This is a genomic window from Paenibacillus sp. XY044 (genome assembly GCF_002257645.1).
Classification (GTDB): domain Bacteria; phylum Bacillota; class Bacilli; order Paenibacillales; family Paenibacillaceae; genus Paenibacillus_AQ.
The window spans coordinates 460,700-691,385 of sequence record NZ_NQMO01000001.1 but is presented as its reverse complement, the minus strand read 5'-3'; the positions used below and the strand labels follow the sequence as shown (position 1 = coordinate 691,385).

The 230,686-nt window shown below is 43.1% G+C and carries 250 protein-coding genes, 2 tRNA genes and 2 pseudogenes (2 of these 254 cut by a window edge); 62 read left to right on the top strand and 192 right to left on the bottom strand.

Annotated features, from left to right (window positions below; all coding sequences use genetic code 11):
- From CJP46_RS03420 to CJP46_RS03285, 28 genes are all read right to left on the bottom strand, one after another.
- Positions 1-189 carry the 5' portion of an iron-containing alcohol dehydrogenase gene (locus CJP46_RS03420; RefSeq protein ID WP_094594187.1) on the bottom strand. 1,002 nt of this gene lie to the left of the window's left edge, so only the first 189 of its 1,191 coding nucleotides appear in the window; its start codon is at positions 187-189; its stop codon lies off the left edge, out of view.
- Between the two features lie 4 nt (positions 190-193).
- Positions 194-1,084 carry a 4-hydroxy-tetrahydrodipicolinate synthase gene (gene dapA, locus CJP46_RS03415; protein ID WP_094594186.1) on the bottom strand — a complete coding sequence of 297 codons (891 nt, stop codon included), beginning with the start codon at positions 1,082-1,084 and terminating at the stop codon, positions 194-196.
- 49 nt (positions 1,085-1,133) lie between these two features.
- Entirely contained in the window at positions 1,134-3,257 is a 2,124-nt protein-coding gene (locus CJP46_RS03410) for a hypothetical protein (RefSeq protein WP_094594185.1), read from the bottom strand.
- Between the two features lie 42 nt (positions 3,258-3,299).
- Positions 3,300-4,793, bottom strand: coding sequence for a DUF5605 domain-containing protein (locus tag CJP46_RS03405; protein WP_094594184.1), 1,494 nt, complete (start codon positions 4,791-4,793; stop codon positions 3,300-3,302).
- Between the two features lie 38 nt (positions 4,794-4,831).
- Positions 4,832-6,253 (bottom strand): DUF5060 domain-containing protein, encoded by a 1,422-nt coding sequence (locus CJP46_RS03400; protein WP_094594183.1) that lies wholly within the window; start codon positions 6,251-6,253, stop codon positions 4,832-4,834.
- Positions 6,254-6,281: 28 nt separating this feature from the next.
- Positions 6,282-7,235, bottom strand: coding sequence for a carbohydrate ABC transporter permease (locus CJP46_RS03395; protein ID WP_094594182.1), 954 nt, complete (start codon positions 7,233-7,235; stop codon positions 6,282-6,284).
- A 12-nt stretch (positions 7,236-7,247) separates the two neighbouring features.
- Positions 7,248-8,114, bottom strand: coding sequence for a carbohydrate ABC transporter permease (locus CJP46_RS03390; protein WP_094594181.1), 867 nt, complete (start codon positions 8,112-8,114; stop codon positions 7,248-7,250).
- Complete coding sequence (locus CJP46_RS03385; RefSeq protein ID WP_094594180.1) at positions 8,111-10,387, bottom strand: DUF5696 domain-containing protein; 2,277 nt, start codon at positions 10,385-10,387, stop codon at positions 8,111-8,113. Before CJP46_RS03385 ends, CJP46_RS03390 begins: the two co-directional genes overlap by 4 nt.
- Positions 10,384-12,531: a YIP1 family protein gene (locus CJP46_RS03380; protein WP_094594179.1), complete on the bottom strand. Its 2,148-nt coding sequence runs from the start codon at positions 12,529-12,531 to the stop codon at positions 10,384-10,386. The genes CJP46_RS03385 and CJP46_RS03380 overlap by 4 nt, the downstream gene beginning before the upstream one ends.
- Positions 12,532-12,549: 18 nt before the next feature.
- Positions 12,550-13,446, bottom strand: a complete 897-nt coding sequence (locus CJP46_RS03375; protein WP_094594178.1) for a carbohydrate ABC transporter permease — start codon at positions 13,444-13,446, stop codon at positions 12,550-12,552.
- Between the two features lie 2 nt (positions 13,447-13,448).
- Positions 13,449-14,429 carry a carbohydrate ABC transporter permease gene (locus CJP46_RS03370; protein ID WP_094594177.1) on the bottom strand — a complete coding sequence of 327 codons (981 nt, stop codon included), beginning with the start codon at positions 14,427-14,429 and terminating at the stop codon, positions 13,449-13,451.
- Positions 14,416-17,394 (bottom strand): extracellular solute-binding protein, encoded by a 2,979-nt coding sequence (locus CJP46_RS03365; protein WP_094594176.1) that lies wholly within the window; start codon positions 17,392-17,394, stop codon positions 14,416-14,418. Before CJP46_RS03365 ends, CJP46_RS03370 begins: the two co-directional genes overlap by 14 nt.
- Positions 17,395-17,419: 25 nt before the next feature.
- Entirely contained in the window at positions 17,420-18,541 is a 1,122-nt protein-coding gene (locus CJP46_RS03360; protein ID WP_094594175.1) for an ABC transporter ATP-binding protein, read from the bottom strand.
- 17 nt (positions 18,542-18,558) lie between these two features.
- Positions 18,559-20,049, bottom strand: coding sequence for a DUF5605 domain-containing protein (locus tag CJP46_RS03355; RefSeq protein ID WP_094594174.1), 1,491 nt, complete (start codon positions 20,047-20,049; stop codon positions 18,559-18,561).
- Positions 20,050-20,283: 234 nt separating this feature from the next.
- The gene (locus CJP46_RS03350) at positions 20,284-21,186 is read right to left on the bottom strand and encodes an AraC family transcriptional regulator (RefSeq protein ID WP_094594173.1); all 903 of its coding nucleotides are present in this window, start codon (positions 21,184-21,186) and stop codon (positions 20,284-20,286) included.
- A 98-nt stretch (positions 21,187-21,284) separates the two neighbouring features.
- Complete coding sequence (locus CJP46_RS03345) at positions 21,285-22,400, bottom strand: sialidase family protein (RefSeq protein WP_094594172.1); 1,116 nt, start codon at positions 22,398-22,400, stop codon at positions 21,285-21,287.
- Positions 22,401-22,443: 43 nt separating this feature from the next.
- The gene (locus CJP46_RS03340) at positions 22,444-24,579 is read right to left on the bottom strand and encodes an MGH1-like glycoside hydrolase domain-containing protein (RefSeq protein ID WP_094594171.1); all 2,136 of its coding nucleotides are present in this window, start codon (positions 24,577-24,579) and stop codon (positions 22,444-22,446) included.
- 217 nt (positions 24,580-24,796) lie between these two features.
- Positions 24,797-26,107, bottom strand: coding sequence for an ABC transporter substrate-binding protein (locus CJP46_RS03335; RefSeq protein ID WP_256992167.1), 1,311 nt, complete (start codon positions 26,105-26,107; stop codon positions 24,797-24,799).
- A 235-nt stretch (positions 26,108-26,342) separates the two neighbouring features.
- Positions 26,343-29,075 carry a hypothetical protein gene (locus tag CJP46_RS03330; RefSeq protein ID WP_094594169.1) on the bottom strand — a complete coding sequence of 911 codons (2,733 nt, stop codon included), beginning with the start codon at positions 29,073-29,075 and terminating at the stop codon, positions 26,343-26,345.
- Between the two features lie 31 nt (positions 29,076-29,106).
- A complete protein-coding gene (locus CJP46_RS03325) occupies positions 29,107-30,534 on the bottom strand; it encodes a glycoside hydrolase family 28 protein (protein WP_094594168.1) in 1,428 nt (475 codons plus the stop codon).
- The gene (locus CJP46_RS03320) at positions 30,516-32,348 is read right to left on the bottom strand and encodes a hypothetical protein (protein ID WP_094594167.1); all 1,833 of its coding nucleotides are present in this window, start codon (positions 32,346-32,348) and stop codon (positions 30,516-30,518) included. The genes CJP46_RS03325 and CJP46_RS03320 overlap by 19 nt, the downstream gene beginning before the upstream one ends.
- 111 nt (positions 32,349-32,459) lie before the next feature.
- Positions 32,460-34,115 carry a hypothetical protein gene (locus CJP46_RS03315; RefSeq protein WP_094594166.1) on the bottom strand — a complete coding sequence of 552 codons (1,656 nt, stop codon included), beginning with the start codon at positions 34,113-34,115 and terminating at the stop codon, positions 32,460-32,462.
- Positions 34,108-36,360 (bottom strand): glycosyl hydrolase family 95 catalytic domain-containing protein, encoded by a 2,253-nt coding sequence (locus CJP46_RS03310; RefSeq protein ID WP_094594165.1) that lies wholly within the window; start codon positions 36,358-36,360, stop codon positions 34,108-34,110. The genes CJP46_RS03315 and CJP46_RS03310 overlap by 8 nt, the downstream gene beginning before the upstream one ends.
- Before the next feature lie 26 nt (positions 36,361-36,386).
- Positions 36,387-37,712 (bottom strand): alpha-L-fucosidase, encoded by a 1,326-nt coding sequence (locus CJP46_RS03305; RefSeq protein WP_256992166.1) that lies wholly within the window; start codon positions 37,710-37,712, stop codon positions 36,387-36,389.
- A 15-nt stretch (positions 37,713-37,727) separates the two neighbouring features.
- Entirely contained in the window at positions 37,728-40,865 is a 3,138-nt protein-coding gene (locus CJP46_RS03300) for a glycosyl hydrolase 2 galactose-binding domain-containing protein (protein WP_256992165.1), read from the bottom strand.
- 248 nt (positions 40,866-41,113) lie between these two features.
- On the bottom strand, positions 41,114-46,579 hold the full coding sequence (locus CJP46_RS03295; protein ID WP_094594164.1) for a HAMP domain-containing protein: 5,466 nt from the start codon (positions 46,577-46,579) through the stop codon (positions 41,114-41,116).
- Positions 46,580-46,799: 220 nt separating this feature from the next.
- Positions 46,800-48,236 carry a DHA2 family efflux MFS transporter permease subunit gene (locus tag CJP46_RS03290; RefSeq protein ID WP_094594163.1) on the bottom strand — a complete coding sequence of 479 codons (1,437 nt, stop codon included), beginning with the start codon at positions 48,234-48,236 and terminating at the stop codon, positions 46,800-46,802.
- Positions 48,237-48,457: 221 nt separating this feature from the next.
- Positions 48,458-50,002, bottom strand: a complete 1,545-nt coding sequence (locus tag CJP46_RS03285) for an MDR family MFS transporter (RefSeq protein WP_094594162.1) — start codon at positions 50,000-50,002, stop codon at positions 48,458-48,460.
- 173 nt (positions 50,003-50,175) lie between these two features.
- Between CJP46_RS03285 and CJP46_RS03280 the strand changes: the two genes are divergently transcribed.
- Positions 50,176-50,613 carry a MarR family winged helix-turn-helix transcriptional regulator gene (locus tag CJP46_RS03280; RefSeq protein ID WP_094595040.1) on the top strand — a complete coding sequence of 146 codons (438 nt, stop codon included), beginning with the start codon at positions 50,176-50,178 and terminating at the stop codon, positions 50,611-50,613.
- Positions 50,614-50,690: 77 nt separating this feature from the next.
- On the opposite strand, the gene CJP46_RS03275 is transcribed toward CJP46_RS03280, so the two are convergent.
- Entirely contained in the window at positions 50,691-51,290 is a 600-nt protein-coding gene (locus CJP46_RS03275; protein ID WP_094594161.1) for a nitroreductase family protein, read from the bottom strand.
- A 197-nt stretch (positions 51,291-51,487) separates the two neighbouring features.
- Positions 51,488-52,510: a UDP-N-acetylmuramate dehydrogenase gene (locus CJP46_RS03270; protein ID WP_256992163.1), complete on the bottom strand. Its 1,023-nt coding sequence runs from the start codon at positions 52,508-52,510 to the stop codon at positions 51,488-51,490.
- 211 nt (positions 52,511-52,721) lie between these two features.
- Between CJP46_RS03270 and CJP46_RS03265 the strand changes: the two genes are divergently transcribed.
- From CJP46_RS03265 to CJP46_RS03245, 5 genes are all read left to right on the top strand, one after another.
- On the top strand, positions 52,722-53,819 hold the full coding sequence (locus CJP46_RS03265; RefSeq protein WP_094594160.1) for a GerAB/ArcD/ProY family transporter: 1,098 nt from the start codon (positions 52,722-52,724) through the stop codon (positions 53,817-53,819).
- A complete protein-coding gene (locus CJP46_RS03260) occupies positions 53,809-55,293 on the top strand; it encodes a spore germination protein (RefSeq protein WP_094594159.1) in 1,485 nt (494 codons plus the stop codon). The genes CJP46_RS03265 and CJP46_RS03260 overlap by 11 nt, the downstream gene beginning before the upstream one ends.
- 3 nt (positions 55,294-55,296) lie before the next feature.
- On the top strand, positions 55,297-56,439 hold the full coding sequence (locus CJP46_RS03255; RefSeq protein WP_094594158.1) for a Ger(x)C family spore germination protein: 1,143 nt from the start codon (positions 55,297-55,299) through the stop codon (positions 56,437-56,439).
- A gap of 177 nt (positions 56,440-56,616) precedes the next feature.
- On the top strand, positions 56,617-57,285 hold the full coding sequence (locus CJP46_RS03250; protein ID WP_094594157.1) for a futalosine hydrolase: 669 nt from the start codon (positions 56,617-56,619) through the stop codon (positions 57,283-57,285).
- On the top strand, positions 57,282-58,118 hold the full coding sequence (locus CJP46_RS03245; protein ID WP_094594156.1) for a 1,4-dihydroxy-6-naphtoate synthase: 837 nt from the start codon (positions 57,282-57,284) through the stop codon (positions 58,116-58,118). Before CJP46_RS03250 ends, CJP46_RS03245 begins: the two co-directional genes overlap by 4 nt.
- A 193-nt stretch (positions 58,119-58,311) precedes the next feature.
- Here the strand turns inward: CJP46_RS03245 and CJP46_RS03240 are convergent, their stop codons facing one another.
- The 9 genes from CJP46_RS03240 to CJP46_RS03200 all read right to left on the bottom strand — a co-directional run bounded on the left by CJP46_RS03240 (position 58,312) and on the right by CJP46_RS03200 (position 71,153).
- Entirely contained in the window at positions 58,312-60,630 is a 2,319-nt protein-coding gene (locus tag CJP46_RS03240; RefSeq protein ID WP_094594155.1) for a glycoside hydrolase family 3 N-terminal domain-containing protein, read from the bottom strand.
- Between the two features lie 29 nt (positions 60,631-60,659).
- Positions 60,660-62,249 (bottom strand): response regulator transcription factor, encoded by a 1,590-nt coding sequence (locus tag CJP46_RS03235; protein ID WP_179281014.1) that lies wholly within the window; start codon positions 62,247-62,249, stop codon positions 60,660-60,662.
- Complete coding sequence (locus CJP46_RS03230) at positions 62,239-64,047, bottom strand: cache domain-containing sensor histidine kinase (protein WP_094594153.1); 1,809 nt, start codon at positions 64,045-64,047, stop codon at positions 62,239-62,241. Before CJP46_RS03230 ends, CJP46_RS03235 begins: the two co-directional genes overlap by 11 nt.
- Positions 64,048-64,077: 30 nt before the next feature.
- Positions 64,078-64,908, bottom strand: a complete 831-nt coding sequence (locus tag CJP46_RS03225; RefSeq protein ID WP_094594152.1) for a carbohydrate ABC transporter permease — start codon at positions 64,906-64,908, stop codon at positions 64,078-64,080.
- 17 nt (positions 64,909-64,925) lie between these two features.
- Positions 64,926-65,801 carry a carbohydrate ABC transporter permease gene (locus CJP46_RS03220; RefSeq protein ID WP_094594151.1) on the bottom strand — a complete coding sequence of 292 codons (876 nt, stop codon included), beginning with the start codon at positions 65,799-65,801 and terminating at the stop codon, positions 64,926-64,928.
- A gap of 120 nt (positions 65,802-65,921) precedes the next feature.
- Positions 65,922-67,226: an extracellular solute-binding protein gene (locus CJP46_RS03215; RefSeq protein ID WP_094594150.1), complete on the bottom strand. Its 1,305-nt coding sequence runs from the start codon at positions 67,224-67,226 to the stop codon at positions 65,922-65,924.
- A 51-nt stretch (positions 67,227-67,277) separates the two neighbouring features.
- Positions 67,278-68,297, bottom strand: coding sequence for a glycoside hydrolase family 130 protein (locus tag CJP46_RS03210; RefSeq protein ID WP_094594149.1), 1,020 nt, complete (start codon positions 68,295-68,297; stop codon positions 67,278-67,280).
- Positions 68,298-68,578: 281 nt separating this feature from the next.
- The gene (locus CJP46_RS03205; RefSeq protein WP_094594148.1) at positions 68,579-69,982 is read right to left on the bottom strand and encodes an NAD-dependent malic enzyme; all 1,404 of its coding nucleotides are present in this window, start codon (positions 69,980-69,982) and stop codon (positions 68,579-68,581) included.
- A gap of 286 nt (positions 69,983-70,268) precedes the next feature.
- Positions 70,269-71,153: a GNAT family N-acetyltransferase gene (locus CJP46_RS03200; protein ID WP_179281013.1), complete on the bottom strand. Its 885-nt coding sequence runs from the start codon at positions 71,151-71,153 to the stop codon at positions 70,269-70,271.
- 334 nt (positions 71,154-71,487) lie between these two features.
- On the opposite strand from CJP46_RS03200, the gene CJP46_RS03195 reads away from it, so the two are divergent.
- Together CJP46_RS03195 and CJP46_RS03190 are read left to right on the top strand one after the other, a co-directional pair.
- Complete coding sequence (locus CJP46_RS03195) at positions 71,488-73,602, top strand: acyltransferase family protein (RefSeq protein WP_094594146.1); 2,115 nt, start codon at positions 71,488-71,490, stop codon at positions 73,600-73,602.
- A 236-nt stretch (positions 73,603-73,838) separates the two neighbouring features.
- Positions 73,839-74,765 carry an aldo/keto reductase gene (locus tag CJP46_RS03190; protein WP_094594145.1) on the top strand — a complete coding sequence of 309 codons (927 nt, stop codon included), beginning with the start codon at positions 73,839-73,841 and terminating at the stop codon, positions 74,763-74,765.
- 150 nt (positions 74,766-74,915) lie between these two features.
- Here the strand turns inward: CJP46_RS03190 and CJP46_RS03185 are convergent, their stop codons facing one another.
- The 4 genes from CJP46_RS03185 to CJP46_RS03170 form a co-directional block, all read right to left on the bottom strand.
- Entirely contained in the window at positions 74,916-75,842 is a 927-nt protein-coding gene (locus tag CJP46_RS03185) for a D-alanine--D-alanine ligase (protein ID WP_094594144.1), read from the bottom strand.
- Positions 75,836-77,293 (bottom strand): MocR-like pyridoxine biosynthesis transcription factor PdxR, encoded by a 1,458-nt coding sequence (gene pdxR / locus CJP46_RS03180; RefSeq protein ID WP_094594143.1) that lies wholly within the window; start codon positions 77,291-77,293, stop codon positions 75,836-75,838. Before pdxR ends, CJP46_RS03185 begins: the two co-directional genes overlap by 7 nt.
- 310 nt (positions 77,294-77,603) lie before the next feature.
- Complete coding sequence (locus tag CJP46_RS03175; protein ID WP_094594142.1) at positions 77,604-78,053, bottom strand: OsmC family protein; 450 nt, start codon at positions 78,051-78,053, stop codon at positions 77,604-77,606.
- On the bottom strand, positions 78,050-78,997 hold the full coding sequence (locus CJP46_RS03170; protein ID WP_094594141.1) for a radical SAM/SPASM domain-containing protein: 948 nt from the start codon (positions 78,995-78,997) through the stop codon (positions 78,050-78,052). The genes CJP46_RS03175 and CJP46_RS03170 overlap by 4 nt, the downstream gene beginning before the upstream one ends.
- A 213-nt stretch (positions 78,998-79,210) precedes the next feature.
- Here CJP46_RS03170 and CJP46_RS03165 point away from each other — a divergent pair, with 213 nt between their 5' ends.
- The 3 genes from CJP46_RS03165 (at position 79,211) to CJP46_RS03155 (ending at position 83,078) form a co-directional block, all read left to right on the top strand.
- Positions 79,211-80,041, top strand: a complete 831-nt coding sequence (locus CJP46_RS03165; RefSeq protein ID WP_256992162.1) for a protein-glutamine gamma-glutamyltransferase — start codon at positions 79,211-79,213, stop codon at positions 80,039-80,041.
- 208 nt (positions 80,042-80,249) lie between these two features.
- Positions 80,250-81,614, top strand: coding sequence for a guanine deaminase (gene guaD / locus CJP46_RS03160; protein ID WP_094594139.1), 1,365 nt, complete (start codon positions 80,250-80,252; stop codon positions 81,612-81,614).
- Positions 81,615-81,713: 99 nt separating this feature from the next.
- Complete coding sequence (locus CJP46_RS03155; RefSeq protein ID WP_373557951.1) at positions 81,714-83,078, top strand: uracil-xanthine permease family protein; 1,365 nt, start codon at positions 81,714-81,716, stop codon at positions 83,076-83,078.
- Positions 83,079-83,232: 154 nt separating this feature from the next.
- On the opposite strand, the gene CJP46_RS03150 is transcribed toward CJP46_RS03155, so the two are convergent.
- Positions 83,233-83,727, bottom strand: a complete 495-nt coding sequence (locus CJP46_RS03150; RefSeq protein WP_179281012.1) for a DUF1259 domain-containing protein — start codon at positions 83,725-83,727, stop codon at positions 83,233-83,235.
- 160 nt (positions 83,728-83,887) lie between these two features.
- Here CJP46_RS03150 and CJP46_RS03145 point away from each other — a divergent pair, with 160 nt between their 5' ends.
- Positions 83,888-85,138: a methyl-accepting chemotaxis protein gene (locus tag CJP46_RS03145; RefSeq protein WP_094594137.1), complete on the top strand. Its 1,251-nt coding sequence runs from the start codon at positions 83,888-83,890 to the stop codon at positions 85,136-85,138.
- A 139-nt stretch (positions 85,139-85,277) separates the two neighbouring features.
- Here CJP46_RS03145 and CJP46_RS03140 read toward each other — a convergent pair whose 3' ends face one another.
- Complete coding sequence (locus CJP46_RS03140; RefSeq protein ID WP_094594136.1) at positions 85,278-87,047, bottom strand: SgrR family transcriptional regulator; 1,770 nt, start codon at positions 87,045-87,047, stop codon at positions 85,278-85,280.
- Between the two features lie 155 nt (positions 87,048-87,202).
- On the opposite strand from CJP46_RS03140, the gene CJP46_RS03135 reads away from it, so the two are divergent.
- Entirely contained in the window at positions 87,203-87,403 is a 201-nt protein-coding gene (locus CJP46_RS03135) for a hypothetical protein (protein WP_094594135.1), read from the top strand.
- Between the two features lie 113 nt (positions 87,404-87,516).
- Here CJP46_RS03135 and CJP46_RS03130 read toward each other — a convergent pair whose 3' ends face one another.
- From CJP46_RS03130 to CJP46_RS02845, 66 genes and pseudogenes are all read right to left on the bottom strand, one after another.
- Positions 87,517-88,998 carry a sensor histidine kinase gene (locus tag CJP46_RS03130; protein ID WP_094594134.1) on the bottom strand — a complete coding sequence of 494 codons (1,482 nt, stop codon included), beginning with the start codon at positions 88,996-88,998 and terminating at the stop codon, positions 87,517-87,519.
- Entirely contained in the window at positions 88,977-89,672 is a 696-nt protein-coding gene (locus CJP46_RS03125; RefSeq protein ID WP_094594133.1) for a response regulator transcription factor, read from the bottom strand. Before CJP46_RS03125 ends, CJP46_RS03130 begins: the two co-directional genes overlap by 22 nt.
- A 24-nt stretch (positions 89,673-89,696) precedes the next feature.
- On the bottom strand, positions 89,697-90,467 hold the full coding sequence (locus tag CJP46_RS03120) for an ABC transporter permease (protein ID WP_094594132.1): 771 nt from the start codon (positions 90,465-90,467) through the stop codon (positions 89,697-89,699).
- A 12-nt stretch (positions 90,468-90,479) separates the two neighbouring features.
- Entirely contained in the window at positions 90,480-91,325 is an 846-nt protein-coding gene (locus tag CJP46_RS03115) for an ABC transporter permease (protein ID WP_094594131.1), read from the bottom strand.
- Positions 91,322-92,059 (bottom strand): ABC transporter ATP-binding protein, encoded by a 738-nt coding sequence (locus CJP46_RS03110; RefSeq protein ID WP_094594130.1) that lies wholly within the window; start codon positions 92,057-92,059, stop codon positions 91,322-91,324. Before CJP46_RS03110 ends, CJP46_RS03115 begins: the two co-directional genes overlap by 4 nt.
- 211 nt (positions 92,060-92,270) lie before the next feature.
- Positions 92,271-93,170, bottom strand: a pseudogene (locus CJP46_RS03105) (CobW family GTP-binding protein); the annotation flags it as partial.
- 21 nt (positions 93,171-93,191) lie between these two features.
- Positions 93,192-94,781 carry a recombinase family protein gene (locus CJP46_RS03100; RefSeq protein WP_179281011.1) on the bottom strand — a complete coding sequence of 530 codons (1,590 nt, stop codon included), beginning with the start codon at positions 94,779-94,781 and terminating at the stop codon, positions 93,192-93,194.
- 274 nt (positions 94,782-95,055) lie between these two features.
- Positions 95,056-95,583, bottom strand: coding sequence for a crossover junction endodeoxyribonuclease RuvC (locus CJP46_RS03095; protein ID WP_094594128.1), 528 nt, complete (start codon positions 95,581-95,583; stop codon positions 95,056-95,058).
- Positions 95,584-95,587: 4 nt separating this feature from the next.
- Positions 95,588-95,818, bottom strand: coding sequence for a hypothetical protein (locus tag CJP46_RS36075; protein ID WP_143812914.1), 231 nt, complete (start codon positions 95,816-95,818; stop codon positions 95,588-95,590).
- On the bottom strand, positions 95,805-95,930 hold the full coding sequence (locus tag CJP46_RS36955) for a hypothetical protein (protein WP_256992161.1): 126 nt from the start codon (positions 95,928-95,930) through the stop codon (positions 95,805-95,807). Before CJP46_RS36955 ends, CJP46_RS36075 begins: the two co-directional genes overlap by 14 nt.
- A complete protein-coding gene (gene dnaE / locus CJP46_RS03090) occupies positions 95,917-99,093 on the bottom strand; it encodes a DNA polymerase III subunit alpha (protein WP_179281010.1) in 3,177 nt (1,058 codons plus the stop codon). The genes CJP46_RS36955 and dnaE overlap by 14 nt, the downstream gene beginning before the upstream one ends.
- Positions 99,086-100,063, bottom strand: a complete 978-nt coding sequence (locus CJP46_RS36830) for an HNH endonuclease (protein ID WP_256992248.1) — start codon at positions 100,061-100,063, stop codon at positions 99,086-99,088. The genes dnaE and CJP46_RS36830 overlap by 8 nt, the downstream gene beginning before the upstream one ends.
- A gap of 238 nt (positions 100,064-100,301) precedes the next feature.
- The gene (locus CJP46_RS03080) at positions 100,302-100,676 is read right to left on the bottom strand and encodes a tRNA-specific adenosine deaminase (protein ID WP_094594126.1); all 375 of its coding nucleotides are present in this window, start codon (positions 100,674-100,676) and stop codon (positions 100,302-100,304) included.
- Between the two features lie 48 nt (positions 100,677-100,724).
- Positions 100,725-101,006, bottom strand: a complete 282-nt coding sequence (locus CJP46_RS03075) for a hypothetical protein (RefSeq protein WP_094594125.1) — start codon at positions 101,004-101,006, stop codon at positions 100,725-100,727.
- Entirely contained in the window at positions 100,997-101,944 is a 948-nt protein-coding gene (locus tag CJP46_RS03070) for a ParM/StbA family protein (RefSeq protein WP_094594124.1), read from the bottom strand. Before CJP46_RS03070 ends, CJP46_RS03075 begins: the two co-directional genes overlap by 10 nt.
- A 114-nt stretch (positions 101,945-102,058) precedes the next feature.
- Positions 102,059-102,541 carry an IDEAL domain-containing protein gene (locus tag CJP46_RS03065; protein ID WP_094594123.1) on the bottom strand — a complete coding sequence of 161 codons (483 nt, stop codon included), beginning with the start codon at positions 102,539-102,541 and terminating at the stop codon, positions 102,059-102,061.
- Between the two features lie 27 nt (positions 102,542-102,568).
- Positions 102,569-102,799, bottom strand: coding sequence for a hypothetical protein (locus tag CJP46_RS03060; RefSeq protein WP_094594122.1), 231 nt, complete (start codon positions 102,797-102,799; stop codon positions 102,569-102,571).
- Between the two features lie 34 nt (positions 102,800-102,833).
- On the bottom strand, positions 102,834-103,166 hold the full coding sequence (locus CJP46_RS03055) for an aminoacyl-tRNA hydrolase (protein WP_256992160.1): 333 nt from the start codon (positions 103,164-103,166) through the stop codon (positions 102,834-102,836).
- A gap of 35 nt (positions 103,167-103,201) precedes the next feature.
- A complete protein-coding gene (locus CJP46_RS03050; protein ID WP_094594120.1) occupies positions 103,202-103,444 on the bottom strand; it encodes a hypothetical protein in 243 nt (80 codons plus the stop codon).
- Between the two features lie 381 nt (positions 103,445-103,825).
- Positions 103,826-104,113: a hypothetical protein gene (locus CJP46_RS03045; protein WP_094594119.1), complete on the bottom strand. Its 288-nt coding sequence runs from the start codon at positions 104,111-104,113 to the stop codon at positions 103,826-103,828.
- Positions 104,114-104,203: 90 nt separating this feature from the next.
- The gene (locus tag CJP46_RS36450) at positions 104,204-104,341 is read right to left on the bottom strand and encodes a hypothetical protein (protein WP_179281009.1); all 138 of its coding nucleotides are present in this window, start codon (positions 104,339-104,341) and stop codon (positions 104,204-104,206) included.
- A complete protein-coding gene (locus tag CJP46_RS03040; RefSeq protein WP_094594118.1) occupies positions 104,338-104,547 on the bottom strand; it encodes a hypothetical protein in 210 nt (69 codons plus the stop codon). The genes CJP46_RS36450 and CJP46_RS03040 overlap by 4 nt, the downstream gene beginning before the upstream one ends.
- A 2-nt stretch (positions 104,548-104,549) precedes the next feature.
- The gene (locus tag CJP46_RS03035; protein WP_094594117.1) at positions 104,550-104,816 is read right to left on the bottom strand and encodes a hypothetical protein; all 267 of its coding nucleotides are present in this window, start codon (positions 104,814-104,816) and stop codon (positions 104,550-104,552) included.
- The gene (locus CJP46_RS03030) at positions 104,806-105,138 is read right to left on the bottom strand and encodes a hypothetical protein (protein ID WP_094594116.1); all 333 of its coding nucleotides are present in this window, start codon (positions 105,136-105,138) and stop codon (positions 104,806-104,808) included. Before CJP46_RS03030 ends, CJP46_RS03035 begins: the two co-directional genes overlap by 11 nt.
- Positions 105,131-105,439, bottom strand: coding sequence for a hypothetical protein (locus CJP46_RS03025; RefSeq protein ID WP_094594115.1), 309 nt, complete (start codon positions 105,437-105,439; stop codon positions 105,131-105,133). Before CJP46_RS03025 ends, CJP46_RS03030 begins: the two co-directional genes overlap by 8 nt.
- A 94-nt stretch (positions 105,440-105,533) precedes the next feature.
- Positions 105,534-105,935 (bottom strand): hypothetical protein, encoded by a 402-nt coding sequence (locus tag CJP46_RS03020; RefSeq protein ID WP_094594114.1) that lies wholly within the window; start codon positions 105,933-105,935, stop codon positions 105,534-105,536.
- On the bottom strand, positions 105,932-106,219 hold the full coding sequence (locus tag CJP46_RS03015) for a hypothetical protein (RefSeq protein WP_094594113.1): 288 nt from the start codon (positions 106,217-106,219) through the stop codon (positions 105,932-105,934). The genes CJP46_RS03020 and CJP46_RS03015 overlap by 4 nt, the downstream gene beginning before the upstream one ends.
- A 409-nt stretch (positions 106,220-106,628) precedes the next feature.
- Positions 106,629-106,913 carry a CPBP family intramembrane glutamic endopeptidase gene (locus CJP46_RS37480; RefSeq protein WP_373557967.1) on the bottom strand — a complete coding sequence of 95 codons (285 nt, stop codon included), beginning with the start codon at positions 106,911-106,913 and terminating at the stop codon, positions 106,629-106,631.
- Between the two features lie 319 nt (positions 106,914-107,232).
- The gene (gene thyX / locus CJP46_RS03000) at positions 107,233-107,925 is read right to left on the bottom strand and encodes an FAD-dependent thymidylate synthase (protein WP_094594110.1); all 693 of its coding nucleotides are present in this window, start codon (positions 107,923-107,925) and stop codon (positions 107,233-107,235) included.
- 9 nt (positions 107,926-107,934) lie between these two features.
- Complete coding sequence (locus CJP46_RS02995; RefSeq protein ID WP_094594109.1) at positions 107,935-108,507, bottom strand: HNH endonuclease; 573 nt, start codon at positions 108,505-108,507, stop codon at positions 107,935-107,937.
- 2 nt (positions 108,508-108,509) lie between these two features.
- The gene (locus CJP46_RS02990) at positions 108,510-108,965 is read right to left on the bottom strand and encodes a dUTP diphosphatase (protein WP_094595036.1); all 456 of its coding nucleotides are present in this window, start codon (positions 108,963-108,965) and stop codon (positions 108,510-108,512) included.
- 364 nt (positions 108,966-109,329) lie between these two features.
- Positions 109,330-110,304 carry a class 1b ribonucleoside-diphosphate reductase subunit beta gene (nrdF, locus tag CJP46_RS02985; protein WP_094595035.1) on the bottom strand — a complete coding sequence of 325 codons (975 nt, stop codon included), beginning with the start codon at positions 110,302-110,304 and terminating at the stop codon, positions 109,330-109,332.
- A gap of 20 nt (positions 110,305-110,324) precedes the next feature.
- The gene (locus CJP46_RS02980; protein WP_094594108.1) at positions 110,325-113,576 is read right to left on the bottom strand and encodes a ribonucleotide reductase N-terminal alpha domain-containing protein; all 3,252 of its coding nucleotides are present in this window, start codon (positions 113,574-113,576) and stop codon (positions 110,325-110,327) included.
- The gene (gene nrdI, locus CJP46_RS02975; protein WP_094594107.1) at positions 113,566-113,919 is read right to left on the bottom strand and encodes a class Ib ribonucleoside-diphosphate reductase assembly flavoprotein NrdI; all 354 of its coding nucleotides are present in this window, start codon (positions 113,917-113,919) and stop codon (positions 113,566-113,568) included. Before nrdI ends, CJP46_RS02980 begins: the two co-directional genes overlap by 11 nt.
- Positions 113,920-113,942: 23 nt before the next feature.
- Positions 113,943-114,203, bottom strand: a complete 261-nt coding sequence (locus CJP46_RS02970) for a hypothetical protein (protein WP_094595034.1) — start codon at positions 114,201-114,203, stop codon at positions 113,943-113,945.
- A 320-nt stretch (positions 114,204-114,523) separates the two neighbouring features.
- Positions 114,524-114,706 carry a hypothetical protein gene (locus CJP46_RS02965; protein WP_094594106.1) on the bottom strand — a complete coding sequence of 61 codons (183 nt, stop codon included), beginning with the start codon at positions 114,704-114,706 and terminating at the stop codon, positions 114,524-114,526.
- A 40-nt stretch (positions 114,707-114,746) separates the two neighbouring features.
- Positions 114,747-115,157 (bottom strand): hypothetical protein, encoded by a 411-nt coding sequence (locus CJP46_RS02960; RefSeq protein WP_094594105.1) that lies wholly within the window; start codon positions 115,155-115,157, stop codon positions 114,747-114,749.
- Positions 115,157-115,876, bottom strand: a complete 720-nt coding sequence (locus CJP46_RS36950; RefSeq protein WP_256992158.1) for a hypothetical protein — start codon at positions 115,874-115,876, stop codon at positions 115,157-115,159. Before CJP46_RS36950 ends, CJP46_RS02960 begins: the two co-directional genes overlap by 1 nt.
- 392 nt (positions 115,877-116,268) lie before the next feature.
- Complete coding sequence (locus tag CJP46_RS02950; RefSeq protein WP_094594103.1) at positions 116,269-116,559, bottom strand: hypothetical protein; 291 nt, start codon at positions 116,557-116,559, stop codon at positions 116,269-116,271.
- Positions 116,560-116,780: 221 nt separating this feature from the next.
- Complete coding sequence (locus tag CJP46_RS02940) at positions 116,781-116,981, bottom strand: hypothetical protein (RefSeq protein ID WP_094594101.1); 201 nt, start codon at positions 116,979-116,981, stop codon at positions 116,781-116,783.
- Entirely contained in the window at positions 116,981-117,157 is a 177-nt protein-coding gene (locus tag CJP46_RS36445) for a hypothetical protein (protein WP_179281008.1), read from the bottom strand. The genes CJP46_RS02940 and CJP46_RS36445 overlap by 1 nt, the downstream gene beginning before the upstream one ends.
- A 297-nt stretch (positions 117,158-117,454) precedes the next feature.
- On the bottom strand, positions 117,455-117,646 hold the full coding sequence (locus CJP46_RS02935) for a hypothetical protein (protein ID WP_094594100.1): 192 nt from the start codon (positions 117,644-117,646) through the stop codon (positions 117,455-117,457).
- Positions 117,647-117,972: 326 nt separating this feature from the next.
- Positions 117,973-118,146, bottom strand: coding sequence for a hypothetical protein (locus CJP46_RS36440; protein WP_179281007.1), 174 nt, complete (start codon positions 118,144-118,146; stop codon positions 117,973-117,975).
- 42 nt (positions 118,147-118,188) lie between these two features.
- Entirely contained in the window at positions 118,189-118,434 is a 246-nt protein-coding gene (locus CJP46_RS02925; RefSeq protein ID WP_094594098.1) for a hypothetical protein, read from the bottom strand.
- 43 nt (positions 118,435-118,477) lie between these two features.
- Positions 118,478-118,753, bottom strand: coding sequence for a hypothetical protein (locus tag CJP46_RS02920; RefSeq protein ID WP_094594097.1), 276 nt, complete (start codon positions 118,751-118,753; stop codon positions 118,478-118,480).
- Positions 118,754-118,792: 39 nt separating this feature from the next.
- The gene (locus tag CJP46_RS02915) at positions 118,793-119,011 is read right to left on the bottom strand and encodes a hypothetical protein (RefSeq protein WP_094594096.1); all 219 of its coding nucleotides are present in this window, start codon (positions 119,009-119,011) and stop codon (positions 118,793-118,795) included.
- A gap of 386 nt (positions 119,012-119,397) precedes the next feature.
- Positions 119,398-121,053: a DHH family phosphoesterase gene (locus CJP46_RS02910; protein WP_094594095.1), complete on the bottom strand. Its 1,656-nt coding sequence runs from the start codon at positions 121,051-121,053 to the stop codon at positions 119,398-119,400.
- Between the two features lie 201 nt (positions 121,054-121,254).
- Positions 121,255-122,052, bottom strand: coding sequence for a hypothetical protein (locus tag CJP46_RS02905; protein WP_094594094.1), 798 nt, complete (start codon positions 122,050-122,052; stop codon positions 121,255-121,257).
- Positions 122,053-122,088: 36 nt separating this feature from the next.
- Positions 122,089-122,316, bottom strand: coding sequence for a hypothetical protein (locus CJP46_RS02900; RefSeq protein ID WP_094594093.1), 228 nt, complete (start codon positions 122,314-122,316; stop codon positions 122,089-122,091).
- An 80-nt stretch (positions 122,317-122,396) separates the two neighbouring features.
- Positions 122,397-122,675 (bottom strand): hypothetical protein, encoded by a 279-nt coding sequence (locus CJP46_RS02895; RefSeq protein WP_094594092.1) that lies wholly within the window; start codon positions 122,673-122,675, stop codon positions 122,397-122,399.
- Between the two features lie 31 nt (positions 122,676-122,706).
- Positions 122,707-122,994: a DUF6440 family protein gene (locus CJP46_RS02890; protein WP_094594091.1), complete on the bottom strand. Its 288-nt coding sequence runs from the start codon at positions 122,992-122,994 to the stop codon at positions 122,707-122,709.
- Positions 122,995-123,424: 430 nt separating this feature from the next.
- Positions 123,425-124,498, bottom strand: a complete 1,074-nt coding sequence (locus CJP46_RS02885) for a DNA primase (protein ID WP_094594090.1) — start codon at positions 124,496-124,498, stop codon at positions 123,425-123,427.
- 22 nt (positions 124,499-124,520) lie between these two features.
- A complete protein-coding gene (locus CJP46_RS02880; RefSeq protein ID WP_256992157.1) occupies positions 124,521-125,975 on the bottom strand; it encodes a replication protein in 1,455 nt (484 codons plus the stop codon).
- 48 nt (positions 125,976-126,023) lie between these two features.
- On the bottom strand, positions 126,024-126,536 hold the full coding sequence (locus tag CJP46_RS02875; protein WP_094594088.1) for a hypothetical protein: 513 nt from the start codon (positions 126,534-126,536) through the stop codon (positions 126,024-126,026).
- 74 nt (positions 126,537-126,610) lie between these two features.
- A complete protein-coding gene (locus CJP46_RS02870; protein WP_094594087.1) occupies positions 126,611-127,438 on the bottom strand; it encodes an ATP-dependent DNA ligase in 828 nt (275 codons plus the stop codon).
- Positions 127,439-127,520: 82 nt separating this feature from the next.
- Positions 127,521-127,691, bottom strand: a complete 171-nt coding sequence (locus CJP46_RS36435; protein ID WP_179281006.1) for a hypothetical protein — start codon at positions 127,689-127,691, stop codon at positions 127,521-127,523.
- Between the two features lie 23 nt (positions 127,692-127,714).
- Complete coding sequence (locus CJP46_RS02865) at positions 127,715-127,939, bottom strand: hypothetical protein (protein ID WP_094594086.1); 225 nt, start codon at positions 127,937-127,939, stop codon at positions 127,715-127,717.
- A 29-nt stretch (positions 127,940-127,968) separates the two neighbouring features.
- On the bottom strand, positions 127,969-128,292 hold the full coding sequence (locus CJP46_RS36070) for a hypothetical protein (RefSeq protein WP_143812912.1): 324 nt from the start codon (positions 128,290-128,292) through the stop codon (positions 127,969-127,971).
- Positions 128,293-128,411: 119 nt separating this feature from the next.
- Entirely contained in the window at positions 128,412-128,588 is a 177-nt protein-coding gene (locus tag CJP46_RS36430) for a hypothetical protein (RefSeq protein WP_179281005.1), read from the bottom strand.
- 37 nt (positions 128,589-128,625) lie between these two features.
- Positions 128,626-128,910, bottom strand: a complete 285-nt coding sequence (locus CJP46_RS02860; RefSeq protein WP_094594085.1) for a hypothetical protein — start codon at positions 128,908-128,910, stop codon at positions 128,626-128,628.
- A 38-nt stretch (positions 128,911-128,948) separates the two neighbouring features.
- Positions 128,949-129,134 (bottom strand): hypothetical protein, encoded by a 186-nt coding sequence (locus tag CJP46_RS02855; RefSeq protein ID WP_094594084.1) that lies wholly within the window; start codon positions 129,132-129,134, stop codon positions 128,949-128,951.
- 44 nt (positions 129,135-129,178) lie between these two features.
- Positions 129,179-129,520, bottom strand: a complete 342-nt coding sequence (locus CJP46_RS02850) for a hypothetical protein (RefSeq protein ID WP_094594083.1) — start codon at positions 129,518-129,520, stop codon at positions 129,179-129,181.
- Positions 129,521-129,598: 78 nt separating this feature from the next.
- Positions 129,599-129,775, bottom strand: coding sequence for a hypothetical protein (locus tag CJP46_RS36425; RefSeq protein ID WP_179281004.1), 177 nt, complete (start codon positions 129,773-129,775; stop codon positions 129,599-129,601).
- A 33-nt stretch (positions 129,776-129,808) separates the two neighbouring features.
- Complete coding sequence (locus tag CJP46_RS36420) at positions 129,809-129,967, bottom strand: hypothetical protein (protein ID WP_179281003.1); 159 nt, start codon at positions 129,965-129,967, stop codon at positions 129,809-129,811.
- Between the two features lie 34 nt (positions 129,968-130,001).
- Positions 130,002-130,175, bottom strand: coding sequence for a hypothetical protein (locus tag CJP46_RS36415; RefSeq protein WP_179281002.1), 174 nt, complete (start codon positions 130,173-130,175; stop codon positions 130,002-130,004).
- Between the two features lie 36 nt (positions 130,176-130,211).
- A complete protein-coding gene (locus CJP46_RS02845) occupies positions 130,212-130,613 on the bottom strand; it encodes a hypothetical protein (RefSeq protein WP_094594082.1) in 402 nt (133 codons plus the stop codon).
- Between the two features lie 611 nt (positions 130,614-131,224).
- On the opposite strand from CJP46_RS02845, the gene CJP46_RS02835 reads away from it, so the two are divergent.
- The 6 genes from CJP46_RS02835 (at position 131,225) to CJP46_RS02815 (ending at position 136,027) form a co-directional block, all read left to right on the top strand.
- Positions 131,225-131,509 (top strand): hypothetical protein, encoded by a 285-nt coding sequence (locus CJP46_RS02835; protein ID WP_094594080.1) that lies wholly within the window; start codon positions 131,225-131,227, stop codon positions 131,507-131,509.
- Positions 131,509-132,588, top strand: coding sequence for an FtsZ/tubulin family protein (locus CJP46_RS02830; RefSeq protein ID WP_094594079.1), 1,080 nt, complete (start codon positions 131,509-131,511; stop codon positions 132,586-132,588). Before CJP46_RS02835 ends, CJP46_RS02830 begins: the two co-directional genes overlap by 1 nt.
- 15 nt (positions 132,589-132,603) lie before the next feature.
- Positions 132,604-132,771, top strand: a complete 168-nt coding sequence (locus CJP46_RS36410; protein WP_179281001.1) for a hypothetical protein — start codon at positions 132,604-132,606, stop codon at positions 132,769-132,771.
- A gap of 166 nt (positions 132,772-132,937) precedes the next feature.
- Positions 132,938-133,339, top strand: coding sequence for a hypothetical protein (locus CJP46_RS02825; RefSeq protein WP_094594078.1), 402 nt, complete (start codon positions 132,938-132,940; stop codon positions 133,337-133,339).
- Positions 133,340-133,353: 14 nt separating this feature from the next.
- Positions 133,354-133,653 carry a hypothetical protein gene (locus tag CJP46_RS02820; protein WP_094594077.1) on the top strand — a complete coding sequence of 100 codons (300 nt, stop codon included), beginning with the start codon at positions 133,354-133,356 and terminating at the stop codon, positions 133,651-133,653.
- Complete coding sequence (locus CJP46_RS02815) at positions 133,643-136,027, top strand: type IV secretory system conjugative DNA transfer family protein (RefSeq protein ID WP_094594076.1); 2,385 nt, start codon at positions 133,643-133,645, stop codon at positions 136,025-136,027. Before CJP46_RS02820 ends, CJP46_RS02815 begins: the two co-directional genes overlap by 11 nt.
- Here the strand turns inward: CJP46_RS02815 and CJP46_RS02810 are convergent.
- The 27 genes from CJP46_RS02810 to CJP46_RS02680 form a co-directional block, all read right to left on the bottom strand.
- Positions 136,017-136,403: a YhjD family protein gene (locus tag CJP46_RS02810; RefSeq protein ID WP_094594075.1), complete on the bottom strand. Its 387-nt coding sequence runs from the start codon at positions 136,401-136,403 to the stop codon at positions 136,017-136,019. The two genes, CJP46_RS02815 and CJP46_RS02810, sit on opposite strands and share 11 nt — an antisense overlap.
- Entirely contained in the window at positions 136,400-136,735 is a 336-nt protein-coding gene (locus CJP46_RS02805) for a YolD-like family protein (protein ID WP_094594074.1), read from the bottom strand. Before CJP46_RS02805 ends, CJP46_RS02810 begins: the two co-directional genes overlap by 4 nt.
- Entirely contained in the window at positions 136,732-137,976 is a 1,245-nt protein-coding gene (locus CJP46_RS02800; RefSeq protein WP_094594073.1) for a DNA polymerase IV, read from the bottom strand. Before CJP46_RS02800 ends, CJP46_RS02805 begins: the two co-directional genes overlap by 4 nt.
- A gap of 368 nt (positions 137,977-138,344) precedes the next feature.
- Positions 138,345-138,647, bottom strand: coding sequence for a hypothetical protein (locus CJP46_RS02795; protein WP_094594072.1), 303 nt, complete (start codon positions 138,645-138,647; stop codon positions 138,345-138,347).
- 150 nt (positions 138,648-138,797) lie between these two features.
- Positions 138,798-139,097, bottom strand: a complete 300-nt coding sequence (locus CJP46_RS02790; RefSeq protein WP_094594071.1) for a hypothetical protein — start codon at positions 139,095-139,097, stop codon at positions 138,798-138,800.
- A gap of 33 nt (positions 139,098-139,130) precedes the next feature.
- Positions 139,131-139,598: a hypothetical protein gene (locus CJP46_RS02785; protein ID WP_094594070.1), complete on the bottom strand. Its 468-nt coding sequence runs from the start codon at positions 139,596-139,598 to the stop codon at positions 139,131-139,133.
- A 9-nt stretch (positions 139,599-139,607) separates the two neighbouring features.
- Positions 139,608-139,802, bottom strand: coding sequence for a hypothetical protein (locus tag CJP46_RS02780; protein WP_094594069.1), 195 nt, complete (start codon positions 139,800-139,802; stop codon positions 139,608-139,610).
- Positions 139,803-139,821: 19 nt separating this feature from the next.
- Positions 139,822-140,130 carry a hypothetical protein gene (locus CJP46_RS02775; RefSeq protein ID WP_094594068.1) on the bottom strand — a complete coding sequence of 103 codons (309 nt, stop codon included), beginning with the start codon at positions 140,128-140,130 and terminating at the stop codon, positions 139,822-139,824.
- Between the two features lie 39 nt (positions 140,131-140,169).
- Positions 140,170-140,451: a hypothetical protein gene (locus CJP46_RS02770; RefSeq protein ID WP_094594067.1), complete on the bottom strand. Its 282-nt coding sequence runs from the start codon at positions 140,449-140,451 to the stop codon at positions 140,170-140,172.
- Between the two features lie 282 nt (positions 140,452-140,733).
- On the bottom strand, positions 140,734-140,919 hold the full coding sequence (locus CJP46_RS02760; RefSeq protein WP_094594065.1) for a hypothetical protein: 186 nt from the start codon (positions 140,917-140,919) through the stop codon (positions 140,734-140,736).
- Positions 140,913-141,314, bottom strand: coding sequence for a hypothetical protein (locus CJP46_RS02755; protein WP_094594064.1), 402 nt, complete (start codon positions 141,312-141,314; stop codon positions 140,913-140,915). Before CJP46_RS02755 ends, CJP46_RS02760 begins: the two co-directional genes overlap by 7 nt.
- Positions 141,311-141,535, bottom strand: a complete 225-nt coding sequence (locus CJP46_RS02750) for a hypothetical protein (RefSeq protein WP_094594063.1) — start codon at positions 141,533-141,535, stop codon at positions 141,311-141,313. The genes CJP46_RS02755 and CJP46_RS02750 overlap by 4 nt, the downstream gene beginning before the upstream one ends.
- A 257-nt stretch (positions 141,536-141,792) precedes the next feature.
- On the bottom strand, positions 141,793-142,221 hold the full coding sequence (locus CJP46_RS02745) for a hypothetical protein (protein WP_094594062.1): 429 nt from the start codon (positions 142,219-142,221) through the stop codon (positions 141,793-141,795).
- 33 nt (positions 142,222-142,254) lie between these two features.
- Entirely contained in the window at positions 142,255-142,449 is a 195-nt protein-coding gene (locus CJP46_RS02740) for a hypothetical protein (protein WP_094594061.1), read from the bottom strand.
- Between the two features lie 36 nt (positions 142,450-142,485).
- Positions 142,486-142,704 carry a hypothetical protein gene (locus CJP46_RS02735; protein WP_094594060.1) on the bottom strand — a complete coding sequence of 73 codons (219 nt, stop codon included), beginning with the start codon at positions 142,702-142,704 and terminating at the stop codon, positions 142,486-142,488.
- 256 nt (positions 142,705-142,960) lie between these two features.
- A complete protein-coding gene (locus CJP46_RS02730) occupies positions 142,961-143,467 on the bottom strand; it encodes a siphovirus Gp157 family protein (RefSeq protein WP_094594059.1) in 507 nt (168 codons plus the stop codon).
- 45 nt (positions 143,468-143,512) lie between these two features.
- The gene (locus tag CJP46_RS02725) at positions 143,513-144,373 is read right to left on the bottom strand and encodes a hypothetical protein (RefSeq protein ID WP_179281000.1); all 861 of its coding nucleotides are present in this window, start codon (positions 144,371-144,373) and stop codon (positions 143,513-143,515) included.
- Positions 144,374-144,634: 261 nt separating this feature from the next.
- The gene (locus tag CJP46_RS02720; RefSeq protein WP_094594057.1) at positions 144,635-144,868 is read right to left on the bottom strand and encodes a hypothetical protein; all 234 of its coding nucleotides are present in this window, start codon (positions 144,866-144,868) and stop codon (positions 144,635-144,637) included.
- A gap of 11 nt (positions 144,869-144,879) precedes the next feature.
- On the bottom strand, positions 144,880-145,542 hold the full coding sequence (locus tag CJP46_RS02715; RefSeq protein WP_143812910.1) for an HNH endonuclease: 663 nt from the start codon (positions 145,540-145,542) through the stop codon (positions 144,880-144,882).
- 25 nt (positions 145,543-145,567) lie between these two features.
- Positions 145,568-145,828, bottom strand: coding sequence for a hypothetical protein (locus CJP46_RS02710; protein ID WP_094594055.1), 261 nt, complete (start codon positions 145,826-145,828; stop codon positions 145,568-145,570).
- Positions 145,829-145,879: 51 nt separating this feature from the next.
- The gene (locus CJP46_RS36065; protein ID WP_179280999.1) at positions 145,880-146,047 is read right to left on the bottom strand and encodes a hypothetical protein; all 168 of its coding nucleotides are present in this window, start codon (positions 146,045-146,047) and stop codon (positions 145,880-145,882) included.
- A 17-nt stretch (positions 146,048-146,064) separates the two neighbouring features.
- A complete protein-coding gene (locus CJP46_RS02705) occupies positions 146,065-146,274 on the bottom strand; it encodes a hypothetical protein (protein ID WP_094594054.1) in 210 nt (69 codons plus the stop codon).
- A gap of 320 nt (positions 146,275-146,594) precedes the next feature.
- Positions 146,595-147,170: a hypothetical protein gene (locus tag CJP46_RS02700; protein ID WP_094594053.1), complete on the bottom strand. Its 576-nt coding sequence runs from the start codon at positions 147,168-147,170 to the stop codon at positions 146,595-146,597.
- Positions 147,171-147,400: 230 nt separating this feature from the next.
- Positions 147,401-147,988 carry a hypothetical protein gene (locus CJP46_RS02690; protein WP_094594051.1) on the bottom strand — a complete coding sequence of 196 codons (588 nt, stop codon included), beginning with the start codon at positions 147,986-147,988 and terminating at the stop codon, positions 147,401-147,403.
- A gap of 20 nt (positions 147,989-148,008) precedes the next feature.
- Entirely contained in the window at positions 148,009-148,278 is a 270-nt protein-coding gene (locus CJP46_RS02685) for a hypothetical protein (RefSeq protein ID WP_094594050.1), read from the bottom strand.
- Between the two features lie 361 nt (positions 148,279-148,639).
- A complete protein-coding gene (locus CJP46_RS36405; RefSeq protein WP_179280998.1) occupies positions 148,640-148,786 on the bottom strand; it encodes a hypothetical protein in 147 nt (48 codons plus the stop codon).
- Between the two features lie 36 nt (positions 148,787-148,822).
- The gene (locus tag CJP46_RS02680) at positions 148,823-149,245 is read right to left on the bottom strand and encodes an HNH endonuclease (RefSeq protein ID WP_094594049.1); all 423 of its coding nucleotides are present in this window, start codon (positions 149,243-149,245) and stop codon (positions 148,823-148,825) included.
- A gap of 305 nt (positions 149,246-149,550) precedes the next feature.
- Here CJP46_RS02680 and CJP46_RS02675 point away from each other — a divergent pair, with 305 nt between their 5' ends.
- Positions 149,551-149,880 carry a hypothetical protein gene (locus CJP46_RS02675; protein ID WP_094594048.1) on the top strand — a complete coding sequence of 110 codons (330 nt, stop codon included), beginning with the start codon at positions 149,551-149,553 and terminating at the stop codon, positions 149,878-149,880.
- Positions 149,881-149,921: 41 nt separating this feature from the next.
- On the opposite strand, the gene CJP46_RS02670 is transcribed toward CJP46_RS02675, so the two are convergent.
- The 19 genes from CJP46_RS02670 to CJP46_RS02575 all read right to left on the bottom strand — a co-directional run bounded on the left by CJP46_RS02670 (position 149,922) and on the right by CJP46_RS02575 (position 161,465).
- Complete coding sequence (locus tag CJP46_RS02670; protein WP_094594047.1) at positions 149,922-150,188, bottom strand: hypothetical protein; 267 nt, start codon at positions 150,186-150,188, stop codon at positions 149,922-149,924.
- Positions 150,189-150,192: 4 nt separating this feature from the next.
- On the bottom strand, positions 150,193-150,381 hold the full coding sequence (locus CJP46_RS02665) for a hypothetical protein (protein WP_094594046.1): 189 nt from the start codon (positions 150,379-150,381) through the stop codon (positions 150,193-150,195).
- Between the two features lie 32 nt (positions 150,382-150,413).
- Complete coding sequence (locus CJP46_RS02660) at positions 150,414-150,665, bottom strand: hypothetical protein (protein ID WP_256992156.1); 252 nt, start codon at positions 150,663-150,665, stop codon at positions 150,414-150,416.
- Between the two features lie 409 nt (positions 150,666-151,074).
- The gene (locus CJP46_RS36400) at positions 151,075-151,245 is read right to left on the bottom strand and encodes a hypothetical protein (protein WP_179280997.1); all 171 of its coding nucleotides are present in this window, start codon (positions 151,243-151,245) and stop codon (positions 151,075-151,077) included.
- Between the two features lie 148 nt (positions 151,246-151,393).
- Entirely contained in the window at positions 151,394-151,930 is a 537-nt protein-coding gene (locus CJP46_RS02645; RefSeq protein ID WP_094594043.1) for a 5' nucleotidase, NT5C type, read from the bottom strand.
- Positions 151,923-152,210 carry a nucleotide modification associated domain-containing protein gene (locus CJP46_RS02640; RefSeq protein WP_094594042.1) on the bottom strand — a complete coding sequence of 96 codons (288 nt, stop codon included), beginning with the start codon at positions 152,208-152,210 and terminating at the stop codon, positions 151,923-151,925. Before CJP46_RS02640 ends, CJP46_RS02645 begins: the two co-directional genes overlap by 8 nt.
- The gene (locus CJP46_RS02635) at positions 152,207-152,743 is read right to left on the bottom strand and encodes a 3D domain-containing protein (protein ID WP_094594041.1); all 537 of its coding nucleotides are present in this window, start codon (positions 152,741-152,743) and stop codon (positions 152,207-152,209) included. Before CJP46_RS02635 ends, CJP46_RS02640 begins: the two co-directional genes overlap by 4 nt.
- Positions 152,744-152,836: 93 nt before the next feature.
- Entirely contained in the window at positions 152,837-153,973 is a 1,137-nt protein-coding gene (locus CJP46_RS02630) for an AAA family ATPase (protein ID WP_094594040.1), read from the bottom strand.
- Between the two features lie 84 nt (positions 153,974-154,057).
- Complete coding sequence (locus CJP46_RS02625) at positions 154,058-155,197, bottom strand: hypothetical protein (RefSeq protein ID WP_094594039.1); 1,140 nt, start codon at positions 155,195-155,197, stop codon at positions 154,058-154,060.
- Between the two features lie 164 nt (positions 155,198-155,361).
- Positions 155,362-155,435: transfer RNA gene (locus CJP46_RS02620), tRNA-Arg, on the bottom strand.
- 1 nt (position 155,436) lies between these two features.
- Positions 155,437-155,515 (bottom strand) — tRNA-Ile (locus tag CJP46_RS36395).
- A 171-nt stretch (positions 155,516-155,686) separates the two neighbouring features.
- Positions 155,687-156,067, bottom strand: a complete 381-nt coding sequence (locus CJP46_RS02615) for a hypothetical protein (protein WP_094594038.1) — start codon at positions 156,065-156,067, stop codon at positions 155,687-155,689.
- A gap of 323 nt (positions 156,068-156,390) precedes the next feature.
- A complete protein-coding gene (locus tag CJP46_RS02610) occupies positions 156,391-156,771 on the bottom strand; it encodes a LytTR family transcriptional regulator DNA-binding domain-containing protein (RefSeq protein ID WP_094594037.1) in 381 nt (126 codons plus the stop codon).
- Positions 156,772-156,856: 85 nt separating this feature from the next.
- Positions 156,857-156,982: a cyclic lactone autoinducer peptide gene (locus CJP46_RS02605; protein ID WP_094594036.1), complete on the bottom strand. Its 126-nt coding sequence runs from the start codon at positions 156,980-156,982 to the stop codon at positions 156,857-156,859.
- A complete protein-coding gene (locus tag CJP46_RS02600) occupies positions 156,979-157,521 on the bottom strand; it encodes an accessory gene regulator ArgB-like protein (protein ID WP_094594035.1) in 543 nt (180 codons plus the stop codon). Before CJP46_RS02600 ends, CJP46_RS02605 begins: the two co-directional genes overlap by 4 nt.
- On the bottom strand, positions 157,514-158,164 hold the full coding sequence (locus CJP46_RS02595; RefSeq protein WP_094594034.1) for a hypothetical protein: 651 nt from the start codon (positions 158,162-158,164) through the stop codon (positions 157,514-157,516). The genes CJP46_RS02600 and CJP46_RS02595 overlap by 8 nt, the downstream gene beginning before the upstream one ends.
- Positions 158,165-158,275: 111 nt before the next feature.
- The gene (locus tag CJP46_RS02590; protein ID WP_094594033.1) at positions 158,276-159,286 is read right to left on the bottom strand and encodes a tyrosine-type recombinase/integrase; all 1,011 of its coding nucleotides are present in this window, start codon (positions 159,284-159,286) and stop codon (positions 158,276-158,278) included.
- Positions 159,287-159,308: 22 nt separating this feature from the next.
- On the bottom strand, positions 159,309-160,607 hold the full coding sequence (locus CJP46_RS02585) for a DNA sulfur modification protein DndB (protein WP_094594032.1): 1,299 nt from the start codon (positions 160,605-160,607) through the stop codon (positions 159,309-159,311).
- 678 nt (positions 160,608-161,285) lie between these two features.
- The gene (locus tag CJP46_RS02575) at positions 161,286-161,465 is read right to left on the bottom strand and encodes a hypothetical protein (RefSeq protein WP_094594030.1); all 180 of its coding nucleotides are present in this window, start codon (positions 161,463-161,465) and stop codon (positions 161,286-161,288) included.
- 197 nt (positions 161,466-161,662) lie between these two features.
- On the opposite strand from CJP46_RS02575, the gene CJP46_RS02570 reads away from it, so the two are divergent.
- Entirely contained in the window at positions 161,663-161,872 is a 210-nt protein-coding gene (locus tag CJP46_RS02570; RefSeq protein WP_094594029.1) for a helix-turn-helix domain-containing protein, read from the top strand.
- A gap of 106 nt (positions 161,873-161,978) precedes the next feature.
- Here CJP46_RS02570 and CJP46_RS02565 read toward each other — a convergent pair whose 3' ends face one another.
- Entirely contained in the window at positions 161,979-162,368 is a 390-nt protein-coding gene (locus CJP46_RS02565) for a type II toxin-antitoxin system PemK/MazF family toxin (RefSeq protein WP_094594028.1), read from the bottom strand.
- A 240-nt stretch (positions 162,369-162,608) separates the two neighbouring features.
- On the opposite strand from CJP46_RS02565, the gene CJP46_RS02560 reads away from it, so the two are divergent.
- Complete coding sequence (locus CJP46_RS02560) at positions 162,609-163,109, top strand: RsfA family transcriptional regulator (protein ID WP_179280996.1); 501 nt, start codon at positions 162,609-162,611, stop codon at positions 163,107-163,109.
- 53 nt (positions 163,110-163,162) lie between these two features.
- Here CJP46_RS02560 and CJP46_RS02555 read toward each other — a convergent pair whose 3' ends face one another.
- From CJP46_RS02555 to CJP46_RS02430, 24 genes are all read right to left on the bottom strand, one after another.
- Complete coding sequence (locus tag CJP46_RS02555; protein ID WP_094594026.1) at positions 163,163-163,405, bottom strand: hypothetical protein; 243 nt, start codon at positions 163,403-163,405, stop codon at positions 163,163-163,165.
- 64 nt (positions 163,406-163,469) lie between these two features.
- The gene (locus tag CJP46_RS02550) at positions 163,470-163,730 is read right to left on the bottom strand and encodes a hypothetical protein (RefSeq protein WP_094594025.1); all 261 of its coding nucleotides are present in this window, start codon (positions 163,728-163,730) and stop codon (positions 163,470-163,472) included.
- 229 nt (positions 163,731-163,959) lie between these two features.
- Complete coding sequence (locus CJP46_RS02545; RefSeq protein WP_094594024.1) at positions 163,960-164,211, bottom strand: YolD-like family protein; 252 nt, start codon at positions 164,209-164,211, stop codon at positions 163,960-163,962.
- 400 nt (positions 164,212-164,611) lie between these two features.
- Positions 164,612-164,791 carry a hypothetical protein gene (locus CJP46_RS02540; RefSeq protein WP_094594023.1) on the bottom strand — a complete coding sequence of 60 codons (180 nt, stop codon included), beginning with the start codon at positions 164,789-164,791 and terminating at the stop codon, positions 164,612-164,614.
- Positions 164,792-165,191: 400 nt separating this feature from the next.
- Positions 165,192-165,434 (bottom strand): hypothetical protein, encoded by a 243-nt coding sequence (locus tag CJP46_RS02535; RefSeq protein WP_094594022.1) that lies wholly within the window; start codon positions 165,432-165,434, stop codon positions 165,192-165,194.
- A 30-nt stretch (positions 165,435-165,464) separates the two neighbouring features.
- Complete coding sequence (locus tag CJP46_RS02530) at positions 165,465-165,653, bottom strand: hypothetical protein (RefSeq protein WP_094594021.1); 189 nt, start codon at positions 165,651-165,653, stop codon at positions 165,465-165,467.
- Positions 165,654-165,882: 229 nt separating this feature from the next.
- Positions 165,883-166,401 carry a DUF262 domain-containing protein gene (locus tag CJP46_RS02525; RefSeq protein WP_094594020.1) on the bottom strand — a complete coding sequence of 173 codons (519 nt, stop codon included), beginning with the start codon at positions 166,399-166,401 and terminating at the stop codon, positions 165,883-165,885.
- Between the two features lie 30 nt (positions 166,402-166,431).
- Positions 166,432-166,809: a hypothetical protein gene (locus CJP46_RS02520; RefSeq protein ID WP_094594019.1), complete on the bottom strand. Its 378-nt coding sequence runs from the start codon at positions 166,807-166,809 to the stop codon at positions 166,432-166,434.
- A gap of 37 nt (positions 166,810-166,846) precedes the next feature.
- The gene (locus CJP46_RS02515; protein ID WP_094594018.1) at positions 166,847-167,062 is read right to left on the bottom strand and encodes a hypothetical protein; all 216 of its coding nucleotides are present in this window, start codon (positions 167,060-167,062) and stop codon (positions 166,847-166,849) included.
- 276 nt (positions 167,063-167,338) lie between these two features.
- On the bottom strand, positions 167,339-167,578 hold the full coding sequence (locus CJP46_RS02510; protein WP_094594017.1) for a hypothetical protein: 240 nt from the start codon (positions 167,576-167,578) through the stop codon (positions 167,339-167,341).
- A gap of 167 nt (positions 167,579-167,745) precedes the next feature.
- Entirely contained in the window at positions 167,746-168,249 is a 504-nt protein-coding gene (locus tag CJP46_RS02505) for a hypothetical protein (protein ID WP_094594016.1), read from the bottom strand.
- A gap of 89 nt (positions 168,250-168,338) precedes the next feature.
- On the bottom strand, positions 168,339-169,124 hold the full coding sequence (locus CJP46_RS02500) for a hypothetical protein (RefSeq protein ID WP_256992155.1): 786 nt from the start codon (positions 169,122-169,124) through the stop codon (positions 168,339-168,341).
- An 860-nt stretch (positions 169,125-169,984) separates the two neighbouring features.
- Positions 169,985-170,173: a hypothetical protein gene (locus CJP46_RS02490; protein ID WP_094594013.1), complete on the bottom strand. Its 189-nt coding sequence runs from the start codon at positions 170,171-170,173 to the stop codon at positions 169,985-169,987.
- 20 nt (positions 170,174-170,193) lie between these two features.
- The gene (locus CJP46_RS02485; RefSeq protein ID WP_094594012.1) at positions 170,194-170,388 is read right to left on the bottom strand and encodes a hypothetical protein; all 195 of its coding nucleotides are present in this window, start codon (positions 170,386-170,388) and stop codon (positions 170,194-170,196) included.
- 326 nt (positions 170,389-170,714) lie between these two features.
- Entirely contained in the window at positions 170,715-170,978 is a 264-nt protein-coding gene (locus CJP46_RS02475; protein WP_094594010.1) for a hypothetical protein, read from the bottom strand.
- A gap of 56 nt (positions 170,979-171,034) precedes the next feature.
- The gene (locus CJP46_RS02470; RefSeq protein WP_094594009.1) at positions 171,035-171,436 is read right to left on the bottom strand and encodes a hypothetical protein; all 402 of its coding nucleotides are present in this window, start codon (positions 171,434-171,436) and stop codon (positions 171,035-171,037) included.
- 50 nt (positions 171,437-171,486) lie between these two features.
- On the bottom strand, positions 171,487-171,675 hold the full coding sequence (locus CJP46_RS02465) for a hypothetical protein (protein ID WP_094594008.1): 189 nt from the start codon (positions 171,673-171,675) through the stop codon (positions 171,487-171,489).
- Between the two features lie 124 nt (positions 171,676-171,799).
- A complete protein-coding gene (locus CJP46_RS02460) occupies positions 171,800-171,994 on the bottom strand; it encodes a hypothetical protein (protein WP_094594007.1) in 195 nt (64 codons plus the stop codon).
- Positions 171,995-172,055: 61 nt separating this feature from the next.
- Entirely contained in the window at positions 172,056-172,283 is a 228-nt protein-coding gene (locus CJP46_RS02455) for a hypothetical protein (protein WP_094594006.1), read from the bottom strand.
- An 84-nt stretch (positions 172,284-172,367) separates the two neighbouring features.
- Complete coding sequence (locus tag CJP46_RS02450) at positions 172,368-174,689, bottom strand: DNA methyltransferase family protein (protein WP_094594005.1); 2,322 nt, start codon at positions 174,687-174,689, stop codon at positions 172,368-172,370.
- Between the two features lie 92 nt (positions 174,690-174,781).
- Positions 174,782-175,429: a hypothetical protein gene (locus CJP46_RS02445; protein ID WP_094594004.1), complete on the bottom strand. Its 648-nt coding sequence runs from the start codon at positions 175,427-175,429 to the stop codon at positions 174,782-174,784.
- Positions 175,430-175,552: 123 nt separating this feature from the next.
- A complete protein-coding gene (locus CJP46_RS02440) occupies positions 175,553-175,978 on the bottom strand; it encodes a YgiT-type zinc finger protein (RefSeq protein ID WP_094594003.1) in 426 nt (141 codons plus the stop codon).
- A 69-nt stretch (positions 175,979-176,047) separates the two neighbouring features.
- Positions 176,048-176,998: a GIY-YIG nuclease family protein gene (locus CJP46_RS02435; protein ID WP_094594002.1), complete on the bottom strand. Its 951-nt coding sequence runs from the start codon at positions 176,996-176,998 to the stop codon at positions 176,048-176,050.
- Between the two features lie 30 nt (positions 176,999-177,028).
- The gene (locus CJP46_RS02430; RefSeq protein WP_094594001.1) at positions 177,029-177,955 is read right to left on the bottom strand and encodes a GIY-YIG nuclease family protein; all 927 of its coding nucleotides are present in this window, start codon (positions 177,953-177,955) and stop codon (positions 177,029-177,031) included.
- 1,046 nt (positions 177,956-179,001) lie between these two features.
- Between CJP46_RS02430 and CJP46_RS02425 the strand changes: the two genes are divergently transcribed.
- On the top strand, positions 179,002-179,685 hold the full coding sequence (locus tag CJP46_RS02425; RefSeq protein WP_094594000.1) for an SOS response-associated peptidase: 684 nt from the start codon (positions 179,002-179,004) through the stop codon (positions 179,683-179,685).
- Between the two features lie 687 nt (positions 179,686-180,372).
- On the opposite strand, the gene CJP46_RS02420 is transcribed toward CJP46_RS02425, so the two are convergent.
- Genes CJP46_RS02420 through CJP46_RS02410 form a run of 3 tightly spaced genes read right to left on the bottom strand, consistent with a single transcriptional unit; the run spans position 180,373 to position 183,075 of the window.
- Positions 180,373-180,999, bottom strand: a complete 627-nt coding sequence (locus CJP46_RS02420; RefSeq protein ID WP_094593999.1) for a hypothetical protein — start codon at positions 180,997-180,999, stop codon at positions 180,373-180,375.
- Positions 180,992-182,038 carry an ATP-binding domain-containing protein gene (locus tag CJP46_RS02415; RefSeq protein WP_094593998.1) on the bottom strand — a complete coding sequence of 349 codons (1,047 nt, stop codon included), beginning with the start codon at positions 182,036-182,038 and terminating at the stop codon, positions 180,992-180,994. The genes CJP46_RS02420 and CJP46_RS02415 overlap by 8 nt, the downstream gene beginning before the upstream one ends.
- Positions 182,035-183,075 carry a tyrosine-type recombinase/integrase gene (locus tag CJP46_RS02410; RefSeq protein ID WP_094593997.1) on the bottom strand — a complete coding sequence of 347 codons (1,041 nt, stop codon included), beginning with the start codon at positions 183,073-183,075 and terminating at the stop codon, positions 182,035-182,037. The genes CJP46_RS02415 and CJP46_RS02410 overlap by 4 nt, the downstream gene beginning before the upstream one ends.
- Before the next feature lie 209 nt (positions 183,076-183,284).
- Here CJP46_RS02410 and CJP46_RS02405 point away from each other — a divergent pair, with 209 nt between their 5' ends.
- The 39 genes from CJP46_RS02405 to CJP46_RS02215 all read left to right on the top strand — a co-directional run bounded on the left by CJP46_RS02405 (position 183,285) and on the right by CJP46_RS02215 (position 224,816).
- On the top strand, positions 183,285-183,518 hold the full coding sequence (locus CJP46_RS02405) for a hypothetical protein (protein WP_094593996.1): 234 nt from the start codon (positions 183,285-183,287) through the stop codon (positions 183,516-183,518).
- Between the two features lie 26 nt (positions 183,519-183,544).
- The gene (locus CJP46_RS02400; protein ID WP_179280995.1) at positions 183,545-186,151 is read left to right on the top strand and encodes a hypothetical protein; all 2,607 of its coding nucleotides are present in this window, start codon (positions 183,545-183,547) and stop codon (positions 186,149-186,151) included.
- Positions 186,152-186,421: 270 nt separating this feature from the next.
- Entirely contained in the window at positions 186,422-186,700 is a 279-nt protein-coding gene (locus CJP46_RS02395; protein ID WP_094593995.1) for an HU family DNA-binding protein, read from the top strand.
- Positions 186,701-186,858: 158 nt separating this feature from the next.
- Positions 186,859-188,175, top strand: coding sequence for a PhoH family protein (locus tag CJP46_RS02390; protein WP_094593994.1), 1,317 nt, complete (start codon positions 186,859-186,861; stop codon positions 188,173-188,175).
- A gap of 30 nt (positions 188,176-188,205) precedes the next feature.
- A complete protein-coding gene (locus tag CJP46_RS02385; RefSeq protein ID WP_094593993.1) occupies positions 188,206-188,400 on the top strand; it encodes a YonK family protein in 195 nt (64 codons plus the stop codon).
- Positions 188,401-188,411: 11 nt separating this feature from the next.
- A complete protein-coding gene (locus CJP46_RS02380; protein WP_094593992.1) occupies positions 188,412-189,587 on the top strand; it encodes a metallophosphoesterase family protein in 1,176 nt (391 codons plus the stop codon).
- Positions 189,588-189,602: 15 nt separating this feature from the next.
- The gene (locus tag CJP46_RS02375; RefSeq protein WP_094593991.1) at positions 189,603-189,947 is read left to right on the top strand and encodes a hypothetical protein; all 345 of its coding nucleotides are present in this window, start codon (positions 189,603-189,605) and stop codon (positions 189,945-189,947) included.
- Positions 189,948-190,132: 185 nt separating this feature from the next.
- Positions 190,133-191,044, top strand: coding sequence for a hypothetical protein (locus CJP46_RS02370; protein WP_094593990.1), 912 nt, complete (start codon positions 190,133-190,135; stop codon positions 191,042-191,044).
- Positions 191,031-192,785, top strand: coding sequence for a hypothetical protein (locus CJP46_RS02365; protein WP_094593989.1), 1,755 nt, complete (start codon positions 191,031-191,033; stop codon positions 192,783-192,785). Before CJP46_RS02370 ends, CJP46_RS02365 begins: the two co-directional genes overlap by 14 nt.
- Before the next feature lie 13 nt (positions 192,786-192,798).
- Entirely contained in the window at positions 192,799-194,277 is a 1,479-nt protein-coding gene (locus CJP46_RS02360) for a hypothetical protein (RefSeq protein WP_094593988.1), read from the top strand.
- Positions 194,278-194,291: 14 nt separating this feature from the next.
- Positions 194,292-195,902 carry a hypothetical protein gene (locus CJP46_RS02355; RefSeq protein WP_094593987.1) on the top strand — a complete coding sequence of 537 codons (1,611 nt, stop codon included), beginning with the start codon at positions 194,292-194,294 and terminating at the stop codon, positions 195,900-195,902.
- A gap of 89 nt (positions 195,903-195,991) precedes the next feature.
- Entirely contained in the window at positions 195,992-196,462 is a 471-nt protein-coding gene (locus tag CJP46_RS02350) for a hypothetical protein (protein ID WP_094593986.1), read from the top strand.
- Positions 196,463-196,500: 38 nt separating this feature from the next.
- Positions 196,501-197,484 (top strand): hypothetical protein, encoded by a 984-nt coding sequence (locus tag CJP46_RS02345; protein ID WP_094593985.1) that lies wholly within the window; start codon positions 196,501-196,503, stop codon positions 197,482-197,484.
- Positions 197,485-197,545: 61 nt separating this feature from the next.
- Positions 197,546-198,064 (top strand): hypothetical protein, encoded by a 519-nt coding sequence (locus CJP46_RS02340; RefSeq protein WP_143812907.1) that lies wholly within the window; start codon positions 197,546-197,548, stop codon positions 198,062-198,064.
- A 14-nt stretch (positions 198,065-198,078) separates the two neighbouring features.
- Positions 198,079-198,495, top strand: a complete 417-nt coding sequence (locus tag CJP46_RS02335; protein WP_094593983.1) for a hypothetical protein — start codon at positions 198,079-198,081, stop codon at positions 198,493-198,495.
- Complete coding sequence (locus CJP46_RS02330; RefSeq protein WP_094593982.1) at positions 198,492-199,682, top strand: Ig-like domain-containing protein; 1,191 nt, start codon at positions 198,492-198,494, stop codon at positions 199,680-199,682. Before CJP46_RS02335 ends, CJP46_RS02330 begins: the two co-directional genes overlap by 4 nt.
- A gap of 13 nt (positions 199,683-199,695) precedes the next feature.
- Positions 199,696-200,163, top strand: a complete 468-nt coding sequence (locus CJP46_RS02325; RefSeq protein ID WP_094593981.1) for a hypothetical protein — start codon at positions 199,696-199,698, stop codon at positions 200,161-200,163.
- A 4-nt stretch (positions 200,164-200,167) separates the two neighbouring features.
- Positions 200,168-200,887, top strand: a complete 720-nt coding sequence (locus CJP46_RS02320; RefSeq protein ID WP_094593980.1) for a hypothetical protein — start codon at positions 200,168-200,170, stop codon at positions 200,885-200,887.
- A gap of 16 nt (positions 200,888-200,903) precedes the next feature.
- Positions 200,904-201,701 (top strand): hypothetical protein, encoded by a 798-nt coding sequence (locus CJP46_RS02315; RefSeq protein ID WP_094593979.1) that lies wholly within the window; start codon positions 200,904-200,906, stop codon positions 201,699-201,701.
- Between the two features lie 148 nt (positions 201,702-201,849).
- Positions 201,850-202,317 (top strand): hypothetical protein, encoded by a 468-nt coding sequence (locus tag CJP46_RS02310; protein WP_094593978.1) that lies wholly within the window; start codon positions 201,850-201,852, stop codon positions 202,315-202,317.
- Positions 202,310-202,744: a hypothetical protein gene (locus tag CJP46_RS02305; protein ID WP_094593977.1), complete on the top strand. Its 435-nt coding sequence runs from the start codon at positions 202,310-202,312 to the stop codon at positions 202,742-202,744. Before CJP46_RS02310 ends, CJP46_RS02305 begins: the two co-directional genes overlap by 8 nt.
- Entirely contained in the window at positions 202,741-203,784 is a 1,044-nt protein-coding gene (locus tag CJP46_RS02300) for a homing endonuclease associated repeat-containing protein (protein WP_306431035.1), read from the top strand. Before CJP46_RS02305 ends, CJP46_RS02300 begins: the two co-directional genes overlap by 4 nt.
- A gap of 2 nt (positions 203,785-203,786) precedes the next feature.
- Positions 203,787-204,809 (top strand): tyrosine-type recombinase/integrase, encoded by a 1,023-nt coding sequence (locus tag CJP46_RS02295; protein ID WP_094593975.1) that lies wholly within the window; start codon positions 203,787-203,789, stop codon positions 204,807-204,809.
- Between the two features lie 2 nt (positions 204,810-204,811).
- The gene (locus tag CJP46_RS02290) at positions 204,812-205,003 is read left to right on the top strand and encodes a hypothetical protein (RefSeq protein ID WP_094593974.1); all 192 of its coding nucleotides are present in this window, start codon (positions 204,812-204,814) and stop codon (positions 205,001-205,003) included.
- Between the two features lie 164 nt (positions 205,004-205,167).
- On the top strand, positions 205,168-205,446 hold the full coding sequence (locus CJP46_RS02285) for a hypothetical protein (RefSeq protein WP_094593973.1): 279 nt from the start codon (positions 205,168-205,170) through the stop codon (positions 205,444-205,446).
- Between the two features lie 6 nt (positions 205,447-205,452).
- Entirely contained in the window at positions 205,453-207,471 is a 2,019-nt protein-coding gene (locus CJP46_RS02280; RefSeq protein ID WP_094593972.1) for a glycosyl hydrolase family 28-related protein, read from the top strand.
- Between the two features lie 77 nt (positions 207,472-207,548).
- Positions 207,549-209,003: an O-antigen ligase family protein gene (locus tag CJP46_RS02275; protein ID WP_094593971.1), complete on the top strand. Its 1,455-nt coding sequence runs from the start codon at positions 207,549-207,551 to the stop codon at positions 209,001-209,003.
- Positions 209,004-209,206: 203 nt separating this feature from the next.
- Positions 209,207-209,704, top strand: coding sequence for a hypothetical protein (locus CJP46_RS02270; protein WP_094593970.1), 498 nt, complete (start codon positions 209,207-209,209; stop codon positions 209,702-209,704).
- 185 nt (positions 209,705-209,889) lie between these two features.
- Positions 209,890-216,852 carry a phage tail tape measure protein gene (locus tag CJP46_RS37355; RefSeq protein ID WP_094593969.1) on the top strand — a complete coding sequence of 2,321 codons (6,963 nt, stop codon included), beginning with the start codon at positions 209,890-209,892 and terminating at the stop codon, positions 216,850-216,852.
- Between the two features lie 48 nt (positions 216,853-216,900).
- On the top strand, positions 216,901-217,767 hold the full coding sequence (locus CJP46_RS02260; protein ID WP_094593968.1) for a hypothetical protein: 867 nt from the start codon (positions 216,901-216,903) through the stop codon (positions 217,765-217,767).
- Positions 217,767-218,957 carry a hypothetical protein gene (locus CJP46_RS02255; RefSeq protein WP_094593967.1) on the top strand — a complete coding sequence of 397 codons (1,191 nt, stop codon included), beginning with the start codon at positions 217,767-217,769 and terminating at the stop codon, positions 218,955-218,957. The genes CJP46_RS02260 and CJP46_RS02255 overlap by 1 nt, the downstream gene beginning before the upstream one ends.
- Entirely contained in the window at positions 218,958-219,239 is a 282-nt protein-coding gene (locus CJP46_RS02250) for a hypothetical protein (RefSeq protein WP_094593966.1), read from the top strand.
- 12 nt (positions 219,240-219,251) lie between these two features.
- Entirely contained in the window at positions 219,252-220,259 is a 1,008-nt protein-coding gene (locus tag CJP46_RS02245) for a hypothetical protein (RefSeq protein WP_094593965.1), read from the top strand.
- 44 nt (positions 220,260-220,303) lie between these two features.
- Positions 220,304-221,098: a hypothetical protein gene (locus tag CJP46_RS36060; RefSeq protein WP_143812906.1), complete on the top strand. Its 795-nt coding sequence runs from the start codon at positions 220,304-220,306 to the stop codon at positions 221,096-221,098.
- Complete coding sequence (locus CJP46_RS02235) at positions 221,098-222,417, top strand: tail fiber protein (RefSeq protein ID WP_094593963.1); 1,320 nt, start codon at positions 221,098-221,100, stop codon at positions 222,415-222,417. Before CJP46_RS36060 ends, CJP46_RS02235 begins: the two co-directional genes overlap by 1 nt.
- 21 nt (positions 222,418-222,438) lie before the next feature.
- Positions 222,439-222,678 carry a hypothetical protein gene (locus CJP46_RS02230; RefSeq protein ID WP_094593962.1) on the top strand — a complete coding sequence of 80 codons (240 nt, stop codon included), beginning with the start codon at positions 222,439-222,441 and terminating at the stop codon, positions 222,676-222,678.
- A 205-nt stretch (positions 222,679-222,883) separates the two neighbouring features.
- Complete coding sequence (locus CJP46_RS02225; protein WP_094593961.1) at positions 222,884-223,327, top strand: phage holin family protein; 444 nt, start codon at positions 222,884-222,886, stop codon at positions 223,325-223,327.
- Between the two features lie 141 nt (positions 223,328-223,468).
- Entirely contained in the window at positions 223,469-224,401 is a 933-nt protein-coding gene (locus tag CJP46_RS02220) for a peptidoglycan recognition protein family protein (RefSeq protein ID WP_094593960.1), read from the top strand.
- A gap of 28 nt (positions 224,402-224,429) precedes the next feature.
- Entirely contained in the window at positions 224,430-224,816 is a 387-nt protein-coding gene (locus tag CJP46_RS02215; RefSeq protein WP_094593959.1) for a hypothetical protein, read from the top strand.
- Positions 224,817-224,911: 95 nt separating this feature from the next.
- Here CJP46_RS02215 and CJP46_RS02210 read toward each other — a convergent pair.
- The 7 genes and pseudogenes from CJP46_RS02210 to CJP46_RS02180 form a co-directional block, all read right to left on the bottom strand.
- Positions 224,912-225,238 (bottom strand): annotated as a pseudogene (locus CJP46_RS02210) (GTP-binding protein); the annotation flags it as partial.
- A gap of 25 nt (positions 225,239-225,263) precedes the next feature.
- The gene (locus CJP46_RS02205) at positions 225,264-226,307 is read right to left on the bottom strand and encodes a metal ABC transporter solute-binding protein, Zn/Mn family (RefSeq protein WP_094593958.1); all 1,044 of its coding nucleotides are present in this window, start codon (positions 226,305-226,307) and stop codon (positions 225,264-225,266) included.
- Positions 226,304-227,206 carry a metal ABC transporter permease gene (locus tag CJP46_RS02200; RefSeq protein WP_094593957.1) on the bottom strand — a complete coding sequence of 301 codons (903 nt, stop codon included), beginning with the start codon at positions 227,204-227,206 and terminating at the stop codon, positions 226,304-226,306. Before CJP46_RS02200 ends, CJP46_RS02205 begins: the two co-directional genes overlap by 4 nt.
- Positions 227,143-227,850, bottom strand: a complete 708-nt coding sequence (locus tag CJP46_RS02195) for a metal ABC transporter ATP-binding protein (protein WP_094593956.1) — start codon at positions 227,848-227,850, stop codon at positions 227,143-227,145. Before CJP46_RS02195 ends, CJP46_RS02200 begins: the two co-directional genes overlap by 64 nt.
- Positions 227,851-228,262: 412 nt before the next feature.
- A complete protein-coding gene (locus CJP46_RS02190) occupies positions 228,263-229,189 on the bottom strand; it encodes a DMT family transporter (RefSeq protein ID WP_094593955.1) in 927 nt (308 codons plus the stop codon).
- 80 nt (positions 229,190-229,269) lie between these two features.
- Positions 229,270-229,752, bottom strand: coding sequence for a hypothetical protein (locus CJP46_RS02185; RefSeq protein WP_094593954.1), 483 nt, complete (start codon positions 229,750-229,752; stop codon positions 229,270-229,272).
- Positions 229,753-229,851: 99 nt separating this feature from the next.
- Positions 229,852-230,686 carry the 3' portion of an MBL fold metallo-hydrolase gene (locus CJP46_RS02180; RefSeq protein WP_094593953.1) on the bottom strand. Its footprint extends 35 nt past the window's final position, so only the last 835 of its 870 coding nucleotides appear in the window; its start codon lies beyond the right edge, outside the window; it ends in the stop codon at positions 229,852-229,854.

Here is a 230,686-nt window from a genome sequence, read left to right as displayed (position 1 = left end):
AGCGGCGATGTCCGAGTGCCGAAGCTGCTCCCGAAGCCTATCCGCAGTCCCGTTCCTCCTGAGGCTTTGCGTCGTGATGATCAGCGCACGCTTGATCGGACCGAGATGCTTCCGGATTTGCTCTGCGACGGAATGGAACGTTCCGGCCCCGGCCAGAATGGATCCGGCCGTCTGAAAAAGAACCGCCATAACCTTACCTCCCCTTCACGAAGCCCGCCTCGCTCAAAACTTGGGCAATCGTATTTCGCACCGCTTCGCTAACGGGCTGCACAGGCAGGCGCGGCGAACCAACCTCGACTCCGAGCTGGTTCATTACTTCCTTCAGGCCCGCGGGGATCGTCCCGAACTGCATCAGCTTGCGGACGACCGCGATGTCGGCCTGGGCCTTTGCAGCCTCAGCGGTCCGGCCGGCCAGCCAATCGTTGTAGACGGAGACGACCTTTTCCGGTGCGATATTCGCGGATGCGGCAATGGCGCCGGATCCGCCCGCCATTAGAACCGATAAGATGAAGGAGTCCGTGCCCGCAAGGACGGAAAAATCGTGATCCGTCTGTTGAATAAGCTGAAGCATATGCTCGAAATTACCGCTCGAATCCTTCACGCCAACGATATTGGGTATTTGCGACAGCGATGCAACCGTACCCGCTTCCAGCATGACGCCTGTGCGTGCCGGGATGTTGTAGAGAACGACCGGCAGATCAGTGGATCCCGCCGCCGCCGCAAAATGCTCATAGATCTCCGACGGATTCACCGGGACAAAGTAAGGCGTAATGATGGATAATACGTCTGCTCCCGCCTCCTCCAATTTCCGCGACAACGAAACAGTCTCCGCTGTCGTCACAGCGCCAGATCCGGCATAGAGCGGGACCTTGCCGGCAATTTCATCTGCCGCGATGCGCACCAGTTCAACCTTTTCGTCATCGCTCATCGCGAAAAACTCGCCGTTGGTCCCGAGAACGAATATTCCGTGGACCCCAGCCTGCAGCAAGCGGCGGATCATTTGACGGACAATTTTTTCATGCAGGCGCCCGTCGTCATCGAACGGGGTCACCATGGCAGGAATAACGCCTTGCGGTTTAATCATTTGGATTCACTCCCCTAAACGCCGCCGGATCCCGGCTTACGCGAGATACTCAGCGATAATTAATGCTTCCTTTGACCTCTTCTTCCTCCATCGACATGGCCGCACGAAAACGAAGGGCATGATGAAGCACCTCCGAAATGACCCATGACGGATTCCAGGTATTGGAGCGCCCTCGCCCCTGAAAATTGGATTGAAAAAATCCTTCCGCCTGTTCTCCAACGATAGTAAATCCCCATTCCCCCGGCTTGGTGCAAATGCCTTGGCCAAGGGCGTCAAAGATCATCCGGCCCAGCCTTACGTACATTTCATTTTTAATGAGGAGTCCGAATCGCCACAGCTCATACGTCGGAAAGAAGACGTCGAGATGATGATTCTGCACACTCACCCCAGGCCAGCCCACGGCATTGAATCCCCGCTCCCTGAACGCCGTCCCTTGGTCATAAGCCGGATTCCACATATACACGTAAGTAAGAATCCAGTCTGCCGCGACGACTGCCCATGCCCGGTATTCAGCTTCACCTGTGAGACGGAACAGCTCGTAGGCCGCGATGAAGAAAAACATCCCCGCCTCCTTGTCCTCGCATCTTGCATCCAGCGTAGACCGCGCAAATGGCCGCTCAAAGGTTCTGGCATGCAGCTCATAATAGCGTTCCATGGAGGATGTCGAGATATCAAGGTAGGCGCTTTCACCCGTTACCTGGTACACTTTCAGTAATGCGATGACACACGGAATGCCGGCTGCCGTAATTTCCGTCTCCGCTGCATGGCCATTCAAGCGCCAGGTCGCCGGAAAGATACCTGAGGACGTTGTGGCTTTAAGTAAGAAATCCGCAGATTGTTTCAGCTCAGCCGTCCATTCGTCAGGCACCGCTTCGCCCCTGCTGCGAAATAGCAAAATAATGTCCGCCAAGTCGCTCACCGTTTCTCCAAAAGCGCGGCTTGAGACGACCGGCTCCTGCTGCCGGTGGAAATGGTCCCACCGGCAGTCCGCCAGATGGTACGAGCTGCTTCGAAGTCCTGGCACGGCTGTACCGCTTCCTTGTAGATAAAAGTTCACTGCTTTTTTGCATCGCAGGACGCGATCGGAATCCTGCTCGTCGAATCCGACTAACGCATCGCACCATGCCAGCTTCAAGCACTGTCCCGTCCAGCCGTACATATAATGCAGCCCATGCTTCGATACGAGTCCGAATGAATTCCGGTCATTGAACTTCACATAACCGGCAGCATGCTCCGTCTCCCTCCAGCGGTCATCCATCGCCTGTGTCTTCAATCTGATCAACTCTTCAAGCGAATGCGGGGCTGCGCCTCTCGGATCGTACAGCCGAACGGCGCGATGAACGACTTGCGAGAAAGCGCGGCCCGGCACCTGCTGTGGACCCCATTCCAACACATAATGTTTGGTCAGGGAGAAACCCGGGGGGAAATCGGTATAGCCGCCGGCATAAGGTCCCGTCAAGCTTTTGCTCACATACACGATATCCTTTTCGCCATTGAACATCAGCACGCCGCTCATGGCCGCCAGCGAAATATTCCCGTTTCGCCTGTAAGCACCAAGCGAGCCGTAATGGACGGTGCCGTCTTCCGATTCAATATAAGAGGGCAGCGAGAACAAGGTCAACGATCTTTGATGATGGTGATCCTCTTCCCATTCCACGTTCACGCAAGGAATCGGCAGCCGATGCTCTTCGCAAATGAATCCTTGGCCTTCTCCTACTCCGAGGCGAGGCACGTGCCTAGCCGGATCGGCAGACGGATTGTTATTGTAGATCATATGTGGAATGGTCACATTTTCCTTGCCGCTGGTGACAAGCTCCCATTCCAGCCCCACGGCAGCGTCTTTCAAAGTTACGTCTCCAGGGTTTTCCCATGTCACATTCACCCGGAGCAGTCCTTCCGCATCGAAGCTCAGCTCGATCGCAAGGTGCAGTTCCCCGCAATCCGCCTCCACGAGCAGCATATCGTCATGGCACTCGATCCGCGAAGAATTAAGCCTTATCCGATCGGCGCGCCATGGACGACCTTGAGAGCTCACCGCCATATGGCTTAACGAATCGCTAAAATAAGGTTTGGCGTCACCCCCGCAGGACAGCTGCCAATAAATGTCGTTGTCCGACTGCCGCAGCTCAACGATTCGATTGCCGGCACGATTTGCCAGCCGGAATGTCTTCATTCCGCCACGCTCCTTCCCTATCGTCTCTACATCCGAATGGGATCAATCCCCGTCTCCTACGGCCAGCAGCGGCTCTGTATCCTGCTCTTCGAATGTGCCGGTTACCGAACCATCGCTAATCCTTAGCAGACGAATTGCATAGTACAGCTTACCCGGCAGCTTGATCACGAACCGTTCTTGAAAGGTCTGGTCCAGCCTGGCGAGCTTCATGTTCCAGGTATCGATCAGGTCCGCTGTGAATTCGCCGCTTGGCATCGCGAACAAGCGTGACGTGCAGCGATGCGCGCCAAAATACGACAGAGCGTATTCGCCTTGCCGCTCAATCGTCGATACGTCATGACGCATTCTGTTGTACGACAGGAAGTCCGGTGCATCGGAGAGCAGTTTGCGCAAAAAAGCGATGCGCGGCCAGCTCTCCCCTTGCAGCTCGCCGCCATGAATGGACCAGCACGTTTCCCCGGAGCCGATGAGTGATTCTCCATGGGTCACATATCCGCCGCGGGTCAGGCCTTCCCAAATCCGGTACACCAGCTCTTCCGGCGTCAGCGCGTTTTCTTTTCCCGGTCCGGTTCCTTCAAAGCCGCAGTGGTCAAGGATGACCGGTTTTTCATATTGCAGCGTAAAGCTTGAAGCAATCGTCACTTCCTCATGACGAAGACTGATATGGGTCAGCCACGGAACACCCCAATCATAAGCGGCAGGTGCACCGTGAATCGTGCGTAAATGCTGGCCGTAATCGCATTCGCTAACGATTTGAAAAGCGCGTCGCCAATCTTTATCCCGTCCCGGCGTGCCGTCTCCCAAATCCGCTATCGTCCACCATACGTTGTGATAAGCGGCCAAACGCGACACGACATAGCGGATATAACGGTCTTCCTGCACCGGCGTCAGCTGAACTTCCGCTTCGTCTGCCGGGAAGAGCGTAAGTTCCGCCTCGATCCCATGCTGTGCCAGCGCCTGCAGGCATTCCTCCACTCTGGAGAAATAAGCGGGGTCATAGCGATCGAAGTCGAGCTTGCCGCCTTCTCCAGCCGCGAACGGCGAGAAGACGGATTCGCACGGCCCTCTGTATTCCGCATTCGGCATCAAGCTCATACGCGCTTTATTGAAAGCCGAGGTTTGCAGCGTACGGATCGTCTTGGCACGGCTTGCGTCGTTCTGGATATGCCATGCCGACAGTTCCGTACCAAACGGCGTATATGTCGTTCCATCCGCATAAGCGAAATGCGTCGCGCCGGCCACGCGTACCGGTCCATGCACGCCGGTATCCGCCGGCAGGCAAAGTAACTCCCCCTTCAATCCGCCATTAGGGAGCGAGGGACCATCCAAATGGAACGACCACTCCCCTTCTTCGTCCGGCATGAAGCGGACAATCAACAACTCGTTCCCGTCGTAGAAGCCGTCCGCATGAAACTGCCGTTCTCCCTTCTCAAAAACAGCGCGGAGCCCTGCTTCCGCGTACAATGCTTCATCCGGATCGCACGGCAGCCGCAGTTCAAACACTTCCCAACGTTTTACCGTATCTTCGTATTGCATCAATCGTTTTCCACTCCTCTCTCATATAGTGCGACCGCTCATACGGCTTGAAGGCGCAAGGCGGTATAAGGCTGCGCCGGCAGCGACACCTCGGTCTGTCCCGAATACGTGCCTGTTACTTTTGATACCGACATGTTCCAAATATCAATGAGCTCGATCCGGTATTGCCGGTCGGAAGGCATCGGCAGCTTATAGGACGAGAAGCGGTATTTGCCCAAATAAATCAGCGCATAGGAGCCTTCCTCACGCGCACCCATCCAATCCTCAGGTCCTTCCTCCATCAGCTGGCGCAGGAAACGGATGCGTTCGGGACTTTCCCCGTACAGCCGTCCTCCACGCGATATCCAGGCGCCCTTAGGCTTATTTTCGAAGCACTCGCCGTGCGCAACGAAACCGCCTCTCGTCATTCCTTCCCAGTACCGGTCCATCAGTTCGAGACCTGTAATATTCCCCCAGCGTTTAGCGACGTTGCCCTCATAGGATATTTCGTCGATGACGACCGGTTTGTACGCCTTGGCCAGCAGCTCTGTCGTCGCGCCCGCATCCCAATGCTGAATGCTTTGATGCGTGAGCCACGATTTGGTGAAATCGTACACGGTAGCATGCTCATACATCTTTGTTCCGTTATGAATCGAACGAAGATGCTGGTAAGGATCTATGCGCTGCACATATTGGATCAGCCGGTCCCAATCCTCCACCGTCTTCATCCGGTTGAAATCGTATTCGTTCGATAATGACCACCACACATTGCGAAACGCACCGAGACGAGCGATGACATAGCGCAAGTAATAGAAATCCTGCTCATTCGACAAGCTGTTAAAGCCCCATCCTCCCTCTTTATCGTAAGGGTGGAACAGAATGAGGTCCGCTTCGACGCCGATCTGCATCAGCTCACGTATGCAATGTTCCAGATGGGCGAAGAAAGCCGGGTTAAACCGGGTCGTGTCCGCGTCTTCGGGACATGTGCCCTCATAAGCCACTGCGCCCGGGCGCATATCCCGCGTGGGTAGCAGACACATTCGCACCTTATTGAACGGCGACTTCCGGAGTTCCTCAATCGTTAACCTCTCATGCTCCTCGTTCCCTGTATGGGTCCAGTGGTAGCATGTCGTTCCAAACGGAAGGAAAGGCGTTCCGTCCTCGTATTCGAATAAGCAGCCTTTGTGGACGCGGACCGGTCCATGATTGTCCGTCGAAGCTTTTTTACATACAAAGCTGCCTGATAGACCGTCAAGCTCCACGGCGCTGCTCTTCGTGGTGAAGCGCCAAGTCCCTTCCCGGTCCGGCATGAAGCGGATTCGGTAAAGCCCCGCCCCGTCATAGAACCCGTTTACTGCAATCCGGTCATTCCGGTAATGAAATTCCGCCGACAGATCCACATCTTGAAATGGATTCCCATCCGCAGGCCCTTTTAATGTCATTTCAAACATTCCCCAACGTTCGACTTCTTGCATCTCCATGAACTTACTCCCCCCTCTATATACATCGCTATTCGACCAGTCCAGTCCGCTCGACCCCTTCAACGAACCAGCGCTGCGTGAACATATACAGCACGAGCGGCGGCATCACGGATAGAAATGACCTCGCCATTTCAAGCGACTGCGCGAATATTTTCCCTTCTTCGGTCGACGCGGCCGTCGCCGCCTTCGCCAGTGCGATCGACAGCGGCACATCCTGCATCTTGAACAAGAACATCATCGGGAAATAGCTGTCGTTCCAATTCCATACGAAGGAGAACAAGAACACAACGACAATGGCCGGTGTCGCAATCGGCAGCATCACCTTAAAGAAAACACGGTATATGCTTGCACCGTCGATTTTCGCGGCTTCCTCCAGCTCCTTCGGGAGAACGGAAAAAAATTGACGGTAAATAATCACATACAGCGCGCCCTTCAATCCATGCCCAAACAGCGTGGGGATGATCATCGGGAAATAGGTGTCAACCCAGCCTACTTCCCGGTACATCAGAATCAACGGCAGCACGGTGACCTGCGGCGGAATAATGAATGTGAAGATCAGGCATGCGAACCAAAACTTCTTAAACGGAAATTTCAATCTCGCGAATGCATAACCCGCCATGGCGCAGGCGATAAGCTGAATGAGCGAAGCTGCGAGGGACAGGCTGGCGCTGACCCCGAACGAAACCGGGTAGTTCAGCGACGTCCATGCTTCTTTCAGATGTCCCCAATAGATCGTCTTCGGTATCCAATTTACGGTCGGATCCAGTAAGTCGCTCAGTCCTTTGACCATGGTGGAGATCATATAAAAAATAGGGTTCAGATACAGGTACGCCGTTTCGATCAGCACAATATAAATGAACAGACGGAAGATCAGCCCCTTGTCGGCTTCCCGTCCGAACAACAGGATCCGAATACGCTCGCCGAGTCCGTATAATCCGGAGCGCATATGCTGCCTCCTCAGGACTTCTATCACTTTCTCCATCTTGGTTTCCCCCTACCTCGTAAATGTCGTGCCTCGAGACGCTTTTCCCAGCACCAGGAATACAAGCCCCAAGAACAGCAAGATGATGATGAAATAAACCCAGATCAACGCACTCGTAGGTCCATACTGCGTCGGATTGACACTCGCGATGATCGGATTCCCGGGGAACGTAAACAAGTCTACGACCGTGTATACCGTATTCAATAGCACAAACGGCATCATCGCCGGCAGTGTTATTTTCCAGAATACCTCCCATGGATTGGCTCCATCAATGCGCGCGGCCTCGTAAACCGATGACGAGATCGTCTGCCGTCCCGCAAGAAACAACAGAATTTGAACGCCGGAATACCACAGGATCAGGATGAAGGAATTCAGGACGGTGACGATGGGTGTTGACCAAGAGCCAGGCAAGTATTGCGTGAGCGCCGTCGAAATGGAATATTTCTCGAGGAACCCAAGCTCCCCTCTGCCCTGGCTTAGGAAACGCTGAATGACGTTGCCCGAAGAAAATATAACCGGGAGAAAAAAGATGGCCCGGAATAAGCCTCTTCCGAAAAACTTTTGGTTCAGCATAATCGCAATCATGAACGAGAATATGACGATGATTGGAATCATGAACAATACTTGTCGCAAAAACGGAAGCAGCTGATCGTAAAAGACGCCGCCGTCTTGGAACAAAATATTCGAATAATATTTCCATCCGACGAATTCGGTAAAAATACCGTTCCCGGTAATGCGTACGCTGTGAAAGCTCATATACAGCGAGTAGCAGAGAGGAAACGAAACGAATAACAGGAACCCGATGATCCAAGGCAAGATGAGCAATATTCCTTCATAACGCTGGGTGAAAACGCTCTTTATACGAATCCAGCCGCTCATGGCTCCTCACCTCCTTTCACGACGATAAAATCATTTCCTGGAATCTGCCGGCCGTCAACTGTCACTTGCGCATCGTTGTAGTTCACGATGATTTTCTGCCCATTCGCATATACAGTCTCCTTCACATTGGAGGCAACCGTCCGATTACTCGTGATGAACTGGTCCTGGACATCCCTGAGCGCTTCGCTAAATCGCTTGTACTCTTGCAGGATCGAAGGTTCCCACTCGTCAAAATTCAGACTGTACTGCCAAACCGAGTATGCCCGCTTCATCGTCTCCGTCTTGGCATGCATCACGCCGAACGTCGGAGCCGCCCCATATTCGATGCTGCGCAGGAAGTCTTTCTGATACTCGTCTCTTGCATTCCCCCAGTTCATCGTATATGGCACCAGACCATGCAGCACCATTTGCGCAAACGGCACGGCTTCATCCAAAAATAGATCGTAAGAGTAGTCCCCCGGAATGAACCGAACCGCATTGGTCTTCTGAAGAGCATAGGCATTGCCGCCCATCGTGGTCACGGTGGAAAACTTCGACTTGACCGTATTGATAAATTCCTGCTGCAGTTTCGCGGCCTCGCTGCGGCTTGCAGCATATTTCCGGTTGTAGTCGCTGTCCAGGTTCGAGCCCGTGCCGGCGATCGCCAGTCCATCGACTCCCAAAGCCTTGAACGAATCGATCCGGCTCTTGATTCTGTCCAGCGAAACCGCTGCACTGACCAAAGCGATCTGATCATTCGCCTCGCGGCGGTTAAACTTCAGTATTCCTCCCGACTGATCCTGCATCGCTTCTCTTTTCGGGTTAAAATCGCCGCCGTCCGTATTCATGGAATAATTCGTCTCAAGAAGAAGCGTGTCTCCTTTGGACTTCGTGTACTCGGCCAAACTTTTCATCCCCGCATTGCCGCCCAGATGCTTATCGACCTGCGTTCCGAACCCGAACCGGCTGACCCCTCCGGTCTGCCATCCTTGATAGGTAGCCACGATAAGCGGTATGCCCTGCGAATGCAGGCGATCCAGGATCGATTGCGCCTCATCCGTCGTCGTTCCGGGAATATACTTGCTCTGAAGGAAGCCCTTCTGCGAATCGCCGCCAATGATATCGAGAAATAACGGGAGCGGCGATCCGGCTGTCTGAAGCTGCTTCATATTTTGCTCTTCCATTAAATATTGGCGGTACTTTGCGGCCATGCCGGAGTAGTCGCTCGCTGATTCGGGAAGAACGTAATAACGGACCACCCGATCCTCACCCAACCTGGCTTTGCTGTACGTATTAAAACCTGTCGTGTGGTCGACCGAAGTCGGTTGGAAATACTGCATGCGATATTCCTGTTCAATCGTAGCCCAGGCGTATTTGCTGTATACGCCTGATTGCGCCGCATAAATATCGCCGTATTCTGCGCCTTGATCCGCAACGGCCAGGAAAGCGCTGCTGCCCGACTTGATGCCGTAGATCGGCATCGTGACTGGATTGCGATTCGTAAAAATCGGGGTGTACGCGCTATCCGGTCCGTATATAGGTTCACGGTACACGCTGCGGTCATTCGTGATATTCTCCTTCAGGTTATAGATTGCGCCTGAACCATCCGGCAGCAGAATATAACCCTCCTGCCCGCGGGGCTGGGAAGCGCCGAGAAAAGGATAGGTCTTTAAGCTGAGCAGCTGGTCCTTCCCCTCGGCAATGCCCGAATCGATGACCTTTGTTACTACGTAATCGTCCTTAATCGTGACTTCGACCGGAATGATTAAATGGAGCGAAGGGAGTGCGAAAGTTACCGCGAATCCGTTCTCGACCGGTTTCCAGCTCGTAATGCCGCCTTTTTGCGACAGCAAGCTGCTTACCAAGATTTCGGTCTGTTTTGTCGTATCGACCGTCTCCATCATGATTGGCGAGAGAAGATTGCTGCGCCAATTGCCGCTAATGGTCTCATACTGCCAATCGTCCGGATTCGGGTATGACCGCAGCTCATGTCCGTCCCTTTTATCACGGACTTTGAAATGTCCGGTATGCTTATCCGCATACAGGACAAGCGTGCCGGTTTCTGCTACCTGCACAAAGTCGGCATCATTCGGCAAATCGCCGCTTGTGCTGACTGCCGGTTGCAAGTCAGCAGGAATGTCAGCCTGTGCAGCCTGCGCTTGTTCGGCCGCACCTGATGTACCGCTGACGGAATGCGTCCATATGTAAATGCCGGCCGCCGCCGCAATCAGAACGCAAACGGCTGCGGGAAGCAGCTTGGTCAGCTTGAAGTCTCGCTCTTTTGCCCTCGTCAACGCACCGACACCTCCTGAACGACCGAATAGATGAAGCTGCGCAGCTCTGTAGTAAGACCGAACAGGATGAAGCACAGCACTCCGATAATGACCATCGTACCGACGGTGTACAGTAAATTAACGGCCGTCTCGCCAACGGTATAGTTTTGAATCGACATCACCTTCCAGATGAGCAGCAAAAACACCCACACGTACATCCCCTGGTGAAGAAATTGATAGATGGATTCTTCGCTTAACGACATGCCGTTCGATATGAGCGTCAATGGCAGGCCTATGACGATAAACGGCATAAGCGCATAAGAGCTGCCGATAAATACGTCCTTAAACCGGCCTTCCCCGCGCATAATGCTGCTGACCAAATAGTTGGAAACCACCCATCCGACCCATACCAAGAAAAACTGCAGAAAAACGGTCATTGCACTCAGCGCCTTGATCGCTTCGTCGTTAAAGGAAAAGCTCGTATAGGATCGGATTACAGCATAAGAGATATAGGCAAGCACAAGGACGACGCAAGCGCTCAAGTAGCTGCCTTTATGTTCGTGCCGGAGCGCAGAGAAGCCGTCAACCGGATGCCGCAAAACATAGAATGTATGCCTTAATTGCCCTACAAACCGTGAGGTCAGCCGAACACGCGACAGCTTCAACCGACTCAGTGCCGGATAGCGTTTGGCAGCAATCCTATACAGGATGTACAGCACAACGACGCCGATCAAGATGTTCATAAAGAGGCCGAATCGATCCTGAAGCCACTGCAGACGGATTTGCCAGAACGCATTGGAGTACCCTTTTTGTATCCCTGCCTGAAGGTATAGCTTCTTGGCTTCCGGATAATCTCCGCGGGCATACGCCGCCTGGGCGAGCCCAATGACAGCCGGCGTATAATACGCGTTCAGATGCAGCACTTCGCGCCAGGCGGGCTCGGCATCCTTATATCTTCCGTCGATGGTCAGATTGTTCGCTTTATAGACGAGCGCACCGAATTCCGTTTGGCGGAACTTCTGAATCAGGTTTGCATTGTTGTCCAGAATATAAATCTGATTCTGTGAATTGATGTCGATCGCCGCCGGGCTCTTCACGATGCCAAGCTGAGTGGTGTTCGGACTTGCGTCACCAGACCAGAAAAACAGCAGGTTGCCGAACGTGTCATATTGGCTGACCACCTTCGATTCGCTGTCGATGACGGAGAAATTCCCGAGCTGGTCAACCGCGATATCGGTTAAGTTCGGGACCTGGCTCTTAGCTGCAAACCGAATTTCGCCGAATGTATCATTGCCTGTTCCCGTTGAGTTATCGGAAGCGAGAAAATCTTTGCCAGCGTAATTCAGCTTCTTCACTTGCGAGCTCTTTAGCTGTTCACCAAACGAGACGGTGTACACAAAGCCGCGTTCGTCAATGTTTACATTGTTGATTGCGGGAGGCAGCTTGCTGATTTGCTTCTCGTACATTGCTTTCGTATAAATTTTTCGCTTAATGGAGTCCAGGAGCGTGAACGGCGCCTTGTTCGCAGCAAAGAATCGGACGAATCCGCCATCAGGGTCGAGCTGAAGGAGCCCGTTATAGCTGCCCAGCGATACGATGTATAAATATCCCCGCTTATCTACAGCGACCTTAATCGGTTCAAAACGGTATCCCCCTGGAATGAACCGCGATTTCGGAAGCGTGTATTCCTTCAGCAGCTTCCCCTCGGGACTCAGCATCACGATTCGTGCATTGCCGGTATCGGCCACATAAATATTGCCCTTCCCGTCCACGTACAGTCCTTTCGGACTCGACAGCGGCTTTTCCGGGAGTGTCGGGAGTACCCGATCAAACGTCCCGTCCTGCTGAAAGACGACGATCCGGTTGTTTCCCGTATCGGCGACGTATATGACATCCTGCGAATCAACGAACAGATCGCCGGGCTGTGCAAGAGGCGACAGCACCTGCTTGTGCGGATCGTCCGGATCGGGGATGAAAATATCCCTGCCCAACACTTGCTCTGGCGCGAATGCAGCCTGCGTCCATACCAGTGAATCCGTATCGCTTTTATAATTTGTTGCATAAGGATAATCGGCGGATGCAACCGCCGGATAACCGACCCATACGAGGCACACGGCCAAAAAGCCCCACAGGAGACGGATCATTTTCAACTTTACCGGCTTCATAAGTTCTCCTCCCGTGATTCATTTAATGCCGGAATGGGCCATCGTTGCGATAACCTTGCTCTGGAATATAAGGAATATAATCAAGTTCGGTATAAACATGAACAGCGCCGCTGCCGCAACAGCCCCCTGTCTTGCCACGCTGTTAGCCATATTCGCCGTCAATGTCGAAACAAAATACGGGAATGTCTTCATCTCTTCGTTCTGCATAAATAACGTGGATGATTCGACGTTACCCCAAGCGGTCTGGAACGAGATAATGCCGATGGTGGCGACAGCCGGCATGATGACAGGCACGACGATTCGCAGAAACACCGTGAACTCGCGGGCACCGTCCATTCGTGCCGATTCGAGCAGATCGTCCGGAATTTGATCAACGAATTGCTTCATGAGAAAGACGGCGACCGGTACGGCGACCATGGGCAGGACGTGACCCCAATACGTGTTCATAATGCCTAAATGGCTGACGACGAGATACCGCGGAATCGTTACGGTCTCCGGCGCGAACAGCATGGTGAGCATGATCGTCGCGAACACGAGCTGGGAACCGGGAAACTTATGCTTCGACAGCGGATACGCACATAATGCGCTGACCAGAGTTACCACAACAACGCTCAGCACGGCTACTACCAAGCTGTTAAAGATGTAGCGCGTAACCGGCACGACTTGTTCCGATGAAATATTGAACAGCTCGATAAAGTTCTGCAGCGACGGTTGGCGCGCCCATATGGTCGGCGGATAAACGAACAATTCGTCGTACGGTTTGAACGCGTGGTTGAATATATACACGAGCGGCAGCAGCATGAAGGCGCTCAGCAGTACGAGCAGCAAGGAAATCAGCAGCTCAAACCGGCTTAATCTGAACAACCTGGATCGTCTTCTGAAACGGAACCGCTTTCGAGTGAAAGGGATCGTCATCTTTATTCATCCCCCTTCGAACCGAACAACCGCCAGCAGAACTTATTGGATAAATACATCAGCAGCAGCAGGAATACGGACAATGCGCTTGCATAGCCAAGCTCGAAGCGAATAAAGCCGTAATCGTCAATCTGGTTCATAATGAGATGGCCCGAGTACTGCGGCGTCGGATTCATACCGGATAGCTGCGTCCCGATGCCGCCGGCCTTGAACGTGCCAACAATCGCCATGACGGCGCCGAACAGCATCTGCGGCTTCATCGACGGAATCGTAATGTACCAGATTTCTTCCAATCTGGATTTAATGCCATCCAGCTTTCCGGCTTCATACAGCTCCGGATTCACGTTCAAAATCCCCGCCAGCATGGCTAGAAAGCCGATTCCCATACTGGACCACAGCGTGACGACGATCATCGATGTCATGAGATGGTCCTTGCTCGTTACCCACAAGATCGGCTCTTTAATGAATCCCCATTCCAGCAGGAAACTGTTTAAATAACCGATGCGGTCACCGCTTAATAGAGGCAGCCAAACAATCGTCATCGCGATCCCGCCCATGAGCGAGGGCGAATACATCGCGAGCGCGAACCATTTGCGCCATACACCGGGAAGGATGGAAATGAGCCATGCCAGCAGAAAAGAAGCAATGTAACCGAGCGGCCCTGCAATAATGGCGAATTTGAACGTATTAGGCAATGCATACTGCAAGAACAGCAAATCGCCCGAAATCATGTATCGGAAGTTTGCCCAGCCGATGAAGCGCGGCGGCTCGAGCGAGTTGTAAGACGTAAAGCTGAGCAGCAGCGCGCATACGACCGGGACAAGGATAAATAGCGTAAAGCAAATCATAAACGGCGCGATGAATAAGTATGACAACCGATAACGCCAAATCTCTTTCATTAAAAGAGCCAGCTTCCCCTTCGTGCGGACTGTGGTACCCGGGGCGTAACCGCGGTTTATTACCTGAGTATCACTTTTGGACATATGGATCCACCCCTTCCCACGGTTTGTTCACTTCAGGCAATTCCTGCTTGCGTAAAACTTTCCCTTGACTGTCCGTAATGCCGAATTCCTGCATCTTCCTCTGCATTTCCCTCTCAATTTCTCCGATGGCCATTTCGAGCGAGCTCCGGTAATTCATCCCGTCCACTACGGTTCGGTTCCAAGCGTTCTGCAGCTCCCGCTCCAGGAAGTAACTGCCCGGTACGTTCGGAATTTCCTTATACCAACGCCATTGCTCGAGGATCGCGTTCAAATCGTCCTGTCTCCATGGAAGATGGACAAACGCTTCAATGTTGGATGTGTTCCAACGGAAAGTAAGTCCGTTCAGCGTCTCCAGATCCGAACCGTACGCTTCCTGCGTATCGGCCGATGTCCACCACTTAAGAAACTCCCAGCTCTCGCTTGCTTTCTTCGTGCGTTTGAAAATGACGGCGGCCTGCTCCATCCCGCCCATCCATCTGGCGACTTCTCCATCCTGCTGCTGAACGCCCGGAACCGGGGCAATTCCCCAATACCCGTTCAACTCGGGCGCAGCCACCATTAATTGGATGTACATGCTGAAATCGGCGATCCCGATCGGTACGGTGCCGCTGCGGAACGACTGATAAAAGCTGGCGACCTGCTGCGGAACGGCGTACACATTGTAGAGATCGGTCCATTCCTTGAATGCCTTATAGCCGGCTTCCGTGCCTATGCCCGTTTGCAAGCCATCCTGCGTGAAATATTCCGCTCCATTCTGGTAAAAGAACGGCGTATGCGGGACCGTCATCATATTCAAATTGTTCTGCTGCAAAATCGGCAGCATATTGTAGACATCCTCCCACGTATTTGGAACCTTGAGCCCCAACTTGGCCAGAATGTCCTTGCGGTAATAAAGCATCGAGAAGCTTTGGGTCTCGGGCACTCCGTAATAACCATTGTCGTAAAAGAACGGCAGCCAGGTCCCCGGTGCAAAGCGCTGATGCATCGTATTGAAATCAGGGAATTTCGAGAGATCATACAACCCGTTGCGAATGGCGTAATCGTATGGAAGCTCCTGCGGCAATCCGAGTGCGATATCCGGCGATATATCCGCTGCATTCATCAGGACCAGCAGGTTCGTATCCGGCAGCAAGTTAATCTTCACCTTGATCCCCGTCTTCGCCGTGAAATCCGCATCCGCAAGCTCCTGCAATGCATTGATGTAGTCGCGTCCGCGCAGCATCCAGACGTTCAGCACGTCGTCATCCATATCGCCAAGCTTATCCTTGGATTGAAAGGAGTAGAAGAAATTGACGAACGAGCCTTCCACCTTTTCGAAGAACGTCGATTCCATCCGCGGGTACGGTTGATCCGCCGGTACGACATAAAGGCGGTCCAGTCCGAGCGGCTGGCTCTTTAACTGCTGCAGCAGGTCGGCCACTTTACCCTGGATCGTAATGAAGTTGTCGATTTGATAGGGGATTTGGTTCGAGTCAGACAGCATCGACCGGATATCCTTGAGCGAGGTAAGCAGTCCTTGCGTTACATCGCTCTTCCTGCCGTTCACCTCAACCAGTTGCTGCTGGACGCGCTCCAAAGTATCTGCGGTTTGGTCCAGGTCCGTCGTGAAACCGGGCAAGTCCTGGTCCATTTTCCAAGTCCGATTCTCATCGTCAGAGCCCCCGGTTAAAGCCTTAAGGTCCTCGCCAAGGGCCATGAGCTTGCTCACGATATTCTCGAGATCATCGATCATCGGCTTGACGGGTGCCTGCGTCACCTGCATGGAAATCGTGTTGGTCCCTTTTTTCAAATTGAAAAAATACGGCTGTTCTTGATCATCCGACAGCTCGATCCCTTGCCAACCGGACGCGTATGGAAACCGGTACGTCTCCATTTCGGTGAACGGAATTTGGCCGTTGACGCGAATGGTCCGGAAGGAAGAACGGTTGGACGAGAAATTTTGTTTGGCGCGAAGGCCGATCTTATAGTACCCGCTTTCCGGAACCTCAAATGTCCAGCTGAGTTCACCGTTACCGGAGGACCAGCGGGAGCCGTCGATGGTGTTATACCGGATTTTGCCGCGTTTATAGGGCGTGCTCTCGATCTCGCTGTCGTATTTAAAAGAAATCGAGGAATCGCTTTTCCAATCGGCCTTTTCCGCTTCAATGACGATCGGCTCTGCCCCTGCGCTGCTTGCGCCTGCTTCCGCATAGGACTTGCTTACGGCTGCATAATCCTGGATTGGTTCGGATCCCGCCAGTTCAATCGCCGAAACGGCCAAAGGCTCATTGCTTGCCAGGCGGAGCGTATGCTTACCGGGCTGCAAGTACCATTCCAGCGGTTCGACGTAGGCGCCGCCGGAATCGCGGAGCGAAGCAGTCATCCAGCCGCTGATATCCTCGGCTACCGGCCGAATTTGGTCGCCCTGTGCATCAAGGGACAGCTTGTCGGGATCTTTCCATCTCCGGTCCAGCGATATGGATTTGGATTCAATGAAATCATTCTTCCCGTCCAAAGTGACATTCAGCAAAATCGGCCGTTTCCGGTTGTCATCCGTGACGGGGCGGTAAGTCATATGGATTTCGTACAGTCCGGCTTGCGCCACGTTCATCTCGTATTCGATCCATTCGCTGCTTTGCACGCGCCAATCCAGAACGCCCGTTTTGCCGTCTACGGTGCCGATCTGAACATGGGCCCCCTCCGAGGTGCGCGCATAATCGGTAACCGGCACAACGATGCTGCCGTCATGATCGCTGGACGCTCCGGACTGCTTCCATTCCGCAAGCTTTTCATGAAAATAAGGTTCATCGGAATTGTCAGCGTTTACAGAAACCGGTTCCTGATTATCCGCTGCATACGAACTCTGCTCCTGGTTGGAAGGCTGCCCTCCTCCCCCATTCTCCGCAAGCCCCGCCGAAGCCGGCAGCAATGCGAGAATCATGGCCAGACCGATCACTGAAAACCGTTTCTTAAATGCCCTTAGCATGAACCGTCTCTCCCTTTCGCAAATATCATACGTACATCAGGTTTTCCGTTGTATCCTTATCGAAATAAAGCGCTTTCGACATATCTAGAGAGACGGCAATGGGCTCATCGTCTTTAAAATCCGATCCGGTCAACGTTCGAACGATGAAGGAGGAATCGGTACCGATATCCAGGTATAGATATGTATCTGCGCCCATTAGCTCCGAAAGCTTCAAGGTACCCCGAATTTGGGATTGAGGATGACGTTTGATCATCTCCGGATCCGCGTAAGTGTTCTCACAGCGGATTCCAAGGATGACTTTGCGGTTCACTTTGCCATGCTTCCGCAGCATTTCGGCATGATGGTCCGCTATGGTCAGATATGCCCGCTTCGTCTTCAGCTGGAGCTTCTCCCCCTGTTCCTCAACCGTCCCCTCGATAAAGTTGATCGGCGGCGTTCCGATAAAGCCCGCTACAAACATATTTTTCGGGTTGCTGTAAATCACGCGCGGGCTGTCAACCTGCTGAATGAGGCCATCTTTCATGACAACAATCCGGTTCCCCATCGTCATCGCTTCCACCTGATCGTGCGTCACATATACCGTTGTGACACCCAGCTGTTTATGCAGCCGAATAATTTCCGTACGCATTTGCACTCTAAGCTTGGCATCCAGGTTGGATAACGGTTCATCCATTAGGAAAACGCTCGGTTTCCTGACGATTGCCCTACCGAGCGCAACCCGCTGGCGCTGGCCGCCCGATAATGCCTTCGGCTTGCGTTCCAAATACTGTTCGATCTCCAGCGTGCGGGAGGCCGACTTCACGGATTGGTCGATCTCATGCTTCGCCTCCTTGCGCAGACGCAAACCGAACGCAATATTTTCATACACGTTCATGTTTGGATAAAGCGCATAGTTCTGGAAAACCATGGCGATATCCCGATCCTTCGGCGGCAGGTGATTCACGAGCTTATCCCCGATGTACAGTTCCCCTGAAGTGATGTCCTCGAGCCCGGCAATCATGCGCAGCGTCGTTGATTTACCGCAGCCGGACTGCCCAACCATCACCAGAAACTCGCCATCCTCGATCTCTAGGTTAAAATCTTTTACGGCGTACATCTTTTCTTTGCCAAACCGTTTATCCACATTTTTTAGTACAATGCGCCCCATGGCGGCACCTCCGAACCTTAATGTATGAATCCCGCTTCAGGATCCAGCAAGCGTATCCGTAACGCCAAATACGGCTTCCCGGGAAGCGGAATGGTGCAAGCTCCCGAATACGTTCCTTCCAGCCGCTCGATCGTCATTTTCCGCGTGTCAATGACTTCTGCCTTGTACTCGTTCCCTTCCGGCAGATCCATCGGAAACAACGCAGGACGATGAACTCCGAAATATAATAAGTAATAACGGCCCTCAGAGCCCAGTGCCGGCACATCTTTCACCGTGTCCAGGACAACCAGCTTCTGCGGAGTGTCTTCAAGGATCTGGCGGAGGAATCGGATGCGCTCCGGACTCGTCCCGTGCAGCTGCCCGCCATGCGACCACCAAATGATATCGTCTTTATGCAAATAGGTTTCGCCGTGTCCGACATAAGCCCCGCGAACCATTCCTTCCCAGAAGCGGTGCGTCATTTCCTCGCCGGAAATGTTGCCCCAGCGGCGGGGAATGTCCCCTTCATAGCAGCATTCGTCAATGACGACTGGCTTGTGGAATTGGCGCCGGATCGAATCCGTGGCGGTAAGATCCCAATGCTGCAGACTCACATGATCGACCCATGCCTTCGAATGATCGTACAGCTTAAGCGATGTCGGATCGTACATTTTCGTTCCGTTATGAATGGAGCGAAGATGCTGATAGGGGTCATGCTGCCGGATCATTTGAAAGAACCGGTCCCAGTCCTCCATCCGTTTCTCCCGCATGAAGTCGTATTCGTTCGCGAGGGACCACCACACGTTGCGGTAGGCCGACAGCCGGGCGATGACGTACCGGAGATAAGCTTCGTCAACCTCCGGGCTCATGCGGTCGAATCCCCAATGCCCCTTGTCATACGGGTGAAACAGAATGATATCCGCTTCTATTCCCAAATCTCCCAGCTGCTCGATCCTGCGCTCAAGCTTCCGGAAGAATCGCGGTTCAAACCGGTCAAGATCAAAACCAAGCTCTTTCGAACCCGCAAACGGGAACAGCTCCGGTTCGGTGGTATTAAACGTATACCTCTTTGGAAATACACACATGCGGATTTTGTTGAAAGGTGACGTTTTGAGCACGCCCAGCGTTTCATCCTGTACCGATTCGCTCTGGTGAATCCAAGCGTAACAGGTCGTTCCGAAGGGCATATACGGCGTACCGTCTTCATATTCGAAATGATCCTGAGATACGACCCGAACCATCCCGTGGTTGCCGCTGCCGGGATCCGTGCAGTCGAACTCCCCGGTTATTCCGTCCATCGAGGGCATGTTGCTTTTTGTCGAGAACACCCATCTGCCGACGGAATCCGGCATAAATCTGATTTTGTATACGCCGTCCCCGTCATAGAAACCATCTGCCTTGACTACCCGGTCGCCGTTCCGGAATACGGCCAGCAGCCAGACGTCGCGATATGGATTTCCGATTGCTTCGCTGGAATGAATCGCGGTTTCATATACAGCCCAGCGCTCCACCGCATTGTCTGTTATCATGCTTCTCTCCTCCCGTATGACCGGCCGACCACGTCAAGAGAACCGCCGGAAGTAAATTTTCCTCATTATACAATGCGAATTTTACAGTTTTATAGGGGATTAAAGTCGATTCTATAGGGGGATGCAAGCGCTCACATAGGGATTCCTCTTTTCAGCTTCCCAAAGTCCACAAACAAAAAAAAGATCGTCCCCTCGCAAATCATCAGGGTGGACGATCTTCCTTACGAATCATGCTCATATGACTCTTTGTTCCGACGCCCCGAATGAAAGCTCTTCGTTATCTTGTGAGCTTTTTCGGTACTGCCTCGGTGTCACGCCGGTTTTCCTGCGAAATAACGAATGGAAAAATTTCATATCCTGGTAACCCACTTGATTGGCGGCTTCCTGTATCGACAGCTCAGTCGATTTGAGCAGTTCGCAGCATCGCTGTATCCGGAAATTTTGCAGATACTGCATGAAAGTTACGCCTGACGTTTTCTTGAATAACCGTTGAAAATGGCTCGGGCTCATGAACGATCGCTCTGCCACTTGCTGTACCGTGATGTTCATCGCAAAGTGATCATGAATATACAGGATGGCATCATCCATATTATTGGACGGTGTCGACACAAGGCTGCCGTCGCACTCGTAGCGCTGCAGCATGGCCAGTACCTGAATAAGCTGTCCCATCATGAGATATTCGTAACAGGGGCTCTTGTTGATAAACTCCCTGTACATGCTGAGAATCATGTTGAGGAACTTGTCAAACTTGTCTTGGTATTGAAGCCACTTGACGGAAGCGGGCGGCGTTTCATATAAAAATCTGTACAGCATCGAAGCCTCGCCGATCACGGACCGCAGCTGCTTCAATAGTTCGACCTTAAAGATGCAGTTGTAAATGACAAGCTGCTTATCCCGGGAAGAAGGCCGAAATACATGCGACGTTCCAATCGGAATCACGAACAGATCCCCTCGTTTAATCGGAATCATTTGATCCTCGATATAGTGAAAGCCGCTCCCCTCTTCGACAAAACTAATTTCGATGAAATCGTGGGTATGCTGCGAGAGTGAAAATGATTCAATTTCACGGTTGATAAAAATATCGATTTCAGGTTGAAAAAACTTGTCACCACTCAGTTCGGTTACGCGCCAGTCCATATTATCACCCCGGTTAAGTGTGTAGATGGAGTTAAGAAATTTCCCGTGCCATCGCACAGTGATAAATGAAGCGTTTACAAATCAAGAAGAATCAAGAATCACAACTCTTCTTCAATGGAGTTATAGTTTAACAGCTCCCTGCCGTTTTCCTTCACCCAATCTTCTGTGAATCGAACATACTTGATCGCCTTTCGTAAGTAAGAATATGCCGCATGGATCGAGCCGTCCTCGCTCTGCATTATGCTGGGGTACGAATAACCGATTTGTGATTCCCGATACTCGAGATCGGAAACCTGAATATTTTTGATATAAGGCCATGTGGCTCCTCCGTCTTCCGAAATCGCAACGGTCAGCGGCGTCCGCAGCGGCTTTTTTCGCCATTCGCCTTTACTCTGCACAAAGCGGCATTGGTCTCTCTCCATCGTAGAATCGTTGAAGATCAGCGCTAAGTGCCCGTTCGATAGCTTCGTCATTTGAACGGAAGAATTATTGTTGGGCAGTGCCGTTCGGGCGGCTGGACTCCAGGTTCTGCCGAAATCGGACGAAACTGTGCTGTAGATCCGATCGGCTTCTCGGCTGCGGTAGACGGCGAACAACGTCCCGTCTTGGCGCTCAACGACGCTCATCTGGACGCGGTGCAGGCTGCCATCAATTTCGAATTCCTGCCAAGTCGCTCCCTGATCGCTGGATATGAGGACGACGCTGTAATGCCCGCCCGATTTGCAATAATAGCATGGCAGCAGCCATTCTCCGTTGCTCATGGCCAGGATCGGATGACGAAGGAATAGGCCGGGGCCTTCATGCAGAATAAACGGCTCGCCCCAGGTGTGGCCCCGATCATCCGAAATCCGGACGACGACTCTCGAGGTCCGTTGATTATGCGGCTCGGTCGATGTGTGCATAAGCCAGAGTTTTCCATCCGGCGCCTGGAATACTAACGGATTTTGTTCGGAACGCTCCGGGTCTGAAGCGACTTCAATCGGTTCCTCCCAACGGTTTCCCCCGGCAGGAAGCCTTGCCAGCAGCACATTCGTATCGGGATTGCCCTCGCCGCTCCCCGAGAACCAGACGCACAGCAAATCGCCATTGTCCAGCTCCAGCAAATTGGCCGAATGACTATCCGGCACATAGCGAATCGGCAGATACGCCTCCGTTATTTGCGGATCCTGCTCGGATTGACTCAGCATCCCGTTAAATCTTTCGGTTGCATTCATAAGACCTCTCCCCTTTTCTTATAATACAAGTTCAAACATCCTCTTATGGAATAGAAATGGTTTGGATAGATGTCAACCGGTCCCGCTTACAGACCAGTTTGTCATTCACATACAATCTGTAGCCCGCTTCGATGCCGTCTGGGTATCTGCTTAGTCCCGGCTTGCCGTATGTAATCCGAATGTCTTGCCCCGCCGCCTTCACCCGATCCAGCTCGAAATAATCCAGGCCGATATCAAGCGGTTCAAGACTCAGCCGGTCAGCCGAAAGGGATAGCCCCGCGACATGGCTGATGATCAGATCAATATAATAAGAATGGTTGTATTCCTGCTCATCGCTAAGCGGTTCGCCCGTCTGGCTGTTATAATGCTCTACAAGGCATGGCCGCGATAAATCGCGGTTCTGGAAATGCAGGAAAGAATATTCCCTTAATCCTTTCGCGAATTCGTCGTCATACGCATGATCTTCCCGCTTGCTCTCTCGGGCAAGCGCATCAAGGGCGATGGCGTTCGTATAAGGCCAGGTGGGTCCGTTCCACATGCACCCGTTGCGGCCTTTGACAAATCGGCCGAACCAGCCGCCCTCCCTGGCGTAAGCGGGACTGTCTGCGGACACGCTCGGATACCGGCATGTTGTAGCAAATTCGTCCGGGTTCAACAGATGCGTGGCAAGCCGGTCATGCCTGCTGTCCAGCATACCCGCCCATGCAGGGTAAAAACCGACGATATTTTTGACGAAGGCCTTTTCGTCCGTCTGATAATGCAGGTCGTAAAAAAAGGCTGTAGCTTCATCCCACATTTTCGCCAAGACATCGTTCTTGACCCTCTCGGCCAGTTGAAAAAATTTCGCCGAATCCGCATCGCCAACCATTTCACAAAGCCGGGCAACGCCCATGATATTCATGTAATGATAGACGGTCCGGTCTACCCGCTTCACATGGGTGTATGTCTCCGGATCTTTCGGGTCCCCCGGATAGTTATGAAAATACCAATAGCTCGGCTGGTATTCCTTGCCTGTCCGGGTGTGGCGATATTCTGTCATTAAGCTGTCCGACTCATTACCGTATACTTCCTGCCAGCTTGACACCTGTGCCTTGAGGCCTGGAAGCGCCTCCAAAATTGCCGTTGTATCCCGGTGAACGAGAAATAAATTGTAGGCGGCCCACCCGATATAATTGGCAAAAGAATGCATGCGTTCATCCACCGTTAAGCAGATGTACATGCCGTTCTCCGCCGGTGCATCCTGCATATTGCGCAGGGCTCCCATGCTCGCGGACGGATCGTGATGCCACTTGGCGTCGGTCATATGAAGCGGAACGGACAGATTGATCAGCTTGCTGAACTCCCATCCGCCTTTTGAAAACGGGCGTTTGCCCTTCTTGTGCGACCGCCCTTCGTAAAACAACGGATGCTGAAGCAATCCATACCGTGGATCCGCCAAATTATGACGAAGCAGAAACCAACGGTACGCCCAGGTTTTGTTGAGCAACGGGTCATTGCACTTAAATCGCGGCGCCCCGTCGAACCATGCCTCAAATGCTTTTCGCTGCTCGGACGAGGCCTTTGCTACGTCAGCCGTGTATTTCCTGATCGCTTGGGCTGCACGATCCATTAAGGTGTCCATCGGATCCTGCGAACGGATTCCCGCGCTTAGGGCTACAATAAATGTTTTGGATTCTCCAGGAGCAACCTTCATTCCTTCATTTAATAACTGAGAATCGCTCGATGCGATGCATGCATCGATATCGAAGGAATAAAATGGAATATCAAACCCGCCCTGCAAGCATTCGGCACCGGCCGCAGCAAATCCCGAAGGCGCCTCCAGATGCAGCGATATCTCTTGATCAGATCGGTTTGTCCAGCTTTGACACGAGACGGCGCAATCATCCCAAGTTATGAATTTCGTTTCCTCAAAACGGAGCCAATCGTCGGCGTACGTTATCCGAAGCTGGCTGGGATACCATTCGGATCTTGCCGTGTCCATATTGTAGGACTGTCCATTCATTGAAATACGGAATAACAGCGGGATATTGACTTTGTGAATGAAGTCGAACCTGCCTACGAAACCTGGGACTGCCTCAACGTAATCCGCCCAGAGACGCGCGCCCGTGGAACCCAGCAACAGGCCTCCCGGAACCGTGCGCAGCGTCTTCTTCCCCGCCTTCAGTTCATTGTCGATCATACGTAACGCACCTCCTGTCATTTGCCTGCTGCCCCATGGCATTAGCATATTGCTGTAGTGAAGATAGTTCATTGGGTTTAGCGGGAGGATTTATAGGGCAATCGAATCATATTTCGATTCTCGGCCGTGGTGTATTTACCGTAATCCCCTATTTTCTTAGTCATTCTCAGCAGAAAGTCCGCCCCCGTCAGCGAGTGGGGGAGGACTTTAGCTTTATTTATTGCTTTGCAATTTGTTCTTGAATTAATTTATCCGAATTCTCTTGGGCTTGCCTTAATGCTGTGTTGACATCGAGTTGATTTCTTACAATTTTAGGAATCGCGTCCAGTTGAAACGCATCCTCAATGACAAGTTCATCATATTCCGTCATAGGTCTCGAAGGAGCCGGTTTGCCATGATACAGGGCTTGAATATTTTTAGTTTTAGCGAACTCGTAATCAGCAAATGCTGCATCGCGTACGGATTGTGTAAGAAGTGGAGTAATCATGCCCCGCTTCGATATAATGGTCTGATACTCTTCGGAAGTCAAATATTTCAATATTTCTGCGGCAGCGTCCTGCTGTTTGGATGTCGCCGAGATGCCGATGTAAGTTGCATATGTCTGCGTATTTAATCCAGGGTATTCCTTGAATTCCGGAACGGATGCGATATCCCAATCCGGTGGAAGCGAATCATCAGAATTCATCCAGCCGGATGTATACACATACATGGCGATGACGGAATCTTTCATGAAGTCCTCATGGGAATAAAATTTCTCAAGCGCACGCTGCTGTACTCCCGGGTCCCTTGAAAGCTTATAAAAGATGTTATCGAAAATGAATTTCCACTGGTCGTTATCGACCGTTGCCTTATTCGTCTCGGGATCAACAAACCCGGCAGAGTTTTGAGCAACCCGTAAATAATGCTTTGGAGATAACCATAATCCCATATATTGCTTGCCATCTTCATTCCGGGTTATTTTCTTGGAAAGATCAATCGCTTCGTCCCAAGTCATGCCGTCTTTCGGATATGGAACGCCGAATTTATCAAAGATGCTTTTGTTATAATACATGACAAATTTATTGTCACTGACCGGTAACAAATACGTTTTTTGATCAATCGTCACCGGATCCAGGTAAGCCGGTTCAATCGTATCCACCGGGATGTTATGCGACTTAATTAATGGATTCAGATCGAGAGCCATATTAGCTGGAATATAATCTTCACGCAGCTCGCCTGCAGACGATAAATACATATCAATTTGCGTGCCTGACGCGATGACTTGCTCCAATCTGCGGTCATCCGTTTGATTAATGTAGGTGATTTTGATGTTAGGGAATTTTTTCATAATATACTGTCCGTAGCGGTCCTCAAAATCCTTCTGCGATGCAAGACCAAACCAGGTCAGGTCGGCTGTGATCTCATCCGGATTATTTGTACTGGCCGTCCCTTCGGTATTCGCATCCGCAGGTTTGGTGGTTTGCGACTCTTCGGCATTGGAATCGGCCCCTTTGCTCGTACATGCTGCCAGAACGGATAACAGCATCATGGCGGATAGCACCGTCGTCATCATCTTACGTACCATAAGATTTATTTCCTCCCTTTGAGTTGACCCTGAATTCCCTTGTAAGCGCTGTCTATTCTGCTGAAAAATACAGCTTCGTCCCCCTTTCCGCGTATGGGTTGAATTATCTTTGGCTGTTGCTAATTATAGTTAGGAAAGTGGGAAGAATCTTAGGGCGAAGCAACCTTCCCTATAGGGGGATTCAACAAACTTCAAATATCTATGGCGTGACCCGTTCCTCTGTTGCTTCATACAGCCAATCGAGCAGAACTCTGTCGTTATTTCGCGGATTGAATTCCCGATCCGACAGCTTTTGATTGGTCTCTACGATACCCGCGATGATGAAGGCGCCTCTGCCGAAACGGAGGGTATGCCTTCCTGCCGCATAAGGCAGGGCATGAATATTAACAGACGGATAGGCGAACAACCGTAGACCTTTGCGCAGTACGGGTCCCAGCTCCGTCCGCTGGATTTCTTCGATTTCCTGCTCGGTTGGTTTTAGCCACGGATCGTCCTGGGAATGAAAGTATCCAAGCAGGATCAACGCAGGGTTTTGCAGCTCGATGTCCAAACTCATTTCTTCGTGCGCGGCCTGCATCTGGCTGAACCGGATTCCCGTCAAACCGGACAGTTCTTCCGCGCAGTAGATAATGGGAATATTTCCATCCTTGAATACGCGGGCCCCATTCTCAATCCGGAACAGTTCGGCATGCTCACTGTGCAAAGTAAATTGGGATTGGCGATAACGCTCATATGGAGGCGACGCACTAAGCAGTTCAGTGGGCAGTTGACCCGCGCGTAATTCGCTGATTCTCCGGCGGAACACGTCCAGCTCGCGTTCATACAGCGGCAAGCAATCCTTCCAGTGGTTGAAGGCTTTGCCGTCTCGAAATGGCACTTTGCGAAACCTCGTTTGCATCCCGCCGGCAAACCAATATTTACTTTCGGTGATCTCAGTCAGCCTGCAGTACTCCGCGACGCTTCTCTCGACCCATTCGGCCGCTTCTTCCAACAGCTCAACCTTGATCGTATACCTTCCTCCAACCATATGCTTATACATCAAAACGAGCATGGCGGCTCTTACCTTGCATGTGTACACGCCCGTCATCGCCCGGATCGCTTCGACATCGCTGGCGAATCGTTCGAATTCAGCTTTACTTTTCAGCACGGAATTTCTGGCCAGGTTCACGGCGTTAAAGGCCTCTTCGGAAGAACGCTCCACCTCTTTGACGATATCGAGCGGGGTCTCCCCTATATGAGGCAGGCCAGCCAAATCCTTCAGCACGTATTCTTCCAAACGTTCCCCAGGAGGAGCGTGCGACTTCCACAGCTCTGACCAAGGTACGTACCGGTCCGGATTCGTCAGCTGGCTCATCGTCATCCCCAGACTCATCGTTTGACGGTTGCCCTGCGTGATGCCGAAGCGTCGAAGCAGCATCGGCGCACACTTCCCGGAAGCTTCATACGCATCAAGGATTCGTTCGCCGGCCTCCCTGCTGCCATACTTGTGCTCCAGGCGGGCAATCCAATGCTGCCTCTCGGCTCTTACATCCCTATCCGGATTCCAGGCATACCTGAGCCATGCTTCAAACCAGATCCAGTCCCGCTCCATCTGTTTCAACCGGATATCCGTCCGGTCAGGCGCATACGGCCAGCCCCAGTAGGACAACGGGTAAAATTGGAGGGATGAGGCGTTCAGCCGGTAATGAACGGCTTGGACACACCGCTGAATAAACGATGGCGCCCCCCAGCGAAAAGGCTCCAGATTGGTTACTGAATGGATCGTAGCGACATGCTCGTTGGCCTGCGAGCCAAGCCGCTGATGGACCTTCTGTGCGGCGCCGCGCGGCGTCCAAGTCGTGAGTGATTCTCCGTTATACTTCATTTCGGAATGCAGACCCGGATACAGGGGAGCGGCAGCTTCCATAACCTTCTCGATCTCAATGCCGTGCGAGCGGACAATGACCGGAGGCGGCTCTGCGGCCGAAGACTGGCGCACTCCGTCCATAATTCCAGGCAGAATCGTCTCGCAAAGCCACTCCGCCCCGTACATTTCCCCCTTCAGTTGTTCACCGAGACACACCATCAGCCCTACCGTAGGAAAGGCCAGCACAAATTCGGACAGCAGCCGCTTGTAGTAGTGGCTCGTCGCCGGTGTGGGCTGAATCTGCTTGTACGCGAGCCCATGCTTATCAGCAAACTTATGGGGAATATGGATACTGTAGAATGACAAAAAGACCCGAATGCCGCGCTTGTCGGCCTCTTCTGTCAACCATCTGAGCATACCGGCATTCCGCTCCAGCTGTAATTTGGTCACTTCAAGCGCCTCTGGCTCTTCCGGCAGATCGATTAACGAGGAGAACGGATTGGCGTTCCACAAAAATAGCACATTGCCCCGATGCTCAAGCAGCATGTTTAAATAGTCCAACCACATCGCTTTATCGTACAGCCAGGGAAAGCGGTCAGCCGTCCACGGATATTCAAACGGCTCGCGTCCAGACTCGACCTCCTGCTTCTGGATGCCGATCGCGGGTCCGCGCCAAACCAAACGGGGAGCATCTCCGTACGCCAGCTCGCGCGGAAGTGAGCCTTGTTCTCTGACGATTCTCGACAGTTCCTGGCATCCGTATAATGCACCGCTCTCATTTCCTCCGGACACGACTGTCAGCTGCCCTGGACAGGAGCACAGATAGAACGCTTCCAAGGCCGGGTCTTCTTTGTGGTATAGCAACACCTCTTGCTCCTCAAGTCCCGCGAGCAGCTCGGAGTGAGTCCGGCAACCGACGTATATTCTGCTTCCTTCCGTTTCCCTGTAACGGTCCCAAGTCCAGCCCCCTGGACGTTCTACTACGCTGTACCCGCATGCCTCAAGCGCTGTCTTCAGCATGCCCACTCCATGCTTTATACGAGGCGCCACATCCATATCGTAGCCTATCGTGATCATTTCCAGCATGCGTCTTCCTCCAGTCCATGTGGCGTAACGATTATTCTGCAATGATGACCTTCTCAGCATCATCCACTGTAAATGGTTCTCCTTGCTCAGGGATGACCGTCGTGTGTCGGAACACAATATTTTCAGCATTTTCGCAGGTTGCTCCGGTTCGGGCTGTTAACAGCACATTTTCGAAGAGGATGTTTTGGACCGGCATTTCAGGCAGACCTTTGATGAGCACAGCTTTGCCGGCTCCGACGCAGGTTGTATCGCGGATCGTAACATCGCGGAACACCGGCGTCTCATCCGAGACGGGGACCGCCTCCTCCGTGTTGTTCTTTCCCGAATAATACGAACTGAAAATAATCGCTTCCTTGCCGATATCTTTCATCCGGACATTGCGGATGTAAATTTTCTCCACCGTCCCTCCGCGACCTCTTGTACTTTTGAAGCGGAGCCCCGCGTCGGTGCCGATGAATACGCAGTCCGTCAAATAAACATGACGGACGCCGCCCGACATTTCGCTGCCAACGACGAAGCCTCCATGCCCGTGAAACACTTGGCAGCTTCGGATCGTAACGAATTCCGTAGGTGTTCCGAGGTCCCGTCCGTCCGCATCCTTGCCTGACTTGATGCAGATCGCGTCATCCCCTACGTCGAAGATCGAATCGTAAATGTCCACAAACCGGCAAGAGTCGAGATCCAGTCCATCGCCATTCTGCGAATTCCACGGATTGCGGATCGATACATTCCGAATCGTTACGTGCTCACATAACCAGGGGTGCACATTCCAAGCTGCTGAATTTCGAAAGGTCGGGCCATCGAGCAATACTTTTCGGCAGCGATCCAGCTGCAGGAGCGTTGGCCGCAAATGATCGCGGGCAGGCTGAAAAGCCGACGGATCCTGAACATCGTTTGCGATCAAGCTCTTGACAAGACTTGCGCCCTTTAAAGACATCTCCGTCGGCCACCAGGTCCCCCCCTCGACATAACCGCCGGAGTTCAGCAGCTTCTGCCACCCGGCTTCCGTCAACTTCATCCGTTTTACCGGTCGCCAGGCTTCTCCAGATCCGTCAAACACGCCTTGTCCCGTAATCGCGACATTCTCCAGATCAGCGCCGTAAATCGCGGATATGCAGCGAACGGTGCGCAGTCCTTCATAACTTGTAATAATCAGCGGGTAATCATCGCGATTGCTGCTGAAAATCACGAGCGCACCGGATTCGGTATCCAGCCGTATATGGCTCTGAAGGCGAATGGGCCCGGTCTGCCAAATACCCGCAGGTATGCGGACCGTCCCTCCCCCTTGTGATGCACAAGCCTCAATCGCTGCATGGATGGATGACGTATTGTCAAACCGCCCGTCGCCAACCGCGCCGAAATCAACAATATTGAACTCTTTGTCCGGAATATCGGGCAATTCCACTGTAGGCATATCGAACGGCAAGTCTTTTTCTTCCGTTAGCTTTGTCGCTGCCATGAATCGGCATCTCCTTTCAACGGGTTCATTTGCATTTCGTTAATATAATAATGAACGGCTGGAACCGGTTCGTCCGGATGCACCACATCCTCGGTCACCAGCGGTGTCTCAACGTTCGGTTCCCGCCGGGCCGGACCGGTTCTGAGCGTGAGCCTTTCGAGCGTATAAGCAGGCATGGAAAACGAATACGCTTTCGCAGCGTCACGATCGTTCACTTTCACAGTGTAGCGCTGGCCCCCCGTATCAAAACGAATGGCCATGTCGTACCAGATACCGGACTCATACGGCTGCAGCGTTATCCATGTACCTGCTTGAAGTACCTGCAGCATACCGCCGGATGCTAACCGCAAACGTATCGCCGCCGAGCTTTTGGCATCGCACAGTTCGATATCCAATTGTCCTTGATCCGATTGCTTCGCCATCAGCCTTATCCTCACCTCGCCTGCAGCGCATTCAGGAAATACGCGCTCCGCCTTTGCATAATCGTAAGGATCTGCATCGCGAAGCTCCAGGCTCCGGTCGCTCACGGAAGGAACGGGGGAAACGGAAACGCTGGCCCACTGCGGGCTGTAAATATTCCAATCCGGCACCCTGTCCTCTTCCTTCAAGCCATTAAACGTGTCATGGACGGGCTCGCTAACCTTGTAACGTATCGGAACGGGAATTTCGCTCACCCATATGTCCTCTTTGTTCGAGCTGTACGTTACCCACATGCTGCCGCCCGGGGGCGTATCCCCTGCTTCAATGCCGCGGGTATAGCTCATGCCATAATTTTTATGATTTCCATAAAACCGCCGCGGGGGGACTTCTCCGTTGACGACGAGCATCTCATCGTATTTCAGGCCGTCATCGCTCGTAACCGCTGCAAGCGGCCAGCGATGATTCCCGACCGGCGATGGGTTGTATAATAGCGCGTACCTGGCGTCCGAGGTGCGTTCGCCCCATACTTTTCCGCCTGACATGATCAGGGTCTCCGCGCGGCTCTGCGTTGCCCACGATTGTCCTTCGTCCTCCGATACCGCATGGACCGAATGCTTCCACAATCCCATGATTTTTCCATCAGGCAGCCTGTAAGAATTGAAGGCGGTTCCGCTTTTCACGGCATAAAAGTCATCGGGACTGCGGTCTTCCTCCCACCATTGCAGCGTTGCTATGCGGTCTGCAAGCAGCTCCTCGCAGGCCTCGATTAAACCTTCATCTCCGGAAGCGGTGAACAGGGGGTACCGCACCTTCTGCTCCGTCCATCCGGCATGCCGGTTCAAGCGGATAAAATAAATCGGTCCGAAGCTCCCGTCGTCCATAATTTCCCTGACTACACGGCCAATGCCCCTGCCGTTGTTCGGGCTGATGCTCGGAAGCGGGCAAAAACCATAAAAGGCCAATGCCAGCAAACGTCCATTGGAAGAAGCGTAGAAGCCCATTCTTTGGTGCATGACACTGTACGTTCCTTCCGGAATCCGTTCGCCGTCCGGATATGCAAACGCCTCGTCCAGCCGGTAAGGAGGAAACAGGACGACGGGAGCCGACCAATGCCAGCCATTCTCGGAAGTAGTCAGTAGCGTTTGACCTGGCGGTACATGCTCATGTACAGGGCAGCTTAAGTATTCGAGAAAAAATTGACCCTTCCAAAAAGCCAGCATCGGGGCATGGTTATACGTCCACCCCGTTCCGTCCGAAAGCTCGGGCCGTGTTCGATTGGCCCTGACGGCCTGCCTGCTGCGGACACCAATCACCGGGCGCAGCTGCCCGTGGTGATAATCCGTATTAGCGGTCACGCCGCCCACATATCGAATATGGTTTTCCAGTTGCTCCATGCTAGATCTCCTTTGTCGTTCACCTGACAATAACTTTACACGTTCTCGCCGATTCGTTTATAGGTTAAACCCGCTGTTTTTATAGGGGGAACAGCAGCATTCGGGAAGCCATTAAAGGTGAAACAGCTCGACCTCGAGCGTCCGCCCGGTGGGATCCCCTTTATAGAAACGGACTTCATGATCGCCAAAGCGCAGCCTCCAGCAGTCATCAGCCCCCAGGTGAGGAGCGGCCGCTTCGCGTGCCTCCGCGCTTAAGAAGTCGTCCGTCACAACCCAAGCTCCCCCGCTCGGGTACAACTTGCTTTCTTGCCAAGCCTTAGGCGCAAGCCATGACATGATGACAACGACGGAGCCTTCCTCCGCCCGGCGTCTGATCGCCGCCGCGGTCTCTTCGGATAGACGCGAGCCCGCCGCGAGAATCAGCTTAGGCTGCCCGAGCTGCTCGTAGCGCACCCGTTCATCGAAAACGATTACGTTATTCGTAGGGTTGAACAGCGTATGCATCGCCGTCTGCGGCAGGTCTGGACAGCCGGATTGCAGAGGGTAGCTGTCGGCGGCAGTTTGCCGCTTCAGCTTATGCCTCGGGAAGTCATAACCCGGAATATGCATGCAGCTGCCGTGCGCCGGAATGGTTCCGTGACTTAGCAGATGCCATGCGGCGAATACGCTCTTCGTCGATTCCGCCGCTTCGTCGGTCCGGCGGCCGAACAATCTGGCGTTCTGGCCGTAATTGCTGTCATCCGCGTGAATCAGGATCGTATCGGGAGTGACATCGGCATGCGACCAACTCAGCGGCTGGGCCGGAACATATTCGCGGATGAACTGCTGCCATACCTCTCCGAATTCCGTCCGTACGAAGCGCTGATCCCGGAAATGAAGAAGCGCGTCTACGTTCTCCGCAAATAAATGCGTAGGGGCCATTAGATAACCCATTCGCAGCGCCGACGCGAATTCCTCGGGCGAATGGCCCGGGAACCCGGAGAGCCGGGTAAACCAATGACCGATGTCCGGTCCCCACAAATCCGCGCAAATCCACATCGGCCGCTTGTACTGCTTGGCAGCCCCAAGCGCAGTGCCCAGCTGCAGCGCCTGAAATGACTCCTTCATAATCTTTGGGCATACTGCCATGCCGCCGCTTGCATGCACGTGGAACATAACCGGAAACACATGCTCTGCAATAAGAGGAATATCCGCCTGGGTGGATCCGCTGCTACTGGCCAGCTCCATGACGCGGGTGACCCGGTCATGAACGGCATTCGCAACCACGGCGGCCGCTTCCTTCAACTCATGCCCGTCCGCTGCCCCCCAGTGCGGATGCCATCCGTCTTTCCGGTATTGCGCCGCATTAATCTGCAAATGTTCCGGCTCATCATATAGCAGTCCGATCAATCTTCCGCTCACTGCCGCCTCTGTAACTGCCTCATCCGGCACATCCCACCGGTTCGTTCCATCCACCCATGGGCCGTTGATGTTGCCGTACTCGTTCCCAAGACAAACGTCCATGCCGGATCTCTTCATTTCTTCCAGCATGTCATTGAAGCCTTCCATGCCTGGCAGCACATGATGAACGTAGAAGTCAGCACCCAGGTTTTGCATCGCGGAGACGAACGACTTGCCGGATGGCGTTTCGTCCTGGGAGGGATACACCGCCCCGGTTCCCGTCCGCATCACGCGGTCAGACGCATCTCCCGCCCAAGGATCCTGCCATGCTACCACAGGACCCTGAATGCCGAATCTCGTGCTGCTTGCTGAAGCTCGATTACCCATTAGCTGCGATTCCTCCATTCTCCGCATTTTCAAGGACAATGCTTTCTCCGCCCCGGAGCTCCAGTACAATGACGTCCTCCTCCGTCCAAATCAGCTGACCGTCCTTGCGAATCGCGGCCCTCCCCCCGAAAGGGTTGGCGAGCCGAAGCGTTTCGTCCCGCTCGCTGAACACTGTAACCGTCAGCACCTTTCCGGAACGCTTGACGCCTGAGAGCAGGAAGGCGCCCTCGGTCCGGATCCCCGAGAAGGATGCATCTTTGAAGCGCCCCGGCAAGCCGCTGAACACGCGGATCAGTCCCCTGACGCAGCTCACATACATTTCCAGGATGGCGCCGGCTGCGGCAATCGACGCCTCTACCTGCATGACGTCGCCACCCGTGAATTCGCTGAAGCCTCTATAATTGGCATTATGTCTAGTCGCGAAACTAGGCATCATATACACATCTTTCAGCAGCCGAAGAGACAAGAGAGCCATGTCGGGGGAACCCAGCCGGTTGTGCAGGATCGATGCCCAAGGCATCGACCAGCCCGACCAGCGCCCCATCCCTTTATCGACCCATGACCTGTAAGCATTCATCACCGCTTCTTTCTGCGCGGGATCTTCCATATCCAGCGTATCGAAAGGGAAGATGCCGGCTAAATGCGAGTGATGCCTGTGCGATTCGGACAGCGGCTGACCTTCCCACAAGTACAGCTCAAGCCCAGGCTTTGTGCTGAACTCCTGGAATTGCCTTGGGCCGGCCGTGTAAGGCGGGAGCTTCTCATAGATATCCGCTGCCAGCGCCGCAGCTTTCGGATCGATGCCGTACTTCTCTTCAAGCTCAAGCAGCTTTTCGCATAAGAAGCGAACATTGACAAGGAAAAAGGTTGAATTCCGGGCAAGCCCTCTCGGCGACGAACCACCGAATTCGGGAGAAACGCTTACCGGAAGCGAGTATTGATCGCCATCCCGCTCCATCATCTCGATAAAAACGCGGAGCGCTCTCACCATGAAGGGATATACCTCATCCCGCATGAACGCCTCATCGCCGGCATACCGGGCATACTGCCACATCATTTGGGCGATCCATGAAGTATTGGCTTGATCGATCGTTCCGGTCCACATGCCGCCGACGGGATGACCCCGATCATCAACCGAATGACCCAGCATGTACCCATCTTCTATACCTACGAATCGCTTCGCGTTCTGGGCCAATATCGGCTTCCAGCCATCGATCATCGTGAACAGCGGCAGGAGGCAGTCCAGCAGATTCGCACCATATGCAGGCCACAAGCACTGCTGAACGTTAATATTAAAATGATAATCGCAGCTCCACGGCGGGTTCCGGAATTCTTCCACCCACGGGCCTTGCAGCGTCGGCGCCATTTTGCCGGGCATGGAGCTGCCCAGCATCCGGTAGATGCCCAAGTAATACATCCGCTCCATTTCTTCGTCGGGCAAACATATATCCGCAGCTTTGCGCCATAATGACCGCCAATGCGCCCGTGTTCCTGCCGTTATGCCGTCATAACCCGCGGCAGGCCGAGAATAGGCATCCAAGATCGCGCGCGTCTTGCCTACCGCTTCTTCCGGATCGGCACCGTATTCCGCGGCGATGGCAAACATACCCTCACGCTGCCTCAGCAGCACCGCGCACGACGGATCCTCCGGCAGCTCCTGCACCCATCCGTCTTCCACGGACACGGGCGCAGCAATTCCGAAGTCATCGAAGTAGGCCTTCGTCCGCGCGAACGAATAGGACGGTACGGGATTTACGGCCTCCACGAGACCGGCAGGGGCAGAGAACAGCAGTGCGGGCTGATCGATCGCGACGGTGAGGCGGATGAGATGCTCACTTCCTTCATCATGACAGACCAACCGCACTTCCCCTTCATTTAACAGCAGGGAGGCGGATTGAATGCGGGCTCCCGGTTTCAGCTTCACTTCGATACGACCCATCGCAAGCCGCGTCGGCCGTTTCTCCTTGCCATTCATCATCATGGTCGGAAAAAGTCCGCGCGCGCTTTCGAAGTCGCCGCCCGTAAGCAGCGCTTTTAAATGATCGTAGGTGCAATCATCCCGCCACACGGTGCCTCCGCGATGATCCCAATAATCGGCACGGTTCACCGTCAGCATCAACGTCTGCTCTTGAAACCAGACCAGCGCTCCGAACACGCCGTTCGAGAGCGGTATTCCATCATGGCAATAGGCTGTGTCCAATGTCCACGGCACTTCGTAGGATATGTCGACTTGATCAGCCATCATAGGACCGTCCCCTTTCTTCACTGGATCTAGGCAAAAGCTCCCGGTTTGAGAAACAGCTCGATGACCGGAACGGCTGCATTCGGCTTCTTCACCGGGATGCTCAGCGTTACGGTGTCCGCATCCCTTCCTTCGCTTAACGCCCCGGCAGCCATCGAGCTTGCCTTAGCGCCCTGCTTCATTTTGATCTCCGATGCGTCGTTCAGCAGCTGTGCGTATTCGATCTTGCCGGCCAGTCCGCTCACATGAATCGACTTGAACGGCCAGCTAAACATGTGCAAATACAGACGATTCGTCCTCGGATTGTAAGTAAAACGGCAATCGTCCGGTGCTTTTACGCCTTCGGGAGCGGCGGTGCAGCCATAGATCGAACGACTGTGCCGCTTCATCCATTCGCCGATGCCCTGCAAGCGCTCCAAGGCGCGCTCATCAAGCTCTCCCCGTCCCGTCGGTCCAACGTTCAGCAGCAAATTGCCGCCTTTGCCAACGCTATCGATCAGCATCTTGATCAGCATATCGACGCTCTTCCACGATTCCTCGTCGCGGTAATACCCCCAGGAGCCGCTAAACGTATGGCAAGCCTCCCAGACCACGGGACGTCCGCCGACCTTGACCCATTCTTTAGGCATATATTGCTCCGGCGTCGTAATATCACCGGAAACTTCCAACCGGTCGTTCAGCAGGATGTTCGGCTGCAGCTCCCGAACCATGTTTACAAATTTCTCGCTCTGCCATTCGTTTTTCCCTTTGCCGGGGAAACCTTCTTCCGGCGGAATGGAGAAGTCCAGGAACAACAGGTCGATCGGTCCGTAGCCCGTAAGAAGCTCCCTCGTCTGACCGAACATATAATCGACATAACGCTGAAACTGGCGCTTGCCGTCCTGCTGGATAAACTCCGGATTGTAGCGCAGCGGGTGCTTCACATCGACGGTATAATCCGGATGCTGCCAATCGAGCAGCGAATAATACAGGCCTGTTTTCATATCGCGCTTCCGGAAAGCATCCACCATGGGCCGAAGCAAATCACGCCCTGCCGGGGAATGGACCGCTGTATAGTCCGTCAGCTTGGAGTCCCATAAACAGAAGCCTTCATGATGCTTGGTCGTAATGACGAAATACTTCATTCCGGCATTTGCGGCGGCCTCTGCCCATAGTTCAGGGTCGTACAGGTCCGGGTCGAACCGTTTGAAATATTTATCGTACTGCTCGGTTGTCATAAATTCGCGCGATTTAAGCCACTCGTGGCGGGCACCGAGCGAATACAATCCCCAATGAATAAACAAGCCGAACCGGTCATGCGTAAACCATTCTGTTCTCTCGTTCTGTTGAATCAAAGGATTAGTCAAATTAGTCAATTTTGTTTCCTCCTATTACAGCTCTTTATTTGGATTCGATGGCCTATACTGGGTACGGCTCTCATGCGTATTGATTACCGGGAGCTGCCTCCTGCCGAGGACAAGATCCTGCATAAGTAAATCAAGCGGTGGGTTACAGCCGATTTGTCCTTCCAGCCGCAGTCCCAGCATGATAAACTCCCCGGCACCGAGCTGTACGGAGCCTACGACGGGCACTCGTCTTTTGCCTGTTCCCGCAGAAACCGAGCCCTGCTTCGGTTTCGCGTAGGTATATAGAAGCGGCTCGACCGATTCCGACTGCCATGCGCAGCGTGAAAGCGCGTCCATCCGATCGGACGTTTGGTTATAGAAATATTGAAAATCGCGGGGCATAAACGACTTGAGCCGCAGCGTATTTGCATCAAAAGCAAGGGTATATAAGCTGCTCACCTTCGTCTGCTGCACCATGTTATCGCCAATTGGCCAGTCGGTCTGCCCTTCTTCATCAGGAAGAATGACCGCTCTTGCACCTGCTCTGATCGAAGCCGCAATTTGCGGTTCATGCTGAAGGTAGGCGTCGAGAGATGACATCACAATGACATCAAACGGGCGGCCAGATTCGTAGTTTCTGCTGTCTGCCCCCATTGCCGTGATCAAAGCCTCCGCGGTCGTTCCAAGGGTGACGATGGCGGGATCGGCCGCATCTTTTGCTGCCTGCTCGTTCCTTGCAAATACCTCTATGCTAAAGCGCTCGCTGTTTAGGTGATCACCGTCCTGGTTATACATCGAGATATCGGCATGGAAAGCTCTCCGTCCATCGACCTTCGGCATGCGGAGCTGCACGGTGCCGACACAAGCCGACGCGGCGCCCCCGATTTCAGCGTTCAGCTCATAAGAAGCAAAGTCACGGTCATCATCCCGCAGCGTCACAACGAGCCTCAGCCCTTCATAGTCGCAAGGCGTATCGTTAAGCAGCCAAGCCTCCAGCTCAATGAGCTCGCCAGCATACGCGCGCCAGCGGTCTCCCCGTAAATGGACGCGCAGCGGCGTGAGGCTGTCGCGATATGCGAAGTAGCCGGGCTTCGGCACCCTGTCTGCTCCTACAAGTGATTTCATCCAACCCGATGGCCAGGCATCGATGAGGAGATGAATGGCGGACTGCACAATGAGATCGGAGCGTCGGCGGATGGCATCCGTCATTAGGGTGGTGACCAAGGCTTGGTACTTGTGGCTGCTCTCGATCCAATCTTCAATCCGTTCCTCTTCCGGATACCAGTCCCCATGCAGCGAGTAGGTTTGGCTGTCCACAATCGCATCCGGCATCCAAACATCATCCAGCCGCTTGGGCAGCCATGCCTTCGGGTAGCGCTGCTGCATCAGGGCAAGATGGTCCAACCCTTCCGAGCCATACTCACCAAACCCGGTCTTCCAGCCTTTTTTGATTGGCGGGAGTCCGCCCTTATACAGCTCCCCGAACGAAATCATATGATTCGTATACCACATCGTATAGCAGTGAACATCGGACAAACCGGCCTCGGTCGGCGGATCGTAATCCCCCTCGGCATTTTTTATGACACGATCGGGATTTTCAATGGTTATGGCATTCCTTGCGGAGACAAAGAAAGCTTCAAGCTCATCCCGGTACAAATGCCGATGGCCTTTTCCCCGTTTGGCCGGGCGGGACGGCTCATTGATTAGCGATGCCATGATGACGCTCGGATGGCTGCGGACCAGACGCTCCATCTCGCCGGCTTGACGCACCGCCTCACTGAATTTGCTTCTGCGTATGTAGCTGAACGCCGGCAAATCGCACTGGTTCATCATGCCAAGCCGATCCATGGCGTCATAGATTTCCTCCTGCACGGGGCGCTGCGTTATCCGGTAGAAGTTCATATTCGCGAGCTTGGCGATCAGAATGTCGTCGATCAGCTGTTCTTCGTTTCCCTGCATGACGCACTGCTGCAGATGCCCCATTTCATTCGCCCCGCGCAGCATCACCTTTCGGCCGTTCAGCCGCAGCGACCCTTTAAGCTCTTCCGACTCATCCAACCGGAAGGATCTCATGCCAAAACAGCGGTCCTTAACGTCCAGCAGCTGTCCTTCGTGCCTGAGACTTACCCGCACCCGGTACAAACATGGGTCATCCGGTTCCCATAAGCGGGCTGATTCGAAGTCAATCTTGTATCGGTAATTGTTGCTCCCCGGACCTGTGTAATGAATCGGAAAGCATATGTCCGGGAGCCCCGTTCCTTCGAAATTGTCTGCATAAACGTCAATCGTCAGCTCTGCCCCTTCGATCAATCCGGCCGTTGTATTCGTTACATCGATCCACGCCTCGAATGAGCCGTTTTCAGGATCCGGCCTGACAAAAATATCATCCACGAACAGCTCGGACCGTTCCTCCAAATACACACGGTTGTAGATCCCCGCTCCTGGCGGGCAATGATGCCAGCCATACACCGGGTCGTCCCAACCGGGACCCGTGGCGGCATACATTTTGTCGCCGTCAAGCCGCGTACCGCCCACTCCCATCATCGGATAATCATTTTTCACTTCGATCACGAGCACATTCGTCGCTTCGAGCAAGGGAGTAATATCGAACTCAAACGGCGCAAACAGCCCCTCGTGCATTCCGACGCATTTGCCGTTCACGTAAACGGCCGCCTCATAGTCGACGCCCTTAAACACAAGGTACACCCGGCGATTGGTCTGCGGCGTCGGATAGCTGAATGTTGTCCGGTAGTAACCGGTCCATTTCCCCTCTTCCTTCGTCGGTCCGCGGAAATCGGGAATGGAAATATGCTCCCATTCTCCTTCACCCTGCAGCACCCGCGAAAATTCACCGTGACGTTCATCGGCGTACCGAAAATCAAAACTCGTCAATTCTTGGCTGGGACGTATATAGACAGAGGACGGCGACAGGCTTTGTAAGTAGGGACGATATTGCTTACGAAGCCTGTTCAACTCCTCTTCAAACCATTTCAAGCGCTCATCGAAGCCCTTCACCGCATAGGGTTCAGCGGCTGACTCACTGCTGCGGAACAACTTCTGCGCCCACACTCTCGGTTTAATTTCTTCCATGCCGTCTTTTGCCAAAGGATGCTCGCGAAACGCTATTTCTGCAAAAGGGTTCATGGTCTGCGGCCTGCCCGTTTCCGTTTCTGAAGAAGACAATCAGATATCCTCCTTTTTCCATAATGCAACTTTTTTTGATAATCGTAGCACCCCGTTTATAGGCGCACAATCCGGCAACCCTGCATATTCATAGGTCATTTCAACCATACGGCGATCGATTGGGCTTGATCTGAATCAAATCCGTTCAATTCGGCCGCATCAAAAAACCCACAAGAGATCACTTTTCATCAAAGTGTCTTTCTTGTGGGTTGCTGTTTTATCTAATTCAATTGTCGACTGGCTTCCAATTATTCTTCCTGATCGGGCCCGGCTTCCTCCTCGGGGGCCGTCGTTCCGAGCCAGCTGCGGATCATCGACAACAGCTGCGCGCTGTTCACCGGCTTAGTGATGTAATCGGATGCCCCGGCTTCCAGGCACTCCTCCCGGTCGCCTTTCATCGCCTTGGCGGTCAGGGCGATAATCGGGAGATCCTTGAACTGCGGCTTGCTGCGGATCGCCCGCGTCGTTTCGTAGCCGTCCATGACCGGCATCATGATGTCCATCAGCACGATTTCGATATCCGGAGTCTGGTCCAGGATTTGAATGGCCTCGTGTCCGTTTTCCGCAGGGACGACCATCATCTGATGACGCTCCAGGATGGTGGTCAAGGCAAAGATATTGCGAATATCGTCGTCCACCACCAGCACCTTTTTATACTGAATCATTTCGTCGGATTGGTACAGCTTGCGAACAAGCTCACCGGATTGGTCAGGGAGGTCACCAGGCTTGCGGTGAAGGAACAGGCTCGTCTCGTCGATCATCTGGGCCGGCGTCTTGACCTCTTTCATGACCGCGGATTTGGCCAGCTCCTCCAGCTCCTCCTCCTGCTCATGATTCCATTTGATGCTCCGGTTCAAAACCAAAGGCAGGTACTTGTTCTTCGGATTTTTCTGCATTTCCCGGACGAACTGCACAATATTCATATCCTCCAAGTCGTTATCCGCAAGCACGCAGTCGAAATGCTCCTTCTTCAAGAACTCCAGCGCTTCCCGGGCCGTCTGCGCCATGACGATCCGCATGTCCTCGCTGCCCAGCAGCACCGCCCATTCCTGGCAGCGCTCTTCATGCCTTGCGGTCAGCAGCAAGCTGCGGCTTCGTTCGGCGGCAAACCGGCTCAGCTGATCCAGCGCCTTCTCGAGGTCTTCGTTGGAGACCGGCTTGCAGGCATACTCATAGACACCCTTGCGAAGCAGCTCAATTTCATCCTCTTCGACGGTAATGACACAGACCGGAATGTGACGGGTTGCCAAATCGTTCTTCAAGTGCTCAATGACCATCCAGCCGTCCATGTCGCCGAGACGCAGATCGAGCGTAATCGCCTCCGGCTGGTATTTTCTCGCCAGCTCAAGCGCGCCGGCCCCTTTCGTTGTAATGACGGCCTTGATGTTCTTCCGGTGCAGCAGTTCCAGCAGGATTTCATTAAACTTCACGTCATCTTCTATGATGAGAAAGACGCGATCTCCCGGCTCGATCCGCTCCCGGTCGTCGTTCACGGCATCCGCCTTGCGGCTGAAGGTCAGCTTCTGCTCCGGCGGTGTTACGTCGATGACTTCCGGCACATATTTCGGAACATCCTCCTGCGGCGCCATTTCGGTATCAACCGGCAAGTAGAAGCTGAAGATACTGCCTTTGCCCACAACGCTGTAGAGCGTCAGCTCCCCGCCCAGCAAATGGGCAATCTCGCGGGAAATGGCCAGTCCGAGTCCCGTGCCGCCATACACCCGGTTTGTGCTGCCGTCCGCCTGCTGGAACGCCTCGAAAATGATCTGCTGCTTGTCCTCCGGAATCCCGATCCCGGTGTCGCTAACCGAGAAGCACAGCACGAGCGGTGCTTGATTCAGCGCTTCGTTATCCGTGTTCCAGCCTTCGGCCGCCCGCCGCAGGGTCAATGTGACCTTGCCCTCCTCCGTAAACTTGAAGGCGTTGGACAGGAGATTTTTGAGCACCTGCTGCAGCCGCTTCTGATCGGTAATTACGGCATCCGGCACGTTCGGATCCAGCTTGATGCCGAACTCGAGCAGGCTGCTATCCACCATCGGCCGGAATGACCGGTCAAGGCTGTCCGTCAGCGCCTTGAGGGACACTTCGCTGTAATCCGGCGTAACGGTACCCGATTCAATCTTGGATAGATCCAGGATGTCATTGATCAAGTTCAAGAGCTCCAGGCCGGAGTCTTGAATCGTCTTGGCAAATTTGACCTGATGCTCGCTGAGGTTCGCATCCGGGTTGTCCGCAAGCTGCTCGGCAAGAAGAAGCAGGGAATTGAGCGGCGTTCTTAATTCATGCGACATGTTCGCCAAAAATTCCGATTTGTAGCGCGAGGTCAGCGCGAGCTGCTCTGCCTTTTCCTCCAGGAACTGCTTCGCAACCTCGACCTCCTGGTTTTTGCTCTCGACCTCGGCCTTTTGCAGAACGAGCAGCTTCGCCTTATCCTCCAGCTCCTCATTCGTATGCTGAAGCTCAAGCTGCTGCTTCTGCAGCTCCTCCGTCAGAGACTGCGACTGCATGAGCAGTTCTTCTGTCCGGCGGTTTGCCTGCATCGTGTTGACGACGATGCCGATCGATTCGGTCAGCTGATCCAGGAAAGCCAGGTCGATATCGGTAAACGCCCGGAAGGAAGCCAGCTCCAGCACCCCAAGCACATGCTCCTCGAATATAATCGGCAGCAGCACGATGTTCAGCGGAGCGGCTTCGCCGAGTCCTGAAGAAATCATGACGTAATCATGAGGCACATTCGTCAGCAGGATACGCTGCTTCTCCACGAGGCACTGGCCGACCAGCCCTTCGCCCGCACGGAAGCGATTCGACAGGTGCTTCCGGTTCTGGTAAGCGTAGCTGGCAAACAGCGTCAGTACCGGGTCGCCGTTCTCCGGCTCGTTGATGTAGAAGACGCCATGCTGAATCGACACAAGCGGCGCCAGCTCCGTCAGAATCATGCGGCTAATAGCGTACAAATCTCGTTGTCCCTGCAGCAGTCGCGAGAACTTCGCAAGGTTCGTCTTCAGCCAATCCTGCTCGGTATTGATGCGGGTTGTCTCTTTCAGGTTCCCGATCATTTCGTTGACATTGTCCTTCAGCGCTGCGACCTCGCCGGCCGCAGCGATATCGATCGTCCGGGACAGATCCCCCTTGGCCACCGCCGTGGCTACGTTGGTAATCGCGCGAACCTGCGTAGTCAGCGTGCTCGCCATGTAGTTAACATTGTCGGTCAGATCACGCCACGTACCCGCGGCTCCCGGTACGCTTGCCTGACCTCCCAGCTTTCCTTCCGCGCCGACCTCGCGGGCGACGGTAATCACCTGGTCGGCAAACGTGCCCAGCGTCTCGGTCATGTTGTTGATCGTATCGGCCAGTTCGGCGATTTCGCCCTTGGCGTCGACGTTCAGCTTCTGCTTCAGGTTCCCGTTCGCGACGGCGGTAACGACCTTGGCGATTCCGCGCACCTGATCCGTCAAGTTGTTCGCCATAATGTTGACGTTGTCGGTCAAATCCTTCCAGATGCCGCCGACCCCGCTTACCTGCGCCTGTCCGCCCAGCTTTCCGTCCGTTCCGACTTCGCGGGCGACGCGCGTAACCTCAGAAGCAAACGAGTTCAGCTGGTCCACCATCGTATTGACCGTATTTTTCAGTTCCAGCAGCTCGCCGCTCACGTCGACCGTAATTTTTTTGGACAGATCCCCGTTTGCGACGGCTGTCGTCACACCAGCAATATTCCGCATCTGGATCGTCAGGTTGCGGGTCATTTCATTCACCGTGTCGGTCAGGTCCTTCCAGGTGCCCGACACATCCTTGACGTTCGCTTGCGCGCCAAGCTTGCCTTCCGTTCCGACCTCGCTGGCCACTCGCGTCACTTCCGACGCGAAATTGCTGAGCTGGTCCACCATCGTGTTCATCGTATTTTTCAGCTCGAGCAGCTCGCCCTTGACGTCGACCGTCATTTTCTTGGACAAATCGCCCTTCGCTACCGCCGTCGTCACTTCGGCGATGTTCCGCACCTGGTTCGTCAGGTTACGGGCCATATTGTTGACGCCTTCGGTCAAATCTTTCCACGTGCCGCCGACGCCCCGGACCTCGGCCTGTCCGCCGAGCTTCCCTTCCGTGCCGACCTCGCGGGCGACGCGCGTCACTTCGGACGCAAACGTACTGAGCTGATCCACCATCGTGTTGATCGTATTTTTCAGCTCGAGAATTTCGCCCTGCACGTCCGCGGTGATCTTCTTCGAGAGGTCCCCGTTCGCCACCGCCGTCGTCACGACGGCGATATTGCGCACTTGGTTCGTCAGGTTCGAGGCCATGTAGTTGACGTTCTCGGTCAAATCACGCCATGTTCCCGCCACGCCTTTCACCTGCGCCTGACCGCCCAGCATACCCAGCGTTCCGACCTCGCGGGCAACGCGGGTTACCTCGGACGCAAACGTGCTAAGCTGATCCACCATCGTGTTGATCGTATTTTTCAGCTCAAGAATTTCACCTTTGGCATTGACCGTGATGTGCTTGGACAGGTCGCCCTTCGCCACCGCCGTCGTCACTTCGGCGATATTGCGCACCTGGTTAGTCAGATTGCTCGCCATGGAGTTGACGCTTTCGGTCAAATCGCGCCATGTTCCCGCTACGCCGCTGACCTCCGCCTGTCCGCCCAATATGCCCTCGGTGCCGACTTCGCGGGCGATCTTCGTCACCTCGGAAGCGAACATGGACAGCTGGTCCACCATCGTATTGATCGTATTTTTCAGTTCGAGAATTTCACCCTGCACGTTCGCGGTAATTTTTTTCGATAAATCACCGTTGGCAACGGCTGTGGTCACAACCGCGATGTTGCGGACCTGATCCGTCAAATTCGAAGCCATATCGTTGACGCTTTCCGTCAGGTCCCTCCACGTACCGGACACGCCCTTGACGTTGGCCTGCCCGCCAAGCTTCCCTTCCGTGCCGACTTCGCGGGCCATTCGGGTCACCTCGGACGCAAAGGTCGACAGCTGATCCACCATCGTATTAATCGTATTTTTCAATTCCAAAATTTCGCCGCTGGCATTGACCGTGATCTGCTTGGTTAGATCCCCCTTCGCCACCGCCGTCGTCACTTCGGCGATGCTGCGGACTTGGCTCGTCAGATTGGCCGCCATTCCGTTCACGCTGTCGGTCAGATCCTTCCAAGTTCCCGAAACGCCTTCGACATCGGCTTGACCGCCCAAAATGCCTTCGGTCCCTACCTCTTTGGCTACGCGGGTCACTTCGGAAGCAAACTTGCTCAGCTGGTTGACCATCTTGTTGATGTTGTTGGCGGACTTTTTGAACTCTCCGGTCAGCGGCCGGCCTTCAAACTCCAGATCCACTTTTTGCCTCAAATCTCCCTGGGCAACCGCGTTGATCACGCGCACCATCTCGCTGGTCGGCTGAATGAGATCGCTGACAAGACCGTTCAGCGACTCGACGGCCGCCTCCCATGATCCGCCGGTATTTTTATGGGAAAACCTGCGCGACAGCTTACCCTCTTTGCCGACGACTCTGGACACAGTATCGATCTCGGTCACGAGGCTTTCCTGCATTTCCATGATCTCATTAAAGGTGTCTGCGATTTTTCCGGCGATGCCCGTTTGATCGTATGGCATGCGGTATGTAAAATCTCCCTTTTTAAAAGCCATTAGCGCATCGAGCAGTTCTTTGGACTGAACCTGGCTCTCTTGCGAATCCGGTTTCAAATGCTGATCCGACATGGTCAAATCCCTCTCTCGACATAATTTTACACCGTTCACTGCAGATAAACATGATCTCTCTATTATTCTACTATGCCGATTAAAATCTGTCATTTTTCTGCCAGTTAAAAGATATAAAATTACACGAAAGCACAAAAAAACCGTCCGAAAAGCCGGACGGCCCGTTGTGCGCAATTATTTTCAACAACAAGATGCAGAACCGAATCCGGTGAGCTTGGATTCAGGCAGCCGGAGCTGCCGGAACCGGCTTCTTCCTCCGCAGCAGAAAAGACATCGGGATTGCCACGGCGACAATGACGGTTGCAACGACAAACACGTCGTCCACGCCCCAGGTGAATGCCTTCTCTTTCACCATCTCGGTTACTTTACCGGCGGCCTGCAAGTGAACCGCAGTCCGGCTGGCCAATATGGAGCTGAAAATGCCGATGGCGAATGAACCCATCCCCTGCTTGATCCAATTGTTGATCGATGAAGCATGGCCCGTCTCCTCCCTCGGCACGGCGCTCATTCCCGAATTGGTTACGGTCAGGTTGGCAAAGGCGATGCCCACATACCGAAAAGCCATCCAGAATGCAATATAGAAGCGTGTGGTGGATACCGTCAGGCTGCTCAGCATCAGCGTGGCAATAAACATCAGGATTACACCGACCATGCACAGCCATACCGGGCCGATTCGCGCATACAGTCTGCCGGATATCGGAGCGCAAATTACCATCATCAGCGAGCCGGGCAGCATGACCAGTCCCGCCTGCATCGGTGACACCTCAAGCACAGTCTGCAGAAATATCGGAACCAGAAAAGTACCGGAATACAGGGAGATGGAGATGATCGCCTGCAGGACGATGCTGTACGTAAAGCGCCGGATACGAAATACCCTAAGGTGCAGCAGCGGTTCCTTGACCTTCAACTCCCAGCCGATGAAAAACGCCAGCATGGCGGCACCGGCGATCAGCAGCGCTACGGTCTTCAAGGAGCCCCAGCCCCAGGTGCTGCCTTCGCTGAATGCGACAAGCAGTGAAGTGCTGCTGCCGATGACCGTAATGAAGCCTACGACATCGAACGACTGCTTCTTGCTGAGCTTGTAATAAGGAATCCGCCGCACAGCGACGAGAATGGCGGTGACGCCGATCGGCAGGTTGATGAGAAACAGCGCGTGCCAATTAAAGTACTGCACAAGGAGCCCGCCTAACGTAGGGCCGATGGCCGGGCCGAGCATCGCCGCAACGCTCCACAGGCTGAGCGCGAAGGCCTGCTTCTCCTTCCCGATCACCTGGTAAATGATCGTCATCGTGGCCGGCATAATGAGCCCGCTGAACAATCCCTGCATAATGCGGAAGAAAATCAGGCTTTCGATGTTCCAGGCCGCCAGGCACAAAGCGGAACAAATCGTAAATCCGCTCAGCGAGATCAAGTAGACTCTCTTGTAACTAAGTTGGTCTCCAAGAAATCCAAGCACCGGGGCGATAATGCCCGTCGCCAGCATGAAGCCGGTTACCATCCACTGCACGGTCTGAAGCTGGGAGCTGAATTCCTGCATAAAATCCGGCAGTGCAATGTTGATCGTGGTCGTGCTAAGTGAAGCCAAAAAGTTCCCGAAAAAAATCGCAAAGATGACCGACCAAAAGGATGTGGCGGTTCGGGGTGTGCTGCTATCCATGATTTCCCTCCATTATCGTATCCCTCTGGAAGGCCTGTAACCGAGCGGCCAAAAGAACCCTCGGCGAACAACAAGACCGGGGCCGAAATTCGTTATGGAAAGCATACCCCGAGATAACGTTAACGTCAACGTAAAATACCCAATTTATTCACATTTTATTGCCTTCAATCAGCAAGGGCTGCCCGTGGGAACGGGCAGCCCTTGCATTTTTTCAACCGGATTTATACCGTATTCTGCGGTTTTACCGATGCGGATTTTTGATTCTTGCCGAGGGTGACTCTGGCATTTCCCATGCAGGCCACTACGACCGCAGCGATGGCGATCGGAACCAGCGCGAACAAGAATACGCTGGAAATGGAATGGGACATGGCGTCCACGATGTTCTTCAGCACGTCCGCCGGAATTTTGGCACGGTTGGCCGATTGGAAAATCTCCTGCGGATTGCCGACATTAGCCATGGCCGAATTGGCCCCGCCGCCCATGCCCTTGAAATTTTCGGCAAGCCGGTTCGTGAACAAATTGTTCTGAATCGTGCCAAAAATCGTGATCCCCATCGTCATGCCGAGCGACCGCAGAAACTGGTTGGTCGAGTTCGCCGTACCGCGGAAGCGCGGTTCCAGGTTATGCTGGGACGCCGTTGGCAGCAGCGAGAACGAGAAGCCCATGCCGAAGCCGACGATGATCATGAAGATCGTCAGATAAATCCGGGCGGTATCGGGAGTCAGCGTGCTGAGTAAATACATGCCGCCTAAATAGAAAATAACCGAAATGATCATGAGGTTCCGGTAACTCGTCTTGGTGGAGAATATCCCGCCGATGGCGCTTCCCGCCACCGATCCCAGCATCATTGGGGTCAGGATCAATCCGGCGTTGGTTGCCGAGCCGCCATATACCGCCTGCACGAAGATCGGGATATATACCGTCATGATAATGAAGGTTCCGCCGTACAAAAACGCAAGCAGCTGCGAAGTCGCAAACAGCCGGCGTTTAAACAGGAAGAACGGCAAAATCGGCTCCTTCGCCTTCAGTTCCACGAAGAAGAAGATGATGAAAAACACCGCAAAGCTGGCAAACAGCGCAATAATCGGCGCGGAATCCCATGCATACTCCTTGCCGCCCAGCTCCAATGCGAACATCAGGCTAATGACGGCGATAACGAGCGTCGAGGCGCCCCACCAGTCGATTTTTTGCTTATTATGGGAAGGGGACTCTTTGTAGCTGCGCAAAATGAAGATCAGGGACACGATGCCGATCGGCACGTTGATGTAGAATACCCACTCCCAGCCGGCGTATTCGGTAATATACGCGCCGAGCAGCGGCCCCACCACGCTGGCCGATCCGAACACGGCCCCGAGCAGGCCGGTCATTTTGCCCCGGTTCTCCGGCGGAAAAATATCGAAAATAATCGTAAACGCGATCGGCAGAAGCGCGCCTCCCCCGATCCCCTGAATCGCCCGGTACAAGCTCAGCTGTTCAATCGTCTGTGCAAAGCCGCACAGTGCGGATCCCAGCAAAAACACAGTTAAGCCAAACACGAAAAACCGTTTCCTTCCGTACATGTCCGACAGCTTGCCGAAGATCGGCATGCCGGCCATCGTCGTCACCATGTAGGCCGAGGTGACCCAGACAAACTTGTCCAGGCCGCCAAGATCGGATACGATCGTCCCCATGGCCGTGGCGACAATGGTATTGTCAATGGCAGACATAAAAATGGCCAGCAGCAGTCCGGCCACGACCATTTTAATGTTGCTTTTCGTCGCTTCCATTTGTTATCTCCTTTACAATGTGTTGTCGCTTCCGATAAAATGAAACCTAGTCATTATCTCGGAATTCAAATATCTCGATCATCAAGATATTCAGATTCTAAGAGGAGGTCTTCCTTTTGTCAAGTCAAAATGCAGAGGGCATTACTTCACCTGAAGAACGGTTGGCTTCGCAAATGAGAAAGCTGGGAACCAGGACCGTCCTGTACCAGCAGCATGTCGCCAGTTCCCTTGGTTTATCCAACACCGATTTAAAATCCGTAGATATATTGTGGGAAACCGGTCCCATCACGGCCGGAGAACTCTCCAAAATCACCGGCCTCTCCACCGGTACGATCACCGCCCTGATCGACCGTCTGGAGAAAGCGGGTTACGTCCGGAGAGAGCAGGATCCATCCGACAGGCGTCGCGTCATTATCGTTCCCGACTACTTTGCCAGAGACGAGGTACGAGAAACCTTCAGGCCTCTGCACGATTCCGTGGTCCGGCTCGGCTCAACCTATACGGCTGAGCAGATCGAGCTGCTGATAGACTTTGCAGCCAAGGCCAGCGGCATCATGGAGGAGCAGATTCGCACCCTTGGCGGCGGACGTTCCAAATCGCCCCAGGAGTAGCAGGGCAAAGCAAAGAAGCACCTCACGCATAAGCTGTGAGGTGCTTCTTTAGTTCTTAAGTATAAAGTCCGTACTGATTATTTGAATACTTTAACACGGTCTTCAAGCGGCTTGAATTCTTTCTCGCCCGGCTGTACTGTCGGTTTGCCGAAAGGCATTTGAGCGATCAGCTTCCAGTTCGCAGGAATGTTCCATTCAGCGGCAACCTTCTGGTCGATCAACGGGTTGTAGTGCTGCAGGCTGGCGCCAAGTCCTTCAGCTTCAAGTGCGGTCCAGGTGACCAATTGGTGCATCGCCGAAGTATGGTGGGACCATACAGGGAAGTTGTCTGCATAAGAAGGGAAGCTTGCTTGCAGTCCTTCAATGACTTCATAATCTTCGAAGAACAGGATTGTGCCGTATCCGGCGCGGAAAGCAGCCATTTTCTCAGCAGTTGGAGCAAAGCTGTCAGCCGGAACGACTGCCTTCAGCACGTTTTCCGTCACATTCCACAGCTTGTCATGCTGTTCGCCAAGAAGAACGACGATGCGTGTGCTTTGGGAGTTGAAAGAAGACGGCGTGTATTTCACCGCATCGTTTACGATCTCCTGGATCTTTTCGTCGGAGATTACCTGTTCCTTGCTAATTCCATATATGGAACGTCTGTTCTTGAGTGCATCAATAAACTGTTTAGACATTTTTATATCTTCCTCCTTTTTGTTACTTACTTACTTTTTTAGTATACATACGACCTTGTCCGAACACAATACCCGGATCCAAAGTTTTCACTCTGAATTACCACCCTGGGCGCGAGCGAAACACAAATAACCCGCCAATGGCGGGCCAAGGCGGGTTACGGTCACGAAACGTTCACATTTTATCGATCTGTAAAAGACTATCCGACGACGACGACCTCCGGTTCCGGTACGAAGCCGAATGCCTTGTCGACGCCTTCCATGATCACATTCATCAAATATTTAATGTGCTCGGCTGTCGCATGGTCTGTGTTGATGATCATGTTGCCGTGGAAAGGGGAGATCATGGCGCCGCCGTATGCCTTCCCTTTCAATTCGAGCTGATCGACCAATGCGCCCACGGGAACGCCGTAATCGTAATTGTTTTTAAATACAGATCCACAGGATGGATATTCGAAATGGCGTTTGCCGTTCCGGTACTCCTCAATCTGTGTCATCGGGGCGGGCAAATGGATTCCCCGGCTTTGGAGCGCCTTCGCCTCTTCGGCCATATACGAATAGAACGAGGACAGAGACGACATCCCCTCTTTGTCCTTCCAGCGGCTGAGCAGGCGGTTCGCCCGCTCCGGATCCATTTGCTCCGGTACGGCCAGCATATCCGCTCCCAATATGAGCCACGGATTCATCTGGAATATGGATTGCTTATAGCCATACTTGCACTGGCTGACATCAATCGATTGGACCGATAAGGCAGGATCCTCAAGATCCACATAATACACCGTTTTGATAATGTCGCTGATCTGCTTGTGGTTGTACTTGGCGTTCATGTAAATGCCAGCCCCCAAGCCGCCCGGCAGCAAATAAGTAAACTCGTAGCCCGGAATGTCATACATCAGGCCTGCGATCGACAGCATGGACATCGGCGTCCCTGAGGAAATAAACCATTTGCTCGGGGTGATCTCCCAATAAACCAGCCTTTTCAGGGAAATGTACAGCGTATCCTTACGCGGATTGTCGGGAAACAGAAGATTGGAGCCCATCCCGCAGAAAAAATAGTCCAGCCCGTGGGTTCTGCATCCCTGCAGCAGCGTGATCAGCTCTTCAGCCGTTTCGGGCATGGCGAAGAAATTCGCATCTCCGCCGATTTGATAGGACGAGTGGTTCGCAAGCGGTTCATTCCGCAAGCACAGGTTTTCAAATGTCATCCGGTTATTAATCATCATGGCAAATTCTCACTTTCAACTTTCTTGTCTTCGCACGTTCCCTGGATCGGGAATCGGTGCCTCAAAAGAAGCCCTCCTAAAGATACAGACCTATCTATTCTAATATATCGTCACTCTTCGCGCCATGTGTCATTTTAATTAAAGGAAGTATCGGGGTGAACCTCCCGGTTAATAATGGATCTAGATCCATCCTTTACCTGGAGGTGACTGTATGAAAGTACTTAAAGCGCGCTTGTCGCAAGGCTTCATGATCATCCTGCTGTCCGTCGGGATGATGAACCATGTGTTTATCATTCCGTTTCTGTTGCAGGGCTCGGGCAGGGACTCTTGGATCTCGGTTACCTTGTCCATTCTGCCGCTGATGGTGGTAACGGGTATGACGTATTTTGTGGCCAAACGAATGGGAAACCGCTCCATTCACGAATGGCTGAGTCAGGAGTACGGCCTTGTGGCCGCCGTTCTTCTGCGCATCGTCATGAGCTTATTTTTATACATGATTTGCTTTTATACGTTGTTTGATACGACCACTTGGGCCAAAATCACCTTTTTGACCGAAACGCCGATATCCATAACAACCATTGTCCTGCTGCTTCTATGCCTATATGCCGCGATCATGGGCTTTAAACCCATTGCCATCTCCGCCGGCCTCCTCCTGCCGTTCGTCGTTCTTCTGGGCTTTTTTATCATGACGGTCAATTTTCAAACCAAGGATTACAGCCAGCTGCTGCCTGTTCTGTCCAAAGGCTGGGGGCCTGTGTTTTACGGCTTGGCCCATTCATGTGCAGGATCCTTTGAAATTATCATGTACCTGTTTATCCAGCCCAAATTGGCGAAGACTGCGAAGGCCTGGCAGCTATACGTCCTTGCCTTGGCCCTGACGGGACTGACCATGGGGCCGCTGATCGGCGCCATCACGATCTTTGATCCTTATGAGGCAGCAAGGCAAATGTATCCGGCGTATGAGGAGTGGCGCGTGGCCACCATTGGAAAATATATCGCTCAAACCGACTTTTTCTCCATATATCAATGGCTGTCGGGAGCCTTCATCCGGATTTCTCTAGCCCTGTATTTTATCGTTGATGTTTGGAACATTAAAGAAAAGCTACCGCGAATTGTCGCATACGTTACCGCTGCTGGCTTGATTCTCCTCATATGCTTGACCGGACTGAACGATACGAATTTCCTGAAAATTTTAAAAAGTTATTATTTCCCTTTTTCTGCCGCCTTCTTGGGGGCCTTGATCCTCATTTTATTTGCTTTGGCTCTCATTTCATCCGGAAAGAAAGGAAGAGAACACCATGACAACTAGCACAGAGCAGCCTCAAGTCAGCCTGGAAGACATCGATATCCCGTTCCTTCAAAAGTATTATGAGCCATGCGGCGATGTCGTCCTTCATCCCTTTTATGTAGGGGAAGGAGACCTGAAGCAGTCCATCCTTCTGATTTATTGCGAAGGTATGACGGACGAGGTCCAAATCAACCAGTTTGTCCTCCCCAGGCTGGAACAAATGTACAAGGAAACGGGTTTCGGCAGCAGAGACAGCATCCGGACTTATCAATCGCTGCCGCTGAAGGAATTGAAGACCCAAAATTTACTGTCCGAGCTCGATACCCAGGTGTTCCAGGGAATGCTGATTCTGTATTTCCAGCACATGAACGCCTTTTACCAATTGAATGTCAGCAGCACGCCATCCCGGACCCCGGAGGAGTCTTCCACGGAATCTTCCATCAAGGGACCCCAGGACGGATTTACCGAGAATTTGAGTATGAACCTCGCACTTATTCGCAAACGCCTTCGGACACAGTCGCTTTGCGTAGAAAAATTCGTCCTCTCCGAGCGGGGCCACACCCAAATCGCGTTGATGTACATCCGGGATATCATTAACCCGGATATCGTTGATGAAATCAGGAAGAAGATTCAAAGTTTCAACGGGGATGCGATCATCGGCACCACACAAATCGAAAACCTCATTCAGGGGTCGGTCAAAAGCGTGTTTCCGCTGACCGATTATGTCGGCAGACCGGATTATGTCGCATCCAGCCTTTTGGCCGGCCGGTTCGTGATTATGTTCGACGGTTCCCCAATGGGAATTATCGCTCCCATCACACTCTTCAGTCTGATCAAATCGCCGGAAGACTCCAATATGCCCTTTCACATCGTCTCGGTGCAAAGGTTTTTGCGGATTTCGGGTCTCTTCATGGCTATGTTCCTGCCTGGATTTTACGTGGCGCTGACCACCTTCAACATCGAGCAGGTTCCGACTCCGCTGCTGGCAACGATTATGAATTCCAGAAACGGACTGCCATTCTCGATTCCGCTGGAATGCTTTTTGATGCTGTTCCTGTTCCAGGTTTTCCATGAAGCGGGCACCCGCCTCCCCAAATCGATCGGCCAGACCGTAACGGTGGTAGGGGGGCTCATTGTCGGCGATGCTGCCATCCGGGCCGGAATTACGTCTCCGACGATGGTTGTGACGGTGGCCGTGACGATTATCGCCACCTTTACGTTGGTCAATCAAATTCTTTCGGGGACGACGGCCATCATTAGGCTGTATGTTCTCCTGTTTTCTTCTTGCCTGGGCATGTTCGGATTTTTTATCGCGATGTTCTCCGTCCTGCTCCACCTGGCCACGCTGGAAAACTTCGGGGTTCCTTATCTGGCTCCCGCTTCCCCCTATATCGCCAGGGATTTCTGGGAAGGACTGTTCCGAAAGCCGATCAAGCTGTTCAAGTACCGTCCGCGGATGCTGCGGACGCAGGACGATACGCGCAAGGGAGATTAACGAATGAAAGCCATCATCGTTGTTCTGGTCTGTTCCCTACTGTTGACCGGCTGTTGGGACTTGAAGGCAGTACAGGATATGAATATCGTGACGGCGCTCGGCATCGATTATGAAAAGGACCATTATGTCGTATACGTCAAGCTGACCGATTTCTCCGCCGTTGGGACTAAGGAAGGCGGCGGGGATTCCAAGCCCGCATCTACATGGGTCGGGATCGGCGAAGGCTCCACCGTGTTATTGGCCATCAACGATATTTACAGGTCCGCCCAGCATCATACGCTATGGACGCACGTTAAAGCGATCGTAATTACGAAATCCGCGCTGGGAAAGCTGGAGGATATTTTCGACAGCCTCCTGCGTTCCAGAGAGCTGCGGTATACAGCCTGGGTGTACGGAACCGACAAACCGATCACGTCGATTTTCACGGCAGATACGACACTGAATCAGTCTCCTCTGGTGCTGGAAATGTTTGAGCCTAAGGAGACCTATAAACAGCGATCCGCGATCCTGCCGATTCAGCTGCAAAAATTAGTTAACAGCATCCGGGAGCCTGCAACCAGCGTGCTGCTTCCGGTCCTGTCCGTAACGGACCGGAAATGGGTGGCTAACCAAAAGGATAAAACGCCCACCATGATGGAGCTCACCGGCGTGTTTGTCATCAACAAAGGAGCGAACGAGGGATGGGTCGCGGAGGAGGACATGATGGGCGCCAGACTGATCCGGTACAGCCATATGTTAAGATATCCGCTCAGCCTTCCCGGACAAAGCGGCCGGAACAATACGTTGAATTTGTCGGGGCCGCATACGAAAATCTCAATAGACCCGGATACTTCAGACAGCTTAAACTTGAATATCAACCTTACAGTCAATGCCACTGTGTTAGAAACGCATACCCAGGCCGGGATTTCGGAACATTTGATGGAGCAGGAGGCCCAGTCGATCCTGAAAAAGGACATCATGAAGGAGTTTAACGATGCGAAAAATAAAAATATCGACTTGTTCGGCTTCGAGGAGTGGATATACCGCCACCACTATGATAGCTGGAAACGAAACGTCTCCCCGGGTCCGATCCTTCCCAAAATAGAAATTAAGGACGTGAACGTAAAAGTCATCATTAAGCATTCCAACACCTATATCACCGGATGAATGCATGGTACTCGATACCCCTGCGCCTGAAAAAAGGCATGGGGGTTTCTTCGTTTTTATCGGATAACGGCCAGACTCCCTGCCTCCCTCCACTTTACACACGCCTCCGATCAGGATAAGGTTATATATTGAAGCTGCATATACGGCCTGAAAACTATACGATAAGAAGGTACGCCCATGAATTCACCAACAAACAATCACTCCCGGGTGCTGATCATGACGGCCGTCGAGGCCGAGCGGGAGGCGGTTCTTCGCGGACTCGGGAGCCCGGATTTCATCGACGTCGAGCTGGCCGGCGTCGGGCCGGCTTCCGCTGCCGCCCGCACGGCTCGCGTTCTGTCCGGCAATGAATACGGCCTGGTCATCAGCGCCGGCATCGGCGGCGGGTTTACGGATCGGGCCGGCATCGGCTCGATCGTCATTGCCGATCAGCTCATCGCGGCTGATCTCGGCGCGGAGACGCCGGACGGCTTTCTCAGCGTGGACGAGCTCGGGTTCGGCAGTTCGCGCTTCGAGCCGGATCTCCCGCTCGTCCGCCGCCTCGAGGAAGCCATGGCTTCCGCCGGACTGGCGGTTCGCAGCGGCACGGTCCTGACGGTCACGACCGGGACCGGCTCGGCGCAAAGCGCCGCCGAGTTAAGGCAGCGGTACGAGGGCGCCGCCGCGGAAGCGATGGAAGGCTTCGGCGTTGCCGAGGCCGCCCGGCTGTTCGGACTCCCTTGCCTTGAAATCCGTACGATATCGAATGCAATCGGTCCCCGTGACCGTTCCGCCTGGCGGATGAAAGAAGCTTTCGAAGCACTTGAAGCAGCAAGCTCAATCTTAGTGGAGGTATTGAAACGATGAAAATTGCATTTTCCCCTTGCCCTAACGACACTTTTGTTTTCCATGCTGTGGCACACGGCCGCATTCCCGGCGCGCCGGAGCTGGAAGTGACCTATGCGGATATTGATATTACGAATAACCTGGCATCGAACCCGGGCAGCGACCTGGACGTGCTTAAAATCTCTTATGCCGCCCTGCCATGGGTCCTGGACGAGTACGCCCTCATTCCTTGCGGCGGCGCTTTAGGACGCGGCTGCGGCCCGCTGGTACTGACCAAAGGCGGCCAAGCCGATCCGTCGGAACTCAGCGGACGCCGGGTTGCCGTACCGAGCGAAAAATCGACCGCCTACCTGCTCTTCCGACTGTGGGCCGCCCAGAACGTGCCTGGTGGTATTGGCGAAATCGTGGTGATGCCGTTTGACCAAATCATGCCTGCCGTCCGCGACGGCTTGATTGACGCAGGTCTGGTCATTCACGAAGCCAGATTTACGTATCCGTCCTACGGACTATCCTTGATGACGGATCTCGGAAGCTGGTGGGAAAGCGACACCGGTCTGCCGATTCCGCTGGGCGCGATCATCGCCAAGCGTTCCCTCGACTTGGCCGCGATCGAAAACTGGATCCGTGAGTCCGTCGAATATGCCTGGGCCCATCCTGAAGCTTCCCGGGAATATGTGCTGAGCCATGCCCAGGAGCTTGATCCTGACGTCGCCCAGCAGCATATTGATCTGTACGTCAACGACTTTACTCGCAATCTCGGAGACGACGGATACGCCGCGATCACTTCGCTGCTGACCCGGGCGGCCGGCGAAGGCTTGGTCCCTCCGATCGATCCGGAAGCGCTGCGTAAATAAGCGGATCCCTAATGGTATTGTAAAAGTAATGCCGCTTAACTTCTGAAGGGATCATCATCTCGCTTCTTTTGTGATCGAATGCTCCCTTAAAGCGGCACACCTATGGATTAAATCATGCAGCATAAAACCCGCCTTCTGGAAGGCGGGTTTTATCTTGTGTCAGACTAATTCGGTTACAACAAGTGGGTTTCTTTTAAGGGACAATCCATAAATCCGTTTCGGATGTATCCATGGAATTCCCTCCGACCAAGATCCGGACCCGGCAGGGCTGTGCCCTAAACTGCATGTCCTGATTCCAGAACGCCAGCTCCTCGTGGCCAAGTTTGAAAACGACGGTCTGCTGCTCCCCAGATGCCAATTCGATCTTCCGGAATCCCTTAAGTTCGGCGATCCTCCGGCTAATGCCAGATTCCCGCACCCGAATATATAATTGGACCGTTTCGGCGCCGCTGAGCGGCCCGGCATTAACAATCCCGACTGTTACGGTCACCTGTTCTCCAGCTTCCAACTCGTTCACCTTGATCCGGTCGGTGGAAAGGGCCACATCCCCGTATTCAAAAGTCGTGTAGCTAAGTCCATAACCGAAAGGATATAGAGGAGATGAAGGCATATCAACGTAATGACGAGGTCTTCCCGGGTCCTTCTGATTATAGTAAACGGGCAGCTGAGCCACGGAACGGGGCATGGAGACCGGCAGTTTTCCGCTTGGATTTACCTTCCCGAACAGAATCTCCCCAATGGCCTGTCCCCCTTCCGTTCCAGGATACCACCCGCATAATATCGCATCGCAGTGCGCCTCAATGCCGGTTAATGCATGAGGGCGGCCTTGAATCATGACAGCAACGATCGGTACGCCCGTAGCAGCGATAGACTCAACCAGCCGTTCCTGAACACCGCCAAGAGAAAGACTGGCTAAATCTACGCCTTCGCCGCAGTCCATTTCGGAGGGGCTTCCTTCTCCCACGATGGCTTCACCATTGCTGTCAAAGACCCCGTTAAACTGACGGGCGCTGCTTCCACCGAGCACCAACACCGCCACATCCGCGTCCTGGGCGGCAGCAACAGCTTCCGTAAAGCCTGCTGTCGATCCGTCCCGGATTCCACAGCCAAGCGCAAAGACCACTTCGACCCCTTCCGGTGCGCACGTTCGAATGCCTTGTAGAACGGTCGTCCCTTTCCCTTCCCGCTGCACGCTCGTATAATCTCCCAATTGGTTGTACAAGCGATCGGCGTTTGGACCGATGACTGCGATTTTCCGCTTCTCCCCTTTCGGGATGTCCAGCGGCAGCAGCTGATTCGAATTTTTAAGCAGGACGATGGACTCCCGTGCCAGCTGAAGATTGGTTTCCCGCGCTGCAGGAGCACCTACGGCCGAAATGGCCAGAGTCTCATCTGCATATGGGCGGTCAAAAAGGCCGAGCCGGAACTTGAGGCGAAGTACGCGGCTTACTGCACGATCGATGGATTGCTCGGAGATCAACCCCTGGCCCACCGCCTTTTCCAAAGTGGAAAACGCAGTGTCCCATAAGCTTAAATCAACGCCTGCGGACAAAGCGAGGGCGGCAGCAGATTCATGGCTCCCCGTCAGCGCTACAAGCCTGTCCACGGCGACGCCGTCCGCCATCACGATCCCTTCGAATCCCCATTCATCCCGAAGGATGCCCGTTAAAAGGGTATGATTGGCATGACAGGGAATCCCGTCGATTTCATTATAGGCTGCCATGAAGCCCGCTGCTCCCGTCTTTGCCCCCGCCATGGCGCCAGGCAGGTGAATCTCTCGCAGCTCCCGTTCGCCGATCGCCGCAGGCCCGGCGTTCCGCCCGCCTTGCGCGGCCCCTTGGGCACAGAGATGCTTGAGCACAACAGCCACTTTGTCTGAACCCGCCAGCATTTCGGGCGTAGTGCCCTGCATTCCCCGTACCGCCGCTTCCGTAAACCGCGCAGCCAAATAAGGATCCTCACTGAAACATTCTTCGGAACGACCCCAGCGCGGGTCATGCAATATATCAAGAGCCGATACAAGCCCAATGTGGGCTCCCTTGCTCCGGATCTCCGCCGCGATGTATGAACTGGCGCGCTGCATCAGTTCCGGATTCCAGGTGGCGCCTACGCCCAAGTTGACAGGAAACAGCGTTCCGTCCAACGCTTGATGCCCATGAGGGCACTCCTCTGTCAGCATTACCGGTATCCCCAGCCGCGTATTTTCGACGACATAACGCTGAACCTTGTTGGCGGCTTCCGCGCTTTTCTCTGTCGGGATTCCGTTTCCATAATGTACGCCGGACCAAGGATCGCTGCGGAACAATCCGTACAGCGCACCCATTCCTCCGCCGCGAGCGACCTCCTCTTTAAAAGCATCGGTCAGTGTGATCTCTTCGCCCGTCCGGACATAAGCGTCCCAACCATACATCCGCTGGTTCAGCTGTCCGATCTTTTCCTGCAGGGTCATCCTTGCGATCAAATCCTGGACCCTTTCCTCAATCGAATAACCGGGCTGCCTGTATTTCTCCATCCTCAAGTCCCCTCTCGATATCTCCTGCGCTACTCTCCCTCGGCCTTTTTACCGGCCATCAGCCCGCGGTATTCCTTAGGAGTCATTCCCGTATACGTCTTGAACACGGATACGAAATATTTATACTCATTGTACCCCGCCTGGTCCGCAATCTCGAATACTTTATCATGGGTCGTTGCAAGGAGCTTTTTAGCATGGTTAATCCGTTTCTCGTTCATATACTCGGTGAAGCCCTTGCCCGTACTCTGCTTAAATATATAACTGAAATGGCTTGGCGTGATTTTCAGCCAGGAGGCAACCTCAGAAGCCTTTAAATCCATTCTGAATTGATCATCCATATATCTCTTCGCTTTCTCTACAATCCAGTAGGACTTATCCAGCCCGCTTACGTTGACTTGGCGCTGCAGTTCCAGCATCTCGTCCAGCATTAGCTTTTGAAGAGAATCGTACGAATTGTAAATATACAAGTCGGCAGACGCCTTGATCCCGGCATCCATATCCGGCATACCGCTCCGGCGCAGCTGCTGGCGCAGCAGTGCCCACAATTCCTCATAAATATGGAGGATATCCTCCAGTAATAGTCCAGCTTGCCGAAATACGGCAAACATGTCGGCGATATATGCACCCAGTTCCTCAGGATCTTGTTTAAAAAGCCTGCTGACCAGCTCCCGGACATCCGTCACCGTGTCATAGTTTGGAATCACCCTCTTCATTTCCATGGCTTCACGGTATTCAGGAAGCAGCAATTGCTGTTCTTCCAGAACATAATACGGAAGCAGGCCGACCGCTGCCGTGCAAGCGGATGCAGCACTCTCAAGCGTGTTGAAAGGTGCTGAGATGCCGAAGTAAACGGTACCCATTTCTTCAAGGCATGCAATCATTTCGCTTAGCAGTTCATCCCAATTCGGACGCTCCTGAGGGGGCTTCATCACGATCAGCGAAATCATCAGATTCTCGCTCTTCATGACGGATGCCGATTCCAGGCAATGATCATCGTCAAACGGACGGTGAATCGCCTTCATCCACCGGTTTTGGAGCGCTTCCAATTCATCTGATGCCGTTCTGCCAAACCGGTCATGATAATCGGCGATCTGCGAAGCCACAATACGATATTCCGTCCCTTGCAGGCAGGCGGGAACTTTGCCGGATGCGAAACCGTTTCTGACAAGACCTGCAAACCAAAGCCTCGCTTCCTGCAGTCCAATATCCTCCTGTCGGTCGACACGGCTGACAACTCCCTTCACGACGGCTGTCAGTTCATCGATATCCACCGGCTTAAGCAAATAATCCGTCACACCAAGCCGCATCGCCTGGCGCGCGTAATCAAAATCCTCATAGCCGCTGACCAGGATCATACACACCTCCGGATATTGGACCTTCAACCGTTCCGCAAGCTGCAGCCCATCCATGCCGTCCATGCGGATATCCGAGAGGACGAGATCGACGCCGCCGCATTCTGCGATTCGCTGCAGCGCCTCTCTGCCATCTTCCGCTTCCCCGACAACTTCGACACCAAAATCCACCCAATCGATCGTATGATGAAGTCCTTCGCGGATCACAGCTTCATCATCGACGATAAGCATCCTAATTTTTCTGGACTGTTCCGAGTTAACCGTCATTTTCGTCCACCGCCAGGCCAAGCCGTGTGTCAGCATCCGGAATCCGCAGCCGCACCCAAGTTCCGTCCATAGAAGTCTGAACGATTTGCAGCCCGAATCCTTCACCGAAATAGATTGAAAGTCTATCGTGTATGTTCATCATGGCGCCCTCCCTGTTGACGTCTGCCCCCGCATGTTCTAACGAGGCCTGAACAGCTTCTTTACGTTCTGGCTCCATTCCCGATCCATTGTCAACGACATCTATCCAGATTTCGCCGGTGTTCTTGTAGCATCTCACACGCACGATATGCCGTGGCTTGTTCTTGTCCAACCCATGTTTGATAAAGTTTTCCACCAAGGGCTGAATGGTCGCTTTCAGTATCGCCGCCTGCTCGATACCGGCTTCCATGAACAGCGCATACTGAAGCTTTTCACCAAGGCGATGCTGCTGCAAATACAAATATGACCGCACAAACTCCATTTCTTTGTAGAGAGACGTCTCGTAGTTCCCATTGTCGATGCTGCTGCGAAAAAACTTCGAGAGCATCTCAATCAGTTGACTCGATTTCGACGCTTTTTCCATTCTAGCCGTCCAGCGGATCATATCGAGCGTATTATACAAAAAATGGGGGTCCATCTGGTTCTGCATCAGCTTCAGTTCCGACTCCCGCTGACGGAGCTCGAGCTTATATTTATGCTCAATCAATTCCTTGATCGTGACCACCATTTCATTGAATTTTCGATTGAGCTCGGAAATCTCATCTCGGGAATTGACCGGAACCCGAGCGTTATAATCGCCGTAGGTCACGCGGTTGGTCTCCTTTTTCAGCCGGAGAATCGGGCGGATAATCGTATAATGAAACCCGATGAGAGCCGTGAGTCCGAGAAGTTGTATCACAGTGATAATGAAGAGCATCAATATTTTAACGCTCCGGAATTCCTGATTGACCTTCACTTCCGGAATCATCGAGATGATCGTCCAACCCGTATTTTCGATCCGGTTATAAAGCGTCAGATACCGCTTGTCCTCTATTTTCGCCGTAATAAAGCCGTCTCTGCTGTTTTCAAGCGCATTCTTCAGCGCATCGTCCGGTACATATGCCTCCGGCAATTGATGCTTCGATTCCATAATCGTCTGCCCCTGATCCCCAACGATGAACACGCTCCCGCTGCCCTCCTCGAAAATCCCTTTTTCCAGAAGCTCCACGATGCTCGCCTCATCCAGACGAATGATCAAGCTGCCCAGAGGATTAGTAATTTCGCTGTACGAGTTCAGCAAACGAAACAAGGACAGCACGCGGACACGTCCGTTCCATCCGCTGTTCAGCTCATACCCTCCCGTCCAGACGATTCCTCCCTTCCGCTGCCTGGCCAGCTCCATCCACCGCGCCTCGTCCCCGTAGAACGGTTCTCCCATCCCGATGAAACTCCCGTTCAATCCGGAAATTTCAATCGAACGGATGTAGCTCTTCGACATCAGCTGGAACGTCAGGAAGTCTTCGATCTTCCGCTTGAGATCCGTCTTTTGATCGCTCGTGAGCGGAGGGCTGCTTCTAAGAAAAGTCCTCATATCCGGGCTGAGAATCAAATAATTGGCAATGTCCTTCACCATCGCGGTCTGTTCTTCCAGCTGATTCGACACATTGTCCAAATTGCGTTTGGTCGAGTTAATAAAGCGTTCTTCCAGGATCTGATTAAATTTATGCTGAACGACGACGCCAACCCCAAGGGTCGGCAAAATGACGAAAAGCAAAAATATGACAAGCGCCTTCTTTTTCAAGCTGAAATTGCCTAGATGCCTTTTGAAGCTTGTCTTCATGCGATCTTCTCCTTCAGGCTGCCCTGCGTATCACCCTTTGACCGCCCCTGCCGTCATACCGTTTACCAGCTGCTTCTGCAGCAGCAGATAAAATATAATAATCGGGATCAAGGCAATCGTGAGCGCAGCCATCTGCAGTGTCATACTGGCCGTTTCGATACCGGCAAAGTTGGAAAGACCCAGAGGCAGTGTCTTTAGGGAACCCGAAGTTATGAGTACAAGGGCAAACAAATATTCGTTCCAATTATAAATGAAATTTAAAATAACGACCGTAGCCAGGGCTGGTCTTGTGATCGGCAGGAGTATAGACCAGAAAATGCGATAAATCCCTGCACCGTCCATGACCCCCGATTCTTCCAGATCCTTCGGAAATCCCCGCATGAAACCTTCCAGGATAAACACGGTCAAAGAAAGATGGAACGCTGTATACGGCAGAATCAACGCTAATCGTGTATCCAGCAAATGCACCTTTTGCATGATCAGAAAGATCGGAATGAGTGTCGCATGAATAGGCACCAGCATGCCTAACAGGAACAATCCGTACACGGTCCCCCGCAGCTTAAACGTAAACCGCGACAAAAAATAGGCGGCGAGCGAACCGAGCAGTACCGTGACGGCTAACGACACGAAGGTAATGATGATGCTGTTCAAAAAGTACGTGTTCATATTGGCCACTTTCCAGGCTCCGGCGTAGTTGGAAAACTGCAAATGCGTCGGGAGCGAAAATGGACTTCTGGAATATTCCTGCTCATCCTTAAACGAATTGACAACCATCCAAAATAGCGGAACTATATTTATAATAGCGAACAGACTCAAAAAAGTGTATGCAAATATGTGGAACAGTTTGGACTTTCTGACCAAGGGAAAACCTCCTTTCTTTAAGCGTTTTTTTCTCTTCCAAGGCGGTTTAGCAGACTAATGACGATCAAACTGAACAGAAGAATCAATATCGAAACCGCACTCCCGTATCCGTAGCGCATATTCATAAAGGCACTATTGTACATGTAAATCGTCATGACCTCGGTCTGATGGGCAGGGCCGCCTCCAGTCATGATTTGTATAAGATCAAATACACGGAAAGAGTTGCTGATGCTGTACACAACGCCTACCATAATCGTCCCGCGGATCATAGGAATCGTAATGCGCAGCGCACGTTTTAGACCGGTCGCCCCATCCAGTTCGGCCGCTTCGTTGACCTCGTCCGGAATGTTTTGCAATGCCGCCAGAAAGATGACCATATATAGTCCGCAGTTTTGCCAAATGTAGGCGATGCTGATGGACAGCATTGACCATTTGGAATCGCCCAGCCAATTCTGCTTCCAACTCTCCGCGCCGAATAATCCGAGCACATTGTTCAGCATTCCATATTCCGTGTTGTACACCATGCCCCAGATCATGGACACCATAACCGAAGAAATAACGACGGGCATAAAACCTATCGTCCGGAACAATCCGGAACCTTTGATCTTGCGGTTGAGCAGAAGGGCGAGCAAAAGTCCCAGCGGGATCTGGCCAGCCAGCCCCGTCACCATGATGATGATGTTATTTTTGACCGACAGCCAAAAAATGTCGTCTTTCAATATGTCCAAGTAGTTATCCAAGCCGACAAAGCTCATGGAGCCGATGCCGTTCCAATCCATTAGCGAGTAGTACAGCGACAACCCGATCGGAACGATGGCGATTCCCAGGTAAATGAGAAGCGCAGGAAACAAGCCGAGAAAGATGGCAAGCTTCGTCCCTTTTAAGGTGTGCATATGCGGTTCCTCCTTTTCTTCACCCCACTCATGCGACCCTGATGAAAGGAAGAAAACCCGGGGGCCCAGGTTTCCTTCAACATTTTCATTTCATGTACGGACAGGTTCGCAGGTGCCTTGCTATTTCATGTTATCGAAGGCTTCCTGGACATCCTTGGCTACCTGCTCCGGAGTCCCATGGCCAACGGTCAGCGCCTGAAGACCGTTTTGCATGACGTCGACCACCTGCGTCGGAATCACGCTGTCGAATACCGGAGCGGTTCCCTTGCTGGTGAGTTCCATCATTTCTTTCAAATACTTACTAGCATCTGCGGGAATATCCACTTTTGCAGGAACAACGACCCCGCTTGTAATGAGTTGTTTATACAAATCCTCGTTCACGAAAAACTTCAGAAACTCTTCGGCGGCCTGCTGCTTTTTCTCGTCCAATCCGCTTTTGATCCCGATGCCGTATTGAACGACTCCGGCGCTCTTGGCCGGATCTCCTTTTCCGCCGGCTACTTTCGGGAACAGCGCTATGCCGAACTTGTCCCCTTCATCGTTTTGGATGCGAATGCGGCCGTCAACGGTCGAAGAGGAAATATGCATCGCCGCTTTTCCCTGGATAAAGTAATCCTGTGCCTGCACCGTATCCATATTGTTAGCGTCGGTATTAAACGCTTTCAGTTTGCTGAGTTCATCAATCACGGAGATCGCCTTGACGAAATCCGGGTCGGTAAATTTGGCTTCCTTGTTCATCACTTTCGTCAAAAAGTCGCTGCCCGTAAACCGGTCGCCGATGATGGACAGGTAGGAGGATTGCAGCGGCCACTGCTCCTTATTTCCTAAAGAAATCGGCGTAATTCCCGCTTCCTTCAGTTTTTTCACCGCATCGATGAATTTTTCATAGGTATCCGGGAACTGGTTGTAGCCCACTTTGGCTAACATCTCTTTGTTATAGTAGATAATATCCACGAAAGTCTGCTTGGTAGGAATGGCATACTGCTGGTCACCGACCTTAAAGCCGGCCAGTGCGCTTTCGGGTAGAATGGCATTCCATTGATCCATCATGTCATTGATCGGTGCCAGCAGTTTACCATCCACAAGCGGGGCCAGATCCGCCCCTGGCCATAACACGTTAACGTCGGCCAAATTGTTGCCTGCAGCGAGGGTACGCAGCTTCGTCTTGTATTGGGCAGAAGGCACGCCGTCTTGCTTAATGATGATATCGGGATGCTGTTTCTCGAATTCTTCGATCCGCTTCTTATACACATCATTGTCCACGTTTGGCGATGTCCAAGGATGCATCATAGTCAGCGTCACTTTCCCGTTCTTGGCATCTGCTCCGCCGTCCGCCTGATTATTACCGCAAGCGGCAGTAAACATCGTAATGACGGCAACCAATCCTGTCATCAGCCATTTCAATCGATTCCGTGATTTATTCATACCTTTCTCCTTCTTTTCATAAAAATAGTATTTCCGAGTATCCAAGCCGGCTTACACTAAAGTTTCCTTCAGAATATGCTGAACCAGGTCATTCAGCGGAACGGTAGCCAGCGCAATCGCCGTATCCGTCACGCCATAATAAATATAGAGAAGTCCGTCTTTCACCACATTGCCGGTCGGGAAAATGACATTCGGAATTTGGTAGCCAAATTTCTCGTAATACGTTTCCGGCTCCATAATATAATCCGTCGTCCGGGCGATGACTTTCTCGGGGTGTTCCAAGTCCAGAAGCATCGCTCCGACGCGGTACACCGTATCCTCGTCCACCCCATGGTAGAGGACCAGCCAGCCGTGATCCGTACGTACCGGAGGGGTGGAACCGCCGATTTTTTTAGACTCCCACGCCGGATTTTCGGCTTTGGCGAGAAGTACCAGCTCATCCCAATGGATGAGGTCCTCCGAGCTCGTGATCCACATTGCGGCTTTCTCCGTACCATAAGCTTCACCGACATATTCTTCAGGACGCCGGAGAAGATAGTATTTCCCGTTTATTTTTTCGGGGAACAAAATATTGTCGCGGTCATTGATATCCAGCGGCGTCGTATCCGACACAAACTCCCAGTCCAAGAGATTGTCCGACTTGAGTATGGAGGAACGGGTGAGCCAGTGCCCCTCCTCCTCGCCCCACCCGTCCGGATAAGATGGAATAGAACGCTCAGGTACACCTGAACCGGTCGGATAATAGCTCATCGCGCATGGGCGCAGCGCGTAATTCAAATAGTACGTGCCCTCAATCTTGACAATCCGTGGGTCCTGCACGCTCCCGTAAGGAAAACCGAGCATGTCCGGTGTGACAATCGGTTCATCCTTGACATGTGTGAAATGGACGCCGTCCTCACTTTCGAGAAGCCCCAGCACGTTTTTGCACGGAGTCAGGGATTCCGCCGTCCGTTCAATCATGTAAAACTTCCCGTTATCAATGATCACCGCAGGATTGAATACGGTTACTTTTCTCCAATCATATATTCCCGGAACGACGATCGGATTTTCCGGATGTCTTGTGATCTTCATGGGTAAAGCCTCCTTGTAAGCCCTTTATTTTCTCGTCACGGTTATTATAGCCCCCGGCATAAACACAAAATATCCCATAAACTTTCGAAAACATCCGAATAATGCAGATCGTTTTACAGAAGCACCATCGGCATCATGTTCGGAAGAAATTTTCCTAACACTTCAGCTTCCATGTGGTGTCCGTTCTAAATTGCGGACAGCAAATAAAAACCGCCCCTTGCTTCGATGTCCGGGTGACATCGTTTTGCAAGGGGCGGTTCTTCTATTTTTGTATGCAGGAGCTATCTGAAGTCCTTCGGGATTCTCCGCGCAACCCCGGTCAGGATGGCCGCCTGGATCACCGCTTTGCGGATTTCGATCACGACCTGCTCGTTAAAAATACTCGGGATGATGTACAGCTCGTTCAATTCCCCGCCGGAGACGACCGAAGCGATCGCCCGCGCCGCCGCCAACTTCATCGGTTCGTTGATGCAGCGGGCCCGGCAGTCAAGCGCTCCACGGAACAGGCCCGGAAAGACAAGCACGTTGTTGATCTGGTTCGGATAATCGCTGCGTCCGGTCGCATAAACCCGGGAATGCGGGATCGCTTCCTCCGGGGACACCTCCGGATGGGGATTCGCCATCGCAAAAACGATCGGATCCGGGCCCATGCCGCGGATGTCCTCCCCGTTCAGAAGATTGCCGCGCGACACGCCGATGAACACGTCGGCCCCTTTGATGACCTCTTTAAGCGAGCCTTCGTTCGCCTCCACCTGTGGCTGGTCTGCCAGCCACTGCCACATCGGGTGGCCGTATGTACCACCCCTGACGATTGCACCTTCCCGGTCAACGGGAACCAGCTTGGTTACGCCGGCGCTGAGCAGCATTTTGCAGATGGATACGCCTGCGGCACCGATGCCGTTCACGACGACCCGGATATTTTCCATCCGTTTGTTGACCACCTTCAGCGCGTTCAAGAGACCGGCGATGACGACCACAGCCGTACCGTGCTGGTCATCGTGGAATATCGGCATGTCCAGCTCCTGCGCCAGCCGGGTCTCGATTTCGAAGCAGCGCGGGGAGCTGATGTCCTCCAGATTGATGCCGCCGAAAATCGGGCTGATGGCTTTGATCGTCCGGATAATTTCCTCTGTGTCCGTGGTGTCCAGGCAGATCGGAAACGCATCGACGCCGGCAAGCTGCTTGAACAGCATTGCCTTGCCTTCCATCACGGGAGCGGCCGCATGCGGACCGATATCCCCAAGTCCGAGTACAGCTGTGCCATCCGTGATGACCGCTACCGTATTGCGTTTAATCGTGAGCGAATAAGCCTTATCCTGGTCTTCGTGGATCGCGGTGCACACCTTGGCCACGCCCGGCGTATACACACGCGATAAGTCGTCCCGGTTTTTGATCGGAAGCGTAGGCTGAACCTTGATTTTGCCTCCCAAGTGAACGAGAAAGGTCCGGTCAGACACGTTGATCAGCTTGATGCCGTCATGCCGCTTCAGCGAATCAACGACGAGATCCTCCTGCGTGTCTGCCACTTCAACGGTAATATCCCGAACAGAAGATTCTTTACCGGGGCGGATGACGTCGATGGAGGTAATATCCCCTCCCGATTTGCTGATCGCAGCCGCGACATCCCCAAAAGTCACCTTCCCGTGATCCAACTCAACCCTTAGAATAATACTTGTACTCGCCATGATGCATCCTCCTGATTCAAGGTATAAAAGTAATCACCTGTGCTGTAAAAGCCGTTTGTCCCAAGCCCGATGATCCGGATGTAACCGATTCCAATTTCGACATAAGTTGATCCATTTGATCCATGTTCAGGCCAAATGCTCGTCCGGTTTCGGTAAAGCATCGAAAACCGCCCGCAACATATCTTAACAATAACAGCGAAACTGCACAAGCATGAGCCGTATAACGGAGTTCAGGAGTGCCTCACCCTCCGGCGCAGCTCTGGCCCGTTTACGAACGCTTGAGCCGTTATACGCTGCGTTTCATATGTACCTGGCTGACCGATATGCCAAAACCGGCATCCTTCAGCACGCCCGTCAGCATCGTTTCGGATCCGGGAAGATTTACGGTGCGCAGGGTCAATCCAAGGCTGGACGGACCAAACACTCCGCTTAGGAGACCCTTCATCAGCGGCAAGGCTCCTTCGCTTTGCTCGCCTAGAACCTTGCATTGATACAGCGATGTGGAGGTATGTGCCCCATTACTATCAAAGCCCCTTTTATACAGCGCGTAACCGGCAGGCTGGCCTTCCGGATCAAAGGCGATCAGCGATTCGCCGTTCACGATGCTCTCCCATTGCGTCTGCCAGGGCTGGTTATTGACCGGCAGGTGCAGCCTTTGGATATCTTGCGGAACGCCCTGCCGATATTCGTGCTCTCCGGAACCGCCGCCGGCCAGCGATTCATCTTTTAGGCTTTTGCATTCATAGAAGTAGAGCTCGTCAATGACTTCATACCCCATCCGTTCGTACAGCGAAATCGCCGGCTTGTTGTCACTCAGCGCTTCCAGCAGGGCAACTTCCGCACCTTCCGCTTTGTACAGCTCGAGGCTGGCTTGGATCAGCAGTTTACCGATACCTTTGCCCCGAAATGCCGGGATGATCCCCGTTCCCCCGTTCCAGGCTGTTTTCACGCCGTCATTCATCCGCAGACCGTTCATGACAAAACCGACGGGAACGCCGTCCACGCAGCCGACGATCGAATGCGCAAGCGACAATCCTTGATCCACACTTCTCTTGAGGAGCATGTCCATGCTCATCGTTATGGGGACCGAATACCCCTTAAACCCTTCGTTCCAAAGATCCGTAAGCTCGACAGGCGAAAATTCGCTCATTCTTCTCATGATTACATTCATTTCATTCATTCCCCACTTTCTGCAGATCTAACGACATAGAATGAACTAAAGAAATGAATGTTATAGGCCGTATAAAAGGGCGTTAATAACAGGAAGTTCAGTACAAAGCTTTAGTTCAATCTATATCCATAATGAATAAAATGTGAAATGAACGCAATCATTTTGTAACTTTCCCTCAGGTGCCCTATGGTAAAGTATGACTTGGAAAACTTATGTTTTCCCGATCATCATTATCTGGAGGCAGCTAAAGAATGCGCACATACATCCCAAGAAGCTCATACCTAACCGTTAACAACAGCGCTGCTCGCCTGCCTGGAAAGCCGGGTAAGCCGCTATGATTCATCTCTCGCCGAACGAAAAAAGATATATGCCGGGACTGGACGGACTCCGGACCCTGGCTGTTTTCGCTGTCATTTTATATCATCTGAACGCCAACTGGGCGCCGGGAGGACTGCTCGGCGTCAGCATATTTTTCGTCCTGTCCGGATATTTGATCACCGATCTGCTTACCGCCGAATGGCGAAGGAACGGAACGCTGGACCTGAAGCAGTTTTGGATCAGACGGTGCCGGAGGCTGCTCCCCGCCATGATCGTCATGCTCGCCGCGGTGACCGCCTGGGTGACGCTGGCGCGGCCAGCCACGATGCCCGTTTTAAAGGGCGACGCGATCTCGTCCCTCTTTTACGTAAACAATTGGTATCTAATCTACCACCAGGTTTCGTACTTCGAAAAATTCGGTCCGGTGTCACCGCTCGGACATCTGTGGTCGTTATCCGTTGAGGAGCAGTTTTACGTGCTGTGGCCGCTGCTTCTGCTGATCGGATTGAAGCTTGCCCCGCGGCGGGGAAAAATGTTTCTGTTCATGCTCTCGGCCGCCGTGGTGTCCGCCGTGGCGATGCTGATCATTTACGATCCCGGGACGGATCCCAGCCGGGTTTATTACGGGACGGATACCCGGGCGTTTTCGCTCCTGATCGGCGCCGCGCTCAGCATCATTTGGCCCAGCCGCAAGCTGCGCCCCCGGATCGACCGGTTCTCAAGGCGCTTTCTGGACGGGGTCGGCCTGCTCAGCTTGGCGGCGATTCTGGTCATGATCTGGACCACCAATGAATACGACGCATTTCTGTATCCAGGCGGCTTAGTCCTCCTGTCGCTGGCCGCGGCCGCCGCCGTGGCCGTGCTCGCCCATCCGGCAAGCCGGGTTGGCCGCTTGATTGGCTGCAAGCCGCTGCGATGGCTCGGCGTTCGCTCCTACGGCATATACATATGGCATTATCCAGTAATCATTTTATCCACAACGAACGGAGCCGAAGACACAAGCGTCCTGAAAGCCGTATTTCAGGTTGCTGCCAGCATAACGCTTGCTGCGCTGTCGTACAGTTTGATCGAAGAGCCGATCCGCAGAGGGTTGTTGGGAAAACTGTGGAAGAAGCTGCGTTCCGGCAAACTTGGGATGGACCAAATTCCGCTTAAGGGCTGGATCACCGGGGCTACCGTGCTGCTGCTGGTCATTGTTTCATGCACGGGGATCGCCCGGACACCTGCGGTAGCTTCCACCGTTCAGGCGCTCGGCACGGCCGCGTCGGGGGCTGACAGCAACGGCCCGGCGTCCCACGAGGTTTCCGCTGCCGGAAGCGGCACAGGAAACGCGGATGCCGCGGACCCCGGCCAGCAAACAGCAAGCGGCGGTGATCGTCATGACGCTGGCTCGACGGAGACTTCCACCGGCGGTTCGGCCGACTCGGAAACGCCCCCTGCAGCTCAGGGCCAGCAGTCTGCGGATGACGCGGCTTTGGGCACCGGTCAGGCCGAAGCCCCACCTTCCGCTGGCGTCAAAGACCCACCGGCCGCAAATCCGGTAGGCACGGCCGGTACGCCTACCGTCAAGACCGGCGAGACGGGAGGAAGTTCGGGCAAGGCGTCCGGGCATGAGTCTGGCGCTCCCGCAAAAGGAACGGACGCCCCTCCTCCGGTCAAGCGAAATTTGGCGGTGAGTGCCATCGGCGACTCCATTCTGCTGGACGCCGCTCCTTATTTGCAGCAGTACTTGCCAGGCATAGTCGTCGATGCCAAAATCGGCCGGCAGATGTCGGAAGCGCCGGACATCGTGGAGCGGCTCCGAACGGAAGGCAAGCTCGGCGACTACGTGGTCATCGAACTCGGAACCAACGGTGCTTTCAGCTCCAAGCAGCTCTCCGGGCTACTCGACTCGCTGAAGGATGTCCGGCAGGTCGTGCTCGTGAACACCCGGGTGCCGAGAAACTGGGAAAGCACCGTCAACTCGGCTCTTCGAAAGGCAGCAGACGCCCATGATAATACGACTCTGCTCGATTGGTACAAGGCGAGCAGCGGACAGTCCTTCTTTACGCCCGACGGGGTCCATCTCAAGACGGACGGAGCCAAGCTGCTGGCATCGCTGATCAGCGGCGCCGTCGGCAAAGGGAAATAACCGGGTACATGAAGCGTTGTTATAGGACTTATATATGATTGCTAATCCTTTTTCTTTATCCGGCATGCATGGCAGCACATCAGCCGGGAACGGAAGCCATCCGTTCCCGGCTTTTTCGAGTCCAGGCACATCCCTGGTGTGCCCCCGCTTAACTGTGCATATTGAATCAACAGTTCAACATTTGATATGATGATGAAGGATTTACATTCATGAAATTAGAGAAGAGAGGGATAACCATGGCTACGATTCGTTTAGGCAAAAGCGATCTGCACATTCATCCGATTGGTCTTGGAGCCAACGCCGTCGGCGGGCATAATCTGTATCCGAATCTGAACGAAGAGACAGGCAGGGACGTAGTCCGTACCGCCCTTGACCTCGGCGTGAATTTCCTGGATACCGCGTTCATTTACGGTCCCGGCCGTTCCGAAGAGCTGATCGGCGAGGTGCTGAAGGAGAAAGGCAGAACGAACGCCGTCGTCGCGACCAAAGGCGCCCACAAGTTTGTGGATGGCAAAGTCGTGATGGACAATTCGCCAGCCTTTTTGCAGCAGTCGGTCGAAGACAGTCTAAGACGCCTGCAGACAGATTACATCGACTTGTTCTACATTCATTTTCCGGACGAGCAGACACCGAAGGCCGAAGCCGTTGGAGTGCTGCAGAAGCTGAAGGAACAGGGTAAAATCCGGGCCATCGGCGTATCGAATTTCAGCATCGATCAGCTGAAAGAGGCGAACGCCAACGGCTATGTGGACGTGCTCCAATCCGAATACAACCTCTTTGCAAGGTGCGCGGAGAAGGAACTGCTTCCGTTCTGCGAATCCAATCGCATCTCGTTTGTCCCTTATTTCCCGCTGGCTTCCGGCCTGCTTGGCGGTAAATATACGAAAGATACCACCTTCAGCGACTTGCGCGCGAACATCCCGCTCTTTCAAGGCGATGCATTCACCCGTAACTTGGACAAGGTGGAACAGCTGCGGCCGATCGCTTTGCAGAAGAACGCCGAAGTGGCCCATGTGGTTCTTGCCTGGTACCTGAAGCAGCCGGCCATCGACGCCCTGATTCCGGGAGCGAAAAGACCGGAACAGGTGGAGAACAACCTGAAGACGCTGGACGTCCAATTAACGGATGCCGAGGTCGAAGAGATCAGCAGCATCTTCAAATAATCCGCATAGCCACTGGGTGTATTGACCGATTCGGTAAGAACCTGCCGGCTCACTCATCCTTGCGGCTTAAGCGATGTTCTAACCAAAAAAGGAGCTATCTTTTCAGGCTGATCATGCCCAAAAAGCAGCTCCTTTGCTTTTACCAATCGCTTACACCACGAGGCCGTATTCCCGCCGGCGTTCAGCCAAAGACCCCTCAATGATCCGGTCCAGCAATCCGGAGAAAGAAATGCCCGCCGCTTGCGCGCTCTTGGGCAGCAGACTGGTCCGCGTCATGCCGGGCAGCGTGTTGACCTCCATTACATAAGGAATGCCCTGGTGGAGCATGATATCCACCCTCGCGTATACGCTGCATTTCAGCGCCCGGCAGCTGAGCTCAGCGGCACGTCTGACGCGTTCGGCGGTCTCTGGATCCAGGCTGGCGACGACTTCTTCGCTCTCGCCTTCTTCGTATTTGGAAGTGTAATCGAAAAACTCCCCGTTCGGCTTGATCGACAGGACCGGAAGGTACTCGCCATTAAGCAGGCTGCACGTGATTTCTTCACCCTCGATGTACTGCTCGAGGATCACTTCATCGTCCCATTGGAAAGCGCGCTCCACCGCTTCCCGCAAGCTCTGCTTATCCCGCGCCAGTGTGACCCCGACGCTGGAACCGCCGCTGTTCGGCTTGACGACAAGCGGATAGACCGGTTCCGGGGCAAGCACAACGTCCAGTTCATCCGGACTCGTCAGCAGTATCCAGTCGGGCGTCTCTACACCCTCGAAACGGAGCATCTTCTTCGCCATATTTTTGTCCATGCACAGGCTGCTCGCCAGAACGCCGCTGCCGGTGTATGGAACACCGAGCGTCTCCAGCGTTCCTTGAATCGTTCCGTCTTCCCCATATTTGCCGTGCAGGGCGATGACGGCCATGTCGATGCCGGCCAGCTGCTGCGGCAAATCCCGTTTCCTCGCGATTTCGATCGGCCGGACTTCGTATTTGGCAGGGTCCAAATGTGAGATAATCTCCCTGCCGGTCATCAGCGACACCTCCCGTTCGGAGGAATCTCCGCCCATAATCACGCCTACTCTTAACATCCATTCTCCTCCATTCGCCTTTGGACTGCCTTCCCGATGACTTGGATGCCGTGCACAAGATCCTCATCGCTCACCCGCGAAAAACCGATCCGCAGCGTTCCCTCGCCCCGGCCGTCCGTGTAAAAAACGTCTCCTGCGGTAAACACCACGCCTTGTTCATAACAATCCCGCAGGATATCCCTTGAGCGGATGCCGTCCTGCAGCTCCAGGAACAGATGGAGCCCGCCGGTTCCGGTTAACCGCTTGTGCGGAATATACTTGCGGCAGCACTCTACTGCCAGCTCATGCTTATGCTTATATTCGGATTTTGCCCGTTTCAGATACTTCTCAAAATTGCCGTTGTGAAAATATTGATACAGCACCGCCTGATCCAGCGTGGAGGTGTGGATGTTTCTCGCCCGCTTGACGCTGACCAGCGCATCGATCAGGTCCCTGTCCGCAGCGATCCAGCCGATGCGGATGCCCGGAAACAATATTTTGGAAAAGCTTCCGAGGTAGATCACGCTGTTTCCTTCACCGCCGAATGCCGCCAGCGGCGCCATGTGCGAGCCCGAATAACGCAGCTCTTCATTAAAACCGTCCTCGATCAATGGAATATGATGCTTTGCCAGCAGGCGCAGTACCTCGACCCGCTTCTCGGCCGACATCACGATACCGGTCGGATTGTGGTACGACGGGGTGAGGAACGCCAGACCGAAAGAGTTTTCGGACAGCGCCTTCTCCAGCTCTCCGATATCGATTCCGTCCTGTTCCATGCCGATCCCGGTGATATCGTATCCTTGGAGCCGGGATATTTTAATGGCTGTATGATGGGTCGGATTTTCGCACAGGATATGCTTCTGCTTCACGTTCAGCGAGGACAGGATCATATCATAGGCTTCCGTGAACCCGTTCGTGATCAGAATATCTTTACCGTCCATGTCGACGCCTTTCGTTTCCATATAACCCGTCAGATACTCGATCAGCGGTTTGTATCCTTTGGCATAGCCGTAATTGAGCAAAATTTCGCCTTCGATCGCCATCCGGTCCAGAAAAGCGCGCTTCACATTGGCCAGGTCGAAGAGCTTCTCGTCGGGGGCGATGCTCGCGAAGTTTATCATCCCCTTCTCCCCGCGCAAGTCGCGCTTCATCAAATCCAGGTCATTGGCCGCCTGTGCCACCGGGCTCAAATGCTGCTGCCAATCGACATGCCAGGAAGGTACCGAGGCGATGCCCACTTTGGACACAAAGGTCCCCTTCGAGCGGACGGTATAGATGTACCCTTCCTCCTCGAGCTCGGTGTATACCGCCACCAGCGTGTTGCGGCTGATGTTCAGCATCGTGCTGAGCTCCCGCGTCGAGGGCAGCTTCTGGTCCACCCTACCTTTGCCCTTGGTGATCCATTGCTTCAAATATTCTTTGACCTGCACCGTCAACGGCCGGCCTTCTGTAATTTTAAAATCCGTAAACATAACGTATTCCCCCCGTACCTATCTTCACACAAACCGATGCCTGACAAAAGATCCACCGGACGCCGATTTCCGGCAATGTGTGGTCTAGTCTGTCCGGCAAGCGATCGTGCCGGCTCTTGCCGAACGCTTCGGCTTTCTTCCTTCAGCATGCCCGAAACCCTGAGGCAGACTCCGTTCGCTTCCTGTTCAATGGTGTGTGCGCGCATTCCGAAGTTTCCCAAGCAAACAGAAAGACCGCCGGGCTGCTTGCCCATGCGGTCTCTTCAAACGTTTAGCGGTTTGGCCTCCGCCTCTCCAAGGCTTGCCGCGGTTAGTCCGTCACGGTTTCGATACGCGGATCGGTCGCGAGGGCCACATTGCCGGATACCGCCCGGGAAATCATGCAGGAGCCTTCCGCTTTATGCGCCAGCTTGTCCGCCGTCTCCAAATCTTTGGCCGTCGCTCCGCGCTCCAGCACGATATGCGGCTTGTGCGTAATGCTGACATACGTAAAAATGTTGTCCGTCACGTCCACGATGCCTTCCGACTCGAGCGAAAGTTCGTGAACCGGAAGGTGCGAACGCTCCATCATCGCTGCCAGCGTGATTAAGTAGCAGGTAGCAGCGGCACCGAGCAGCATCTCGTCGGGATTCGTCCCTACGCCCGGCCCTCCCATCTCTTTCGGGATGGAAATTTGCGTACGGAGATTGCCTGCTTCGATCTGTCCGTCGCTGTCCCGGCCGCCGTTCCAGCCGGCCTTTAACACGAACGAATGTTTCACAGTCCAGTCGCCTCCTGTAATTCAGAGCGGGCGGGCTGCGGTTCATCAGAAGCGATGCCGTTCGCTTTATAGTTAAAGCGCTGGCGGTAGCCGCATTTTCTGCACAGCTCCTCCACGACTTCACGCCGGGAAAAACCGTCGACGATCCGGTTCGCCCGCTCGCTTTCGATAATTTCGGAAAAAGGGGTGTTGTGAATGTTGCCGAGATTAATGACACCTTCCCCGTCAAGGCAGCAGGGGATCACCGTTCCATCAACCAGGACGCCCGCCTGATTGCGCAGTCCGTGGCAGAAGCCTCTGCTCAGGTCCTCCTCCTCGCTCAGGTCCGGCCATTTAAATTCATGATCCATATTGATGTAGATCCGGTCCGCAATTTTAATGCCTTTGCCGGGAACGATCTTCTCCTCGATTTTATAATCCAGGTTAAACTCGTTCTCAATGTACTCGAGCATTTCGCGATTCCGGCTGCGCTCCAAATTCGTCGCGTTGTTCGGGTCAAGATTCCACAACCGCAGGGATACGATCATGCTCGATTGGGATACCGCCTCTTTAACAAAGGACAGCACTTTGGAAATATATCCATTTTTGTCTTGGGATCCGACATGCCCGTCAAAGCTGTGCAGGGAAAAGTTCATTTGCCGCAGCGCCGGCTTGTTCAGCAGCTTGCGGCCCGCTTTATGCAGCAGCGTGCCGTTGGACGTGATGTTCACTTTAAAGCCCTTCTCATGGGCAATATCCAGCAGCTGGTCAATATGCGGATGAAGTAGCGGTTCGCCTTTGACATGAAAATAAATATATTCCGTGTGGGGTCTGATCTCATCCAGAGTATGCGTAAATTGTTCGATCGTAATATAATTGGTCGCCCGGTGCGTCGGCGGACAGAACGTACAAGCCAGATTGCATTTGCTCGTCAGCTCGACGTAAAACTTTTTGAATTTTTTCATGATGGATGCTCCAGTCTGATCCTTAAAAGTTACCTTCTCCACCTATTATATTAGATCATCCTTCCGAAGCAAACGTAAACCGTATTTTGACAAAGGACAGCTTATATCACTGTGATCTGACAATCGGGGTTATTTCCGGGCCCGGCCTGCTCATATGCTGATATATGCGCGGGCTTTTTCGATCTCTAATAAACGCAGGGAGGGATGAACGGGGTGATTACGATTGGAAATGGCGGGGAAACGGTGAACCCGTCAGGATGGCCGGATATGTGGAGGCAAATTTACGACAGGAAGATGAGGAGCACGACCGTGTACCATTACGAATCGCCGGCCCACTTGGTCTTTGAGCTTAGGCTCCGCGAAGCGATCGTCAGAGCAGCAGCCGACTTGAATCGGAGCGGGGTTCAGTTTGAAACCTTCAAAAATTCCCACTGCAACGAAGCGTACTGGTACCTCAACCGGCGCGGCGGTTTCGAGCTCAAACCCCATGTTACGCCCGCCCAGGGGATCCGCGACATCTTCGTGAACGGCTGGGCATACGGCTTCGAGTGCGCGACGGGGATCGTGATCGTGATGTACAAGGGCGTGCTCGACACCATTCGGGAAGAGGACTTCAACCGTCTGTTCGCGAATCTGCTCCTGTACGACTGGCATTACGACAGCGACCTGGGCTTGATTGAAAAAACGGGTTCCCGGGATTCCTACCTGGGCGACGTCCGATATTTTAAAAATCCGGATGTCAACCCCGAACGGATCGAGTGGCAAGGTGAAAACACGATCCAAATGGACGACGACCTGTACTACGGTCATGGAGTCGGCATCGTCACTTCAGGCGAAATCATCAGCACGCTTAACCGGTACCGTATACCCGGCAGCAGCCGCTCCGCCTACTTGACCGACCAGATTATCCATCCGGATTTTCTGTATTTGTCGGGATTCGCCGCGGGCGGGCCTTCATCCCCCGCCAATTGGCAGCAGCAGCCTTACAGGGAGAACGGCATCACCGCTTCCCGGATCGGCAGCAGGATCTATCTTCGTTATTAAAGCTGCAGCGCCACGGCCCTTGGACTACCCTGGGTGAGCACTAAGTCTAGACTTTTTTCATGCAGACTTTTGTAAAAATAGTTAACCGCCTTCCCAGGGAGGCGGTTTTCCGTCTCGATAAACATTCGCCTTTCTGTATAGACTAATCCATTTTCAACGCATATAATAACAAATAACTCTTTAAAAAACGAACATTAAGGCGGTAATCATGAGTAAATATAAGCAATTGTTTCGAGGAACGACATTTTCTAGCAAATCCTCCAAAGAAATTGAAATTTTGAAAGACCATCTGTTCTGCATCAATTCTGATGGAATGATCGAAAAAATCGTAGCGCCCGAGGATGCCGATTATCCCCTTTTGCTGGACGCTTATCAAGGAAAGGACAACTTCCAACAGCTAGCCGATGGCCAGTATGTTCTGCCCGGATTCGTCGATCTGCACGTTCATGCGCCGCAATGGGCCCAATCCGGAACGGCGTTGGACATTCCGCTCTATGATTGGCTCAATACCTATACGTTCCCGTTGGAATCCAAGTTCTCGGATCTCGATTTTGCGCTTGAGGTTTATGACGATTTGGTCCGGACCCTGCTCGCCAACGGCACGACGACCGCCCTTTATTTTGCCACCGTACATAAAGAAGCCAGTTTATTGCTAGCCCGGATTTGCGCCGAAAAAGGCCAACGCGGACTCGTCGGGAAAGTCGTCATGGACGACCCGGAGCAAAACCCCGAAAACTATCGCGACGAGGACACCCTCACGGCACTTGCAGACACGGAACAATTTATTCTCGCCGTAAAAGAATTGTCCACAACTACGAAACAAGGCGTATTCCCCGTCGTAACGCCAAGGTTTATTCCAAGCTGCACGGATGAAGCGTTACAAGGGTTGGGAGCGCTGGCGGAAAAATACGACGCATACGTGCAATCGCATTGCAGCGAAAGCGACTGGGCGCATGGTTACGTTCGGGATCGGTTTCGGAAAAACGATGCCTTTGCCCTGCATGATTTCGGGCTGCTGCGCGACAAGTCCGTCATGGCCCACTGCAATTTCCTGAGCGACGATGACGCGGATTTATTCGCCGAAACGGGAACGGCTGTCGCTCACTGCCCGATATCTAACGCCTATTTTGCCAACAGCGTCATTCCCGTCGCCCATCTCCACGAAAAAGGCGTAGAGATCGGCCTCGGGACCGACATTTCCGGAGGTTTCTCTCCAAGCCTGTTCGATAACGTCAGACAAGCCGTCATGTCTTCCAGGATGCTGGAAGATGGAGTGAACCCTGCCCTTCCTGCCAAAGACCGCGGTGTGCCGGGATCACGCATTACGGTCAATGAGGCGTTTTACCTGGCTACGGCCGGAGGAGGCGAGAGCTTAAGCTTGCCGATCGGCCGCATTCAAGAAAACTACGCCTGGGATGTACAGATCATCGATACCAAGCTGCCATCGGCCAGACTGCCGATCTTTGATCAAAATGAAGATTTACATGACGTGTTCCAAAAAATCATGTACCTGACCCGGCCCGAAAACATCCGCGAAGTTTGGGTACAGGGCGAAAAAGTCCATTCACGTTAAAAGCAGAAGAAGACCCGTGCATTGATTGACGTTCTTTTGACTAAAACAAACCACGATTCGCAGGAATCAATCCAAAAAAAATTCGAGGTGTACTCCAGAGTGAAAACACAAGCAGCGACGCAAGCAGCGGTGCAAGCAGAAATTCAAGAACAAGTTCCTCAATTGACCGTTTCACCTGACGACAAAATTTCGGTCGGCAAATCGATTATTCTTGGCTTACAGCACGTCGTAGCCATGGACGTCTATGTCGTGCCATTCCTGATCGCGATGCTGATCGGTTTATCCTCCGGCCAGTCCGGCGCTTTGATTCAAGCGACCTTTATTGCGGCCGGTCTGGCTACGATCGTTCAAACGTATTTTTGCATGAAGCTGCCTGTCGCCCAAGGCCCTTCCTATGTTCCGCTTGGTGCCATCGTCAGCATTTATGCCGCCAGCGGCGGCGGGCAGTTAGGCTGGAATTCCGTGCTGGGCGCCGGCTTGATCGGCGCGGTTTTAGTCATTATTTTGGGCTTCACCGGCATTTTCAATAAAATCGTAAAATCGTTTATTCCGCCGATCGTTGGCGGCACGATCATTTTCATCGTCGGTCTTTCGTTATTGCCTGTGGCTATCCGGGATAATATCTACGGTGCCACAGATGCGACCATCAACCAAAACGTGCTGTTGGCCCTCATATCGGGCGCCGTACTCATCATTTTTGTCATTCTGGGCTCTTTGTTCCGCAATAAAGGCTCCATCTTCCGTATCATTTCGGTCATGGTCGCGTTAGTCGTCGGATGTATTTCCGCGAATTTTATGGGCGTGCTTCATTTCTCTGCGGTGAACGATGCCAAATGGTTCAGCATGCCGCAGCTGCCTTTTGCTGATTTCGGCTTTTCATTCAACCTTTCAGCGATTATTACCATGGTCATTATCTATTTCGTCCTGTTAGCCGAAACGACGGGCACATGGTTTGCCGTCAGCAACGTCATCGATAAACCGTTAACCGATAAAAACCTAAACCGGGGTGTCATCGGGGAAGGCATCAGCTGTCTTATCGCTTCTTTGCTCGGGTCGACGCCGGTTACAGGGTACTCCACCAATGCAGGGATCATTTCCATTACCGGCATTGCGAGCCGCCGCGTCTTCCTTGCCGTAGGCGTATGGTTTGTCATCTTCGGCTGCTCGGGTAAACTCGCCGCCTTGATTTCTTCGATTCCAACGGCCGTCATCGGCGGTGTCTTCACCATCGTCTGCGGCATCATTGCCATTAACGGCGTGCAGGTGATGAAGAACGTCAAAATCGCGGAAAAAGAAATGTACATCATCGCGATCCCTATGATCCTGACCTTGGCTCTCGTCATGATCCCGCAAGATTTCTTGCATTCGCTGCCAACGTTCGTGCAATATTTGTTGGGCTCCCCTATTTTGGCTGCATCCATTGCGGCGATTGTGCTGAATAAGGTGCTGCCGGGCGGGAAGTAAGGCGTAGAAACGAGAACGATGTTTTGGGAATATCCGTCCTGCAATCCTCAAATAAACACAAAACAGGGCTGACTTGAAAGCGCCAATGGCAGCTTTCAGGTCAGCCCTGTTTCATGTCCTATGTCGCTTTATTCTTCTCTTTAAGGCGAAATGTTTATCTTCCATCATTCGCGGCCGGGTGCTTCGCCGCCTCCATCGCATGGTAAACCGTATGACCGAGGGAAGCGAGGTCACCTTCCGCCTGAAAATGAAGGTACAGCACATCCGGCTCCTGCTCCATCCAATGGTTGTGCACGGCCGAGATGTTGATCTTTCCTTTGCGGAGGGCGTCGATGACCGGGTTGACTTCGTCCTCCAGCAGAGCGAATTCACCGGTTACCGCTCCGTTTGCCCCTTTGGGATCCGTATGCTCAAACGTAGCGCCTAGGGCAAGGTCCATCAGCTCCGGCGAAAGAGGACGGCCCATGAGCGACACGTTCAGGTCGCTTCGTTTGATATGAACGTTGCAGACGTTTCCTTCCTGCTGGACATTTGATTTGAACAGACTCTTCTCGATTTTGCAAACATCGGCTGGCTTTGCCGATACAGCTCCTGCCGGAGCAGCCGCTGCCGCCAGAACCATCATCCAAATTATCAACACTATACGCATACGGGTGTCAACCTCCTGACAGATCATTTTGTTTTATTATGGCTTCCTGGAACCTCTTTCATGTGATGAATCGACAAAAATATTCATATATAGACCTTTTGCTCATATGGATGCTATAATATGGTAAAATTAGCTCAATTTGAAGGAGGTCTATTTTCCTATGTCTTGGTTGAAGAATCTTCCTCTGTCCCAGCGGGTCCTGGCCGGATGTTACTTGGTGGCCGCATTGTTCGCTATTCCCGCCCTGATTATTTTCATTCTGATCGGGCAAATCCTGATCGGCGCGGCGTTCGTCGTCATCTTTGCCGCATTGACTTACCCTTTAGCCCGCTACATCGAGAAAACGCTTACATCTTCATTTGACAGCATCGCTAACGCCACCGCCGGCATTGCCAAAGGCGATTTTACGAACCGTGTTGATGAATCGGGCTCTATGGGCGATGTCAGCCGCTCATTTAACAGCATGGTGGACAAGCTGAAGAAAATTTTGAACGATGCGTCAAGCATCACTCGCCAGGTAATGGATACCAGCCGCGGCATCGCAGATAAAAATCAGGAGCTCAAAACCGTCATGGCGACGGTCGCCACCTCCGCCAACGAGCTGGCTGTCGGCGCAAACGAAATTTCTTCTGATGTCGCCGGCATGACTGAATCGATCCAGGCGATCGAGCTCAAAGTCGGCAACTATGCGGCCTCTACCAAAGAAATGAAGCAGCAGTCCGAAATTACCTTCAACCTCGTGGAGAAGGGGCGCCAGTCCGTGGAGAAGCAGGCGGAAGGGATGCGCCAAAACGTCGAAGCGACCGAAAATGTGGCCAAAACGATTGACACGCTGTCCAAAAATGCCCATGGCATCACGAAGATCACCAAGACGATTTCCGAACTTGCCGAACAGACCAACCTCTTGTCCTTGAACGCTTCGATTGAGGCGGCGCGAGCCGGCGAACATGGGCTCGGCTTTGCCGTGGTAGCTCAGGAAGTCCGCAAGCTCGCCGAGGAATCGACCACGTCCACGCAGGAAGTATTCAGCCTCGTCAGAAGCATTGAGCAGAGCATTCACCAGGCGATCGACAACATTAAAATCAACGAGGATGTGGTGCAGCAGCAGAATGAACGGATTCGCGAGGCCGAGCAAATCTTTGCCCACATCGTCGAAAGCGTACAATACATAACCGAGCAAATTACCGCATTCTCGAATGAAAGCGATTCGATGCTGGAAAGCGCCCGTAAAATATCGGCGGCCATCCAGAACATTTCGGCGATTACCGAACAGTCCTCCGCCGGCACGGAGCAGGTGTCCGCAGCCATGAATGAGCAGATGAAGTCGATCGAGGCCGTCGTCGACGAAACCGAAACGATGAGACAGGCTGTATTCCAGCTGCAAAAGACGATCCAGATTTTTAAATTCTAATCAGCTTATACAATAATAAAGCAGGCATGCCTAGGGGACTCATCCCATGGGCATGCCTGCTTTGTCATGAAGAACTAAAACTTGCGTCTTACGAAACCTTTATTTCTTGTGGGCGAACCCTCGCATACGCAGCCTTCCGTCATGCCTGTTCCAGCCACACGTCCTTGAAGTCAATCCACCCGAGCTGATTCAGGCTGACGCCGCGCACCGAGGGGTGTAAATAGGTACTCAGCCTCCGGTGGTGCAAAAAAATGACCGTCGCCTCATCGCGGAGATGTTCCTCGATCTCCTTCAGGAACATCCGCCGCTGGTCCGTGGTTTCGGCTGCCACGGCCGCATCGATCCGGCCCGTAATCCATTCCATCCGCTCACCGTCAAGATACGTCTGCATGACGCAATCGCGGTGCGCATAGGCTTCGATCTCGCAGACCTCGTCTTCCGGGAACACCAGGCCGGAGATGACCAAATCCGATTCCGGCCACTGGTCATAATCCAGGGTCTCGGTTTGGATTCCCCAGGCAGCCAGCCGGTTTACGACCCACATCCCGTCTTCCCCATATTTTTGGTGGAATGCAAAGCGGAGGACCTCTCCGTTATATCCCGATTCATCCAGCGCCCTCCGGACGCGATCGGGACGCATCGGCTCCACCGCGTGGGAACGGCTCGCATCCGGGCGGAATCCGAAAGCCGGCAGCGCCCGTTCGCCGCCCAGCTCCGCTACCATCTCTCCGGGATGAAGGATCATCCGCACGGCTCGCCGGAACGCCTCCGACTGCTGCACCCCTTCGTGCGAAACGTTCCAGGTCAGCAGCGTACAGCCTTGGCACAACTTCTCGATCTCCTGCCAGCTTTCCTCCGGCGTATGCCGGTCCATGCGCATCGTGTCCAGGCTGTGGTGGACCTTGGCCATCCCGTCTATTTCTGTGCTGCAGTCTTCCGGCATGATCACGATGTCCACGCCGTCCAGATACGGTCTCCCCTGAAAATAGGCGTCGAACGCCGCCATCTCGATCCGTCCGCTGGTCCAGGTGACCAGCCGGAACGGCCCGGTTCCGAGCGGGTGGCCCCAATAGCTGTCCTCATCCAAGCCTGCGAAGCCATAGGGCAGAATTGAAGCCGCCGCCGAGCACATGAACCGGTCAAAAATCCGGTTGGGCTGGTTCAGCTTGACCCGCAGCACCCGCGGGCCGATCGTTTCAACGCACTCCACGCCGCGCATCAGCCAGTTGTTGGCCGTCCCGGCCTGAAGCCGCTCGAGCGTATACTGAACATCGCGTGAGGTCAGCTCCTGACCGTTATGAAAACGGACTCCCTTGCGCAGATAAAACGTCCACTCCGTGGCACTGTCATTGGATGACCAAGTATGAGCGATCATCGGTGCAATGGTGCCGGTCTGTTCTTCAAACCTCAGCAGCCTGTCGAAAATTTGCCGGATCAAATGCGAATCGAACGAGTACATCAAATCGGCGGGGTCCAGCGTTTGCGGTGACTTCAGTACCGGAAAGATCAGCGTATCGTCAAGGCCGCCTTCTTCCCCTTTTTTGTAGCCGAAGTGATTATCAAGCCATTCGAGAAATTTCGGTTTGGCGAACGTTCCGTTTCCAAATCCGCCGATCAGGTCGAAAGCGCGTTTGTAATCGCCCTGCTCCACGAGATGCTGGGAGTACTCGATCAAATAGGCTTCCTTGTCAGCTTTGAATACGATCCTTGACCGGTTTCCCCGGCCCAGCCCGGGCAGCCACTCGATCAAATGCTCACTTTCCAGTTTTCTTAAAATCAGCTTGGCGTTGCGGGTGGTGCAATACAGCGCATCGGCCAGCTCATACAGCGTGACTTCGACGGGCACCCCAAGCTCGGTTCCGACGCCAAAGCGTTCATGCAGCAGCAAATACCTTTCGTCTAACAGCATGCTAACCCCTCCTTACTCTCACGTTCCAATAAAAGAGGAAATCCTTTTGCGCAAGTATACACTTTTTATCCCCTTTTGAATAGATCATAATGGCATTAGACAGAGAAAAGACAGATAAATCCAACACCGGAACATTTATTCGAGGAGGAGATCACATGCTGGAACATCATTATGTACAGGAAAAATTGATGGAATACCGACATGCGCAGCATCGGCGCAGACATGCCGGCGTATCAGAAACCCAAGAATCGAGCGAACGTCATCATTCCGACAATCCGAAAAAAAGCACGCCCTGGTTGCTTGCCATCACTTGGAGCCTGCTAAGACGAAAAAAGGGGAAACATCCCTTCGCATAAACATCGGTTACGAGATCTCAATCCACCGTATCGACGATTGACCCGCCGCTAACAAATCAAAAGACAGGATGAACGCATCCTGTTTTTGCCGGCGCCTTACTACCGCTTCCCGGTCATTGCTCCGATTCTCGGTTGTTCAAGTCCGTCCGTACCGTAAACGCAATGCACGCCCCGCCTTCCGGCCGGTTGGAAGCCTCGATGACTCCCCCATGTTTATCGCAAATGACGCGGGCCGTATACAGCCCGAGTCCGGTTTGCCCCTTGTCACCTTTGTAAAACTTTCGGAACAAATGCGGGATGTCCGCTTCGTCGAAACCGGGCCCCGTGTCGCAGATTTCGTACCGGATGTCCTTCTCCCGGATCTTGAGCGATACGATGAGACTCCCCCTCTCCGGAACATACCGCAGACTGTTCGTGATCACGTTATCCAGAACCTGTCCGACTCTCTGGACGTCCATATAAACGGAACACGGCTCAGGTCGCTCATCGGTCACCGTATATTCCAGCTGGACATGCTTTCCTGCGCATAAATACCGGATCTCCCGTTCTTTGGCGCCTGCGAACTCCGCGACATCCGTTTCTTTCACGTACAGCGGAAAATATTCCATATCCTTCTCGGAAGCCACCTGAATATCCTGAATCAGCCGGTTAACCCGCTGGATGTTGCCCTCCACCACGCGGAGACGCTCTTCCAGCTTGTCGCGCGAAATCACTCCGGCGGTATCCGTCAGCATTTCGACGTTTCCCTGAATAATCGTCATCGGCGTCCGGAGGTCGTGAGCGATGGCGTCCATCATATCCCGGCGCTCCTGCTCGAGCTTCCATTCCCTGAGCAGGGAGTCTTTCAGCGCGGCGCGCATCTTTTCAAAGGAATCGGTGAGCAGCCCCAGTTCATTGGCCGCCTTGTATGTGATCGTAAAATCAAGATCCTGCCTGCGGATCCGCTCGGAAGCATCGATGAGTTCGTGAACCGGTCGGCTGATCCGCCTTCCGAACCTGGCCGCAAATATGTAGGTAAAGAGCGCAATGTAAATAAAAGGGGCTGCAAGAAAGCAAATATTCAGGGCAAATTTGAGAATATCCGCTGCCCCTGGACCGCCGTTTGAAGTCACCTCAAGCTTGTACTCCAGCGCGATGGCGCCGCGAAGCTCGCCGGAAGACGAAGTCACGGGCACGATTTTTGTAATAACGCCGCCGAACCCGACGCTGCGATTCCGTGAAAAAGTGGTATTCAAGTGTTGGACCAAATCCCCTTTTTTCTCAAAGACCGGCCCAGTTAACGTTCCGTACAATGCCTTGCCTTCGGTGTCCATCACCTGGTACTGGATCCCTTCACCCGGAATCTTCACCTCCAGTTTCGGCTGGTTGGCCGGATCCAGCACCGCATCTCCCAAGCTGCGCGAGTATGTGGCAATCGCCGGAATTTTCTGTTCGTAATGATTGGCCGGATTGAACCAGCGGCTGCTTGTAAGCCACCAAAAACCTAGAATATAGGTTATCGCTGTCAGCACTAAACTGAGCACCATAATCAGAATGAAGGTATAGATTAGCTGTTTCTTAATGGAGAGCCGTTCTATAAAGCTGACTTTTCCCATTTATAGCCGACCCCCCAAACCGTGCTGATATAAGGGGTATCCGGATCCGTACCGCCCAGCTTCGCCCGGATTTTCTTCACATGCTCCGTTACCGTGCTGGCATCCCCCATCGCCTCAAGCCCCCACACTTTGTCATAGATTTGCTCCTTGGAAAAGACCTGGCCGGGGTGAAGCGCCAGCAGCTCGATGATATCGAATTCCTTGGCTGTCAGCGGAATCCCGATCTGCTTGTAAGCAATGCTCCGCCCGTTAAGATCGATTTGCATTAACCCGTACCGCAAAGTGGACCGTTCCGCCTGCTGACCGGCAGCGCGGCGGCTTCCCCGAAGATGGGCCGCAACGCGCGCCTTCAGCTCCCGGATGCTGAACGGCTTCGTAATATAGTCATCACCGCCGATGGACAGCCCTTGGATCCGGTCCGCTTCGGCCTGCCTCGCGCTGACGAACAGAATCGGACAGCCCACCTCCTCGCGGATCATTTGGCACAGCTCGAAACCGTTGACATGCGGCATCATGACATCCAGAATGATCAGATCCGGCCGGTCCTGGATCCGGTCCAGCGCTTCACGGCCGTCTGCGGCGGTCGTTACTTCATAGCCTTCCATCATTAGCGCCTGCTCCAGCAGGGCGGCAATTTCGGCTTCGTCATCCACGATCAGTATTTTGTCGCTCATTCCATGTACCTCTTTCTTCTCTCTCTATTTGGTCCAGCCTCTCCGCTGCCATATTCCCATTGTAACGGCAATGCCGGATCCAAGACACATCAGAAGCGGTAAATAAAAAGGATTATGGTACATTCCGGCCGTCAATTTAAAGACCGTATCCATCCCCATCAGCAGAAACCCGAGCGAATCGGAGACATACAGCGCGCCGACCGCGGCCGCTATCCACCCCAAATAACTAAGCACGACGCCAGGCAGCAGCGTGCAGATCAGGCTGGTCAAACTCAGCTGCGCCAGCAGGATCAGATAAAAGAGGCCGTAAGACGTCAAGCAGTAGAAAAACGCACCGACTGGCCCGTAGCGGTGTTCCGGATTCAAAAACACCACGGTATCCGCACCGGGCAGGAAGGCATAGCCGAAGGCTTCGCCGACGGCAAACGTAACAAGCGTGAACAGCAGCAGCAGCACCGCCAGGTTCAGCCATTTGGCCAGAAACAGCTTGGCGAAGGATACAGGACGAATCAACACCATCCGCAGCTGTCCGGTTGTGTACTCTCCGTTCATACTGTCTATGATCAGCATCGGTCCGATAATGAGCACGAGGAAGAACGATACCTCTTTTAATAGAAACAAGGCGAAATTCTCGGTCCCAAGCGGTACGGTCGATACGTTATCGAACGCCCCCAGTTTCTGCATGTTCAAAAAAAAGCAGTCAAATCCCACGATGAAAACAAAGATTAGCAGACTGATGAGCGTCTTCTTCCGTTTCCACATCCGTTCCCAGTCGCTTCGCATCAAAGCAAACATAGTATAACCTCCTTACATCCACCGGTCCGATTTTGAAAAAACAAGCAGCGACCCTACCCCGAAGACCGCGGCGTATAGAGCGCATACGAGCAGTGCGGCCAAGGCGACGGCACCCGAATTTACAGCCTGCGCCTGCCCAAGCATGACAGCGATCCCGCTGTACTGAATTTCGGTCAATGACAAATACTTGAGCATAGCCGGCATCCCCAGCCCGCCGACCCGATTGGCCAGCTGATAGATCAGCGGGAACCCGAGCGAGCACAGCAGAAACCCGAGCCCTAAGCCTACGGCCCCGGTCGTCGTCCTTGAAATCACGGCCGCCGCCATGAAGACGCTCCCGAGTGCCAGCACGGTCATAAACGCAATTGCGTAATACATCAGGGTATAGCCGAGCATCCCCGAGACGCGGACGGTATGATCATAGTAAAACAGCTGCATGTAGTCGTGAGACTTGAAGAACAACAGCCCGGCGACCCCTGAGAATAGCAGGTATACGGTAAAATACAGCGCCATCACCGCCGTATGGGCGAGCCACTTAGCGCGCAGCAGCTGCCCTGCCGTGAACGAACGTAGCATGACCATCCGGATCTGCCCGCTGCGGTATTCCTCCGTGACGGAAAGCGTGAGCAATACCAGGGAAATCACGTTGAACACGACGATCAGCTGCTCGATCAGGGCCATCACCGGAAAATTCCCCGCCCAGGTGTACTCGGGGCTCGCGGGCGGTGTCCCCAAATTATGGCCGGCATAATATTTGGCGGTTGCCGCGACGACGGCGGGCATGGCGATCAGGAACAGCCAGGTGATTTTCCGCTTCCACATCCGTTCCCATTCGCTCAGAAACAAGGATCTGCTCATGACGTCATCATCTCCACAAAATGCTCTTCGATCCCCTTAGTCCCTGCCGCCTCCTGCCACTCGCGGCTCGTGCCTTCCCAGACCAGCCTGCCTTCCTTAATGATGACGAAGCGGCTGCAAATTCGCTGCAGCTCGTCCAGCAGGTGGCTCGAAACCAAAAAAGTAATCCCTCGTTCCTGATTCAGCCGCTGAATCAACTGGCGCAGCTCGCGGATACCCATCGGGTCAAGGCCGTTCGCCGGTTCGTCCAGAATGATCAGCCGCGGATCCCCGAGCAGCGCCTGCGCGATGCCAAGCCGCTGCTTCATGCCGAGCGAGTAAGTTTTCACTTTGTCTTGGCCGCGTTCGCTCAGTCCTACAATCGACAGCGCCTCCTCGACGCGTGCTTTGCGTTCCGTCCCCGGCACATTCGGATGCAGCCTGGCCAAGTTCAGCAGGTTGTCCCTGCCCGACATGTAAGGGAAAAAGATCGGTGATTCCACAATCGCCCCGACACGGGACAGCGCTTTGACCCGCTCGCGCCCCACATCGGTTCCGTCAATGCGGATGCTCCCGCCCCCCGGTTTAATCAATCCTGTCATCATTCGGATCAGCGTCGTTTTCCCGGCACCGTTCGGGCCGACAAAACCGCATACGTCCCCGGCCTGTATGGAAAATGACACTTGGTCCACCAAGGTGCGCGACCCTGCTTTTTTCGATACGTTCAATACGTCCAGTACGTTCATCTCGTTCATATGATCTCCTCCTGCCAAGAAGTATAGGAGGCAATTCTAAAGAATTTATAACGTCCGTCAAATCCGTTTCAGAGCAGGGCACCCCATTGAGCGGATTCAAACGCAAGGCGGATACGTCCTGTCGCTATAGGTGTGACCGACGTTCCTTACGGTTCACGCGAAAAAGCCGCCCGAATGAACCCTATTCGGACGGCTAAGCACTATACGTATATTATTGGATTTCGATCCAAGGCAGCGGATTGGAAAACTCGGACCAGTTCATTTCCATCTCTCCGCCGGTAAGCAGGCACTCATCCAACCGGCGGGTGATGTCATCCCGGTCCATGCCGATCCCGATCAGCACGATCTCGTTCAACCGGTCACCCCAGGCCTCATCCCATCTGCGCCGGAGATCGGGCTCGCTTGCCAGCCATTCGCGCTGCTCTGCTTCCGGAAGCGAAGCAACCCAATAGCCCGCCGGGCCGAATTGAATCGACGGCCCGGCCTGGCTGATGCTTGCCGCCATGTCGCCGCGGACAGCCAGCCAGACCAATCCCTTAGCGCGGACGATTTCCTCCGGCCAATCCGACAGCAGCGCGGCAAGCCGCTCCGGATGAAACGGGGCGCGCCGGCTGTATACGAAGGAGCCGATGCCGTATTCCTCCGTTTCAGGAGTATGATGTTCGCGCTCCAGTTCCTGAATCCAGCCGGAAGACTGGCTCGCCGCATCAAAATCGAACAGGCCCGTGTTCATGATTTCCCCCGGCGCTACCTCCCCGTTCACGGTACGGATGATTTTGGCCGTAGGCTGAAGTTTACGGATCAATCCCTCCAGCTGTTGTAACGCTCCTTCCTCCACCAGATCGCATTTATTCAGCAGCAGCACGTCGCAGGTTTCGATCTGATCGATGAGCAGATCGGCCACATCGCGGTCATCCTCCTCCCCTGCGCCTTCCTTCCGGTCCAGAAGCGTTTCCCCCGAGGCAAAATCATGCCAGAAGCGATGCGCGTCGACCACGGTGACCATGCAATCCAGCCGCGCATATTTCGTCAGGTCGATCCCGGAGGCCTCGTCCTGGTAATGAAACGTTTGTGCGACGGGGATCGGCTCCCATAGATAATCACTGTAGATAAAAAATATATGTACTCAACCCTATAATTCGAAGTTATACTCAATATCAATCTTTATCGATTCTGTATCTTCAGAGATAAGTGTGACGCTTTTAACCAAATCAATTAGTAAAACTCTTTTTTCTTCTTTGTCCATCTTGTCATAATCCGTTACTTTTTCAAGAGCTTTTTTTGCTCTCAGGAAATTCTCATTCTTGCTGTTTTCTTTTCCTTCTGATTCATTAACCACTACAGTTTTCTCAAGTTTTGATGTAAGTTCATCAAGTTCAACTGAATACTTCTGATTCATTTTATTGAACTGAAGGTCTGTAATATCGCCGTTCAGATTCTTTTCTAATAGCAAGTCAACTTTCTTCGTAAGCTCAGTTATTCTTAATCTAATTTTCTCCTGATCGTTTTTCTTATTTTTCAATCTATCTTCAATCTTCGAATACTTATCTTCCATAAACTGCTTTAGTATATCAGGATTTGAGTGCAAACTCTTTAAATTTTCTAATACTACTTTCTCCAACTGTCCCTCTTCTATTCTATGATTGCTACAAAAATTCTTTCCGTATTTCGTATATTTAACACAGTAATAGTATGACTGCCGGGGAGCCTTCTTATTGATCTTCATCTTTTTTAGAGTCAATCCTGATCCACACACTCCACATTTCCCTATTCCTGCAAACAAGGAAAAATTGCGTTTAATTCCCCGATTACTGGATTTCGTTTTCAGCATTCGCTGCACACTGTCGTACAATTCTCTATCAATAATTGCTGGATGAGCATCGTCTGCAATAACCCAATCCTGTTTCTTATTCTTAGTCAATCCTTTCCATGAATCCCTCTTGTCCATCTTCAATTTGTGATTTTTCTTAAATAAGTTCTCTCTACTACTACGTTGATTATAAATAATATCTCCCGCATAAGTTCTATTGTTTAAAGCATAAGTGACTGTATCGTGTTTCCATGTGTTCACAGGGGCGAGGTAAACCTTTTTTTCATTATTTTCACCATTCAAAATGAGTGTTATCGTTCTTACACCATATCCTTGAGAGTATAGTTCGAAAATGTATCTAATAACTTCCGCTTCGTGTTCAACTATTTCTAGTTTTTTCGAATCATCGTTGCGTCGATAACCAAATGGTGGCTTACCGTGAGTCCACACTCCTTTTCTAGCGCTCTCCATTTGCTGAAACTTTACTCGATCCGCAGTTTTCTTAGATTCCATCTCTGCAAACATCAGGTACATAGTTATTCTCGAAGTGTCTAACTTTCCTGTACCTGTTCTTTGTTCTCTTGAGTCAAAATTCTCCTCAATTGTGATGACTCTTATCCCATATCTGTCCAACAATTTTATTAATGCTAAACCTTTCTCAGTATCTCTATAAAACCTACTTATCCCCTTCATAATGACACATTGATACTTCCCATTTATCGCATCATCAATCAGTTCTTTTACTTCTGGTCGATTATTATCGTCAGTACCAGTCCCAGTGTCAGTTTTAATATCAACAATTTCCAAACCAAACTCTTTAGATTTATATTTACATAAATCAATTTGGTTTTGTAGAGTTTCTTTCTGTCCTAGATTATTTGTTGATTTTCTAGCATAAATACACGTTTTCATGATTCTCTCCTTTACAAAAATATCAATGGCCATACTAATATTATAATTAGTTTTGACCATTGATTCCAGTCGATTAACTATTTAATTCTTGGAGCATTTTACTATGTATGTAATCAGATAACTTAAACTCGCCTAGAAAGATCACCTTTACAACTTCAACTTTCTTTTCGTGTGTCTTTAACTGATTATCTGGTTTCGTAATATTTAATATATTGCTATTTTTGTTTTCGATATCAATCACCTCTGTATATCAATACTCCCTTCACAATTTGTCCTATTCCTCTTTTGATGCTTTCTCTTTTGCTTTTTTCTTTTTAATCTCAACTTTGTTCCACTTGATCAAATCATTTTTAATGAGATAAGTTAATGCTATGGCGAACGAGTCAGATTCATCTTCATTGCTAAAATTAATATCTGGATAAACCTTATGTATTGTTTCTTGTACGTACTTCTTTGTTGCGTCTCCACGACAGATAGCTTCTTTTACTGTTTTGGGAGGATAATATATTTGCTCATAATTGTGAAAGAGTTTATTTATCACGCCATGAACTCTATATATCACTTGTGTACTTGTATTAAACCTGCTAAATCCGCGTTCAATTGCAACGACTGAGGGAGCATATTTCTTGCCAATCTTAATAATTTCATCTTCTATGTATTTTAGTTTTTGTCCATGTGTGGCGTTCTTCCTGAAATGTGATGTCGAAATGCTAGCTACTAATACAGGAAGCACAGATTCTAAATCGAATATTGTTAATCCTGTGCACTCCATACTTAAATCAAAGGCATATAGGTGAGTCAATAAATCATTCCTTATCTAAATAAATTGTTCTTGCTTCTACTGCTTTTTTCAAACATGAATAATCATCATGAACGACCATTCCGTAGACATCTAAAACCTCACCATCATCAACTTCTTGATTGGTTACAATCTTTCTGCACCCCGAACAAGTTGAGTATTCCATCACTTCCTTTTCTTGTGGATCAGGGAATCGTTTTTGGTAGTATGGATTTTCAAATCTATCAAGACTGCCCATTTTCTTCGTCCTTTTTGAGCTGCTGATACGTATAAATTAAATATTCAATATAATCTGAATCCGAGATATTCTTTCCTAATATTTTTTCAATTTGCTTTTTACTTAATTCCATTTAAAGTCTCCTTGTCGCTGTATTTTGTGTAACCTGTTATCCATACATCTGTTTGATCAGTTGGTTTAAAACCGCCCTTGCCGTCAGGTACTTGCCTCTGTTTCTTTATGAAGCTATCAATCCTAATCAAATCGCCCTTATTAATTTTCAAAGAATTATCTTTTACGTTAAATGTTTTCTTGTCCATCTTAAATATTCGTTCTTGTCCGGTTTTTAGGTTGTATAGTGTTAATTTGGGAGAATACTTGGTATCCAATTCAGTAAGAACACACCATCCAGGAGAGACATGAGGATATTTAATATCGGCATAACCTAACATCTCCTTGTGAAACATCACTTCGTCATTTGGCAATGTATCAGGAATAGAGTCTTCTTTTCTGATCTTATGCTCATATTCAATCAAACTCTCTAACCTTTGCAGTTTTGACTTTAAGTTTTTACCGTATTTTATCTTTCCTTCAGAGAACTCTTCATGTAGTTTAAGAAGGAGACTGCTATTACCGAACTCGGAAAAAAAGTTGAGTCTGATTAGAATCTTTAACTGTTTTGAATTTACCGATGTTTTTTCTGTTACATCGGCTAGCAAGGACATGAAATCACTATATTTATTTTTGCTTAATTGGAGCAGCTCGTTTGCAATATTAGCATTAAGGAACTTTATAGATTCTAATCCTTTGTAAATCATATTATCAGTTTCGTTATAAGAATAAGATGATCCAGATTTACCAAACTTGATTGGCGATATTTCAATTCCTCTTGTCTTTGCATATTCAATTATCTGACCTGTCTTCTCGATGTCGTCCTTATTTATATTCAGCATTACCGTTAAGAAGGCCAACGGATAATAATAGCGTAAGTATCCATTTCCGTAACCGATATGAGAATAAGGATTCGAATGGTTATCAGAAAATCCATAGCGCTGGGCATCATCAATAACTTGCAAAAATGGTTCAAGTACTGAAATGGCAGCTTCTTCAGTCTCTTGATATTCTTTTATCATTTTATTAATAAATCTTTTTCGAATCTCTGGCAAAAACTTTTCAGTGCCTTCTTTTTTTGACAATCCCCGCCTTACACTATCGCTTTCAGCCATTGAGAAATCGCAGAACTCAACCAGGAAATTCATGATTTGTTCTTGATAAACGAGATATCCGATTGTATTTTCCAAGAACTTATTTAGTGCAGAGTGACCGTGATCTTTAAATATTCCGTTTGCCAACGCCTGTCTATATGAGTCACCTGATGGTCGGATTGCACCATTTCCAATTGAAAATAACTCAATGTAACTAAAGTTCGGGTGTTGCTGTTTGATTTTATGTATTGTTTCAGGACTCAACAGGTCTTTGAGGTAGGCTTGAGCGCTAACGCTTTCCCATTGAAATATCCCTAAGCCCGATTCTCTAATTGAGTTCCAAACATTCTCATCATTAACGTCCATGTTGTCTGGAACCAATCTATCAATTCCTGCTAGTTTACACGTTTCGTTAATGATTTCGATGTTATCAAGTCCAAGGATATCAAGCTTTACATAGTTTAATCCATCTAGCTCTTTCATATTGATTTGACTAACAGGATATTTACTCTCCTTGGTGAAGCACAACCCAATATTATCGTCCAAGCTAATTGGCGATACAACATATCCAGATGGGTGAGAACCAATACTCATTATTACTCCCTGTACCAAATCCACATATTTGAATAGTTCTGGGTACTGTTCTCTATACCGACGATCTACGGTATCCTTCTTTTTCTCATCTTTGAATACGGATTTTGCTATCTCATCGACTAAGGATAATTCCATACCTAAAGCTCGCCCAACTTCTCTAATGGCTCCTTTTAGTGCGATAGTGTTAAATGTGATTATCTCAGAAAAATGAATCCCTGGTATTGATGCTACATAATCAATAACATCCTGTCTTTTACTTGGTGGCCAATCCAGATCAATATCAGCTAGAGAGATGCGTTCTGGATTAAGGAATCTGAAGAAGTTCAATTTGTGCTTAATACTGTCCATTTCAGTGATCTTCAACAGGTACGCAATTAAACTTCCGTTTACCGATCCCCTACCATATCCTTGATATATTCCGTTGCTATGTGCCCAATCAACAACATCTTTCTGCAGCAGCATGTAGTCTATTGCACCTACGGCTTTATATGTATCAAACTCTTCACGTATTCTCTTGAAATACTCTTGTCGCTTCTCAGTTTGGAATTTATTAATTCCATGCTCTTTTACACCGATATTAATTTTTTCTTTAAACACCTTCTCTGAATCTTCGTGAATCTTAGGATATTTAGCTGACTTATCTAAAGTGAACTCTTCAACCATATTCGCCATTACATTGGTGTTGTAAATAGCCTCCAGATAAGCGCTTCGTGGGATTGCACTTTGCTCTTCAAACATTCTCACTAGTTCGGGATAAGTTTTAAATGTTAAATCAAAAGAATCTTCGTCTCCATACGTAGCACCCTTTGCCTTCATAAGTATCTTTCTTGCCTCTGCCTGATCTCTATTCAAAGCATGAGTGTCAGTGCCAGCAATCAAAGGAATACCTGTCTCCTTAGATAGTTCGTATAGATGTTGGTTGAATAATTTTTGTTCTGGGTGTGAGTGATACTGAATTTCAAAAAACATACGATGCTTATTTTTCACAAAGAAATCCATAAACATGTTTAGCATCTGCTTATTATCATTTTTTAGTGCTCTCCATAATGGCGAAGCAAGACAGGCTGAGGTCATAATTATGTTATCTGAAGTATTGAATAGTTCCTCAAACGTTACGCGAGGATTATAGTAATAATGACCATCAAGCTTATCATTCGAAATGGATGTTAGTTTGTTTAACTCCTTGACCCCATCCCAATTTTTTGCAATAAGCATATAGTGATAATTATCTCTTATTAAACCACGCTCTCTATCATTGTGTTCGGTAAGATAAACTTCGTTCGCATGTATGTATTTTAATCCTTTGGATTCAACTGTTTTCTTCTTGTTAACCCAGTTGAAGATATTCCCATGTTCCGAGAAGCAGATAGCAGTCATCTCGTTTTTTTCGGCGGCATTAATATATTCTTCAAATTTAGTTATTGAGTCCATAGACATTGAACTCGATGGATTACTTGCATCGGAGTGCAGATGGTATAAGACGTAGTTATCACTCATCGTATAATACCCCATATTCTTCGAATAGATGTTTTTGTGGTGGATGTTCTGGATAGTATTCCTTTTCAGCTAATAATCTCGCTACAACTGCATCGCAATAGTCCTTTTTATAACCTAACTCTATACGCTTTCCCTGGTAGTTAATATAAATTCGCCAACAGTTTGCATGTTTGTTGAAAGATACTCCCGTAACGCCACTTGTATTATTGGTACGCAAACCTGCATTTACAGCATTCAATGATTTATCGGCAATTCTCAAGTTCTCTTTCCGATTATCTAGCGTGTCTCTATTTATATGATCAACAATCTCTCCTTTCTCTACATCCATGATTAACCTTTGCATCATCACTGACTTTGTGCCTCCATTTCCATTGCCAGTAGAAGCATAACCCCATGTATCAAGATACCATTTATATTTTGAAAGATGCTCCACATCTTCTAAATCTATTTTTACCCTTCCTTTTTCAATGTGCTTAGAATTATACAAAATCACTTCTGCATATGTATCATATTTAACGATATCATTCGAATCGAAAACAGTCCTTTCGAAAATCTTTCCATAATTCCAAACTTGATCATAGTGTCTTCTGCAAAGCATCTTATCTAACTCGCTGCAATAAATAGCATCTTCCTTATTGCACACCTCGCAAATCCTATCTCTATCACGGTGGCTTTTATTTGCATCAACTATGCTACCAGTCGCTCTTACTTGGTGATAATGCTTTCGACACAATAAAAAACCATTATAGTTCCCATTTAATCCACATTGCCTTACGTCAAATCCGTCTTTGCAAATATCGCAGATCCTTTCATCATTTCTTCGTGAACGCATATTATCAGTTATTTTGCCATTTCTATAAATTTGCTGACGATGTTTATGACATATATTCATTCCTAAATACTTTTCGTTCCTAGATTTCTTAACAAAGCTCACTCTTTCACCGGAACCGCAAATCTCACATAGCTTCACTATCAATGTTTACTCCTTTCATAATAGTTATCTGTATAAAATTAAATGCCATCAAACAACTCTCCAACACTTCTTACCCAAATTAATGTATAAGAAATGATAACCACAATCCGTGAACCATCTAAATTGAAATGGTTTTGTTCGCAGCACAATCAAATTCCAACCTTGAAACTCATCACTACCTCCGCAATCTACATAGTATTTAGTGAATAACTCTAAATTCAATTAACCACCTCCTCTAAATAGTTAACTCCTCATATTCACCATTCGGCATCGAATAGTATACTGCTTTCAAATCAAACTTTTTCATGTATTCCTGACACTTTGGACAGGGTTTTGAGGTGATCATATTGTTTGCCTTACTCCAACCTGCTACATACATAATTGATCCCTTTATTTGCTTCTCAGAGAGTTTGCAAAGTGCATCCAATTCAGCATGAACTCCCTTGTTTTCGTACAATGGGTCAATTAGACAACCGGCCTTATTTGAGTTGACTCCTACAGCAATAACTCTGCCTCCCTTGATTATCGTCGCTGCAAGTCGGTAATTATCGATACGATTCTTCCTAGCTTTCTTAAGACAAAATGCAATGAACTTTTTATGTCGACTCACTTTAACCTCCTTATATAGTTATATTTATGTATTAAAGTAGGCAAATGCCTACTTTAAAATAAACTCATCTAACTTCGCCTCTAAATCTTCATCAGTTACCTCAATTTCTTCTAATTCAACTAATTCTTCCTCTTCTACTTTACCAATATCCTTCATGATTTCACTACCAAGTAATTGCGGTTCTCTTCCTTGATGACCAAATAAAAACTGTCTTAAGGCTTCTCTTATAATATCGCTTTGATCATAATATATAGGTATTTTGCTCATTGCTTCTTGCAGATCTTTGTCTTTATGTTTTCGTAATCGTGCTCTCAAGATTTTCATTTCCATAACCGAACACCTACATTTTCATAGCCTCTTATTTGTGCTAGTTGATCAAAGAGAATTTTGTTGGGTAGGTTAATTTGTTCAAATACATTATGGGCTGCACCTCCTCCAATCAGATGATAATCAAAATTAATATTCAGGCTTTCGACTTCATTTTGAATCTGTTTTGATAAAGGTTTAAAGGCTTTTTGAATTAATGGTCTGATATCATACCCCTCATACTTTCCCTCTATAACGCAGGCATCCATTTCATAAATTGATGGAGACTTGCCCACTACTTTTTGGAGATATGTCTGAAGGAGTCTATATGCCTTTTCAACACCTAATATAATGCTAGTTGACTCCTTCATAATTTCCATCTTGTCTAAACCAAGAAGATTTAATGTATAGAAACCAAGGTCAATAACGAGTATCTTTTTCTTAGCTATTCCACTATTTTTAATTCTACCATCTGAGGTAAGAAGAAAGTCCATTGCAATACCATATCCCTGTGGTACAATTTTGTATTTATCTATATTTAGCTTAATGATGTGAGGCTTTCCATTTCCCTTTTTAACTTCATATTTCTCTGATGTCCCAAGTCTCTCGATCATATCTTTCATATGGTCTTTCTGTGAGAAGTAGAATTTAACAGGCAAACCAGTAACCAGGTTAAATGGATTGTTACCATTTAGATATCCTAATCCGGTCTTCATAAGAACATCGGATGTCATTGCTTCGGTTTTATTGTCATTAAGTGAGAAATATTTGATGTCACTATGTCTTAAAGCTAGTTTGCCCACAAACAGATCTTCGTTGAAGATAAAATCATCTTGCTTAATACTTCCTTCAAAGATCGGCTTTCCTTCACCATAAATAGAAGGCTGCAGATATAGTTTATTCTTCTTCTTACCTTTAGACCAACTGAATCCAAGATCAAACACACATAATTCTGAACTCATGATTAACCTCCCAATATAAAGAGAGACACAGCGTGGCGCCCTGTTCCCTTTTGTGCTACATCTTATATTAGAGATTATATCACATTATAAAGTAATAGTATATGTATTTTTATTTTATATATAACTATTGTATTGTGCCGTATACTCCATAAACATTTCTTTGTTCCCCATGTCCAGAGAAAGATCAATTAGGTTTTTAATTTCCTCTTTGCTTAATAATACTTCATTATCAAGTTCTATATTTGCCGTAATATCCATTAATTTAACAACCTCTTCAATTGTCTTGGTGTTCAATAAATCAAAATTGTCTTTAATACGAATATCGATATGTATGTCCTTAGCGTCCAAATACTCATGCCTAATCAATTGTCTAACACAAACCGTATCGAGATATCTATATGTATATCCATCATGAAGTTTAATTATATATTTCCAATCTTTCTTCTTTGTATCAAAATAGTACTCTCTATTTTTCTTATCGTAGTCGATATAAGTCCAATCAACATGCAAGTCAACACTCTTCGGTTTTCGTCTGAGCATGATTGTCAATTGATCGGTTAGAAGTTGCATCAATTCGGTCTTACCCAGTACAAGCATTTTTATCACTTCCTACAAGTTTATGTTTCATCTGATTTCTATTTGCAGTTGATTAATATCCTTTTCAACGGCTTCGTTGTACCTCTGCCATTCCTCATATGTATCTTCGATGACTTGATTAATTGCTTTTTTCATCTCGAACCAAACTAACTGCTTAGTTCCATGCTCCTGATCTAATGCCCATTTTTCCATTGCTTGAGCTTTTTCTAGTAGTTGCTGTCTTTTTTTGATGGCTTCACTAAGATAAATAATAATCACTCCTCTTAAAATGCATTGTTCAACACCTCTATTACTAAAGAAGCTGAAACCTTTTTACCTGCTTATGAAGCTCAGACTTATAATTTGGAGCACAACCTACGACTGTCAAAGAATTCTCTGGAATCTCTGTCCTTCCATTATCTCGTATGTAATACCATCCCTGCTCGATGAGTTTAAGTAAATCCCTTTCTTTTCCTCGAAGGATGATTTTCGGTTGGTCATTTGCATACCATTCACTCCACAATCTTGTTTCGTTATCATTGTGGGTAATGTTAGTTGCTACATGCGCTACTTGTGCCGCTATTTTACCTGGTGACATATTGAGTTCTTTGTTTACTACAAAGTATTGAACAATTTCATTTTTCAAAATACTCTCTCCTCTTTTTCAGCCAGCTATGTATTTTATCTTTTAATAGTGGAATCATTATCATCAAACTGCAAATCAGAGTTATGTAATCCTTTAAATTGTTTATCATGCTGCATTCCTTTCCATTGTGAATATTCATACAGTCTGTACGTTGTAATTAAGCATATGATCATCAATAACAGAGAAAAAACAAATGTTTGTAGGTTCCAAAATATAATACTGGCCACCATAATTACAAATCCCCATAACGCTCCACTTAAAGGGAAACCGATAAACATGTATTACACTCCTTTCACTATAAAATATGGTTTTTATTTGGTTATAGGTAAGTAGCCGAGTATCCCATTAAACAAATTAGCAGCATAATTACATAGATAGAGATAAAGACAATCCATTCTTCTTTGTCAGTGGGATATTGTTCTCTGTGAACATTCCATAAGTTCTTTAGAATTTTCTTCATATTACCTCCAATTTAGTAGCAAACCAGTGAGATAGGCATCGAGTAATCCTAAGGAAAACCAGCCTAATTGATTCCATTTCAATGGCTTCCATTTCAGTGTTTTATAAATGCCAACATATACGAGTTGAACGATCATAAATACAAACCAAATCCAAAAGAAAACAATATTCAATTATTTAATCGCTCCTCTAAATATGTATTAGAAATAATGCATCTCAACAATCTGTTCTTCCTCAATATCCTCCGACAAACATTTTGCACTAAAATATGTATGGTAGTCTTCTGTATCAATTAATTCAAAGATATTATTAACTTTTATTCCGACCTGAGCATATGCTGCTTCATTAACATTATAGTTAGTTTTAAGCGCATACTCTCTTAACTTTTCACCCGCCAAGTTTATTGCTTCTGATTCGTCTTTGGCATATACAACATAAGTTACCAAACCATAACCAGAAAATTTGTTTTTCACTCTGAATAACTTCATTTTGCTCCTCCTTTATTTTGATAAAACTATACTTTTATTTAATCTTTTAAGTTCCACGATCTAGTTGATCGTGCCTCATTCTCCTTATATTCAATCCCTATTGTCTAGATATAGTTCATGCATGATTCGTTGCAGGTCTCCTAAATCTATATCTGTATGGCCTATTTCTTCTAAGCGTCTGATTTCTTCTTCAAGTTCAATCCACATCATATAGTAATTAGGTGTCATGCTTCAGCCTCCTTATCCATTAGAGCTGCGTTGCTAAACCATCCCTCATATCCAGGCCGGGTTATAAAGTAAATACTTTGTCCTGTTTCCTCATGCCACTTTTTGAGACGAATTGTCCAATCGTAACGCATGTTATCTCCTTTTACTTGAACGAGTTCTCCTATTTTCCGTTCCATATCTGCTTGCCAGTCCCGATTATCTGACATCTTTAACCCTCACCTTCCGAATATTCGCCCAATAGGTTGGTTTCAAAGTTCATGAAGCTCCGATCCGATGCCTTGTTGATTGTTTTATCTTCATAATCGACTGAAAAATGTGTTCCAATCAATGTAATCTGCTTGGCATAAGCGAATATTTCTATTTCATCCACCAGAACAATGTCTCCGTCAGACTCACGTTGATAAAAGAAACATTGATCAGGTTCCAGTTTGATTTTGATTTCTTCAAATGATGGCTTGATTGGTTTATTTGACATCTTCTCTCGCCTCCGCCAGTTCCAAATGATTCAATGGATACCACGATTGTTGTCCGGTTTCCCAACTTACATATGCAGCGATGCCCTTTTCATCTATTCCATTAATGATTCCGGAAGTTCGGTATTGCTTATGCCGTACCTTATCCCAAGGTTTTAAGGTGGGTAAGGGGATGGGATCTTGGTCGAAGGCTCCGTTCTCCAATCTCTCCTTTAAGCAGGAAAACATATATCTAATCGGTTCACTGTCCGTTTCTATAAGGACTCCATTAATCCATGACAATATTCCATCAGCGCTTATCAGGCGCTCAGTTTGTTTATCCATGGGTTGCCTCCTTGAGTTCATCAACTCTCCACTCGACTGGACAAATCATCTTACATCGAGAGATAAATTCATCTAATGGAGGGTTGGTAATTTGAACAATACGATCTCCGTCCCAAACGATATCCCCAACTTTAAATTCATTAATGTTACGATTCCATGCTGCCCATTTTTCTTTTTCTTTCATTAAATGGACTTCGGTTTCTGCGGCCGGTTCAAGAATTAGTGTCCCATCTGGATTGTTGCCAATTGCCTTATACCATTCACCATTTTGAGGATGTTGCAAATATTTAATTTCCTTCATTTAACTTTCTCCTATTTTCTCTCTTTTGCTCACTTATTCTCTTGTTTTCTAGCCTAAAATCCTGATAAAAGACGGCTTTCATCAACTCAATGGATTAGCCAATAATAACGTCTACATCGATATCCCAACCATTTCGATACTGTTGATTGCCAACTTCAGATGCCTTCGCACTCTGAAGAGTTTTATGTATTTGACTGCTAATTCTATCGACATCAAATGTCTTATACATGAGTTTCTCTAAGGTATAGAACTCCTGCTTTAGAACTCTTCTCATCCTAAGTGTTTGGCGGAGCTCTTTATACTTCTTATAACCTTCAGAAGCATTCAAGTTGCTGGTTTCGATTTCGTGATAAATGCCATTAACTTTTTTGTCATACTCAGAAATTTTGCTTTTTATTTTGTCATAATCCTCTTTCATTTTGCTAAATGTATCAGTTAAAAAAGTTCCATATTCAATGGCCTTACACATGAGATTCATTCCTCCTTCTTTATTCATACTAATATCTTTCCTTCTAGCCTGTCGTATGCTGTTTTAACCGATTCTCGAATATCTATGTATTTATCCATGTTCTTAAACATATGTATTACTTTATTTCCTTTAACCACGAAGCAGTTATAGTAGTATTGAATGTACTTCTCACCCTCAAAAGTTGCTATGTGTGTACCAAGTTGTACAGCACGTTTGATTTTATATTCAACATCTGTGATTGATTCACACTTAGCGTAACTAAAAGGGCACAGTTCCTTATATTGCTCAATAACCTTTGATTTTACCTTCATCTAATCTCTCCTTTGCTATTAGAGAACTCAATATAAAATTGATTATTCATTTGTTTTATTGCATCAGATTTTCCAAGGTTGTAGCAAATCTCTTTATGTCCTTCTCTAACTTCCTCAAACATCCGACTCCAAAACAACATATGTATTAGATCTTTAAAAACCTTCATTTAGAGCACTCTTTTCCCAGTTACGTTTACAACCTTGCTATTTCCTAACCGAACCACTTTAAAAGGTTTGCTCGAATACTCCTGGTACTTAACGAGTTCATTATAGAAATCTTCATTTAATTCGTACTTCTTACCCTCATATGTATAAGTTTCACCCATTACAAAATTCGTTGCTTTGATCACTTCTCCGTCACAGCAAATTGAAACAATATGTTTGATCAAATCGTTAACTTTAATATGTATCATCCCTTTACAGATTGAATTAGAATTACGAAATAATTGAATAAAAAATGGCTTATAATTGGTACGAAGATGCTGTTAGTTTTTTTGTAGTAAAAGCTCCATACAATTCCCAAGAAGGTGTATCCAAGAAAACTTGTAACGTCGAAATGAAGAGTTGCAAATACACAAGAACTGACCAATATCGATAAATTATTATTTATATATTTACTTAGTTTGTTCAGTAAGAACTTTCTACATATCAACTCCTCAAATATCGGACTGAATAATACCGAGTATATAATCATAATTGGTGTCTGAGTTTTATGTACCGTTGGTGGATCTAACATGTAGAATGAGATGCTGGTAAGTAAACTGTATCCCATAAATGAAATGCAGAATGAATAAAAGATGGATTCCCATGTTTTGCGCTGCTTAAGAACATCCCACTCTTGTTCGAAGAGTTTATGCCGGTACTTGATGATCACTAATAAAATCAATGTTGGTACTACATTCAGAAGCATGTACACTCTTAACTATCACTCCCCTTATTTAGTTATCAAAGAAAAAAGTACAGGATTGATTTCCTGTACTTAATATACCACGATTTTTTGATTATGTATATAGTTATTTTATTAATTCTTTAATACTTACTGGGAATTTTTCTTTGGTTAGCTCAAGCACAGCTTTCGCATAGTCTTGGATTTCCTTCTGAGCATCGTGTTCTAGGCGTTGAGAAAGAAAATGGCAAATAGATTGTAGTGATGCAGAATATCTCCAGCGTACCATCAATCCATAAGCAGGTAGGAATAATCGGGCCTGCTCTGGTGCGGCTCCCATATCCATTGCTACTTGATAAAGCTTTTCGCCTTCATCGTAAAGTTGGGCTAATTTTTCTGTAAGAATATGACCGATTTCCTCCGGAAGAATATCTCCAGACCCCTGTTTACTGTTTAGTGGTTTACTTCTCCACTCGTTTTTATCTGGCAGGTAAAATTCTGTATTTTCAGTAATGTATCGTCTACTCGATTCCGACCAAGTTGTACCATCTTCAATATGTGAACTATCAACTGTGTAGCGCCACCACTGACGAGCCACAAACAAAGGGGCATACACTTCAAATTGTAAGCGTGGTGTTCTAAAAGGAGACATATGTCCTTCACGAGCTAAAAATTTGATGAGTCGAATATCTTTCTCACTAAGCTCTGACACTTCTTTATCATAAGATGCTCTAGCGTTATTAACAACCATCAGGTCGTCTCCAAAAGAGTCTAGCAGTCTTACGTACCCACAATTCAATACTTCAATTTTATTATTCATATATTATGTTTAAATCTCCTTTAGTTTAATTTCTTTATAAGTTAATCCATTCTTAATTTGACGAATCGTCTCATCGCTAACTTTATACATTTTTGAGATTGTCACGCAGTCTACTCCTTGATGAAGTAACATCTTTACATTTAAAGCCTGTTCGTCTGTTAATTTTCTCAATGTTCTCATTGTTACATTCTTTCTTGAATGCGATGCTTTAGTTGCTGAACATTTTCTGACTTCGGGACTTTTATCATGATGATTCTCAGAGCAAGTTCCTAGCGCTAAATTACTTTTGGATATGTCCAGGACATTACCATTAAGATGTCTTACTTGTATGTATTCTTTAAACACTTCATCGCCATAAAAACAATATGCTGCCAGGCGATGTATATAATAATTCTTTTTCTTTCCATTAATAGAAATTTGACGAGACGGGTATCTTTGTTTACTTTTAAGCTCTATAGACAAAGCTACACCATGCCGATTTAAAAACACTCCTTCGGGAGTTACTCGATATCCTCTATTATATGCTTCCACGATTCTTTTTTGTGAGTCAGTTAAAATAAGTTTATCATTGATTATATCCATTTTTAATTCTTTCCTGTGCTTCCAAAACCGCCTCTTGAAACATCATCAAGTTTATCAACAGTAATAAATTCAACTTCCGGCATCAATTCTTGAATACGAAATTGACAAATTCTATCGTTCTTCTTAATTACAGTATCTCGCATAGCAAGCGCAGGGAAATGCCACTGATCTTCATTCCCCGAATAAGAGTTGTCAATTACTCCAAAGTGATTTGTCTGGATAATACCGAAATTTTTGAATGTGCTGCTTCTTGGTACCGGGTTTGCTTCATATCCTTCAGGCAGCTTCATGCCAACACCCAATGGAATTAGTGCATATTCGCCTTTTTTTAATTCGATATCTACTGCGGAACGCAGATCGATCCAGTCTCCCTTACTGATTTTATTTAGAGGTTCGATGTCTGCAAAGTATTTTACTTTGATTTGAAGTGAATTCAGTTTACGACCAACCTCTTTCATGCAATTCGAGATTCTTGTTGAGATATTACTTGTGTTAGTTTCAAAAATTTTAGAGAATGATTCAATCTGTTCATTCGTTAAAACCATGTCAGGAGTAGGAATATTGATTTTATTAGTATCAACAATCCCTCCTAATCGTTTAGTTTTCGGCTTATACTCTTCAAGTTGAGTAATATCGAACCAGGTTGTGATTCTCTTATCTGTATCACGCGAGAAATAAGTGACCAAAAAACGTTCCTTTGCAAACTCTGAGTCTTTCACAATACCTTTTTTATTAATTCCTTTGATGAAACATGGTTTATTTAGTTTCGGTTGAAATGGTTGTTCCATATGTATTTGTTTACTCCCTTATTATATTTATTTTTTAGTTACTGAAGTAAAAGTCTTCATCTTTTAGGCTCTCGACATTCGCTTTTTGATATGAACTGCCTTTCATGCTAAAGAAATCATGTGACTTTGCTTTTGTATTTAATCCATTGATTACAACAGGATTTACTTCTTCCTCTGGAAAGAAGACATCGAACCCCAGGTTTTGCAAAGCTTTGTTTGCATTGTATCGAACGAACTTTTTCACATCGTGTGCCAAGCTAATTTGGTCGTAAACAACTTCTGTATAACGAAGTTCGTTTTCATAAAGGTCTTCGAGCAGGTTGGTTGTAAAGATGATAAGTTCATTTTTTGTTTTTTCATCTTGTTTATTATAGATTTCTTGTGCTAATAGACCGATGTAAACCCCATGGATAGCTTCGTCACGGATAATTAAATTAATGATTTCTCCACTTTGCATCATCTTGCCTTGACCATAGCAGAGAAGAGGATAATAAAATCCGCTGTAGAACAAGAAACTTTCCAAGAAAACAGATGCAACCATTGCTTTATAAAGTGCAATTTCATCGTTATCCTTGATGTTTTTATAAAGACCAACAATAACTTCTGCTTTCTTTTGAAGGTATTTATTATCTTTGACCCACTCAAACAATTCGTTAATCTCTTCTGTTGGAGCAAGTGTCATGAAAATATTCGAATAGGATTTAGCATGCACTGCGTTCTCCATCATCGCCATAAAATTAAGAACTGCTTTCCGTTGATGTCCTTCTACGTGTTCAGAAATCTTTGGCATTCCAGTATTGCCTTGTTCTGTATCCAACAGTGTAAGACCCGCTAAAGCTTTTTTATATGTATCTTTTTCTAGTCCACTCATCGACTTCCAAGCCAGGAGATCCCCGTTTAGGGAAATCTCCTCTGGTAGCCAAAATTGTCTGACATTTTGATTATAGAAAACCTGTGTAAATGAATCGTCTTGTTTAGACCAATTTGCAGCATCAAAAATTTTAGTCAATTGTTTATTCTCCCTCTTATTTAAACTGAGCATGACAAGCATACTTCTCTAGATGTATCTTTTGTTCGGGCATAATAGAGCGTTTTGATTCCCTTGTGATGAGCATACAAATCGATTCTATTTAAATCTCTAGTTGTATGAGTGTCTTTCATAAACAATGTAAAGCTGATGCCCTGATCAATATGTTGTTGAATCGTTGAAATCATGTCCACTACTCTAAACATATCCATGTCATAAGCTTCTTTGTAGAAAAACCATGTTTCAGGCGACAAGTAAGGCATTGGATAATATGTTTTTGAATTACCATAAGTTCTTTCTTCGATTCTCTCCATGATTGGCATGACAGAAGCTGTTGAAGACTGCACATATGAAATTGAACCAGTTGGTGCAATTGCAAGTCTGTAAGAGTTAGTAAGACCATGCTTCATGACCATCTCTTTTAACACTTTCCAATCTTCAACGGTTGGAATATAGATCCCTTCAAAGAGCGCCTTAACCTTGTCATTGTTAGGATTGAAATCTTGGTTAGTGTACTTGTTAAAGTACTCACCAGAAGCATAAGTTGATTTTTCAAAGCCGTAGTATTTAATGCCGGTATCTCTTGCGATTTCCATAGAACGCTCAATGGAATAATAATTAACCATCATGAAAAACGTGTTTGCGAAATCTCTTGCCTGTTCGCTCTCATACATGATTTTATTCTTTGCAAGGAAACCATGTAGGTTCATTGCCCCTAATCCAATTGACCTCATTAGATTGTTCCCTTTTTGTACTCCAGGAGCATTTTCAATACTGGTTTTTTCAGAAACTGTAGTCAGAGCATCAACGCTTACCTTCACAGTATCTTTGATAGATTTATTCTCCATCACATTAACAATATTAATAGAGGCTAAGTTGCAGGAAATATCCATGCCGAGCTCATCTTCATGGGTATAATCTGTGTAAGATGAAACATCTGAATACTGAAGAATTTCAGAACAGTTTCCTGTAACAATTCCATTAAAGATGAGAGAGTGATAGTCTTCTTGGGTGGTGTCATATACATCTTCTTTACCTATGTATTCAATGTTAGAGACAGTCGCAGTATAGTTGTGCTTCGGATTTCTCGATTTAGGTTTTAGTGTCTTAGTGAAATCCGCAAGTTTAGTTCTATCTGTATCTTTGAGCTCTATAATTGAGTTAAAAAGTTCCCTAGAGTTCCTGTCTTGGATAGTAATCTTATGCGTTTCTTTGCAGTAGTAATCCTTATATCCACCTTTCCCATCTGGCATTGATCGCAAACCTTCATTGTTGTAACTATAAACGGTGCTATAAACACCCATATTCAACAACATCATCTGAATTTCTTTGAGACTTTGTTTATTTGTAGATGTTAGTTCAATTGATCCTGCCTTATATCTTTCATTGCAGTTCACTGTTCCATCCATTTGATACAGCCCTGATAGGTATGCAGCTTGAGTCGCCTTGTCTCCGGCAAACACAATTTCTGGAATTACAGTTTTTGTATCTTTATTAATAAAAAACATACCTAACACTTTTTTAAGTAACTGGCTAGTTAATACAATACGTGATCCATCAGACGATTCGTTAAATGTTGGATGAAAATTTGCGCTGTGTTTATATATAAAATTTTTATCCAAGTATTGATCAATTATATAAGATACATTTTTTTCGACTCGATCTCTAATTGAAGATTTATTGCCATACAGATAGATGATTGCCGTTGTATCATCAATACATCCATCCCCTGCGATGAGACCAGCGATGTAAGCAAGTTCTGGAGCATGAATTTTACCAAAAGAACCTTCTCCTGATTGCACAAGAACCTTATCTCCGATAGCAACCTCATTCATTGGAATTTTGATAACTTTGTTATCCCTGGAAACATACATCTTATGCCAGCCTGTTGCATTGATTTCGTAGCCTTGTTGTGTAGACAATTTATAAACATCAGCTTGTTTTGCTGTTAATTGCATCGGTATAGCATTTACAATAGACGTCCCTCTGTTGTTAGCATCTAACTCTTTTGTTCTATTATCAATCACTACTCTAAGGTTCTCTTGTTCACTATAAAGTTCTTTGGCTGTACGGTATCCGTCTGCCGTAAGAAGTTTTGTGTCGCCCGTAACACACAGATTACTAAATTTAACTTTGCCAATTTCCTGTAATGTGTGTTCAGCATTAACATTATCCTCAAACATGATGTATGGATAACCAGACTCAAATCGCAAAATGGCCATCTTTTCAAGCAATTTTCTTGGGTTCACTTTATCTTTCCGGACATTTGGATTTTCTGCCAACTCATCATACATTGAATTAAAATCCATATCATCAAGATGCGTTCCGTATTCTTTATAAACTGTATACGGATAGAACACATAAGCATCCTTATCCTCTTTAGCAAGTTCAATGAATTTATCGGGGATTACAACACCAATTGAGAGTGTTTTGACTCGAACATCTTCGTCTGCACTGATCTTTTTGGTGTCTAAGAAATCATTAATATCTGCATGAAATACATTTAAGTATGCCGCTCCTGACCCTTGTCTTTGTCCCATTTGATCGGCATATCGAAAAGAGTGATCAAGCAACTTCATAACACCGACAACACCTTTTGTTGCATTCTCGATGCCTTTAATGGCTTCCCCTTTTGCTCTAATCTTAGAGAGATTTAATGAAACACCGCCGCCTACTTTCGACAGTTGCATTGACATATCTACTGCTTTAGAAATGTCATTTAAGGAGTCGTTAACCTCCATTAGAAAGCAGCTTACCAGTTCTCCTCTGCGTTTGCGACCAGCATTAAGGAATGTTGGAGTAGATGGTTGAAGCTCTTGATTGATTAGCGCGTTAACCAGTTTCTTAGCTTTATCATAATCACCATCGCCCAGGTAAAGTGCAACAATAGCAATTCGATCTTCATAACGTTCAAGAATCTTTCTCTTGTCGTTTGTTTTTAGCGCATAATCATTATAAAATTTGAAAGCACTCATAAAGGAAGGGAATCTAAACTTCTTAGCATAGGCGATATTGTAAATGTCTTTAATCTGTTCATATGTATACTTGCTTAGAAATTCTTCTTCATAGTAGTCATTTTCAATCAAGTAATCCAATTTCTCTTTTAAATCATGGAAGAAGACGGTGTTTTGGTTTATATAATCAATAAAGTAACTTTTAACTGCATCTCTGTCCTTCTCAAATTGAAACTTACCGTCATCTTGGATCATAATCTCATTATTAAGTTTGATATACTTTGGAACGCTATCCAATATTTTTGGCCTCCTGTTGTACTTTCTCTACATCTTTATCAGTTCCCGATAGTTCAAATTTATGTACCAACGGAACGTTGAACTCTTTAGCAATTTTTTCTGCTGCTCCACAATAGTTGGCTCCCCAAATCTTGTTACCGCTACCTATTACCCCACGTAGATTATGGCTATTAGCAGTTAAGAAGCCATTCACCTTCTTGGGAACTTCTCCAAACCCGATAGAATAGGTTATTAAGAGAAATGGTTCCTCAACTACTAGTCTAGGTTCAATCTTTTTATTCCTCAAACCGAGTTTCTTCACAAAACGATCCACATTGCCAGTCATTGAATCGTAAACAATCAGCAATTTATAATCACTTCTTTATGTATTTATAATGTATTAAGGAATTCGTCATATGAGTTACCGTAAGAGTAATTTACAATCCGAATTTCCTTAGAGTATTTGTGAGTTAGATCCTCATTGTATGTATTCTTATAATAAGCAAGCTTAGTGTCGATGTTTTCTTTTTCGTTGATAATTACTTCCGGTTTTTCAAAACCGTCCATCTCAATTTTTACAGCGATGTATTGTGCTCCAAATTCTTTAGCGTCCTCAAAAATTTCAATCATCTCTTGCATCGTTGGATTCAAGTTCATCTTTGTGCTCCCTTTAAATTTATGTATTCTGTTTCTTCCACATCTTCAAGCCGAAATCCATCCAAGCATCTCGCCATACATCTTCACTCAACGCATCGTATTCCTTGAATACTTTTGTTCCAAGATGCTTCTTTAATTTACTTGTTACGTATTTGTCGTCGTGCAGCATCTCCTCAAGTTCTGTTCCAACATCTCTTTCAAAACAATCAATCAACACATCGGTTAGTTCGTAGACAGTTCTAATATTTATCGCCTCCTTATGTCTACATTATATTATTATATTTATTTTATAACGTTAAGTCAACGGCTTTTCTTTATTTAGAATGCTGCGTAACCATTAAAATATCGTCGTATCTAAGAATTGAGTCTGCAGTAGCCACAAATTTTTTACCGGCTGCAATACCCTGGAAATATTCTCTCTTAAAATTATCAAAGTTATCTGCTTTAACCTTTGTAATAAGTTGTACATTGTCTTTTAAATGAATAATAATCTCCATATTTAAGACCCCTTTCTTGATGGAATTTGACTTTCATCCACTACTTCAATGCTGCTTCAATTTCATCAATTTCTAGTTCAACCTTCTTTTCATCAGACAGCAATTTATCCAACTTAGCCTCCATTGCTTTTAGTTTGTTCTCTTCATCTTTACGATTAATAAAGTCAAGTTTTGCTTTAAGATCCTCAATCCATTCAATTACGTTATATCCGCTAACATTATATACATCTAATAAACCGAGTTCCTTCGCAGAAGCTGCGTAGGCATTTAGTTTAATCAGCATCAGAACCAGTTGTTCTTTGCCTAGTGTCTGAATATTCTGTCTTACTCCATCAAGTTCAATGGAGCAGTTAGTGATTGGTGAGAACTTTTTTGATTTACCAATCAATTTCTTTTTCTCTTCGATTTGCTTTTTAAGTTCAAGAATTTTTTGATCATTTAAGTTTGCCATTAATTTTCATCTCCATTTTGATATAGCTTTCCATTCGCTAGATATTTGTTTCTGAATCTAGGTTTATATCTTTCCCAAATTTCTTCTAGGGAGCCAGAATACAACGTTTCTTTCTTCGTCTCATATCCACTACCCCAAACACGAGGGACTTTTTTATTTTGTGTAATTTGATAACGCGCAATGTCCTTGCCATCACCAGAAACTTCCGCAATTCCGTTCTCATTGTTTTCAATATATACAGAAGTGGAGTAATGCCAATAGTATTTATCTATTTTTGCTTTAACCTTTTCACAAAATCTATATTTGTCGTAGTAGACATACTCGTCTTTACTTTCGTCATATGGCGAATAGCATGATTTGTGCTCAAGCATTTCAAATATATCTGCATATCGTTCACTGCACTCCGCAGTAACGCATTCAATAATTTTATCGCCTAATGATTTCAAATCGACTATATTAAGATCCGGTTTCTTGCGATAGTTTGTTGTTTCTTGTGCGAAGTAATAGTACTTTCCTTTGTTTAGATATTCATAAGAGCCGTTATCACGATTCCATTTCGATCCCCAGTAATCAAATCTGCCCATATAAACTAATTCTTGATTTTCTTTTGTTTTATAAGTCGCCCCAACAATTAATTCTTTAGATTTTATATAGTTTTTCTCATGTAGAATTTTATTAAATGAGCTAATTTCTTTATAATCCGGCGAGTCAACTGGCATTAAAACCAGCTCCTTACCGTCCCATCCGTATACAAACTCCCCCTCAAGCCCTTTACCTTTGATTGAGTTTGCATTTTCCAGGATATAAAGCAAGTTTTCAATGGTGATTTCGAATTCAAATCCTCTTGGATCATATACTCGAACGTATGCTTGGCGGTGATTCCAATCTGAAACGTAATCTCCAACTTTCTTATTTAATACAAACCCAGACAGGGGTTCATTATCATAGTCAACCGGATCAATTTTTTCATCTCTCCAGTTCTGCCAAGATGCCTCTTTGCGTAGTTTATCTTTGTGGTCGTAGTAAATTACATAAGCTAGCTTCTTTGTATATGTATTATCTCTGTTTTGGAATCCTACTTTAATTTTCTTAGGAATAAATATGTTAGTTTTTATTTTTCATCATTCCTTTCTCTATCCTGGCTATTTAAATCAGGCAAATACTTATTCCAGCTATCTGCTGCTTTTTTACCTTGCTGCCAATAACACTTCATAATAATCTCTTTGTAATGTTCAATACTTCCCTTGGCCATGCTCCTCAATCTGGGATTCGGTTCAGCTTCTATGTATTTCTCAGTACGTGCAATGGCGTATAGGGCCATTTTTTCAATTTCCCATAGATCTTGAACTCTGAACGCACTTTTCTTTTTAAGTTTGCGACTCAGCTTAACACCTCCTTTCATTTAAATTACACATCCGCATACAAAAACGATGCTGGTAATCGAGGCTCAACGATATTAAATAAATCCTCAATAAATTCATATGCGTTTTCTATTACGTGGTCACTTTGAGCAACATATTCGTCACATTTAATTCCGTTATCAATCATGAACTTAACTACTCTATCAAATAGCTGTTTTTCGAGATCCACTTTTACCTCAACCTTCCATTATGACATACAATCTTAAATTTCTAATGAACTGATAGTCTCGATAACATCAACGTATATTGCAATTTCTACATCAATATCTGCTACATCCTTAAGTACAACTTTAGAGTGCTTAGCTACATCCTTATCTTCGAGGGTCGATAAAGTTGATTTTCTCTTTTCTTCTAGATCATTTATTCGAGCTTCATACTTGTCGATGGCTGCGTATTTATCCATTAAGCACCTACTTCGTGAAGAAAAGATTCAATTTCTAAAATTAGTGACTTAGTTTCTTCGATTGCGTCAGCATTGAAACTCATGTCTCCTTCAATTGCATCAAGCCACTCCTGTAAATCGTCTTTTGCTTGTGTCAAAAGTCTAAACGTTTCTTTCATTTGATCAAGAATACCCATATTCATAACTCCTTTTCTAATCTATTCTTTTATTTACTTATTCCATTGCTCTAGCGTTGCCCCTATTGCTCCACACTTATTACATCTAAACTTCGCTTCATAACTGCCTGTTTCAAGATTTTCGGTATAATTAATTCTTTGATGCATTACTCCTTTACAAAAGCCGCAACTCTTATAAAAGACTCCAAAGTTCTTACTCAACACCGCAGTCTGAAATAATAAGTTAGTTAATCTTAGGAAAATTCGAATTCTTGTTAATATAATTTCTCAGTCCTTTTCCTTAATAAAATATATCTTTTATCGTAAATAATTTAGTACATACGAATACAATTCTGTTTTTGTATAAGATTCAATATCTTCCGTGAGTACAAGTTCTTCTATAAACAATTGAACAGCATACCGTTGGAAGTCAGTCAGTGTAATAGAACCAATACCGAAAGCTATCTCCGCCACTACCTGAGCAATTTCATCCTTTGTTGGTGTTCTCATTTATGTTCTCCTCTTTAAAATAATATTTTTCTTGTTGAATATGTATTTTAAAACACCAGGACATAAAACATATATCCGAAATAAATCGTCCAAACTAGACTTCTAATAACACTACTGAAAGAAATCTTTTTAGAACTTTGAACTTTAGCCTTTTCAACGACTAATTCATTCGCATCCATCTTATTGATGCTCTTCTTGAATGAAGCTGTAATGAATGCCATGACGAAGAAAAGAACGGCTAACAGGGTTGGAATCTTATATGTATCATAGTGAAAGGCGTTCACCAAATAAATCAACTCTGCAACTGCTAAAATTACTGCAATGATCTATTGAAGGCAACCATCTTTTACAAATTCCTTGCCTAGAGTATCGGCATCAATTTTCCCCTGTGCTTTATCAATACTAAGCAATTTAATTCTCTTAGTCGCATCAAAGAAAATTGAACCTCTAATCAATCCGTATAGGCTAATTACAAAAAATACCAGTGTCCAAAAAATCATTTATCAAATTACTCCTTCGCTATGTATATTTGCATAAAAACATTATTTCATTTTGACATAATCCTGTATGATCTTCTTTATAAGACTGCTCTCTTTCTCGGATACTCCAGTTGTTACATTTTTATCTTCAGAAAATATCTCTCTATCCAAAACAATCAATTCGGAAACTTCATTATTTGCATCAACTTCAGCGTAAACGGTTGTTTTTTGTGCCGCATCGTTACCTTTCATCCAGGGTTTCAAAGGATCTTTTATTTCTACAACTTCTTCAATAGTGATGTGCATCATTCTAATGATATTGACTCCTCCATTTCTTAATAAAGCTTGTATTTTATCTGATAACCATGTCATACCATTTACTGAATGAGTCAATCCTGGCGTAATCTACGAATCCATCTGGATATAGTAGTTTATATCTAGGAAATTGTCTGGCTACTTGGGTTGTGTCTATGGTTACCACGCCATCAATTGTTGGTGAACCGCCATGCAACAAAAAAAGATCTTGTAGTTCCCACTGGCTAACTGCCGTTTCATAATCGTTTTCATGTGCTACTTTTCGTGACAATAATGGCTTCTTAGCAACAGCCAACACTTTACCTTCCGTCATTTAAAAATTCCACCCTTCATTTTTGATAAAACAGTTCTTTCATTTTAGGTTCGCAACTCCAGCGTTATCGACAATTAGTATTCTGATATATAAATCTCCTAACTCGGCAAACAAAACTGCTTTTTCTCTAGCGCTATCGAGATCCAGGTAGCTTTTAGCATTAAAAACATCTTGGATAAGATATCCCTCTTGATCGATGTAGCCTTTATCTTTAACACCAATAACATAAATTTTTTCTTTCTTTTCGGATAAATACAATCCGCTCTCCCCTTTCTTGATAAAAACTCAATTTCATTCAAATCTATGTATTAAAAAGTGTTGCATCCTTTATGAAACTGTTTGCCCTTGTACTTGTACTTAGCAATGAACGTCTTAACAATAATCAGGCTGCTATTAACTTGTTCCAGTATCAAAACTCCGTATTTGGTAACCCATCTACATTTACCCGTAAGCGGAAGATCTCTGATTTCCCTGTAAAGACGTTGCCAACGTATGTTACTTTCGGAACACCTTTGTAAAGCATGTTTGGTAAATTTGATTCTCATGTCCTTCACCGCTCTGTGATTCGAGTTGTGACTCGACCCTCATTAGACTTAAGGACTTGATGATGATTTTTCATTTAAAATTCCTCCATTTATGTTTATTTAATTAACAACTCTGTAGTCATCAATGAATAACTGATTAGTCTTTTCAAGTTCTCTTCTTCTTTTTGCTTTGTTGTATCGCCAAAACTCATTTACGTTCAACGATCCAATTGCCTCTATTTCCGAAAATACAGGTACTTTATCGTAGAATTCCTTATCCGTTTTAAATTTCATCAGCTTCAAGTTCCCACAGTCAATCATTACAGTGTTTTTAGTCTTACCCAATGGCTTTTTGTCTTCTACAAATAATCCTTTGACAAGAAACTTTCCTTCTTTGAATCCCATACCCGATACACGATAAAACTCTGCTATGTATTTAATAAATCTTTCATCAATCTCATCAACATGGAATTCTAAATCATAATATTGAGTTTCATCGAATTCCACATTACCTAATTTATTGTTTAACTCATTTCTCAGCTCTCCTAAGTTTTCAATCTTTACTCCTGTACCCCCTGCTCCGGGATGACCAACTGCGAATGTAATAAATTTACACTCTGAAAGAATGTCTAGCAGTGGAAAGCTCTCTAACCCTCTAAAACTGCCAGAATATATTCCTTCTTCATCTCCATCACCAAGAACAATAGCCGGTCTGCTGTACTTCTTTGAAATTTCTTGTGCTACCAAGCCATTATATCCCTTCCCTATGGATGAATCATAAACAATAATCACCTTGTCATTTGGATCGATTGACGGTTTTAGTCTTTCTAATGCTTCTGCTTGAATTACTTTTCGCTCTTCGTTCAACTTAACTAATTCTTTAACCAAACCTGGTAGTTTTGGTGACTCTTCGTCGCACATTAGAAAGTCAATTGCTACGCCAATCTTATCAGCTCGTGTTGCTGCAGTTACCGCAGGTGAAACTCCATAAACAAAATCATTAGCATATAGATTGCCAGTATCAAAGTTCATTTCTTTAAATAACGCTTTAAGTCCTGGGTGTTTCACAAACTTGAGTGCATTTTTAAGGTAATATCTGTTTTCAAGTTCTCGCATGGACATCATATCTGCTGCCAAGGAGAAACCGGCAACATCAGAGTATTTTCTTGCAAAATCAGTGTCCATATAATCATCAAGTACTGAACACACTTTCCACACTAACAATCCACCCGAAGCATGTTTATTTGGGTAAGAACATCCCTCTTGCTGAGGGTTAACAATAAGAGCATATGGATTAGGATTGGTTATCGAGTGGTGATCAATTATTAAACAATCAATACCTTTGGATTGTAGAAGCTTCATTTCCTCTACATCGTTACTACTGCTATCAACAGCTATGTATAAGTTCGTATCCCTTGGAACCTCAGTAATAATATTTGCAGTTCCATGACCAGAAGAGCGCTCAACATATTTGAGTTCAATGTTGTCAGTAAAATTGAGTAAGTATTTGTAAAGTGTAATACCTGAAACTAATCCGTCGAAATCACAATCCCCAAAGATAACGATTTTTTCGCCATTCTTAATAGCTCGAATGATTCTCTCCGATAGTGCATCTACATTCTTCAGTAAGTAAGGGCTATGTACTACATTACTCAATGGATTTAGAAATTGGTCAATGTTTTCAATTCCATTAATCTTAGCTAGTTTTCCATACAGAATATCATTATCACTATATGGTATCTTGGGCTGCTTGAGCTTCCAACCTATAATGATCACCCCCTAAATTATTCAAATGTAATTTTATATTGCTTAGGCAAATAAAGATCCTGTCCAGTTAAGAGTAAGTAGTCGAAGTGTTTAGTAATATTTTTATTTTCAAATCCTGTTTCCTTATGCACTATTTTGATCTTTACTTCTTTCTTAGTGTTTGTCACAGCAATTCTCCTTTTTTTGTTAGGATATATTGGTGCAATTTGTCTAATAAAGTTTGTGATTTTCTGTTTCAAGTCTATAGTTATATTTGATGAAAATTGGTTCCACTTTAGAAATAAGGTCTTCCTTAATTCGTAGATTCTTCAGGTCGAATTCTAAATTATCGTATTTTTTATATCTGGCTTCAATTTCTTCAAGTTGTTGAGCGTATTTGTCGAGAGCTTTACCAACCAACTTGGACATCTTACCCCACTGGAAAACGTAGAGAACAAGTTCTTTTGAACCATAGAACCACTTCTTATAGATTTTTGTTTTTCTATTCTTATGATAATTAATTATGTACTTGATAGGATTATCTTTTGCTGCAAGCATGTCGGAAATTTTCTCTTTTACTATTTCTAATTCCTTATGTTTTTGATCTGCTTGTCTTTTATAGTGCTCTTCAATTTCTTCTACAGTCTTCATCATTCGTTTACCGTAATATCTCTCAAAAATATCAAATTGCAGGAATTCATTATCATCATAATAAACAGCGAATATTGAAGGATATCGTAACCGATCACGTACTTTAATTGTGATTCGCTCGTCTTTTAGTTCTGATCTAAAGAAGTTGTTTATAATTGAGCATAAGAATGCTTGAAGATCGTGAACATTCATTTTTCGCTGTCCATCTTCGTATACGTTCATTATTGAGAAGATGTCGTCTTTTCGGGTAAACATGGTTGATGCTTTATCAAATAAAATTTCAGGTTTATCTGTTGCTCTTTTTAAGAATTCTCGCTGCTTATTGAGTCGGTTAACTGCTAATTCAATTCTATGATTAAATTCCCTAATGTCTTTCACTTAAAACCTCCTCTTCTCAATGAAAGTATGTTTTTATCAGAAATTTTTATGTAGAATTGTAGTGCATCCTCTATTAAGAATGATGATTTTTCTATCAGAGTTTAAAAACTTCAAGACTTCATCGGCAGATGCATATTCATATCCGGCAAACCATCCTCTATCTTTTATAACCGTGAAGATGTTCGAGTTGATTTCTTCAAATACATAGTCTGCCTCTTCTTTGATTGTTTTTACATTTTCTAATTGTTTATTAGCATAACTCATCTATCGATTACGTCTCCTTTTTTTAATGAAATCTTCTTTCGTAGTGCTCTACATCACTGATTCAAGATACTTGTGCCATATTAGATCAACTCAATTGCATCAGATGTTTCAATGTAAATGTCGAACGGCTCTTCAAATTCCGTGTTTTTATGTAATGTGTGTGGATACATTACTTCGTCTAATTTAATCGTGTATGACTTCGTTCCATCCCAATAATCTTCAACACCCAATACGGTTCCCGTCTTTCCATCAACATTGGGGTGACACCCAAATTCTCTAATTTCATTAGCTGTATATCGCTGCCTTAGTTTAATTCTAACTCTATCTCCAACTAACTTTGGCCAACTCTGTTCTTCCATTTTCTATTTCTCCTTTTAAAAAAACCGACTTTTACTTCAATCGATCCTCATCAACCAGTGGCTCTCCGCATCCAACAACTTGCCCGTCTTTACCGTACAATGGAGCTAACCCTTCAACGTTCTTGTAATAAATTATGTATCTACAACCAGTTTCTCTATCTGTTAGGATCTGAATGTCGTCTACTCTTCCTCCATTGACAGTGAATCTATTCCCATCCACAATCTTTTGATTATTTCTTGGAATCGTATTCCAATCACATGCCGTCAATGCGGTAGTTAAACCAACCAACAACAAAATTATTGCTAATTTCTTCTTCACTTCATAACTCCTTTCGAATTAGAGGTCACTTGTAGCATCTGAATTATTTTCATGACCTCTGATTCAATATGTATTATTATGTTTATTTTAATAATGTGCTCTTACATAACATGAACAATGAGTAATTATTTCGGCCTTGATCATCAACTACATAAGTCTCGCCGTTAGTAAAGACATCTGGATTAACGTTATAATTACGATGTAGGGGATATATCTTCCCTTCGGTCAGGAAACATTTGAATAATACCTTATCGACCCTTACGTACTTCGCTTCACCTTCTTCTTTCGTTTCTATTAGGTCTTCAATGCTCGGATTAGACAAGTGTCATCAATCCTTTCTTAATTCGTATTATCATTATATTTATTTTATTAAAATCTGTCAATAGCTTGTTTCTATTTATTTCTTGTCTTGATAAAAACTAGATTTCATTCAAACTGACACCTTAAATTTACATTGATTATAAAGGGTTTTAAACGTCTCTTCTCCTCGATCTGTAGGACTATCTCGGTCTAAAAACAGTTCTGCATTGTCCCACAACGCATAGACCATCCTGGTCTTCCCAAACTTAGCAGCTTGCTTCCTTACTGCCTCAATTGACTTGTCCTTATCCATGGCTATAACAATCTGAACTTCACTTCCAAGCTCTTTGATCATGTTTACTTGCCATTCACTTAGGTCGTCACCACTTATTGACACACAATTCCTAAACCCCCACTGAGTAGCGAGCATAGAAGTTTTCTCGCCTTCAAAAATGATGACTTCTTTTTTCTCAAGAATGTAATATAATGCCCTATGCCAATTAAAAAGCTCAATCATCTTATTAAAGTTGTACAGGTAAATGAACTTATAAATGTCTCGCTTCTCATAGTCTTCATAAATAGTCCTACCCTTAATTGAAACGATCTCTCCAAAGCGATTATGAATGGGAAAAATAATGCGCTGGCTTTTAACGTCGTAACCCACCTGAAACTCTAATTGAGTCTCATAAGAAACTCCTTCATCAATGTAAATCTGATGAGGAAGCATCACATACTGGTCCAGTATATCTTCATCATACACCTGGTTTTCCAGATTTGATAAGTCACGCTTTCTTTTTCGTCGTTTCTTCACTTCCTTAAGCCATTTAAGTTGATCAGCTGCAGGATTCTTAACAAATGAATTGTTGGCATAGTCGTTGTAGCCAAGCGTTTCACATATCCATCGTTTAGCGTGAAACAAATCATTTTGTCTTTCTTCTTCTGAGAACCGGTCATGAACTATGTATGACACTAACCCATATATATCTAATTCTGACTCTCCGAGCGTTCTAATTCTACTAGATAAGCTCTCGTTTAAGTACACTTGGACAGAACGCTTATTTGGTGAATTAAATTTCTCGGGCAGCTGTGCTTCATATCGATTATTCTTCTTATCAACAAACTGACAATCCATCGCTTCAAGAAGCAAGCCGACCTTATCCTCGTCTAAAATTCGCTCCTTTATTGTTTTTAAATCATTACTCATCTAAGCTCCCCCACAGGAGTAATTAACGTCCATTATTAGGTACGACAACCAATGCGACTTCTTTCCAGATGTTAAAGTCATAATTCACTTCAAATACGATTTGCTCATCCTCACTGCCCTCGCGATTCTTAGGAAGGAATAAGATGAGATATTTCTTTTCGGGGTCTAGTTTGTATGGCTTCTTATGCCACTTGCCGAAACCTTCATCTTTCTCCCAGTTATATGGATGAAGTTCATTTTTGCCCCCTTCGTATTCATCTGAAAATATTAAGCGTCCGGCCATGACCACAGCAGCCACTTCAACAATTTCTGCTGATTTTCCTATACAGTCTAAATCTATGTATCTGAATTCTTTGCCAATCTTAAGCTGAACAGTTGCGATTGTGGCACAGTTATTCGATTCTTCTTTAATGCAATCATACAGTTCCTGGGCTGAGTTAGAGAAGGCCAACCATCTCTCAACGTTCTGGGTTAGATCTGGTTTGAATGTGTCAAAGTAAATGTGTTTGTATCCGAGGGGCCTATACAGTTCGATTCGACTAATAACGTCTTCAATTCTATACTTCTTTAATTGAATAAATTTAATGAAGTCAGGACGATGTGTTCTTAGCCAGTCAGCAGCCTCTTTCAATGTATCCTTAACTTCGCTACTAAATCCACCACGGTTAACTGTGTCTCGTGCTACTGGCTTTTTTAGGATGCGTGCAGCTACCGTGACCAGTAATCGTGTTCTCCACCTTTTAACACCTTCCTCATTGGCAAATACGATTCCCTTCTCTTCACTTTCTAGAAGTCCAAGAACAGCCTTCTCGGTAATAATACTAGATTTACCTACACCAGACGGCAACACCAAATACATCAGGTTCCCTAATTTCTGTCCATTGATTTTCTTGTTTAGCCGTGGTGATTCATATAGTGGGATTCCAACATCTTCACCTGCTTCAAGTTGATCAATGGTCTCGTCAAGGTTATCGATAAGATTGTACTCAATTACTTCTCCACTATTTACGTGGGCAAATGATTCTTTATGCTTGTATTGATAAAAACTCTGCATTTGTTTTAACGACATTTTAACCAGACTATTAACCAACTTTTGATTATTTGTATCAATAAGACCCTGTTTCTGTAGATTACGGAGTGACTCATATTTCTGAATCTCGCTAAAGTGATATTCGTCATTCCCTTTATCGCCATCGCACTCAGAAATTACTTCTTCAACCGTGTTAAAGCCTCCGTATTGATTGTAATAATCGAAGTAAGACTTCTTACCGGTTTCCTGTGGTTTGGAGGTCAGGTATGAGTATGTGGTTACATCATCAAATAAACGAACACCATTTTCATACATCTCTTTTCCGATATAAAAATAATACCACCAGATGCCTTCGGTAAATGTGTCTTTGGTAATCTTATGAGCTTTGTATTTTTCATATAGACTTGGAGTATTCCATAAGTAACCAACAAAAATTGATTCATGCACTTTAGATGGATCAATAAAATCTTTTAAGTAATCTATGTATATTCCCCCTTACAGAAAAGCACTAATGTCTAAATCGTCACTCTTTTTATTATAGTTATTTTTAAAACTCTGATCTTTCTTTGATTCTTGTGCCGCTACCTGTTTCTGAGCTCGCTCTTGGTTCTTCTTGCTTTTCCTAATTTGATTGGCTTCATTCAACTTATCAATCATAATGCTGATGCCGTAATTGATTGCTTTAGTATCGTTCGACCCATCAAGCTTATTTGCGATACACCATCTAATGCTCTCTTCTGCTAATTGATAAGCTTCATACATTAATTCAAACGATGGACCCGTTCTCCATTGTCGCACTTTTTCGCCATTTTTAATTAAGTACCCAGCTCTAAGTTCCTTAAGTCTTGTGATGTTTCCTGTGGGAAGTACAACTAAATCATGCAGAGCAATGATGTATTGGTATAACTTGTCCCATTCTTCATTCTCTCTTTTTGTAGCTGCTTTTGCATCCAGGTATTTCTTATAACAAACTTCTTTGTGATAAAACCGCTTGTCTTCTCTCTGCATTAACTCTCTATCGCCATATTGTTCGCAAACTGGACATTTTACTGGTCTTGGTTTTGCCAGTTAGATCACCTCCCTTATAGAATAAACTTTTCAAAAACCGGCAACCTTAACATGTTGTTCTTTGTGAATCCTCTATGTTTAACAACACACTTAATAAGTGGTTGGAGATATACCATGTCTTTTGTTTCTTTAGTCTTCAGCTGCTGGAAGACTCTCCATCCCGCTCTACGTTCCTCTGTTGGTACACCTAATTCCATTACGCCAAGTACTCTGATCCCATCGGAAAGGAGCCACCCAAACTCATCTTTACGATAGCCTGCAATGAAGTATTCACCCATATCGTAAGCAATAACCTTCTGCCATTTGTCTGATCGTTTGCCGATTTCATATTTTGTATCTGCTCTTTTTAGAACAATACCTTCAAGATTCTGTTGCTTAACTAAGTCAAAGTAAGCAGATCCATTACCCACTAGGTATTTTGACTTCATGTAAAAACCATTAGGTTCAAAGGCAGATTCGAGTATTGCCTTGCGCTCCAACAATGGATAACTATGGATATCGTTATGTTTATGTTTAATAATGTCAAACGCACAGAAAGTAGCTTTGTGCTTACTTTTCTTAGACTTAAATCTTTCCATAACTGCTTCAAAATCGGGTTTGCCATCTGGCCCTGATACGATTAGTTCTCCATCTAGTATCGTTCCTTTGGGGATATCTATATTATCGACTAACTCAGGAAAGTTGGCCGTTATCTCATTGTTATGTCTAGTGTAAAGTCTTACTCTATCCATATTGCTAACGATCAATCTTATACCGTCTAGTTTTAGTTCGGTTATGTAGTTGTCGTCATCAAAAGGCTTGTTGTCTGCTGCGTATTCTAACAGCATCGGGGAAACGAACATTTTTATCACCTACCTAAGATAAGTGTATCAAAGGCAAATGATGCTGTTTACAGGTAAGTTATGTATGCTCAGTGAGGTTTCATTAAATCTCATGAAACACTTGAATAATCTCGCCATTAATGAATTTATCTTCTTTGTCTAGAACTAAAATGTCCGAGTCTTTCTCTGAAATGTAAATTCCTTTAGTCTCATTGAGATGTTTTATGATGATTGCTTTTACTTCTTGCATATGTAGGTTATATACTACGTTCATATTTTTCCCTCCCTTCTGAACCTTTATTGAGTTTTACTGATCTTGTGCATTTCATTGGATTTATGTTTTAAGTTCTTTGCAATTTCTTCATTCCATTCCCAAACATCTGATACTTGCTTCATGGTGCAATATAAAGTCTTCTCACAACCAACGCAATCATGCATTGATGTTGCTGTCCCAATTGGTTCATACTCGGTAGCCCCTTGATTCACCCAGTAATTGCAACCTGCCCAATATACTTTATCCATTTTTCTTCACTCCTAATATGTATGATTTATTAATATTCTACAACTGTCTTACCAGTCTCTATGCTGATTTTCCGATTATCTTTAGCGTATTTCCATCCCACCTTTCCGGTTCCTGCACAATCGCTGCACCCGTAGCCACTGTCACTTGGATGCTCTCTATATGTACCACTTCCGTTACACCATCGGCAGTCAGGAAGATTTGACCACCTGAGTTCTTCTGCAGTGGGCAAATATCCTTCCGAAATTGCTTTCTGAAGAAACTTCTTAGTCTTCCTGGATACTCCTTCAATATGAAACCTATTTTTATTGAAGTATCTGTAGTGTCTTGGCTGCATATATGTTGGTTTCCTCACAGCCCACCTCCCAGTATATTATATTTATTATTCTTATTTTTATTTTATTACAGATTCTCCATGAAATCAACCTTTTATCAAGTTTTACTCTTCAAAAATACCTTATTTTATAAGGGATTTTAACTATGAGTTTTTACTTTACGGTGGTATTTTTCATTAAGGGCTGTAGTATAGTTGCCTGGTTGACCATAAACTTCAAAAACTCTGATTTCATCGTAATTCTTAACTATAAATAACTGTCCTGTTGCTATTTCTTCGTACATGTCTCCTAATTGACATTGGCTCGCTTCGATCAATTCCCACACCCTCCTTTATCTTAGTAAAAGTAAACTTTTATTGAGTTAATACTGAAATGCTAACTTCTTTCTGAATTTGTCTAAGTTCCTTGATTGCAGATTTGATTTTGCGTTTATCAACTTTCTCATACCAATTATCTATATCCTGTAATAGATGTTGCTTCAATTCCTCATCTGTAATTTCAAATAACTCTAGTCCGCTCCACTCATCTGACCAAATCGAACCGATACACTGGCGATCTTCCGGAGTTGGGTATGTAGTATCAGGCATTTCTTCATCATAATAAAACTCCCAGTAATTATATTTTTTATTGATCTTCATTGCTCTTCCTCCATTTCTTCATAAAAGAAAGATTTTATTCAGTCTTTTGCTAATAATCTATCCAACTCATCTCTAAGAAAAATTAATCCTTCTTTACTCAAATACGGGATTAATTCTTCTACTGTACCTTCTAAAAATTCTCCAGCACCATATATCTCAACTCTTGGATCTCTAATTTTATTTATTAATTGATTACAAGAATTAACTAATTCTGATTTTTTCATCTGTAATTCCCTCTTTCTTTATAAAAGGAAAATTTTATAAACAATTATTCATTAAACTTCACAATTTCCAATGGGATAAGATGCAAATTCATGGCAGTATCCTCTACAAGTGCCATTTGCTCATCCTCATAAACATAATAAACGATCAATTTTGAGTATGATGGAAGTCCAGTAACACTTACAGTATTAACAGCCTCTTTCTCTAAAACGTCCTCCTTAGAGAATTTACCTAGATATAGCAACTTGTCATGAATAACATCCAACTCTTTAGCAAAATTTCGAGATTGTATTTCTTCCGGTGAACTGTTCCCAGTTTCTTCTAAATCGTATTTTTTAGCTAACTCAGTAATTTCCATTGCGACTTTAAATGTATTATAAATATCCATTTAACTATCTCCCATTCTCAATGAAATATTTGTTCTATGTAGTTATAACTATTGCCCTTAATTCCACTCATATTTTATTCAATCCTCTATGCGTTCTGCTTCATTGCTTACTTTTCCTGGACCACCTCTAACACTTTCATGGTCTACACGAACTTCAAACACTTCGTTTGGGTCAAGTTGCTGTTTCAATTTTAGTGACTTATTGCCGTTTTCGTCTAGTAGCCATGCTTCTTTAATGATAAATTTTTTAGTCATGTTTAACACTCCCTTCTCTAAAAACTCACATCTTTATAGCAATACTTCGGCTTCTTTAACATATAAGGCCTCTATTACGTTAATATCTTCGTTCTCTACGAACTCGCTCATTTCACTTTCAGTGTCAAACCAAGCAAACGTTAGTGAATTTTTATTATTCTGATATGTTAATAAATATGTTTTGTCTCTCATAAAGCATTCGTCTCCTCTATACAAAAGATTCGATTTATTCTCTATTCCTTTTATTTCTGTACGCTCTTATTATTTCCCACAACTCTACTTTGGATATAATGAAAATGATCAAACCGGCAACAGAGACTCCAAGCAGCAACCATTTATTTATTAGAGCTGCCAGAATACAAATTAAGAAGAATCCTTTTAATACTTGATTACTTCCCATAACTATATGCTCCTACTTCTTAATTAAAGGCTAATTTCAACGAAAATTTTTAAACTCATTATTTAAGTGATTCACTTGATTAGTTAGGTTTGTTTCCAATTTTGAAATTTCCTCTTTGTGTTCTTCATTATATGTTCTAATCTCTTCTTTAAATTTATTATATGCTTTGGTTTCATACCACTTTAGTTTGCCACCTGCTGCCAATCTCCTCTCCAAAGCCACAAGATAGCGTCCATTCATAACATTCTTAAATATAAGTTTATAATACAGTTCAATGATTTTCTTTAATTTCCCAATTCTTGGGGACATTAATTTCACTAATTTCTTAAATATAAAGTTGATAATCCATAAGAAAAAAGAAGTTAGCAACGATAGGAATACAACATCAATAGCTCTTACTTGTTCTTTATTAAAGTAATCCCAAATCTCTTGAATCATAAGTATCGACCTCCTTCCACAACGTTTTTAATTCCTTTAACAAGGAATAAGCAACTCGGGCTCACTTCTATTATTCGACATTATTTATGTATTTACCTTCCGAATAATTTATAACCTTATATTATTATATTCATTTTATAAAGTCAAGCATTTTCTTCCATTAAAAAAACCGACCTCTATAATAGGAAGTCGGTTTTTTTGTTTACCAAAAATCACTTACCGAAACATCGTATCCTTCTCTTCTCAGCTTACTTACAATCTTAAGCTGCGTCACCTCTTGAGGGTTGTGTTCTGTGTCATTACATATCGAGTAAACTGTCTTTCTGTTTAATCCTATATTCTTAATTAGCCACTCCTGGCTAATTCGGTTCTGATCTATCCACTTACCAAATTTAGTCCTCTTCTTAAATTCAAAAGCTCCCACTATATCCACCCCTTTAATGACTAGGATGGACAAATCTTCGAAAATAAATACACGAATTTTCAATTTTCTGGGTTATATTGGTCAAGCCTGTCGCAATATGCTATATCATCAAACATCAAACAACGTCTTTCAAACTCATCTAAGACAGTGCAAGATGCTTGAACATCATTGGGGAGGTGTTAGTCATATGGAAAGATATTTCGAGTACGTTCTAAGTAGCCTAACTATCGATGACGTTTATGTTCTTGGGGCACTCCATGAAGCCGAGGCAACAACGGGCTTTAAAGCAGTTAGCAATTCCGAACTTCAAAAAACAGTTTCATTTACTGAAGCAACATATCGTAGAACCATTAATCGTTTGTGCGCTAATAAATTAATCGAAACAATAAATGTAAAGAAACAAAATCTGTTGTACCTAACAGAGTATGGAGTAGCTGCTGTAACTAAATCATTAGAGAGGGCTGGTGCTTAATGTTTGCTGTGATTGGTTTGGGTCAGGCGGGTTCAAATATTGCTGAAGAAGCCCACAAACAGGGCTACCTCTCGGGAGCTATAAACTACTCACAAAAGGACTTAGACTCAGTTACAGTCAGACACAAATTACGCTTGCTTGGTTCAGAAGGGGTTGGTAAGAAGAGAAACGAAGCAATACAGCTTTTTCAGGATCAGTGGGAAGATGCTTTAAACTTCATTAAAGACAATTTTGCGAATGCTAAAGTCATCGTATTTACCTTCTCTTTAGCCGGTGGTTCTGGTAGTGGGATCGGCCCAATTCTTCTCGAAGTTACCATTAATACATTGCCAGATACCACATTCATAGCGATGCCAATTATTCCTGAAACATCTGAGTCATACTCGGCTCAGGTGAATACATTAAAAGCATTTGAAGAGTTGTCTCAATTAAATGTAGCCGTATTCCCCATCGATAACCAGCAAACAAGAAATAACTACCCTAATATAGGTAAAAATTTATTACTGGATATGACTAACAAATCTGCGGTATCGATGCTGAACACCATCTATTCTTATACGGAAAAGCACTCCAAGAACGGCAACTTTGATAAAGAAGATCTTATAACAATCCTTAACAATCCTGGTATTGCCCTAATTAGTGAGACTAACATCACCAATCTGAATCAGGGACTCACCCTGTCTTCTGAAAGCGTAGCTGAAAAAGTGAGAACATCTTGGTCACAATCAATATTCGCACCAATTGAATCAGATCGTATCTCAAAGGCTGCGCTTATCTTTGATGGCCAAGAATCGTTACTTGAGTATGTCCGACATGATCTAATCTTTAAGCAAATGCCATATGAGTTGTTTGAAGGTAATTATCATGAACACAACGGGAAAATCATCTCAATCATTACCGGTCTTCCCTGGTCTCTTAAACGCCTACATGATATTGAAAAATCCATAAGTATATGTAAAGAGCAAGTTGAACCTATTCATAATTCACGGTTTCAGGCAAATGTGTCAACACTTGTTCCACAACAAAAAAGCACAGAAAGAAAATCTGTGCTGGACATTTTAAGTAAATATAAACATTAAGAGGAGATGGTTATAATGTTTAAAAATGATATGTTAAATGCTTTGGTTGATCTGCAAAAACGTGGAGTATCTATCTTGTTAACGGAGGAAGGTTGGAGCGTGTTTGTCGGACTTATGAGCCTTGAAGATTCGTTTTATGAAGAGATTAAAGAGATTGCTTCTACTAATGAATTGGCAGGCTGATTATGACCCAGGAAGGGTTGTCATAAGATGTCCCTTCCCCTCTTTTCCGTAGGGTAGACTATGCCTATGTAAATTAGAAACGCTTTGCTTCTAATTTTATGTTAGCATTCTCTCATTTATGCCTGTTCGTATTTGTCTTTATAAAAATTTTAGGAGTTGGTGCATCATGACTAGAGTTGAAACTATATCGTTTAGCCAGTTTATCAACAAGGATTACAATGTCTCAAAAATAAAAGATACTATTATCTCACACTTAAAACGCCATAAAATAGCATATCGAATTATTGGAGTCACGATTATTATTTTCGCATCTGGTATTTTAGATCCCACTCTTTACGCTGCTGGAACAGGAATTGATGCAGGTGGGCTAAGAATATATCGCAAACTAGTTAACCTTGGTAAATGGGTCGTAATTATCAAAGGAGGATGGGATACCATTCAACACACTATAAAAGGTGATTTTGACTACGCTAAAAAGTCTTTCCTTCAATACCTTATCGTTTACGTAATACTTCTCGCCCTTCCTTGGAGCTTAGATCAGATTGATTCAGTATTCAAAGACATCTAAGGGATGTGACATCTATGCTTGTTAAAATCAACAATATACCTTTCCCTCAGGTTCCGTCAGAAGGTAATCCACTGACACACGGAATCAGACACTGGGCACAAGAACAAACAACCGATATATTGCTTGGAGTCTTAGACTCTATCAGAAACGTATTCATAGATTTCAGCTATTCGGTTGCCTTAGTTGGCTGCGGATTATGTATCTTGTTTTGGGTTGTTGGATGGAATAAAGGGAAAAAATGGGCTGGGATTCTTTACCTGGCGAACGTTCTAATTAAATTCCTTCTTATGGGAGGGATGATTCATGGCTCTTAAACTCCGCGATGTAATCGAGGTTGCTCGACCTAACTATGTATTCCTTAAGCTAAAGCCCAATAATTCAATACGTAACAATTCAACTCATAAACTCGCACGAGCAATATCTGGTCTATATAAAAATGTTATCGAGAACATTAGCAAACAGGAAGAAAAGATGATAAAAATCCTTGGTAAAGATATAGTATTTCCAACAAAAATCTCGATTCAAATCAACTCCAAAGTAAGTTACTTCATTTATATGGAGAATAAAAAAATCGAGTTTTATTTCATCATTCCTCATCATCAACTTATGTACATTAAAGAAAAGATAAGCGATGTGTGGACTCAATTAACAATCGAAGAAGTAAACACCCTCCCCACTTTTAATGACAGTCCCACAAAGTATCAAATTGTCTATAAAAACGAAGACGGTATGAGCCTTTCCATTGACCGGCGTAACAATGATCTCCTCCATTCTAATTTAAACGTTGTAGAGATGCTCAAGGAGGGCGATAAGTTAGGCATCTTCTATAATTTCATTCCAACTTCTCAGCATGGTTGGAGGTATAAACATAAAGCAACCATCGAGAAACTTAAATCGGGGAAACCTATTGACCGCAATAAGACTGGATGGAGATACTTGCTTAAATGGGGTATCTCCGTCATTGACTCCGTGATAAATACCTTATCTGATGCGCTATCTGTATCCAGTTTATCGGATAAAAAATCGGATGAAAGTGGGTTTTTATCAGGTCTATTAAACGCCCTTTCTGGTACAGAAAAACTCAGAATAAGCGATAGCACATTGAAAAAAGGCGTTGCCTCCATTCTCTCTACCCAAATTGTAGTCATGGGCAGCAGCTCTGACGCTTTAAGGCAAAGAAATACCGTTAAAAGTTTAGCTCAGAGTTTTGACACGATAAGTGAAGACAATGAACTGATTTATAAGCCTTTTAGGAAGGATTTTGAATACACTGATTACAATATCCGAGCAGATAAATTACTTGTTGGGGACGGTGAAGCACAGAACTTCTTGTCATTGGCGGGAAGAGACATCTTAGAACAGTATAACTTTATTGAGAAAGTTGAGACGTTTGAAACCGAGGTTCCAGAGGATCTTTGTTCAGGTACAATGTGTATTGGTGAGAATATTTATAAAGGCAAGAAGCAGAAAGCATTCTTAAGTAATGACATTGAATTTAGGAATCTCCTTCTGCTTCTCATAGGCCCAACGAGAGCTGGTAAATCAAACCTAATCGCCAACCTTTCAATTGATGCCATTGAGGCCGGTGAATGTGTAATAATTTTCGATTTTATCGAGAATTGTGAATTAAGCGAAAATGTCTCAAAGCTATTCCCCAAAGACAAAGTACTTGAGATCCGCTGCGATGACTTCGACACAATGCAAGGTCTGGGCTTTAACGAAGTAGGAGTTAGCAAAGATGTATTTAAACAATATGAAAATGCTAAACGTCAGACAGCCAACATGCTCACTCTAATCAACTCGATAAACGCAAGCGACAGTTCATTAAGTCCCAAAATGGAACGATATCTAGAGAGTGCCAGCCTTGTTGTATTTATTAATACTGGAAGTATCAAAGATGTCTTTAATGTACTCCAAAACCATAATGCACGAATGAAATTTCTAAGTAAGGTGCCTAGAAATCAACTCAACAACCTGGAGGAATATATCGAAAATTTAAGTGAGCTGGATGAGACCGATAAAGAAGGCACGATTATTGGAACCAAAACACACTTAATTACAGGTATAATTGACCGCCTAAACATTCTCAAACGAAACACATACATGGAGTTAATGCTCAAAAAGGATACCAGCAAGAACATTGATTTGAGTGCTGAGATGCAAAAGAATCAACTAATCGTAATCAAAATGCCTCAATCAATGTTTACCACTGATTCAGAAAAGGACATCTGTACGACTTATTGGATAACTAAAATCTGGCTTGCACTTCAGATTAGAGCTGACCGAATAAGGGACAAAAGCAAAAGGACTAAGGTTAATTTAATTGTTGATGAGTTGTATCAAGTCGAAAACACTGAACGTTTCCTAACCTCTAAACTATCTCAAATCGCCAAGTTCATCATGAAACCAATTATAAGTTGCCACTACATTAACCAATTGAAGTATATGCGTGATGAGCTGCGTAGTGCAAACACTTCCTACATGCTCTTGGCTGGATGCGATAAGAAGAACTTTGATGAATTAAAGAGTGAACTTTACCCTTTTACTGATGAGGACTTAAAGAATCTTAAGCGTTATCATTCAATGAATTATGTTAAGTGTGATCAAGGATATTCTAGGTTTATTACCGCTCTTCCTGGTAAGGTTGAAAAACGCATAAACACAAAAAGTAAACCGTCTAACGAATAGGCGGTTTATCTAATTTATAAATATCAATTCCCATATATCTTGCTAATGTAACCTCAGAATCAAACTTCACCTTACTCCAGAGCAATGAAATTTGATGCTTATAATTCCTGCACAAATAATCTGCAACAAGTCTATCCTCCAACCTTCTTTGCTCGATAATTTTGATTGATCTTTTTCTCATTTCCTTTTTAACTTCATATATATCCGTTGTAACTTTGTCTTGAATTGACTCTAAATATGACACCATGATACTTTGATTATTAAGTTTAGAACTTCCTATTCTCTTCTTATCATACTCCAAGACATCAAGTAAAATAGGAAGTTCTAAATAACGTTTAACAATTTCTAAATCACCTTCGGATTGTCTCATGATCATTCGAGTGTTACTGATACAATTTCATTAAAATCGATCCATTCAAAACCTTCATCATTTTCTAGTTTAAGTTTCTTTTGAATTGGACTAACATTCTTTATTACCCCACTAACTTCTGAGTTCTCATACTCACCAAAAATAGTTACGACAACAGGCTCCTGTTCACTTAGAGACAGGTTGATGTTTTGAGTTATGATTTCCCACTCGTCTGCATGGATGATTGGTTTCGTTTTTTGGAGAGGTATTTTTTGATTATCTATAATACGTTCCCTGTGCTGTGGAAGCATCATTCGGCTTGATTCCCAGATTCCATTTCCTGATAACTTTTTACTCATTTGTAATGCCCTCCAATTTTAGCAGCTCTGTCTACTGCCTGACCCGCTGTGGTTAATGAGCTTGCTCTAAGGATTGATACTTCACCGAAACGGTCTTTAATGTCATCCATAACTTTATCTATTGCCCTTAATTGATCCTTATTGTAGTCAAACAAAGACATTTGATATGTGTTAGCATCGCTTAAATCAGACAATGAAACGCCTACTCTTCTTATAGGTAATCCATTCCAGTGTTGATGAAATATCTGTTTGGCTGCATTGAAAACTTCCTGAGTGATATTGGTTGGATCAGTCAATTTCTTTTGTCTGTGAAAACCTGTTCTAATGTCAAAGTCAGCACCAGAAATACTCACTGAAACAACAGATCCGTTGTATCCTTTTTGTCTTGCCCTACGACAGACTTCAGTACTAATGTCCAGTAATACAACTTCAATTTCCCAGGCTTGTGAATAGTCTCGGGGTAAGGTCATTCCGTTACCAATTTCCCTCTGACGGTTATGTGTAGTCAAAGTTACAGGAGAGTCGTCAAGACCATTTGCTACGCGCCATATAACCTCACCGTTAACTCCCCATTTTTTTCTAAGTCTTGGCAGAGAGTAATTCGCTAAATCGCCAATCGTTAAAATGCCCATCTTATAAAGATGCTTCTCCATCCTGGAGCCAATACCCCACATTTTACGGACAGGCTGCTTCCATATGTAATTATGTAATTCATCCTTGTGCAGATAATAAATTCCACCATCTATCTTCTTTGCGATCATGTCACAGCATAATTTACTTAGAATCTTATTTTCTGCCACTCCAGCCCTCGCGTAAATGCCGGTTTCATTTAAAATTTTCTGCTGAATTTGTTTTGCCAGTTCAATTGGATTGTTTCCAAACAGATGTAATGATCCAGTAACATCAGCAAACATTTCATCAATTGAATAACATTCCACTAGGTCAGTAAATGTCTCCACAATCTGTGTGATCTGAGAGGAAACATCAATGTACTCCTGCATGTGTGGTTTGACCACTATTGCATTTGGACATTTCTGTAAGGCTTGCCACAGCACTTCTCCCGTTTCCACCCCATAAGATTTTGCAATCGGACAAGCAGCCAATATTATTCCAGATCTTCTTGACGGATCTCCCGCAACAACCAAAGGTTCATTTTTATATTCAGGTACTTTTGCCTTCTCAACGCTGGCATAGAAACTCTGCATGTCAATAAGCATAACTGTTCGCTGTTTCTTTACCATGTTATTCATCTCCTCCAAAAAATAAGAACATCCGTTTGTATATATTATATACCGAACAGACGTTCTTTATGCAAGAGGTATTTAATTACTGTTAAGGAGGGAAATTGTATCAATATGTCGAAAAACTATCGATCAGGTTTTTTATGAAAGATTCCTTTTATCTAATTTGCTTGGAATACATATTAAGCATATGCTCCAAACTTCTTATCGTCTGATTCATATTTATCTAGTTCATTCTCTAAATTGCAGTTTTCGCAACACCAATATTTAAATCCATCGTAATATCCTTTGTACTCGACAAGCTTCATTTTAACTCCACATGAACACATAGGGCGTTTACCGAATGGGATTTTCAACTTAATTCCTCCTTATTTCGCTTTTTGTTCGAACTGTGAAGCAATGTCTTGAATGGATTTGATCTCTCGAACTTCGTGTTCGACCTCCCACTCTGAGCCCTCCCACGTTCTATGCTCGACAAATCTGGATTCTATAATGGCGATAAAGTAATAGTCCTGACTGCCACCGATTTCAATTTCATGAAGTAGAGCGTGGTCGATATCGTCGAATATACCAGTTGCTTTTTCGTCATTGTGTGTCATGGAGAGTATTTCGATTTCTTCATGACCCCCGTTTAGCCATATATGAGCTGATACAATTGCTTTGTACTTCACGCTATTCCCTCCTCGCTTCGCATTTTGTGTCTACTGCGTCATCATAAAAACCCATTTCATCATTAATTTTCCATTCAAAAACTCTACATTCTTAAGTATCTCGCAACTATTCAACACTTGACTCTCTCTCCTTAAAGTGTTCATTCTCAATTATTCAATCTCATCCTCTTGACCAATCACAGCCTTGAGTAAGTTATATGCTTTAACATAAAGCTCTGCGCTGCCTTTGTCGATAAATCGACCTATAATATCTTTATGGGTTTCTACATCATAATTTGGATATACGATACTTTCTAAATGTGTTTCATATAGTTCGTATCCAGTCTCTTCATCACCTTCAATAGTAAATCCCCATGTCCAATTTCTTGGTGGCTTATTACACTCAAACTCGTCAATGACTCTTTCTATTTCCGTGAAAGTTTCTTTGCTAATCTCGATAATTTTATTCATTTGTCTCCCACAACTCTCCTTAAAATATGTATTTTAATATTCTAAAATCTTTCTATTCTCCCATTCGCTTTTCAAATCATCATAGAACTTAATTAAAGAATTTTCTTCAATGCAAAATTTATGTCCCAATTCAGTGCACGAATATATACCGTTCCATCTACCGCTATTCACCCAAACAATAAACTCAAAACTGACAGGATGATGGATTTTAAAGCCGTTATCATACCATGCTTCATGTCGTTTAATTTCAAATTTGAAATCTGGCTCTAAGAACTCACACTCTGTATATTCAAATCCTTCAAGCGATTTTTTTATGGTATCCATTAAGTATTCGATATTCCCATCAACCAACTCATGACTCCCATTTAAACCTGGAACTGTCTCGCGACCAAGAATAGTCAACTTTATAGTAAAATTCTCATACATAGGATTCTCATTAACTGTCCATGTAATGATATTATTGATATGTAATCTTAATCTTTCTGCGCTTAATCGAGCCAAAATATCCCCCTATTCTTCTTGTATAGTACTGTTTCTCAATTTTTTCAATTCACTCAATGCTCTACTGATCAACATGTCATCATCATCTGGTCTTGCAGGGATTCTAAGTACACCTTTCCCGTTAATAAATCTATTTAACGCTGCTTGTGCCTCAAATAAATCAACTGGTTCTTTGTAAAGTTCATTAAATTCTTCTTGTGTCACCTGCTATATTCCTCCTCTCTTACATCTTAGTTACCAAGACATCGACATTTTCATCTGAAACAACTTTGATGTTAATCCCAGTCTCTTTGACTCCAGGTAAATAATCATATAATTTTCCATTGTGTAGAACATTACCATATCCCTCATAGAAATCTTCTCCGTGAATCATTCGATACCAAGCTAAATTCTCTGCATGACCTTCCAATGTTTCAATATTTCCAATGTGCTCTTTGTACTCTTTCATAAACTCCCTATCAATTTGTTCGTCATCGATCTCAATAATATATTCATCTTCTCTGATTACTGTCGCTCTATATCTATGTATCATTTATTTAATCTCCTCCATTATTTTTATCAAACACGCATTTCATTCAATCTCAGAAATAACCAAGTTAGCTTTATTGCACGGAATACGCTTGATAATAGTCCAATAACTATATGTACCATACAGATACAATTCCTCACCTCTAACATATTCAGTACTTCCACCATCCAATGCGACCACAGCTTTATTACTTGCGTTGTACAATCCCCAAAAATCATAAACGCCATTACTACCACTGCAGTAAACAAAATCCCCTTGCTTAATGCGATTTTCAGGTATTTTGTTGTGGATGGGAAGTTGTCCAGTATACTCAATTTTGGCCATCGTAAACTACCCTCCATAATTCCATAAGTTCAATTTTCATTATCTTCTTCGTTTCCTCGTCGGCCTGGTTGAATAGTTTTTTTATTTCGTTTACTTTATGTATTGCATCCCATTTTTTAATGTCATCATCTATTGATTCCAATCTTTCATAAGCCTTTTCTAAATCCCCTATTGTAACTCCTCCGCGAGCAATAAACCCATTGAGAAGTGATTGATCTCCATTCAGTGATTTAAGTTTTAGCATTAAACCTAGTTTTTCAAGTTTATATGGATTTGTTTGATTCAGTGAAATTCCTCCTTAAAGAATCGTTTCAAAATTAACACTAATATAAATGCTACATTGGGTATTAACATACCCCACCAATAATTAAATGGCTCATCCAAATCAGGGTTTGCCCAACAGATTAACTTAATTATTAAAATAGCTGAAAATATTGTTAAATTAGCTTGTATCCACTCTTTTAACATATATCCTCCTTATAGATGTTATAATTATATTTAGCAATATTTTTCGCCATATTAGTAGCGCAGTCTTTACAGATTCCAGGTGTATTTGTATTACCCCATAGTTCCTCTTTACCGCAAAACTTGCACTCAAACTCTGTCATGGCGCATCCACCCACTCCACTTCTGGAATGCTGAATGGCATATGCAAGCTTTTTGATGTCAATGGGCGATTCATTTAATTTAATTACCTCATCAAGTTTAAGCATTACTCGTGCTTGAAGTTTGCGGTCAGAGTTTTTAAACTCTTCCCAAGAAATTACTCGACCAAATACCTCATTAAGCACAGTTTCGTATTCCGTCATATGTCCTTTTTTCTTTTGTTGAACGCTGCTTATGTAGAATGTGTCTAAACTCATTCCAATTCCTCCAATGCTTCCTCAATACCGTTTATCTCTCCCCAACCTTCCTTATAAAAATATGTTATTTGATTATCAGTACTTTCTACTTGAAGCTCATAAAAATCTTCTCCTTCTTCATTACAACCATTAGACCAATACACATCCACTTCAGAATCCGTTGTTTGTTGCCGAATGATTGATTTAACGCTATCAGGTAATTTTCCTACTTCAATAATCATTTTTCCTCTCCATTCCCCATGAAACGCGCCTTTCATCGTATTATTTTCTGCAAAATATCTTCGCTTCTCTCCCTTTAAGCCATTGTTTGTCGAGTGGTTGATAACCTTCAGGAGCAATCAAGACCTTTCGAGCGTTGCATGAAGAGCATTCATAATATCTATGCTTACCAGTATCAGACACTAGCTTCCATTTATGAAAAATCTATAACAACTCCTTTGAATTAAGTAGAACTTTCATCTAATTGAGTTATGGGTTTTCAGTCCCACCAGCTTTCAGATTTATTCCCGATGATTTCAAACGCTGCCTTCATATCTTTACTTTCTTGTTCTTCTGCTGCACTCATTTCTTTCATCCATGCTTTATAGTTTTTATTTTCTCTATCTACGTTGAACTCATTATTCTTCAGGCTGATAAATTCATCAGTATCATAATCAACTTTATTCGTATGAGCGGTATTAATTTTGTTAGCCAATAAAACCTTTGCTTCTCTGATTTCATCAGCAACCTCTTTAGCTGCTTTAATATGAGTGTTTTCGCTTCTGAAGAAGTCCTCCATGTGTTCCAATTTCTTATGTACGATTTTGTATAAGTTCTCTTGGTCCCAATCCCTATCGCGCCAGATTATTGGGAACCATCTTATAAGATTCGATACTCCTTCTCTTAAAGAGTGTAACTGTTTAAGCATATGCCATTCTCCTTCCAGTAAGATAAACCTGTCTTACAGAATTCTATAACTTGAGTTAAGATTGCTGTACGTGAGCCCAACTATTTCATTCTGATGCTTACCATCTGCTTCACAATATACTATTGCACCATCTTCTCTTTTTAGAATATGCCAATAGTCAAAGAAATCGAAACTTGCGAAAGCAATATCTCCAACATTCATTTCTTCAATAACCTGTAATAAATTCATTAATCTTATCCTCCATTTCTAAATAAAAGAACTCTTTTAACACGATTGGATATCGTCTTCCTGCACAAACACTACAATGGTACTGTATTCTGGTAAACTACGCTTATGAGTCACCGTATAATCGACATCTTTATAATTAATCGTCTCACCAATCATTGGAGTTGGCATGTGTCTTGGATATGTAAAAAGGATATCTGTTTTATTGTCAAACTGATCATTTTGAATCAAACGAATATATGTCTTGAACTGATTCAATTAAGGCAACCTCCTTCCCTATGTTTAAAATTAATACTATATGTATTACCGTTTCTATTAATCGATATGTCATTGATATCACACTTCATTAGGTTGCCTTTTACCATTGTAAGCATGGCATCCACTAACGCTTCCTTCTCTGCATCCGTGTAATCAACTTTCTCCAGTATTTAACCCTCCTTATTAAAAATGGTGGTATACAACCCCACTGAAGTCATTATACCACCAAAATAATTATATGTATATATTTATTTTATTAAGAAATAACTAAATGCTGTTTATCTTCTACGAGTCGAACTCCATCGATTTTTTCTCCATTTTTCACGGCAGCTAAAATACTCTTTGAGTCGATTTTAGGATCTTGAGGAATTTTATATGCATTAGGAATCAGTTTTGGGTCGATTACTTCTAGAGAAGGATTGCTCTTTTGAATTCTAATCTTAAATAATCCAGCATTTACTTTTTGTTTACCGCTAGATTCCAGCATTACTTTCATGTACCCTTTAATACCATCGTATCTGTTCTGCAGGGCTTTTCGTCTCTTAGATAACCGTTCTTCCTCTTCCTTTAGAGCTTTGATATCTGATTCAATATTCTTCATTAGTTTAGCAGTGTTCTCGCATTTGTTTTCAATTAGATCGTCAATGGCCTCCAGGTTATCAATTAGTGCCTGAATCTCGTCTTCGGTTACATCATTTTCGAGTTCATCATTGGCGAAATCATTGAATTTCTTATACATGCCTGTAAGTTCATACAGTTTCATTTAATTAATCTCTCCCATATATTTTAATAAAAGTTATGTTTCACCTTAATTCTGATTTTCTATATATCCGTGTTTTAATAGAACTTCCGTAAATTCATCACATTTGTCTTTATAAAAATACCCCACTGTAAACTTTTTGCTACTAGTCCCAAACTGAATAACCTCTCTATTACCGTTTGACCATTTCTTCTCTTTTACAAAGAAAGAACTTATTGAATTCGAACTTTGATTAAACCAAAACTTCTCTTCTTCCTGTTTACCTTTATTATATTCATCAACCAACTTCTTCATTTCCACCACTTCTTCAAGCGACTCAGGATTATGAATATATCCGAATTTGCTAGTTGTTTTATGACTCTTACCGAATGGTAAAGACTTGGCTCCACACTTAGGACAGCCCGAAGGATAATATCCGTTCCCCATCAATGTCATCTCTTTACTCATTTGAGATTCAAGCATTTCCTCGCCACAATCATAGCAAATACGAATATCGTCTCTGAGATATCTTCCTGGCTTATAGTCATTCTTCATGACTTGGATTTTAAGATCGTGCTCAATTATGTAATCGATAAGACGTTCTTTAACTTTATGCTTACTGCAGCATTCAGAACACATATCTCCATAGCCTTTTAAGGTTACAAAGCCTTCGTTGAACTTGATTCCTGAGTAATAAATCGGCTTATCAAAGTTCTTGTTGCCTTTGCTGTGATACCTGCTGCTGCGTGGGTATCTGTAATAGTCGCGCTTTTTATCGCAAAATTCGCATGAAGTTATTTGTTTATTTGTCCAAGTTAATTTTCCATTATTCTCAGACTGCTTAAGAATCTCATTCATAACCGGCAACTCAAAGCCATACGATGACTCCTTTTTTGCTTCATCAATGACTTTCTGGATTGTCTCGGGCACATTCCCATCCAACTTTAACAGATCGTTGAGCGGCAGTTCGACCTTAAATAATTTCTCGATACTCCTCAAATCCTTTCCGATAAAATTTACATTTTAACTTCTTTTTTTAAAATTTCTTCTGAATCCAATAAGTTATTTTTAGTATGTACATGAACGTTAATAGAACTCCTACAATTGCTGCTACGAATGGATACATAACAATACCAAAAGGCGTAATGCCCTTAAACTTCATGTAATCTTCTAGCCAGTTCTGCCCCATACTTATTTCCTCTGCTCTTTAACGAATTTATGTATTTGAATCAACTCTCTAAAATTTCTCTTCATCATCATTTCATCAACTTCATCCATAATTTGATACATGGATTCTTGGTGATCTTTCCTCATGGATGAAGGGCAATCTAATCGGTCTGGTGTAGCTGCATTATATAGTTCTTCGCTCTCCGGACAACACTGGTCAAATGCGTTCCATAAACAGTGCGTATTGTTACAATTCACTCATCATCCTCCTAATCTTTGTCCTCTATGTATTTTTTATAATCCTTTGCAAGCCATCCTTCAATTTTTCTCAATCTATCAACACTAAAGTAAGGTCTTTTTTTATACCAATCAAGCATATTACTTTGTTTTTTACTCGAATTGCAGCTCTGACAGGCTGGGATACAATTACTTAGATCATTCGCACCCCTATCGTCAACATGTTCTTTGTGAAGATCTTGTGGAATATTCTTATCTAATCTCCTTTTAAAGTGCGCTTTGTGTAACAAACCGCAATATGCACAACACCATTCTTTCTTTTCATTTGCAAAATAATTCTTACATTCAATCCACTGCAAATCGCTAATATTATGTTTTCTATGTTTATTCCAATACATCTTCACTTTATCAGGATTTTTTCTCATGTATTCTCTATGCTTTCCGTTATTGATTCTTTTTTTGTTATACTGATAGTGAAGTTTCTTCCGATGTTCTTTGTTGTCATAACGCATTCTACTTTTCTTGTGTCTTTCTGGATTATTCTTTTGCCAGGTATCTGCTCTTTTGGAAGTACACTTTTTACACTCAGGGTAATAATATAGATACTCACCTCGTTTTTTACTGTAGGCTATTCGTGAATAGAACTCACTCAATTCTTTTTCTAAACCACAGGTTGAACATTGTTTCAATAACACATCATCCTCCTTCCTCAGACTTGGGTTAACCACCGTAATAATTGTCGCCAATCAACTTGATTAATGAATTGTCGTCTAAATCAATTCCACAAGTAGCAGCTTCTAATTGAATTTGGGTGTGTAGTTCAGACAACCGAATTGCTTTGCTAACATCTCCGCAATATAAGCCATACTTATTAACAAGTTTCAAATGTTCTGTATTAGTGAATCTATAGTTGTTTGGCTCATCATTGAAGATCAACCGAAAATCAATTTTTGCTTTTTCTTGCTCATAAGTAGCGTACATATGTTCATCCTTTCTTGATCAAATTTCTATTTCATTAATACATTCTTATTTTTACTTAAAATTAAAGTACAGTGATACAGCTAAAACCAAAGCTACAACATCATCAATAAATCTCGGGGTAATTTGGCCATAAATCAATTTCTCGGCAGCCATCCAAATAAGACTAATAACTAAGTAAAGAACAACAACACCAATTACATCTAGTAAAAAATGAATCACTCCCTCTCTCCCTCCCATTAATACCAATCTGGTTCATCACGTTCACAAGTCTCTATGGTTAAGTACATTTTTACAAGCTTGAGTTCATGTATCATCCCACTAAATTCTCTTGCTAATCGTTCATCCATTTTCCGTCCATCACAGGCCTTAATCAATCCTTCAAGGCGGCTTATAATGCCCTCTAAGCATTCAAGAGAATCAAATGGCATTGTCTTCAGTCGTTCCACCTAACAACCTCCTCTTCAAAATTATTAATTTATTTTCTTAGTCTCTATCTTCATCACAAGGATAAAACCTCTTCCCTACCCAGGATGCGTTATGTCGTATAGCATCTGCGGCTCTACGTGACATAATCACAATCTCACCATGGCCAGAACAGTTCATGCAATAGCAGTTGACTCCAAAATCCTCTACGTCCCTAACTGACCATCCATTTGGAGTGCTTGATCCATTTTCATTAGTAGCGAAACAAGCAGAACAAAAGGTAACTCTCTCATCTTGTAAATTTGCCATTGATACCCCTTTCTTTATAAAATCACGATATTATTTACTCCCTATGCCAGCCAACACCATACTTTGCATAGCCAATATTCATTAGCTTGTGATACTTGTCTCTCCATTCATTACGCTCGTTTTCTGCTTTAGTAATACGTCTATTCATTCGATTTAACTTTTCTGGATCATTGCTTTTATAAAGTTTGTCTGCATCTCTCGATAAGGAGCGAATAAGTGAGTCTTTAAGTATCTTTTCGTCAATGCTTAATTCTTGTCGTTTTGCTTTCTTTATAGAATATTTCCCGTCTGTAATTACGCCTACATGAGAGGGTATGTCATCTTTTACTTGTTCATATAATTCCTTCGGCATCACGAAGTAATTAAAGTGTCCAATGAATGTTTTTTTAGCGGAGCTGTAGAAATCCGACTTGGACACCTTAATTTCGTAGCAGCGCCAAGTCCCCTTGGTGTCATAAGTAATGTAGTCAACTCGTTCTGATCCAAACCAACCTATTGTCACTTCAAAACAGCCAAATGTCCCTTGTTTATTTGTATATTCATATAAATTCTTCTCAATCTTTTGGGTGAGCTCTGTTTTTGCTATTGGAGACCGCCTCCCACATTCCATTCTGTCTCAACTATACTCATCAGTACATGAACTTGCCGAACAAAAGCCTTCACATTCTCGTTCTCGATACTCATGATTAGATTAATTAGGTACTCTTTGTCTTTATCCTCAAGTTTTGACCATCCATCCTTCATTTGTTTTAGTGCAATTTCATTAACTTTGCTTTGAATGTTCACTCGACAATCCTTTCAAATCAAATTCTCATTTCATGCAAACTTATGTATATGTATTTACAATAAAGCTTCTTTCTTCTTGTTTAATGTATCAATCTGATCTTGAATATATTTAATTTGTGCTTCCTTCTCTCTCTTATCGCTTTCCTCTTGGTTATCAGTCCATTGCTCTTGTAGCTTCCATAAATCTCTTTCTATGCCATTAAAACTTCCATGGGTTAATACTTGATGCTTTGTAACGCTTAATTTTGGCGCGACCCAATCACATCCGTTTCCGCAGCATCGATGAACATAGTTAAATCCTTCATCTGTGTCTTGGCACGTGCAATATCCCCAATAACGCTCTTCAATACCAAAATCAACGGTATAAAAGTGATTTAATTGTCTTTCCCAATCTGCGTACGAATCGTCGATTTTACTTTTGTCATACAGGTTAATGATTATTTTACCTGGAGAGTAATAACTGTCGACATCACCGGTTCTATCAAACTCAAACGAGAAATCATATGTATTACAATCACTAAGTAATTCATGCAGATTTTCTTTCTGTTGCTCAAGCGTATGATAATATCCCACACGATCAATTTCCTCAAACGAATCATTGTTAATCATATATTCTTTCAAACGTGCAAAAAACAAATCCATTGAATCACTCCTATGTATTTTTACTTACTTTGTCTTGCCTTTGCCAATCGTTCAGCGGCCGCTCTGCGTTGCTCCTCTGTCCACTCGCGTTTCTTGCCTTTAGATTTAAATGAAATCTGTTTACGTTCAACTTTATAATAGCTCGATCCGTCACTATCTGTCTTATAGGGCTCAAATCCGGCTTTTCTCATACGTGTCTGCTCTTTACTGGAACTACAGAAAATATGGTACATATCAGTTTCTTCATCGTATGTAAGGACTGCTTCGCGTTCAGCTGCTGTCAGACTCATTTTTCATCATCCTTTACTTTATATTTATTTTCATAATACTCTATACCTGGAACTTCTCTTTCCGTTGGCTTACCACATCTCAAGCATCTGCTGATTGATCCAGATTCAAATACCTCTTCGCTGCACTTGGAGCATTTAACATTCATCTATATTTATCACTTCCTTATAGTAGTTGCATTCTGTATGCTCTAATCAGACATTACAAGAATCCATCGCATACTTTTTTAGATTATCAATTTCACATTTGCCATCAAACTCATCATCTGACTCCCTGTTGAACCATTTAAAATGAGTACAATAATCACAAATAGCAATACAGTAATCATCACACTTTTTCAAATTATACCTCCTTATAAAAGTTTCATTTCATCACTTTATCCAGTCCAATCCTGTAACGATTGCCTACATGACCACAAATCTTACATGTCATTTCATGAGTAAACCAACCATCCTCTTTGATTTCAATCATTTCATACTCATGCTTGTGATTACTTTTCTTAGTCGTCATAGCCTTCCGACACCCCCTTTTCATGAAATGCTGATTTCAACAAGAACTTACTTTCCTTAACCATTTATAAATTTTATTAAGTCTTTCATATGTATAATTTTCATTTGATACGTTATACCAATCTTCTAGTTCGAAAACCCATTTTTGACTATTGCAGTTTAAGCACGAAGGAATACAATTAGTTATGTCATTCGCCCCACTATGATCAACGTGTTCCTTGTGAAGATCAATCTTCTTGTTGATACCTCTTATTTTTCTATAGTGGTCATCAATATGTAGTCCGCAATAGGCACATGAATTATTAAAGTATTCCTTGCACTTCTTCCATTCTTCATCAGTAATGTTATGAGTACGGTGCATTAACTTTGCATCATGATACTTTTGAATCTTATCTTTGTTGCTGTTTAACCAAGAACGATAGCCTCCGCTTTCTCTGTATTTTTGATTGTTCTTTCTCATATCTAGTTTTCTGTCCAATTTTGTATTGTGCTTATTTCCACTTTTACGGACTCTGTCTCTATTATTAATTGACCATTTCCTACTTCGTTTCTTAGTGCATTCTTTGCATTCTGGATAAATATAAATAAACTCTCCACGTTTTTTAGTAGACTGTGTTCTTGAATAAAATTCACTTTCTTCCTTTGACCGGTTACAAGTTGAACAGATTTTCGATGGGAACCCTCCTTTCTTGATGAATTATCAGTTTCATAAACAGTAAACCAAATCCGATAATAGTTATATAAAATAATAAAGGGGCTTAATGTATGAATAAATCAGTGTTTAAGGTTAATAGATCCTCTCTGCCTGAAGAATTGGCAAAACTGGATTGGCAAAGAGTTGGTCTGCATCCTAGTAATGAAATTCCTGAAGTTGCCTGTGTATTCGTTATCACTAAAACCGAAGAAGGGGTTTTAGTGCCATTACAAGCTGCTCAGACTGGTAATCTCAAAAGGTATATTGATGCAGACATCCTTAAGGTTCGAGCTCATAACAACGGCTTAGATATTCAATATATTTTAGAAGAAGACGAAAACAAACGACGGGAATTAAAGAATATTATTGATTCATTCTTTGGCCTTGATCTAGTTTACTGAGATGTGGAGAGTTTATTATACTCTCCTTTCCTATCAAATCTTTATTTTATTAGAAATCCTTTATCCTCATATCTCCACAATTCTCCGTCTTTACTTGGTATAATATTTCCTTCAATATTAATTTTCCAGTCTTTAGAAGCAAAGAAGTCAAATTGCTGTGGAGTCTCTTTGTTAGAATATATAGAAATATTTTCGATTTTATCTACTTTAATATCAATTACTCTTCCTGTTGCTTGATCAACTCCATTTTTTACTTCAAGTGAATATGTATTATCATCATTTTTCTTAATCGTTAATTCATCAAACAAAGTCTCAACCCTCCCATGGAGCTAAGTTGCTGCTCTCGGCTTGTTGGATTTCTTTAACATAGCCCCCCAATTCTTTATATCTTTTCTCTAACTTAATCATCAAGTCCGATTCTTCATCGGTTAGACCATATGATATCTTTTCACGTTCCAACTGGAAAAGAAGTAACTTCAGTTCATTTACATTTAAATCCAAAATAACATCTCCTCATAAAATCCTAGTTTTATTTAATCTCCAAAAACGCCCGTTCCAATCTCCGAATAGGTTGCTCTCATTCTAATTCCATGAATTAATGCATTATCAAATTCTTCTAATGTTTCAATTCGTTTTTTATGCTGAATAATGTATGAAGGTGGACTTGGGTATTCATCTGTCGGATATACATAAATTTGATGAGATCCTTTCCAAGCAACATATTCGCATCCATTTGCACCAAACCAAAAAGCTTGAATTTTTTCTGAACATTCGCCCAATGCCACTATTAACAATCCTCCTAATTTTAAAATACATGTTTTATTTACTCTTTATTAGTTCTGTCGATTCCTCAATTTGCTTCGTTGTTAATGATATATAGGGATATTTGAAATCCTCTTGAAAAACACAAATCCATTGATTCTTTTCTGTACTAAAATGATTTACTTTTATATTGGGTAAATTACTGTCGACAAATTTACGCATTTGATTTTCGCTTACCATTTGATCAATCATCTCTCCTTATCAATAGTCACTGTTTTTTGATTTTCCAATAATTCTACAAGATCGACATCACACAACGAAGCCAGTTCATAGAGCTTAAATCCATAATCAGTTATCAATTTATATTTTATAAAATATCTATCTGTTTCACTAAGAAAGAATAATTCAGGGAAAATATCACCACCTCCCAACTTAACTCTTTAATCTATCTATAAACTCCTGAACCTTTAAACCATATTCCTTTCTAGATTCAAGCGCTGCCTGTATCATATGGTTAGGGTCTCGATTGTTTTTAAGAACATCGTTAACCAGATCTTCTACCAGCGTTTCAGATATGTATTTAATTGTTTTCAAACGCTTCATTAAAACTTCTCCATTGCATCTTCAACGATTTCTTTGATATCCTCCAACTTGTCTCTGAGTTCCTGCAGCTCACTATAACTGCATTCTCCATCTTCCAGGTATCTGTAAAGTTCTGCGAAGCGCTCAAAGTTAATCGGTAACAAGTTTTTCACTTCCAATCCAGCAGAATTTCTCTTACTTCATTCCAAGTTTTCACCCGATAATATTTATCCTCATTCTGATTATGAGGCGCATCAAACAATATTTTGCTGCCACTGAAATGTTCAAGGTTAGACGGCTTATCATCGATTAAATAATCTGCATTAATGATCGATTTATCTCTGGTGAACACAAATTTACCAGAATCCAAAAACGGGAAGTGACTTTTAAGCCATTCGTATTTAGGAAGAACATTTCTCATGTTAAAAGGAGCAGTCACAATGTAGATGTCATATATTAGATTCATCTCCTTTAGAACTTCTTGGCTACCTTCCATGACAGGAAGGTTTAAGAAGAAATCTGGTTCATCCATATATGTATATATCTTTTCTCCACATTCTGGCTTGCATAAATGATGCCAATTCCAAGCATTTACCTGCTCAGGTTTTAAGTTGTCATTATAGTCCTTGTTATATCTGTCTACCCAGTAGGAAAGTAGATCGGCAATGACATTATCCTGGTCTACCGCTAAACGCTTTTTAGTCATTCAATCCCTCTTTCTTTTTTTGTAACTCCACCAAAGCGAGTGTCCCATATCCAACTAAATCTTTAAGTGTATCCTCAAGTGATTCATCAACCTGAGGGTCATGACCTTTAATCAGGTTCTCAAGACGTCTCATTTTATCATCCATTCGAATTATTGCGCTGAGAATTCCATACTTCTCAAACTGGAGGCTAAATGAATTACCATAATCATTGTTTTTTCTAATCAGTAAATCCTCTACATCCGCACACACTTCTTTAATTAAATCCGTTTGAGATTTCATTTTTTCACACCCATTTTAATTATTTTAACTTTCAGTTTCTGTTTCCCAAATTGAAGCGCCCTTTTATGACTTTCAAAATAGAGATCGAGCCGTCTGCCTTTAATTGCCCAACCTGTATCGGTTACTACGCGCTCCCCAACATTCTCTATGTAAATAACCGTACCCAATGGCAAAACTCTTGGATCTGCGCTTACTGTGCGCCCCTCAACGGTCTTTTCGCCGCTCTTCGTAATGCCGTAATCCTTATCACCTGGACGCTTTTGCGTGGACTCGTATCCGTTATCATAGGCGGTAACAGTGTATGTTTTCCATTCTGTTGCAACCTTGCTAGAGTTACTAACTTTTGTTTTACTTGTTGTCGCTCTTTCCTTTTGCTCCTGTTTAACAATCGCTTTCTCTGACTTATCCAACATTTCAACTTGAACACTTTGCTTATGTATAGTGTTTGCTGCCTCCTGTGCCTTCATAACGCCCTCTAATTCAGACTTATTTGCTGATAGCGTTAGCAGCAAGAAGAGAATAAAACTTCCCATAATCACGCTCCTGGTTGGTTAGATATTTATGTTAAAGCCCCACTCTTGCAAGTGAGGCTATTTAAAAAAAGTGTCTTTCATCAGAACTATGTATTAAGCTGTTGATTTAATAAATTCCAAAGCTTCTTTGAGTTTTTCGGTATCTTCAGATTTGCGATAGTTTGGAGAACCGAAAATTTCTGTGAACTTTGGTACTACTCGTTCCTTCAGATCGTTAGAAGCAAAGCGTTTAGTTTCTGTATCAATTTGTGCAATCAAATCTTCAACAGTTTGCTGCTCTTCCACTTGTTCTGCAAATTCTTTTGCTTTTTCTTCTCGTTCTTGAGTTTGAGATACTTTAAGTTCCTCAACTGTTTTATCTGTATTCTTCAATTGGCCTTTAACTGCATTTTCGAATACCTTGATAAAATTTTCCGCACTATATTCAACTTTGTCGGGGAGATCTGTGAATCGACCACCACCAATGGAAATATAGTTAGAGGGACGGAAGTACATCATCACTTCACTCTTATGGAATTTAGAAGCAATTTCTTTACCGCTCTTTGATTTTTTGTTTTCTTCGAGTTCATTGCCTTCTTTATCTGTTACCGTTACCTCATTAAAGAGCGTACAAATTAGATGTGCTTGTGATTCGAAAATGTCTCGTCCAGACTTACTAATGGAAAGTTCAATTGATTGAAATTTTACATCATCGATTGTTACGGTCTCGCGTTCCTTCACCCAACAGAGCCAAAAGAAACCGTAGCCGCTTCTTTTAAGAGTATCAATTTGATTCCACACTTCTTGTTTTGTAAGTGTGTGTCCATTCAGTTCTTTAACACTTTCTGTAATGTCTTGAAGCGATGCGAACTTCTTGCCATATTTTTTTGAATAGGTTTCGATAATATATTCCTCTGCCATCGACCACATTCGATCAACCGTATCAATACCGATCACTTTTGAAACTCTGCCATTTGCAGCTTCTTCCACTAGGTTTTTAACTACTACATCTTTAAAGAACTTCCAATCTTTATTGTACATATCAATTACGGATTCAAGCTCCCAGCTAGAAAACCCATCTTCAAAAGCCAGAAGGATGCCTGCATCTGGATCATTGGGATAAAACTTCTCCATCACTTCTTTCCACAATCTTGTTTTCCCTGCCTTGAATCCTCCGGCAATCAGTACATTGTAAGCCTGCAAGTCAACCTTTGGAACGTTCTTGATTACTGTTGTTTTTCTCCAACTCATTTAAATAAATCTCTCCCTTAAATTATATTTATATTAAGGTCTGTACTCTGTTTAAGCACAGACCGTTATAGTACCTAAACCTTATCAAGCAAATGGGTCAGATTCATCTACAGCAAATGGATCGTTATCTGTATTACTGAATGGATCATCATTTGAAGCAAAAGGATTTTCCGTTGTTACTGCTGCTGTTTTTCTAAACTCTTCTTCTGTAAGCAGCTCGCGCATCAAGCTTCCCTGTACATAACTAATTACTTCAAGCCCCTTCTTATCGCCGTTTGTTACACGCTCTTTACGTGTTACCTTTTCTGTTTCATCCACATCGGCAAATGGGTCATCGGATGCCAATTCCTCGACTACATCTACATAGCTGAATGTTGCTCTATTATTGTCTTGTCCCGTTACTTCAATAAAATCATATGTATTAAGTGAAGCAAACGCATCAGCCATGGACTTCTTGCCTTCTGGAACTTCTTTTTGATAGACAATTAACTCAACGTCTTTTGGCTCAGAGCGTTCCTTACCGTAATCCAGGAAAGTGCCGTTCACTTTTGTATCTCCGCTTTCTTCCTGATATGTACTACGGATACCGATCTGCATTGTAAAGTAGTTTACCTCACGGAAGTTTGGATCGTTGAAGTCTGTAATGTAGTCAAATTCTTCTCCAGCATGTTTTACAGTTTGAGTGGTTCCATCCTCATTAACAATTACGCCATTTAGAATTGGTCTTACTGAGCTAATAATGCGTTTAACAAACACCTTTTCTTCGTTGCTGTCATCAGGAGTAAACGTATCAAACTGATACTGACCACGAACTTCTACCCAATCATCTTCCTTGATTACTTTACCAAGCCGCTCTGCCTTGTCCCAATCGACTTCGATTGCATGATATGTATCGTCTGGAAACTTTGTTTTGTCGTTACGATCGTTCCAGGCAACCTTCTGAGATTTCTTATGTTTGCTGCTATATGGATAAGCGAATTGCTGCTCCATTCCCGCCAGCTCAACCCGTAGCCGGTTGCTCAGAGCTGTCTCAACTTCAAATTGAAGTACACGGCGCGGCTTACCTGTTCTAGTTGTGCTTTGTTTGTAGATCGGTTGTTTTTCCCAACTATCTGTTTCAGGATCTTTCTTGCTAACCTGGCTTACTTTACCGATGAATCGAAAATTGCTTTTAAACTCTTTACCACCATGTGTTTTGTTAGTTTTGATTTTGTAATCTGCCATTAATTAATATCTCCCTTATATATGTATTTTAGTTTTATATTAATTCTGAGACTGAACTTTATACAAGGGAGGACTTCTCATCTGGTTCTGGATTCACATCACCACCTTTACAGAATCAAGCTTCTGAAACTATATGTTATCGTGCTGAGCACGTTATTTTAATACGCTCCCTGAGAGACTTGAACTCACGACCTACGGTTTAGGAAACCGTTGCTCTGTCCTTCTGAGCTAAAGGAGCATGGTACGAGGTGGGGGAATCGAACCCAACCCTATAACGCTGTATAAGAACGCCTCTATCAACCAGATAGATTACCTCGCTAATTCTCAAGAATACTTGCTAATGCTCTCATTTACTCGCTTATATTCTTGATGAAATTATTCTTTTATCAACCACTTCTTTACTATACCAACCAGATATTACATTGTCAATTATTATTTTTATTTTTACTTTTAAGGTTAAAAGGGAGCCGAACTTTCGCTCGGCATGTATTAGGCGTATAAAGCTAATTCGTTGAATCTTACGAATCGTCCTCGCTGTCTATGTATATTAAATATATGCACGGGATCATTGCTTTTAAGGTTCGCCAACTTAAACTCGTTCAAAGGCTCTTGACATAACCGCTCCATTGCGGAGATCTTGCTTCGTTGAAAGTCTTCTGAAAAATCAAGCTGATCATCATAGCCAAGCTTAAGGATTTTTTCTTTCCTAAGCTTTATTAGATACCGATTAATGTATTGACAATCTTTGCCCTGGCACTCTTCAATCAATTGCTCTTGTTCCTGAGCTGTCACGCAGAGAAAAGCGATTGTTTTCATCAGATTAATTGCTTCATCATCAATACACAACGCCCTTTTTACTCTCTCTAGCATCCTGCATTCTCCTTTGGCAGCGGTGTTCCTGGCGATAAGCCTCACCTCAATAAATTGTCTAGGGGATAGGGTCCTAACTTTATTATAGAATATTACTAGAAATAGGCAATAAAATTAAGTACCCTATGAATTTTTCTTGACATCGCTTGTTAGTTGGTAATCTTATCAAATTTTTGTCGTCTTCTGTCGAATTTATAATTTATGCGAACTTATGTTTGTACCTAATTATACTATTGCCAAAAGGCAAAATCAATCTAAATTTTTCCGATTAGATTAATTTTTATATTATTATGTTTATTTATAATAAGTACGGATTTTTATGATTAATCCGCAATACAATTAATTTTTATGAAACGATCCTTAACTTCGTTCCATCTTGTTTTAGACACTGTAAAAGAATCTTTTTTATTATTGTAAAATAATAATTTGTTCTTTTCATCAATTGACTCAATCTTATTTAAATTAACCATTACACCTCTGTCTGCTCTAATAAAATTATATTCCTTAAGATCCTCAAATAATTTCATTGTCATTTCAATACCGTGTGCGCCTATGTATTCGCTATCCATAGTCTTAAATATAACAATTGATTTTCCATACTTCACCATCTCTGAGTGTATTCCTACAACATCATCTATATCTAGCCATTCAGCATCTTCGTTTACTTTTTTTCCTTCTCTCCCCACTACAATAATTTTATACACTATTAATCCCCCCCCTTATATATATAATACCTTGCTTGCGTCTAATTTTACATATATAGACGCAAGCATTATTATAATGTTTTGTTTATTTCAATTCGTTAGGTACTTCTTCAGTGCCAAGAATTGTCCAGCTCGCTGTACTTGCTACTGTTGTTGCAATAGCTGTAAAAATTGTTCCAAGAACTAGTGCTACCTTATTTAGCTTCGTCATTCACTTTTCACCTCCTTCATAGAGTTTAAATTTCTAATTAGCGTTATTGATTGAATTAAAAAAGCTACAGAGAGAATATTGCTTTGTATAAAAATGTTACTCGTTACGATAATCAATGACATCAGTTTAAGATAACGGTAATTTTCTTCCTTAATTCTTGTTTGTTTTTTAATATTTGATGGTGCATATATTCCAACCAATATAATACTAATCAGGTCCAAAACAATCATGTAACTATTTATTTGTTGTCCCACTATCGCAATGAGATAAATTACTGTTACTGATGTCAAAATACATAACTCAGCTGATTTAACATGATACCCACCAGAAAACATTCGGAGTATACAAAACCCAAGCAAACCTATAACCACTTCTTTAGTCATTTGAAATAGAATTGAACTTAAGATGATGATTATGATTGGTAAAACATTAGAGATTAAAAACTTAATGGAATACCGGACGATGGATAGGGCTGGTAGTTCTTCTGGGTATTTATTTTTTAAATAACTACTTAGTTTATCACTAAAAAGGTCAATCAATTTCTCCCCTCATTTCTTTCTTTATTTCCATGAATAAAAGATTAACAAAGCAGATGATCCAAAAAATTAGTCCAAGATAAATATTGTTTATTGATGAAGCCCGACTGATTACCAATGCTGCTATTATAGTTGCTATAAAAATCAAGACATTTATACGGCTTGGCTTAAACTTAAATGAATACGAATAAGGTAAGTTAGTCATCCAGATTTTCTTTTTACGTAACACTAGGCTTAACAATACAGTTCCAATATCACCAATCACTTGAAGTGGATATTTTATGTAATCATGCTCTTTAATTTCATTAAGGCTTATATTTAATACCAAGCAAGTAATGGATAGAACTAATCCTAAAATAACTGTTTGGGCCAGGAATCCGCAACCGGCTACTCTAAACGCTGAGAAAAATGAAATTCTAAAGAAAAAAATTAGAGCAGCTATAAAAATTATTAAGTTAATAAACGGTGATAAGTTTGACAATAAGTTGTTTTCCGAATAGAAGAATGTACCAATCGATATTACTAAATTTGTTATTATTATCTCTTTCCAATAATCCATCATCTTCAATCGAAAAAAACCAAATGAAAATGTAAAAATCGCTATTCCATCTAACATTGAAAATAATATGTATACCAATGCATTCACCCTTGATCATCCTTTCAAAGTAAATATATTAATAATTTATATACTGATAATACCATCGGATTGTTCCACTGTCAACACCATTCAAACAAAAAAATAGAATAAGTTTTTAACTTATTCTATCTCATATACCTTCCTTATGGTTTCTTCATTTAAGAAGTCCTGTGTGTACCTTGTATAAGCATAAAATTCGCTATCGTTTGATTGTTTTCCAATATTATAATGCTGGCAAATAGTGATAATTTTATCACGATCCAGCGAATTATACGGCTCAACTTCATTTAACAGGTTTCTAGCCATATAGAGCATACCTGAATTTCGCAAATTAATTGCGCTTAGATGCTTAAGCCCTTTCCATATGCCTATGTTCTTTAATCTTCTGAGGACTAAGTGTTTATCAGCTTTCTCGTTTACAGTTGCTCTTCTCTTTACTGATCGTATAATAAAGGGGCTTTCGACTAGCTCAACATTGGGACTCTTAGCACGACTATTTCCATTGTCCTGGCTGTATATCTGCTGCTCAGCTGCTTTGACCAAATATCTTGTAAGTTCTTCCCTTATTTTTATTGTCCTTGTTTCAATTTCACCGTTTTTTAATTCGTTCTTAAGCAGCACTGTGTGTTCCCTTTGATTTATATCTTCTAAGGTCAAATTTAATAATTCACTGTATTCCCTTCCCATTATTCCTTCAAACAGAGCCATGGGAATCACAATGTCTTGATAATTATCTAAGTCGCCTACAATATCTTTCAATTCGTCATCTGTTATAAGAAGTTTATTTGTCTTATCAACAAACCGTTCGTAAAAATCTAAGCCTCCGAGAACGTCTAATGGATTTAAATTATCGTCTCTCAAATCTTGACTAATAGCCCACCTTATATAACTTTGTATAATGGAGCCGCTACCGTGTGCAGATTGGAGTGTCTTTGGAGCAAGATAACTTAATAAGTCTTCTATCTCATGTATGTTGAAGTTATAAAGATCCTTACCTAATCGTTTTTCTAATTTACTTGCCCTTTTTAATACTCTTAGATACGTAGTGTAAGTATTTTCATTCAATCCTTTAAGATATCTCTTCTTTTGTTCTTCATTATATAAATAATCATTGTACACTTCATTAGACACTATTCCCACCCACACTTTCAATTCACTTTTTAAAATAATTAATTATTTGATTTCTTACTCTATTTGAGTTTATTCCGCTCTTACTATTCAAAATGTTTATCAACTCTTTATCATCAAAATTTATTGAGGATTTAATGTGAGATACTTCACTTAAATCCTTGTTCTGATCTTTAAAATTCTTTGCAATCTGAATATATCCTAAGAACATCAGAGGATGATTAACATATGTTTTACGATATGCGCTTGGATTGGAAATGAATTCATCATAGAAGTGACCAGTTAAATATCCAAAAAACTCAGTAAGATAATTTGCTACTTCTTTATATTCTAAGAAATTATCTGGAGAAAAAATCTGTTCAACTCCATAAGACATAATATCAAATGTCGTTAGTTGGCCAGCAATTTCACTTATGTTTGCAGCAGAAGCAATCTTATTACCCTTTAATTCTGACTTTTGTTGAAGATCTCTTACGACAGCAACAGACCAGTTTTCTGACTTAAGTTCTTTAAGTCTCTCCTTCTTTACAACGTTTATTGTATTTATCTGCCCAAAGTATTTCTTAGCTATCTCTGTATCATAAGATCTTATCGATAAGAGTAATTCTAAGCACAGATTAGGGTTTATAGTTAAGGCCTTAACTCCACCCTGTAGGCGATGGAATCCATCTAGAATAGAAATGCTTGATCCTTTATTGATTGTGAGAATTTTATTTCTTTCGTCATAACTTAATGGTTCAACTTCTTCAGAATAGACATTCAAAGTCAACATGTCTGGTAAATAAGTGCCCTCTAACATGTGCTTAGCAATGTCATCTACACTCTTCTTATTCACATCAGGAACTGGAACTACTCCATCTTTACCCATACGATATTTTGCACTTCTTTGAGTCTCATAATCGTAAATTATCAATTTAGAGTGAAACATATCAACTAAGAGTTTTATATCAATTTTAGTGAAATATGTTAGTTGATCTACATTTAAAACATTAGATATTTCAATTGGTAATTCTAAATTCATTTTATTTGATTTCTGTCTGGTAAGCTCTAAAGATTTATCTAATTCAGACTTAGAAAAGTAATCCTGACTGATAATCCTGCCATCACCTGTAACTCGATACACAGCGTCTGTTACCACTATAAGTAAGTGTGTTTCTAAATTAGAAAGTGATGTGGTACTTCTTGCAATGTCATTGATAAAGCCTGGTAATATTCCATATTCATCAAGAAAGTCATTTATTTTCGCAAGCATTTTTGTCTTATGTTTATTGTCATCAATAACATTCCTTAAGTTAACCTCAAGTTCTTCGCGGTCTTTTTTCAAGTCATAGCTCACCCCTTATTATGTACATATATATAAGTATAGCAAAATACAATCGAAATATACAATGTAAATATACTTCTACAGTTCATTCAGACTACACACATGTTCAGATTGATGTTTGTTTGTAAAATACAAAATAGTTCTTTTGTCACTCTTAGTTTCTGAATAGTTTTTATCATGATATACAGATTCTTTGCACTTACTACAATACCACTTACTTGTGTAATACGATAATTCAGTGTTGTATATAGTGTTACACTTACAATCTACTTTTATAATTATCTTCTCTATGTTATATGCTTCACTTAATGAATCAAAGTGTTTACTATCATTCTTAAAACTATCATGCTGCTCATTATGTACTTTGAAATCAGCTACATATTTAGGATCTAGTCCAAAGTACTCAGTACCAATCTTAGTAATAAAGACTTTATTTAAATTGTAGCATTCCAACCAGTCATTAATACTATTAGTCGATAATGGTACTGTACCTCTAATCCCACTGCTTAAAGTGTATTTCATAATATATAATTTATCATTCTTACTATCTTTTTCCATAAATCACCTTATTATTGCTACTTATTTATACTTATAAGAATATTACAGTAATGTGTTTAAATCTAGTTATTTTAGTAAAAAAACTAGATCTTTAATCAAGATAAAATACACTTGAATTAATTAATTTCTTATCACTTCTTTATTAGAAACTGTATCAAAGATACGATAACCATTAGAAAGAAAGTTCATTAATGCATCCAAGTTATCGCTTTTGATAGTTGTAATCATCCATGTCTCTAACTTAGCTTTTTCATCATAAGAAATAAATTTTTGAAGAACATACCTTTTATTATTTATCATATTCTAGCTGCCTCCGCAAAGATGTTGTAAAAGATTTATTGAATCTGTTAGAATAAACTGGAATAAGCTCCCACCATATAAGGGGGAGCTTTTTGTCATGCCTTAATTTTGTTACGCAAATCGTAACAACCTATTATCAATATAGACTTTTCAATTTACATTGTCAACCGTTTTTAGTATTCATTTGGGGGAAGAAAATGTCGTATATCTTTATTAATCTTCAATACATATTAGACAAAAAGGGAATGAGTGCTAGAGAACTTGCGAAAAGGACTGGCATCCGACACCCTACTATATCTGAGATGTGCAATAACAAATCAAGGCATTTGCCACTTAATAATATTGCACTAATCTGCGATGAGTTAGAGATAGATGTTTCTGATTTATTGATTCTTAAAAATAAATAAGACAAGAAGCTCCAGACGGATTCCACTGGAGCTTACAATAAATAAATCTTCATGATAAATTCCTCCGATTTATTTACATTTATTTGTTTTATTTTATATTTGTTAACTATCTACTGAACATACGTGTAGTACTAATTTCTAATGCTCTCAATAATTGATCTTCATAACGAACCGGCATGTCAACTAACTTATGAATTAATTGGCTCTTATCAATTGTTAGATGCTGCTCAAACAAAATAACACTGTCATGAATAAATCCAACTTCATCTGCTTTTAAACTAACATGCGTAGGAATCTTAGCTTTTGTAGAACTACTTGTTATCGGTGATACCATCACTATTGGTGCAAATTTATTACTTTTGTCATTCGAAATAATGATTACTGGTCTTACACCTCTTTGCACAGATCCCTTAGATTCATCACCAAGGTCAGCAAGCCAAATTTCAAATTGTTTTACTGCTTCATTATGTACTTTATTATTAATTGCTACAGCCATCTTATTTAACAACTCCTATATTTAGTTTTTGTAATTAATCAAACTATTCTCAACACTATAATATGTCTTTTTAAGTTGTATTATTATATTTATGTTATTATTATAACCAATAAACACCCCCTATACAATACGGAACATTTGTTCTTGTCAAGCCTTTTTCATAGTATACGAAAATAAATGCATAACCTATTGACATTTTGGATAAACATGTTAATAGCACATTTTATTGGAGGTATCTTTATGAAAAGACAAGACGGATGGACTTATGAAGACGATATCTGTCTCTCTGAAACAGTATTAAACTGTATTGAGAAGGGTGAAACACAATTATATGCTTTTGATCTGGTTGCTGAAAAAACAAACAGAACACCGGCAGCATGTGGATTTAGATGGAATTCTAATTTACGTAAGCGATATGAAGGGCAGATTAAAGAAGCAAAATTAAAAAGAAAACAAACTCAAGGAATAAAACAGCCCAAACTCTCTGCCGCAATCCCCTCAGTTAAACCATACGCGCCTGAGATCGATATAGACCAGGTAATTAACTCGTTACAAGCAATCAAAGATCAACTTGAAGGCATGAGAGTAACCATCGCTAACCTGCAGAACAGGAATGCTGAACTCGAACAGCAGCTTAATTCTAAGCCATCAGACGTTACTGAGGACATGAAAAATTTGCTTGAGATTATCAGAAGAGCTGAAAAATTAGGTCTCACAAACAAAGAAAAACCTGCCATTTAAGGCAGGTTCATTTTCGTCCCGATGAAAGTTAATATATAAATTTCGAATGGAATCTACATTTGATTGGTTAATTCGATTTGATATCCCTTGATTTGAGACCAATTATTATTTAACTTATGGAAGAGAGTTTTGGCCTGTGGCTTATATCTAAAACTGTATTCGCTTCCTCGTTCCATTCCCAGCGCTTCGAAGTATAAATCCTCACCAAGTTGCTCCTTAAAAATCACTTGTTTCAAGTTGAAATCTTTTTTAAGAACATCTTTGATCTCATTGATTAACTGTTCAGAATAGATCATATTAGTCCCCCTTTGATATTAAAAATAAAACAAGTAAATTGCCTAGACAATTGAGTCTGAGCAATCACTCCGCCATCCTATCATATGCTTCTAGTATTTTAACTTCTGCGGCAAATTTGACTTTTCCAAAGACATTTTTAAAGTGATCCATCAAATAGTCCTGAGCCGCTTGAAAAATATCATCTTCTTCCAATTTTTCATCGGATGGAACCATGATTTTTCCTTCATATTGCTTTGAAGGCACGTCAAAAGATACGACATAATAATACCTGGCATCCCCATGAAATTCGTGTTCTCTGTCATTTGGTATTTTATAAAATAGCATCGTATTCCTCCATATAAATAGTTATTTTAAGGCCAATCTATATAAATAGGTTGTTAAATCATCGAATAAAGAACTGCTAAAAACAAACTCCATAATAAGGAGTAAGAGGATAAAAATTATTAAAATAGAAAAGCCCACTCCAAGTCCCCTCATAAGGTTTTTATAAAACTCGCTCATATTAATAATCCATCCTCCATTTATATAGGATATAGCAGCCTTTATTGAACAATCAATCCCTTGGATAGTTAACTTCCATTATGTCCATGAACGGAACCTTGGTAATGATTCCATCCTTCTTGATGTGCACTTTCCCCGTACGGGAGTCCATTTTATCAATCTGTCCTCTTACCGGCTCTTCCCAGGCCCACACAGTAAGCTGAATTTGCGATTCCTCTTGATAAGCCTCTGTAAGCTGATTACCTAACTCCTCTAACACAAATTCGTCCCTTGTCGGCCTTTTGGGAGTCTTTGATTTCACCATCTGCAGCTCCTCCTAAGTTGTAAAATATAGACGACCTAAGAGCTTAGATCGCCTATATCGGTTTAATTTTCAATTGGTGTTAATACATATCGTTATCTAACCGAGTTATTAATATCTTACAATACTAGGTAAGTCAAGAACAGTATTATCTATCATTTTCAACAGATATTTTGAGATCATTCTGTCTAAATCATTAATTTCATTTTTTATGACTTCTAACTCTAATTCAGTTGTTGACTGTAAATTTAAATTATACAACATTGCTAGGGTATCACGCTGTTTTTGTAGGTCGCTAATGGCTTTAATACTCCCTCACTCCCTCCTAATTAATAATTTTAATTCCACCCAATTAGAGCCAGGAGTTCGAACATACAGTTTTCCTTTAATCTATTTGCCTCCCCTAAACATATCGGTAAACCCCTCCTGTTTTGCGGCTGTAGACCTCTACATACGTTTTGAATTCGCTTGTAAGCTTGTACACCCTGTCCATAATAATGAAGCTCATAGCCTCTCTGCAGCGTCCTTGCTGAGGGATGCTTTCCACCACTTGTTTATTCACAACGATATCGTATGTATCCATTTGAATTCCTCCATTATTATAATTTTATTTATATTTATTTTACAAAGAAGCCTATTTTAGAGTTTGTACATTGTTTTTAAAAATCGGTGAGCCTCTTTCCAGTTTCTGAACTCTTTTGAAAAAGAATGTCCACGAACATCAGCAATAAATATTCCATGGGAAGTGGATACCCATAAATTCAACTTATTGGCCAACATTCTTGTTAGAAGTTTGTACAACATTTATAATACCTCCTAAGCGAATAAATTACTTCTATTACTAGCTTATTTATTAGCTATCAATTTAATACCTTCGCTCCACCATATTGCTAATCCAAGAATGCATAGCCCCATAAACACTCCGAAAAATACTGGTAAATACTTTTTTATCATCTAATTCAACTCCCAGTAAATGAATCCTTTCATTCTGTTTCATCATTTATTACAACCAACTCAACAATATCGCTGAAATGGATATCTATGCCATTATCCAGCATTATATTCCTACCATATATGCTTTCAACAATACCTGTACGTGGAAAGAAATGGCCTCGACCTGATTTATCGATATCTTGAGATCTTAGATATCTTACGCGCTTACCAACCAACTTTTTTGACTCAACTGCTAATCGTGGGGCAACATTCTTACCCTCCAGAAATGCCATATCTTTCTCATCTCCTTATAAAATAGTTTTTTACTCGATTACGATCAATTCACTCTGTTTAAATCTATACATAATACCTTCCAACGTTATTGGATATGTAGCAGTTTCAACCTTTACGACATCATATATCTTCTCTGGAGTTTTTCTAATTTTTCTCTCAATATCTTTTGAAATACCACCAAAGTCCACGTTCTCAATGTTGATTTTCACTTTCTTCACATAATCATCTCCTTATGAAAGAACCTTATATCAGCTGCACTTAGCGTACTCTCTGTAATATTGATACACATCATGATATTTAATTCTTATCTCAAAGCCATCGTGAATCATCTTCTTAGCATGTTCATTACATTCTTCCTGTGTATCGTATGCGTATTCCTCGATCTTAACCAATTGCTTAGATATGAGTTTCATATAATTCTCATCTCTTCATAAAATAATCTTTTTATCAAGACTCAGCTGCCAATAATCCCGTAACTCGATCCAACTCATCTTGACTGTGAACAGTGCCGCCACTATTCATCTGTAAGTACCATTCAAGTACTTCTTTACGAGTTTGAAGGTTATTAACATGAAAACTCAAGCGTATCATCATTGGAATCTTATCTTCAAAGTCTTCGTAAAAGTGACCAAATGCTTTAATTTGATTTCTAAGGAATCCAAGGCATGCCGTAAGACGTTGTAGCCCATCAACGCACACGAACCATCCATCCCCCTTTCCCTCTGTTCCTTGCCATTTAGTATGATTGAAGTAAATGTCTAACCCTGAGACACCCTCGCGCAACAAATGTTCTATATAAAGCTCTTGTTGTTGTTCCGTCCAAACATGGCCTCTTTGAAAGTCTGGATCTAATTCCAAACCCATCTCTTCAATATACTCATCTATGGTGCTTTCAAGATATCTCAAAGAAACATCAACAGAATAGTTATTGCACTGTATGTATGGTTTGATATCCTTAAATTTCATTACAATCCTCCTCCTTATGAAATATTCATTTTATTTTCTTACTGGTTTCTTTAAATTCTCTGCTTCCAAATGATCAATAGTAGTAATGAACATCAGCACTTTGGATTCTTTAAGTTGTGGAAACCGTTCGAATTTCAAAATACCATCGACGAACAAATAACTTCCACTGACCTCAAGCATTTTAATAAACGGATTATAAGAAGTGTACTTTTTGTTAAAGTTAATATTGACTGTAAGTTGTGGTGGACTTTCGTCTTCTTGCAGGTTGCGCTCTGTATAGACAACATCAATACCAAAGATATTTGCAAATTCTTTAATTTCTATCTCAACAATATAATGATCGTTTTTTACTTTATATGTGTTTTCTAGCTTCACCTTTTCATCAAATCTATTAATTCTGCTCAACATAGTATCATTCCTTATCTAATTTATTTGAATAAAAGGATCATTTTATCAGTCTTTTGATAATCACGTACAACAGTGGTTCAGTTAGAGAATGAATCATAATCGAATATCCATTTACTTCTTGAAGTTCTTCATGTGCTCTACGGATTATTCCTTCCTGTAGAACCCCTGTTTCTCTCCAGTTTTCATATTCCGCAAAAGCTTTACGAAGATCATCATCACTTAACTTTGAAAAAATTGACTCAGTTGTAATCATTAACTCCATCTCCTTAGATATACCTTAAGCTGCCTTTTGGATGAAAACTAATACTCCGTCCTCTTCACACATTTGCTTGAACATTAGCATCTGATCTTCTCTAGAAAAAGTATATGTATTCAAAACAAGTTTGCCCAGAACTTTTTCCATAACCTTTACCTTATACATTTTCTTCACCTCTTTGATTTGTTAGTTAAATTATATCACACAATTTATTGTATGTATATATTTATTTTATAAAAAGGAACCCCTATATTTAAGGTTCCTTATTTGGGTCTAATTAAATGTTGAGATGATTTTCAGATGAGCCAGATGGTCATTAGCTTGTTCAATGCTGTAACAATTTATCGCGCTTTGAATACACCATTCTCTCGTTTCTTCGATCGCCTTTGAGTCGAAGTCTTTCCTGGCTTGTTCAAAGTTGTCATAATTGAACATTACCGTTTTTCCGTCTTCGTCCCATTCGGCAATCATGGGTATTTTTGTACTTGGATGAAAAAAGTTAATAGTCTTCAAGCTACCAAATCCTTTGTGTTAATTTATTTATTTCAATTTTAATTATACAATTTAAATATTCAAATGAAATTTATTTTTTCAATGAAACAAAAAGAGCAGCTTATAACTACTCTTTGATAATAAACTTTTATAAAAACAAGGTGTATAAAAAATAACCCCTTGAAGAACTAGGAGTTATTTTTGTTATTTTCGATTTTTATTTTGTGTTCTTTAGTTAGTTCCTTTAATTTAGTCTGAAATTCTCTCATCATCTTCCTAGCCTCTGAAAGCTTCTCATTCGCTTCAACAATAGCCTCTCCATCCTGCTGTTCTAAGGCGATAGCGATTGACGTTATGGCCGAGATTTGAAGATTTAATCCATCTATATAAATTTCATGTACCTCTCTTAACTCTTTTGATTCAATCTTGATCGCTTCTATTTTCCCAATGTACTCGTTGTAACCAGGTATTACTTCTTCCACCAAAACTTTGTGAGTTGTTTCGTCATCTTTATAATTTTCTCCTGTTACGCTTTCGTAAGCATTAAGCAACTCTTGTTCCTCTTTTCCCAGAGGAGTCATTTGTTCGTTAATATAAGATATTAATTCCTCTGCTACCGGATCAGTATTGCTACAGCCCGTTAGAACACTAAATATCAGAAAGGCACTGATAAGAAACATGAGCTTCTTCATAAAAAGCCTCCTTTTTCCCAGGCAATGCAGTTATAAAACAACATATGCAATAGCGAATTAATTAATACTTATTTTTATTTAAAAGCATTTTATTGAAATCTTGAACGATTACTCATTAATCTATCTTTAATTTCATCATACTTAAAGTCAACATTTAACATCCCTGCAATAGCCCTCTCTACACTGACGACTTTTCTTAGATCCTCTGTACTAAATGCATCTCTTAGTAATTCATTCTTTTCTATACCATACATATCTTTGAGTGATTTGGCGTCTGTATCCCATAGAACTTTATAAACCAAATTTGTGAAGTTGGCATATTTAAATTTGTCATCCATACTCGAAGTAGCAATATAGAACTCTTGAATTGAATCTGTTAACAGCCTACGTTCACGCTTCGAAATTTCGCGTTCAACAGCCCATTGTCTAACTTCGTCTGGTGCTAGTTCTTCAACATTCAGCAGATAGTTACGGATTGATTTAGCTACTTCTGATTGAGTAAGAAGCATCCCAATACGCAACAAACCACGACGAGTAATAAGGGTTAAGCTTCTTGTGTTAGAGCTGATAATTTCGCTTCCGTCAGGCTGACGGTCACGAAACTCTTTAAGAGTTTTCCCTTTTAATAGTCTTACTTCTCCATATTCATTAAATTCTTCACGATTTCTTCTAATAATAGACTCAACTGCATCTCCACCAACTTCATAATAAGAAGCAGCCATTTGAATTGTCAGTTCCGTTGAATGGGGAATTAGTGGAACAATTTTTACTTTATCCATAACGGTGTCTTTGAACACATACTCATCGCGCATCGTTCTGCTTTCAATTAAAATCAATTCATTTCCGCTGAACTCCATAGAAACCTGTTTTGTCATTATCATATCTCCCTATATTTATATTTAAAATTAATTACTGATATTGAACTAAATATCGACTTTCTACCCACTCAAATGCTTCGATATTCATTTTAATTTTTAGTATCGAAGGACACGTCTGTTTAAATAACGACTTGTAATTCGCCATTGAAACTATGCACTTATATGAAGAGTGATAAAGTTTGGCGTGTGACAAGTCATCGGTATAAAGGATTTTACTTTTTAATATATTTTTTACGTAACCTTGATTCGTTTTAATCACATATTTGTCCACGGATCTTCGCCCCATTTCTCTGTAAAATCGTTGCTTTATTTAAATATCATCGCTACTTGATTCCGTAATCTCATGTTCCAAACTATCTATGTACCGGTTTCGGCCACGCTGCAAAATACCGAGACACATTTCGGTATGATATCGTACCTCAAACCGCGTTCGACTGTCCCGGATTGCCTGGCGGTTCTTAGTGTATTCGGCTATTTCGGCGTTGGTCAACGTCACTTTGTGCATGAGCCCTCCTCTATTCATATTAACTATTTTATGTATGTTAATTTAATTAACTGCTTTAACAATAGAGACCATCCAAGGGACTGCACAAAGCGAGTATAATACAACACTTTCAAAGGTGAATCGCTTAATAAATTTGTTCATCTCGTTCCCGCCTCTCAATTAAAACTTTCGGTCAAAGAAAAAGTGCTGGCTGTTATGTAAAATATCCCCCAAACAAAATATGCTCGCTATTATATGTAATTTCGCATTTTTGAGAGATGATAAAAGTAACCCTTCATTCAGAAAAATCGTGGATGTATGAATTGTTTCTGGCCGTTTTTTTGAGGCCTTGACCTCTCTGCTACCCTTCCGCCTACCTCCCCTCAATGGCTGCTATAGTGATCCATAAACCGTCTATATTAACCGGTTTGTCATTTACTTTGACTTCATTCATACCGATTTCTATAGAGCAAAGAGCCGTTAGGATCGTACTGCCTTCGACAGTAAACTCAATATCGTGCGCTTTTAAAATCTTGATTACCTTTTTAAAGAGTGGATTCATTTGTAACCCTCCCATATCGTTTAATGGTTGAAAACTGAAGCACCCTTACTATAGTTTTCGTCAAACCATTGCAGTATTTCCTCCTGGTATGTTCCCTCTTTAAAGTGCTTCCAATCTTCAGCAAGGTATAAGGCTTGATTTTCGTAATCTTCATCAAAAGAAACCTCTTTGAGCTCCTGCCACATCTTTTCAATTTGTTTTTGATCGATATTCATTACTTATCCTCCAATGTATTTTTACTTTTAAAGAATTTATTTACTTCTTATTTCACCGTAAACATAATATAGGCCAATATTCCATAAACAATGGTCATCATAAATGGACTCATATTATTATAACTTCGACTTCCAGTAAAGGAATAATCCTCTTTATTAAATAAACTTATCATACCTAAAACTAATGATAACACTGAAAGAACACCTAAGATTATGCCTAATATAGTCCACACCATGAGTTTATGAGCCTCCAGAGTTAATTTATCCACTCTGATTATATGTTAGCGTTAGATGCTTGAGCAATGATGTTTGGTAAAATAAGCATTTTACCTTGAATTTAATACTTCACGCTTACTCATCCTCAAACTAACTAACCTACTGTTACAGCAAACATATTCCTTTTCTAAATCAATGAAGGAGTTTAAATCCTCTTGACTCTCCTCTGCCATTCTAAAGAATGACACTGTGATTTGTTTATCAATATCTCTGGAATGCTTGCCGAATCCATATTTGATGAGTAGTTGCCTTTGCTTTTGCTTAATGCTCTCTTTTTCATTGTGAATCATCATGATAATTTTTGAATCAATCATAAGTATTCTTATCCTGCCTATTTTTATTTTAATGAAACAAGAATTTTATTCACTAATTAAGCTATTGAGTAATCATATAAACTATTCATAAATCTAATTGTCGAGTTCTGTACTTTTCTAGAACCCTCTGTTGAATATACTATCCAGTCCATACTGGAGATTGAACCATAATCAATGCCCTTTTCAACTTCCTGTTCAATTATAGACTCAACCTGTGATAAAACTGACTTATGCATAACATCTACATGGCTGTGTCTTGTGCCTACTTTATCAATCAAAAAATCACAGATTGTTTTAAATCCCTTTCTGGGAACTAATAACTTAATATTCAACTTCAACCCTTGTTTGGTTTCTGAAATACGTGCAGAATAATCTTTTGCTGTCCATCCATACATTTTTAAGATATCTTGCTTTGCTGTTTTTAATAAACTTCTCGCTTTAACGGAATCGGTGTTCATATTAAATTCCTCCAATTTTTAATTTTTCATATCACTATAAAATCACTCTTTTATAAGCTATTTTCCTTGAATTCATATTGTATCCCTTTTGAAATCCCCTCATTAACTATTCCGTCTTCTTTTATTAAATATATTCGTTTTGCTTCAACGGTACAGTAGTAGCCTTTCTTATTTTGATATACTACTCTAGTTCTTACAGAGCCTTCTTTGTGCAATACTTTGGATTGAGAAACTTTCATCTCATTCAACTCCTTATAAAATGAGTATTTCAATTACTTATTTACTTTATATTATTATTATATTTGTTTTATTGGTTTAAGTCAAGTATTTATTTTACTTTTTAAATATTTTCGCTGCCTACTTTTAGAATATGCCTTCCTCATCTTCTTCAAGCTCTGTCACTACAATAACTCCTCTTTTAAGGAATTCGTCCGATAATGAAAACTCTCCATCAACATCAAAGAAATGATTTAAGTTCTTTTGTTTGATCCTAAATGTAGCAAGTTTGGTATGCGTTCCATAGTCGATCAGGTAAATAGATAACGGTTTAAAATTCATGGGTATTCAACTCCTTATAAAATTCGCATTTCATTATGTTATCTATCTAACAATGACCCGGTCACTTCCAGTTTCTTCTTCGATTGTCTTCATAAATAGCACAATCCAATTCATATTCTAACTCCATAATTTCATTTTCTAGTTTATTCAGTGTAATAAAAGACCAACTTTCTTCATCAGCATTTTTTGCATACTTAGTAAAGGATTCTTTTGCACTTTGTAATTCCTCTTTTAATTTTTCGATTGCTGAGTTTTTACGGTTCAAACCTTTAAAATTTTCACCCGTCATCTCTACCGCCTCCAATGAATAAACTTTATATTATCATTATATTTACTTTATAAGAAAAAGTCAAGTGTTCGTTTTACTTTTATTTTAACCCGCTAATTGCTCACTTGTATTATTGTATGGCTTATCAATGACCACTAAAACAGTATTTACTCCCGTCCCAGACTCTTTAAATGACCCCTCTGGAAGCTTTTCGGTTGTCCCCTTATCACTGAGCCATTCACGGAACTGAACGCTTTTAGAATCGCTTGCAAAGGTCCAATGTGGAGACATGATAGCAACTATTTTACCTCCATCTTTCAAACACTCATAAGCCTTTAATACGTGTTCAACATCTTGGTTTTTCTCAAAAGGTGGATTCATAATAATCTTGTCATAAAGATTATTTGGTTCGAATTCTGTGAAATCATTACCCACAATCTTATATTGTTTTAGTTCCAGTATCTCGGACAGTCTATAATTCCATTCTAAAGCCTCTAGATTTACGCCTAAACCCTCTTCCATTGTGTATTGTGTTATCCCATCTAAAATGTTTCCATTCCCTGCCGACGGCTCTAAAATAGTCTCACCGTCTTGTATATCTGCCATCTCGATCATATATTGAACAATTGTTTTTGGAGTTGGGAAGTATCCAGGTATTTTACTTAATTTAACATCATTCTCAAGCTTTTTAATTTGCTGCTGAACAGGATTTACAGGTGTTTCGATTGCTTTTACTAGTTCTCCATATTGGTTTACTGCTTCGATCAGTTGTTCTGTATTGTATATATTAGCTTTATTATATCGCTTTTGACGTTTAGGAACTTCAACATTCCACCATCCACTTAGGTCTAACTTAGGATCAATTTCTGGGTATTTAATATCATAATTATGTTTCATTTTTGAATTGTATTTACTTCTAATATCTTCGCGGAAAGCACCATTTAGTAAAGCTATTTCAAAAGACGACATTTCATTATTAGATGCCTTTTCTTTGAACAGATTTAACAAAGAAATATCAAAACGGTATTGTTCCCTCTTTTCGTCTCTAGAAGCTTCTTCATTTTGACGTTTCCAAGTGTTGGTTAGATATTCGCCAGAAATAGAATCTAGTTTCTTTTGTACTGTTTCAAATTGCTTATTAATTTTAGAAATGTACTTCACTTGGCTTTGCTCTTCTTTTGCTTCTGTTTGAGCTTCTTCGTTATTTGATTTTGCTTCGTTAGGTGCTACCGTTTCATTAGTGTTCATGTAGACTTTTACTTCCTCAATGATGCTATGTCCTGCCTTTGATTTAGTAATCAGTTCGGAGGCTTTTGTTTTACTAATTTTCAATTCTCTAGTATCAAGTTTAGTTGCACAATGTAATGCCCATAACTGTCTAGATGTCGCCGGTTCTGCAACTTCGTTTTCTTCTGTGTTGTTTACTGTTTCTTTTACTTCTTCCGTTGTTTCGATTGCTGGAGCATTAGAAACTGTTTGTTTGCGAGATGTTTTTTTAAATACTGTCTTTTCTTGGTATTCTGTAACTTCAACAAATTCGATAATAGCAATATGACCTTTACCCAGTAATTCATTAATGCGCTCTACGGACAAACTCCAAGATTTATCAATACTTTTAGAAGGTTTGTTTGTTTTTCCAAGTTTAGCGAAGGTATGATATTTATTATATTGTTCATCTTTATAAACTAAAGAATATTTCGTGCCCTTACCATTTCCGTGTGTATAGGCTACTTTCATTACAAATGTAAAGCCTTCTTTGATATCTGCATCAGTAATAGAAGTGACATCTTTTTCAACTGCTTTAATTGTCTTAACTGGAACCTTAATTACATGAGCTTGCAATGCATCGGAATCCTTCAATACCTTTTCGATACGTTCAACAAATGCATTGATTTTAATTTCCTTTTGCTGTGTGCTGTTTAACTCTTTGTTTTCCCAATCATATGTATTTGTGGAGAATACGCCTTTACCTTTTGCGATAATTTGACCGTCTTTTTCAATGTGCCAAGTTGTCCCCCTTGGATTAGCGTACATAAATGTTGGATAGGTTTCCACTACCGTATAAGTTGGTTCAACATTAGATTTTTCGATTTCCTTCTCAATCAAAGTTGCACAAGATGCTTTTTCGTTTTCTGTGGATGCTGGATCATTCATCATGGCTTTCAGTTTTTCAATACGTGCATTGGAAACATATGTTTTATTGTTATAGTTGTATTTGCGAACTTCACGACCAGAATCATGTAAACTATAAATATCGATCAACAATACATAGCCATTCTTAGTAGCTACACCAGACCAGGACGCAGGATCATAATAATCAGTCATGCTGTCTGATTGATCAGGAGAATAACCAAATACTTTCCAACCTGCATCAACTAATTTACCCATGATATTTACCTTAGCTTCTCTTTTGTCACCGTACCACATTTTAACAACCTCCTATGTATTATCCGTTTTTTGAATATACTTAATTATAGCACGTAATTCATATTATGTATATAGTTGTTTTATTGATTGAATCAATTAACTTTTGCAATAGGTTGACCAAGTGCAGAAACAATATCAGCAATAAAAGTACGGTCAAAACTGGAATATTTAGATTGAGTCACTTTTACTGATTCATTTTCCTTTATGGTTTCTTTAGTGATGATATCCAGATCAACATTTAACCAACCATCATACACAAGTAGTTCATCTTTAGGCAGAATGATATTTTGCCACAAAGACCGTTTCTTTTTAGGTTTGTGGATGATACGCAAAGACTCATTATATTGTGCGTAAGGTTTAACCTCTACACTGTTAATAACTGTATTAATAAACACAGGGAAACCAAACTCCGAAAACTTGATAAGTGTAACTTTACGTTCTGGTGTGAGCTGCTCCACAACTTCGGTAAATTCACTGGATTGAGTAATGGAATACCCATACTCACGAAGGAATGAAGCCATCGGAGAACCTGCAAACTCCTCCTCTACTACTTTGATAAGAACGTCTGTAATTTGAATGTTTTCAGCTTTCAGGGATTCATGAAAACCTTTCTTAACCGTCAATTGCTGACCAAGTAATAATTTATGGTACGGCAGTTCACCAAGATTAAAGATTTCATTTGCCAGAAGCTCAGACAGATAATCCATTTGTTCCATTTGGGAAAGTTGATTGAAGTTCATTTATTAACATCTCCTTTTGTTTATTCCTTATATATATTATTATAATTATTTTATTAATAAAGTCAAGCAATTACTTTACTTTATTCGAATGTTTTATAAAAAAATAACCGCCTGTTTTAGCGGTTATACAATGTAATATTTATCATTCTTCTGGGTAATCCTTCTGAACTTAAACAATACCTCTACCGGTTCATTGACTGCTTTAGATACTTTGATCATTGTTTGTGCATCTAGATTACCATCAGACAAAATTTGATTAGCACGTTGCTTAGTGACGTTTAAGGCGTTCCCTAATTGTTCCTGAGTAATACCTTTATTCTTGATTACCTCTTTGGCAGCATTTTCAAATCCTTCATTTCTGAATATTGCTAATTGTTTATCAATGTATTTGCTACCTTCTGCAGTGATATAGATTTCATTACAGTTATTGCATTGTACAGCTGGGATATTTTCGATAACTAACGTTTTATCGTTCTCCTGGTGCTCCATTGTGTATTCAATTGGTTTAAACTCATTAGATCCACATTCAACACATTTTGTAAGGCTCATGTTCTCCTGCTCCTTTTTAGATGGATTGTATTATGTTGTTTATCATTTAGTCAATTATACACTTAACTTTTATTGATATGTTCTCCTCCTATAAATTTCATTTCTTACCTTTATTACTCCTTCTTCCTTCGTTGGATTAGATCGATTGTAGACATTCTGGCTGAAGCGACCACCAAATATATTTATCCAACTTGATTCGTTACTTGGCAAATCGGGAATGTGGTTAACTTCCTCTATAAGTATGAATTCAAAATCCGTTGAACAATTAGCGTAATCTTTTTGCAATTCTGAATTACAGTGGCCATTGGTGCTTAGTAAAACAATATGTTGTGCTATCCTCTTATGTATATTAATTGAACTTCCGATATAAATTTTACCTGTAGCTTTATTAAAAATAGCGTATATACCTTGCACATTTTCATTGTATTCATCTATATTTATTTTATATTTCGAAAGGTTCAGTTTAAGTATGTCTTCTTTAATTATCTGCTTTTGAAAGTAATATGTGTTAACTATAATACTATACTCTGTGCTGGTCTTATTTTGGGGTGTCCAATAGATTATACATTGACCATTTAGCTTCTTGAGTATTTTCTCAATGTATTTATGCAATGAATTATCATCAACATTAAAGCATTGTGTAACGATGTTCATATCAATGTCATAAGACTTAGAAAGACAATTCTGCAGATCCTCGATTATATCCAGAGTAATCCTTTTAATATTATCGAAAGGAATAAATACTCTATCTTCATTATCATACATAAAGTAATGCTCAATTACATAACGTTCCAACCTGTTCAGAATAAATTTAGTATGAGAGAGTTCTAATGGCTCATCATACACCAGATGAATATATATTTCTTTGTTGTTAGCAATATTAAATAAACAATGCTTAGATAACTCATCAAGCTGCTTTAACTTGGTTCCTGCTGTCTTGATTGGCTCATCAAGAAACATACATAATTCTTTATAGTTCTTGAAAAGTTGACCACTATAAAGTTTTGATGTGTCGATCATTTAATTTCTCCTTATATATAACATATATATTTATTTTATTTTCAACATTCTTTTCTTTGTTGATGCTGCTGATCGTTTAGATCCTTTTCTTTTGCGCTTATTCTCAACAATAGATATTTTGTTGAAACTAACTTGGTTCGTGAATATGAGTTTGAAAATATCATAATAAGCTAAGTTTAATGTCTGTTGGAGTTCAATTAATTGATCATAAGATATATCATAGCGTATGAAGTCTTGATTATTATCCTGCCCTCTTATTCTAAACTGTGGCCAATTGTCATCTCTTAGATAAATTGTCCATGCAATAATTTTTAGTTTGCATTCCATGTCTGGGAATTGTGGTACAACATAATCTAATACAGCACGATAGAAACATGGAAAGATGGTGTATAGTTTAATCAACTTATCATAAACAAATGGAGTCATCTTCTTTTCTTCATATTGAAATACAGCTTCAACAAGTTTATTGGCATTATCCTTTAAGTATTCAAGACATTCATATCTGGCTATTTCAAGTTCTTTAGTCATCTTAATATTGTTCAATCTTTTATTACTGCTTTTATATTTGACAGTACTTTCTGATTCCTTAATTGTGTTATAACCACATTCAAATGGTCGATGTTCATTTAAATATACTTGTTCCAGGTTGTAAAGCATTTCCCTATCAGTATTGTCACTCACAACTTTAAGTATATCAAAAGTAAAAGGCTTATCAATACCATGGCTATTCCAATCATTCTGAAGCTTAGATACATTAGCGTTGTTGATTAAACTATAATAGTGTTGCTTAAATCGATCATAAAAATTCTTGGTGCTACCTATGTATACTTTATTGTTTGATACGTTTCTAATCTGATAAACTCCTCCTCCCTGTATGTTATCTCGGTTAGAAAGAAGCTCGGTAACCTTGCATGAATACAATGGATTGTCATTATTGAATGCTGGGTGAACTATCATTTAACTCCTCCTTATATTTGGATATTATGAAATGTGAGATGAATATACACTATTTAATTATAACATGGATGATTTGAAATTTAAATACTATATTTATATTTATTTATAATTAAGATTAGAGATTAGGTATGGTGTGATTGAATATTACATTATAGATGTTGTCTATAGAGTTGGATTATTATATAGATATAAACTATAGATAAACGATAATATGCGAGTATGAGTGAATGGAACGATAGTGTAAGTCAGTGTAATGATATAGATGTGATCTATGGATAGATATAATGTGATAGATACAACCTATAATAAGTCTAAGCCAAAAATTCCGCTGTTACTATACGAATATGCATACCCCCTCCTCCTATATGACTAGGAGCAGCCAAATTGAGCTTTTCTATCCCCTTTTTGAGTGAAAATTTTCAAACTTCTTTCATTTCTTTTCAATCCGGTGTCCTGGATTGGTTTACCTCCTCCTTATCTCTAAATGGCATACAATATATCTTATGTACCATCTATAAAGGGAGTGGGGGGATAGTTAAAAGTCCAAAATATGGCAAAAATGCAAAAAAGTCCGGCAGCACTTCCATCTCCACACCCAACTTAAATTTTCATCTCCCCCTCCTTCATTTCCACTTATTTCCGTCATTTTCACCTAATCTGCAATCGTAAATGCAATCGTTCCTTCTCCATTTTCCCCTTATAAATTAAGCACTTTTTCACCTTACTTTTTTACGTATTCTCTCCATCCTCCCCCTATTTCGCCTCCAAATCACCATTTTTCTCTTATCCCATATCACTTTTTACGATCTCACCTCCCGATTCATATACCCCCTGACCCAATTTCCCCTTATATTTATTGACTTTTTCAGCTCTTACTCGCAAAATGCTATCGTAACACTGTCGTAATGCGATCAATACTTTCTAAACTAGTTAACCCACTACATCTCCTCCCTTTACATTTGAACCTGGTTAACTTTTCATTCTTAATTTCTTCATATTTGGGTAAACAGATAATAACAAACAGTTATCAAATGGGGGTTATGAGCATGTGCGGGAGATTTACATTAACAACAGACATTGAAAATATCATGAATGAGTTTGCAATAGATGAATCCATTAATGTGGATTATAAGCCAAGATATAATATTGCTCCGTCTCAAAAGATCCTTGGAATCACCGAAGAAAACGGTAAGCGTATCTTAAGTGAGTATAGATGGGGATTAGTTCCGTTTTGGGCAAAGGATATCAAAATTGGGTTCTCCATGATTAATGCTCGTGCAGAGACTCTCCAAACCAAACCGGCATATAGAAATTTAATTGCTCATAAACGAATAGTTATTCCCAGTGACGGCTTTTATGAGTGGAAGAAAATCGGATCTGATAAGCAGCCTTATCGTTTTCAGATTGAAACAAAAAAGGTATATGGCTTTGCAGGATTGTATGACCAGTGGAAATCACCAACCGGGGATATCATTCAAAGTTGTACCATAATTACCACAACACCAAACACACTTGTTAAAGATGTGCATGATAGAATGCCCGTAATATTAACCAAAGAGAATTTAAATATCTGGATTGATGAGGGGACATCCGACAAAGATCTTTTATTGGATTTGTTAACTCCATATCCTGCAGAAGAGATGATTTCTTATCCAGTATCAAAATCGGTGGGAAATGTGAAGAATGTTAATCCGGAACTAATTGATGAGATCCCATTGAACTCAAAATAGTGTTCTTTCAATTGGAGTGTAGACCACTCGACTTTTAAACATCGATTCTGCGCTCCAATTTCTAATTAATTTATCATGAATCTTGGACACTACTACCCTTACCCATACAAACACCCTACCCAGACATTCCATGCTCAATTTCATTGATTATTTAATTGCAATATAAGCAAGTCTCCTCATAAAGTTCTCTCATACCCCACACAACACAACAACTCAAACATTTTCAACAACTCTATAACTGCCTCCTGAGTGTTCACCTTCACCCTACACTCATACATCGATTCTAAGCCTCAAATTACAATTAATTAATCATAAATTTTCAACATATCCCCCTCCATGGGTACAAATACCCTTCCCCAACTAATCATCATCAAATTTCATTGTAATTTATCGGTAAAAACAACTAACCAATAAATCATCTACCCCCCAATTCCAAAAACTCACCCACCAGCAAAAAAGACAGCAACAAAAACAGGGGCGAATCTTTCCCGGCCCCCTTTTAAATACTGGTTATCTTTTCTTATATTTTATACTTTATATTTAATATATATATAGAGTGTATTTTATGCAGCATAAATTACACTTAGAAGTTGCATTTTTTACACTTAGAAGCTGCATGATTTCCACTGATTCCTGCATAATTTACACTTAGGTAAAAATGGGCCTACAGGGGGGGTTAAAAAGAGGCTAGAGCAACTTCTCCAGCCTCACTTCATAGTGGTTATTATATTTATTGAAAATTAGTTCCCCTGCTTCATCATACTGATAGTCTGTTTCAAGTTCATGTCTGTCGATCTGTAGTAACTTTGCTTTAACTAGTATCTTGTTGTACTTCACTATGGTCTTCCTGGATATGCCCGTTTCATTCTCTATAGTCTCTAAGGCAGCAAAACAAAATTGCTTATGGTCTTTATTCCGATTGACGTAACTCTCATAGTAGTAAAGCAGTCTGAAGCCATGGTGACCAATCTCGCCCACCTTAGAGAACAGTTTCAGTGGCAACTGTGTAAAGTCATTGTTCAAATTCATCTTGTCTAAATCTAATATCACTTCAACCGGTCTCCCTCTGTTGAAGGTCACCTGTTTGCTTATGTATTTATACTGATATAAGTTGTCCAATGCTTTTTTAAGGGTTCTGTTATCATTAACTTCAAGACTTCGTTTTAGTTCATTTAGATCAATCTCAAATTTACCCATTCCAGATGAAGCAAACTGCAGAAATTTGAACCTTGCTAAAATGCAGAACTCTAAGCTGCTAAGCCTTGGGTCCTTGATGATACTTCTTGGTAGTTGAATCCATGCTACATTACTCATCCGCTACCGCCTCAGTATGTTTTAGCAGCTCACAAAGATGAGTATTCCTTCTCTTGCTTTCAACCTTACGAATTGCAAAGTTGATTGTCTCTGATTGTGTAATCAATATTCCTTTCTTCTTCGCCCGTGTAAGCATCGTATATAGCATGTTTGCTGAAACTTGAAACTTGTGAGACCGGTCAACAATGCTCAACACTGCAGGAGCACTATCTCCCTGTGCTTTATGACCAGTTCTACACCACCCTGCTAATAATTGAAATACATCATTAAAGTCAATTCTAAACGCTCCGCTATCAAACCCAATGATAATACCTTTCTTTTCTCTTTCGAGTAAATCTTCGTCATCATCATCTCGTTTATCATCTTCAAACTTTATATCTAGAACTTTACCGGCATCGCCATTCACGATATCTACGCTGCTTTCTTCTAGATTTTTGACCTGGTACATATTTACTGTGTTGAGAACAAAATCACCGACACGTATCACATTATCATTGTCTTTACCATATTCGTGCTGCTTTTTATTCTCACATTCAGGATTAACTATACTTTGTATATATTTATTTATTTGAACCGTACCTACAATGTTCTCTTTGATCCTATGCTTAATTTTTAAGTACGTCTTTTCTCCAAAGTACTTCACTTGCTTGTAATCGAATTTGTCGTTCAGTATTAAATCAATCACATCTGCATCTGGATATGTCTTATACACCTCTTCTAACTGCATTTCTGTCATTAATGTAGCCAGAAACTCCCTCTGTCCATCAAGGGTTTCTGGCACGTCTTGATAAATTGACAAGACATTGTAACTTGCTCCATACTTGGGATCAATCTTATCTAAAGTAATTTGTGCGGTGTACTCTGTACCTAACTCTAAGCGTTGCATGATTCCTTTAATCGAAATGTTACCAAAACCATTCTTCTCTACATCCGCGCTATCTGAAGTACAGGCATAGATTCGGAAATCATTTTTATTTAGCGCTTCACTCTTAGGGTACATCATGCGTTCAGGTGTTAATTTTAGTTCAATCAAACTCAATTATTCATCTCCCTTTTATTAGTCATTTCAATTGCTTCTTTTTTCATTTGGATAACTGTTCCCACTGCTTGCTGCTTAATTAAGCGAATTAGTTCCTCCTTGCTTAGCAGTTCAAACACATCATCATCGAGCTTATCCTCCATTCTTAAGCTTATGCTTTGAGAGTAATCCTTCATTTTGTGTCTGTAATACTTATTAGTTGTATTGATATCGCTATGATTTAGATGAGCTTTTACTTCCTCAAGTGACCCATAACTCGCTGCTACATTTCGGAAACTGTGAAACACAATATTGCGCTCATCTGGGATACTCATTTCCATTTTAAGTGTATCCATCATGTTTTGAATTGTGGTCTTGCTTAAGTGAAATATCTTATTATCGCTGTACTGTTGATAATACTTCTGTTCCTTAATAAGTTCTAACTCATTGTAAAGCTCTGCAGAGATAGGGACAGTATGCTTCTTTCCTCCCTTACCAGTTGTAGTAATAAGATAATGGTCTGCTTCTGGGTTTCTTTTAATATCTGTCCATTCTAGATTCAGCAATGAGGATTTACGAAAACTAGTTGTATAAGCCAATCTAATTAACGCCGACTTCTCTTGACCTTTCTTATGTCCTTTAACCAGATTGGCCATGGCTTCAGCTTCATGATGAAATAAATCACCGGCACTCTCTGAATCATCGGTTAGAACATCAACCTTTACATATTTTGAATTCACACCGTATTCATTAATCTCCAGGAACTCATATAAGCTCTGGATAGCAGCCATCATATTGTTAATAGTTGTGTTCGTATAATCGGCTTCATGATTTCTTAAATAAGTTTGGTATTTAATCACATCGGCATTGCGAACATGTAAATCCTCTCTTTGTAATAACTCCAGTGGTTTTTTTGCAAACCACATAAAGAAAGACCTAATACTTCTTTCGTAATTCGTCTGTGTATTTTTACTATCAAACTTAGAAATGAATGTCTGAATGTCTTCATATACAGACCCAATATGTAACCCAACGATATTATTCTTTGTGGCATTCATTTTTAGCAGCCTCCCTTCGATTAATTACATTTTACCATTATAATGAAATCAAAGTCAATTAAATAAACATAAAAATATTATTGACTATATCATGAAGTCCTGATATATTGAAATTACAGAGATTAACATTCTCTGGATAACAAGTAAAAAAGTAATCTAATGAATGTTGCTCTCTGAATTCAAAATTAGAGAGGATTTATGAATACTTAATGGCAAACAAATATTTTAGAACTTTCCAGGAGCAATATTATGATGGAGATGTTGATTATTGTGATGAAAGATATGTTTCACCAGAAATGAAGCAAGGAACTAATGATTGTGTTGAATACATAGAAGAAGTGATTGATAATGAAGCAGTGTGGTTAATGAAAGCAAACAGCGGTAGATTCTATCGAGAACCTTATAAGTCCGAGAAACTGTCTGAAGTTACACCGATTAAATAAATATATTTTTTTACAAAGGGGTGTTAATGACTATAAATTTGAATAAACAAGTCAATGTTTACAGTTTAGATACTAGTTCTTTTTATGATGATAATGAAATGCAAATACATAAAAGGTTGAATAAGAACTATAAGTTCAGAAATAAACTTAAACAATTAAAGAAAAAGACGGACGAGCTAGAAAGCCAAAAGATTGATCAGCTCATTACAAATACAAACAAGAGAATCAAACGAATTAAAGAGAAACTGTATCATCAATTTACCTTGCATCAAGGGGTTCGGCATCTTCGTCTCGAAGCATTACTCAGTAAGAAGTCCATTATTTCTGTATTTGAATCTACATTAACAAGGACGTTGGGCATTCAGCAAAACAAACTTTCAGAAGATGTCATGGTAGTTCAGACGTACTTCTTCGACATTCTAAACAATATTGTAAATGACGGCTTTATTCATAATGGCGAAAAGTATATATGCTTCACAGCAAGTGCAGGACAAATTCGAACCAAAAAAACAGTTTTTATCAAAGAGAGTGTATATACAAAGCATCATGCAGCGTTAATGTGTGGTCTCACAATCGAAAGAATTAATGAATTAGGTGGGGTCAACATTAATAAGTATTTGGCCTACCTTGCCCTATGCAATAGTGCCACCGAGGAATGGAAAGAGTTTGATATCACCAAAGCAATTGTCGTAGACGATATGGAAACACCGGTACAGAGTATTGTCGATTACATTGATGATGAAACATATGAAATTACAAGACAAAGCATGAATATAGCGATTGAGCATACGGATGGATGTGGAATGATCCTCCCTCGAAAATCTAAGAAGGGAATGATGGTAAGACTTCCTTGGATTAAGGGGTTACTTATCCCCTTCCCTTTCGATAAATTTATCCGCGAAGCTAATGCTAAAGGTAAAAGCAAATATGGTGTTGTCAAAGATATCTACGGTGTAGAGCACGATATTATTAAAGAAAAAATTGAAGTAATATTCACTAAGAGCCAGTTTAAGATGTGGAAATATTATTCTTGCTGGGGAGAATATACAGACAATTTCATCAAATATAATTGTCACGCTGGTAAGTGTAACGAAGAAGAGGATTTAATTGGGAACGCCAAATTAAATTATCAAATGCTTCAAACCTTGACGGAAATCTCAAACGATGAATTGCTAAAGTTAAGCAACAAAACAATACATAAGATTTTAAATGTTGGATCTGACCGAAATACTATGCTAAAACTTCTTGGAGTATCAGACACTAATACTAATAAAAATTACCTGCAACAGGCACTAGAGATATATCCTGAGTTACTGAATGATACATATAGCAGAGAAATTTTAAAACAAGTAAAACGCAGCATGATGAAGAACGCCAAAGCAGGAAAAATTGATATTAGTGGTAAGTATACATTTATAAGTCCAGACCTATATGCATTCTGTGAGTATTTATTTCTTGGAGTTCAAGAACCCAAAGGATTACTAAACAACGGAGAAGTATTTTGCTCCCTATATGGCAATAACGAAAAGCTCAATTGCTTAAGAAGCCCCCATCTTTATCGAGAACACGCAGTTAGGAAAAATGTAATTACTAAAGAAATGAAGCGCTGGTTTGTAACTAATAGCGTCTATACAAGCTGCCAAGACCCAATAAGCAAAATTCTTATGTTCGACAATGACGGCGACAAAGCCCTTGTCTGTAATGATAAGACTTTGGTAGAAGTTGCAGAGAGAAATATGAAGGATGTATATCCGCTGTATTATAAAATGGCTAAAGCTGAAGCAGAAAAAATTACGAATAGCAGCATTTATGGCGGATTGGTCGCTGCCTATACTGGCGGGAATATCGGAGTGATTAGTAATGATATCACAAAAATATGGAACAGTAATAATGTCAATTTAGACGTGATTAAATTGCTTTGCATGGAGAATAACTTTACTATCGACTATGCTAAAACTCTATATAAGCCAGTTCGACCGCAAAGTAAGAAGAAACTAATTACTGATTTCACTAAATCCAAAGTCCCCCACTTCTTTATTTATGCTAAAGACAAACTTGAGGAAAATGTCGCAGAACAAAACAATAGCGTGGTCAATAGACTTGGTAAATTGATCCCAAATCCGAAAATTAATTTTAAAGCCGCCAATTTAGGTAAGTTTGATTATAAGTTACTTATGAGTAGCAAGAATGCTGAGATTAAGTTAGATCAACAAATAATTAATACATATACAGAGTTAGACCTTAAAAAGCACTTTATGATGTCGGGCACAATTGATGATAAGACAAACACAGATGATATTCTTGCTTATAAAGAAATTCGCAGTAAATTGTTAGAAGTGAATTCAAATGTATCTTATGTTGTTGATGTTCTCGTCGAATATCTGTATAAGCAAAAGAAGAGTAGCTATAAGACAACTCTATGGTCGAGTTTTGGTGATATAATTGTAGGAAATATTAAAAAGAATGTTGAAATGAGCTTGGATGATGGATATATACAGTGTGAAGTTTGTGGTGATAGGATTGAAAAGGTAAACAATCAAAAGAAATATTGTGAACACTGTTTGGTGGAAGTAAAAAAGAAACAGAATAGAGAAAAATTTAAAAGATGGTACGAAAAACATAGAAAAGTCTAACCTTTTGGAACTATTTCATAAAACCCTAATAAACATTGACTTTTTTCACTATTGTAATGGCTTTTAAAGATAAATATAATTATATTTTATCATAAATTCCCTTTGTTTATAAGGGTTTTTCAAAAAACTCAATCATAATAAGCAAAAAACAAGATGGTCTTTTAGGGAGAGCGTATCTTATCCTGATATACAAAGTGAAGAGGCTATTATATGCCCTTACCCGATTACAATACATAAACAAAATATAAAATTTCAAGGGAGAAATGAAATATGAATAAACAAGATCTATACAATAAAGTTGTAGAGAAAACAGATTATACAAAAAAAGACGTTGAGACTGCAACTAATGCAGTGTTTGAGGTAATTATTGAAGCACTCGCAAATGGAGAAAAAGTGTCGATTTCAGGATTCGGAGAATTCGAATCTCGGCAACGCAATGCTCGTACAGGTCGAAATCCTCAAACTGGAGAACCAGTTGAAATTGCTGCCAAAAAAGTTCCAGCATTTAAACCAAAGAAAGCACTTAAAGATGCTGTAAACGTACAATAAAACTATAATTTCATTTTAATACATATACCAGAAACATTGTGGATTATCCACCAGGAACCATTAATTTGACTGCGATTATGCAGATGAATCACTATTTTAAGGGGTGCGGCCTTTGGGTGGTGCCTCTTTCCCCTATTCTACCCAAAGAGGTAAAGCCGATGAAGAAAACTTATGTTCTAGATACAAACGTCCTTTTATCAGATCCATTAGCCATTTACGCATTTGAAGATAATAATGTGGTTATCCCAAGCGTTGTATTAGAGGAATTGGACAGTAAGAAAAAACTACCTGATGAATTAGGACGAAATGCGAGACATGTTGCTCGTGAACTGGATGCTCTACGTGAAATCGGCAAACTACATAATGGTGTACTATTACGAAATGGCGGCAATCTTGTAGTTAAGACTCACGATTCAAAATCCCCCATTTTCGAAAGATTTCTTGATGATAAAAATGATAATGCAATTATTGCGGTTGCTTTTGAATTAAAAGAGACAAGTCTAGATACGCAAGTTGTGCTCATCTCTAAAGATGTATTGGTACGTGTAAAGGCAGATACTGTTTCGGTTAACTCAGAAGATTATCTGAATGATAAAGTTGCCACAAGCGAAGACGAACTATATAAGGGCTACTCCACTGTATCCGTCCCCGATGAAATGGTAAATAGGTTTTATAGGAACAAGTCTCTTAGAGATAAAATGTTTGATTCCTATCCAGAAAACCACTTTTTCATTCTTAAGTCAGAGATAAATGATAGCAAAAGTGCAGTCTGCAGAAAACTTAAGGGGAAACTAGTACCTCTTTATCAATACTCAACCGAGAATCCTATCTTCGGTACTATTAAACATAAAAATGTTGAGCAAATGATGGCGCTAGACTTGTTGCTTGATGATAACGTTCCTATTGTGACACTATCAGGCAAAGCAGGCACAGGTAAGACTTTACTTGCACTGGCGGTTTCACTACAAAAAACATTAGATGAGCAAACGTATAGAAAAGTTCTTGTTGGTAGACCTGTTGTACCTATGGGAAAAGATATTGGTTATCTGCCTGGGGAAAAAGACGAGAAACTTCGTCCGTGGATGCAACCCATTTATGATAATTTAGAGTATTTGTTTGATTGTAAGGACGAAGACCAACTTAACAAGTTGCTTCAAGGATATGAAGACATAATTAAGGTTGAGGCATTAACGTATATTCGAGGTCGATCCATTCCGAATCAATGGATCATTATTGATGAAGCTCAGAATTTGAGCCGCCATGAAGTAAAAACTATTGCGACTCGCTTAGGGGAAGGTAGTAAGCTCGTACTTTTAGGTGACCCATTTCAAATCGATAGTCCATATCTTGATATCTACTCTAATGGTCTTACTCATTTTACTGAGGCAATGAAAGAACAAAAAGAGGTTGGGCACATTACTTTCACTAAAGGTGAAAGATCCACAATCTCTCAACTATGTGCAGATATGCTTTAAAAAATAAAAATACTAAGGGAGTATTTAATTATGGCTAAAAATAAGGATACAAAAACAGTAAATCGAACCGGTTCTTTTGAAATGGAAACGATGACGATTACCCACGAAGACAAGAACGGTATTCAAGTATTTGATTTGAAGTCATTGCTAAAGGAATTTGATGGCGGGAATGTATCTATTACTATTGGCTCTGACTTTGATCCGAGTCACATTGTGGAAGATTGAGGAGTGATTAAATGACTCCATTACATAATACAGAGAATGAAACATACGAGGAATACCTTCTGCGTATCGGATCTAACAAAGATGAACTCAATCTATCCTGGAATGATATCGCCTCTCTCATGAACGAATTTCTTAATGAAGACTTTTCAGAATCTAAATATCGAAAAGAATATCATTTATTGAATCGCGGAATTTCCATTGGAGTAAAAAAATCGGAAAGCAATGAGTACATTCAAGAAATTGAAGACAAAACTGTACAACTTCAAAAAGAACGTTTTAAATATCAGGATCAAAAACGCGAATATACTAATTTAATTAGACAACAAGCAAGATTTGAACACCTTAGAGATGAAGTATCGGTCGCAATAGCCGAACTTGCAAAACTCAAACCACTAAAACCTGAGATTTGTGTACAGGCAACAGATAGCAAAAAGGCCATTTCTTTGTGGTCTGACTTCCATATTGGGAGCGAATTTAAGAATAGCTTTAATACATACAACATCATCGTATTTAGAGATCGTTTAAAAACGCTTGTAGAAAAAACGATTCAATATAGTATTAAAAACAATGTTTCCGAGTTAATCGTTGCAAACCTGGGAGACGCACTACATGGTGCAATTCACGTTTCAGCCAGAGTACAGTCTGGTGAAGACGTAATCAATCAAATTCAGATTGCAGCAGAATCAATGGCAGAGTCGCTTGCTGAACTATCAAAGTATCACAAGAAAATAAAGTTCATTAACATTATTGGAAATCACTCCAGATTGATTAGCAATAAGAATGAATCTATTTTTAGGGAAAATTTAGAGTATCTGATCCCTTGGTTTCTTGAAACTCGATTAAAAGACTTCGCTAATATAGAAATCGTTCGAGATGAAGACGGTCTGTATATTGAAGACATCAATGGCGAAAAGCACGTCTTTGTACACGGAGATCTCGACCCAGCCGCAACTTCTGCCAAGAACCTCCCTCAGATCCTTGGTTTTGTCCCTAAATATATTTACAGCGGACATATTCACCATAATTACGAAAAAGAATTTGGTCTGACTGAAGTAATTGTTTCTGGAAGTCTTATGGGGCCAGATGATTATGCAGTATCAAAACGATATTTTGCCTCTCCCATGCAGAAATACATAGTACTAGATGGCTCTGAGATTGAATGTACCTATAAAATTAAATTTAAGTAAGGGTGGGTGAGATCCTTGACTGAAGATGAATACATGCAGGGCGAACCACCAGAGGAGAATGACCTCCCTTCTTCATTCTTGTCTGAAGAAGACATTGCTGACTCAACAAATATAGTTATGATTCCAAACTATAAACCAAATATCGATCTCATTCTAGATAACTATGTTGAGCAAATCATTAAGGTTAGAAACAAATCTCACCTCAAAGATGCCCTAATGACCATTTGGGATCACGCTTCGTCTCACGGAAGAATTTCTGAACGACTAGATAAACTACAAATGGATGTTGAAATGCTACGTTTCGATATGTTATCGATGGCTGGATATGATATCGAGATTGTCGATGAAGACGAAGAATAAAATACAAAGAATTCCTTAGACGATTGTAAGATCGTCTTTTTTGTTGTTTGTATTTTAGTAAAAGGGATTTATCAATCGATATCTAAAACGGGCACTCCCTCCCGCCCTTTTACTCTTTTTTACTTTGGCAACACGCCGACTAAATCAAAGATTATCTCTATGGGAGTTATAAGGAAGGTGAGAAAGTGACTAAAACACCAAAAATAAATAAAGAAAAACCAACAAAAAAATGTTCTGAATGTAAAAGAGTTTTGTCCTTAATAAATTTTTATAACAATAATAATCCTATGTCAGATGGGAAGTCTCCTCTCTGTAAGAAATGTATTAATGAGATGATTGATTACTCTGACATTAAAACCGTCCATTCAGCCTTGAGAGCGATGGATCTCCCCTTTCTTATTGATTTATGGGAGGACTCTTCAAATAGAATTGGTAAAACATTTGGGAATTATCTAAGACAAATCAACTCACTACCAAATTATAGAGGAATGACATGGGAAGATAGTGTATTTGAGAAAAAATCTATTGAAAATAGTGAGATATCTGTCTCGGCCCCTACTCAGCCAGCGGTTGTAGTGACCCCTGATTTAATTGAAAAATGGGGAAATTACCCACCTGATGAAATTATATTGTTTGAAAAGAAGTATCAACAACTAAAAGTTAACTATCCTGAACGAACAGCAATGCATATTGAAGCATTGCAAATCTATGTTCGGTATCGAGTTAAAGAAGAATTAGCAACTCAAAAGGGACAATCTAAAGAGGCTGAAAGTTGGGGTAAATTAGCCAAAGACGCTGCTGTAGCCGCTAAGATAAATCCGTCTCAGTTATCAAAGTCAGACTTATCAGATGGATTGGATAGTTTCTCACAATTAACGCGAAATGTTGAACAGGCAATTGATGTGATTGAGATTCTGCCTCAATTCAAAGAAAGACCTCAAGACAAGGTAGACTTTACTATCTGGTGCTATGTCAATTATGTCAGAGATCTTAAAGGTCTTCCTCCTGCTGAGTATAAAGATATTTTTGCCTTTTACGATCAGCGTAAAAAGGAATATGAAAGTAACATAGACGGTGAAGATAATGTCTTCTTATAAAAACTTTCAATCAAAAAGTGCAAAACATACTAAAAATAGAACGGACGTCCATGATCCAAATTTCAATAATAATATTGAGATGGTTACTGAGGCACAAGTAGATAACTTTACGAAAAACTTATCTAAGTACAAAGATTTGGTAAGCTGGTGTCGGTGGAACCCCGATCTTTGGTATGACTTAATTACCCCCGAAACCGGTGGTATTAGGTTGGACTTAGATCAGCGTGTATTTTTAAGGTGTATTGCCAGGTTCATTTCAACCTATGGAGTCTTTCCCCGTGGATATGGAAAAACATTAATCGAAGTCATGGGTATGGTTCATGCTGCAATCTTTTATCCTGATATCGAAATATCAATGACAGCTCAAACATTACAAAATGCCAGCAGTATCTTTGAAGATAAATGGCGTGAGTTGACCCGTTTCTATCCATTGTTGAACAATGAAGTTAAAGGCAATCCTTCTTTTAGTAAAGATAGTGCTGAAATTAATTTTATATCAGGTGGAAGAATAGATGTTTTAGCTAATGCCCAGAGCAGCAAAGGACAGCGACGAAAAAGACTGCAGATAGAAGAATCCGCTTTGTTGAATAATGCTTTATTTGAGGACTGTCTTGAGCCTATTCCTAACGTGCCTAGAAGAACGATTGGCAAAGAAGCGGTTATTAATCCTGAAGAACTTAATGGCCAAATCAACTTTTTTACCACATCTGGCTTTAGAGGTTCTGACGAATTCGAAAGAAACCTTAGAATGATAGATGAGATGGCTGAACTAAAAGGAAAAGTTGTAATTGGTTCAGACTGGCAGCTTGCAGTTAATTATGGTCGAGGCGAACCTAAATCGGCTTTGTTAGATAAAAAGAGTAAACTATCGCCCACATTCTTTGCTATGAACTACGAAAGTAAGTGGGTTGGTGCCTCTGATGGAGCGATTGTTAACATCAATAAAGTTATTGATTTAAGGACGCTCTCATCACCTGAATTTAAAGGTGATGGTAAGTCCGAATACGTAATTTCGGTTGACGTTGCCAGATCGTCATCGCAAAACAATAACCAGACATCAATTTCCATATTGAAAATAAAGAGGAATAAAGATGGTAAAATTCTAAGGGTTTATTTGGTTAACTTAATAAACCTTCCTAATGGTTTAAATTTCAGCGCTCAAGCTATTGAAGTAAAGCGTCTAAAATCGCTATATGAAGCAAAAGTGGTGGTTGTGGATACCAATGGTGTTGGTGTGGGCTTAAAAGATGAGCTTCTAAAAGACACTATTGATCCAATAACAGGCGATAATCTTGGTTGCTGGAATACAATAAATACAGATGATGAACCGGAGTCCAGTGAATCAGAAAAGATTCTATATGCGTTAACCTCTCAAGGGATAAACCATGATATTATTGTTAACTTCATCGATATGGTTGAAAGCAGCAAGCTTCAATTGTTGGTGAAAAATACAGATAATAATTATGATATTAACGACAAAGAGCACGTTAAGAAGTTATATCCTCATACGCAAACAGATCTACTTCTAGAAGAGGTTGCCAACTTGAAAATTAAACAACTTAGTGGAGGTAAATTTACGGTAGAGCAGCTAACAAAAAGAGTAGATAAAGATAGGTATAGTTCGTTGAGTATGGGGTTATGGTACATAAAAGCATTTATGGATAAGACAAAAGAGAAAGTCAATATAAATCCTCACGATTTCTTTTTAATGCGGAAACCTAATATCTATTCCAAAAAGTAAAGGTGGTGATAAATTGGAACAAACTTCTAACTTTACTAAGCAACAGATGATTGATGCATTTAAACAAATAGCATTAATAAGTTTAAATTCAGAAAACGGCTCAAACCGAATTATTGGTACATATACTAAAGATGATTTGAAGAAGTATTTGAAAGACAGAACGAATCCCGACAATCAAAAGAAACTGAGAGATATAAGTAAACAACTTTATTATTCATCATCACAGTATCGTAGGTTAATAAATTATTATGCCACATTATTTAACTTGGATTATGTGGTAGAAGGATACGATATTAACCCAGACAAAATCAACAAAACAAAATTCAAAAATGCATATCTCACCCATGTCAATTATGTTGAGCGGATGAATATAAGAAATGAATTTACTAAAGCCAGGTTAATTGCATATAGAGACGGTATCTTTTTTGGATTTGCGAGGGTATCAAAAGATGGTTTTTACATCCAGGAGTTAAATCCTGATTATTGCCGATTGTCATTTATTGATGCAACAACTGGACTTCTCGGATATTCATTTGATTTTACATCAATAAATTCATCGACCAATAAAATAGAATCGTATCCAGAAGAATTTCAAGATATTTATAAAAAAATACGAGATAAGAAGTCGAGTGAGACTACTGTAAGAATCGAGTCACCGCTTGCAATCTGTATCAAAACAAATAGTGACACTTGCGCCATTCCCCCATTTGTTTCATTGTTTGAAGGATTATTAGATATTGCCGACTTCAAAGCATTAAATAAGAACAATGAGGAAATCGGGAACTATAAACTTCTTTTTCAAAAAATCCCGATGAGAACAGATAAGGATGCGCAGATAAATTCATTTCTCATTGACAAGGACTTCGCACAAGTCTTCCATGACAATATTGAAGAAAATCTTCCTCCTCAAGTTGGTTTGATGACCTCCCCTATGGATATCCAAGCAATCAATTTTGACCGTGACTCTATAGATAAAAACAAAGTAGGTCAGGCCACAAGTCAATACTGGAATGAAGCCGGTGTTTCTGAGTTGTTGTTTGGTTCAAATTCGAATTCAAGTGCAGCTTTAAAATCATCTATTATTGCGGACGAATCTGATGCATCAGTATTAATCAGAGATATTGAACGTTGGATCAATGAACATTTGAAGGCCACTCAAACTGGAAACTATAAGTTCAGAGTTAGGATTCTTGAAACGACTAAGCACAATAAGGACGCCTACCTAGATAGCAGACTTAAAGCAGCTCAGTTTGGAATGCCAGTTAAGAATGAAATACTTGCCGTCATGGGTTCACAACCAAGTTCGATGTATTTAAATACATATCTTGAAAATGAAGTGCTGGAATTACCTTCTAAACTTGTTCCACTGAAATCCAGTCACACTGCATCAGGAGACCCCACTAGTCAAAATGGCGCTCCAACCAAAAACGAAACCGATTTGAGTGATAAGGGATTGCAGACACGAGACCTGGAAAGTAATGTAGATGGTTAAGGAGGTGATAATTATTGAATGACAGCACTCTACGCTTTGATGTACAGATCTCGGATGTTGAAAAAATAAACCCCCTCTTTTCAAAGTGTAAAATCAGAGTTTTATATGCAGGCTTAAATCGAAACAACTCTTACCTATCTCGTAAATCCATTGAAGAAGCTTTGCCGTCAATGTTTAATATCCCTATTGTCGGAGAGTATCAACAGGAAGCAGATAACTTTGGCGGGCATGGGGGCACAATTGATGTGTCAGGCGACAAACCGAAATGGGTTAATACTACAGTTCCATATGGTCTTGTTCCTGAGAGCGCAATTATATATTGGGAAGAAGTTGTCGAGGCAGATGGATCTACTAACGAGTACCTCGTTGTTGATAATGCTTTCTTATGGACGGGTCGTTATCCTGAAGCACAAATGTTAATTGGACAACAGTTTAATCAATCCATGGAAATTGAAGTGCAGAAGGGTAATTATTCTAACATCAATGGTCAAAAGGCTTATGAAGTTGAGAAATTTTTGTTCTCGGCCTTATGTATTTTGGGAATCGATAAAGAATCTGATCCTGATGGACATGTAGAACCTTGCTTCGAATCTGCGTCTATTGTAGCTTATCAATTAGATAAAGATAAGTTTAAAGAAGATTTTAAACAAATGCTAAATGAACTCAAATATTCTTTAACAGAATCATCCTCTTCTGAGGTTAAAATAAATGATTCGCAAGGAGGAAATAAAGTGGAAGAAATTCTAGCGATGCTGAAGTCTTACAATTTGACAGTTGAAGACTTGCAAGCAAAAGGAATTAACCACGAAGACTTCTCACTTGAAGAACTCGAAAATAAAGTAAAAACAAAATTTACTGTTGCAGATAAACAAGAAACATCTGAAACTGAAAAAGTTGATACTTTTGCACTTACAGGTTCTCAATTGTTTGAAGAAGTTGGTCGTGAAATTTCTAGTTTTGGTACAATCACTGATGAATACTGGGGCTTTGAATATCCAAAGTATTCTTTAGTGGATGTTGATACTGATAATAAGTATGTAGTTGCTTATGATTACGACAATTGGTATATTATTGGATTCAATTATTCGGTATCTGGTGACAAGGTAAACATTGAAAAGGAATCATTACAAAGATTTAAGGTGAACTATGCACCGATGGATCTAAACGATGAAAACACTTCTTTATTTAGTGAATCCATTAAAAACTTTGCCAACCAGGTTAAGTCACACACATCTGAAAGCACAAAAGCTGAGTTTGAAGCTAAATTGTCTGAAAAAGACAATGAAATTACTTCGCTTAATCAGACGTACACTCAACTTCAAGAAGAGTATTCAAAGGTATCGTCTGAGTATTCGGCTAAACTTCAGAAAGAACGTAGCGATGCCGAAGCAGCTCTTTTCGATTCCTTTGCTGGTGAGCTATCAGATGAAGAAATGAAGCCTGTCAAAGAATCAAAGGATCAGTTCTCTCTGGAACAAATTGGGGAAAAACTCTTTACTTTAGTCGGTAAGAAAAAGGCTAAACTAAATTTTAGTGTTGACGTTAAACCGACTATCGATATTGAAATCAAAAACGAAAAACCTAAAAAGTCTGGCAAGTCATATGATATCTTGTTTGAAAGCTAAGCAGATAACAAAATTATATTAAATTATTTAACACACCAATGGTGTGTTTATTTATTTTCTTTTAAAAACCAAGGAGGATTTTATAAATTATGGCGATTCGCAAAGATAAAATGCAATCTGTTGTAGCAGGCAATATTGAAAGTATTGTTCTTGCTGCTGATACTCAAAACGGTCAAGTTGTAGCTCTAGGTTCCCCAGTTGCTAATGAAAGAGAATTGGTTAACGGTGTAGCACCGACTGACGTAACTACACAAGAAATTCTTATTGTTTCCTCACCTGAACTAGTCTATGAGAAAGGCAAAGGTCTTCTTGACTTTGTAAACAAAGCAGGTAAACCATCTCGTGCTGATCATTTTTATGTAGGTGACATTGTTACCGTAACTGATGATGTAATTGATGGAGTAAGCGCTGTTGATAAGTATCTCCTTCCTGCTAATGGGAAAACAAAACTTGCTGCAGCGGCCGATCTTACTGGTGGTACTCGATTCGCTGCGGTAGTTATTCGCAAAGGAAAGCTTTACGGACAACCTGCAACTACTTTCCGCGTTATTCAAGCCTAATAAAATATATATAATTATACAGGAGGATTTATAATTTTATGGAAACACAAAATGCGATTATTGATTTGGCAACAGATCTATTGAAAGGCTCTGTTGCAACATACTCCAAAGAAGAAGCTAACGAAAAGCTTCGTGAAGCTCTAAACAAACTTACTGGTTCCGCAGATGGTAAATTCGATGCTAAGAAATTCCGCAGAAACAAAAACGACATTTTCGAGATCATTGAAGAAGTTGTAGACGTGCGTGTTGAAGAAGGAATTAAAGATCAATTCGATCAATTCGTTGATTATCGCTCTACGGCATTCGGTGACAAACTCTCCTTTCTTCCAGAGTCCGATGAACTCTTTGAAGTTGCAAAAATTGCCGGTGGCACTAACAACCTGCAACGCCAGAGAATTGCTGAAGGCCAACCTTACCAAATCGATACTGATTGGTATGGAGTAGCAATTTATGAAGAACTTGAACGTTTCCTTGCCGGTCGTGTTGATTGGGTTAAACTTGTAAATAAAGTCGAGGCATCTTTTAAAGCTAAAGCTACTGAACAAATTTTTAATGCTGTTAAAGCTGCTTATAATGGCCTTACCGCTCCGTACAAATATACCGGATCTTGGGATGCAGATGAATTCAATACACTTGTAGAACATGTTCGTGCTCAAACAGGCATGAATCCAATGGTTATTGGTACTCGTCTTGCAGTTCAGAAAGCAGTTCCTTCTTACGTTTCTGAGGACATGAAAAACGCCCGCAATGCTGATGGCTACTTTAAAGAAGTAGATGGTATTACGTTCGGCATTATGCCTCAAGCACACAAAGTCGGTACCGATGAATTTGCAATTGATAATAACTTCCTGCTCATTCTTCCTAACGGTGATGAGAAGATTGTTAAGTTTGTCATGGAAGGTGAAGCACTCATTAACGAAGCAACAGGAAATAAAGATGACTCCAAGGAATACGAACTTCGTAAGAAATATGGCGTAGGCGTGGAAACTGCCACTAAATACGGCGTATATATTCTGGCTTAATTGCAAAACTGGAGGGGATACTCCCCTCCTTTAAAAATTTATTTTGAAGGGAGTAAATATTTTGGCAAAACAATCTATGAGTACAAATAAAACAGAGAACAAAGAACAAACTCAAGAACAAAAGAAAGTACGTAAAAAGTTAGACGAGAATATGTTGGTCTCAGTAGCCAGTAATGTCAAAGGTGGCTTGATTTATAAATCCCCTCGTTCTGGTCAGGTCTGGAAATTCACTGACTTTGGTGATGAAGACGTTATGGAATTGAGCGAACTCAGAACAATGCTTTCGTCGCAGCGATCATTCCTTGAAAAAGGATGGCTTAAGGTATTGGATCAAGAGGCAGTTGAATATTTGAACCTTGCTCGATTCCAGAAAAATGTTGTTGATTTAGATGACATCAATCATATTCTTGGACAATCTCCTGAGCAAATTAAACAAGCAATTAAAGAAGCGAATGCGAATACTAAATCTCTGATTTTTGGATTTGCAAGAGATAAATATTTAGTTGGGGAACTTAGAGATGTTCATGTCATCAAAGCAATCGAAGAAGGTTTAGGACAAAAACTAGACCCTAATAACTAATTGGGGTGTTGCTAGTGGGAACTCAATTTGATGAAATTTACGATGTGTTTTTAAGTCAGATATCGGACTCTATTTTCATGGAGAATGATGCTGATGACGGCCTAAAATATCGATATCTGCTGAACAGTATTCCTCGATTTAGAAAGTGTAAATTAGATTTGTCCAAGCGAGATGGACTGTCTTTTGAAGAGAGACTTGGAGACGAAGACATATTAATACTCGGAACGCTGATGGTTGTTGAATACCTTAATCCACTTATTATATCTATTGAGAATCTAAAACAATTCATGTCAACAAAAGATTTCTCAATGACATCTCAAGCGGCACATTTAAAGCAGCTATTGGATATTAGGGATACCAAGAGAAAAGAAGCAGAGAAACTTATACTCGATTACACCTATAACAATGGTAATTTGGGTAACCTCAAATGAGTTATAAAGACAAGTATAAATTACGTGATGAAATGTATGGAGCAAATATCCGTGACATCAGAGTGAATGTTAGTGAACAGAATTTAAATTCTGTATTTAAAGAATCTCCTGTTTACTATCAGGTAGTAGATGTAGATTCCAATGATAAATACGATCTTCAAATCACAGATAATAGTGATGCAAAGGATACTAAGGATTTCATTGCACCATTTCATTCGTCAATCATAGCCGGTAGAACTGTAGAATGGAAAAATGATAAGTGGATTGTCATTCACTACGATGAAAACAGTGAAGTTTATAAGAGTGGCATATTGCGTAAATGCTTATCAACTCTAAAGTGGCTTGATTCCGCTGGTGATGTTCAAGAGACTTGGTTTACTTATACAACAACTGCGTTGAGTAACTTTGGTATTCAAGACGGGAAAATTATCAACCTGGATAATGAGCGAAGACAGTTGACAATTCAAAATAATACTCACACCTCTCTTTTCACAAAGGGACGAAGGTTTGTTTTTGATGGTCGAGCCTGGAAAATAAGCGCTATTGATAGACTTGAAGACAACTTGATATATCTTGTTCTTGATGCTGATGCAATCGACCCATCAAAGGATAATGTTGAACTGCGCATTGCTGATTATGTTAAACCAAATTACTCTATCCAACTTGATCAAACAAACATTTCATTAAAAGTCGGAGATACTTTTATCCCCTCTGTTACAGTCACTAATAATGGGACTCCTCTCCTCTCCCCTACTCTATCTTTTGTATCTTCGGACCCCGATATTTGCACTGTCGATGAATTAGGACTTATAACCGGTATTTCTGATGGTCAAGCTACAGTAACTGTCGGATATAAGGATGTTTATATGATAATCGAAGTTACAATATCAGTTGTCGAAAGTCATAACTATTCAGTAATGATTAATGGTGACACTACGATTACTAAGTCAAAATCAAAATCTTATAATTGTGTCTTTTGTGACAATGGAACCGAAGTTCATATATCTGGATTGTTTAGGCTAACCGATTTAAATGGTAATTCTACCTCATCGGCAATAATTACATCTCAATCGAACAACGCATGCTCTGTTCGGGGAGATTCTATTGGTTATGTCTTACTACATGTTGAATCAGATGATGGGTTAATTTCTTCATCAAAACAGATTCAAATAAAATCTGCTATCTGAGGAGGTGTGTTCGATGAGCAGATTAAAGGATTTAAGCAAAGACAAAGAAACGATTATGCTAAGGCTTATCGGCTCACCTGACTTGTGTAAAGCACTGTATTACCCAGATAGTGACTTCTTAGATAAGCCAGACATTGAAGATGGTAGCGATTTGTTTTATGAAAACATCTATCCAACAAGCAAAGTGCCTGAGTTGAGTGTCGAGGCAAAAAGTTATATCACAATGGCTTTTAGAGGTTATGGACCAATCAACAACCGATTTACCAAAGGATATATTTATCTCTACGTAATCATTCACAATAGCCTAATGAGAACTGATTATGGATTTCTCAGAAGTGACTACTTATTGGATGAGATTAACAAACTAATGGATGGTCAGCGAGGGATAGGAATTGGAAAAACCAATTTTTATAAGATGGATGAGATGTATGTTAACGACAGTTACGCAGGGTTCTATACCTCTTTCAAGTTAGTGGAGTGATTATATGAACCAAGAAGACCTGGAATGCAAACTACTAGCTAACCTCCCTATTCCATTAGACAAGGCTGGATTTATTTATATTCCAACATTTCGCGAAGTGTCCGAGATAGGCCTAAGTACATATAATCAACTTTTGGCACAGCTAATAATCGATAAAACCATGCTTCAGCAAAGCATAGATGATTCTATCACCAATTTTGACGTATTCTATGCAAACTGTTATCACGATGAAGACTTCAGAAATGCTTCTTTGGCAGCTTTAAAAATGCTTTTCAGATCAAATGTTGTCATGACTGACAGCATGTATGAAGCATTTTTTATTATTGGAGACGATGGAAGGCTTGATCATTCCAACTTTGATAGCTTTCAGCATGCAATTAAAACTGCAAATCATATAAAGTTCGAAAAAGAACCAGAGTTTAAACCTGGTAACTCTAAAGCACAAGAAATGATAAATGCAATTTTAAAGAACAGAAAAAAGCAGCCTAAACCAAAAGAAAAAATGGACTTAGTAAGCATTGTTACCGCCCTAGCTTGGAAGCAGAATGGTTTAAATATCTTTAATGTATTTGATTTAAACATCTTCCAAATCTATAGTGGTTTTTATATCACAAACAATATTGATAACTATCATCATACTCTTACAGGAATGTACGCAGGCACTATAGATGGTAAAAACATAAAAATGTCCGATATTCACTGGGCAAATAAAATAAATACATAAATGGAGGAATTATTTAATGGCAACACCAAACGTATGGGCAGTACGAGAAGTAGCGCTTGCTACATTCTATGATCTATCTACGGGTAAAGCTCGTGTCCAATTAACGAACCTCAAAACTTCTGGTCTTGAGAATACCGCCGAAACCGTTTATGCAAAAGGTGGTCGCGGTAATGCCAACATCGTTGGATTTTCTGGTAACCGTGGTGGTACGGTAACACTTCAAGACGCAGTATTCACTAATGAGGTTATTGCAATGATGACGGGTAACGATATTGCTACTGGTGCGAAATCTGTGTACCAAAGAGAAGCATTGAAAGTTGCTTCTGATAAGGTGACACTGAAATCGACTCCGCTAGATGCCGCTAAAGGACTAATCAGCGTTTACAAACTGAATGCTGATGGTACACATGGCGAAGAGATTACATTTGCATCAGATACTGCAGAAACTGGTGAGTACACTCTTGCTGCTAAAGTGGTTACCTTTGCAGATGGAGAGTTTGAGGATGGCGAAGAAGTTGCAGTTTACTACAAAGTTAACACTGGAACAACAGCGAAAACCATTACCGTATCTTCTGACAAGTTCGCTGGTACATATAAAGTTGTACTTGATTGCCTTGTTCGTAATACAGAAGATGAGAAAGATTATGCTGCACAAATTGTAATTAATAAAGCCAAGATGGAAGATAACTGGACAATTTCGATGGCTGCTGATGGAGATCCTTCTGCATTTGATATTCCAATGCAAATCCTAAAGCCGGTTAATGGCAATGAACTGTACACAATGACTATTTACGATCAAAATGAAGTCGCTTAATTAAATAAATATAACACTTTCAAAGAAGAGACTATTTTGATATAGTCTCTTCTTTTTACTTTTTATTAAGGCATTTTTAGAGCCTTCTTCTCAAAAGAATGTTTAATAAAGTGTCTTAGGACACATCAATAAAACGGGAGTGAAATAAATGAGTAAACTAACAGCGTCTGCTATTAACAACGCAGCAAAGTCTAAAGATAAAAAAAAGACTGTATATGTATTAGGTGATAAAGAAGTAGTAATCGATATCGCATTTAAGGAATCGAAAATCGATACAGTTATCTTCGACTATCTGTCTATGTTTGAGGAAGTAAGTAGAGGAAATCAAATTGACGACGAGTTTATTCGAGGAACGGGAGCCATTCTTCAAACATTAATTTTAAGAGAGTTCTCCAATGTCCCAATGATTCCTAAAGACCGTAATGTGGCTAAGTTTATTGAAGTTGCAAAGGTACTGTATGATACAGGCATTCTTGAGGAAGTGATTAATTCCTATGAAGAGTCAGAATTGAACAAAGTATATGATAAACTCGCAAAAAATAGTAATCGCCTTGGAAAACTTATTGGCGAATATGCAATCTCCTCTTCTCTTTCAACTGGTGAAGTAAATGCCTAAAGCAAAAGACTTAAAAGAGCTTGAGAACCTGATTAAAGCGAAAATAAGTAAGTCACTTCAAACAAGTGTTGCTCAAGTTGGCAGAGAAACAATGAAAGAGAAAATTGAAGATGTTGTATATGCAGTTTATGAACCTGTTTTATACGAAAGACAAAAAGATGATGGCGGTCTAACTGATGACGAAAACATCCTTACGACAATGGTCAATGATACTACATTATCCATTGAGTCGCATCGCATGGATGGAGATAAGAATGTGAGTGAAGTTATCGTCAGCGGAGATGGTTACGATTTTGAATTCCCCTACTATGGCAGACCTCGTGACTTTGTTGAAGCTACTAAAGAAGAACTTGCAGATACCAGGGGTCACGTAGCTGCGTTGTATGTCGGACTCAAGAAACAAGGACTAGACGTGAAAGTTAAATAAAAGAGTTATTTTATCGGAAAGGAGTATTTGATATCAAAAGTAAATATAGTGGATATAAACAAGAATTTCTTATCGCTGAGCTTCAAAGGTTTGTCAAAGAGCATGGAAGAATGCCGGTACAGAAAGATTTTGAAAAGCTTGAAGGATATCCATCTCGAAAAACTTTTACTAATCATTTCCCCTCTTTCGATGAAGCGCTTAGGCAAGCAGGTTTCGATATTCCACCTAAACTCAACTATACCAAGGAATATCTTTTAACTGAAATAGATCGTTTCATAAATGAGTTCGGCAGACAGCCTTATGCCAAAGATATGGATGACGCAAAAGGTTACCCCTCGTCGTACCATTTTAATAAAGAATTCGGATCGTGGAATAACGCAATCAAAGCTGCTGGACTGAAAGAGAAGGTCTCTCGCTATACAGATATCGAACTAAAAGAGAAGTTTATGGACTTCGTTAATTTGAATGGTCGTCCTCCTAAATTACATGAATTCAATAACAATCCAGATTACCCTTCCTTTTGGTGCTATCAAAACAGGTATGGATCTTGGAATAAAACATTAATTCATTACGGTTTTGATATTAGTGTCGGAAATTCTGGATCACATCATGAATTCGCTAATGGTGAACTGTGTAAAAGTAATTATGAATTTGATGTCTCAAACTGGCTTCGAAAAAATAAAATATCTTATTTAAGAAATGTATCTTATAACGAATGGATTCCTGATTACGAAGGAAAGAAAGATTGCGACTATGTAATTTTGTATAATGGCGATATTATTTGGCTCGAAATTGCTGGTCTATATCCTTATGGGGAAAAGATAAGTCGAATGGAGAAAGATTACAAAGAAAGATTTGATCATAAGGTTTCCGAGCTATTGAGTATTTTTAATTATAAAATATTCTATCCTCAAGATTTCAAAGAAAGAACATTGGACGAGATGTTTGGCTTTTTGCATGAGATTAAACGGCCAGAATGGCTATCTTATGAAGAGATTTATTCTGGCGTGGGATATGATTATGAAATCAGGGTGAGTTAAAATTGGCGGCAAAAATAATTAAAGTGAAGTATTTTACAGCAGAACGCAAAGCTAGGATTTCTCCAGATAATAAGAAGCTATACGAGAAGTATTTACATAGTAGCATCATCAAAAACCGCGATGTTAAAGAGACTACATATAAGGCTTACGAAAACTATTTTACACAGTTCTTGGTCTTCCTCTCGGAAGAATGGGATAATATTGGTCTTTATTCGGATGAATTCTTTGAAAACGCAGTTGAAATTATGGAGTCATTCATTTCATTCTGTCAGGAAACATTAAAGAACAACAAGAAAGTAATTAACACTAAGATATCGGCGGTCAGTTCGTTTTACCTATGGAGCATGAAACGTAAATATGTTGACCGTCACCCTTTCGATAAACAACTTGAACGTATGAAGGGTGCAAATGAAGAAAAGATTATAAACTCATACTTCCTTGATGACGATCAAATTGAGATTATCCGTAAAGGGTTGATTGAAGAGGACAAAAGGTACGATATTCAAGATCGTATTATATGGGAAGTAATGCTCGAATCCGCAAACAGGATTGGTGCTATTTCTAAACTCACCCTCTCCTCTCTTGATTTAGAAAACATGATTTTCACAGACATTCGTGAGAAACGCGGATATAAAGTTGAGGTCATTTTCTCAGAAGAAGCTAAGCAATTGATCTCTGATTGGCTAGAAATAAGAAAAGACATGGACGACCTTTCTGTAGATTCATTATTCATTACTAAATATAGAAACGAATACAAGCCAATGGATAAAGGCACTATCCAAAATCGGATTAAGAAAATTGGTGAAATCATTGGATTGGACGACTTCCATGCTCACTGTATACGGAAAACAACATTAAACTCCATTTACAAAAAGACCGGAGACATGTCCCTCGCTGCAGAACTTGCAAACCACAAATCCATAGAAACTACGCGTCAATCGTACATTAAACCTCAATCCAAAGCAGAAATCAGAGACAAAATTAATCAATTGAAGAAGAAAATAAAAGATGAAAGTGAGCATTAACGATGAAAGCTAAAATTTATGGCTTTGAAGTTGAAGGTACACCTACAGAAATCGCTGAATTCAAGGATAAAATAGATAAGCAGTATAAACAACCTAATCAATATACATACACCTATGGTCCTGTCTTTATTGGCGATCCTCCCCCATTGAATCCTATGGAGTGGAATAAGATTACCTGTGTGTCCATCGTTTAAGATGAAATCCATCTTTTATCAAGTTTTTCACACCAAAAAACCCTTTATTTATAAGGGTTTTATTTTTTTGATTTTAATAGGCGAGAGCGTTCACTTCAAGCAAAGACTCCTCTGGTTCTCTCCTGTTTTTAAATAACAATTTATATTGAGGAGTTGTATTATGAATGATCAGTCTGGGTATTAGAAGCGATAAAGGTACTTCAACTGCAAATCAAGAAGTCCTCCCTGTCATTGATGCAAGGTGGAATTCACCCCGAGGCAAATATTATGAATTCTCTTTTCTTAACTCCCAAGCCTGCACGGTAATTGTTAATGGAAAAGATAAAAATGTGCTCGATGCAGACCAAGGGTTCCAGATTAATGACAATGATGCGTTAATTGAATCTGTTGTCATAGTAGAAGTCGGAATCGATTACAAATGGTCTGGTAAGTATGGAGCGTGATGACGAATGAAAGAAAACAAGTTATTTTCAAACGAACTTAGAGATTCCTTCAAAATATTAACTGTTAAAGATTTTGGGGCAAAGGGTAACGGAGTAACCGATGATTTCAATTCAATAAAAAACGCCATAGCACGATTAAAACAAAATGGCGGAGGAATTCTCTACTTTCCAGAGGGTAAATACCGCATCGGAAGAGGGAGTGACCGAACAAGAGATTATGGTGGAATCACATTACTCGATATATCAAACATCAAGATTCTATTTGATCCTGCGGCAGTTTTATGGATGGATAACCTAAACCCAACTACCAACCTCGGGGACCAATGCAATGGTATTGTAGTTAAAGGAAATTGTAACAATATTACATTCGAGAATGTTGCAGTTGAGTGGGCAGTTCGCCCTGTTAATCGTTCAACTGGTGACGCATTCTACTTTTGGGGTGGTATTGATGCCGAACAATGCCCAAGAAATATTAACTTAGTAAACTGTCGAGTAAAAAACGCTCCGCAAGCTGGAGTCATATTTCAGGGATGTAGAGATATTGTAGTCGAAAACCTCATTTTAGAACATACACATGCAGATGGACTCCACTTTAATGCGTGTCATCGAAATATTTTAGTTGACGGAGTTCGGGGGACTGATGTTGGCGATGATTGTGTTGCTCTTGTAACTTATTACGATCTAACAAATCCCGCAAACCCGTACGTATACAATAATGGACGCCCGCCGTTTAATAGCCCAGATATGACCACACGAAATAACAATCACTCCATCATTCGCAATATTATTGTAGATGGAGACGATCACGCAAACGGTGTCAGAGTGAGCGGCGGATATGATATCACAGTAGAGAATGTAGACGCTAGGAATCGTAAGACTGCCGTAATTGTAGATAGTGCAATTGCAGACGGAACAACGATCAAATGGTCATATCTAGCAAGCAGAAAAATTCGGATACGGAACGTTAGGGGTAAAAATAATAATGTAGGTTTCCAGGTTCAGTATTTCAATTTTATGGATGCAAGCGATTGGCCAACAAAAGACGATTTTACCCTATTTGATGTTACCGCTGAAAATATTGATGTGGATGATAATTCCTTGTATGGGGTCTATCTTGAACGATGCCGAGGGGTTAAGTTTCTCGGTAAGGTTCGATCAAATAATGAAATCCGATTCCGAAATGTCAAAAACATATCCGCTGAGAAAATACATGCAGACGGTTCGTTATTCAACCTGATCGGAAATAGTTTGGGGTACCCATACCCCATATCCAGCAACATCCCAGACCATGACATATACATTGAAGAACTTAAAATTAACGGTGGACAAAATTTCTATGCTGAGCAAATTGGTGGAGTCACAATCGAAAAACTAAGTATCAGAAACTCTGATAAGAGAGCTTTTGTTACGTCTTCAACAATCGACATTACTGTAAATCAACTAAGCATCTACTATCCAAACCGTTCCAACAGTAGTGACTTTAATAAAAATGCTATTAATGTAATCAAAGGCTGGAGAACGAACATTGCAAATCTTTATGTAAAAACTGACAGCAATTCCTTCGGAGTTGATATTGGCGGAGGTGATAGTTCAGAGATTACTAATGGGTTTGTCATTGTTGGTGGAAGTATTTACTCAACTCGGAACGACAGCAGCCCGGGTATCGTCTTTCAAGGGGGCACCTACGGTGTCACAAATGCCTACGCTAACATCTCATACTTAAATGCCAGTGAAGTCTCTCCACGATGGAAGCCTTATAGTAGAGTTCTGTCTGCTCGGGGATCAACCTCGGAACGACCATCAGGCGGAACAACTGCCGTATCTGTCGGTTTCGAATACTTTAACGAAACAGAGGGACGGCCAACCTGGCATAAAGGTAGTGATGTATGGGATGGGGCTAACCCACCTATCACGAGCATTACTAATACACCTTTATACAAAGGACAAATAGCCATCGTAGGTGGAATAATCTATATGGCTGTCGGTACAACCGCTTCGACTGACTGGAAGCAAATATCTAACTAGTATTAATTGACAAAATAAGCCACCAGAGGATATGATCGATACATAGCGTATCGAATAAGGTTATAGGTGGGGGATATATGTTTGCCGTAAAGCGAAGTTTCGGGACGTTTTTAGTATTAGCATTATCATTAGCTGTTGGAGTAGTCTGCTCTAGAGGTTTAACTCCTTCCTTGATATTACTTGGGGCCATTTTTGCAGTATTTCTAGGTATTATGTCTTTTTCAAATAAGTATCTAGTAGCCATTACATCTACATACTTTCTTTTTGTTTTTACCTTTCCAAAAGCTGGGCTTAAACTTGCTGACTCTCCAATAGTTATTAGTTCGTTAATATTAGGTATGGCCCTCTTCTCGTTTGGGTTAATATTTATGCGTCAATCAAGAATGAAAATGAGTTATACCATTACCACTTCTTTGGTACAAAAATACATGTTCTTTTCAGGTATAGCCCTATCGTTGATGATGTTCTATTCATTTACTCAAAACGGTTTGATAGGATCATTGACTCGATTTATTCCTGTTTATTTGCCGATTTTAACTACGATGTTCCTATATTTCGTATATTATGACAAACCAGAAAAACTCTCTAAAACATTTTTCATTACATTTTCACTTACAGCAATCTATGGTGTGGCTCAGTATTTGTTTGGTCATTATGCAATTCTAATTCCAGGACTGACTGTAAATTATTCAGATTATCAAGAGTTCGGTAACCAGCTTTTTGAGATGAAAATGAATGTTACTGCAGTTGGCTTAAAACTAGTAGGAACCTTTCAGAACGGAAATTTATTCGGCTGCGTAATGATTGTTGGAGTTCTCATATTGACTGGATGGTTTCTGTCGAACGCATTCACCAGTCGAAAGCAAAGAATTATTTACGCTTTGATTCTGCTTTCATCCTTATTTTGCGTAATGATGTCACTTTCACGTAGTGCCTTGCTTGGAGTAGCATTGGGATTAATGGCCTTGTCACTTCTGTACTTACCGATGCTAAAGTATTTTATTGGTGTTTTAGCAGCCATCGTGGTTTCGGTTTTCGCCTTTGGTCTACAGGAAAGAATATTTGCTAACGACCCCACAGGCGCAGGCAGAACGTTCCAGTATCAAGATTTCTTTTCACACCTCGCTCATCTATCTCCAATGGACAAAGTACTATTTCTCTCAATGGGTAAGGGGATTGGATATAACCCGAGCCCACAAGCAGTGGGTGTATTTACAAATGTGGAAAGCAGCTTATTGAACTTGATTCTTTATTCAGGATTAATCGGCTTAGCCATTTATTTTTTTCCAGTGGTTTATGGTGTAATGTCCTTGTTGAAAATTAGAAAAGAAAAGACATTGGTAATGAAAAAGAAAAGAGATATTATCCAACTAGTATCTATCATATCTGCACTTATTGGGATGTGGGGGCAGATGGCAATCGACCAATTATTAAATTTACCACCAACGGGTTTTATTTACTGGATCATAGTAACATGGATGTTTATCAAAATACGGGAAATTAATTATCTAAGCAATAAACTTACAACATGATAAAACTATCATTTTATCAAGAATTCTTGTCTATATATAGTATTTATATAATTTTCAAACACTATATATAGACATGAGTTTGCATAAATAATATCAAAAATAAACTGAGACTCATTCACCTTTCATCCGTATTAATTAGATGGCATATTTCCCCACTAATTATGATAAACTGTTCTTATCATACAGATGAAAGGTTGAACTCTGTGAAATCTAAATTATTTTTGTTGTTATTTGTTCTGAGCTTTGCGGTCATATTGTCAGCCTGTGCGAAAGAAAAAGCAAAAGAAGTATCTTTCTCATCTTCTTTAAAATTAAAACCGGAATTCGCAAAAACCATCGATGATGATTCCACCGTCGATATGATTAAAGATCTATATGTAAGTTTATCCGATGCCTTTAACAATCGTGATAAGAAAACCGGAGAAATTAAATTAGAAAATCCAATTCCCCAATATATTGAATTTCTCACAGCAGACATTGAAGACGCGAATAACAAAAACGAGCTAGAAAAGGCAAAACTCATGTTAGATTTAACTGAACCTTATTTAACAATTTTGGATTCAATTAAAATTAGCTCTCCTACTTTAACTAAAAATGAAAATGACGATTACGCCGTTGATTCAAGCACGGGAATATCCGCAGAAGATATTCAGTCAATAAAGAATATATTAGATAAAAACATTAAACAGTATTTTCAATAGCCATATGCTCTACTTTCCACTCAATATTGAGTGGTTTTTTTATGAAAAACACTAAGCAATACTATAGAGGTTAAGAAAGATCTCTACAGTATTGCTTAGTGTTTTTAAAAATCTTCATATTCTCAACTTAAGAAGCGATCTTATATCGCTTCTTTTTTTATTATAAAAAGGAAGTGATATACGTAATGTCCGATTTGTCTATTCTTATCTCAGCAGAGTTAAACACAGGTAAAGCACTGAAGGATATAAATCAAGGTATTAGAGCCCTTGCTAAATCTCCCTCTCTCCAGAAGTTAAGTTTGAAGATTGATGTCGATCAAAGTTTTGTCAAGTCAATCAACAATTTTATTGATGCCACTAAAAAACTGAATGTATCCCTTCAATCGCAGAATAAAGTTGTCCAGGAAACAGTTACTGAATACAAACACCTTGATGGTTCTATAGAAAAGGTAACTCAACAGATTCTTAAGAATGGCGAAGTAATAAGCAAAACTAAAACGATACACGATGCAAACAAGAAAGCTTTACAATCCGAATCATCTGAGTATCAATCTCAAATTAGAACTATTAAACAGCTCGAGAAAGAGCTTGAGGGTTACTCTTTAGCAAAGACAAAAGCCAACAAAAATAAATTTGGCGAAGTAACAAGTTATTCAAATACATATCAAAACCAACTTGGTCAATCAATTAATGTTAGATCTGACCAGTCTGGTAATGTAAAGAACTATGACGAAGTTACCAACTACCTTAAGCAACAACAAGACGCACTAAAACAGGAACAAGAAATAAATAAGCAGCGCGAACAGGTTGCTAAAGAAAATTACAATATTCGCAAAGCAATTGCAGATAAAAACCTTAAGGAAGAAGAACAGCGCAATAAAGAATTTGTTGCTAATCTAAAGGCTCGTTTTGAAGAAGAGCAAAAGATTCTAAAAGATGCTGAACAACTTGAAAAGACGCATTATTTAGCCCTCCAGCAAAATGCTAAGCGTGAACAAGATTACCTAAAATCAGTTGCTGATACTGAAGCGAAAATTGCCGATATTAAGCGCAGATTCGGTTCCGACCCTGGAGTGCGTTCAGGACTCGGAGATATTGAGTCGCAATTAAAAGGTATTAGCAATATCGGTGACTATAAATCAAAATTTACCGATTTAAATACTCAATTAAAACAAGTAACTGCAAACGCAAAGACTGCTACTTCACATACAATCGGATTCGGCGAAGCACTGTCGACTGCAATGCAGAAATTCCCGATCTGGATGGTAGCTGCTACGGCTATATATGCTCCGCTTCACGCACTTCAAAATGGTATTCAGTATGTTTATGATTTAGATACTGCAATGACCGACCTGAAAAAGGTAACTGACGAGACAGATTCAACTTATAAAAGTTTTATCGACTCAGCATCTAACACGGCAAATGAAATCGGTGCATTAACACTTGATGTTATTAAGTCTACGACTATGTGGGCAAGATTGGGCTATACTATTCAACAATCTCAGCAGTTAGCCAAGCAGACAACCGTATACCAAAATGTTGGCGATATTAAAACTGCTGAGGACGCATCTGAGGCACTCATTGCAACCATCAAGGGTTTTGGTGTCGAGGTTGATAATCAAGGAAAGAACATCTCACACGTTGTCGATGTCTACAATGAAGTTGGTAATAAATTCGCAATCAGTTCTGCCGGTATTGGTGAAGCAATGAAGCGTTCGGCCTCCTCTTTATCTGAGGCTGGTAACACTATTGAAGAGTCAGTAGCCATGATTACCGCTGCCAATTCGACAGTACAGGACCCCGCCAAAGTCGGAAATGCCCTCAAAACCGTCTCTATGCGTATTCGTGGTGTCTCAGAAGATGGCGAAGATCTAACTGCATTGTTACCGTCAATGGAAAAGAAATTTAATTCCATTGGTCTTACACTAAAGAAAAATGATAATACGTTTAAGAGTACATATGATATCTTCAGTGACTTGGCTAAAGTATGGGGTACCCTCTCTGATTTCAACCGTGCCGATATCCTGGAATTAGTAGCTGGCAAACTACAAGGTAACGTTGTTGCAAGTATGTTGAACAACTGGCAGGATGCTGAAGGAGCTTTACAGGCCGGATTAAATTCATTTGGATCTGCTGCTAGAGAAAATGAAAAATACATGGAATCCATGCAGGGCCATGTTGCTGTGTTTAAGAACACTGTATCTGAATTTTGGAGTAATAGTATCGATTCGGCTTGGTTAAAATCGCTTATTGATCTAGGAACAAAGCTAGTAGGAGTTTTTGGTGATATTGGAAATGTTCTCATATTAGCTACTGGAATTTTCTTAACATTTAAATCAAAAGCGGTAGCATCCACCATAACCTCACTCTCCTCCGCAGTTGCTGCATTATTTACAACAAGAACCGCCCTTCAAGCAACTACAACCGCAGCTGAAACTACAGCTGTTGCGATGACCGGGTTACAGAGAGCATTGGGTTTATTTGGACTTATTGCTACGGGGATTTCAGTATTATATACTGTTTCATCTAATTGGAACGGTTCATTGGAAAAAACTAAGCAATTGATTGATGATACCGACAATAAGTACTCAAAACTTTCTAGCACGTTAGATGAAGTATCTTCGTATTATAAAGAAAACCACAATGCAATTGAAACGGACGCGAACGTCAAGGATAAGATGTTTGAATTACAGAGCCAATTGATTGATAGTTTTGGTGAAGAGGCCAAAGGAATCGATTTAGTTAATGGTAAATATGAAGAACAAGCAAAGTTAATTGAAGGTCTAAGTGGCAAGAAATTAGATGAACAAATTAAGTCCAATGACATTATCGTCAACGCGCTCAATGATAAAAAGTTTGCATCGCCTGTATTGAGTGGAAAACTAAGTAATCGTTCTGCTGAAGGCGGATATAAAATTATTGACAATCCTGCATTTAAAGCTAAGGATATGAGTCTGGTTGAATATTATAAGACCTTGCTTGATTTGCAGGACAAAATTTACAACCACAATAAGCTTAATGTAGATGATTATAAAGATTTCTTCAGTAGCATGGGCACATTACCCAAAACAAATGAAGAATGGTTAAAGGCTCTGGAACAGGTTGAAAGTAAGATTAGCGAAATCCAGCCTTTAATGGACAAAATTAATGATGGTGAGAGTCTTCGCAATCAAAAAGTAATCAATACTTTCAAGACGCAATCTGCTGCAGTTAAAAATTACACTGACGAGCAAACAAAACTGTTTGATAATTTAACTGGTGTCTTCTCATCCCAACCAACGAAAGACTTCCAAGAAAGTATGGTCGAGATTCAAAATGTCGTTCGTAATTTCGATGGAAGCAATATTCAGGCAGTCGTTGATGAGCTTAAACAGATTCCTTCTATTCAGGGTAATTCAGAGATTATCAATAGCCTGAATAATATTGCCGAGAAAGCAAACTCCGCTAATAACAGCATTTCAAATCTTGTTCAAGGTTCTTCGACTGATTTCGATAAACTTGCCGAGAGCATTACTAGTTCTAAGTCAGAAATTGAACTATTGACCGATGCTCAGGGAGAACTATCTAAGAATAATACGTTATCAACTAGCACAGTTTCAAAACTGAATAAAATGTATGGTGATTTTGTTAAAGTTACTGGGCTAAGTAAAGATAAAGTTCTTGAGTTCCTTAAAGCAAAAAAAGAAGAAAAATTTGAATTCTTTGATAGCGAAATCAAGAAAACGGAGTCCGCAATCAGTAACTCGAAAATTAGAATTGCTGCCCTCGAAGAAGAATATAATGCACTTAAAAAGGTAAGCGAAGAAAGAGTTAATCAGCGTATTGATGAACTTAATGAAATGGTTGCTAGTGGACAAATTTCTGACCGCGAAGCAGAAAGGCAAATCGCTGGCATTAGACGCATTGGAGATACAACAAGTTTGTCTCTTCAAGCTGAGATCGACAATTTAAATGGTCTTGAGACTCAATTAAACATTCTTAAAGGTGCTAGGAGCGATCTTTCCGCTACCTCAGCTCAAGCCGATAAGCAACAAAAGCAATCAAACGATACAATCAGCGAAACTAATGAACTTCTAACCGAAACTCAAAAGAGATTGGCTGCAGTTAAAAAAGAATTGAGCGACCTAGATAATAAACGATCCAGATTAAAACAAGGTTCGAAGGAATATCGAAACTCAATTGAGCAAGAAAATAAACTGTTGCAACAACAAGCAGAGCTTTTAAAAGAAGGAATTGCCGATCCTTCAAAACTCGTATCGCAAAAGGTTACAACTTCAACTAAAGTTCCGTCTGGTACTTCCAATAGCGCTCCCTCTAATTCTTCTGCTCCTTCATCAAGCATCGATAATCTGATAGCTAATGGCAGAGGACTTCAAGGAAAACTTACTTATAAACAAATTACCGGCGAATTCAAGGGAACATATGACCAGTTTGTAAACAGAGCACTTTCTGACTGTTCTCAGTTTGTTCAGGAGATGTTTAAGCAGTTTGCAGATGTAAATCTCCCCCGTACAGCGGCTGCGCAATTTAAAACAGGTACTAAAGTCGATAAGGCGGATTTGCAGCCTGGTGACCTCGTATTCTTTAATACCACTGGAAAGACGGCTTCGCATGTTGGTGTTTATACTGGAAACGGCAAGTTCCTCCAAATGGGCAACCATGGTTTGAGTGAACAAAATCTAAACAGTAAAACATGGACGGAAACTTATAAATACGATGGAGCAAGAAGAGTTGTTAGTGGTGGTGGCTCAAGTAGTGTATCTTCCGCCTCTTCGAGTTCAAGCGGCACGAAGACATCAACCAAGAATCCTTCACAAAGTGAGAAAATTAATGCGAAGGCAGACGCTGAACAACAGTTATCTGATAATGAATTAAAGCAATATCAGAATCGTATTGCCTACATCAATGATTTTGTAAAAGAGTCTCAGGGCAAGCTCGAAAACCTAGATACGCTAATTGCTAACTCTCAAACAAAACAATCTAAATATTCTCAAATATCTCAACAATGGCGCAATGAAGAGCAAACTCAAATCAAAGCACTAGAAGATCAGCAAAAAGAGTTGCATGCAAGCAACGACAACATAAAAAAACTTGTTAATGATAAGAAAATAACTTCTGGAGAATTTGATAAACAAATTGCTGACAATAGTCGCAAATGGATCGAAATTGAACAGCAAAAACAGGAAAAGATATTTGCTATTGGAGAAAGCCAACTTGACGAATATGTAAGTAAAATTAATAGTGTTGGAGACCAACTTGAAATTTCATCAGCTAAACTCTCACTCATGAGTGAATCTTCTTCAGAGTATAGTGATGAACTAATGAAACAAATTCCTCTTATCAGTAAACAGAAAGAATTAGCGAATGAGGAGCTCACATTAGCATTACAACAACTCTCCACACTTCCCAAAGAAAGTGACCAGTATAAAACTAAGAGTGAAAGAATACAACAACTAACTATTGATATGGTCAATTACGACAAGTCCATAAAAGATGTCACAAAGTCACTTTATGAAATGGCAAGTGATAAGCTTACGACCGTATTTGACCGAATGAAGTCTTCTCTCGATCTTGGAGAAATATTCGATGCTGGTGAGTTTGATGACTCCGTTGATTCAATTTTAGTTTCCCTAGATAAAGTTGATGGAGTATTTAGTGGCGGTGTTAACTTTGTAGATACTACCTCTCAAACTCGTTCCAATCTTCAGGACTATGCATCTAAAGTTAGAGATATTGCCAATGAAGTAAAAACTGCACTTAACTATACAATAGATTTAAGCGATGTAAACTTTAGCAATATGTCTGACTTGAGCAATCAGATTAAGTCACAAATTAATCTTGTCGCTGATTTAAAAAACAAGATTAATGATATGAACGATGCAATTCGAGATACTGAACTGCAATATCAAAAAGAAGAAGATGCAATTTCAGATTATATTAACAATACTGGGAAGTATTATGACAGCCAAATTGAAAAGCAACAAGAGATATTGAAAAATCTTGATGAACAGTACAACAAGGAAGACAGAATCAAGAAGCTTCAAGAACTTAACGATGAGATCAATAAAGTTAAAAAAGATAAACGTTTTTCATATATCAACCAAGCTGGCGAAGAGATTTTAACTTATGATAAAGCCCGTGTTGATGAATTAGAGAAACAAAAAGACGATCTTGTTAAACAATATGAGCGAGATGATGTTAAGCAAGCAATTCAGGATGAAATCGACCGTTTGCAGAAAGAGAAAAATGATACAATACAAATTCTTCAAGACAAGTTAGATAGGACAAAAGAAATCCATCAGCAAAATCTTGAGGCAATGAAGTTGTATCAATCCAGTCTCTCATCGCTTTATCAACAATCAGTTACTGATACACAAGCTAAATTAACTCAATTTCAAGAAGCGCTTCAAAAGGGATTAGAGGATGGTTCTATTTCTGCTGACGAAGGATCTAAACTCTTGCAATTGGTGGTTGATGGCTGGCAAGCTTCATCGCTTCAAAAATGGGACATTTATATTAGTGAGGTATCATCTAAGTTATCACAACTGCAAGCATTATATGCTCAGATGGCTTCTTTGGCTGCTTCTATGGGTTCCATTGGTTCGTCTGGTGGTGGAGGATCAAGGTCTGGAGGTAGTTCAAGTTCCAAAAGTTCTTCTGGGTCACTCTCGTCTGCAAAATCTGATGCTATTTCTAAGATCGACACCTCGACATCTGCAGGAAAAGCTGCTGCAGATTACATCAATAACTTAGTAAGTATCGACGGAAATAAAATCTCAGATGAGACGTTAGCAGCAATTGAGTATAATGCATCGTTTAAAACAAGGAAGTACCATACTGGAGGAGAAGTCGGGAAAGAACCTCTGGCTAAGGGTGAAGTTCCTGCCATCCTTAAACTAGGAGAGTTAGTATTAACAGAAGAACATAAAAAGAAACTAAAGGATATTATTACTCAACCTAGAGCAATTATCGAATCACTTACAAGCGGAATTAAAAACACAATGTCGAATATTCGCTTAAATACTCCAACCGTTGCAACGAACTCAGGAACAAGTTATACATTCTCTGGCGATATTACGGTAAAAGCAAATAACCCAATGGAATTTTTCAAAGGTTTAGAAACACATATTGCTTCAAATAGAAAGTAAGGTGGGGCACTCTCCCCTCCTTACTCTTTTTAAATTGGCGGTGATTAAATGGCAATAATGGGATATGACTTTTATGGGACACACTTTTTCAGAAGTCCTGGAAGTGCAGTAAAAGACATCTTTTATGGAGAATTAAAGAATGGTGTATATGATGAATTAGAGATACGTGAAGCCACAGACTCAACTGTGTCCACTACAAAAGAAAAAGAAGATTGGCAAATTGATACTCGTGCGATATTCAAATTCATGGGCGACCTTGAAGGAGGGAATATCAATAATAATGGATTGAAAATTGTATCCTTTATGATTAAGCGTAGAAAAGCAAATGAATTGAATTCATACACGCTTGCTACTGTCCCCTTTCAAAACAACGTAAAGATTGAATATACGGACTATACGCAACCCAATACAGACTTAATTTATAGCATTGTTCCACTTGCTGAAAATATGTTAGACGGAAAAGCAGTTGAAGTTCAGGCGAAATCAGATTTTGTTGGTTGGTGGGTTGTAGATAAAGACACAAACAATGTGCTCGGATTTGATCAAGCTATTGATAAAATTGGTGAAGTTGAAACTCAATTGAATCAAGGTAGAACTGTCATCGAGACATTGAGTAAGTATCCTTCTGTATTCTATTCAGAAAAAAATTACGAATCTTTCTCACTCTCTACCGTTTTAATTCCAGAAGATTTCAGTCGATCAGGGCTTGATTATGAAGAGGTTTTAAACAATTTTATTTATAATCATAAACCCTTCTTAGTTAAATCTGATGATGGAAGAGTTTTTGTATGCGACATTAGTAACCCTAGAGCCACTTCTCCTCAAAATACATGGGGTGATTATGATTATAAAACAATAATTTTTGATTTCATGGAGATTGGCAACTACGAAGATTATGTGAAAGGGGTTATTTAATGATCCCTTGCTCACAAGATTTTCTCACAGCAATGAAGTCTCCTATTAAACAAGCGTTTTTAAAGTTCGAGTTCTATGACTCAAAGATGAATTACATAAATGAATTTACAAAGCAGATTACAAATGATGATATTGGTTCAATTTCTGTGGATTCTTCTCGCCCAATTCGTAGGAATTTTTCCTTTACTCTATTAAATAAGAACAATGAGTTCACTTGGGGCGAAGATAAGCTTCTTTGGATTGATAAACGTGTTAAGACCTATACAGGTCTGAAATTAAGAAACGGAAATATTGAATATATACCACAAGGTGTATTTATACTGTCTGAACCACAAGATAGCCACACACAAGACGGTAAGAAGACAGTTGTCTCGGGTCAAGATAAGATGTTTCTTTACACAGATAAGCGAGGAAAATTTAAGTTTGAAACCACCGTTGAAGTTGGAGTAAATATTGGTACAGCAATTAAAACTCTTGCAGCCAAGACGGGTGAGACTCAATTTAACTTTGATACGGTAACGGAAACCGTTCCCTATACATTAACTTATCAACCGAATGACAACCTGTATCAAGCAATATCAGACTTAGCATTATTGGCAAAATGCCAAGTATATTACGATGTCTTTGGATTTTTAAGATTAAAGAAAATTGATCTTAATGATTTTGACTCCCAGCCAGTAACGTGGTCATATAAGTATAATGATCCAAACGAACGTTTCTACGCTGGAAATGTTAGAAAAATGGATGAGTCCCAATTAGCCAATCATATCTATGTTTGTGGAGGCTCTTCTCAAACCGCCACTTGTAGTTATGAATTAGTTGTCACTGAGACGAAAACCATCTGGAAAGATAGTCCTTATAGCATAGAAAGACTGGGCGACATCCTTTACCTTCATAATGATGGTAATCCTGATGGTCTTCTAACAACCAAAGATGAGTGTTTCTGGAGGGCTAAGTTTGAATTGCGAGCGAGATTAGGTTACGCAGAGAAACTATCCCTATCCATTAGTCCTAACTATCTCCATGACGTTTATGATGTCATTGAAATCGATGATCCAGAGAACAATGTTTCAGGAAAGTATTTATTAGAAAGTTTTTCGCTTCCTCTTAAACCTGATTTGATGAGTTGCGAATGCATTAAATATAGAAAAGTTATTGATAACTGGGACTTCATTCCAATGGAGGCTTAAATGAACGAATCAAATGGAAAAGAATATGTATATAAATTAATATCTGAAATAGTCAGAACTGAAATAAGAAACTTAGGCTTATTAAGCGGAGAATGGCACTTGGGGACTGTTGATTCAATAGTTAGTACTAAAAAGATCAATGTGTTTATCGATGGCTCGACATCATCACAAACAATACCCTGCAATCCTGATGTCGCCTTTAAACCTGGCGATCATATTTATGTAATTTTCGTTAACGGTGATTCGAAGGATAAGTTTGCTTTATGTAAACGTGGAATTTAAGGATGTGAATAAATGGCATTACAAAAACCATTTAATATTAATATCAGAGGTCAGACACTTGACAGTGCTGATCCTATTTTAGTTTCATGGCAAGTTTCGGGCGATCTAAGCGTAGCCTACCAAGTAAAGATCTACAAAAATGCAGATAATGCACTCGTGTACGATAGTAACAAGATAACTTCTTATGCTCAAAACCACGTTGTACCTAAGAACTCAATTTCCAATGGTCTTGAGTTCAAAATACAGATTATTATATGGAATCAATCTAACTCTTCAATTACATCGGATTTTGATATATTTCAGACTTCAAGTAAACCAGTGGTAACAATGAATAGTATTGATACTGTAGGTTCGCCCTCCTACTCTTTTACGGCAACATATACTCAGCTAGAAAGTATTGCAATTAGATCATGGGTAATGTATCTATATGACATTAACAAGAATAAGATTTATCAGTCACCAATTAGTACTAATCCAGATATTAGTTTATTAATTGAGAATTTACAGAGTGGAAACACATATTACATAGAAACACAGGCAACCAGCGCAAAAGGATTAACAAATACTACTGGGCTAATACAATTTAAAGTACAGTATCAGCAGCCAGACATCAAGGTTAATTTAACTGCTGAAAATGTTGATAATTCGGGAATGAAGATTTCCTGGAATACTGTACAAATTATAGGCTCTACTACAAAGAGTCCAATATATCTTAGTGGCGAATTCATTGATCTAACTGATGATACTTTTAGTTTTTCTGAGGGATTTAGTTTAAGCGGTGATTTCACAATTAAAATTTGGATGACTAATATAAAACCGGACACAGATCTTTTCGTTATAAAAGGTATCAATGGGACGATATCGTTGCAGTATTGGAGTCAAGATAATAAATTTCACGTTTTTAAAGATGCATTTGGATACCGTTCACACAACACTAGTCTAATAGTTACTGGGACTAGTTTTTTTGTATGCATTCAACAAATTTTTAGTGACATGAATATTTTCGCAGAGGTGGTTTAATTGGGATAATTAGAGATATTAAAAATCAGAGATTTGGTAGATTAGTGGCGATAGAACTATCTGAAGTTAAAAAGAAAAAAGGCGCTCATTGGAAGTGCATTTGTGATTGTGGGAAAATAAAAGAAATTGCATCAACAAGTCTAATTAGTGGTCTAACAAATTCCTGTGGTTGCTTAAAGCGAGAAATAACATCGGAAAGAAGATCTTTAGATTTAAATGGTAAAATATTTGGGCGATTATCAGTAATTGAAAAAACTAAAAATAGAAGTTCAAATGGTGTTCTTTGGAAATGTTTATGTTCCTGTGGAAACATAATTGAAGTGGCTGCTTACGATATATCATCTGGACATACGACATCATGTGGATGCAAAAGAAAGGAAACTTTATCTTTAATGTCTGGTACTAATCATCCGAATTGGACAGGAACTACAAACTTAAATCATTATTTACGCGCATCAATATTAGATGATTGGAAAAATAAAAGTCTATTTTCATTTAAATATAAATGTATAATAAGCAATACCTCAAAAGATCTGATTGTTCATCATCTTTACCCTTTTGCTTCTATCATAAACGAAACAGTTAGTCGTCTTAAACTAAATATATGTAATGACATTAGTCTTTACAGTGAGTATGAATTAGAAAATCTAAAAAAGGTATGTGCTGAAATAAATTTTAATTATGGTTTAGGCGTTCCATTAAACAAAGAAATACACAATAAATTTCACTCAATATATGGAAAGAAAAACTTTACTCCCGAAAACTTTCAGGAGTTTTTTTATTTGGAGACAAATAAGGAAATAGATCTAGTTAATATGAATATTAAGGAGGTTGTTTAATGGCAAGTTTTTCAAGCTTCCCAGGACAAATTGATTCCTTTCAGTTCAAAACCGAAATATTAGCATCAGACGTCCCAGCAATACAGCGATTTCAAGAGTTGAAGCTTAAATCGAATAGAACGCCTTCTGAAGAAACCGAATTAGGAAATTTAACTACTCAATTACGCTCGAAGCTGATGGCTGCAGATGAATGGAATAAATTTCAAGATGCACTAGTTAATATGGAAGTGTTCATCAGAGACAATGTAGAGGGATATATAACAGACAAGCAAAAAGAGATAGATAATAGCAAAGATTCAGCGTTAATAGCAATCGAACAAAAGAAGCAAAATATTATTGATTATATGGATGGGACTACCGCAGGACAAATTCGTAACGATATCGGCGTAATGGGTGATTTGGCAACAATTAATAAGACATCTCTCGTAAATGCGGTCAACGAAGTCAATAGTAAAGTAAATAATATATCAATCCCGGACGCCAGTACGACACAAAAAGGCGTAGTCCAACTTAACAATACTACAACCAGCACATCAATTACTCAAGCTCCGACGGCCAATGCCCTTAAGTCAGTCAATGACAAAGTAGACACACATGTGGCGGATAATTCAAAACATGTTCCACATCTAGGAACGACTACAAATGTCGGGGATGTTTACAGCATTTCAACAAATGAAGCAATAAATTCTAACCAAAAATTCACTATTAAATTTAATGCTGCAAGTTCGACGACACCAACTCTTAAAATTAATGGTGGTACGGCATATGGAATAAAAAAGCCTAATGGTAATTATGCTAAACTCTATGCCAGCGTCTACTCAATTTTCTGGGACGGAACGGCTTTTATCTTACAGGGTGAAGGGGGTGAGTATGGAACAGCAGTAGCCGGTGATGTAAGGGCAGGAAAGACGATTGGCACAGACACGGGGTTAATAATTGGGACGTTACCAGAACGATCTACAACTAACATAGTCCCATCTGGTAGCGTACAAAACTTTCCATCTGGTATCTACAATGCCTTTGCAGTCGCAGCTGGCAAACAATTCGCTTCAGGCACTACTTCAAGTATTCCGGCTTTAGGGACAAGGTCTATTCCCCTGTTATTTACACCAAAACAGGGAATGGTAACTTTTGATATGAGTGGATTAGGAAGCAACAACGGTTATAAAATGACTTTCCCAAATGGCACTACCTTTCCTTCAGGGGCGATTACTGATTATGGATATGTAGGCGTAGGTTTCAATAACTCAAGTCTCTTTTTGTCAAACAACAGAAATGATAAAGTGGCTGATAATGTTTCGTATTTTGCTTATGAGTAACCAAAGAGAGGTGTTTTTATAATGTCAGAAGCTGAACAGTGGTTAAGAGGAAATTATTTAGTTGGTGAGATGCCAATTATAGGAGAATCTATAGCCTGGAATGACGGAATTAATTACTACGGTATTTATACTCCAGTCACAGCTTTTTTGCAGTTATTCGGAGACGTGATTCAAATTGCATTAATAAACAGGGTGGATGTAAAACAGGCAATTAGGGATAGCGACCCCGATAATGAAAAAGGGTACAATGATATATTGTAATCCGCGTAGCGCCGCAAGGCGTAGTTTTTATGCATGTTGCCTGGGGGAAAAATAAAATGGACATTTCATTAAGAATAACGAGTTAAAAACTCCTTTATTTATAAGGGTTTTAAACTCACAAAATTATAGAAAAATAGGTTTTTACTTTAAAGGGCTCTTCATTTGTGGAGAGTCCTTTTTTAATTTGATTTTGGAGGAAGCTTCGGTGTATGACAAAATTTTAAATGGATTGATTGCATCATTTGGTGTAGTTGTTACATACGCTTTTGGTGGTTGGAATGAAGCCCTTTCCCTATTGGCAATCTTAGTTGTACTTGACTGGTTCACAGGAGTTGGAGCCTCCCTCCGTGAAGGGTTTAAGAGTCCATCTGATAAGTCTAAGGGATTAAATTCCAACAAGGGATTTATGGGCATATTTAAAAAAGTTCTCATGTTTACTGTAATTGCAGTATTGTATAGAATCGATTCACTTCTTGGTCTTAGTGGAACATTGAGTTTAGCTGTGGGCGCGACATATTTCTATATTTCAAATGAGCTTATCAGTTTAGCAGAAAACTATGGCAGGCTAGGTCTTCCCATGCCAGAACAATTCAAAAGAGCAATCAGTGTATTAAAAACAAAAAGTGAAGAAAAATCAGATCAAAAATAAAGGGATGATATTTTCAAAAAGGCCCCTAGCAGAAGCATTTAAGAAAGTATCATCCCACTTATGAGTATAACACAAGTGAATTGTGGTGGGTAGGGTTATCTTATTAACTCTCCCCTACTCTCTAAGAAAGGAGTAAATAACATGCAACAAAAAGGTAACTTCCTCCTACTGGAACGCGATGAGTTTAGGGATTGGCTGAAAAAACAAAATGTTACCCGTAAAATCACTCATCTACAAGTACATCATACATACCTCCCAAACTACACAACAAGGAAGAATCAAGATCCGTTCAAATGTTTAGAGGGGATGAGAAACAGTCATCTATCCCAAGGGTGGAATGACATCGGACAAAATTTCACTATACTGGATACAGGACAAATTGCGTACAGTTTAGGACGCGGCTTGAATGTAACCCCAGCTGGTATTGCTGGAGCAAATACAAACATGCTGTGTACTGAGATCGTGGGAAACTTTGATGTTGGCGGAGATAAGATGTCAGATGAACAGAAGAATACTGTAATACACTTTTATGCTTGTTTAGCGGAGAAGTTTAATATTCCAATCAATACTGACCATATCGTTTATCACGCCTGGTATACAGCTAAAAATGGTACAAGATTACCAGATTTTATTCCCGGTATGTCAAGCAAGACGTGCCCTGGCACAGCCTTCTTCGAAGATGGTAATACTATTGCTGCAGCTAATAAGAATTTCATCCCCCAAATTAAAGCTGAACTTGCTCGGCTTAAAAAGCCATCTACTAATGTAAAGGATGATGAACCAATGACTAAAGAAGAAAGATTAGCATTTGATAACTTGTGTGCTCAAGTTGAGAGTCTGACTAAAAGCAAAGACGTCCTGAAGCAAACAATTATGGAGCAAGGGAGTCTAATCCTTAAGCTTCAATCTAAACTAAGTATGGATGTTCCTGCTTATGCACAAGGAGTAGTCGATAAGTTATCTTGCATGAAAGATAAAAACGGTAACAAAGTGATTGATACTACCAATGGAAAGAGCGAAGCATTCTACCAGGCAGTAACTGTTCTTGATCGTACCGGTTTGTTTGATAAGTAAAATACATATTCAATAAAGGATGGTACTAATGAACGACCTATATATTATTGTCGCCGTGCTAGTTGTGGTTGTAGCAGGCTTTTTTGTTGTTCCCCTTGCCAAGAAAAAAGGCTGGCTAACAAAGGAACGAATTGCTGGAGTTGAAAAAGCCTTAGAGATTGCAGAACTTGTAGTACAAGTCACAAACATCGATAAGTTAGATAAGAACAAAACTACATTTGCACTGCACGTTGCAAGTCAAGTTGTAGATTATGTAGATAAACTAGACAATACCCAATCAAAAGATGATAAAATGACTCTTTCATCAAAAGTTATCGATAGCATTCTGGAGAAATACGGTGTAAAACCGAGCATTCAAGAGCAACAATTGATCAATATTATAATTAGTGAAGCACTAAATGTTTCCGATAAATAACAAGTAGCCCCTCTTAAGGATAACTCCTTTTGAGGGGCTTTTTTTATCACATTTCAGCAAGGATTAAGCGTATATTTTTTATTCTATAATGATTATATCGGCTCGGAGATGCCTGTCGATTCGATCAGAATGTAGTCAAATCTCCGTTCCTCCGCCAGCTTGCGGACTTCCTGCAGCAGGTCGTCCCGCAGGGTGCAGCAGATGCAGCCGTTGGACATTTCGACCAGCTTCTCGTCCGTGCGGGACAAGGAAGTCTCCGATTGGACGAGCCTTGCATCCACGTTAATTTCACTCATGTCGTTCACGATGACGGCGACTTTGACGCCTTCGCGGTTGTTCAGCACATGGTTTAAAACCGTCGTTTTGCCAGATCCCAGATAACCGCTCAAAACGGTGACCGGAATGACGGATGGTTGGTTCATAAGGGCAGTTCCTCCTGAGATGAAATTATTCATTCAGCGCCTTGACCAGCGCCGTTAAGTTTGCCTGCATAATTTGAAGATAATCGAGATTTTTGGCCTCATCTTCAGGAGTAAGCCCTTCGATCGGATTCAGCACGGCCGACTCCGCTCCCACCTCTTTTGCGATCGTATCCGCCACGCTGGAGGAAACCAGCGTCTCAAAGAAAATCGTCTTCACCTGATGAGCCTGGGCAAACTTTACGACCTCTGCCATCGCCTGCGCGGACGGTTCTTGCTCCGGGGAGAGACCGGCAATCGGTACCTGCGTCAGACCATACGTATGAGCCAGATAGCCGAAAGCCGCGTGCTGCGTAATAAAATCCTTACGCTTCGTATCCGACAACTCTTTCGTGTACTGCTCGTCCAGCTGCTGCAGCTTGGCTATGTACGCAGCGGCATTCTCTTCAAACTGTGCCTTGTGCTCCGGCGCCTTTGCGGACAGCGCGGCTTCGATCGTGCGGACTTCTCCGATAGCAAGCTTCGGCGACAGCCAGACATGGGGATCGAAAGCACCGTGATCATGTTCATGATCGTGGTCGTGCTCCTCCTCATGTCCGGTGACCGCTTCAGTCGCATGCGCGTCTCCTTCTGCAGCGTCATGGTCATGATCATGGTCTTCTTCTTCCGTTCCCGGTATCAGCTCCAGCCCTTTGCTCGCTTCAACCGCCGTCATCCCCTTGCTGTCCGAGCCGGAAACCACCTGATCCACCCAGCTTTCCAAGCCGGCTCCATTATAGACCAGCATGTCCGCCTGCTCGATCGCCGCCATATCCTTCGGCGTCGGTTCCCAGTCGTGAGGCTCGGTGCCTGCAGGAACGAGCAGATGCACGTCCGCCAAATCGCCGGCGACCTGGCGGGTAAATTCATACATCGGATAGAAGCTCGTTTCGATTTTGAGTTTGTCCTTGCCGGCCTCGGTGGCCGCAGCCGGCTCCGCGCTATCATTCTTCGCTGCCGATCCGCATCCGGCCAGGACCAGGATCATGGAACTTACGATAAGTGCAGATAGAAATGGTGTTTTTTTATTCATGATACGTTTGTCTCCTCTTCTTGATATGATGTGCTCATCACCTGCTTGGATGCTGACGGGACGGCCGTTGCCGCTTCTCCCAAATGGCGTTTTCTGCGGCGCTGGCCGACCTTCTGGACGGCAATGCCCGCAAGAAGGATCAGGAGCAGCGTCAGCGCGATCGTACCTCCGGGCGGAGTATCCGTGTAATAGGAAGCCGTCAGGCCGCCGAACACGCCGGTCAGGCCGGCACAGACCGCCAGGATGCAGGCCTGCAGAAAGCCGCCGGCAAAGCGCAGCGCAAATGCGGAAGGCAATACGATCAGCGCCGACACCAGCAGGACGCCGACGATGGGCATCGCCGCAGCCACGATCAGTCCCGACATGACCGCGAATGCGAACGTCAGCAGCTTGACCTGTACGCCGCCCACGGCAGCCGTCTCCTCATCGAATGTCAGCGTATAGAGGTGGCGCCGGAGGACAGCGAAGAAGATCAGCCCTCCCGCCGTCACCGCGGCGATGATTACAAGCTGCAGCGGATTAACGGCCACGATCGAGCCGAACAGGTAACTGCTGAAGCTTTTGCTCAAGTTGCTCTTCATGCTCATCAGCACCATCGCCAGCGCCAGTCCGGACGTCATGATGATCGCGACCGGAACCTCGCTGTATGCACGGTAGGACCTCCTGAGCTGTTCAATCGCAATCCCGCCAATCACCGCGAACAGAAATCCTGCCAATACAGGGCTCATATGCAGGACACTGCCAAGGGCAACTCCAGCCATGGATACATGCGACAGGGTGTCGGCCATCAGCGACTGCCGCCGCAGGACGAGAAACACGCCCAGAATCGGGGCGATCAATGCAATAAGACCTCCTGCCCAAAAGGCGCGCTGCATGAATTCGAAGTGAAGCATTGGCAGTCCTCCTCCTTTCCTTCCAGCCGGATGACCCGGTCCAAATAGGGACGGGCTTCATCCAGACCGTGCGTCACCATGAGCACGGTCCGTCTGGCATCCGCCGATACATAATCCCTCATCCATTGGTAAAATTGCATCCTGCTTCCCGCGTCCATTCCGGTCACCGGCTCGTCCAGAACGACCAGCTCGGGTTGCTGGGCCATCACGCGGGCGATGCACGCCTTCTGCTTCTGACCGCCGGACAACCCGCCGATCTTCCGGTTGCGGAATTCCCACATTCCCGCCCGCCGGAGGCTCCGTTCTACGAGCACATGCTGCTCCTTCCCAAAGCGGCGGAACAATCCGAGCTTCGGATAGCAACCGGAACGGACCAGCTCGATCACTTTGCTCGGAAATCCGCTGTTGAACGAGGCCGCCTGCTGCGGCAAATACCCGATGGCCTTCCGGTTAAAATCCGGGGCGTAACTGACCTCCCCGCTCCACGGCTTATACAAGCCGAGCAGCAGCTTCAGCAGTGTCGACTTGGCTGCGCCATTCGGCCCGCTGACCGCGATAAACTCGCCGGATTCAATGCGAAGCGAGACGTTATGTATGACGGGCACCCCATCATAGCCGTATACGACATTGTTCATTGCTGCGATATTCATCCTGGTTTCTCCTTCCGCATCATCGCGGGATCCATTCGAATCCCCGTTGTGTATATTCGTAATGATTACGATTAATTTTAGACAAAAATTTTTTCGCCTTCCTGTAGATCATGGAATTCACTGGTTTACAGTGGGGCTGAACATTTCTGTGATCGCAAGCAAACTGTCCCCGAACTTGATCTTTCTCCGTGAAATGCCGTCAATGACTTTACGGGATCAAAAGTGTAAATTTTGACTCTGTACAGTCTATGGTTGCTTAATCGTAATTATTACACTTTACTGATTAAACCATAAAACATCTTGGCTGGCAAGCAAATCGTAATAATTACTATTAATTTTCTTACCTTGAACAAATCAAGCACAAAAAAAGCCGTCCCGACTTCAGGTCGGAGCAGCTTCGCTATTGGCAAAATCATGGGGCCGGATGGGCAGGTTCGGCGGGAATATCGCTTTTGGGCCGGGCTTTAAACTTTCCGGCGTTCAGAAACACGATCAGGCCAGCAATCGCCAGCAGGCCGCCCGCCAATTGGAACAGTGTGATCGCTTCACCGAGAATCAGGAAGGCGAGCAGGCTCGCGCCAACCGGTTCGCCCAGGATGCTCATCGAGATCGTCGATGCGGGTACGTACTGCAGCAGCCAGTTAAACAGCAGATGGCCGAAAACCGTCGGTACGACAGCCAGCAGCAGGAAAATCCCCCAGTCCCGTCCCGGATATGCCGTAAAAGACACGCCGGTTGCTGCGTTATATACGGCAAACACGGCCGCTGCCGAAAGAAACACGACAAAGCTGTACACAAACGAAGAGACGCGGGCGACCATTTTTTGCCCGATCAGCATGTGCACCGACACTGCGAGCGTCCCCAGGACGGACAGCCAATCGCCAATCAGATTGTCGCGGGAAACGCCAATATCGCCAAGTCCGATCAGAACGGCACCGGCGATGGCGACCACCATGCCCGAAATGGCCACAGCCGACGTTTTTTCCTTGTAAAAGAAATATGCCCCGATCACGATAAAAACCGGTTCAAGCGCTAGAATAATCGTAGAGCTGGAGACGCTCGTCAGCTTGAGCGACCCCATCCAGAGCAGGAAATGAAGCGCGAGAAAAAAGCCGGAAGTCCCAAGGAGCAGCCAATTTTTTATGGAAAGGGCTCTTAATTCCTTCCAATACGGCTTCAGGAAGGGGAGCATCAGAATCGCCGTGAACAACAGCCGGTACATGCCCTGCACCGATGCAGGCGCAGACGACCATTTCACAAAGATGGATGAGAACGATATTGCCGTAATGCCGATTAGCAGTGGAATGAATGTAGGTAGAGGTGCGGATGTTTTTCTCATGGATGTTCCTTTCAACTCTCATATGATGCGTTACAACATGTTATTGTAGCACGCCTTATCCGCCCCGTCATGCTGAAAGTTTAGTACGGACGTCTTTTCACGACCCACCATCCGCATAGCATGGCCGCCGATACGCAAAACAACAAAATATGGGCATTATAATAGAGTGAATTGGTATAGGGATTCAGAGCTCCAAGGAAAAGCGGAGAGCCAAACTTCTCCATCATCTGGTGGTAGGTATCCAGCCACTGCATGATCTTGCGGAACTGTAAATAAACGGACAGGAGCAGAGCTAGTAGGGAAATGAGCGGTAACCAGAACCGGTAAGCCTTCTTCACGATATGGTCGCTGAGATCGTCAAAATATTTAACAGCCATAATAAAAGTCGCGATCATCAGCATCAGTGCGGCGGTCCAGGCCGGAAACAAAAACAGCAGTCCGGGGTTGCCGTTACCGGAAATCCCCCTTCCATTGAAACGAAAGGTCGTCAGATCGACGAGAAAAACGAGAAGTACGCACAGCAGCACCAGCACGGCATACCATGTAACCAATTTTACGGACAAGAGTGCGATTCACTTCCTTTCAGCAAACGTTGTATTTTGAGAAAAAGCCGTATTCCGGGAGTCTTGCCCCGTTGTACGGCTGATCGTTCTGAGCTGTGATTATTGTTCGTAACGTTTCACGTAGGTTCCGTGATCCGGGATGGCCAAGCTGTCGAATTGTTCCGCCAGCCTCTTCAATCCCGCCTCCAGCAGCTCGCCGAATACGGGAGTTCCGTGCCCGGTGACGGCGGCGTCCGGATGCAGGGCTTCCAGCCGTTTGACCGACTGCCAAGCCGCAAACCAGTCCGGCGTGAAATACCGCGGCGGTCCGCTAATTTCCACTTTCTGGGTCAGCACTTTGTAGAGCTCATCCTGCCGGACGGTCGTAAAAGCGTCCCCGGCGATCAAGGTCCGGTCCCGCTCCCGGAACAAGGAAATATGCCCCGGAGAATGTCCCGGCGTATGGATCCAGTGGTAATCCGGTAAGCCTGGCACGCTTCCGTCATCCGGCAGCGTTTTGACCCATGATCCCAAATTGACCGGCTCGTTCGGAAACGCAAAGGACAGCTTGGCGAGCATCCCCCCTTCCACTGTCGGGTCAGGCTTCGGATAGCTCTCCTGTCCGGTCAAGTAGGGCAGCTCGAGCTTATGGGCATATACCGGAACTTCCCAGTGCTTCACCAATTCGATCAGCGCGCCGACGTGATCAAAATGGGCATGGGTTAAAATGATCGCCTCCGGGCGGCTGCCGGACCCGAACCTGTCTTCCACCACGCGGATGATTTCGTCCGCGGAACCCGGCATCCCTGCATCGATCAATACGAACGATTCCGCCTCCGGGGCACCAGCCAGTACAATATTTACAATCTGCACCGTATAGCTGTATACGTCCGGGCGAACCTCCACGCCCTCCCCGCTCGCCGCCGACGTAGCGGGAATATAATGATAGTCTGAA

What these genes read in the sequence shown, in the direction of transcription:
- CJP46_RS03145 (WP_094594137.1), top strand. Translation starts at nt 83,888, where the DNA reads ATGTCTTGGTTGAAGAATCTTCCTCTGTCCCAGCGGGTCCTGGCCGGA.
- CJP46_RS02875 (WP_094594088.1), bottom strand. Translation starts at nt 126,536, where the DNA reads ATGCAGAGAGAAGACAAGCGGTTTTATCACAAAGAAGTTTGTTATAAG.
- CJP46_RS03270 (WP_256992163.1), bottom strand. Translation starts at nt 52,510, where the DNA reads ATGATGATTAATAACCGGATGACATTTGAAAACCTGTGCTTGCGGAAT.
- CJP46_RS03170 (WP_094594141.1), bottom strand. Translation starts at nt 78,997, where the DNA reads ATGAAAAAATTCAAAAAGTTTTACGTCGAGCTGACGAGCAAATGCAAT.
- CJP46_RS03280 (WP_094595040.1), top strand. Translation starts at nt 50,176, where the DNA reads ATGAGAAAGCTGGGAACCAGGACCGTCCTGTACCAGCAGCATGTCGCC.
- CJP46_RS03245 (WP_094594156.1), top strand. Translation starts at nt 57,282, where the DNA reads ATGAAAATTGCATTTTCCCCTTGCCCTAACGACACTTTTGTTTTCCAT.
- CJP46_RS02825 (WP_094594078.1), top strand. Translation starts at nt 132,938, where the DNA reads ATGACTAGAGTTGAAACTATATCGTTTAGCCAGTTTATCAACAAGGAT.
- CJP46_RS02790 (WP_094594071.1), bottom strand. Translation starts at nt 139,097, where the DNA reads ATGAATAAAATTATCGAGATTAGCAAAGAAACTTTCACGGAAATAGAA.
- CJP46_RS02675 (WP_094594048.1), top strand. Translation starts at nt 149,551, where the DNA reads ATGAATAAATCAGTGTTTAAGGTTAATAGATCCTCTCTGCCTGAAGAA.
- CJP46_RS03220 (WP_094594151.1), bottom strand. Translation starts at nt 65,801, where the DNA reads ATGCACACCTTAAAAGGGACGAAGCTTGCCATCTTTCTCGGCTTGTTT.
- CJP46_RS03255 (WP_094594158.1), top strand. Translation starts at nt 55,297, where the DNA reads ATGAAAGCCATCATCGTTGTTCTGGTCTGTTCCCTACTGTTGACCGGC.
- CJP46_RS02950 (WP_094594103.1), bottom strand. Translation starts at nt 116,559, where the DNA reads ATGAAAGGAGGTGTTAAGCTGAGTCGCAAACTTAAAAAGAAAAGTGCG.
- CJP46_RS02490 (WP_094594013.1), bottom strand. Translation starts at nt 170,173, where the DNA reads ATGAATCCACTCTTTAAAAAGGTAATCAAGATTTTAAAAGCGCACGAT.
- CJP46_RS02540 (WP_094594023.1), bottom strand. Translation starts at nt 164,791, where the DNA reads ATGGATACATACGATATCGTTGTGAATAAACAAGTGGTGGAAAGCATC.
- CJP46_RS03150 (WP_179281012.1), bottom strand. Translation starts at nt 83,727, where the DNA reads ATGCGTATAGTGTTGATAATTTGGATGATGGTTCTGGCGGCAGCGGCT.
- CJP46_RS36440 (WP_179281007.1), bottom strand. Translation starts at nt 118,146, where the DNA reads ATGATTTTTTGGACACTGGTATTTTTTGTAATTAGCCTATACGGATTG.
- CJP46_RS02380 (WP_094593992.1), top strand. Translation starts at nt 188,412, where the DNA reads ATGACTCCATTACATAATACAGAGAATGAAACATACGAGGAATACCTT.
- CJP46_RS36410 (WP_179281001.1), top strand. Translation starts at nt 132,604, where the DNA reads ATGTTTAAAAATGATATGTTAAATGCTTTGGTTGATCTGCAAAAACGT.
- CJP46_RS02325 (WP_094593981.1), top strand. Translation starts at nt 199,696, where the DNA reads ATGAGCAGATTAAAGGATTTAAGCAAAGACAAAGAAACGATTATGCTA.
- CJP46_RS02750 (WP_094594063.1), bottom strand. Translation starts at nt 141,535, where the DNA reads ATGATTATTGAAGTAGGAAAATTACCTGATAGCGTTAAATCAATCATT.
- CJP46_RS02195 (WP_094593956.1), bottom strand. Translation starts at nt 227,850, where the DNA reads ATGAATATCGCAGCAATGAACAATGTCGTATACGGCTATGATGGGGTG.
- CJP46_RS02555 (WP_094594026.1), bottom strand. Translation starts at nt 163,405, where the DNA reads ATGATCTATTCTGAACAGTTAATCAATGAGATCAAAGATGTTCTTAAA.
- CJP46_RS02830 (WP_094594079.1), top strand. Translation starts at nt 131,509, where the DNA reads ATGTTTGCTGTGATTGGTTTGGGTCAGGCGGGTTCAAATATTGCTGAA.
- CJP46_RS02350 (WP_094593986.1), top strand. Translation starts at nt 195,992, where the DNA reads ATGGCGATTCGCAAAGATAAAATGCAATCTGTTGTAGCAGGCAATATT.
- CJP46_RS36405 (WP_179280998.1), bottom strand. Translation starts at nt 148,786, where the DNA reads ATGACGACTAAGAAAAGTAATCACAAGCATGAGTATGAAATGATTGAA.
- CJP46_RS02205 (WP_094593958.1), bottom strand. Translation starts at nt 226,307, where the DNA reads ATGAATAAAAAAACACCATTTCTATCTGCACTTATCGTAAGTTCCATG.
- CJP46_RS03250 (WP_094594157.1), top strand. Translation starts at nt 56,617, where the DNA reads ATGAATTCACCAACAAACAATCACTCCCGGGTGCTGATCATGACGGCC.
- CJP46_RS02640 (WP_094594042.1), bottom strand. Translation starts at nt 152,210, where the DNA reads ATGAAATCTCAAACGGATTTAATTAAAGAAGTGTGTGCGGATGTAGAG.
- CJP46_RS02190 (WP_094593955.1), bottom strand. Translation starts at nt 229,189, where the DNA reads ATGAGAAAAACATCCGCACCTCTACCTACATTCATTCCACTGCTAATC.
- CJP46_RS02845 (WP_094594082.1), bottom strand. Translation starts at nt 130,613, where the DNA reads ATGATTCAAGAGATTTGGGATTACTTTAATAAAGAACAAGTAAGAGCT.
- CJP46_RS03210 (WP_094594149.1), bottom strand. Translation starts at nt 68,297, where the DNA reads ATGAAGATCACAAGACATCCGGAAAATCCGATCGTCGTTCCGGGAATA.
- CJP46_RS03395 (WP_094594182.1), bottom strand. Translation starts at nt 7,235, where the DNA reads ATGGAGAAAGTGATAGAAGTCCTGAGGAGGCAGCATATGCGCTCCGGA.
- CJP46_RS02525 (WP_094594020.1), bottom strand. Translation starts at nt 166,401, where the DNA reads ATGAAATTTAAGGATATCAAACCATACATACAGTGCAATAACTATTCT.
- CJP46_RS02475 (WP_094594010.1), bottom strand. Translation starts at nt 170,978, where the DNA reads ATGATTGATTCAAAAATTATCATGATGATTCACAATGAAAAAGAGAGC.
- CJP46_RS02700 (WP_094594053.1), bottom strand. Translation starts at nt 147,170, where the DNA reads ATGGAATGTGGGAGGCGGTCTCCAATAGCAAAAACAGAGCTCACCCAA.
- CJP46_RS02690 (WP_094594051.1), bottom strand. Translation starts at nt 147,988, where the DNA reads ATGGATTTGTTTTTTGCACGTTTGAAAGAATATATGATTAACAATGAT.
- CJP46_RS02960 (WP_094594105.1), bottom strand. Translation starts at nt 115,157, where the DNA reads ATGGCAAACTTAAATGATCAAAAAATTCTTGAACTTAAAAAGCAAATC.
- CJP46_RS02805 (WP_094594074.1), bottom strand. Translation starts at nt 136,735, where the DNA reads ATGAGTAAAAAGTTATCAGGAAATGGAATCTGGGAATCAAGCCGAATG.
- CJP46_RS02460 (WP_094594007.1), bottom strand. Translation starts at nt 171,994, where the DNA reads ATGAATTTTAAACCGTTATCTATTTACCTGATCGACTATGGAACGCAT.
- CJP46_RS36415 (WP_179281002.1), bottom strand. Translation starts at nt 130,175, where the DNA reads ATGGGAAGTAATCAAGTATTAAAAGGATTCTTCTTAATTTGTATTCTG.
- CJP46_RS03040 (WP_094594118.1), bottom strand. Translation starts at nt 104,547, where the DNA reads ATGTCAGATAATCGGGACTGGCAAGCAGATATGGAACGGAAAATAGGA.
- CJP46_RS03025 (WP_094594115.1), bottom strand. Translation starts at nt 105,439, where the DNA reads ATGAAGGAAATTAAATATTTGCAACATCCTCAAAATGGTGAATGGTAT.
- CJP46_RS03030 (WP_094594116.1), bottom strand. Translation starts at nt 105,138, where the DNA reads ATGGATAAACAAACTGAGCGCCTGATAAGCGCTGATGGAATATTGTCA.
- CJP46_RS02485 (WP_094594012.1), bottom strand. Translation starts at nt 170,388, where the DNA reads ATGAATATCGATCAAAAACAAATTGAAAAGATGTGGCAGGAGCTCAAA.
- CJP46_RS03190 (WP_094594145.1), top strand. Translation starts at nt 73,839, where the DNA reads ATGGCTACGATTCGTTTAGGCAAAAGCGATCTGCACATTCATCCGATT.
- CJP46_RS02290 (WP_094593974.1), top strand. Translation starts at nt 204,812, where the DNA reads ATGAAAGCTAAAATTTATGGCTTTGAAGTTGAAGGTACACCTACAGAA.
- CJP46_RS02835 (WP_094594080.1), top strand. Translation starts at nt 131,225, where the DNA reads ATGGAAAGATATTTCGAGTACGTTCTAAGTAGCCTAACTATCGATGAC.
- CJP46_RS02800 (WP_094594073.1), bottom strand. Translation starts at nt 137,976, where the DNA reads ATGGTAAAGAAACAGCGAACAGTTATGCTTATTGACATGCAGAGTTTC.
- CJP46_RS03400 (WP_094594183.1), bottom strand. Translation starts at nt 6,253, where the DNA reads ATGGAGATGCAAGAAGTCGAACGTTGGGGAATGTTTGAAATGACATTA.
- CJP46_RS03355 (WP_094594174.1), bottom strand. Translation starts at nt 20,049, where the DNA reads ATGATAACAGACAATGCGGTGGAGCGCTGGGCTGTATATGAAACCGCG.
- CJP46_RS02520 (WP_094594019.1), bottom strand. Translation starts at nt 166,809, where the DNA reads ATGTTGAGCAGAATTAATAGATTTGATGAAAAGGTGAAGCTAGAAAAC.
- CJP46_RS02685 (WP_094594050.1), bottom strand. Translation starts at nt 148,278, where the DNA reads ATGAGTCTGACAGCAGCTGAACGCGAAGCAGTCCTTACATACGATGAA.
- CJP46_RS02275 (WP_094593971.1), top strand. Translation starts at nt 207,549, where the DNA reads ATGTTTGCCGTAAAGCGAAGTTTCGGGACGTTTTTAGTATTAGCATTA.
- CJP46_RS03130 (WP_094594134.1), bottom strand. Translation starts at nt 88,998, where the DNA reads ATGGGAAAAGTCAGCTTTATAGAACGGCTCTCCATTAAGAAACAGCTA.
- CJP46_RS03295 (WP_094594164.1), bottom strand. Translation starts at nt 46,579, where the DNA reads ATGTCGGATCAGCATTTGAAACCGGATTCGCAAGAGAGCCAGGTTCAG.
- CJP46_RS02990 (WP_094595036.1), bottom strand. Translation starts at nt 108,965, where the DNA reads ATGAAAGAGGTTGGTCGTAAACTGAATTCACTTCAAATCAAAGTAAAA.
- CJP46_RS02900 (WP_094594093.1), bottom strand. Translation starts at nt 122,316, where the DNA reads ATGAGTTATGCTAATAAACAATTAGAAAATGTAAAAACAATCAAAGAA.
- CJP46_RS02505 (WP_094594016.1), bottom strand. Translation starts at nt 168,249, where the DNA reads ATGAAGAAGCTCATGTTTCTTATCAGTGCCTTTCTGATATTTAGTGTT.
- CJP46_RS02230 (WP_094593962.1), top strand. Translation starts at nt 222,439, where the DNA reads ATGTCAGAAGCTGAACAGTGGTTAAGAGGAAATTATTTAGTTGGTGAG.
- CJP46_RS03370 (WP_094594177.1), bottom strand. Translation starts at nt 14,429, where the DNA reads ATGTCCAAAAGTGATACTCAGGTAATAAACCGCGGTTACGCCCCGGGT.
- CJP46_RS36075 (WP_143812914.1), bottom strand. Translation starts at nt 95,818, where the DNA reads ATGGGCAGTCTTGATAGATTTGAAAATCCATACTACCAAAAACGATTC.
- CJP46_RS02940 (WP_094594101.1), bottom strand. Translation starts at nt 116,981, where the DNA reads ATGGATAAATACGCAGCCATCGACAAGTATGAAGCTCGAATAAATGAT.
- CJP46_RS02920 (WP_094594097.1), bottom strand. Translation starts at nt 118,753, where the DNA reads ATGACGGAAGGTAAAGTGTTGGCTGTTGCTAAGAAGCCATTATTGTCA.
- CJP46_RS02450 (WP_094594005.1), bottom strand. Translation starts at nt 174,689, where the DNA reads ATGTGGTACGGTGACAAAAGAGAAGCTAAGGTAAATATCATGGGTAAA.
- CJP46_RS02440 (WP_094594003.1), bottom strand. Translation starts at nt 175,978, where the DNA reads ATGAGCCTTACAAAATGTGTTGAATGTGGATCTAATGAGTTTAAACCA.
- CJP46_RS03360 (WP_094594175.1), bottom strand. Translation starts at nt 18,541, where the DNA reads ATGGGGCGCATTGTACTAAAAAATGTGGATAAACGGTTTGGCAAAGAA.
- thyX (WP_094594110.1), bottom strand. Translation starts at nt 107,925, where the DNA reads ATGAATAATAAAATTGAAGTATTGAATTGTGGGTACGTAAGACTGCTA.
- CJP46_RS03235 (WP_179281014.1), bottom strand. Translation starts at nt 62,249, where the DNA reads ATGACGGTTAACTCGGAACAGTCCAGAAAAATTAGGATGCTTATCGTC.
- CJP46_RS02820 (WP_094594077.1), top strand. Translation starts at nt 133,354, where the DNA reads ATGCTTGTTAAAATCAACAATATACCTTTCCCTCAGGTTCCGTCAGAA.
- CJP46_RS02855 (WP_094594084.1), bottom strand. Translation starts at nt 129,134, where the DNA reads ATGAAAAAATCAGAATTAGTTAATTCTTGTAATCAATTAATAAATAAA.
- CJP46_RS03200 (WP_179281013.1), bottom strand. Translation starts at nt 71,153, where the DNA reads ATGAATGTAATCATGAGAAGAATGAGCGAATTTTCGCCTGTCGAGCTT.
- CJP46_RS03275 (WP_094594161.1), bottom strand. Translation starts at nt 51,290, where the DNA reads ATGTCTAAACAGTTTATTGATGCACTCAAGAACAGACGTTCCATATAT.
- CJP46_RS02345 (WP_094593985.1), top strand. Translation starts at nt 196,501, where the DNA reads ATGGAAACACAAAATGCGATTATTGATTTGGCAACAGATCTATTGAAA.
- CJP46_RS03070 (WP_094594124.1), bottom strand. Translation starts at nt 101,944, where the DNA reads ATGAGTTCAGAATTATGTGTGTTTGATCTTGGATTCAGTTGGTCTAAA.
- pdxR (WP_094594143.1), bottom strand. Translation starts at nt 77,293, where the DNA reads ATGTTTACGGATTTTAAAATTACAGAAGGCCGGCCGTTGACGGTGCAG.
- CJP46_RS03195 (WP_094594146.1), top strand. Translation starts at nt 71,488, where the DNA reads ATGATTCATCTCTCGCCGAACGAAAAAAGATATATGCCGGGACTGGAC.
- CJP46_RS03050 (WP_094594120.1), bottom strand. Translation starts at nt 103,444, where the DNA reads ATGTTTATCGGTTTCCCTTTAAGTGGAGCGTTATGGGGATTTGTAATT.
- CJP46_RS03125 (WP_094594133.1), bottom strand. Translation starts at nt 89,672, where the DNA reads ATGAGCGACAAAATACTGATCGTGGATGACGAAGCCGAAATTGCCGCC.
- CJP46_RS02220 (WP_094593960.1), top strand. Translation starts at nt 223,469, where the DNA reads ATGCAACAAAAAGGTAACTTCCTCCTACTGGAACGCGATGAGTTTAGG.
- CJP46_RS02395 (WP_094593995.1), top strand. Translation starts at nt 186,422, where the DNA reads ATGAATAAACAAGATCTATACAATAAAGTTGTAGAGAAAACAGATTAT.
- CJP46_RS02770 (WP_094594067.1), bottom strand. Translation starts at nt 140,451, where the DNA reads ATGGCCAAAATTGAGTATACTGGACAACTTCCCATCCACAACAAAATA.
- CJP46_RS02305 (WP_094593977.1), top strand. Translation starts at nt 202,310, where the DNA reads ATGCCTAAAGCAAAAGACTTAAAAGAGCTTGAGAACCTGATTAAAGCG.
- CJP46_RS02390 (WP_094593994.1), top strand. Translation starts at nt 186,859, where the DNA reads ATGAAGAAAACTTATGTTCTAGATACAAACGTCCTTTTATCAGATCCA.
- CJP46_RS02255 (WP_094593967.1), top strand. Translation starts at nt 217,767, where the DNA reads ATGATCCCTTGCTCACAAGATTTTCTCACAGCAATGAAGTCTCCTATT.
- CJP46_RS02455 (WP_094594006.1), bottom strand. Translation starts at nt 172,283, where the DNA reads ATGACGGGTGAAAATTTTAAAGGTTTGAACCGTAAAAACTCAGCAATC.
- CJP46_RS36445 (WP_179281008.1), bottom strand. Translation starts at nt 117,157, where the DNA reads ATGGGTATTCTTGATCAAATGAAAGAAACGTTTAGACTTTTGACACAA.
- CJP46_RS02635 (WP_094594041.1), bottom strand. Translation starts at nt 152,743, where the DNA reads ATGGGAAGTTTTATTCTCTTCTTGCTGCTAACGCTATCAGCAAATAAG.
- CJP46_RS03390 (WP_094594181.1), bottom strand. Translation starts at nt 8,114, where the DNA reads ATGAGCGGCTGGATTCGTATAAAGAGCGTTTTCACCCAGCGTTATGAA.
- CJP46_RS02500 (WP_256992155.1), bottom strand. Translation starts at nt 169,124, where the DNA reads ATGACAAAACAGGTTTCTATGGAGTTCAGCGGAAATGAATTGATTTTA.
- CJP46_RS02405 (WP_094593996.1), top strand. Translation starts at nt 183,285, where the DNA reads ATGGCAAACAAATATTTTAGAACTTTCCAGGAGCAATATTATGATGGA.
- CJP46_RS02895 (WP_094594092.1), bottom strand. Translation starts at nt 122,675, where the DNA reads ATGGAAGAACAGAGTTGGCCAAAGTTAGTTGGAGATAGAGTTAGAATT.
- CJP46_RS03320 (WP_094594167.1), bottom strand. Translation starts at nt 32,348, where the DNA reads ATGGAGCAACTGGAAAACCATATTCGATATGTGGGCGGCGTGACCGCT.
- CJP46_RS03015 (WP_094594113.1), bottom strand. Translation starts at nt 106,219, where the DNA reads ATGAAGGTAAAATCAAAGGTTATTGAGCAATATAAGGAACTGTGCCCT.
- CJP46_RS02215 (WP_094593959.1), top strand. Translation starts at nt 224,430, where the DNA reads ATGAACGACCTATATATTATTGTCGCCGTGCTAGTTGTGGTTGTAGCA.
- CJP46_RS02250 (WP_094593966.1), top strand. Translation starts at nt 218,958, where the DNA reads ATGAACGAATCAAATGGAAAAGAATATGTATATAAATTAATATCTGAA.
- CJP46_RS02550 (WP_094594025.1), bottom strand. Translation starts at nt 163,730, where the DNA reads ATGCTATTTTATAAAATACCAAATGACAGAGAACACGAATTTCATGGG.
- CJP46_RS36955 (WP_256992161.1), bottom strand. Translation starts at nt 95,930, where the DNA reads ATGGAATTAAGTAAAAAGCAAATTGAAAAAATATTAGGAAAGAATATC.
- CJP46_RS02410 (WP_094593997.1), bottom strand. Translation starts at nt 183,075, where the DNA reads ATGAATGCCACAAAGAATAATATCGTTGGGTTACATATTGGGTCTGTA.
- CJP46_RS03065 (WP_094594123.1), bottom strand. Translation starts at nt 102,541, where the DNA reads ATGCTTGTACTGGGTAAGACCGAATTGATGCAACTTCTAACCGATCAA.
- CJP46_RS03335 (WP_256992167.1), bottom strand. Translation starts at nt 26,107, where the DNA reads ATGATGCTGTTATCCGTTCTGGCAGCATGTACGAGCAAAGGGGCCGAT.
- CJP46_RS03100 (WP_179281011.1), bottom strand. Translation starts at nt 94,781, where the DNA reads ATGAAAACGTGTATTTATGCTAGAAAATCAACAAATAATCTAGGACAG.
- CJP46_RS03365 (WP_094594176.1), bottom strand. Translation starts at nt 17,394, where the DNA reads ATGCTAAGGGCATTTAAGAAACGGTTTTCAGTGATCGGTCTGGCCATG.
- CJP46_RS02760 (WP_094594065.1), bottom strand. Translation starts at nt 140,919, where the DNA reads ATGTTAAAAGAGTGGATACAAGCTAATTTAACAATATTTTCAGCTATT.
- CJP46_RS03410 (WP_094594185.1), bottom strand. Translation starts at nt 3,257, where the DNA reads ATGAAGACATTCCGGCTGGCAAATCGTGCCGGCAATCGAATCGTTGAG.
- CJP46_RS02320 (WP_094593980.1), top strand. Translation starts at nt 200,168, where the DNA reads ATGAACCAAGAAGACCTGGAATGCAAACTACTAGCTAACCTCCCTATT.
- CJP46_RS03230 (WP_094594153.1), bottom strand. Translation starts at nt 64,047, where the DNA reads ATGAAGACAAGCTTCAAAAGGCATCTAGGCAATTTCAGCTTGAAAAAG.
- CJP46_RS03285 (WP_094594162.1), bottom strand. Translation starts at nt 50,002, where the DNA reads ATGGAAGCGACGAAAAGCAACATTAAAATGGTCGTGGCCGGACTGCTG.
- CJP46_RS02385 (WP_094593993.1), top strand. Translation starts at nt 188,206, where the DNA reads ATGGCTAAAAATAAGGATACAAAAACAGTAAATCGAACCGGTTCTTTT.
- CJP46_RS03110 (WP_094594130.1), bottom strand. Translation starts at nt 92,059, where the DNA reads ATGAACGAGATGAACGTACTGGACGTATTGAACGTATCGAAAAAAGCA.
- CJP46_RS02280 (WP_094593972.1), top strand. Translation starts at nt 205,453, where the DNA reads ATGAAAGAAAACAAGTTATTTTCAAACGAACTTAGAGATTCCTTCAAA.
- CJP46_RS02445 (WP_094594004.1), bottom strand. Translation starts at nt 175,429, where the DNA reads ATGAACTTCAATCAACTTTCCCAAATGGAACAAATGGATTATCTGTCT.
- CJP46_RS03375 (WP_094594178.1), bottom strand. Translation starts at nt 13,446, where the DNA reads ATGACGATCCCTTTCACTCGAAAGCGGTTCCGTTTCAGAAGACGATCC.
- CJP46_RS03315 (WP_094594166.1), bottom strand. Translation starts at nt 34,115, where the DNA reads ATGGGTAATCGAGCTTCAGCAAGCAGCACGAGATTCGGCATTCAGGGT.
- dapA (WP_094594186.1), bottom strand. Translation starts at nt 1,084, where the DNA reads ATGATTAAACCGCAAGGCGTTATTCCTGCCATGGTGACCCCGTTCGAT.
- CJP46_RS02425 (WP_094594000.1), top strand. Translation starts at nt 179,002, where the DNA reads ATGTGCGGGAGATTTACATTAACAACAGACATTGAAAATATCATGAAT.
- CJP46_RS02745 (WP_094594062.1), bottom strand. Translation starts at nt 142,221, where the DNA reads ATGCTTAAACAGTTACACTCTTTAAGAGAAGGAGTATCGAATCTTATA.
- CJP46_RS02515 (WP_094594018.1), bottom strand. Translation starts at nt 167,062, where the DNA reads ATGATTACAACTGAGTCAATTTTTTCAAAGTTAAGTGATGATGATCTT.
- CJP46_RS02565 (WP_094594028.1), bottom strand. Translation starts at nt 162,368, where the DNA reads ATGGCTGTAGCAATTAATAATAAAGTACATAATGAAGCAGTAAAACAA.
- CJP46_RS02935 (WP_094594100.1), bottom strand. Translation starts at nt 117,646, where the DNA reads ATGAGAACACCAACAAAGGATGAAATTGCTCAGGTAGTGGCGGAGATA.
- CJP46_RS02625 (WP_094594039.1), bottom strand. Translation starts at nt 155,197, where the DNA reads ATGGCAGATTACAAAATCAAAACTAACAAAACACATGGTGGTAAAGAG.
- CJP46_RS03265 (WP_094594160.1), top strand. Translation starts at nt 52,722, where the DNA reads ATGAAAGTACTTAAAGCGCGCTTGTCGCAAGGCTTCATGATCATCCTG.
- CJP46_RS02235 (WP_094593963.1), top strand. Translation starts at nt 221,098, where the DNA reads ATGGCAAGTTTTTCAAGCTTCCCAGGACAAATTGATTCCTTTCAGTTC.
- CJP46_RS02615 (WP_094594038.1), bottom strand. Translation starts at nt 156,067, where the DNA reads ATGCTAGAGAGAGTAAAAAGGGCGTTGTGTATTGATGATGAAGCAATT.
- CJP46_RS03380 (WP_094594179.1), bottom strand. Translation starts at nt 12,531, where the DNA reads ATGAAGCCGGTAAAGTTGAAAATGATCCGTCTCCTGTGGGGCTTTTTG.
- CJP46_RS02400 (WP_179280995.1), top strand. Translation starts at nt 183,545, where the DNA reads ATGACTATAAATTTGAATAAACAAGTCAATGTTTACAGTTTAGATACT.
- CJP46_RS03260 (WP_094594159.1), top strand. Translation starts at nt 53,809, where the DNA reads ATGACAACTAGCACAGAGCAGCCTCAAGTCAGCCTGGAAGACATCGAT.
- CJP46_RS36400 (WP_179280997.1), bottom strand. Translation starts at nt 151,245, where the DNA reads ATGAAGCGTTTGAAAACAATTAAATACATATCTGAAACGCTGGTAGAA.
- CJP46_RS02535 (WP_094594022.1), bottom strand. Translation starts at nt 165,434, where the DNA reads ATGGCATTTCTGGAGGGTAAGAATGTTGCCCCACGATTAGCAGTTGAG.
- CJP46_RS02885 (WP_094594090.1), bottom strand. Translation starts at nt 124,498, where the DNA reads ATGAGTAATGATTTAAAAACAATAAAGGAGCGAATTTTAGACGAGGAT.
- CJP46_RS02630 (WP_094594040.1), bottom strand. Translation starts at nt 153,973, where the DNA reads ATGAGTTGGAGAAAAACAACAGTAATCAAGAACGTTCCAAAGGTTGAC.
- CJP46_RS02860 (WP_094594085.1), bottom strand. Translation starts at nt 128,910, where the DNA reads ATGAAGATCAATAAAAAATATAATTACTGGGAGTTTTATTATGATGAA.
- CJP46_RS03140 (WP_094594136.1), bottom strand. Translation starts at nt 87,047, where the DNA reads ATGCTGTTAGACGAAAGGTATTTGCTGCTGCATGAACGCTTTGGCGTC.
- CJP46_RS02575 (WP_094594030.1), bottom strand. Translation starts at nt 161,465, where the DNA reads ATGATAAATAATAAAAGGTATGTTCTTCAAAAATTTATTTCTTATGAT.
- CJP46_RS02815 (WP_094594076.1), top strand. Translation starts at nt 133,643, where the DNA reads ATGGCTCTTAAACTCCGCGATGTAATCGAGGTTGCTCGACCTAACTAT.
- CJP46_RS02285 (WP_094593973.1), top strand. Translation starts at nt 205,168, where the DNA reads ATGATCAGTCTGGGTATTAGAAGCGATAAAGGTACTTCAACTGCAAAT.
- CJP46_RS02465 (WP_094594008.1), bottom strand. Translation starts at nt 171,675, where the DNA reads ATGAAAGTTTCTCAATCCAAAGTATTGCACAAAGAAGGCTCTGTAAGA.
- CJP46_RS37480 (WP_373557967.1), bottom strand. Translation starts at nt 106,913, where the DNA reads ATGATTATATACTCGGTATTATTCAGTCCGATATTTGAGGAGTTGATA.
- CJP46_RS03215 (WP_094594150.1), bottom strand. Translation starts at nt 67,226, where the DNA reads ATGAATAAATCACGGAATCGATTGAAATGGCTGATGACAGGATTGGTT.
- CJP46_RS03290 (WP_094594163.1), bottom strand. Translation starts at nt 48,236, where the DNA reads ATGGATAGCAGCACACCCCGAACCGCCACATCCTTTTGGTCGGTCATC.
- CJP46_RS36425 (WP_179281004.1), bottom strand. Translation starts at nt 129,775, where the DNA reads ATGACTAAAAAATTTATCATTAAAGAAGCATGGCTACTAGACGAAAAC.
- guaD (WP_094594139.1), top strand. Translation starts at nt 80,250, where the DNA reads ATGAGTAAATATAAGCAATTGTTTCGAGGAACGACATTTTCTAGCAAA.
- CJP46_RS02420 (WP_094593999.1), bottom strand. Translation starts at nt 180,999, where the DNA reads ATGAGTAATGTAGCATGGATTCAACTACCAAGAAGTATCATCAAGGAC.
- CJP46_RS02740 (WP_094594061.1), bottom strand. Translation starts at nt 142,449, where the DNA reads ATGAATTTATTACAGGTTATTGAAGAAATGAATGTTGGAGATATTGCT.
- CJP46_RS03020 (WP_094594114.1), bottom strand. Translation starts at nt 105,935, where the DNA reads ATGAATAAAGAAGGAGGAATGAATCTCATGTGTAAGGCCATTGAATAT.
- dnaE (WP_179281010.1), bottom strand. Translation starts at nt 99,093, where the DNA reads ATGAGTGATAACTACGTCTTATACCATCTGCACTCCGATGCAAGTAAT.
- CJP46_RS02430 (WP_094594001.1), bottom strand. Translation starts at nt 177,955, where the DNA reads ATGATAGTTCACCCAGCATTCAATAATGACAATCCATTGTATTCATGC.
- CJP46_RS02925 (WP_094594098.1), bottom strand. Translation starts at nt 118,434, where the DNA reads ATGATGCACATCACTATTGAAGAAGTTGTAGAAATAAAAGATCCTTTG.
- CJP46_RS02850 (WP_094594083.1), bottom strand. Translation starts at nt 129,520, where the DNA reads ATGGATATTTATAATACATTTAAAGTCGCAATGGAAATTACTGAGTTA.
- CJP46_RS03405 (WP_094594184.1), bottom strand. Translation starts at nt 4,793, where the DNA reads ATGCAATACGAAGATACGGTAAAACGTTGGGAAGTGTTTGAACTGCGG.
- CJP46_RS03310 (WP_094594165.1), bottom strand. Translation starts at nt 36,360, where the DNA reads ATGATGGCTGATCAAGTCGACATATCCTACGAAGTGCCGTGGACATTG.
- CJP46_RS02315 (WP_094593979.1), top strand. Translation starts at nt 200,904, where the DNA reads ATGGCAACACCAAACGTATGGGCAGTACGAGAAGTAGCGCTTGCTACA.
- CJP46_RS02775 (WP_094594068.1), bottom strand. Translation starts at nt 140,130, where the DNA reads ATGATACATAGATATAGAGCGACAGTAATCAGAGAAGATGAATATATT.
- CJP46_RS02245 (WP_094593965.1), top strand. Translation starts at nt 219,252, where the DNA reads ATGGCATTACAAAAACCATTTAATATTAATATCAGAGGTCAGACACTT.
- CJP46_RS03035 (WP_094594117.1), bottom strand. Translation starts at nt 104,816, where the DNA reads ATGTCAAATAAACCAATCAAGCCATCATTTGAAGAAATCAAAATCAAA.
- CJP46_RS36950 (WP_256992158.1), bottom strand. Translation starts at nt 115,876, where the DNA reads ATGCCAGTTGACTCGCCGGATTATAAAGAAATTAGCTCATTTAATAAA.
- CJP46_RS03185 (WP_094594144.1), bottom strand. Translation starts at nt 75,842, where the DNA reads ATGTTAAGAGTAGGCGTGATTATGGGCGGAGATTCCTCCGAACGGGAG.
- CJP46_RS02865 (WP_094594086.1), bottom strand. Translation starts at nt 127,939, where the DNA reads ATGGATAAAGTATATTGGGCAGGTTGCAATTACTGGGTGAATCAAGGG.
- CJP46_RS02310 (WP_094593978.1), top strand. Translation starts at nt 201,850, where the DNA reads ATGAGTAAACTAACAGCGTCTGCTATTAACAACGCAGCAAAGTCTAAA.
- CJP46_RS02435 (WP_094594002.1), bottom strand. Translation starts at nt 176,998, where the DNA reads ATGATCGACACATCAAAACTTTATAGTGGTCAACTTTTCAAGAACTAT.
- CJP46_RS03045 (WP_094594119.1), bottom strand. Translation starts at nt 104,113, where the DNA reads ATGAAGTTATTCAGAGTGAAAAACAAATTTTCTGGTTATGGTTTGGTA.
- CJP46_RS03345 (WP_094594172.1), bottom strand. Translation starts at nt 22,400, where the DNA reads ATGAATGCAACCGAAAGATTTAACGGGATGCTGAGTCAATCCGAGCAG.
- CJP46_RS03330 (WP_094594169.1), bottom strand. Translation starts at nt 29,075, where the DNA reads ATGCTGGAAATGATCACGATAGGCTACGATATGGATGTGGCGCCTCGT.
- CJP46_RS36435 (WP_179281006.1), bottom strand. Translation starts at nt 127,691, where the DNA reads ATGAACGTAGTATATAACCTACATATGCAAGAAGTAAAAGCAATCATC.
- CJP46_RS02965 (WP_094594106.1), bottom strand. Translation starts at nt 114,706, where the DNA reads ATGGAGATTATTATTCATTTAAAAGACAATGTACAACTTATTACAAAG.
- CJP46_RS03115 (WP_094594131.1), bottom strand. Translation starts at nt 91,325, where the DNA reads ATGAGCAGATCCTTGTTTCTGAGCGAATGGGAACGGATGTGGAAGCGG.
- CJP46_RS36420 (WP_179281003.1), bottom strand. Translation starts at nt 129,967, where the DNA reads ATGAGAGACAAAACATATTTATTAACATATCAGAATAATAAAAATTCA.
- CJP46_RS02545 (WP_094594024.1), bottom strand. Translation starts at nt 164,211, where the DNA reads ATGGTGAAATCAAAGACTCCCAAAAGGCCGACAAGGGACGAATTTGTG.
- CJP46_RS02470 (WP_094594009.1), bottom strand. Translation starts at nt 171,436, where the DNA reads ATGAACACCGATTCCGTTAAAGCGAGAAGTTTATTAAAAACAGCAAAG.
- CJP46_RS02710 (WP_094594055.1), bottom strand. Translation starts at nt 145,828, where the DNA reads ATGTACGCTACTTATGAGCAAGAAAAAGCAAAAATTGATTTTCGGTTG.
- CJP46_RS02605 (WP_094594036.1), bottom strand. Translation starts at nt 156,982, where the DNA reads ATGACGAAGCTAAATAAGGTAGCACTAGTTCTTGGAACAATTTTTACA.
- CJP46_RS02995 (WP_094594109.1), bottom strand. Translation starts at nt 108,507, where the DNA reads ATGGATATAATCAATGATAAACTTATTTTAACTGACTCACAAAAAAGA.
- CJP46_RS36450 (WP_179281009.1), bottom strand. Translation starts at nt 104,341, where the DNA reads ATGACACCTAATTACTATATGATGTGGATTGAACTTGAAGAAGAAATC.
- CJP46_RS03135 (WP_094594135.1), top strand. Translation starts at nt 87,203, where the DNA reads ATGCTGGAACATCATTATGTACAGGAAAAATTGATGGAATACCGACAT.
- CJP46_RS02330 (WP_094593982.1), top strand. Translation starts at nt 198,492, where the DNA reads ATGAGTTATAAAGACAAGTATAAATTACGTGATGAAATGTATGGAGCA.
- CJP46_RS02260 (WP_094593968.1), top strand. Translation starts at nt 216,901, where the DNA reads ATGGCAATAATGGGATATGACTTTTATGGGACACACTTTTTCAGAAGT.
- CJP46_RS03340 (WP_094594171.1), bottom strand. Translation starts at nt 24,579, where the DNA reads ATGATCGACAATGAACTGAAGGCGGGGAAGAAGACGCTGCGCACGGTT.
- CJP46_RS03325 (WP_094594168.1), bottom strand. Translation starts at nt 30,534, where the DNA reads ATGGCAGCGACAAAGCTAACGGAAGAAAAAGACTTGCCGTTCGATATG.
- CJP46_RS02870 (WP_094594087.1), bottom strand. Translation starts at nt 127,438, where the DNA reads ATGTTCGTTTCCCCGATGCTGTTAGAATACGCAGCAGACAACAAGCCT.
- CJP46_RS02755 (WP_094594064.1), bottom strand. Translation starts at nt 141,314, where the DNA reads ATGAGTTTAGACACATTCTACATAAGCAGCGTTCAACAAAAGAAAAAA.
- CJP46_RS02560 (WP_179280996.1), top strand. Translation starts at nt 162,609, where the DNA reads ATGAAAAGACAAGACGGATGGACTTATGAAGACGATATCTGTCTCTCT.
- CJP46_RS03350 (WP_094594173.1), bottom strand. Translation starts at nt 21,186, where the DNA reads ATGGACTGGCGCGTAACCGAACTGAGTGGTGACAAGTTTTTTCAACCT.
- CJP46_RS02680 (WP_094594049.1), bottom strand. Translation starts at nt 149,245, where the DNA reads ATGAGAAAGAACAATCAAAAATACAGAGAAAGCGGAGGCTATCGTTCT.
- CJP46_RS02730 (WP_094594059.1), bottom strand. Translation starts at nt 143,467, where the DNA reads ATGAAACTGTATGAACTTACAGGCATGTATAAGAAATTCAATGATTTC.
- CJP46_RS02365 (WP_094593989.1), top strand. Translation starts at nt 191,031, where the DNA reads ATGTCTTCTTATAAAAACTTTCAATCAAAAAGTGCAAAACATACTAAA.
- CJP46_RS02645 (WP_094594043.1), bottom strand. Translation starts at nt 151,930, where the DNA reads ATGACTAAAAAGCGTTTAGCGGTAGACCAGGATAATGTCATTGCCGAT.
- CJP46_RS03205 (WP_094594148.1), bottom strand. Translation starts at nt 69,982, where the DNA reads ATGGCGAGTACAAGTATTATTCTAAGGGTTGAGTTGGATCACGGGAAG.
- CJP46_RS37355 (WP_094593969.1), top strand. Translation starts at nt 209,890, where the DNA reads ATGTCCGATTTGTCTATTCTTATCTCAGCAGAGTTAAACACAGGTAAA.
- CJP46_RS03075 (WP_094594125.1), bottom strand. Translation starts at nt 101,006, where the DNA reads ATGGAAATGAAAATCTTGAGAGCACGATTACGAAAACATAAAGACAAA.
- CJP46_RS02570 (WP_094594029.1), top strand. Translation starts at nt 161,663, where the DNA reads ATGTCGTATATCTTTATTAATCTTCAATACATATTAGACAAAAAGGGA.
- CJP46_RS03120 (WP_094594132.1), bottom strand. Translation starts at nt 90,467, where the DNA reads ATGTTTGCTTTGATGCGAAGCGACTGGGAACGGATGTGGAAACGGAAG.
- CJP46_RS02810 (WP_094594075.1), bottom strand. Translation starts at nt 136,403, where the DNA reads ATGATCATGAGACAATCCGAAGGTGATTTAGAAATTGTTAAACGTTAT.
- CJP46_RS03240 (WP_094594155.1), bottom strand. Translation starts at nt 60,630, where the DNA reads ATGGAGAAATACAGGCAGCCCGGTTATTCGATTGAGGAAAGGGTCCAG.